This is a genomic window from Rhizobium sp. NLR8a (assembly GCF_019685235.1).
Classification (GTDB): Bacteria; Pseudomonadota; Alphaproteobacteria; order Rhizobiales; family Rhizobiaceae; genus Rhizobium.
In genome coordinates, this window is record NZ_JABDWI010000005.1 from 57,672 (window position 1) to 284,639 (window position 226,968).

Genomic DNA, 226,968 nt, shown 5'->3' on the forward strand with positions numbered 1-226,968 from the left:
CATGCCGCCGCCGTCGCCGGTGCAGGTGTGGGCCGAGGTTGCCGAGAAATAGGCGCGGCCGTAGCCGCCGGTCGCCAGCACCACCATCTTGGCGGCGAAGCGATGGATCGTACCGTCATCGAGGCACCAGGCGACGACACCGGTGCAGCGGCTGCCGTCCTCAGACATGATCAGGTCGAGCGCGAAATATTCGATAAAGAATTCGGCATTGTTGCGCAGCGACTGACCGTAGAGCGTATGCAGGATGGCGTGGCCGGTGCGGTCGGCAACGGCGCAGGTGCGCTGGACTGGCGGGCCTTCGCCGTAATTCTGCATGTGGCCGCCGAAGGGGCGCTGGTAGATCTTGCCTTCCTCGTTGCGCGAGAACGGCACGCCGTAATGCTCGAGCTCATAGACCGCCTTCGGCGCTTCCATGGTGAGATACTGCATGGCGTCGACGTCGCCGAGCCAGTCGGAACCCTTGACCGTATCATAGAGATGCCACTGCCAGCTATCCGGTGTGATGTTGCGCAGCGAGGCGGCGATGCCGCCCTGGGCCGCAACCGTGTGCGAGCGGGTCGGGAACACCTTGGTGATGCAGGCGGTGCGGAAACCCTGCTCGGCCATGCCGAGGGTGGCGCGCAGACCCGCGCCGCCGGCGCCGACGACGATCACGTCATAGGAGTGGTCGACATATTTGTAGGCTTTGCCATTCTGGGCGGGTGAGGTCGGTGCCATATCGAGCTTATCCTACGAATGCGATTTTCAGAATGGCGAAGAGACAGAGGCTGGCGATCACGATCGCAAAGAAGGTGTTCAGCATCAGCAGAGCGATCTTGCCGAATTCGCCATGCACGTAGTCTTCGATGATGACCTGCATGCCGAGCTTCATATGGATGACGCCCGATATCACCATCAATCCCATGACAACGGCGACAAAGGGGTTCGACAGGGCGCGAACCACGTCCGCATAGGGCGCGCCGGCATAGGTGATCATGAAGATTACGAAGAAGAGGATCAACGGAATATTGGAGACCGCGGTCAGCCGCTGACGCCAGAAATGGCTCGTGCCTTCCTTGGCGGAGCCGAGCCCGCGAACCTTGCCGAGGGGGGTGCGCATATCCATGAGAGGACCTTCAGAAGCGAATGAGGAAGCCGATCACCCAGACCAGCACGGTCAGACAGAGCGACCCGATGATGTTGGCGATGGCGAGTTTGGTCGAGACTTCCTTCTCGAAGCCGTAGCCAAGATCCCACATGAGATGGCGCAAACCGCCGAGCATGTGGTGCAGCAGCGCCCAGGTATAACCGAGCAGCACCAGCTTGCCGAGAAGGCTTCCGAGCACCCAATTGGCCCAGTCATACGACGCTTGGCCGCTTGCCGCCGCGATCAGCCACCAGGCGACCAGCAGCGTGCCGACATAGAGCGCACCGCCGGTGATGCGGTGGACGATGGACATGACCATGGTGGGAATAAGTTTGTAGACTTGCAAATGCGGCGACAGGGGCCGGTTATTTGTCACGTTCGCCATCAGAACCTCGCGGCGGCTTCTCTGCGCTCCCGGATTTCGGAGCATGCTCAGTCAACCACACGAATGACAAAATTCTCTGTGTGCGTTGCATCAATTGCGACGTTTACTCACCGGAAAGCCCGACGACAAGCACAATCGCTGTGCGCTATTAATTTAATCGATTCGGGTTGCCGCGAAGTTTGCGGGCGGGAGAAGCTCCAGAAAGGTGCGAAGCGGCCTTCCACCCGGAATTCCGTAAGAACAAAAGGTTAAGGGCGGTTCTGCGCCTCGGCGAAGAGGCTGAACCGCCCCAACGAAACTCGGCTTAATATTTATGCCGTTCCTTCCAGGCGCATGGACAAGCAGCGGCTTTTGGCGCAATCTGGCATTAACGATTTGTTAACGATCGGGAATTCCGGAGGCCGACATCCATGTTTCGCAGTCTGTCTGCAGTCGCCCTGCTTGGGCTCTCCGCGCTTGTCGCCTTGCCTGCCGCCGCCGGCGAGCGCCGTTTCGATCATCGCTTTGCCGATCATCGCTTCCTTGGCCACCGCCACGTCTTGCACAATGGCTTGCTTCTCGGCCAACGCCTCGGCTGGCGCGATCGCGGCATCCGTTTCGACAGCGCCTATATTCGCCGACCCGGCAGGGAGCGTATGCCGTTCCTGAAGCAGTTTTCGTCCCCGGCGACAAATCGCGTTGCCCGCAGCAGCCTGGTTATCTTCGCGCCCCAGCCGCCGGGTGGCGGCAGCGGCGACACCTATGCCGGCTCCTATGCCTATCAGATCGATGGCGGGACTTATGTCGGCGGCAATGGCTATGGGTATTATCCGGGCGCACGGCTCGCGCCCCAGGCGCCGAATGCGAAGGTCATCGACGTCGGCGTCCAGGACGATCCCTGCAGCTACGAGGCCAATGTCTGCGTGATCCGGCCTTAAGATCTTGAGCCGAAGCGCCAGACCGTCGTCTTCTTGATTTCGCTGTCCTCCAGCGCCCGCGTCACCGGCACCTGATAGGCCGCACAGAATTCCAGCTGTTCCCGTGGCAGATAGCTTCTCCCGGGATCGCCGACCAGAACCAATATGCCTTCCCCCGTCAGCCTCGTCAGCCAGGGAACGAGCGCATCGGCGAAGACACGGTCGTAGAAGACGTCGCCGGCAAGCACGACATCGGCGGCGATATCCTGTCCGATCAGATCGGCGCCGGTAAATCCGAGAAAAACGCCGTTGGCCCTGGCGTTCAGCCGGATCGCCGTCTCCGCCCAGGGATCGATATCGGCGGCCGTCACCTCACGCGCACCGGCCATCATCGCCGCAATCCCGACGAGGCCGGAGCCGCTGGCAAAATCCAGCACGCGCTTGCCGCGCACCATTTCCGGATAATCGAGAATGTAGCGCGCCAGTCCCTGCCCGCCCGCCCAGGCGAAAGCCCAGAAAGGCGGCGGCAGACCGATCGCTTCCAGCTCTTCCTCCGTCTTCAGCCAGAGCTCATGCGCCTCGCTGGCCAGATGGAGCGAAATTTCCGGCACATGCGGCGGCGCCATCAGACTGGTATTGGCGCGGATGAAGGCTTCCGGATCGGTTTTCAACGCGGGGGATTGTCGAGCCCGCCCATGCGGCAGACTTCGGCCCACTCATCGTCGGTGACCGGCTGCACGGAAAGGCGCATGGAGGTGACGAGCGACATCTTGGTGAGCTTCTCGTTCGCCTTGATATCCTTCAACGTCACCGGCTTCGGCATGTCCATGACGGCGCGGATATCGACGCAATCCCACTTCGGATCGCCTTTTGCGGTGGGGTCGGGATGCGACAGCGCTGCGACTTCGACGATGCCGACGATCTCCAGCCCGTCATTGGAATGGTAGAAGAACCCTTTGTCGCCGATCTGCATCGCCCGCATGTTGTTGCGCGCCAGATAGTTGCGCACGCCGGTCCATTCCGTGCCCTTTTCGCCGGCGGCCTTTTGCTGCTCCCAGGACCAGGAGGCAGGTTCGGATTTATAGAGCCAATGCGCCATGCTCACGCCTCCGGCTTGTTGAAGACCCAGTTGAAGGGCTTGATATCGACGCTTTCGAACAAACCGGCCATGGCGTAAGGGTCGGCGTCGGCCAGCGCCTTTGCCTCTTGCGCCGTCTCCGCCTTGACAAGCACCAGGCTGCCGCAGGCTTTGCCCTCGTCGTCAAGGAAAGGCCCGGCCATGGAAAGCTTGCCTTCGGCATTGAGCTTGTCGAGATAGGCAAGATGCGTCGGCCGCGTCTCCAAACGAACGTTCAGATGTCCCGGCTTGTCCGTGCAGAGCAGGGCGAAAAGCATGTCTATTCTCCTATTCGGTGGTGATTGGACGCGTCATCAACTGCTCGATGGCGTCCGATATATCGAGCCTGCCGTCGATGATGGCGGAAACGGCGTCGGTGATCGGCATGCTGATCGAAAGCTCCGCGGCAAGCCGCGAGGCGACCGAGGCGGCAAGCGCGCCTTCCACCAGCGCGCCCTGCAGCGGATCGGCCTTTTCCCCGCGCCCGAGCGCAATGCCGAAGCGCAGGTTGCGCGATTGATGGCTCGTTCCCGTCAGCACCAGATCGCCGAGACCGGATAGCCCGCGCACCGTATCCGCCTTCCCGCCTTTGGCGACGACGAAGCGTGACATTTCCGCGAGCCCGCGGGCAATCAGCGCCGCACGGGCGGATTCGCCGATGCCGCGGCCTTCGACGATGCCGCAGGCGATCGCCAGCACATTCTTGAGCGCACCGCCGAGCTGCACGCCGATGCGGTCGCTGGAGGCATAGAGCCGGAAGGTCCGACCTGATATCGCCTGGGCGAGCCGCTCGGCAGTCTCCATATCCGCCGCCGCGATTGCCATCGCCGTCGGCAGGCCCTTGGCGATATCGGCAGCAAAGCCCGGACCCGAGAGCACCGCGATCGGATGGTCCGGCAGTTCCCGCTCCAGCATGTCGGTCAACAGCTTGCCGGTCGCCCGCTCGATGCCCTTGGCACAGGTGACGACAATGGCGTCTTTCGACAGATATGGGCCATAATGCCGCGCCGCATCCGCCTGCGCCTGCGAGGGCATCGCAAAAAGCACGATGGAGGCGCCGGCGATCGCCTCCGCCTCGGCGGCAAATTCGAGCGATTCCGGCAGAACAATGCCGGGCAGCACGGCATCATGCAGACGTTCGCTCTTCAGATCGGCCATCAGCGGTGGATTGCGCCCGACGAGCGTCACTGTGCTGCGACCGGCAAGGGCGATGACGGCTGCAAGCGCCGTGCCGAAAGCGCCCGATCCGACGACGGCGATCCTTTCGCTCATGCCTTGGCTCCTCTCTTTCCAAAGCCGATCAGCCTTTCCGCATTGGCATCGAGCGGCCAGCGCGAGCGCGGCTGGACGTCGAGTGCATCCGGGACCGCACCCGTCGCCATCCGCTCCAGCCCTGCCCAGGCAATCATCACGGCATTGTCGGTGCAGAGGCTCAGCGGCGGCGCGATGAAGCGGAAGCCGTTCTTGTCGCAAAGACCCTGCAGCGTCGCCCGCAGTTCGAGATTGGCGGCGACACCGCCGGCAACGACGAGCGCCGGTTTTTCCTGGTTGACCGGAAACTCGGCCTTGAAACGCTGCAGGCCGCGGCCGATGCGGTCCTTCAGCGTGCGTGAAATCGCCCGCTGGAACGAAGCGCAGATATCCGCCACGTCCTGATCGCTGAGCGGCGCGATCTCCTGCGCCGCCTGCCGCACCGCCGTCTTCAGACCGGAGAAGGAGAAATCCAGCCGCGCGTCGCCGACCAGTGGCCGCGGAAAATCGAAGCGATCGGCGTTGCCGTCCCGCGCCATGCGTTCCACTGCCGGGCCGCCGGGATAGGGCAGGCCGAGCAGTTTTGCCGTCTTGTCGAAGGCTTCGCCGAGCGCGTCGTCGATCGTCGTGCCCCAGCGCTCATAATCTCCGACGCCGCGCACCAGGATGAGCTGGGTATGGCCGCCGGAGACGAGCAGCATCAGATAGGGAAAGGAAAGCCCGTCGGTCAGCCGCGCCGTCAGCGCATGGCCTTCGAGATGGTTGACCGCATAGAGCGGCTTGCCGGCCGCCCTTGCAATCGCCTTGCCGGTCATCAATCCCACAAGCAGCCCGCCGATCAGCCCCGGGCCTGACGTGGCGGCGATGGCGTCGACATCAGCCAGCGACACATTGGCGCGCTTCAGCGCCTCCTCGATCAACTCGTCCAGCGCCTCGACATGGGCGCGCGCGGCGATCTCCGGCACGACGCCGCCATAGGCGCTGTGCTCGTCGAGCTGGGAAAGCACGACGTCGGAGAGTATCCTGGAATGGCCCTCCGCATCGCGCTCGACGATCGCCGCGGCGGTCTCGTCGCAGCTCGTCTCGATGCCAAGGATGCGCAGAAAGGGAACCATAAGGCCTGTTCGTTCATTGCGATGGGGCCGAAACCCGTTTACGAGAACTCCGGTAACAACGGAACAGAGCGGATGCAAACAAAACCTTTCCGGATCGGCACGCGGGGCAGCCCGCTGGCGCTTGCCCAGGCGCATGAGGCCCGCGACAGGCTGATGGCGGCGCATCACCTGCCTGAAGAGATGTTCGAGATCGTCGTGCTGTCGACCAAGGGCGATCGCATCACCGACCGGTCGCTGGCTGAAATCGGCGGCAAAGGCCTCTTCACCGAGGAGCTCGAACAGAAGCTTGTCTCAGGCGAGCTGGATTTCGCCGTGCACTCCGCCAAGGACATGCCGACGCACCTGCCGGACGGCCTGCATCTGTCCGCCTTTCTGCCGCGCGAGGATATCCGCGACGCCGTCATCGGCCGCACCGCACCCAAACTGATCGACCTGCCGCATGGCGCCACCGTCGGCTCCTCGTCACTGCGCCGCCAGGCGCTGATCCGCCGCATGCGACCCGACATCAACGTCATAGTCTTCCGCGGTTCGGTCGAAACCCGGCTGCGCAAGCTCGAAGAAGGTCAGGTGGACGCGACGCTGCTGGCGCTTGCCGGCCTCAAGCGCCTCGGCAAGGTCGAAGCGCTGACCGATATCCTCGACCCCGACGCCTTCCCGCCGGCGCCCGCCCAAGGGGCAATCTGCATCGAGAGCCGGATCGGCGATACGAGGATCGACGAGCTGCTGGCATCGGTCAACGATGCCGCGACCTTCGACACCGTCTCCTGCGAGCGCGCCTTCCTCGCTGCTCTCGACGGCTCCTGCCGCACGCCGATCGCCGGCTATGCCGTCTGCGAGGGCGACCTGATCCGCTTCTCCGGCCTGATCCTCACGCCAGACGGCCGCAGCCAGCATGCGGTGACGACGGACGGCCACCGCCGCGATGCGGCCGCACTCGGCACCCGCGCCGGCCAGGATGTGCGCGCAAGAGCCGGCAGCACCTTCTTCGACGACTGGCACTGAAGCAGCCATGCGTGTGCTTGTCACCCGCCCCGCGCATTCAGCGACAAGAACAGCACAACGTCTGCGCGATATGGGCCACGAGCCTCTGCTGCTGCCCCTGCGCCGGCCACAGCACGACAGTGCCGCAGCCGCGGCCGCGCTCGAAGCCACCAGCGGCGCGATCGCGGTGACCAGCGCCGAAGCCGTCAGGGTCGCATCCGCGCTCGGCGAGAAACTTCGTCCGCATCTTGTCCGCCCGCTTTTTGCGGTCGGCGAGATGACGGCGCAAGAGGCGCGCGGACTCGGCTTCCGTTCGGTCGCCGCGTCCGCAGGCAACGGCCGCGATCTCGCCGATCTCATCGCCACGCAGGGAGCGGAGGAGTTGCTCTACCTCGCCGGACTGCCGCGCGCCGAAACCTTCGAAACAAGATTGCGCCAACTCGGCATCCGCTTTTCGGTCGCCGAATGCTATCGCATGACGCCGGTTGCTCCGAGCCCGGCCGAGATCGAAGCTGTCTTTTCCGGCGGCCGCCCTAACGCCGTTCTCTTCTATTCCCGGCAGACGGTGGAAGATTTTTTTCGCCTGGCGGAGCTGCGATCAGCCCTGTCGGGACACCGCGAAATCCGCCTTCTCTGCCTGAGCGAAACGGTGGCGCAGGCCATTCCGATGTCCCTGAAAAAAACTGTGGCGATTTCATCCATGCCGGATGAGCAAAGTCTTTTGTCGCTGCTTTGAAGGCTTTTGAGCCTTTCCTGGTCAGATTGAAGCATTCTGCCGGAGCAGGTTTTCGTCAGGGCAGAGGCGATTGGCGACGGGCATACCCCAAGGTACGTCCGAGCCGATCGCCTCTGATCCTGGCGGAAACATGCCCGGCCCACCGGCCGCACCGCTTCGCCGTGGCGAAGCGACAAGTGCGTCCGGCGATTCCAAAGTCTTGCAGATTTGCCAGGCAAATCTGCGGGAGGGTTGGCTGAAACGGGCCGGCTGATCGACCGGCCGGCTTGGCCGTGGAGCTTGGCTACGACGCGCGCCAGCCGGTCGACCCTCCGACTCCGTTTGAGCCAACAGAAAGCTTCAATCTGACCAGGAAAGGCTCAAACCGCCCAAATTTGATCTAACCTCTTCCCTTAATTGGCATCACTGTCTAGTTTCGTTGCAATGCAGGATAAAGAGGACCTCATGGTATCGGGAAACCCGCCACGCCATTCGAAGAGCGCCGATGAGCCGGTCACGATCGACCTCGATGCACAGGACTTCGCCTCCGAAGCCGATACCACAAAGCCGGTGAACAACGATGCCGGCGACGCCGACAGCCCCCCTGCGGATCTTGGCCCGGCGCCGGAAACCGAAGCGGCGTCGCAGCCTCAACCTGAAAGCAAGCCCGAATCGGAGCCGGAGGAGGAGACGCCGGCAGTCGCCGAACCTTCCTTCACGCCCCCTGCCGAACAGCCCGCGCCGCGGGGCGCCGGCACCTCCGGTCTTATCGCCGCCGGCATTTTCGGCGGCCTCGTGGCGCTGCTTGGCGCAGGCGTCATTCAATATGCCGGTTACCTCCCGGGTTCCTCCGCGCCTGAGACCACCTCGCCCGAGGTGGCCGATCTCTCCGGCGAGATCGACGGCTTGAAACAGACCGTCGCCAACCTTGCCGCCAATCCCGCAAACACGGGCGACGGCGCGCTTGAGACGCGGATCGCCGCGCTGGAAACGGCTGCGAAGAACTCCGCGGCGGGGCCATCGGCGGATCCGGCAAATGTCGAGGCTCTCAACCAGAAGGTTGCGGAGCTCAGCAGTCAGGTCGATCAGCTGCGCTCGATGCTTGCCCAGTCCTCCGACCAGCAGACGAGCAGCGATGCCGATATCGCCAAGCGCCTGGCCGAGGCCGAAAAGAAGCTCAACGAGCCGCGCGAGGATGTTGCCGTCGCGCGGGCGATCGCGGCAGCCGCCCTGAAGGCAGCGATCGATCGCGGCGGGCCGTTCCTGGCCGAGCTGGATACCTTCGCTGGCGTCGCACCCGACGATCCTGCCGTTACGGATCTGCGCGCTTTTGCCGAGACCGGCGTTCCCTCACGCGCCGAGCTGATGCGTCAGGTTCCCGACGTTGCCAACGCCATCATCGAATCGATCAATCAGCCGGATCCAAACCAGAGCTGGTCGGATCGGCTGATGGCGAGCGCAAAATCACTGGTGACGGTCCGACCCGTCGGCAATATCGAAGGCGAAAGCGTTGAGGCGATCGCCGCCCGCCTGGAGGACAAGGTGAAGAACGGCGATCTGCCCGGCGCTTCCGCCGAATGGAACAATCTGCCGGCTGCCGGCAAGCAGGCCTCCGCTGCCTTCAAGCAGTCTCTGGAGGCGCGCATCCGTGTCGAGGAGCTGGTTGGCGGGGCGCTGTCGAAGGCGGTCGCCGGCGCCGGCAAGGAAGGGTGAGACCATGACCAGGCTTGTCATCTTCGCCCTGCTCGTCCTGCTTCTCGCCTATGGCTTTTCCTGGTTCGCCGATCGTCCCGGCGACATCTCGCTGATCTGGGAAGGCCAGATCTACCAGACGAAACTGATCGTCGCCGTCAGCGCGATCATCGCCCTCATCGCCGCCGTGATGATCGCGTGGTGGTTCGTCCGGTTGATTTGGACTTCGCCGCATTCGGTGACCCGCTATTTCCGCGCCCGCAAGCGCGACCGCGGCTATCAGGCGCTGTCGACCGGCCTAATCGCTGCCGGCGCCGGCAATGCATTGCTCGCCCGCAAGATGGCGGCTCGTTCGCGTGGCCTCATCCGCGCCGATCAGGAGCCGCTGATCAATCTGCTCGAGGCCCAGGCCGCACTGATCGAAGGCCGCCATGATGAGGCGCGCGCCAAGTTCGAAGCCATGGCCAACGACCCGGAAACGCGGGAGCTTGGCCTGCGCGGCCTCTATCTCGAAGCCCGCCGCCTCGGAGCCAACGAGGCCGCCCGCCAATACGCCGAAAAGGCCGCCGACAATGCACCTTATCTGCCTTGGGCCGCCCAGGCGACCCTCGAATATCGCAGCCAGGCTGGCCGCTGGGACGATGCGATCCGACTGCTCGAACAGCAGAAGGCCGCCCGCGTCGTCGAAAAACCCGAGGCCAACCGCCTGCACGCCGTGCTCCTGACGGCACGCGCCGCCGAGAAGCTGGAAGGCAACCCGGCCGGCGCCCGCGACGACGCCCTGCAGGCGCTGAAGTTCGCCGCCGATTTCGTTCCGGCCGCTCTCATTGCCGCAAAGGCACTGTTCCGCGAAGGCGGTCTGCGCAAGGCCGCTTCGATCCTCGAACAGGTGTGGAAATCGGCGCCTCATCCCGAGATCGGCCAGACCTATGTCAGAGCCCGCAGCGGCGATTCCACGCTCGACCGGCTGAAGCGCGCCGAACGCCTGGAAGCGATGCGCCCGAACAATGTCGAATCTCTTCTCGTCGTCGCCCAGGCGGCGCTCGACGCGCAGGAATTCGCCAAGGCGCGCGCCAAGGCGGAAGCGGCGGCGCGTATTGAACCGCGAGAAGCCGCCTTTCTGCTGCTCGCCGACATAGAGGAAGCCGAGACCGGCGACCAGGGCCGCGTGCGCCACTGGCTGGCCCAGGCACTGAAAGCCCCGCGCGATCCCGCCTGGGTGGCGGATGGTTTCGTCTCCGACAAATGGCTGCCGGTGTCGCCGGTCACGGGTCGTCTCGACGCCTTCGAATGGAAGGCGCCCTTCGGTCAGATCGAGGGGCCGCTCGAAGAAGGGTCGGCGCCCGCCTCGATCGAAACGGCTCTGAAGACCCTGCCGCCGCTGCGTGACGTCAGGCCAGAGAGCCCGGTCAACGATCATCGCATCATCGAACTCGAACGCGCCGCGACGATCGCCGAGGCCGTGCGCCCGGCGCCGGCACAGTCACCGGCACCGGCAAAGCCGAAACCGGCCGAATCCACCGCCAGCGACAAAGCGCCAGCACCGAACGAAGCAAAGCCCTTTTTCGGCGGATTGCCGGATGATCCCGGCGTTCGCGATCCCAGGACGGAACCGGAACCCAAGACACGGCTTCGCCTTTTCTGACACGGAACGAAACCCGCATGTTCGAACGCTTTCAGGCATTCTTCCAGAAGCTCACCGCCGATCGTCCAAAGAAAGGTTTTGCCCCCGATGACCCGCGCATCGCAGTGGCAGCACTCTGCATGCAGGTGATGGAAGCCGACGGTCAGATCAAGGCTAGTGAAAAGAAGCGGCTGCGCAAGCTCTTGAAGGAGCAGTATTCGCTCGACAGCAAGCAGCTCGATGCTTTGATGGCCGCCGGCCTCGAAGCCGAAAGCTCCGCCGTCGACTATTATCGCTTCACCGCCGACCTGAAACGCCATCTCGATACCGAGCAACGGCTGGAGCTGATCGGCATTCTCTGGGACATCGTTTACGCCGATGGCGAGCGCAGCGAGATGGAAGACCATGTCATCTGGCGTATCGCCGATCTGCTCGGCGTCTCCTCACGCGAACGCATTCAGAAGCGGCAGGAGGCGGCCGCCAGGGTCACGGATATCCAGGTTGCGCAAGATGATGCCGACTGAGCAAAATCCGGGCCGCGACCGGCGCCCGATCCTTATCGTCCTGCATCAGGAGCGGTCCAGTGCCGGCCGTGTCGGGCAATTGCTGGTCGAAAAAGGCTACTGCCTCGATGTCCGTCGCCCGGTCCTCGGTGATCCGCTTCCGACGACGCTCGCAGACCATGCCGGCGCCGTCGTCTTCGGCGGACCGATGAGCGCAAACGATCCGGATGACTTCGTCAAGAAGGAGATCGACTGGATCGAGGTTCCGCTACGGGAAAAACGCCCTTTTCTCGGTATCTGCCTCGGGGCCCAGATGCTGGTGCGTCATCTCGGCGGCAAGGTACAGCCGAATGCCGACGGCTCGACGGAGATCGGCTGGTACCCGCTGCACCCGACCGAGAAAGGCCGCCTGCTGATGCACTGGCCGAAGATGGTCTATCATTTTCACCGCGAAGGTTTCGAGCTGCCACACGGCGCCGATCTGCTCGCCGAAGGCGATGCCTACCCGAACCAGGCCTTCCATTACGACGGCAACGCCTGGGGCCTGCAGTTCCATGCCGAACTCACCCGAGTGATGATGCATCGCTGGGTCGTGCACGGCGCGCATCGCTTCATTCTGCCGAACGCCCAGCAGGGCCGCGAACACCTCGAAGGCCGCATGCTGTTCGACGCGCCGCTGAGAGCCTGGCTGACAGAATTCCTCGATCTCGTCTTCGAGGGAAAGTCGGCGAAGGCGACACCGTCTATCGCTCTGCGAGCATAATCCCGTTTTAGTGGTCAGGCGGGCGCGTCGAGCGTGTCGATCCTGCGCAGCTTCGGGAAACTTGAAGCCCAGATCGCCGCGACCGCCAGTGTTCCGAGCCCGCCGATGACGACTGCCGGCACCGCGCCGAAGACCGATGCCATCGTGCCCGCCCTGAACTCTCCAAGTTCGTTGGAAGCGCCGACGAAGACCATGTTGACCGCATTGACCCGCCCGCGCAGCTGATCCGGCGTCCAGAGCGCGATCAAGCTCTCGCGCACATAGACCGACACCATGTCGGCCGCGCCCATCAGCGCCAGCGCTGCGATCGAAATTTCTGTATTGGACGAGGCGCCGAAGATGATGGTGCCGACACCGAACAGAGCGACGCCGATGAACATATAGAGGCCGGCGCGGTGTTTCAGCGGATAGGCGGCGAGGAAGATCGCCATGACGATGGCGCCGAGCCCCGGTGCTGCCCGTAGCAGTCCAAGGCCCCAAGGGCCAAGCGTCAGAATATCGCGGGCGAAAATCGGCATCAGCGCCGTGGCGCCGCCGAGCAGAACGGCGAAGAGATCGAGCGAGATCGCGCCGAGCACGACTTTTTCGGCGCGGATGAAACTGAAGCCGCCGAGGATCATCGCCCAGCTCTTCGCCTCACCCGTCGTCTTCTGTTCCGGCTTCGGGATCATGAAGAGGAGAGCCGCCCCGAGGACGGAAAAGATGACCGCCACCGTATAGGCGGTCGTCGCACTGACCCCATAGAGCAGGCCGCCGATTACAGGCCCGGTGATCGCCGCAAGCTGCCAGGACGATGAATTCCAGGCGATCGCATTGGAAAGGGCGCGCTCGGGCACGAGGTTGGGTGCGAGAGACTGCACCGCCGGCGACATGAAGGCGCGCTCGATCCCGAAAATCAGAAGCACCGCAAAGACCGGCCAGGGCGCGAAGGTTCCCGTCGCCGTCATGACGAGCAGCGCCAGCGTGCAGAGCGCGCTCACCAGAGAGCAAAGAGCGGCGATGGCCCGGCGATTGTGCCGATCGGCGATCGAACCGGTCACGAGAATGAGCAGCAGCGACGGCAGGAACTGTACGAGCCCGATCAGGCCGAGATAGATCGCCTTGCCGGTCTGGTCGTACATCTGCCAGCCGACGGCAACGCTGACGATCTGTTGCGAGAAGGAAAGCAGAAAGCGCGCGAAGAAGAAACGCGTGTAGGACGAATGCCGAAACGCGGCGAAACGGTCTCCGGTAGGCGAAAACGACATGGGGCCCTGTCCGAGGAAGCGGGCGCGCCGGAATGGCTGCGAGGCCGCCCGTTAAACATGATCTGCCATGCGTTTCGACACGGCACTTGCCCGTTTAGTCGCCAATGTCTACATGTCTGTCAACAACCAATTGGAGACGACGATGTTTGCCTTGTTTCAAACCATTGATTTGGTTTTGAATATTTACACCTGGATCCTGATTGCCAGTGCCGTTTTCTCCTGGCTCTATGCGTTTAACGTCATCAATTCCAGCAACCAGTTCGTCAATTCGGTCGGCATGTTCCTCTACAATGTCACCGAACCCGCGCTGAAGCCGATCCGCCGTCTGCTTCCGAATCTCGGCGGCATCGATATTTCTCCGATCATCCTGCTGGTGATCATCTTCTTCCTGCGTACCTTCCTTTGGACTACGCTATACCCGCTGGTCGCTTGAGCCCTCCCTGGAGATTTTCCGGCGATCAGCTGCGCCTGGCCGTTCGGTTGACGCCGAATGGCGGGCGTGACGCGATCGATGGCGTCGAAGCGGATGGCGACGGCGAGACCCTGTTGAAGGCGCGCGTCACATCAGTGCCCGAGAAGGGCAAGGCCAACAAGGCGCTGATCCTTCTGATCGCCCGGTCGCTGCGCATTCCGAAATCCAGCATCAGCCTCGTCTCCGGCGAGACGGCGCGTAAAAAAATCCTCCGGATTGAGGGCGACCCGGAGGATTTGGTAAAAAAGCTCGAAGCGTTATTGGGCTGAGGGTTCAGCCCTTCGCCTTCTTGGCCCGCTCGACGGCCTCGATGATGAGCTGGCCGGCTTCCTTGGAATCGCCCCAGCCGAAGATCTTCACCCACTTGCCGGGCTCCAGGTCCTTGTAGTGCTCGAAGAAATGCTCGATCTGCTTCAGCGTGATCTCCGGAAGATCGGTAAAGTCCTTCACCTTCTCGTAGCGCAGCGTCAGCTTCGGCGACGGCACGGCAATGATCTTCTCGTCCTTGCCGGAATTGTCTTCCATCTTCAGGACGCCGATCGGACGCACGTTGATGACGCAGCCCGGAACCAGCGGTCGGGTGCTGGCGATCAGCACGTCGATCGGGTCGCCATCTTCAGACAGCGTGTGTGGTACGAAACCGTAATTGCCCGGATAGGTCATCGGCGTGTAGAGGAAACGATCAACGACCAGCGTGCCGGCATCCTTGTCCATTTCATACTTGATCGGATGACCGCCAACAGGAACCTCGACGATAACGTTGACGTCTTCAGGTGGATTATTACCGATTGAAATGGCGTCGATGCGCATAGGATACTCCCGCGGGGTTGAATTGCTCGAAGCCAGATAATCAGTTTCATCTCGCAACGCAACACGGCAGATCACCGATGCGTGATGACACAGGCGTGATGCCGCAAAAACTTTAGAGGAGAGGTGTGCGACGCTCGAGCAGGCCGATCAGTTCCAGATGAAACCGATCTTCTTCAACTGCTTGTGATCGAAATTTTCCATGCCTTCGCAGAAATCGGTCCCGCCATGATGGCGGTAGAAGCGGCTGGCGGCCTCGTTTTCTTCAAGGCACCAGACGACCAGCCCGTTGCAGCCGAGCGACTTCAACAGCCGGCGCGCCTCGCCGAACAGCATGTGGCCGAGACCGATTCCCTGATATTCGGGGCGAAGATAAAGCTCATAGATTTCACCTTCCTGCGGCAGGGCGCGGGCACGGTTGAGACCGAGCGTCGCATAACCGGCGACTGTCCCTGCCACATCGAGAACCAGCAACGTCGCGGGTCCGCGTGTTGCCTTGCGCCACCAATTTTCGCCGCGTCGCTCGATCATCTGCGTCAGCGCGCGATGCGGAATGATGCCCGCATAGGTGTGTTGCCAGGCGAGCCTGTGCGTTTCCGAAATGGCTCGGGCATCGTGCGGTTCGGCCCGCCGGACATCGATCGACAACGTCTTCATAACGTTTACTCTGGTCCTGCCGCAGGCAATTAACCATATGCGGCGAGCGCATCGTGATCGATTGCCCACAGACTTGATATGTGGACGACGGATAAAATTTAACGCTTTTTTAACGATTGTCACAAGTCGGAATCAGCGCAGCGCACAATAAAAAACCCCGGCTCGAAGGCCGGGGTTTGAAAGGGGGAACGACTGGGCTCTTAGAGAGCCGCCTTGGTCTTTTCGAACCGTTTGCGGTCGTTGGCGTCGAGATACATCTTCCGCAGGCGAATGGACTTCGGCGTGACCTCGACGAGTTCGTCTTCCTGGATCCATGAGAGCGCGCGCTCCAGCGTCATGCGGATCGGCGGGGTCAGCTTGACGGCTTCGTCCTTGCCGGCGGCGCGGATGTTGGTCAGCTTCTTGCCCTTCAGCACGTTGACTTCGAGGTCGTTGTCACGCGTGTGAATGCCGATGATCATGCCCATATAGACCTTTTCGCCGGCGTCGATGATCATCGGGCCGCGGTCTTCCAGGTTGAACAGGGCGTAAGCAACGGCTTCACCGGCTTCGTTGGCGAGCAGCACGCCGTTGACGCGGCCGCCGATCTCACCCTTGTAGGGCTGGTAGCTGTGGAACAGGCGGTTCATGATCGCCGTACCACGCGTATCCGTCAGCAGTTCCGACTGATAGCCGATCAGGCCGCGGGTCGGCGCGTAAAACACCAGACGGACGCGGTTGCCGCCCGACGGGCGAAGCTCGACCATCTCTGCCTTGCGCTCGGACATCTTCTGCACGACGACGCCGGAATGTTCTTCATCGACGTCGATCAGAACTTCCTCGATCGGCTCCAGGAGCTGGCCGCTCTCGTCCTTGTGCATGACGACGCGCGGACGCGAAACGGCAAGCTCGAAGCCTTCGCGGCGCATGTTTTCGATCAGAACGGCGAGCTGGAGTTCGCCACGGCCGGAGACGAAGAACGAATCTTTATCGGCGCTTTCCTCGATCTTGAGGGCGACGTTGCCTTCGGCTTCCTTGAACAGGCGGTCGCGGATGACACGGCTCGTCACCTTGTCGCCTTCGGTGCCGGCAAGCGGCGAGTCATTGACGATGAAGGACATGGTGACGGTCGGCGGGTCGATCGGCTGCGCCTTCAGGGCTTCCGTCACCGACGGATCGCAGAAGGTGTCGGCGACCGTACCCTTGGAAAGGCCGGCAATGGCGACGATGTCGCCCGCATGCGCTTCCTCGATCGGCTGGCGCTCGATGCCGCGGAAGGCGAGGATCTTGGAAATACGGCCCTGTTCGATCAGCTTGCCGTCCTGGCCGAGAACCTTGACGGCCTGGTTCGGCTTGATCGAACCGGACGCGATGCGGCCGGTGATGATGCGGCCGAGGAAGTTGTTGGCTTCGAGGATCGTGCCGATCATCCGGAACGGACCTTCCTCAACCTTCGGCTCGGGCACGTGCTTGACGACGAGGTCGAGCAGCGGTGCGAGGCCTTCGTCGCTCGGGCCTGCCGGATCGTAGTTCATCCAGCCGGCGCGGCCGGAACCGTAAAGGATCGGGAAGTCGAGCTGCTCGTCGGTCGCATCGAGGGCGGCGAAAAGGTCGAAGACTTCGTTGACGACTTCGTCGGCGCGGGCGTCGGGACGGTCGATCTTGTTGATGGCAACGATCGGACGCAGGCCGACCTTCAGGGCCTTGCCGACAACGAACTTGGTCTGCGGCATCGGGCCCTCGGCAGCGTCCACGAGAACGATCGCGCCGTCCACCATCGAGAGAATGCGCTCGACTTCACCACCGAAGTCGGCGTGGCCGGGCGTGTCGACGATGTTGATGCGCGTGTCCTTCCATTCGATGGAGGTCGCCTTGGCGAGAATGGTGATGCCGCGCTCTTTTTCGATGTCGTTGGAATCCATCACGCGTTCCATGACGCGCTGGTTCTCGCGGAAGGAGCCGGACTGTTTCAGAAGCTCGTCAACGAGAGTGGTCTTGCCATGGTCAACGTGCGCGATGATCGCGATGTTGCGAAGTGCCATATGTCATAATCTCTGAGGCTGGGGCGCTACGCCAAGTGGACGCGCCATTTACGTTTGGCGCGCTCTTACCGGTTTTTTCGCGATTGCGAAAGGGGGTCGCGCGCGAAAGCTGCGGCATGGCTGCCGCCATGCCGCTCGCTTCTCTGTCATCAAACTGTCTTAAGCGTCGCTGCCTGTCAATTCCTCGAAGGTGGCGAGTCCCTTTTTGACCAGCATAGCATCCGGCCTCGGCAGCTTGCCGCGGAAGCCCTTATAGGCATCCTCGGGATCAACCGAACCGCCGGTGGAATAGATATTTTCCTTGAGCTTGCGCGCCATCTCGCCGTTGAAAGCGTCGCCCGTCTCCTCGAAGGCGGCGAAGGCATCGGCGTCGAGAACTTCCGACCACATGTAGGAATAATAGCCGGCCGAATAACCGCCGGAGAAGATGTGCTGAAAGTGCGGTGTGGCATGGCGCATGACGATCGACTTCGGCATGCCGATCTCGGCCAGCACCTCCGCCTGCACCGCCATCGGATCGTCGACGGCCTGTCGCGTGTGAAACGCCATATCGACGAGCGCCGACGAGGTGAATTCGACGGTGTTGAAACCGGCATTGAAGGTGCGGGCCGCCAGCACCTTGTCGAGGAGCGCCTGCGGCATCGGCTCGCCTGTCTCGAAATGCACGGCATATTCCTTGAGGATGGCGGGAACCGTCAGCCAATGCTCGTAGAGCTGCGAGGGCAACTCCACGAAATCCCGCGAGACGCCGGTGCCGGAAACCGAGGGATAGGTGACGTTTGAAAGCATGCCGTGCAGCGCATGGCCGAATTCATGAAACAGCGTGCGGGCGTCGTCGAGCGACAGCAGCGCCGGCTTGCCCTCGGCGGGTTTGGCGAAATTGCAGACATTGTAGATGATCGGCAACTCGCCGCGGCGGCCGTTCTTCAGTTGCAGCTTGTGCTGCGATTGCAGTGAGCTCATCCAGGCGCCTGAGCGTTTCGAACTACGAGCGAAATAGTCGCCGAGGAAGAGGGCGACCAGCCTGTCGTCCCGATCCCTGATTTCGAACACCCTGACGTCGGGGTGATAGGCCGCGACACCCTTCTTCTCGACCGCGCGAATGCCGAACAGCCGGCCGGCCACATCGAAGCAGGCGTCGATGATCTTTTCGAGCTGCAGATAGGGCTTGAGCTCGGCCTCGGAAAAATCGAACTTCCGGGCTCGGATCTTTTCGGCGTAGTGGCGCCAGTCCCAGGGCATCACCTCGTGGTTCCGGCCCTCCTCGGCGATCAGCGCCGCGATGTCGATCTCTTCCTCGCCGGCGCGTTTGACCGCCCGCGCCCAGACGGCTTTCAAAAGGCCGTTCACCGCATCTGCCGTCTTCGCCATCGTGTTGTCGAGTTTCAGCTCGGCGAAATTGCCGTAGCCGAGCAGCTTCGCCACCTGATGGCGCAGCGCCAGCGTTTCCTTGATGACGGCGCGGTTGTCGGTTTCCCCGCCGTTTGCGCCGCGCGCCACCCACGCATTAAAAGCCTGTTCGCGCAGATCTCGGCGCTCCGAAAAGGTCAGGAACGGCTCGATGATCGAGCGCGACAGCGTCACAGCATATTTGCCCTCCTCGCCGCGTTCGCGCGCCGCCGCCGCCATCGCGTCGCGCAGGAATTCCGGCAGCCCGGCAAGCTCGGCGCCGTCGGAAAGCATGAGCGCCCAGGCCTTTTCGTCGGCCAGCACGTTCTGGCCGAATCGGGTGCCGAGGCCGGCAAGCCTTTCGTTGATCGCGGCAAGTTTCTCCTGCTCGGCCTTTTCGAGCTTGGCGCCCGACTTGACGAAGCCCTTCCAATGGCGTTCGAGCACGCGTGTCTGTTCGAGCGTCAGGCCGAGGCTTTCGCGCTTCTCCCAGAGCGTGTCGATGCGGGCAAAAAGCGGGGCATTCATGCCGATCTTCGAATAGTGGCGCGACAGCTTCGGCGAGATCTCCCGCTCCAGCGCCTGGATTACATCGTTGGTATGGGCGCCGGCCTTGTTCCAGAACAACGCCGAGACGCGCGAGAGCGCATCGCCGGCAATCTCCAGCGCCACCACCGTATTGTCGAATGTCGGCGCATCACTGTTTCCGGCAATCTCGTCGATCTCCTGCTCGTGCGCGGCGAGTGCGGCGTCGAAAGCGGCGGAAAAATCGCCGTCATCGATGGCATCGAACCGTGGCAGGCCGTGGAGAGCGTCCCAGTTGATGAGCGCCGGATTGAAATCGTGGGGAGAAGCCATCGGAGAATTCCTTTTGGTATGCGGGATGGTCAATATAGGAGAGCCGTCACGGAATTGGTATGTCGTCGCGATGGGCTTTTGTCTCATTCGGCGATCTGACGCACGTCAGCCGGTGGGCAAGATTTCACAGTTGAAAATTAACCGTTTGTTAACGATTGACGCGAATCACCCACAAGCGCTAGTTTCCCGGTGATCTTCCTGCCAGGGGACATGCGCCATGGAAATTTTTTCCCTGCGGTCTTCTCAGAGTTTGCTATTTAAAAACAACCCTAATAACGCAAGAAATTCGAAGACAGGCGATATTCAAATCGAGACCAAGGCTCCGGCTCCGGTCTCGTTCCACATCGAAGATAATCTCGACCAAGGGCCGGATTTCACCGCGGTCAGCCCCGGCGAGCTGCGCAACTACGCCCGCCAAAGCTTCGATAGCGGCCTGATCGACCAGAACACTTACGCCGCGATTTCGGAACCGCTGCCGATGCATGCGATCGATCCGCTAGGCAATATCATCGATCTCTCCGGCGTCACCGACGGCACGAGTTTCAATTTCCTCGATTATTACAAGAACCAGCTGCAGGTCGCCATGTCGATCGGCGATCCTCATGAGGTTCAGACGCTGAAATCGATCGTCAGTTTCTTGAATGCATGATCGCAGTTAGGCCTTGCGCCAACCGATGAGACCGGGCGTGGCGTGCCATAGCGCCTGGGCGGCAAAGCCCATGAACAGGACGCCGGACGAGCGCACGATCAGCCGCTCATGGGCGCGATAGAAGCGCCGCACCGCACCCGCGCCAATGACGCCGATCAGGATGATGTCGGCGGTCACGAAACCCAGGAAGGACACAGCGAGAAGCACCGGCAGCGCCTCGAAATCGAGTGCACCGGCCGAGCCCGCGACCAGCGCCGTGAAGGTGGCAAGCGCCACCGGGTACCCCTTCGGGTTGGTGACCCCGAAAATCAGGCCACGCCGGAACGGCCGCTCGATCACGACAAGCGCCTGCCCATCCGCTTTTGGCTTGGCATTGACGGCGCCCCAGCCGATCCAGGCGAGGTAGAAACCGCAGGCGAGCCCGAGCAGATCGAAGACGAAGGTTCCGATCGTCTTGGCGCCGACGATCGCAATCAGCGCCAGCGACGACCAGATGAGATCCCCGACCAGATGCCCCATCATGAACAAGGCGCCGGCCTTGCGCCCCTGCCCGGCGCCGATGCCGAGCAGTTGCAGAAAGGCGGGGCCTGGTATGAGCACATAGAACAGCGCCGCCAGAAAGGCGCCGAAGAGCAGGGACTGCGTCATGGACATGCTCCGAAGAATGACCGGAGCAGACTAAGCGATGGCAGGCATCCGTCAAGGGCGATGACACGGCCATGAAAAGGTCAGAGCGGTTCTGCGCTCCGTGAGAATCTGAACCGCTCCAATCGCAATCTGCATGTCGTCATCACCGTCCGGTTGGCATCGGCCGGGCTCGAGCCCGGCGCCGCGTCCGGGGCGCTTCCGCAACGGGTCGCCGTCGGCCGGGCGACGGATGCGACGTCGCCCGGTCACCCATCAGGTGCCCAGGACCTCAATTCCGTGCCTCTGGCACGCCGCCAATACCGCGCCGATTTCCTCCGCCGAAGGGGGGCCATCCGGCGGAACTTCGCTCTGGCCGATGTCGCGGAAGAAGTGGCTCATCGAATCTTCCACGACTGCGATCATCTGGGCGGGAAGGCTTCCGGTGTTGGCATAATTGTGCGGCTGGAAGGACCGCAGGGTGAGAACGTCGCCGGTCCGCGCGACCATCTGCGAGGGAGGTACGCTGTCGAACACCGTGAAAGTGATCTCACCGCTCAGGACCCGGAATATCTCCACGGATTCGTGCTTGTGCGGCGGCGTACCGGAACCGGGAGGCACGGTCACCTCCAGGATCGACAAGCCCTTCTCCGGCACTTCGCCCATGAACTGCACCTTGTCGCGAATGACCCAAAGGACGTCCGCGGTCTCTCGTGTCTTGAATGCTTGATCCATTATCGGCTCCATCGTCGGGCCGGCTCTTGCCGGCATGTGTGTGATCAGTTCTCGTCAGTCTCGGCAGCCTTCAACAGCGCCTGCATCGCCCAGGACGCGACCTGTCCCGCGTCCTTCCCCGTCAATCCGCCGTAGTCTTTAAGCGTTTCCCAGGCGCTGGCGCTGTAGAGAAGGTGGAAGAGCGCCTCGACCTTGCGGGCGCTCTTGGAATTTATATCCAGATTGGCGTCTTCGAGGCACGTCCGGAACGCAACGCGCCGTGTCTTGACCGTCCGCATCCGCATGGCGTGACCCGTGGGCGTATGAAGGCTGGCGCGAATGATACCTTCGTTCTTGTCGAACTGCGGAAAGGCGTCGAGGGGCGAGCGAAGAAGCTCCTCCAGGGTCGTTGGCAGGGTCGCCGCATTCATGTTCTGGTTAATGTAGACCCAGAACGCGTCGAACAGCGCTTCCTTCGTTGCAAAATGCCGAAACACCGTTCGCCTCTCCACCCCGGCAGACCGCGCAACATCGTCCATGGAAATGTCCGCGAACGCATTGCCGTTGAGAAGGTCTGAGGTGGCGCGCAGGATGCGCTCCCGTGTTTCCTGGGCCTGCGATTCCCGTAAGGGGGAACTATACTTTCGTGTGGGCGACTGTTGGGACATTGTGTCTCTCATGATGTATTAATGTCGCTTCTAGTGACGCCATTTTACGATCATGTCAACTGGAGTTGTTGACTGTTGGCGGAGAGGGTATCGGCAAGACCTGGACGCAGGCGATGGCGCGCGAACAGCGACGATTGATGAGCGTCGTTGGGGCAATCCGGTCATCTTGGATGCCCCGAGAGGTATTGGCGCGCTTGCCACTCATTCAATAAAAAGCCCGCGCGGCGATGCCGGCGGGCCGATGTCCGTCCGAAGACGAATTCCGCGATTACTTCGCGAGGTTGCGCTTTCCGAGCGTGCGCAGGCGCAGTGCGTTGAGCTTGATGAAGCCGGCCGCGTCCTTCTGATCGTAGGCGCCCTGGTCGTCCTCGAAAGTGACGAGCTTGTCGGAGTAAAGGGACTTTTCGCTCTCGCGGCCGATGATCATGACGTTGCCCTTGTAGAGCTTCAGCGTCACTTCGCCTTCGACATGCTCCTGGCTCTTGTCGATCAGCGCTTGCAGCATCTCGCGCTCCGGCGAGAACCAGAAACCGTAATAGATCAGCTCGGCGTAACGCGGCATGATCTCATCCTTGAGATGGGCGGCACCCCGGTCGAGCGTAATCGATTCAATAGCGCGATGCGCCGAGAGCAGGATCGTGCCGCCGGGCGTTTCGTAAACGCCGCGCGACTTCATGCCGACGAAGCGGTTCTCGACGAGATCGAGACGGCCGATGCCGTTGTCGCGGCCGTAGGTGTTGAGCGTGGCGAGCAGCGTCGCCGGCGACATCTCGACACCGTTGATCGACACGGCATCGCCCTTGCGGAAGCCGACCTTGATTGTCGTCGCCTTGTCGGGCGCTGCTTCCGGGGAGATCGTGCGCATATGCACATATTCCGGTGCCTCCTGAGCAGGGTCCTCGAGAACCTTGCCCTCGGAAGATGAATGCAGAAGGTTGGCGTCGACAGAGAAGGGAGCTTCACCCTTCTTGTCCTTGGCGACCGGGATCTGGTGCTGTTCAGCAAAGGCCAGCAGCTCCGTGCGGCTCTTGAACGCCCAATCGCGCCAGGGCGCGATGATCTTGATGTCGGGGTTCAGGGCATAGGCGGAGAGCTCGAAGCGAACCTGATCGTTGCCCTTGCCGGTCGCGCCGTGGGCGATCGCATCGGCGCCGGTCTTATGGGCGATATCGATCAGATGCTTTGAGATCAGCGGACGGGCGATCGAGGTGCCGAGCAGATAGACGCCCTCGTAAACGGCGTTGGCACGGAACATCGGGAAGACGAAATCGCGGACGAATTCCTCGCGGACGTCCTCGATGTAGATCTCCTTGATGCCGAGCATCTCGGCCTTCTTGCGCGCCGGCTCCAGCTCCTCGCCCTGGCCGAGATCGGCGGTGAAGGTGACGACTTCGGCGCCGAGTTCCGTCTGCAGCCACTTCAGGATGATCGAGGTGTCGAGGCCGCCGGAATAGGCGAGCACGACTTTCTTCACGTCTTTGTATGATGCCATGATGATGAGGTCCGTTGCATAAGGCCGGCGAAAACCCGGTGTCGCGGCACTTTTAGCGAGATTGGCGCGTGACGCAAGGGCAAGTGCGATCGCTGAGGCGCCGATAGCGTTTGACACTGCGAAAGCGGCGCCCATATTCGGCTGCGTGCGAACAACGCTCGAGGAGGGGCTGTCCCCGTGACGAATATTCAAGACATTTTCACAAAGTCCAATGTTGCCGTCATCACCGGCGGCGCTTCCGGCATCGGGCTTGCGGCGGCGAAGTACTTTGCCGGGCGCGGCATGAGCGTCGTCATCGCCGATCTCGGCGGCGACCGGCTGGCTAACGCCGCCGACGAACTCAAGGCCATTGCCGGCGAAGAGGATGTGATGGCGGTCGAGACCGACGTCGCCAGCCGCGACTCCCTGGAGGCGCTGGAACGCGCCGTGCTCCAGCGTTTTGGCCGCGTCCACGTGTTGATGAACAATGCCGGTATCGGTCCGGAAACCTCGATCTTCAGCCCGCAGGCCAATTGGGACCATATCCTCGCCGTCAACCTGATGGGCGTCGTCAACGGCACACGCGTCTTCGGGCCGAAGATGCTGTCCCATGGCGAGCCCGGCCTGATCATCAATACCGGCTCCAAGCAGGGCATCACCACGCCACCGGGCAATCCCGCCTACAATATCTCCAAGGCTGGCGTTAAAGTCTTTACCGAAGCGCTCGAACACGAGCTTCGCAACACCGCGGGGTCAAAAATCTCGGCGCACCTGCTGATCCCCGGCTTCGTCTTCACTGGCCTCACCAAGGGTGACCGCGCGGAAAAGCCGGCTGGCGCCTGGACACCGGAACAGACCGTCGACTTCATGGTCGAGAGCCTGGAACGCGGCGATTTCTATATCCTCTGCCCGGACAACGACGTCACCCGCCCGGTCGATGAACGCCGCATGGCCTGGGCGGCCGGCGACATCATCGAGAACCGCCCGCCGCTGTCGCGCTGGCACAAGGACTATGCCGACAAATTCAAGGCCTTCCTGGAGCAGAAGTGATCGTCGCCATCAGGAGGTTTGATTGGTAATTTTCTGAAAGCCGGATTAGAGATCGTCAGGTTTTTTCCGGCTTGCAGAGAGTGCCATGGATTTCGTGCCCAGCCTGCCAACACTTCTGGCCTTTGCCGCCGCGACGCTCCTCCTTGCCGCGACGCCCGGCCCCGACATGACGCTGTCGATCAGCCGCGCGCTGGCCCAAGGAAAGAAGTCTGCCCTCTTCGTCGTCGTCGGCACCAGCCTCGGCATCGTCGTCCACACCATGCTGGTCGCCTTCGGCATCTCGGCGCTGATCACTGCCTCACCAACGGCTTTCCTGATCCTGAAGACCGGCGGCGCGGCCTATCTGTTCTGGCTCGCAGTACAGGCGATCCGCTTCGGATCGAAACTTACGGTCGCCAAGGTCGAGACGCAGAAGGGGACCGCGTTTGCCAACATCTCATCCGGCTTCTGGGTCAATCTTCTAAACCCCAAGGTCATCATTTTCTTCATGACCTTCCTGCCGCAATTCGTCAGCGCCGGCGATCCCGCCGTTACGCAGAAACTGCTGTTTCTCGGATTTTGCTTCATCCTGATCGGCATGCCGGTCAATGCCAGCGTGATCCTCGCCGCCGATTGGCTGGCGTCCTGGCTGCAGAACAACAAGAAGGTTCTGCGCGGCATGGACTATACCTTCGCCGGCGTCTTCTCGGTCTTCGCCGCCAAAATCCTGCTCACCCAAGCGCGATAGGCCGCTATCGGCTCAGCCGATCAGCAAAGCGTCATCATCGAGTGTCTGGCCGCGCATCTTGCGGAACATGGCGATCAGATCCTCGACCTGCAGGTCCTTCCTGCTGTCACCCGCCACGTCGAGAACGATCTCGCCGCCATGAAGCATGATCGTGCGATGGCCGTAATCCAGCGCTTGGCGCATGGAATGCGTTACCATCATCGTCGTCAGCTTGCGCTCGGCAACGATCTTCTGCGTGAGGTCCATCACGAACTCAGCCATGCCGGGATCGAGCGCCGCCGTATGTTCGTCGAGCAGGAGCACCTCGGAGCCTGCAAGTGTCGCCATGACGAGCGACACGGCCTGCCGCTGCCCGCCCGAGAGCAGATCCATGCGATCCTTCAGCCGATTTTCCAGCCCGAGATTAAGCTCGGCGATCCGTTCCTTGAAATAGTCCCGACGTTTGCCGCCAAGCGCCGGCACAAGCCCGCGCTTTTCGCCGCGCCGGGCCGCCAGAGCAAGATTCTCTTCGATCGACAACGAGCCGCAGCTGCCAGTCAGCGGATCCTGGAAGACGCGCGCCACCAGGCCGGCGCGCGCTGCCGTCGATTTGCGCGTCACCTCGCTCTTGCCGATCAGCACCTGTCCCTCACTCGGGATGACATCGCCGGCGAGCACGCCGAGCAGCGTCGATTTGCCGGCGCCGTTGGAGCCGATGACGGTGACGAAGGAGCCCTGTTCGATGGTCAGGCTGACGCCGTTCAGAGCCTGCTTCTGCAGCGGCGTGCCGCGTCCGAAGACGACCTTGATATCCTTGACGCTGATCACGATGCGGCACCTCGGCGAAGACGGGGGAGAATGAGCGCGAAGGTGACGAGCACCGCCGTCACGAAATTGAGATCGGAGGCCTGCAGGCCGATGACGTCGCTCGACAGCGCCAGCTGGATGGCGATGCGATAGAGGATCGAGCCGAGCACGCAGCCGACGAGGGCGATCAGCAGGCCCCGGCGTCCGAGCAGCGTCTCGCCGATGATGACGGCGGCAAGACCGACGACGATCGTGCCGACGCCCGAAGTGACGTCGGCAAATCCGTTGGTTTGGGCAAACAAGGCGCCACCGAACGCCACCAGCGCGTTCGAGATCGCCATGCCGAGATAGATCTGCCGGCTGGTGTCGACGCCCTGGGCGCGGGCCATGCGGGCATTGGCGCCGGTGGCGCGCATCGCAAGCCCGGCATCGCTGTCGAGGAAGCGCCAGACAATGATCAGCGCGACAATAACCAGAACGCCGACGAAGAGCGGCCGCACGTAGAAATCACGCAGGCCATGGCCGAAAAACGGGCTGATCATCGTATCGGCATTGATGAGGGCGACGTTCGGTTTTCCCATCACCCGCAGATTGACCGAAAACAGCGCGATCATCGTCAGGATCGAGGCGAGCAGGTTGAGGATCTTGAAGCGCACGTTGAGTAGCGCCGTCACCATGCCGGCCGCCGCACCCGCCGCCATCGCAATCAGCGCCGCGAGCCAGGCATTGACGCCGGCAATGATCAGCACCGCGGTAACCGCCGCACCGAGCGGAAAGGAACCGTCTACCGTGAGGTCAGGAAAATCGAGGACGCGGAAGGCGAGATAGACGCCGAGGGCGACGAAGGAATAGACCAGGCCGAGCTCGACGGCCCCCCAGAATGCGATTTGGCTCAAGGCTTTCAGCCCCTTTTGTTTTCGTTCCGCCCGTCGCGAAACCGCAGCCTTTTAATACTTCAGCCGCCCCCGTGCAAACGGGAGCGGCTGAATGTGAATGGTTGATGCGACGATGAGCGCTTATTCGATGACCTTGTTGGCGCGTGAAAGCACGCTCTCGGGCAGGGTGACGCCCATCTTGGCCGCAGCCGCCTTGTTGACGACGAGATCGCTGCCGGCGGCGGTCTTGACCGCGATGTCGCCCGGGTTTTCGCCCTTCAGGACGCGCACGACGATCTCGCCCGTCTGCTTGCCGACGTCGTAATAATTGAAGCCGAGCGCGGCGATCGAACCGCGCGAAACCGAATCCGTATCAGCGGTGAAGAGCGGCAACTTGCTCTCTTCGGCAACCGCAACGGCGCCCTCGAGCGCGGAGATGATCGTGTTGTCGGTCGGAATATAGATGGCATCGGCGCGGCCGACGAGGGCGCGGGCGGCACCCTGAACCTCGGCCGATTTGGTCGCGGCCGATTCGACCACCGTCAGGCCGGCCTTTTCGGCTTCGGCCTTCAGCACGGCGAGCAGCGAAACCGAATTCGCCTCGCCGGAGTTGTAGAGATAGCCGATCGTCTTCACCTTCGGCAGGATTTCCTTGATCAGCGCCAGGTGCTCGCCGACGGGCGACATGTCGGAAAGGCCGGTGACGTTGCCGCCCGGCTTGTCCATGTTCTTGACGAGCTGGGCGCCGAGCGGATCGGAGACGGCCGTGAAGACGACAGGAATGTCGCGCGTCGCCGAGACGACGGCCTGGGCCGACGGCGTGGAAATGGGGACGATCACGTTGGGCTCGTCGCCGGCGAACTGACGGGCAATCTGGGCTGCCGTCGCCGGATTGCCCTGCGCCGATTCGAACATGAATTTCAGGTTCTCGCCTTCCTTGTAGCCCGCCGACGTCAGCACGTCGAGAACGCCCTTGCGGGCGGCATCGAGCGCGGGATGCTCGACGATCGCAGTGACGGCAACGGTCACATTATCGGCCTTGGCGGGCAGGGAAAGGGCCAAAGTGGCGGCAAGAGCGAGCAAAATCGGGCGCATGGATGTCCTCCTGAATGATTTTGGCGGCACTATTAGGAAAAGCGCATGCTTAAATCAATGCAGGAGAATTGTAGCGAGGATCAAACTTGCTGATCAGTCGTCGGCGCCGTGATTGGCGATCATCATTGCCTCGAAGGCCAGGCGCTCGGTCTTGCGCATGCGTTCGGATTCCGATTTCAGCTGGCCGCAGGCGGCAAGGATGTCGCGGCCGCGCGGTGTGCGGATCGGCGAAGCGTAACCGGCCGAATTGATGAAATCGGCGAACTTTTCGATCTGCTCCCAATCCGAACACTGGTAATTGGTGCCGGGCCAGGGATTGAACGGAATGAGGTTGATCTTCGCCGGCACGCCTTTCAGGAGCTTGATCAAACCCTTCGCGTCTTCGAGGCTGTCGTTGACGTCCTTCAGCATCACATATTCGAAGGTGATGCGCCGGGCATTGGAAAGGCCCGGATAGGCCTTGCAGGCGTCGATCAGTTCCTTCAGCGGGTACTTCTTGTTGATCGGCACCAGAATATCGCGCAGGTCGTCGCGCACCGCATGCAGCGAGATCGCCAGCATGACGCCGATCTCCTCGCCGGTGCGGAAGATCTCCGGCACGACGCCGGAGGTGGAAAGCGTCACGCGGCGTTTGGACAGCGACAGGCCGTCGCCATCCGTGGCGATCAGCAGCGCTTGCTTGACGCTGTCGAAATTATAGAGCGGCTCGCCCATGCCCATCATGACGATATTGCTGACCTTGCGGCCCTCGGCAGGCATGATCGTGCCTTGCGGCGCTTCACGATCTGGGAAGTCGCCGAGCCGGTCGCGAGCGAGCAGCAACTGCGACAGAATTTCCTCCGCCGTCAGGTTGCGCACCAGGCGCTGTGTACCGGTATGACAGAAGGAACAGGTCAGCGTGCAGCCGACCTGGCTTGAGATGCAGAGCGTGCCGCGGCCCTCTTCCGGAATGTAGACGGCCTCGATCTCGACCGGGCGGCCCGCGCCCCGCGCGGGAAAACGCAGCAGCCATTTGCGCGTGCCGTCGTTCGAGACCTGCTCCTCGACGATTTCCGGACGCGCGATGGTGAAATGCGTCTTCAGCATTTCACGCAGATCCTTGGCGATATTGGTCATATAGTCGAAATCGGAGACGCCGCGCACATAGATCCAATTCCAGAGCTGCGAGATGCGCATCTTGATCTGCTTTTCGGGCACGCCTTTTTCCCGGAGCGCCGCCGCCATTTCCTCCCGGGAGAGCCCGATCAACGACGGCTTCTCGGCGCCGGAAGACGGGCGCGCGGCCTGAGGTTTGTTGATGACGATCGCATCCATGACGGACATAGGCTTCTGACCCCGAATTCGAACACGTAACCGTTCCGCAAGCCGCGGACTTCGGGATCTGATCCGGAAGACTTGCGGAGGCATGACGGCACATTGGCAGAAATTGATGGCGGACGGCGACTGATATCGCGATCTGTCCGCTGTTTGCGCGGCCTTTAGCATTATTTTGCCCGCGCGTCACTAATGCATGTCGCCCAAAAGTGTGAAGCGGTTTTGGAAAAACGACATGCATACAGCAGAGACCTAAACGGCAAGAGCCGGCACAAGGCCGGCTCTTGAAACTTTGTGACTGAAAGTCCCGCTTACTTGCAGCTTTCGATCTGCTTGAGCGCAGCCGAGATGCCCGACAGCGAATAGCTGTAGGACGTGCCGGTGCCTTTGCGCGAAACCGCATTGACGGTCATCGAATGGCCGGTCTTCATCGCCGCGACGAGGGCCGGCTCCTGGGCAGCATTCTCGACCCAGCCCGCCTTGTCCTTGGTAAACATGACGAAGGTCTTGTTGTCGATGACGACATTGATCTTCGAATTTTCCTTCACCGTGTAGCCCATCATCGCCTGCGGCTCGTAGGAGATGTTCTGGCCGGGCCGCTGCGAAACGATGAAGAAATTGTCGCCATGGTCGACGCTTGCTGGCTGCTTTGCCGTTGGAACGGACAGCACGTAGCACACGGTGCTATTGCCCGACTTATAGGAATAGGCGCCCCATGCCTGGAACTGCTGAATGCGGGTCGGCGCGGCCTGCTGCGCTGCCGCCACTCCGGCCATTGTCAGGGTGAGGGCGAGGGCGGATACGATACTTCTTACAAACATGGATTCCTGCCGGTTCTTGCGATTCAAGGCCCGAAGCGATCATAGCGGGCGCCGCATAATCACGATCTGCTTTATTTTGACTTAATTCAGGTTACCAAATGGTCAACAATAGCTGCGATTTGTATGTGCCTGTGTCATTTCAGCTCGACTACCACCTTTGCCCCTTGCCGAAATCGGCTGCGGTGCGCCGATGGCACCGACTGGCCGTTCGGCTGAACTTAAGACACAAAGATTCAGGCAACAGTTTGACCTTTCAAAAATCCGCTGTACCTCATTAAGACTTTGGAAATCCGGGACGAAATTTTCGCCGCAGGGGGCTGGTGAGACGACATGGATGCCGAGGAAAGACAGCGTTTCGCTGCCCTCGCAAAGGCCGTCGCGGATGATCGCGACCAGCAGGCCTTTTCTATCCTGTTCGACTATTTCGCGCCGCGCCTGAAGAGCTGGCTGATGCGCCAGAAGATGACATCAGGCGAGGCCGAAGAGCTGGTCCAGGAGATCATGATCGTGCTCTGGCACAAGGCCTATCTCTACGATGCGACGCGATCTTCTCTGTCGACCTGGCTTTTTCGCATCGCCCGCAACCGCCGCATCGATCTGCGGCGCCGCACCAGCACCCGCACTTTCGACGAAACGGACCCGACCCTGCTGCCACCGGCTGAGATCGGTGCCGATGAAATCGTCGCCAATGGCGATCGCGATGCCAAGCTGCGCGCCGCTGTCGAGCAACTGTCCGAAGAACAGCGCGATATGCTGCGTGCAGCCTTCTTTCTCGGCCAATCGCATTCTGAGATAGCCGAAGCGACCGGGCTGCCGCTCGGCACGGTGAAATCACGTATTCGGCTTGCGTTTGGAAAGCTTCGCAAGATGCTCGAGCAGGAACTCAGGTGAACCGCGCCGCGGCCTTCAAATCGTTTTCATCGTATCCGCAGGCCGGTCGGCAAGGACGCGGTCCGCTGCGTCGTAATGGTTCGGCCGGATATGACCGCGCACCATGGCGAAGGCGGCGGAAAGCACGGCGATGTCGTCAGAAAAGCCGATAACAGCGAAAATATCCGGGATCATGTCTATCGGCATGACGAAGTATGCCAGCGCGGCCAGCAGCACGCCGCGCACCTTGGTCGGCGTCTGCGGATCGAGCGCACAGTAGAAACCTGCGACGACGTCGCGCGAAAAGGGAATCTGGCGCACGGCCCGGCGGAAGGTCGGCCAGAACTTCTGCCGTACGGTTTCCTCCCGCCGGCTCTGGGTGTCCTCGTCGCCCGGCAGCAGGATTTCCCCGAATTTGACCTCGTCCATTCCTGACATCCTTTCGTCCATGCGAACATATGGTGATGGCGCTTCGGCTTTCAATCAGCGCTCGTTTCAAACGGCACCGCGTGCCGCCGCCTTGTCCATCGCCCTGGCGAGCTTGAAATCCAGTTCCGTCAGCCCGCCGGCATCATGCGTGTTCAGCGTCACATCCACCCGGGAATAGACGTTGAACCATTCGGGATGGTGGTTGAGTTTCTCGGCCGTAATCGCTGCCTGCGTCATGAAGCCGAAGGCCTCGATGAAATTTGAAAACTTGAACGTTTTCGAGATTGAAGAGGCCGCATCGTTGAGCGCCCAGCCTGAAAGCTCAGCCAGTCGTGCCTCGGCCGCCGCCCGTTCCAGTCTTTCCTGTTTCATGCCATGGTCCTCTCATCTGTCAGCAGGTCACCGATGAAAGACATCAGCATCCTTTTCGTTTGCATGGGCAATATATGCCGTTCTCCGCTTGCGGAGGGAATTTTTACCCACCTTGCCGCCGAGGCGAGGCTGACCGATCGTTTCACGATCGATTCCGCCGGCACCGGCGGCTGAGATGAAGGTGAACCGCCCGACTGCCGTTCGATCGCTGTTGCCCGCAACCATGGCATCGACATAGCAGGGCAACGCGCCCGGCGCATCCGTTCGATCGATTTCGTCAGTGTCGATCTGATCGTCGCCATGGACCGCGACAATGTTGCGGAACTCAACAGGATCGCCCCTCCCGAGGCGAACATCCAGCTGTTCGGCGATATCGCGCTGGGAACGGGGAGGACATTGCCGACCCCTATGATGGCGGTCCGGAAGGTTTCGAGCTGCTCTATACCAAGCTCTTGACCGGCTGCAGCAGCCTGCTCGAAACGCTGGTCCCCGAACGTACTTCGTGCAGCGGGAACACTTCCTCGGTGAGATAGGGCCCGCCGCCGACCGATTCGCGCGATGAAAGCAGCACGAAACGCGGCGCCGTGAAGGTCGCGGTGTGGAAGTTGCCACGCCCACTCAGATATTGCACGACATCGTCGAGCCGCGAGGATTTCAGCCGGGCCAGCGTCACGTGCGGCGTGAATTTGCGCGGATCCGGCGGCAGGCCGATGCGCTGGCAGATCCGTTCGATCTCAGCCTGCAGGGCGTACATCTCAGGCGACTGAGAAACGCCCGCCCAGACCGAATGCGGCTTCTTCGAGCCGAAGGACCCGATGCCTTCGAGCCGGAACTGAAATTCCGGCCGATCGATCCGGTCGAGGCGTTCAACGATTTCATCGGCCGTTCGGCCGTCGACATCACCGATGAAGCGCAGCGTGATGTGGTAATTTTCCACATCGATCCATCGTGCTCCGGGGAGGCCACCGCGCAGCAATGAAAGGCTCATTGCCGCATTGCGCGGAATTTCGAGGGCGGTAAACAGTCTCGGCATAACGAGCACTCCCCGAATCTTTTGCAGGTGCTTACACGGAATCACGCAATCAATGGCCGTGCAAGCCCCTAATTCTTCACAGAAGAAATCGTATCGATGAAATTTGTGACATCAGCTTCCATTTTCTCGACCATGACGTCGACACCTCTCGCGTTTGGATGCATGCCGTCATCGAGCTTCAGCCCCGCATCGAGCGCAACCCCGTCGAGGAAGAAGGCATAAAGTGGAACTCCATATTTGTCGGAAAGTTTCCGATAAATCGGATTGAAGCGCGCCGCATAATCCGCTCCCATGTTCGGCGGCGCCATCATGCCGACAAGCAGCACCGCTATGCCGCGCGCCTTGAGCCGGGCAATCATCTGATCGAGGTTTTTCTCGCTCTCTTCCGGCGGAATACCGCGCAGCGCATCATTGGCGCCGAGCTCGAGGATAACGCCATCGGTGCCGTCGGGGACCGACCAGTCGACCCGGGCAAGCCCACCTGTCGTGGTATCGCCCGAAACCCCGGCATTGGCAATGGAAACGTCGCGCCCCTTGGCCTTCAAAGCCGCCTGCAGCTTTTCCGGAAAGCCCTCGCCGGGCGGCAGCTGATAACCCGCCATCAGGCTGTCCCCGAATCCGACGAGATTGATCGTCCGCGCATTGACTCCAACGGCAAAGATCAGCGACACCGCGATGACGGTGAATTGAAGCGCGGCAACTTTAAATCTCATTCTGGCTTCCCTAGATTGGCGAGGTGCCGTGATGCGGCCATTGCGTTAGTGATTAATATAGGTCGATTTCTGTTGGCAAAAACCATCATCGAGTTGAAGGGCGCCGATCTCACCCTTGGCAGTGCGGCCGCCTCCGTCCATGTTCTGAAGGGCATCGATCTCGATATCGCTGCCGGCGAATCCGTTGGCATCGTCGGACCTTCCGGTTCCGGCAAATCCACCCTGCTGATGGTGCTTGCCGGACTGGAAAAGCTCGACAGCGGCGAAATCAATATCAACGACACGCCGCTCCATGCCCTGAGTGAGGATGAGGTCGCCGATTTCCGCGGCCGCAACATCGGCATCGTCTTCCAGTCCTTCCACCTGATCGCCAACATGACGGCGCTGGAAAACGTCGCGGTGCCGCTGGAGCTCGCCAATATCAGCAACGCCTTCGAAATCGCCCATCGCGAACTGAGTTCGGTCGGCCTCGGCGAACGGCTGAACCACTATCCCGGCCAGCTTTCCGGCGGCGAGCAGCAGCGCGTGGCGATTGCCAGAGCGCTCGCTCCCTCGCCCGCCTTGCTGATCGCCGACGAGCCCACAGGCAATCTCGATACCGAAACGGGCCGACAGATCGCCGACCTTCTCTTCGCCAAACAGGCCGAACGCGGCATGACCCTGCTTCTCGTCACCCACGACGTCTCGCTTGCAAACCGCTGCTCGCGCCAGATCCGCGTCCGTTCCGGCAGGATCGAGGGCGACAGCGCCGCCCGCCGCAGCGAGGCGGCAATCGCATGAGCACGGTCACGCCACGCGTCGCGCTCGCTTTTCGCCTGGCGCTCCGCGAGCTGCGCGGTGGCATTCGCGGCTTCTACATCTTCCTGGCGTGCATCGCGCTCGGCACCGGTGCGATCGCCGCCGTCAATTCCGTTTCGCAGTCGATCACTGACACGATCGCCTCGCAAGGGCAGGAGCTGCTGGCGGGCGACGTCCGCTTCGAGCTCAACAATCGCCAGGCGACATCTCAGGAAATGAGCTTCCTTCAGGGCCTGGGAACCATTTCGGTTTCAACCGGCCTTCGCTCGATGGCCCGCAAGCCCGACGGTTCCGACCAGGCGCTGGTCGAGGTCAAGGCCGTCGACGACGCCTATCCGCTCTACGGCAGGTTCGTCGCCGAACCGGACTATCCGCTTGCAGCCCTGCTCTCCAGCCAAGGGGGCACCTATGGCGCGGTCGCCGCCCCGCTGCTTCTCGATCGGCTAGGCCTTGCGGTCGGCGACGAATTGCTGCTCGGCAATGTCAAGCTCAGCATTACCGGCACGGTGAAGACCGAGCCCGACGCGCTGTCGGAAGGCTTCGGTTTTGCGCCGCGTCTGCTCGTCAGCCGCCAGGCGCTCGAAGCGTCGGGGCTGATCCAGACCGGAAGTCTGGTCGAACACGCCTATAAGATCCGGTTGGAAGATAAGGGCGCCATGTCGGGCATCCAGGCCCGCGCCTCCAAGGAGTTTCCCTCCGCCGGCTGGGCGATCCGTACCAGTGATCGCGCAGCACCCTCCCTCACCGAAAATATCACCCGTTTCTCGCAATTCCTGACGCTGGTCGGCCTCACCGCGCTGATCGTCGGCGGCGTCGGCGTCGCCAATGCCGTGCGTGCTTTCCTCGATTCCAAGCGCACCACCATCGCCACCTTCAAATGCCTCGGCGCTCCAGCCGCCGTCGTCGTTCTGATCTATCTCTTTCAGATCGCCATCATCGCCCTTGGCGGCATCTTGGCCGGCCTCGTCATCGGCGCCCTGTCGCCGATCTTTGCGGCACAGTTCCTGGCGCAATTCCTGCCGGTCTCAACCGCGCCGACCCTCTATCCCGGCGCCCTGCTGCTCGCGACGCTGTTCGGCATCCTGACGACGCTCGCCTTCGCCATTCTGCCGCTTGGTCATGCCCGCGAAGTGCCGGCAACGGCGCTCTTCCGAGAGCAGGGCTTCGAAGCCCGCCGGCTGCCGTCCTGGCCTTATATCCTGCTTGCCGCCGTCTTCATGGCGGCCCTTGCCAGCCTTGCCATCCTCACCGCCTATGATCGTTTTATCGCCGTCGTCTTCGTCGGCGCAATCATCTTCGCCTTCGTCGTCCTGCGCCTCGTCGCCGCCTTGATCGCCTGGCTCGCGCGCCGCAGCCCGCGCGTTCACTCGCCGGCGCTCAGGCTCGCGATTGGCAACATCCACCGCCCCGGAGCGCTGACGCCCTCGGTCGTCCTCTCGCTCGGCCTCGGCCTGGCATTGCTGGTGACCCTGACCTTGATCGACGGCAACCTGCGCCAGCAGCTGACCGGCCGCATGAACGAGGGGGCACCCAACTTCTTCTTCGTCGATATCCAGAGTGCCGAGGTCGATGCCTTCCGCAATCTCGTCCAGGCGCAAGCGCCAAGGGGCAAGCTGATGGAGGTGCCGATGCTGCGCGGCCGGATCGTCGCCTTCAATGGTGAGGATGTCACCAAGATGAATGTGCCGGCCGCCGGCCGCTGGGTGCTGAACGGCGATCGCGGCATCACCTACGCCGACACGCTGCCCGAAAATGCCGCGCTCGCCGAAGGCAGCTGGTGGGACAAGGATTACAGCGGCGAGCCGCTCGTCTCCTTCTCCTCGGAAGAAGCGCATGAACTCGGCCTCAAGATCGGCGATACCGTCACCGTCAACGTGCTCGGCCGCAACATCACTGCAAAGATCGCCAATCTGCGCCGTGTCGAGTGGGAATCGCTGTCGATCAATTTCGTCATGGTCTTCTCGCCGAACACGTTCCGCGGCGCCCCGCATGCCTGGCTGGCGACGCTAACCGATCCCTCCTCAACACCGGCCGAAGATGCTGCCATCCTGAAATCCGTCACCCACACCTATCCGACGATCACCAGCGTGCGCGTCAAGGATGCGATCGATATCGTCAACCAGCTCGTCGCCCAGCTTGCGACAGCGATCCGCGCCGCCGCATCGGTGGCGCTCGTCGCCTCTATTCTTGTCCTTGCCGGGGCGCTCGCCGCCGGCAACAGGGCGCGCACTCACGACGCGGTGGTGCTGAAGACGCTCGGCGCCACGCGCGCTATGCTGATTCGCGCCTTCAGCTACGAATATCTGATCCTCGGGCTGGCCACCGCGATCTTCGCACTCTTTGCCGGCGGTATCGCCGCCTGGTTCATCGTCGCCCGCATCATGCGACTGCCGTCTGCCTTCCTGCCCGATGTGGCGGGACTGACGCTCGTCACCGCGCTCGTGCTCACCGTCGGCATCGGCCTCATCGGCACCTGGCGCATCCTCGGGCAGAAGGCCGCACCGGTGCTGCGTGAGCTTTAGACGGATAGCACGGTCGACACGACTTCACGTTACGGCGATTTAACCGGCCGCGCCTTTGCAAGCCCCTTGTTTGCAAAGGGCGAAAGCCTCATATTGTCTGCAGGCATGCTGGAGCTCCGCAGCGGCGCCCGGGTCGAAAACCCCGACACCGTATCTCCTTCGGAGCTTGTAAGAGGAAACTATGGCTGATCTTCGTAACTATCAAAGCCGCGTCCAGACCGGCGAGATGATTGATCAAGGCCTGCGCGCATATATGCTCAAGGTCTACAATCTGATGGCGCTGGGCCTGGCGATCACCGGCGTGGCAGCATATCTCGGATTCAACTTCGCGGTCCAGGACGGCCAGCTCACCCAGTTTGGCGCGCTTCTGTTCCAGTCGCCGTTGCGCTGGGTCGTGATCCTTGCCCCCCTTGCGGTCGTCTTCTTCCTGAGCTTCCGCATTCATCAGATGAGCGTGTCCGCCGCCCAGACCACCTTCTGGATCTACGCCGCCTTGGTAGGGCTGTCGCTCTCGTCGGTCTTCCTGGTCTATACAGGCCAGAGCGTCGTTCAGACCTTCTTCGTCACCGCCGCCTCCTTCGGCGCGCTGTCTCTTTACGGCTATACGGCGAAGCGTGACCTGTCGGCGATGGGTTCGTTCCTGATCATGGGTCTCTTCGGCCTGATCATCGCCTCGCTCGTCAACATCTTCCTGGCTTCATCCGCGCTGCAGTTCGCGATCTCGGTGATCGGCGTGCTGATCTTCGCAGGTCTCACCGCCTACGACACGCAGCGGATCAAGGAACTCTACTATGAAGCGGATGACGTCGCTGTCGCCGGTCGCAAGGCGATCATGGGCGCACTGACGCTATACCTCGACTTCCTCAACCTGTTCATGTTCCTGCTGCAGTTCATGGGTAACCGCAGATAACAGGCGCATTGATAGATCGAAAAGGCGGCTTCGGCCGCCTTTTTTGTTGCACCGGTTTCTCAGGGGTGGTTTTAGAGGAGCCTGCTCCTTCCGACGGACCTGCCGCCCGATGTCCTTCCTCCTGCGCGACGCCTCCCAAACCGACATCACCGCCATTACGGAGATCTATCGCGACTCGGTCCTCAATGGCGTTGCAAGCTACGAGATTGCGCCGCCCTCCGAGGCCGAAATGGCCCAGCGGTTTTCCGTGATCGTCAGCCAGCAATATCCCTATATCGCCGCAACCGATGCTGACGGGAAACTCCTGGGCTACGCTTATGCGTCGGCCTTCCGCACCCGCCCTGCCTATCGCTGGATGGTGGAGGATTCGATCTACCTGGCACCCGAAGCCCGCGGCCGCGGCATCGGCAAGGCACTGATCGCCGAGCTGATCGACCGCTGCACCGGGCTTGGCTTTCGTCAGATGGTAGCCGTCATCGGCGGCGCGAGCCCGGCCTCGATCGCGCTTCATCTGAAGGCAGGTTTTGTGGAGGTCGGACTGATGAAGGGTACCGGCTACAAGCACGGCCGCTGGCTGGACACGATGCTCATGCAGCGCAGCCTCGGCGAGGGCATGAGGACCGATCCGGATCCCTCCATTTATCCCGGTACGCTGTTTGCGGGCTGATGAGAATTATTTATCGACAAGCTTCAAGGCCTTGTCGAACACCTTGAGGACCTGATTCAGCTCGTGCCCGCGCTTCAGGATCATGCCGTTGACGTTGATGACAGAATAGGCGCCCTGCTTGGCGGCAAGCTTCGGGTTCTTTTCGATCCGGAAGAGCGGCATCTCGCCGGAGCGCTTGAAGACGGAAAAGACTGCTCTGTCCTTCAGATGGTCGATGGCATAATCGCGCCATTCCCCCTCGCCGACCATGCGGCCGTAGATCCAGAGGATCGCGTCCAGCTCGCGCCGGTGGAAGGTCACCGGAAGCGGGTCCTTGCTTTGCTTGTACTCCCTGAGATCGACGACGACCGAGGAACTATTGTCGACGGAGCGGCTTTCGCCGTGTCGCAAATCCGGCTGATCTGTCATCAGGTCTCCAAGGCCTCCGCTTGTGACAGGAGAGTGACAGTTTGCCCGAGCCGCCGCAAATTGCAAGAGCGCGGCCCCTCACATTCGGCCTACGGCAGCGCCGCACGTCCAGACACCTTTCGCTGGGGACGAAGCAGTGCTTTCTCCCCAGCGCCGCATTTCAGTCAAAACAGCGCCTCATTTGCAGGGGATTTATGCATCCCGGTTTGGCGCCAGCGCGCCAAAGGGCCCGGCGGAGCGTATCGACCTTAACCCCAGCCCCGAATACGCTCGGCCGGGCCGCCCGGCATTTCACCCGTAATCGGTTGAAATATCAGATATTTTTTCCCGCCATTACCACGGTCGCCCCGAGAATCGCTGCCGGATCGCCGTCGGCCGTTGCCGACTGCAGCAGAATCGCGCAGCCCTCGAGCTGCGGCCGCTGCAGGACGCTCGCCGGCAGCGTCAGACTGGTCGCCTTGCCGTCCCACATGCCTACGGTTTCGACATTGGTGACGCTGTGCAGATAGGAGATCTTCTTGCCGCTGTTTTCGCCTTTTTCGACGTCGATCGTCTTTTCCTTGTCGAAATAGACCATCACGACATTGGCCTTTCCCTGCCCTGCGCCGATTTTGATCTCCAGCTCGTCGCCGCGCATTGCCGCGCTGACGGGGATGGTCAGCCCGTTGCCTTCGCTGCTGTAGGTGTCGATCTTGCTGTTGATGCCGGTGAGATCGGCGCCGGCCAAATGGCCACGGCCATTGACGATCGCCTGCGGCGTATAGACGTTGCTGCGACCCATCGTCCTGGCATAGCCGTACTGCCGCTCGGTATTTTCCTTCGAGCTCAGCGTATCGGCCCAGCCGAGATAATTCCAGTAGTCGATGTGATAGGCGAGCGCGATGACATCGCCCTGATTCACCAGCTTGCGAAAGGCGGCATCAGCGGGAGGACAGGAGGAGCAGCCCTGCGACGTGAAAAGCTCGACGACGCCTTTGGGCTTGCCGTCTTCGGCCTGCAGCGAGCCTGCAAGAGCAACGCCGACGATCAGCGGAATCAAGAAACGGGGGGACATTCACCTGCACCTCTTTTTCAGCGCCGGCGGCGTTTGGAACCGAAGGCTCTGAGATATGAACGTACGAATAATCCTTCCGGGTCCAAACGAAAAATCACGAACGGGTGAGACCGTAGCTCGGCCGGAACGCAGCTGAAACAAATCATCGTGAGCCTCCGGCAAAGACTCTTGCAGCAAAGAAAAGCCGCCGGAAACGCTCTCCGGCGGCCATTATCAATCCACTCTCCTAGACCCGGGTGATTTTAGGCCGACCGGCCTAAAATCTGAATCCGGATCTACATCAAAGAAGAAGAGCATGATGTCGTCCGAAAACCGCTCACACTTTTCGGCATCATGCCCTGAAAATCAGGCAGCGAGATCACGCAGGACCGTCTGCAGAATGCCGCCATTGTTGAGGTAGATCACCTCGTCGAGCGTATCGACACGCGACAACAGCGGAACTTCCTTCACAGTGCCGTCGCCATAGGTAATCTTGGCGATCTTCCTCTCGCGCGGCTTGATCTTGTCCAGCCCCTCGATGGTGACGAGCTCATCACCCTTGAGGCCGAGGCTCTGCCAGGTCGTGCCCTCTTCGAAGACGAAGGGGATGACGCCCATGCCGACCAGGTTCGAGCGATGGATGCGCTCGAAGCTCTGGGCGATGACAGCCTTGACGCCGAGCAGGTTGGTGCCCTTGGCAGCCCAGTCGCGCGAGGAGCCGTTGCCGTATTCGACACCGGCGAAGATGACGAGCGGAACGCCTTCTGCCTTGTACTGCATGGCGGCGTCGTAGATCGAAGTCTCTTCCTTCGACGGGTAGTGGATGGTGTAGCCGCCTTCCTTGCCGTTCGGGCCGAGCATATGGTTGCGGATGCGGATATTGGCAAAGGTGCCGCGCATCATCACCTCATGGTTGCCGCGCCGCGTGCCGTACTGGTTGAAGTCGGCAACCGCGACGTCATGGCCGATGAGGTAGGCGCCGGCCGGCGATGCCGCCTTGATCGAGCCGGCCGGAGAGATGTGGTCGGTGGTGATCTTGTCACCGAACAGGCCGAGGACGCGGGCGCCCTTGATGTCGGCAACGCCGGTGCCCTTCTTGCCCATGCCGACGAAGTAGGGTGGGTTCTGGACATAGGTCGAGTTGTCGTCCCAGGCATAGGTCTGGCCCGGCGGAACCTGAACCGCCTGCCAGTTGATGTCGCCCTTGAAGACATCGGCATATTTGCTTTCGTAGAGTTCGCGGGTGACGTATTTCTGGATGAACTCCTGCACCTCGTGCGAGGTCGGCCAGATATCCTTGAGGTAGACGGGCTTGCCGTTCTGGTCTTCGCCGATCGGCTCCTTGGTCAGGTCCTTCTGCACCGTGCCGGCAAGAGCGTAGGCGACGACAAGCGGTGGCGAAGCAAGATAGTTCGCCTGGACGTCGGGCGAGATGCGGCCTTCGAAGTTGCGGTTGCCGGAGAGCACGCCGGAAACGATCAGACCCTTGTCGTTGATCGTCTTCGAGATCGGCGCCGGCAGCGGGCCGGAATTGCCGATGCAGGTGGTGCAGCCGAAGCCGACGAGATTGAAGCCGAGCTTGTCGAGATCGGCCTGCAGACCTGACTTGGCGAGATATTCACCGACCACCTGCGATCCCGGAGCCAGCGAGGTCTTGACCCACGGCTTGGTCTTCAGTCCCTTGGCAACGGCGTTGCGGGCGAGAAGGCCGGCCGCGATCAGCACCGACGGGTTGGAGGTGTTGGTGCAGGAGGTGATGGCGGCAATCGCGACGTCGCCGTGGCCGAGATCGAAATCGGTGCCTTCGACCGCATAGCGGTTGGCAAGCTGGCCGGGCTTCTTGTAGTCGGCATCCATCGAGCCGGCAAAGCCGGAAGCGATGTTTTCAAGCGCGATGCGGCCTTCCGGACGCTTCGGGCCGGCCATCGACGGCACGACGTCGCCGAGGTCGAGTTCCAGCGTGTCGGTGAAGACGAGGTCGGAACCGTCGCCTTCGCGCCACATGCCCTGGGCCTTCGAATAGGCTTCGACGAGGGCGATGCGGTCATGCGTGCGGCCGGACATGGTGAGGTAGTTGATGGTTTCGCCGTCAACCGGGAAGAAGCCGCAGGTGGCGCCGTATTCCGGACCCATGTTGCCGATTGTCGCGCGGTCAGCGAGCGGCATGTTGTCCATGCCGGGGCCGAAGAATTCGACGAACTTGGAAACGACGCCCTTCTTGCGCAGCATCTGCACGACGGTCAGAACGAGGTCGGTCGCGGTGACGCCTTCCTTGAGCTTGCCGGTCAGCTTGAAGCCGATGACTTCAGGCAGGAGCATCGAAACCGGCTGGCCGAGCATGGCGGCTTCAGCCTCGATACCGCCCACACCCCAGCCGAGAACGCCGAGACCATTGATCATCGTCGTGTGGCTGTCGGTGCCGACGCAGGTATCGGGATAGGCGATCGTCTCGCCGTCCTCATCCTTGGTCCAGACGGTCTGGCCGAGATATTCGAGATTGACCTGGTGACAGATGCCGGTGCCCGGAGGAACGACGCGGAAATTCTTGAATGCCTGCTGGCCCCACTTCAGGAAGCGGTAGCGCTCGCCGTTGCGCTGATATTCCAGCTCGACATTCTTGGCGAAAGCCTGCGGCGTGCCGAACTCGTCGACGATGACGGAGTGGTCGATGACGAGGTCGACAGGAACAAGCGGATTGATCTTCTCGGGATCGCCGCCGAGCGACACCATCGCGTCGCGCATCGCGGCAAGATCGACGACGGCGGGAACGCCGGTGAAGTCCTGCATTAGCACGCGCGCCGGGCGATAGGCGATTTCGTTTTCGACAGCGCCCTTGTTGTTCAGCCACGCGGCGACGGCGAGGATGTGCTCCTTGGTCACCGACTGGCCGTCTTCGAAGCGCAGCAGATTTTCGAGCAGCACCTTCATCGAATAGGGAAGCTTCGATACGCCGGCCAGACCGTTTGCCTCAGCCTTGGGCAGGCTGTAATAGACATAGTCCTTTCCACCAACGGAAAGCGTGGAACGACAATTGAAACTGTCAAGAGATTTAGACACGAGAAACCCCGTTCTGATAGCCAACACAGTCGTGCGAACGCCTATGCACTTAATGCACATCAGGATGCGGGTACGGCCATTTCCGCTGTCCGCACGTGGAGCAGATGCTCCAAGTTCGGCGCAAGGATGAAATTCACGCCGACCGCTGGCGTGGTTGCCGGTCTTATAGATAATTTCCTAAAAACTTGCCATACCCGAGCACTGCCAAAACCAGACATTTTTTGAGCCTTCCGAAAGCCGCAACGAAGAAAGAGCAGACGCATGCAACTCACCGCCGAAAATCTGGCTGCAAGGCGCGGTGAGGATCTCATTTTCGTAAACATTTCCTTTCACTTGACGGCCGGAGAAGCCCTCGTTCTGACCGGCAAAAATGGATCGGGAAAATCCACTTTGCTGCGCGTTGCCGCCGGTCTTCTTAAGCCCGAAAAGGGAACTGTCATCTTCCGCGATAAAGAGAGCCCGCAAGGCCGCCATCCGGGCGAGGTCAGCCATTACCTCGGCCATCGAAATGCGATGAAGAATGAACTTACGGTTGCGGAGAATTTGGAATTCTGGCAGTCCTTCCTCAGCAGCCCGGGCGCCGCCGGCCTCCCTGTCGATGACGCCGCCGAAGCCGTCGGCCTCTTAGGGATTACCCACCTTCCCTTCGGCTATCTCTCCGCCGGCCAGCAACGCCGCTTCGCCTTCGCCAAGCTGCTCGTCGCCCACCGCCCCATCTGGATCCTCGACGAGCCCACCGCGGCCCTCGACGCCAGCGCCGACCGGCTGTTTGCCGGATTGATCGAAGCGCATCTGGCAAAAGGCGGCATCGTGCTGGCGGCAACTCATCAGCCACTGGGGCTCCAGAATGTGCAGGAATTGAAGATGACGGGCTTTGCCGGCGTGGATCAGGGAGTGTGGGGATGACCACCCTCTTTCTCCGCGACCTGAAACTTTCCATCCGCGCCGGCGGCGGCGCGCTGATCGGCGTGCTGTTCTTCCTGACCGTCGTCGCCGTCATCCCCTTCGGCGTCGGACCTGATCTCAAGCTGCTCTCGCGCATCGGCCCCGCCATTGTCTGGATCGGCGCGCTGCTTGCCGCCCTTCTCGGCCTCGACCGGCTGTTCCAGGCCGAGCGCGACGATGGGTCGCTCGACCTAATGCTGATGCAGGAAACGCCACTTGTGCTCACCGTGCTCCTCAAATGCTTCGCCCACTGGACCGCGACCAGCCTGCCGCTGGTCATCGCTTCGCCGCTGCTCGGCCTGTTCATGAACATGGACGAGACGGCGATCGGCGCCACCATGCTGACGCTCTTCGTCGGATCGCCGGCGATCACCTTCATTGGCGCCGTCGGGGCTGCCGTCGCCGTTGCCCTGCCCCGCGGCGGCCTGCTGGTCTCGATCCTCGTATTGCCTTTGACGATCCCCGTGCTGATCTTCGGTGTCAGCGCCACCTATGCCGCGGTCGAGGATCCGGCGCCATTCCTGCCGCCCTTCCTCATATTGATCGCACTGACGCTGTTCTTTGCGGTCATCGGCCCCGCCGCCGCCGCCTTGGCGCTGCGAAACACGTCGGATTGAATGCCTTTCGATTGCGGGAAAAGCCGGATCAAGGTAAGGAAGCGCTCATGAGCCAAACCAGCCTTGCCATCAGCAAAATCAGCGATCTCGCCAACCCGACGCGGTTTCTGGCGCTGGCCGCGCGCATCATTCCCTGGATGGCCAGCATTACCGTTCTCTGTTTTGCGGTCGGTCTTTATCTGAGCTTCGCGACCGAAGGCGATTACCAGCAGGGCGAGACGGTGCGCATCATGTATATCCATGTGCCCGCCGCGTGGCTGTCGATGATGTGCTATACGATCATGAGCTTCTCGGCGATCGGCACGCTGGTGTGGCGCCACCCGCTCGCTGATGTTTCCGCCAAGGCCGCAGCCCCGCTCGGCGCCGCCTTTACGCTGCTGGCGCTCATCACCGGCTCGCTCTGGGGCAAGCCGATGTGGGGCACCTGGTGGGTCTGGGATGCCAGACTGACCTCTGTCTTCATCCTCTTTCTGATGTATCTCGGCCTCATTGCGCTGAGCCGCGCCATCGACGATCCCTCGAGGGCCGCACGCGTCTCCGCCGTGCTGATCCTCGTGGGCTTCGTCAACATCCCGATCATCAAGTTTTCCGTCGACTGGTGGAACACGCTGCATCAGCCGGCAAGCGTGATACGCCTCGATGGCCCGGCGATCGATCCGGAATTCCTGCGCCCGCTCTTCGTCATGGCGACCGCCTTCACGCTGCTCTTCTTCACCCTGCACCTCATGGCCATGAGAAACGAGATCTGGCGCCGCCGCGTCGCCGCCCAGCGCCGTCTTGCCGCCCGCATGGCCAGCCGGGAGGAATAGGTCGTGACGCACGCCTTCTATGTCTATGCATCCTATGGCATCGCCGCATTGGTGACACTCGCCGTCATCCTGTGGACCTGGGCCGACGGCCGGGCGCGCCGCCGCGAGCTTGCGAGCCTCGAAGCCGCCGGTATCCGCCGCCGCTCGGCGCGGCCAAAGGATGGCGAATGACCGAGACGCCCGACACCAAAACTGCCAAGCCCCGACAATTTGGCCGCTATGCCCTGGCGCTTCTGCCGCTGATCGTGTTCGGCGGTATTGCCGCGACGGCCGCGAAGATGCTCTACGACCAGGATTTCCACGGCAAAAACATCGCCGAAATCCCGTCCGCCCTGATCGGCACCAAGGCGCCGTCGCTGAACCTTCCGCCACTCGACGGCGCCAACCTGCCGGCGCTGACCGACGCCGCGATCAACGGCAAGCTGACGCTTGTCAACGTCTTCGCCTCCTGGTGCATCCCCTGCCGCGACGAACACCCTATTCTCAAGGAACTCGCCAAAGACGGCCGACTGAACATCGTCGCCATCAATTACAAGGACAAGAACGAGAACGCCCTGCGCTTTCTTGGCGAACTCGGCAATCCCTATCAAGCGATCGGCGTCGATCCAAACGGCAAGGCGGCGATCGACTGGGGCGTCTACGGCATCCCGGAAAGCTACCTCGTCGGCCCAGACGGCACCATCCTCTACAAGCGCGTCGGCCCCTTCGACGACATCAGCCTGAAGGAAGGCCTGTATCCGGCGCTGGAAAAGGCGCTGGGCAAGCCGGCTTCGTAAGTTTCTCCCAACGAACATACGATTAGCTGTCGATTACGCCCGCCGAGGGCGATGCCTCCAGCCCCGCGCCTTCAGTGATCATTGATCCGGCTCCACGGACCGGCCGCACGCCGTTCACCGCGATCAATCTTTTCGCGATGGTTCATATCAAAACCTCTGCTTAGACATCAGAATGTTGATTTCAGACATCAATAGGCACATCATGGACCTCAACTGTCAGAGTGTGCGCAAGATAAGCGATGTTTAATCGTGATCACTGCAGCTCAGATGCGGGCCGCCAGGGCCATTCTCGGTATCGACCAGCGGCAGTTGGCCGAACTGACGGGAGTTTCGGTTCCGACGATCCAGAGAATGGAGGCGAGTGCCGATGTGGTGCGCGGGAATGTCGACACCCTGATGCGTCTGCTGGCGGCGCTGGACAGTGCAGGTGTCGAGGTGATCAACGAGGGAGCCGTTAGCACGGATGGCGGGCGCGGGGTCAGGCTTAAAGCGAAGACCAAGCCCTCAGAGAGCGCAACCACGGAACGGTTGGCGTCCTTGTCCACAGCGAGGACGAACTCGTGACATCGGTTTCAGTCCTATTGTTATGCGCGGCGGCATTGCTTGGGACGGCGGTTTTGGCGGTACTGCTCACTCATTCGAGCCGGTCGACGCCAGTTGTCTACGGTGTGAGCCTGGCTTTCTCCGCCATCGCCTTTGTCACTGCCCTCGCATATCTTGTCGGAGGGCCTCCTTCCGCCGAAGCATCGTTGCTTGACCTTCCTATCGGCCTTCCGTGGTTGGGAAGCCATTTCCGGCTCGATGCGCTCGCTGCCTTCTTCATAATCGTCGTCAATCTCGGCAGTGCCCTTTCGGCTCTCTACGCCCTTGGTTACGGCCGTCACGAACATGCGCCGCATCGCGTGCTGCCGTTCTTTCCCGCCTTCCTCTCCGGCATGAACCTGGTGATCCTGGCAGACGATGCCTTCACCTTCCTCATCTCCTGGGAGTTCATGTCGCTTGCTTCCTGGGCGCTGGTGATGGCCCACCATCGCGATGCCGATAACCGGAAGGCCGGCTACGTCTACATCGTCATGGCGAGCGCCGGCTCGCTTGCCCTGTTGCTCGCATTCGGCCTGCTTGCAGGATCTGCCGGCGATTATAGCTTCGCAGCCATGCGGTTATCGGCGCACAGTCCGTTTGTGGCCGGCCTCGCGCTTGTCCTGCTGCTGCTCGGCGCCGGTTCCAAGGCTGGTCTCGTGCCGCTGCATGTCTGGTTGCCGCTGGCGCATCCAGCAGCCCCAAGCCATGTTTCCGCCTTGATGAGCGGCGTCATGACCAAGGTCGCGGTCTATGGTTTCATCCGGGTGGTCTTCGATCTGCTCGGCATGCCGACCTGGTGGTCGGGTATCGTCGTGCTGATCATCGGCAGCGGGAGCGCCGTGCTCGGCATCCTGCAGGCGCTGATGGAGAGCGATCTCAAACGATTGCTCGCCTACAGCACCATCGAAAATATCGGGGTGATCTTCGTCAGCCTCGGGCTGGCGCTTGCCTTCAAGGCGAACGGTATGGGGCTGGCGGCAGCATTAGCGCTGACTGCCGCGCTATTTCATGTCCTCAACCATTCATTCTTCAAGAGCTTGCTCTTCTTCGGCGCCGGCGCGGTGCTGACGGCGACCGGTGAGCGGAGCATGGACAAGCTCGGCGGCCTTATCCATCGCATGCCGGTCACGAGCGTCGTTTTCCTAGTCGGCTGCGTCGCGATCTCGGCCCTGCCGCCATTCAATGGCTTTGTTTCCGAGTGGCTGTCGTTCCAGGCTATGCTGCAGAGCCCGGTTCTGCCGCAATGGGGCTTGAAGATTCTGGTGCCGGCGGTGGGCGGCATGCTGGCTTTATCGGCTGCCCTGGCGGCTGCCTGTTTCGTCAAGACATTCGGCGTGACCTTTCTCGGTCGTCCTCGCACCATTGTGGCCGAGAAGGCGGTGGAGGTCGATCGCTTCTCGCTCGCGGCGATGTGCGTGCTGGCCGCGCTGTGTCTTCTGGCGGGCATCCTGCCGGGGATCGTCATCGATGCGCTCGCGCCCGTAACGCTGTCGCTGATCGGGGAACAGGTGCCGATGCAGACGGATATTCCATGGCTGTCGATTGTGCCGATCGCCGAGAGCCGCAGTACCTATAATGGTCTTCTGGTATTCCTGTTCACCCTCTTCTCAGCGTCGTCGACGGCCTATCTCATCCACCGTTTCGCCTCGCGGGCGCTGCGCCGGGCGCCCGCCTGGGATTGCGGCTTTCCCGAAATCAACCCGGCGACGCAATACACGGCAGGCAGCTTTGCCCAGCCGGTTCGGCGCGTTTTCGGGACGGTGGTTTTCCGCGCCCGCGAAAGGGTGGACATGCCGCCGCCGGGGGATCTTCGGCCGGCGCGTTTTGCCGTCGAGGCGCATGACCTGATTTGGGAAGGGCTCTACCTGCCGATCGTCGGCGCCGTCGGGTTTGCCGCCGAAAAGCTCAACCATCTGCAATTCCTGACGATCCGGCGCTATCTGAGCCTGGTCTTCCTCGCGCTCGTCTTCCTGCTTCTGGTGCTGGCGCTATGGTCATGATCTCCGCTCTCCTCGTCCAGGCCGTTCAGATGGCGCTCGTCGTGCTGATCGCGCCGCTGCTGACCGGTTTTATCCGTCTGATCAAGGCGCGGTTGCTGCGCCGGCGGGGGCCCTCCATGATCCAGCCCTACCGCGACATTCTGCGGCTCGTGCGCAAGGAAGTGGTGCTGGCCGAGAATGCGTCATGGCTGTTCCGGATAACGCCCTACCTCATCTTCGCCGCGACCTGGGTCGCGGCTGCAGTCATCCCGACTTTCGCCACTGGCCTCATCTTTAGCTGGACGGCCGATCTGATCGCCATCATCGCACTGCTTGGCAGCGCGCGTTTCTTTCTGGCGCTCGCCGGCATGGACGTCGGCACCAGCTTCGGCGGCATCGGATCGAGCCGCGAAGTGATGATCGCAACGCTGGCAGAACCGTCGATGCTGCTCATCATCTTCACGCTCGCCCTGATCGCCGGCTCGACCCAGCTTTCGAGCATCGCCGCCTTCATGACGTCACCGCAGGTGGGGCTGCGGGTTTCGCTGGCGATCGCCTTGATCGCGCTCGTCATGATCGCAATCGCCGAAAACGCGCGTATTCCCGTTGATAATCCCGCTACCCATCTGGAACTGACCATGGTGCATGAGGCCATGGTGCTCGAATATTCCGGACGGCACCTCGCAATTATCGAATTGGCGGCCTTCCTGAAGCTCGAACTCTACATCTCGTTGATCGCCTGCATGTTCGTTCCGTGGAAACTCGCCGAATTGGGAGAAGGCCCTTCTGCCTATCTGGCTGGCATCCTTGCCTATCTTGCCAAGCTCGCAGTCGGCGGTGCTCTCCTCGCCCTGTTCGAAACGGCAACCGCCAAGATGCGGGTTTTCCGGGTGCCGGAATTTCTTGGCGCCGCGCTGATGCTCGGCCTGCTCGCGACTCTGTTGCGCTTCGTTTCAAGGAGCCTTTGATGAACGGTGCGGTCTTCGATATCGCCCATATGCTCGCCGGCGGCCTGGTCTTGGTCAGCATGATGATGCTCTATCAGGACCGTCTCTACGCATTGCTCAACGTCTTCGCGCTGCATTCGCTGATATTGACGATGTCGGTCGCTTGGCAGGCCTTCGTCCAGGATGCTCCGCATCTCTATGTCACGGCGGCGATCGCTCTCGTCTTCAAGGCAATCGTTATCCCCGTCGTACTCCATCGCATGATCCGCCAACTCGGCATCCACCGCGAGATCGAGGCCGTTGTCGGCATCGGCTCCACCATGCTCGCTGGCATCGCTCTCGTCGCTTTGGCGACGGTTATAATGCTGCGGGTGACGCCGGAGGCGGATCCTTTGGCGCGCGAGGACCTCGCCTTCGCATTATCCGTCCTGCTGCTGGGATTGCTGATCATGGTCACCCGCCGCAACGCGGTCAGTCAGGTCGTGGGCTTCATGTCGCTCGAAAATGGGCTGGTGCTCGCCGCGACCGGCGCCAAGGGCATGCCGCTCGTCGTCGAGATCAGCGTCGCCTTCTCGATCCTGATCGCCTTCATCGTCATCGGCGTTTTTCTGTTTCGCATCCGCGAACGCTTCGACACGGTCGATGTCCGCGCGCTGGATGACTTCAAAGGGAGACGGCGGAAATGAATGCGTTCTCCTCCGTCGTGGCCTTCGATGCCGTGACAGCCGTCCTTGTGATACCGCTCGTTGCGGCTGCCCTCCTGGCGCTTTTGCCCGGTTATCGGATGACCGCACGGCTGAACCTATTTGCAAGCCTGCTGACCTTGCTCGCCGCGCTTTCCTTGTTCCCGGCCGAACGGCCGGCTCCGGGGCAATATCTGCTCGTCGACGATCTCAATATCGTCTTCATCGTCCTCAACAGCTTCGTGGGCTTTACCACCAGCATCTTCAGTGCCAGCTACATTGCGCATGAACTGGATATCGGCCGGCTGACGCCTGCAAACCTTCGTTTCTACCATGCCATGTATCAGATCATGATGTTCGGCATGAATCTGGCATTCGTGTCCAACAATATCGGCCTGATGTGGGTCGCCGTCGAGCTTGCAACGCTCACCACCGTGCTGATGGTCGGCATCTACCGTACCCACGAAGCACTGGAAGCTGCCTGGAAATATTTCATTCTGGGAAGCGTCGGCATCGCGTTTGCGCTCTTCGGCACCATTCTCATCTACCTGGCGGCGCAGCCGGTCGTCGGCGAAGGCTATGACGCCATGGTCTGGACCATTCTGATCGAGCACGCCTCGGCCTTCGATCCGGCGCTTCTCAACGTCGCTTTCGTATTTCTGCTGCTTGGATATGGCACCAAGATCGGTCTCGCGCCATTGCATGCCTGGCTGCCGGATGCCCATGCCGAGGGCCCGACGCCGATCTCGGCGGTCCTGTCCGGCTTGCTCCTGAACGTCGCGCTCTATGCGGTCTTGCGCTTCAAGATGCTGTTGTCGGCCAATCCCGAAGCTCTTGCGCCTGGACCGCTGATGATGACGATGGGGCTCGCCTCGCTGATTTTCGCGGCCTTCATGCTCTACCGCCGCCGCGACATCAAACGCCTGTTCGCCTATTCTTCGATCGAGCACATGGGCCTGATCGTCTTTGCTTTCGGCCTCGGCGGACCATTCGCCAATTTCGCCGGACTATTGCATATGGTCATGCATTCGCTGACGAAATCGGCGATCTTCTTCGCCGTCGGCCATATCGCTCAGGTCAAGGGAACGCAAAGGCTCTCCGCCATCCGCGGCCTCAGCGAAACGCATCCGGGGCTGGGCTGGGGCTTGCTGACCGGCGTTGTCGCCATCGCCGGCGTGCCGCCGGCGGGGATATTCATGAGCGAGTTCCTGATCGTCAGTTCAGCTTTCGCAAAGCAACCGCTGCTCGCCATTCCGCTCGTCTTCGGATTGCTGGTCGCTTTCGGTGCGCTGCTGCTGCGGCTCACGGGAGCGGTGTTCGGACAGCCCCGCGGCAGCACGGCGCCCGCCGAGGCATCCTATGTGCCGATGTATGCTCATCTCATGCTGGTGCTTGTCGCCGGCGTCTATCTGCCGTCAGAGCTGGTTGCCTGGTTCCAGCATATCGCCAACCTTCTTCGATGATGCGAGGGGAGATGTCGACGCTCAGTGATATCCTCGAGAAAGGTCGTTCCGTTCCGCACCACGCTCCGTGGCAACGCGCCATCGTCGATGCGGCCGCATGGACATCGGCCATATCGGCGCTATCCGAAGGGCGCCTGATCCTGCTCGGTCTATGGGGCGAGGCGAGTGCCGTTCATATGGCCTTACTCGACGAACCGACCCGCGCAATCGGGGTTCTCAGTCTGGAAGAGCTGGAGGAGGGCGGCTATCCTTCCGTCGCGCAATTGCATCCGCCGGCCTTGCGGCTGGAGCGGGCGCTCCGCGATCTCACGGGGCTTGACCCACGGGATTTGCCGGATAGCCGGCCGTGGCTCGATCACGGCTGCTGGGATCTGCGCCATCCCCTCGGAGAACGCGGGATCGCGTTGCCGGAAGCCGGTCCTTATGCCTTTTTGCCCGCCGAAGGTGACAGTCTGCACCAGATCGCGGTTGGCCCGGTGCACGCCGGTATCATCGAGCCGGGACATTTCCGCTTTGCAGCCAATGGCGAGACGGTCGTCCGCCTTGAGGAGCGACTCGGTTACGTCCACAAGGGGATAGAGGCGCTGATGGAGGGCGCGGATCCGATTCGCGGATCCCAGCTCGCCGGGAGAGTGTCCGGCGACAGCACCGTCGCATACGCCTATGCCTTTTCGTGTGCCGTCGAGGCCGCATTGGGGATCGTTGTTCCGCCGCGGGCGATCTGGTTGCGCGCTCTGATGGCGGAATTGGAACGGCTCGCCAACCACTTTGGCGACATCGGCGCCATCTGCAACGACGCCGCGTTTCCTCTGATGCTGGCTCATTGCGGCGTGCTGCGCGAGCGTGTGTTGCGGGCAGCCGATGCCGCCTTCGGTCACCGCCTGATGCGCGACCGTATCGCCCCCGGCGGCGTCACCCGCGATCTGAACGGCGGCGGAGCGGCCGGCTTGCGAAGCCTCCTTCTCGAAATCCGCCATCGGTTTCCGGCCCTGGTCGAGCTCTACGACAACACCGCCTCGTTGCAGGACCGGACGGTCGGCACAGGTAGGCTGCGCGCCGAATTGGCGCGCGCGTACGGGGCCGGCGGCTACGTCGGGCGCGCATCCGGGCGCGGTTTCGATGCCCGGCACGTCCTGCTCTACCCGCCCTATGATCATTTGGTCTTCGGCGTTCCGGTGCTTAATGACGGCGACGTTAACGCCCGCGTCTGGATCCGTATTCGGGAGGTCGACGAGAGCCTGTTGCTCATCGAGCAGATTCTCGATCGTCTCCCGATCGGATCTATCCTCAACGCGATCCCTTCCGTCGGTGAACGTCGGGAAGGCATGGCGCTTGTCGAGGGTTTTCGTGGTGACGTCCTGGTCTGGCTTCGGCTTGCACCGGAGGGTGTCGTCGAACGCTGCCATCTGCGCGATCCATCTTGGTTTCAGTGGCCGCTGATCGAGGCAGCGATCGAAGGCAATATCGTTGCCGATTTCCCGCTCTGCAACAAGTCGTTCAATTGTTCCTATTCTGGTCATGATCTTTGAAGGCAGGGTCGCATGCGAAAACTCCTTTTCGAAAACCTGATCCGCCTGCCGCTGACAGAACCGGCGCCATCCCCCTCCGATGCGGCCATGGAAGAGCTCATCGCCGCTATCGACAAAACCGCGCGCCGGCGCCTTGGGCGCAGCCTATCAATCCGCGCAGTCGATGCCGGTTCCTGTAACGGCTGCGAGTTGGAGATGCATGCGCTGAGCAATGCCTTCTACGATATCGAGCGTTTCGGCATGCGTTTCGTTGCCTCGCCGCGCCATGCCGACGTGCTGCTCGTAACCGGCCCCGTAACCAAGAACATGCGCGAAGCACTAGAACGGACAAACAACGCCACACCGGCTCCAAAGTGGGTGGTTGCGCTCGGTGGTTGCGCCCGCGACGGTGGCTGTTTTGCGGGCAGTTATGCGGTTGTCGGCGGAGTTTCCAAGGTCATACCCGTCGACCTTCATATTCCAGGTTGCCCGCCGTCGCCGACGGACATCCTCCGAGGTCTTCTTTCTTTACTTGAATACGTCGATACAGGAGGCCGCGCTTCGTGACGGCGAGGTTCAATGGTTCGACTTCTCCAGGCTGGACTTGTTGCAATTGGGATGCTGATCACGGCGGCACTCGGCCTTCTCGCTGCCGTCCGGCGCCGGGCCTTTTCACCGGAGCCGCCACGGCGACGGTTACAATCTCGAAAGCCGGACATCCATCAAATGGATCCGTCCACACGCCTTGCCATTGACCTGGTCGAGAAGGTTTTCATCCGGGATTTCGGATGGTCTTTCCGCAGGCAGACGGATTCGAACATCGGTATCGACGCTCGCGCTGAAATCCTCGAAAACGGTTGGCCAACGGGCCGGCTTCTGCCGCTGCAGATCCGACCGATATCCTGCGCGGAGAGAACCGAAGGCCATTACATCTATCGCGGTGAAAAACACCATCTGGACTGTTGGGCGAGGCATTCGCTACCCGTTTGCGTCATCATCGTTGACACCGAAACCGGACTGATATTGTGGCAGCGAATGGAGAAGCAGCTATGGGAGGAAGTGAGGATGGAATGGTCTATTGCCGTCCCGGCAACCAACTTGCTCGACGCCACTGCCAGGCTCTGTTTCGAGGAGGCGATACCGACCGATCCGGAATTCCTGATGCGCTCGGCCTTTGCGCTCGATCTCGTTTTGATGGAGCAAATACAAGACCAGACAACGTTTTTCGTATGGGACGAGTGGGGCGATACAACTGCGTTCTTTGGCAATCTCCGCATCTACATCGGTGAAGGCCAGGAGGCAGAGCCGGATGTGCAGATCGATTATCGTCTCCGAGCTCACAACCTCCACGACGTCATGGTCAGGCTTTTCCCCTGGGCGATCTATTCGTATGCCGAACCTATTTCGGAATATTCCGGTGAGGTTGCCGTTCATATTCTGGAAGTCGAACTGCGGCCCGAAGCGCGTGCCTATCTGGAGGCCGAGAATTTCCTGGTTGCAGGCTATCCCGAGGATGAGGCGCCATCAGCCCCGGAACCTCAGGACTTCATCACGGAAGAAGAGGAAAGTGAGTTTTGGCGCAGCCGGGGAACACCTCACGATCCTCGCGATCGGCAGGATTAGGAGCAGCGGGAAAGATTGGGGAGGGGATTTTATTGCCCCTAAACCCCACCCTGCCAGATCTTGATCGCCTCAACCGGCCAGATCAGCATCAGCACATTCAGCGTCAGATTATCCCGGATCATATACCCGGTGGAAATCTCGAAGAAGATGGCGACGGCCACGGTCAACGCTATCGGCGCCCGCCAGGCGAAGAAGAAGCCGACGCACATGAAGACGGTGTCCATCGCCGAATTCAGGATGCTGTCGCCGTAATAATCGAGCGCGATCGTCGCGGTGCGGTAGCGGTCGATGATGAGAGGGGAGTTTTCCAGCAGTTCCCAGCCGGACTCGATGACGAGCGCCAGGAGCAGACGCGCCATCAGCGGCTTGCGGCGCAGGAGCAGATAGCTCAGTCCGTAAAACAGGAAGCCGTGGATAATGTGCGACGGCGTGTACCAATCCGACAGATGCTGCGAGTTGCCGCTGGTATTGACCCCGCCCTCCCACAGCTTGACATAGCCGCAGGCGCAGATCGGCACGCGCCCCATCAGATGCTCGGCGACGACTTGGGCGACCAGGACCGCAAGGCACGCGACGAACCAGAAGGTCTGATGCCTGATCCGGTATTCGACGTCTGCAGCGCTCACTTTTCACCGTCCGTTTCGGGATTGAGGCTATGTTTCAGCACCAGCGGCATCTGCGCCAGCGTGAAGATGATGGTGATCGGCATCGTGCCCCAGACCTTGAACGCGACCCAGGTATCGTCGGAAAAGTTGCGCCAGACGACTTCGTTCAGCACGGCGAGGAACAGAAAGAAGATGCCCCAACGGATCGTGAGTTTGCGCCAGCCTTCGGCATCGAGCTGGAAGGCGGCGTTGAAGACGTAGCCGAGCAGCGACCGGCCAAAGGCCAGCCCGCCGAGCAGCGCCACCCCGAAGAGCGTGTTGACGATGGTCGGCTTCATCTTGATGAAGGTCTCGTTCTGTAGCCAGATCGACAGCGAGCCGAAGATGACGACGACGATGCCGGAGACGAAGGGCATGATCGGTAGATGGCCGAGCACGATCTTCGAAACTACAAGCGAAATCACCGTCGCCGCCATGAAGAGCCCGGTCGCGACGAACAGCGGCCCGCCCAGTTCGGAAAGGGCGGGAAATTTTTCGACCAGCCATTGGCCACGCAGATTGGCGAAGAAGAAGATCATCAGCGGCCCGAGTTCCAACGCCAGTTTCAGTATCGGATGATGGCGGTCGGCCGCGGACGGGGTGATATCGCTTTCGGTGGTCATGCGTTCTTCGAACCTGCTATTGCTGAAAACCTGTTTCCCGACCGTCCCTTGCAGGCTTTCGGCGGCATATCTGTGGCATCATTGCCCGAGCCCGGCAATGGCATGGGCAAAATCCTCGGCCTCGAACGGCTCCAGGTCTTCCACGCCCTCGCCGACACCGATGAAATAGACCGGCAGCTTGTGCTTGGCGGAGATCGCAACGAGAATGCCGCCCCGTGCCGTGCCGTCGAGCTTGGTCATGATCAGCCCGTTGACGCCGGCGACATTGCGGAAGATCTCGACCTGGCTCAGTGCATTCTGCCCCGTCGTGGCGTCGAGCGTCTGCAGTACGGTGTGCGGCGCATCGGGATCGAGCTTGCCGAGCACGCGCACGATCTTTTCGAGCTCGGCCATCAGCTCGGCCTTGTTCTGCAGCCGGCCGGCGGTATCGACGATCAGCACGTCGCATTTTTTCGCCTTCGCCTGTTCGAAGGCATCATAGGCAAGACCGGCGGCATCGGAGCCGAGCTTGGTGCCGATGAATTCGGAATTGGTTCGCTCAGCCCAGATCTTCAGCTGCTCGATCGCCGCCGCGCGGAATGTATCGCCGGCGGCCAGCATCACCTTCAGCCCGGCGCCCGAAAGCTTCGCCGCAAGCTTGCCGATCGTCGTCGTCTTGCCGGTACCGTTGACGCCGACGACGAGGATGACATGCGGCTTGTGCGAGAGATCGAGCTGCAGCGGCTTGGCGACCGGCGTCAAAACCTTGGCGATTTCGGACGCCATAATCCGGCTGACATCCTCGCCGGTCACATCCTTGCCATAGCGCTCGGAAGCCAGCGTATCGGTAACGCGCAACGCCGTTTCGACGCCGAGATCGGCCTGGATCAGCAGATCTTCGAGATCCTGCAGCGTCTCGTCGTCGAGCTTGCGCTTGGTGAAGAGCGCTGTGATCTGGCCGGTGAGCTGCGAGGAGGTGCGCGCAAGCCCGTTCCGCAGACGCTGGAACCAGCTGAGCTTCGGCTGCGGGGCAATGGGCTCCGGTGCAATGATCGCAGGGCCGGTGGTGAAGCCTTTGGGGAGGACGGGAGATTCAGCCTTCGGCCATTCCGTAATCGTCTCGGAAGGCTCGGCGGATGTGATCCCCCCCTCTGCCCTGCCGGGCATCTCCCCCACAGGGGGGGAGATCGGCTGAACGGCGATCTCTTGCTCCACATCGAGTTCAGGCTCTTCTGGAAGCAGGTCTGCGCCATCCGCTGTCTCTTCCGCGGAAACCGACACCTCCGGCTCCGAACGATCTCGCCCATTGTGGGGGAGATGTCCCGCAAGGACAGAGGGGGGTGTTTCCACCACGTCCACAGCCATCGGCTGGGCTTCCGTCTCCGCTTCCGCCTCGGCTTCCAGCAGCGACAGCGGAACAACGCCGATATCGCTCAGCTGGTCCGGAGCCGGCAGGATCGCGGGCTCAGCATCGTCACGCTCTTCCTCGGCGCCCTCGCCGACATCCGCAGCCGGCCCGCCGGCCGTATCTATCTCCTCGGGAAGAACAGGATCTTCCGCAATCGGCAGGTCCTCGTCGCGCGAGCGTGGCTCGAGCTCCCTTTCCACGGTCTCAGGCAGGGGTTCCTCAGCCGGCTTGCCGAAGGTGAAGACCTTTTTGATGAAACTGAGCGCCATGGGAATTCCGTGAAAGTCAGGCCGCTGCGGCCGTCAATTGCATGTCGAGATGCTTGCCATTGTGGCCGGTGATCGTCGCCGGCACAAGTTCGCCGGGACGAAGGCCGGCGGCTGCGACCAGCGTGAAGTTTTCCGTATGGGCCAGGCCGTTGTTTTCAACAAGCAGCCACTGCCGGGTTCCGACCATGCCATCGAGATGGGATTGATGCAGCCTCTGTCCAGTGGCGCGCAGCCTTGCCGCGCGATCCTTGACCAGCGACCGGTCGAGCTGCGGCATGCGGGCGGCCGGCGTGCCGGGACGCGGGCTGTAGGGGAAAACGTGCAGGTGCGCGATGCCAGCCTCTTCGGCGAGCCGCACTGTATTGGCGAACATCTCTTCCGTTTCCGTGGGGAAACCGGCGATCATATCGGCGCCGAAGCTCATTTCAGGGCGAAGGCGGCGCGCTTCCTCGATGAAACGCAGCGCATCGGCGCGCGAGTGCCGGCGCTTCATCCGCTTCAGGATCATGTCGTCGCCATGCTGCAGCGATATATGCAGATGCGGCATGAAACGCGGCTCGTCGGCAATGAGGTCCATCAGATGGGCGTCGGCCTCGATGCTGTCGATCGAGGAAAGCCGCAGACGACGGATTTCAGGGAGCTGTTTCAGCAGCGTCTTCGCCAGAAGGCCGAGCGTCGGCGCGCCGGGCAGATCGGCGCCATAGCTGGTGGCGTCGACGCCGGTCAGCACGATCTCGCGATAACCGCTGTCGGCGAGTTTGCGCGCCTGATCGACGACCGCACCCATCGGCACGGAGCGGGAATTGCCGCGGCCATAGGGGATGATGCAGAAGGTGCAGCGATGGTCGCAGCCGTTCTGCACCTGAATGAAGGCGCGCACGTGGCCGTCGATGTGCCTTACCATCTGCGGCGCCGTCGCCTTGACGCTCATGATATCGTTGACGCGGAGCTTCTCTTCGGCCGAAACGCCGAAATCCGGCAGGCTGCGATAAGAGGCGCTCGTCAGCTTCTCCTCGTTGCCGAGCACCGCATCGACCTCCCCCATGGCAGCGAAGGTTTGTTTTTCCGTCTGCGCGGCGCAGCCGGTGACGATGATGCGGGCATGCGGATTGTCGCGCCGCGCCCGGCGGATCGCCTGGCGGGCCTGGCGCACGGCCTCGCCGGTTACGGCGCAGGTGTTGACCAGGATGGCGTTGTTGAGCCCGGCCTTCTCGGCCTGCGCCTTCATCACTTCGGATTCATATGTGTTGAGGCGGCAGCCGAAGGTAATGACCTCGATGCCGCTCACTGCGCCTCGACCTCTCGGGTGCCGTCGCGCGACCAGAGGCCGGTCGAAGGATCGACCCGGCCCGACCATTCCCATTCCGCCGGTCCCGTCATGATGACGTGATCGTCACGCTCGCGCCATTCGATGGAAAGTGTCGCCGGCGGCTTGGCGCTTGCCACGTTGATCGTGACCTTGCGGCCGGTGCGGCCGGTGCGCGTCGCGCTGACGGCGGCCGAACAGGCGGCCGAACCGCAAGCAAGCGTCAGTCCCGCACCGCGCTCCCATGTGCGCGTCGTCACCGATGTCGGCGAGGTCACCTGCGCCAGCGTGATGTTGGCGCGCTCGGGAAACATCGGATGGTTTTCGAGTAACGGCCCGAAGCGGGCGAGATCATAGGACATCACGTCCCTGTCCACCCAGAAGATCGCGTGCGGATTGCCCATCGACATTGCCGAGGGCGAATGCAGCACCGGATTGTCGATCGGGCCGATTTGCAGTTCGATGCGGCTGGTGTCGCGGAATTCTTCCGCCAGCGGAATCCTGTTCCAATCGAAGACCGGCCGGCCCATATCGACGGAGATCGTCCCGTCCTCGTGCTCGACGGCATTGAGAATGCCGGCGACCGTCTGGAAGGTGAAGGCCTTCTTTCCGGTCTCGGCGGCAAGCGCCTGCACGACGCAGCGTGTGCCGTTGCCGCAGGCCTGCGCCTTCGAGCCGTCGGAATTCAGGATATCGATGAAGGCATCGGTGCCGTCGGCCTTCGGATCATGGATCGCCATGATCTGGTCGAACTCGGTCTCAGGATCGGCATTGAGCGCGATTGCCGCCATGGGCGTCACCTTGTCCGGCCGCCCACGCATGTCGACGACCAGGATCTTGTTGCCAAGCCCGTTCATCCTCGCGAATTCGACCGTTGCGTTCATGGTATCATTCCGTCCGTCTTTCCGCTGTATATGGCGGAAACGCGAGGGAATTACCAGTGGGTGAGTGCCATGCAAGCCTTGCAGCCGACCGAGGTCTCGGGCCGTCCGGCTTCTACCGCTGTCCGCCGTCGGGCTCGAACGACGCCGCATGCGCCTCGACGATAGCGGCGGTGATGACCTTTCTCAGCTCATAGACCAGCGAGCGGGACCGTTTGCGGTCCAGATCCTGTGCCGCTTTTGCAAGACTAAGGCCTTCGTTGAGAACAATATGATGGGCCCGTGCCAGCGCCCAACTTTCAATATCAGCATTGATCATTCGATATCTCCGCCGGATCATCCGGCATCAAGGATATTCACGAATCATTTTACAGGACGCACTTAAGTGGAAAATAGAATCACAAGCAGAATATTTTGCAACTCGCCTAAATAGCGAATTTGAACTGTGAGCGGGAATTTAACCGCTTGCCCCATGTGGCGCCGCTTCCGAAAAGCCGCCATGCGGCCATCTGCCCGCATTCGCCTTGACTTTCCCGCCGCTTTCCTGTTTATCGCGCCCAATCCGCGACGAGCCACATGACTCCGAGCCGCCGACCGGGACTTCGAGATCCCGGAGGTCAACACCCGACAGCGCGATGCGCCCTCGGGTGCTTTTTGGCTTTGCGTCTTGTTTTCGTCAAGGAAAAGCACGACGTTTCCGGGCATATCGAACCCGCCCGAAACGTATCAAGGAAGAGCCGATGTTTGAAAACCTCCAGGACCGTCTTGGATCCATTCTGAATGGACTGACAGGCCGTGGCGCGCTTTCGGAAGCCGATGTTTCCGCTGCGCTGCGCGAGGTTCGCCGTGCGCTGCTGGAAGCCGACGTCGCGCTCGACGTCGTGCGCTCCTTCACCGAGCGCGTGCGTGAAAAGGCCGTCGGCGCCGAGATCCTGAAGTCGATCAAACCCGGCCAGATGGTCGTCAAGATCGTCCATGACGAACTGATCGAGATGCTGGGTGGCGAAGGTGTGGGCATCGATCTGCATGCGCCGGCCCCCGTCGTGGTCATGATGGTCGGCCTGCAGGGCTCGGGCAAAACGACGACGACCGCCAAGATCGCCAATCGTCTGTCGACGCGCGACAAGAAAAAGGTGCTGATGGCATCGCTCGACACGCGCCGTCCCGCCGCGCAAGAGCAGCTTCGCCAGCTCGGCGCCCAGGCCAATATCGACACGTTGCCGATCATCGCAGGCCAGTCGCCGACCGATATCGCCGCCCGCGCCGTGCAGGCGGCCAAGCTCGGTGGCCACGACGTCGTCATCCTCGATACCGCCGGCCGCACCCATATCGACGAGCCCTTGATGGTCGAAATGGCCGACATCAAGAAAAAGTCGAACCCGCATGAAATCCTGCTGGTCGCCGATAGCCTCACCGGTCAGGACGCCGTCAATCTCGCCCGCAACTTCGACGAACGCGTCGGCATCACCGGCCTCGTGCTGACCCGCATGGACGGCGACGGCCGTGGCGGTGCTGCCCTTTCGATGCGCGCCGTCACCGGCAAGCCGATCAAGCTGATCGGCGTCGGCGAGAAGATGAGCGAGCTCGAGGAGTTCCATCCCCGCCGCATCGCCGACCGCATCCTCGGCATGGGCGACATCGTTTCGCTCGTCGAGCGCGCGGCCGAAAACATCGACGCCGAGAAGGCGGCCGCCATGGCCGCCAAGATGGCCAAGGGCAAGTTCGACCTCGACGATCTCGCCGATCAGCTGCGCCAGATGCAGAAGATGGGCGGCATGGGTGGCATCATGGGCATGATGCCCGGCATGGCCGGCATGAAGGACAAGATGGCCGCCGCCGGCCTCGACGATAAGCTTTTCGGCCGCCAGATCGCCATCATCCAATCGATGACCAAGGCCGAGCGCGCCAATCCCGACCTGCTCAAGCATTCGCGCAAGAAGCGCATCGCCGCCGGTTCCGGCACCGATGCCGCCGCCATCAACAAGCTTCTGAAGATGCACCGCCAGATGGCTGATATGATGAAGATGATGGGCGGCAAGGGCAAAGGCGGCCTGATGAAGCAGATGATGGGCGGCCTTGCCGGCAAGATGGGGCTTGGCGGCGGCCTGGGTGGCATGGGGGGCGGCATGCCCGATCTCTCGAATATCGATCCTCGCCAGCTCGAAGCCCTGCAGAAGCAGGCGGAAGCGGCGGGGCTTGGAAAGCCGGGTGGGGGTATGCCCGGTCTCGGCGGCCTGCCGGGTGGTTTGCCGGGCCTCGGCGGCGCCAAGCTGCCGGGTCTTGGCGGTGGTTTCCCGGGATTGCCCGGCTTGCCGAAGAAGAAGTGAAAGGATCGTTTGCCCCATGATTGATCCAGACGTCAAAGCCCAGCTCGCGAGCTATCGTCAGTCGATCGACAATATCGATGCCGCTCTCGTGCACATGCTGGCCGAACGCTTCCGCTGCACCAAAGAGGTCGGCGTGCTGAAGGCCAAATACAATCTGCCGCCGGCCGATCCGGCGCGCGAGGAATACCAGATCGAACGCCTTCGCCAGCTGGCGAAGGCCGCCAATCTGGATCCGGATTTCGCCGAGAAGTTCCTGAACTTCGTCATCAAGGAAGTCATCCGGCATCATGAGCAGATCGCTGCGGATCACGCTGAACAGAGCGCCGCAGCCCGATAACCCTGCCGCCCTACGAAGCGGTCAAGAACAGCCTAAGGAGTAAAGAACATGGCCCTGAAAATTCGTCTCGCCCGCGGTGGCTCCAAGAAGCGTCCCTATTACCACGTCGTGCTCGCCGATGCGCGCAGCCCGCGTGACGGCCGCTTCCTCGAAAACCTCGGCTCCTGGAACCCGATGCTTGCCAAGGACGATGAGAAGCGCGTTCAGCTGAACGCCGAGCGCATCAAGCACTGGCTCGACAACGGTGCCCAGCCGACCGACCGCGTTCTGCGCTTCCTCGACGAAGCCGGCGTTGCCAAGCGTGAAGCCAAGAACAACCCCGTCAAGGCGAAGCCGGGCAAGCGCGCCCAGGAACGTGCCGCCGAAAAGGCTCAGAAGGCCGCCGACGCCGCCGCTGCTGCCGCCGACGCTGCGGAATAATCGCAACCTTCCTTTCTTAGACGGGCGGCATGGCGACATGCCGCCCGTTTTCGTTTCCAATCGCCCGCACTTCGTTTATGAGAAACCTGTCTTTCGGCTTCACATGAAGGAACCCATGACAAAGCTTGAAAACCCGGTTTTGATGGCGACGATCGGTGGCGCGCAGGGCCTCAGGGGCGAGGTGCGCGCCAAGGCCTATACGGCCGATCCGACCGCGCTCGGCGATTACGGCCTTCTGCACAGCATGGACGGACGCAGCTTCGAAATCCTCGAGATCCGCGAGATGAAGAACGTCGTCGTCGTCCGCTTCCGTGGCATCAACGACCGCAACGCCGCCGAAGCGCTGAACGGACTTGAACTCTATATCGAGCGAGACAACCTGCCGGACGAGGAGCTCGAGGACGACGAATTTTACTATGCCGATCTCGAAGGGCTCGAAGCGCTTGATGACAAGGGCGTCAGCTACGGAACGGTCTCCGGCGTCTTCGATTTCGGCGCCGGCGATCTCCTGGAGCTCAAGGGCCCGGGCAAGCGCCCGGTTCTCATTCCCTTCTCGGAAGCCTCCGTACTGGAAATCGATCTCGAAGCCGGTACGCTGCTGATCGACCCGCTGGCGGCGGGACTGGTCGACGAACCCGAGCTTTCGCAGTTCACCGCCGGCAAGCCGAAAAAGAAGAAATAATGGCTTTCCGGGCACGCGTACTGACACTTTATCCGGAAATGTTTCCGGGACATCTTGGCTTCTCGCTTGCCGGCAAGGCGATGGAGCGGGGGCAATGGTCGCTGGATCTGGTGCAGATCCGCGATTTCGCCACCGACAGACACCGCACCGTCGACGACACCCCGGCCGGCGGCGGCGCCGGCATGGTGCTGAAGGCTGACGTTCTCGCCCGCGCGATCGACAGTGCCGGTGAAAATGATCCCCGGCCGCGCCTGCTGATGAGCCCGCGCGGCCGGCCGCTGACGCAGCAGCGCGTGCGTGAGCTTGCGACGGGTGACGGCGTCATCATCGTCTGCGGTCGCTTCGAGGGCGTCGACCAACGGGTGATCGAGGCGCGCGGACTGGAAGAGGTCTCGATCGGCGATTACGTGCTGTCGGGCGGCGAGCCGGCGGCGCTGATCCTGCTTGATGCGATCATCCGCATCCTGCCCGGCGTCATGGGCAACGATCTTTCCGGCCTGCACGAAAGCTTCGAGGGCGGGCTGCTGGAACATCCCCATTATACCCGGCCACAAGAGTGGGAAGGCCGGGAAATTCCCTCCGTCTTGACCTCCGGCAACCACGGTGCCATCGAGAAGTGGCGCCACCAGGAAGCGGTGCGGCTGACGCGGGAACGGCGGCCGGACCTGCTCGATCGCGCTAAAACCGAGAAAAACGGCTGATTTCGCCGTCCTTTTCACAAAAATGTCGTGTGAGGGATGACAAGCCCCGGCCTTTCGTGTAATGGCGCACGCGGAAATGGGGTTAGCCCCGTCTGCCAGCAAACAAAGAATGGCGAATCCGCTCCCGTCCGCAAGGGCAAACTCCGGAGGCATCGACCGAAGGACAGTGTGAGCGCTCTGGCTGTTTCAGAAGAACCAAAGGTTGAGACGATGAACATCATCCAGCAGCTCGAGGCCGAACAGGCCGCCAAGATCGAAGCCAAGCGCACCCTCCCCGAATTCTCCCCGGGCGACACCGTCCGCGTCAACGTCAAGGTCACGGAAGGCAACCGTACCCGCGTCCAGGCCTATGAAGGCGTTTGCATCGCCCGCTCCGGCGGCGGCCTGCAGGAAAACTTCACGGTTCGCAAGATCTCCTACGGCGAAGGCGTCGAGCGCGTATTCCCGGTCTACTCGCCGATGATCGAAAGCGTCGACGTCGTTCGCCGCGGTAAGGTCCGTCGCGCCAAGCTCTATTACCTCCGCGACCGTCGCGGCAAGTCGGCTCGTATCGTTGAAGACACCGGCGTTCGCGCCCGCAAGCTCAACGACGCCGAGCGCGCTGCTGTCGCCGAGGAAAAAGCCCGTATCGAAGCCGAGAAGGTTGCAGCCGCCCAGGCACTCGCCGCCGAAAAGGCAGCAGCAGAAGCTGCGGAAGCCAAGGCCGCTGCCGAAGCAGCTGCTGCGGCCGAAGCCGAGAAGGCCGCAGAATAAGATCTGCGCAAAATTCTGTTTCTGGAAAGGCGGTCTTCGGATCGCCTTTTCTATTTTTTGCGCTTGAGCATGACCGGCGGCCTTGCCTTCGGCAGGTCATCCGTGACAATTTTGCCGTTCAATTTTGGAGCCGTTCTATGCTGTTTCGTCGCACCGTTCTCGCAAGCTTCGCCGCCCTTGTGCTTGCACCTATAGCCGCATCGGCCGCCGAGCTGCCGGATCTCGGCGGCAAGAGCGTCATCGTCGTCACCGAGAATGCCTATCCGCCGCTGCAGTTCGTCGATCCGAAATCCGGCAAGGCGATCGGCTGGGAATATGATGCGATGAACGAGATCGCCAAGCGGCTGAACTTCAAGGTCGAATATCAGAACACCAGCTGGGACGCGATGATCCAGGCGGTTTCCGACGGCCAGTACAACATCGGCATGACCGGCATCACCATCAAGGACGACCGTAAGCAGAAGGTCGACTTCTCCGATCCCTATATGCGCTCGCAGCAATTCATGCTGGTACGCGGTGATGAGAAGCGCTTCGCCGACGCCAAGTCCTTCGGTGAATTCAAGGACGGCCTGATCGGCGCTCAGCCCGGCACCTCGCCTTTCTACACCGCCGTCTATGAGATCCTCGACGGCAACGAACAGAACCCGCGCATCAAGCTATTCGAAACCTTCGGTGCAACCGTGCAGGCCCTGAAGACCGGCGACGTCGATCTCGTCCTCACCGACAGCGTCGCCGCCAAGGGTTATGTCGATTCCTCGAACGGCGCCCTGAAGGTGGTTGGCGAACCGCTCGGCACCGAGGATTTCGGCTTCATCTTCCCGAAGGGCTCTGATCTCGTCGCCCCTGTCAATGCCGCCATCGCAGCGCTGAAAGCTGACGGCACCTTCGAGGCGCTGAACAAGAAGTGGTTCCTCGACTACAAAATGGGCGAATAATCCCCCGAGCAATGGCGCCACAACCATACCCGCGACAGGAGAAGGAAGACCGCCCTTGGTGGCTGGCCCTCCTTATCCTGATCGGCATCGTCCTCGCAGTCGTCATCGTCACCAACGATATTTATGCGCAGGTCTTCCAGACCGTGGTCAATGGCGCAGGCATTACCGTGTTCGTGACACTGGTCGCCTTCATGCTGGCGACAGTGCTTGGTCTCGGTATCTCGCTGCTTGGCCTGTCCGACAGCATCGTGCTGCGTCAGGTCGCCCGTTTCTACATCGAGATCGTCCGCGGCATCCCGATCCTGGTGCTGCTCTTCTACATCGCCTTCGTCGGCGCACCCGGTTTCGTCGCGGCCTATAACTTCATGATCACACCCCTGGTGAAATCAGGCGTTACGGAACCGATTCTGGTGCGCGACCTGTCGCTGATGTGGCGCGCCATCATTGCGTTGATGATCGGCTATTCCTCCTTCATTGCCGAGATCTTCCGCGCCGGTTTCCAGTCCGTCGATATCGGTCAGATCGAGGCGGCCAAGTCGCTCGGCCTGTCGCGCTACCGCCGATTCCGGCTCGTTGTGTTCCCGCAGGCGATCCGGGTCATCCTCCCGCCGCTCTCCAACGATTTCGTCTCGATGGTGAAGGATTCGTCCCTCGTTTCGGTGCTCGGCGTGGCCGACATCACGCAGATGGGCAAGGTCTACGCCTCCGGCTCCTTCCGCTTCTTCGAGACCTACTCGATCGTCACCTATATCTACCTGATCCTGACGATCGGCCTGTCGCTTTTCCTGCGGCGGGTCGAGAAGAAGATGAAGCAGATGCCGCGGCGCTAGAGCACTTTGCCTCCATGCGGACGCGCCAAGGATGCGCTTCACGATTCGAATTGCCGTTTCGATCAAAAATCGCTATATCCAGCGCCATGGAATCCAAGTTCAGTTGCATTGGCGCGCATATTTTCGTGCTGCAGGATCATTATCGCCTGCCGGCGCGATTCTTCGCATGCGTCTCCGGTGCGCTCAACAGCCGACTTCGTTGATCGAATGACGGCCAGCGGAGCCTGATCCGCTTTTTCCGATTTTCCAAAGCTTCCAAAAACGGACTTACCGCCATGAGCGCACCGCGTACCCTCTACGACAAGATCTGGGACGACCACCTGGTCGACGAGCAGGCAGACGGCACCTGTCTTCTCTACATCGACCGCCATCTGGTCCATGAAGTCACCTCGCCGCAGGCTTTCGAAGGCCTGCGCATGTCCGGCCGCAAGGTTCGCGCCCCGGAAAAGACGCTCGCCGTTGTCGACCACAACGTTCCCACCTCGGCCGACCGCCATCTCGGCATCAAGAACGAGGAAAGCCGCATCCAGGTCGAGCAGCTCGCCAAGAACGCCGCCGAGTTCAACGTCGAATATTATTCCGAGAACGATAAGCGCCAGGGCATCGTCCACATCATCGGGCCGGAACAGGGCTTCACCCTGCCGGGCATGACGATCGTCTGCGGCGACAGCCACACCTCCACCCATGGCGCCTTCGGCTCGCTCGCCCACGGCATCGGCACGTCCGAGGTCGAGCACGTTCTCGCCACCCAGACGCTGATCCAGAAGAAGGCCAAGAACATGCTGGTGCAGGTCGACGGCCAGCTGCCGGCAGGCGTCACCGCCAAGGATATCGTTCTGGCCATCATCGGCGAGATCGGCACCGCTGGCGGCACCGGCTACGTCATCGAATATGCCGGCGAAGCGATCCGTTCGCTGTCGATGGAAGGCCGCATGACGATCTGCAACATGTCGATCGAAGGCGGCGCCCGCGCCGGCCTCATTGCCCCTGACGAAATCACCTTCGAATATATCAAGGGCAAGCCGCGCGCGCCGAAGGGCGAAGCGCTGGAACAGGCGATCGCCTATTGGAAGACGCTGAAATCAGACGAAGGCGCTCATTTCGACCGCATCGTCAAGCTGAACGCCGCCGAACTGCCGCCGATCGTCTCCTGGGGTTCTTCTCCTGAGGATGTCGTCTCCGTCCAGGGCATCGTGCCGAACCCGGATGAAATCCAGGACGAAACCAAGCGTGCCTCCAAGTGGCGTGCGCTTGACTATATGGGCCTGAAGCCGGGCACGAAGATGACCGACATCGCTGTCGATCGCGTCTTCATCGGCTCGTGCACCAACGGCCGCATCGAAGACCTGCGCGCCGCTGCCAAGGTCGTCGAGGGCAAGACCGTCGCCTCGACCGTCAACGCGATGATCGTTCCGGGCTCCGGCCTCGTCAAGGAACAGGCGGAAGCCGAAGGCCTCGACAAGATCTTCAAGGCCGCCGGCTTTGACTGGCGCGAGCCGGGCTGCTCCATGTGCCTTGCCATGAACGACGACCGGCTGAAGCCGGGCGAGCGTTGCGCCTCGACGTCGAACCGCAATTTCGAAGGCCGTCAGGGCTTCAAGGGCCGCACGCATCTCGTCTCGCCGGCCATGGCAGCCGCCGCCGCGATCGCCGGGCACTTCGTCGATATCCGCGAATGGAACTGACCCGCCGGGCGGAATGAAAGATAAAGCCGCCCGGTGCGTCTCAGCGCATCGGGCGGCTTCTTATATGGCGCTGTCGGCAGCCGATCGACGGTATTCAGCAACGGCGATCAGAAAGCCGCTGTCATCGGATCCGGCCCCATGCGGGCGCCGGCGCTGTCGAGTTTGGCGATCGCCGCCATGTCGTCGGCATCGAGCTTGAAATCGAACACCTGGAAGTTTTCTTCGATGCGCGACGGCGTCACCGATTTCGGGATGACGACGAGACCGGTATCGATATGCCAGCGGATGATGACCTGGGCCGGCGTCTTCCCATGCTTGTTGGCGATCTCGCCGATGACCTTGTTCGAGATGAATTTGCCTTGGCCGAGCGGGCTCCAGGATTCGGTGGCGATATTCAGTTTCTTGTGAGCCTCCTGCGCCGCCTTCTGCTGGAAGTCGGGGTGCAGCTCGATCTGATTGATGACCGGAACGACGCCGGTCTCGCCGATGATGCGCTCGAGATGTTCGGGATAGAAATTCGACACGCCGATCGAGCGGGCGCGGCCTTCTTCGCGGATGCGCACGAATGCCTTCCAGGTCTCGGTGTAGAGGCCGCGATGCGGCGACGGCCAGTGAATGAGATAGAGGTCGACATAGTCGGAGCCAAGTTTCTTGAGACTGCCGTCGAAGGCCCGCAACGCATTGTCGTAGCCCTGGTCGGTATTCCTGAGCTTGGTGGTGACGAAGATATCCTTGCGGTCGAGGCCCGACGAGCGGATACCTTCGCCCACACCCTCTTCATTATCGTAACCCGAAGCCGTATCGATATGCCGATAGCCTGCGGCAATGGCAGTGCGTACCGTCGGCGCGGCAATCTCCTGCGGCGTCTGCCACACGCCGAGACCGACCTGGGGAATGGAATGTCCGTCATGGAAAGTGATGATGGGTTGAGCGGTCACAATATATCTCCGGGAGTTTGAAGAATTGGACGAGGCATGGATTGCGCCCGCACCTGCGGACGTCCCGGAACGCATTTCAGCCGGAGCGTCCGGTCACCGGAACCATATAGGTGGCGGCAGCTTGAAGACAATCAGAGGACCCGGACAATCGTTCCCTTTCGAAGGTGGGGCAGAAGGCGGCGCATGTCACGCAGGCTTACGGCCACGCAGCCGGCCGTCGGCTCGTAGCCCGGCCTGATGAGATGGAAGAAGATCGCCGAACCGCGATGGCGCGCCCGCGAGGAAATGTTCCAGTCCATGACAAGGCAGATATCGTAGAGACCGTCGCTGCGCCGCATCTCCTCATGACTTGCCCCGAATGGCGCCCGCACGAGGCGGTTGTAGTTGGCGTTGCCGGGCTGGTCGCACCAGAGCATGTCTGCGCGGATGCGGCGAATGGGAAGCGAGGTGATGAGTTGACCGTTTTGTTCACCGCGCCGGAAACCGGAAATCAGCCGCATCGCCGCGATTGGCGTGGCGCCGTCGCCCTCGCGTTTCAGGATGGTACGGCCCGATCGGCCGATTGCGGCAGGGACGGTGATTGCGCCGAACCGAACGATGGCGCGGCTCTTCTTCCCTGGAGCGGGCCGCACCATGATCGTTGATGGCCGCATGCCCCGGCTCCGCCTTGCTTTTTCCATTTTTCTCGCATGTCTTGCATTGCCTGGTGCCTTGATTGAAATCATATGAAAAGCTGCGCGGCAACAGCCCCGCCGGCCGATCCTTGCCAAAGCTGCAATTTGGCGTAGGACTAGGGGACTTAACTTTGAGGATGCAACGGCATGACCGCACGCACCATTCTTCTGGTGGATGACGACGAGGACCTTCGTCAGACCTTGACGGAGCAATTGTCGCTTTATGAGGAATTCACGGTTCTGCAGGAAGCCAGCGCCGGCAAAGGTGTTGCGACCGCCCGTTCGACGCCGGTCGACCTCTTGATCATGGATGTCGGCCTGCCCGACATGGACGGCCGCGAAGCGGTGAAGCTCTTGCGCAAGGGCGGCTTCAAGGCGCCGATCATCATGCTGACCGGCCACGATACCGATTCGGACACGATCCTCGGCCTCGAAGCCGGCGCCAACGACTACGTCACCAAGCCCTTCCGCTTCGCTGTGCTGCTCGCGCGCATCCGTGTACAATTGCGCCAGCACGAGCAGAGCGAGGACGCGACCTTCACCGTCGGCCCCTATCTCTTCAAGCCGAGTCAGAAACTGCTTACCACCGACAACGGACAGAAGATCCGCCTGACGGAAAAGGAAGCGGCGATCATCCGCTATCTCTACCGTGCCGAGCAGAAGGTCGTCACCCGCGACGTGCTTCTTGAAGAGGTCTGGGGCTATAACTCAGGTGTAACGACGCACACGCTGGAAACCCACGTCTACCGGCTGCGCCAGAAGATCGAGCGCGATCCCTCCAACGCCGAAATTCTGGTGACGGAAAACGGCGGCTACAAGATCATACCCTAGAGCATTCCGTTTCCCCAAATCACGGAGATGCTCTATCTCTTTGTTTTCACGCAATTCCCGGCAAGAGCGTTTCACGCTTTGCTTGGCAAATCCGCCAGGCACTTTTGCCGGAGTTGCTCTAAGGCGAAAAGCCGGCATGGCGCTGACCGACGACATTCATCTGCTTTCCCAGCTTCCGCTGTTCAAGGACATGAGCGAGGACCAGCTGCGGCTGATCGCCTTCGGCGCCGACCGGCGCATGATCGCCGCCGGCCAGATGCTGTTCCGCCAGGGCTCGCCGGCCGAAAGCGCTTATGTCGTCTTGAGCGGCAGCCTCGAACTCAGCACGATGAGCAGCGACGGCATGCAGCGGGCGGAGGCGGTCGCCGGGCAGGGAACACTGATTTCCGAACTGGCGCTGGTCACCCTGGTGGAGCGCAAGTTCACTGCAATCGCACGCGAGGACACGAGCATCATCCGCATCACTCGCGCCCTCTTCCATCGACTGCTCGAGGAATATCCCGATGCGGCCCGTCTGATCGAAAACCGCATCCGCGACAACCTCGCCGAACTTGCAGCCAAGGCGGCAAGCCAGTTCCATCGATTCAGCTGAACCTTGTCAGAAGTCGAAATGCGCTGTCACCGGCACATGGTCCGACGGCCGATCCCAGCCGCGCGCCTCCTTCAGGATCTCGATCCGCTGGAGATGCGGCCCGAGATCCGATGACGACCAGATATGGTCGAGCCGGCGGCCGCGATCGGCCGCCTCCCAGTCCTTGGCGCGGTAGCTCCACCAGGTATAAAGCTTCTCGCTTGCCGGCACGTGCTGGCGCATGAGATCGAGCCAAGCGCCGCGCTTCATCACCTCGAGCAGCCCGTCGGTTTCGACGGGCGTATGGCTGACGATTTTCAGCAGTTGCTTGTGCGACCAGACATCGTGCTCCAGCGGAGCGATGTTGAGGTCACCGACCAGGATGGCGGAGGTGTTAGCCTCGCCATTCGCTTTCAAGAGCTTCATCTCCTCGATGAAATCGAGCTTGTGGCCGAATTTCGGATTGATCATGCGATCGGGCTCGTCGCCGCCGGCCGGGACGTAAAAATTGTGCAGCCGGACACGGCGGTTGCCGCGCTCGAACACCGCCGATATGTGGCGGGCATCGCCGACGCCGCAATAATCCTGCCGGTGATCCTCCGTCAGCGGAATGCGCGAGGCGATTGCGACCCCGTGATACCCCTTCTGGCCGTGCATGATGATGTGATCGTAGCCCATCGCCCGCAAAGGTGCTGCCGGGAAGAGCTCGTTCGGCACCTTGGTCTCCTGCAGGCAGAGAATGTCAGGCCTCTGTTTGAGCACGAGCTGCTCCACGATCGGCATGCGCAGACGTACCGAATTGATGTTCCAGGTGGTGATCGAAAAGCCCATGCCCCATGCCCTCTCGCGTCAACTTCGCATGCCAGTCGAACCACAGAACTGTGGCTCGACGCGACGCACTTTCATGAAAGGGCTTTAAAACAAAGGCGGGCAGGAAGAAACCGGCAGCGTGCAAAAGCCCCAGTCGATCAACCGAAAACCCTCAGTCTCGAGAAGCTGCCGTGCCCGGAATGCTCTCATAGGGCACCCGGAAGACCCGGTCGTCGAACTGCACACCCGTCTTGACGTTGAAGATCATCACCGACGTATCCTTGCCCTGGTTGTCGGTGATCGTCCACTGGCGCAGATCATAGGTCTTCGGATCGAACATCATAGTGATCGTCGAGTTTCCGAACACGGTATTGTTGCCGAGCGCGATCGTCGTCAGGTCCGACTCCTCCTTCACACCCTTCACCATGCCGGCCGAAAGGTCGATATGTTGCGCCAGGAGCAGGCTGAGCGGAGTCTTCGAGAGCGGATAGAGATCCCAGGTCTTGAGCTTAGTATTGCCGATGGCGACGTTCTTGCCGTCGGCGATCACCCGCATTGGCGACGGATCGTCATAGTTGAAGCGCAGCTTGCCGGGACGCTGGATGAAGAACTTGCCGCCGGTCTGCTCGCCGCGCGGACCGAACTGGACGAATTCGCCCTGCATCGTCGTGACGCCGGAGAAATGATCGGCGATTGCCTGCGCGGTGCCGGAAGCGGGCGCTGCCGCTTGTGCGATGGCGCTGAGAGGGACGGCGCTCGCCACAGCAGCGACGGCGAAAGCGCCGAGAAGATCGCGGCGCGTCATCACCAAGCCGGAGAGGAAGGAATCGGAGTTACGCATCTAAATCTCCTTAATGCGATCTGCATGCCGCCGAAAGGCGGCGTCTTCAAGGCGTTGCGATCGGCGCGCGAAAAGCAGCGACATCGATGCCACCGCGTTTCCGCCAAAAGGGCCTCATCAGAAATATATGGCGCTTGTCTCAGCGGTCGAGGATGTCGCCCTCGGTCGGAACGAGGATTTCTCGTTTGCCGGCGTGGTTGGCCGGCCCGATGATGCCTTCCTTCTCCATGCGCTCGATCAGCGACGCAGCGCGGTTGTAGCCGATACCAAGCCGGCGTTGAACGTAAGAAGTCGAAGCCTTGCCGTCGCGCAGCACGATGGCGACGGCCTGATCGTAGGGATCTTCCGAATCCGAAAGGTTCGACGTGCCGGCCGGACCGCCGCCGCCGTAATCGCCGTCCTCTTCGTCATCGGCGGTGATCGCATCGAGATATTGCGGCGAGCCCTGCGTCTTCAGGTAGGAGACGATCTCTTCCACCTCGACATCCGAAACGAACGGGCCGTGGACGCGCTGGATGCGCCCTCCGCCCGCCATATAGAGCATGTCGCCCATGCCGAGCAGCTGTTCGGCACCCTGTTCGCCAAGAATTGTGCGGCTGTCGATCTTCGAGGTGACCTGGAATGAGATGCGGGTCGGAAAGTTCGCCTTGATCGTGCCGGTAATGACGTCGACCGATGGACGCTGGGTCGCCATGATCACGTGGATGCCGGCCGCACGCGCCATCTGCGCCAGGCGCTGGACCGCCCCTTCGATGTCCTTGCCGGCGACCATCATCAGATCGGCCATCTCGTCGATGATGACCACGATATAGGGCATCGGCTTGAGGTCGAATTCCTCGGTCTCGTACATGGCCTCGCCGGTATGGCGGTCGAAGCCGGTCTGCACCGTGCGGGAGATAACCTCGCCCTTCGACAGCGCCTGTTCGACGCGCGTGTTGAAGCCGTCGATGTTGCGCACGCCAATCTTCGACATCTTCTTGTAGCGCTCTTCCATCTCGCGCACGGTCCATTTGAGCGCGACGACGGCCTTCTTCGGATCGGTGACAACAGGCGAAAGCAGATGCGGAATGCCGTCATAGACGGAGAGTTCGAGCATCTTCGGGTCGATCATGATCAGCCGGCACTGTTCCGGCGTCATGCGGTAGAGCAGCGACAGGATCATCGTGTTGATGGCGACCGATTTGCCCGAACCGGTGGTGCCGGCGACGAGCAGATGCGGCATCTTGGCGAGGTCGGCGATGACGGCTTCTCCGCCGATCGTCTTGCCGAGCGCCATGGCGAGCTTGGCCTTGCTGCCGTCGAAATCGCGGGAGGCGATCAATTCGCGGAGATAGACGGTCTCGCGCGTCTGGTTCGGCAATTCGATACCGATCGCATTGCGGCCCGGCACGACGGCGACGCGGGCGGCAATGGCGCTCATCGAGCGGGCGATGTCGTCGGCGAGGCCGATGACGCGCGACGATTTGATGCCGGGCGCCGGCTCCAGTTCGTACAGCGTGACGACCGGGCCTGGGCGGACGTGAATGATCTCGCCCTTGACGCCGAAATCCTCCAGCACACCCTCGAGCATGCGGGCATTCTGCTCCAGCGCATCGGCCGACAGTGTCGAATCGCGCACCACGTTCCTGGGCTCGGCGAGCAAATGCATCGAGGGAAGCTGGAAACCCTCGGGACGAATGAACGAACCCTGCGCTTCCCGTTCGACCCGGGCACCGGGCTTCGGACGCGTGATCGCCGGGACGACGCGTGGTTCCGGCTTGGCGGCGGCTTTTGCCGGCGCACGGATCGTCCAGTCGTCATCATCGTCGTCGGGCAGAATGTCGGCCGGACGCGGCGGCATGTCGGTATCGAAGGGCGGATCGCCGTCCTCATCCTCGTCGTCGATGGAAAGCGACGGCGCGGCGACGACGCGGCGGGGCGAAGCCGAGCGCGGCTCCATCGATGGCTCCAGGCGCTCGCCGCGGACGGCCGGCGCTTTGGGGCGGACCGGTTCGTTCAGTGTGCCGAATTCATCGTCGTTGAAATCATAAGGCGACTCGAAATCGCCCTGGCGCCGCTGGCGCGGTCCCATGCCGAAGAGCCGGCGCAGCCGGCCCTGGCTCATGAACCATGCATGCGTCATGGCGCCGCTGAACGCAACCCAGCGCGATTCGTCCTCTTCCTCGTCCTCGTCTCCGACCACCCGCGCCTTGCTTGTTGTCTCGACGTAATCGTCCTCGGTTTCGTCATCGGCGCTGCGGCCGACGAGGCCTGATGCGAAGAGCATCATCCAGGCTGTCGGTACAGCAAAAATGCAGCCGACGACCATGGCGAAGGTGCCGGTTGGATAAGCGCCGACGAAGAGTGCGGGAAAGCGCAGGATCATATCGCCGATGACGCCGCCGATGCCGTTCGGGATCGGCCAGGTGAGCGGCGGCGGAAAACAGCCGATGACGGCGGACGAAAGCACCGAGCCGGCAAGCCAGGCGCCGATGCGGACGGGAATGCGGTCGAAGCGACGACCGGAGATCATCGTCAGCGCCCAGGCAACGATCGGCAGCATCGCCACGACACTGGCAAGCCCCAGAAACTGCATGACGATATCGGCAAAGGCGGCACCGCTGTAGCCGAGAACATTCGTCGGCAGGTTGGCGGTGGCGTAGGAATAGCTCGGATCGGCGACATTCCATGTCGCCAGCGCCGCAACTGAGAAGGCCAGCAGCAGAAAGATCGCAAAGCCGATGAGTGCCTCGATCTGCCGCAGCATGAATGCCGAGAAGGAGAACCGATCCGGACGGCCATCCATTGCCGGCGACGTGCTTCTTGCCATGTGTCTAACCCGTCCAATGCCTGAGGGCAGGCGAATCGCCGAAGCCTCGCCATGCCAAATGCGTCCGCTCTACCTAACCAGAGCGGGGTTAAAGTGATGTTAACCATGCAAGTACCGGCACGCATTCCGGCCGATAAAAGAAAAAAGCCCGAACCTTTGAAGGTCCGGGCCAAATGCGGTCTACGAGCTTTTCCGGGTCTAACCCGGAAAAGCTCGAGGTAGGCCGCGACGGGCCGTGTGGGGCGCCCTCATGCGGGGCGCCCGAAGCCGATGTTACGAGTGATAGGCGGCTTCGCCGTGGGTCGAGAGGTCGAGACCTTCGCGCTCGGCTTCGACGGAGACCCGCAGGCCGATGACGACGTCGACGATCTTGTAGAGGATCGCCGAACCGATGCCCGACCACAGAAGCGTGGTGAGAACACCCTTCGCCTGGTTCAGGACCTGGGTTGCCGTGCCGGCATAGGTGGCGGCGAAGTCAGCCGTCGAATAGTCGACGATGCCTGCACCGCCCAGCGCCGGATTGACGAGGATGCCGGTGCCGAGAGCGCCGATGATGCCGCCGACGCAATGGACGCCGAAGACGTCGAGGCTGTCGTCATAGTTGAACTTGTTCTTCACGACGTCGACGAAGAAGTAGCAGATCGGCGAGACGACGAGACCGAGAACGATCGAGCCCATCGGGCCGGCAAAACCTGCCGCCGGCGTGATGGCGACGAGACCGGCGACGGCACCCGAAGCGCCGCCGAGCATCGAGGCCTTGCCGCGGGCGAGGCTTTCGACGATGCACCAGGACACGGCGGCGGCGGCCGTCGCGACGAAGGTGTTGATCATGGCAAGCGATGCGTAGCCATTGGCTTCGAGGTTGGAGCCGGCGTTGAAGCCGAACCAGCCGACCCAGAGCAGCGAGGCACCGACCATGGTCAGCGTCATCGAATGCGGGGCCATGATTTCCTTCTTATAGCCGGTGCGCTTGCCGAGCATGATGGCGCCGACAAGGCCGGCGATACCGGCATTGATGTGAACGACCGTACCGCCGGCGAAGTCGATTGCGCCGTAAGAGAAGATCAGGCCGGCCGGTGCGCTGTAGGAGCTCGGGCCGCCCCAGAACCAGACCATGTGCGCCATCGGGAAGTAGATGAAGGTGACCCAAAGCACGACGAAGAGCATGACCGCCGAGAACTTGACGCGTTCGGCGAAGGCGCCGACGATCAGACCGGGCGTGATGCAGGCGAAGGTCATCTGGAAGACGATGAAGGTGTATTCGGGAATGGCGACGCCCTTCGAGAAGGTTTCGGCGAGCGACGAGGTGTTGACGCCGGCGAGGAAGGCCTTGGAGAAGCCGCCGATGAAGCTGTTCAGCGAACCGCCGTCGGTAAAGGCGAGCGAATAGCCGTAGGTCACCCAGATCAGCGACACGACAGCCGTGATCATGAAGACCTGCATCAGCACGGAGAGCATGTTTTTGGCGCGCACGAGACCGCCGTAGAAAAGCGCAAGGCCGGGGATGGTCATCAGAAGGACGAGCGCCGAGGAGACGAGCATCCAGGTATTGTCACCCTTGTCCATGGTGAAGGCAGGAGCAGCGGCGGCAGCGGCTGGCGCGGCAGTCTCCTGCGCAAAAGCGACGGCCGGCGCAAGAAGCGCGGCCGATGCTGCGCCGACCCGCGCAAAGGTGGAAGAAAACTTCGAGATTGACATTGGAAAAGGCTCCTTGATCTGCCGTTTACAGCGCTTCTGAATCGGTTTCGCCCGTACGGATGCGCACGGCATGGTCGATCGAATAGACGAAAATCTTGCCGTCACCGATCTGGCCGGTCTTGGCCGATGCCGCGATGGCTTCGACCGCCCTGTCGACAAGTTCCGATGCAACCGCGATTTCGATCTTGAGCTTCGGCAGGAAGCTGACCGCATATTCGGTGCCGCGATAAATTTCGGTATGTCCCTTCTGACGTCCGTAACCCTTCACTTCGGTTACGGTCAGGCCCTGAATGCCGATCGCCGTAAGCGCTTCGCGGACCTCATCGAGCTTGAACGGCTTGATAATAGCCATCACAATTTTCATCTGGTTTCCCATCCTTCGTTATCCTCGGCGCGGAGCCGACTCTCCTTGCCGCTGACGTTCCTGAACAGCGACCGGCGATATACATTCAAAGGACGTGCCAGATTCGAAGCCGAAGTTAACTTATTGAAAAATAAATGTTATAATTGGCAATACCAATAAACAGGCAATTGATCGAGCAATAAGCGCACAAATAATGCGCAAATTTGCAAATATGCCCGTTATTTATTCATTTGCCTTTTTCCGAATCAATCCTTCTTGCGCGACGGATGCGATCAACACACCTGTTCGCGTGAACAGGCTGCCGCGAGTCAATCCCCTGGCGCCCGAAGCCGAGGGGCTGTCCTGCGTATAAAGCAGCCAGTCGTCGAGCTTGCACGGCCGGTGGAACCACATGGAGTGATCGAGACTTGCGACCTGCAGGCTCTGATCGAAGATAGACGTTCCGTGCGCATAAAGCGACGTATCGAGCAACGTCATGTCAGAGAGATAGGCCAGCACCGCAGCCTGATAGAGCCGGTCATCGGGAATCGGACCGGTCGCGCGCACCCAGACATCCTGCCGGGGGTCGAGTTTCCTGTCGGAAAAATAATGGGTCAGCGAGACGGGGCGGATCTCGATCGGCCGCTCGCGCTCCCAGTATTTCCGGATCGCTTCCGGCGCATGCGCAAGAAATTGCTCCTTGATCTGCTGTTCGCCGAGCACCTCTTCGGGCATTGCCACGTCGGGCATGGCGACCTGATGGTCGAAGCCCGCTTCCTCCAACTGGAAAGAAGCCGACAGCGCGAAGATCGCTTTGCCGTGCTGGATCGCGACGACCCGCCGGGTATTGAAGCTCGATCCGTCGCGGATGCGTTCCACCTGGTAGATGATCGGCACCGAGGGATCGCCGGGGCGCATGAAGTAAGCGTGCAGCGAATGGACGAAGCGCTCGGACCCGATGGTACGCTGTGCCGCCATCAGCGCCTGGCCGATCACTTGGCCGCCGAAGACCCGCTGCCAGCCGACCTGCGGACTGCGGCCGCGGAAGATATCGACCTCGATCGGCTCGAGATCGAGCGTCGCAAGCAGCCTCTCCATCGCCGAGGGCTCGGTCGTCTCGCGCGTCATTTTGTATGCCTCCCGGCGGTAGGAAGTGAAGTTGCGATGATCTATATAGATCACATCTGAGGCACAAGGTACGGGAGCGGCGCGATGCTGGATATGCTGGTTGTGGGCGCGGGGTATGTCGGCCTTTCCGCGGCGGTCGCGGTCAAGCAGGCAGCGCCCCATCTGAACGTCACGGTCGTGGAGGCCGCCCCAGAGCATGTCTGGAAAAACGATACGCGCGCCTCAGCCATCATCGCGGCGGCCTCAAAGATGCTCGACGTCTTCGGCATCTGGAACGAGATAGAGCCGGAAGCGCAGCCGATCACCAAGATGATCGTCACCGATTCCAGGACCTCCGATCCGGTCCGTCCCGTATTCCTGACGTTCGACGGCGAAGTGGAGGAAGGCCGGCCCTTCGCACACATGATCCCGAACGTTGCCATGGTGGCAGCACTGCGCGGCCTCTGCGAGCGGCTCGGCATCGACATCCGCCACGGGCTTGGGGCGACCGAATTCAAAACCCACGACAGCCATGCCGACGTCACGCTTTCGGACGGCAGCACGCTGGAATCCCGGCTGGTGGTTGCCTGCGACGGCGTGCGCTCGAGGCTGCGCGATCTCGCCGGCATCAGGACCGTCACCTGGGACTACGGCCAGTCCGGCATTGTCGCGACCGTCGAACATGAGCGGCCGCATGACGGCTGTGCCGAGGAGCATTTTTTGCCGGCCGGCCCCTTCGCCATCCTGCCCCTCAGGAACAACCGCTCCTCGCTCGTCTGGACGGAACGCACGCATGATGCCGACAGGCTGGTTGCCGCCGACGATCTGATCTTCGAGGAGGAACTGGAACGCCGCTTCGGCCACAAACTCGGGGCGCTGAAGGTCATCGGCGACAAACGCGCCTTTCCGCTCGGCCTGACGCTTGCCCGCTCCTTCGTTGCTCCGCGTCTGGCGCTGGCCGGTGACGCCGCGCATGGCATCCATCCGATCTCAGGGCAAGGGCTCAATCTCGGCTTCAAGGACGTGGCAGCGCTCGCCGAAACGATTGTCGAGGCCGACCGCCTCGGTCTCGATATCGGCTCGATCAACATCCTCGAGCGTTACCAGACCTGGCGGCGCTTCGACACCTTCCGTATGGGAGTGACGACCGACGTGCTGAACCGGCTCTTCTCCAACGACGCAATGCCGATCCGTATCGCCCGCGACGTTGGTCTCGGCATCGTCGACCGGCTGCCGCGTCTCAAATCCTTCTTCATCAGCCAGGCGGCCGGAACAGCGGCAAAGGATAATCCGCGGCTGCTGGCCGGTCAGACGATTTAGCCGAATTCGGAGAGGCTATTCGTCGAGGCGGCGGGCCTCGGACACCAGCATGATCGGAATGCCGTCACGGATCGGATAGGCAAGCTGCGCCTTTTCCGAGACAAGCTCATTATGTTCGCGATCATAGGAAAGCCGGCCCTTGGAGAGCGGACAGACCAGGAGTTCCAGCAGTTTCGGATCGACGCGGCTCAGTTTTTCGTCCATGGCCGCAGTCTACTGCAGAACCGTATCGGAGTCACCGAAGACCCGCGCCAGCACGATTTCGGTAATGGCGATCAGCGTCTCGGCCCGTGTCTTCAGGTCCGGCGCCTCCAGGAGCGCCTGCTTTTCAGCCGGCCCGAACGGCGACATCATGGCAAGTGAATTGACGAGCGTCAGGTTGCTGGCCCGCTCGACGCTCTCCCAGTCGGCCTCCAGCTTATTGGCATCGAGATATGCCTTGAAGGCGGTCAGCAGCGCCGTACGGTCGACCGCCTCCTCCTCGTTTTCAGCCGAGAGATCGGCAATGAAGGGCGCGATGCGGAAGGTGCGGAAGGGATCGCTGGTCACCTTCTCCTCCAGGAGCCGGAAGCGGCAGACGCCGGTCAGCGACACGATATAGCGCCCGTCGCCGGTCTCGGCAAATGAGGTGATGCGACCGAGGCAGCCGACGGCGGCAAGATTGTGCTCGCCGCCCTTGTCCTCATGTTCGCCGAGTGCCGGCTGGACCATGCCGATCAGCCGGTTTCCGGCAAGTGCTGCATCCAGCATCGCCAGATAACGCGGCTCGAAGATGTTGAGGGGAAGCTGCCCGGCGGGCAGGAGGAGGGCCCCGGTCAGGGGGAAGACGGCGATCGCATCAGGCAGATCGCCCGGCTTCAGGTATCTGGCATTACCGACTTGCATGAAACCGTCCCGCATTCTGGTAGACGGGCGTGCCCGTCCTGACGAGAATGTGGTGCCCCCGCCCGAAAACGCAAGGGCGGATATTCATCTTAAGAGAACAGCATTGCCGAAAGCTTGCGCCGGGCGGCAACCGTCGCCGGATCCTTGAAACCCCAGACCTCGAAGAACTGCAGCAGTTGACGGCGGGCGCCGTCATCGTCGAAGGCGCGATCCTTGCGCATGATGAGAAGCAGATGTTCGGCGGCTTCCTCGCGCCGGCCTTCGACATTGCGGATCTTGGCGAGCTTCAGCCGCGCCTCGTGATGATCGGGATTGATGGCCAGTTCATGCTCGAGTGCCACGGGATCGCCGAGCTTGCGCGCCTCCTCGATCTGATCGAGCTTCTTCAGCACCGCCTGGATGCCGGCGTCCTTCGCCAGCTCTTCCGGCAGATCAGTCAGCGTTTCGCGCGCCCGCTGATGCTGGTTTGCGGCGATCATGCATTCGGCCATCCCGGCAAGCGCCTTGGCATTCTCGGGATCGGCCTGGATGACCGCGCCGTAAAGCTGCGCCGCCTCGTTGATGTTGCCGGCAGTGAGCAGCTCCGCCGCCTCCGTCAGCACGGCTTCGATCTCGGCCGCCTCATCAGCACCGGCAGGCCCGGCGATACGGTCGATGAACTGAGTGATCTGACTTTCCGGCACCGCGCCCATGAAGCCATCGGCCGGACGGCCGTTGACGAAGGCGATGACGGCCGGAATCGACTGGATGCCGAGCTGGCCGGCAATCGAGGGATGGTCGTCGATATTCATCTTGACCAGACGAACGCGGCCCTTGGCCTCATTGACCACCTTCTCCAGGACTGGCGTCAGCTGCTTGCACGGACCGCACCAGGGCGCCCAGAAATCGACCAGCACCGGCTGTTTGCGTGACGCCTCGATGACATCCTTGCCGAAATTCGCAGTCGTCGTGTCGGTGATGTAGCTGCCGGCCGCAGCCGCCGCTTCCGGCTGAGCGCCGAAGCTTGCCGTTGCCGACATCTGATTTCCGAAGGAACCGTTATAGGGGTTGTTGCTGCCGCTCATAGGTATCTCCCGCCGCGCCGATCCTGCCGGCATCATTGTAGCGCTAAAATCGTATGTCAGGACGTCACTTTCAAGACAAGCGGCTTATGTCCGGTCGCTTCCATAAAACGAACGAGGTCACCGCTCGCAATCGATGTCGTCGCATCGTTGGAGAGCGGATGGCAGTTGACGATCTCCTCTTCCATCAGATCGGCATCGAGCACGAAGGTGACGTTTCCTGCGGTATCGTTGATCGCGCCGAAGGCGGTGACCGCGCCCGGAATGACTCCCAGATACTCCATGAGCTTCTCCGCCCTGCCGAAGGAGACCCTGCCGGACCCGCCGATGATGGTGTGAACCTGCTTGAGGTCGACCTCGGCATTCTCCTCCACCGTCAGCAGAAAATACCGGTCCTTCTTGTCCCTGATGAACAGATTCTTGGTGTGGCCGCCGGGGATTTCATCGCGCAGCGCAACCGATTCGGCCACGGTAAAGACCGGCGCATGATCGACCGTCTTGTAAGCGATCCCTAGTCCGTCGAGGAAGGCGAACAATTCTTCTCTTGTCTTGGGGGTATTTTCGGACATCGGGCGATCCGTCGAATGAGGATAAGGAAAGTCGAGGCGTCCTGATTAAGTCCGTCCACAATGTTTGGCAATCTTCGCAACCGACGCTCTGCCCCCAGTTTTGCGGCCTTTCCCCGCCGCCTGGCCGGGCGCCAAAATTTTTCTTCGACTCTGCGTCATTTCCCTGTTGCATTTGAAAATCCGTTAGGCCATATAGCGCCCGTCGCCACGAGGCGGCGCCCACGGTCCAACGACTACCCCGGACCGATGCGGGTTGAGCGGGTGTAGCTCAGGGGTAGAGCACAACCTTGCCAAGGTTGGGGTCGAGGGTTCGAATCCCTTCGCCCGCTCCAATTTTTCCTAGCCGATTCAAGAGGTTGCCTGACGCCCAGAAGGGCGGTTTAGGATTTGACTTTTAATAGGTACCAAATAGGTACCGCCGGGCTTTGGGCCGGCCCGGCGTGCCTCCGCCATGGTCGGCGCTTCTACAGCTGCTTCGCGTGACTTACCGGCGCCGGCGGAAATGGATTGAAGACAGCAGGATTGATGAAATTGGTGACGGGTAATGGCCGCCTATTTTCGAAGATCTCTATTAATAGACCATGCAACCGTCGTATTGTGTCTTGATCGTTTGCCCATCCGCTTGGAGAATACGCGAGCTCCTCAATTTCTTTTTTGTCTTGTGAAAAGCCCGTGGCGCGCGCAATGGCGTAGACCAAATCAATGAACGCATCGTCTCGCTCTTTCCAGAACGATTCATCGGCTACACCTGGAATCAGCTTCCTCGACAGGAGACGGATATAAGCCTTGTAGGCAGCCAGCACGGTTTCTTCTTCACTGAAGTAGACTTGGATCAGATTCAGCGATGACACGTGTTCCGGATCAAGCTGGAATCGCCGAGTCTTCATAAGAGACGCAAAGATTTCTGCTTTTTGTCTCAGTTTGAGTGCCTCAACCTCTTCCCGCCGGGCAACCTTCACCGCACGGATCGGCCCGATATAAACGGCGATGCCGGTGACCACTAAGATTAGGATATTAATCCAATCCTTCGCCTGAAATGTCCAAAAATTTGAATCCATCACGGCAGCTCCCGAACTTTTTGAAGCCGAACGTTGACGTTACCCAGCGGGGTCTGAAGCTCTAGAAACGGCTCTTTGTCAAAATTCGGCGGAAAGATGAAAGGCACTTCATAGGTGAGCCCTTGTGCGGGAGCTGTGACGCCCTGCACCACGGTCACACCAGGGGGCACACGAACCGCAACTGTCCCCGACAGTTTGCCTCCTTCGACCTCGCTAAAGGCACCGTCGAAAGCGACGCCCGCCATATCAGCGCCTGAAATCTTCCCATCCGCGATCACAAACATCGCAAGGCCATTACCCGCACCGCCTGCGAAATAGCCCGCATAAAAACCATTCATCGTCGCACCTCCTTTGTTACGAGGAGAAGATCAAGTTCACCGAGTCGGAGCAACTAGACGGAGAACTTAATCACAATTATTACTTTTATTCCTGGCTCGAAGTTGCATCTCCAAATTACGGTGCCAACCAATGACTGATGCTCAAACCTTCTTGGCTCGTCACTTTGTGGCGGTAAGCGTCACCTCTCGCAGTAAGGGCGAGGAAGGCCCCGACCGTTTCTTCGCCGCCTCGGGGTTGCTGATGCGTATCGGAGACGTCTTCGGAATTCTGACTGCCGGGCACGTGGTCGAATACCTTGATGAGGCCGTGAATCATCCAGACATCGTTAGCCTTCGTTGCCAGTTGCTAGACACCTTTGGCGAAACCAAGCTAAGCGACCATGGCGTTCCTTATGATCTCAAAAGTTCGCCACGCGTCCATTTTCATGATGACAAACTAGGGCTCGACTTTGGGGTCTTGTTTCTCGAGGAGCATCAAGTCAGGTTGATCGCGAAACACAATATTGTCCCGCTCACATACGAGGCTTCGCAAAACGAACCTGCCGACCTCGACGTATTTTTTCTGCTTGGTCTCCCTGCCGAGCTAACATCCGAGCGGCTATCCCCTTCGGGAAACGCAGCGGTCGGAATGACCATGCTCAGGCTGAAGAGAGCTGAACCGGCGGAACAGACAACAGTCTTTCCTCGATTTATTGCTACAATCGATAGCCGAACCGACTTGAAGAGCCTAGAAGGCATGAGCGGCGGCCCAATTTTCGGCTTCAATACCGAGCGGCCGAACAAATATTGGATCGTCGCTATTCAATCATCGTGGAAGAAATCGGAGCGCAAGATATTTGGGTGCCCCGTGAGACACATCTATGCCATCTTCAATCACGAACAGACCGGCGAGGAGCTTACGCAGGACGATTGAAGCAACCGTTTCGAACGGGCCAAGCCGGGTCACTTCGCCAAATAGCCGTGGCTCAATAGCCATTCTCGAAGAATGCGCCTAAACGCCTCGGACTGGTTTATCTGCGGCTGCTGGGCCGCCCTGAACGCTTCGACAGCATCCAAGATTTCTTCATTAATCGCGATCAATTTCTTGATGGGGTACTCAATTGGACGGCCTCGGGTCGCTGCCATAGGCTATTTTCCTATATAGATATTGCTACAAATGCGAATTACCTATATAGGAAATTCGGGCCGGCGGGAAGGTCGATTCTCCCGCCGGCCCTAACCAAAATCGAACGAGGTTAACGACAATGGTCGGTCCATCAGATACCATGCCCAGCGAGAGCAAGGCAAATCCTGCAGATCCAATGCTCATCGCCATCAACTCATACTGCGACCGTTTTTCGGCGCACAATGCGTTGCCGCAGGACGCCGACGACGAGACCGTTGAAGCCTCCGGCGAGCTGTTGAACATCGCGAATGACGTTCTGGCGCACTGGCGGAGTCCGGCGACCAGCCACGAAGCCGCGCTTGCTGCAATAACCCTAGCGGAGCGAGAGAAGGCTATCTTCGGCGAATCCCCCGTGGCGGCCGCTATGGAAGCCGCTGCCATAAGCTACTGGAAAAATGCCGGTAATTCGCAATCGGTGCCGAAAGCGGCCAGCGACGCGCAGGCGCATACAGCCCTAAATGACCTGTCCCCAAACATGTGCTTGACCGGGCCGGAGGCTGCAGCTTATCTCCGGGTCACCGAGGTTACTCTTGCCCGCTGGCGCAGCACGAAGCGCGGACCGGAGTACACCAAGAGCGGCGGAAGGGTGCTCTACCGTGTTTCGGTCTTGCTCGACTATCTAAAGAAAAACGAGCGCAAAGGCACACGCCCTGATAAGTAATCTGCGATCATGTTTCGCGAACTAAGGCGCCCGCCATGGCTGACCAAAAGAGCAAATTGCTTGATGCACTTGAGGATCGCGCCGACGCGCTGTCGGTTCGCGAATTCACTGCCCGCCTCGCCGCCGGCGAAGAAGAGCTTATCCCCGCCGAGTTCGTCAACAGGATCCTTGACGGCGAAAGCAAAATCAAAGTCTGGCGAGACTTCCGAGGAATGACGGCTCGCGACCTCGCCGAAAAGGCGGGGGTTAGCGCCGCGTTGCTTTCGCAGATCGAAAAGGGTGAGCGAGACGGAAGCTTTGAGACTATCAAGATGATTGCCGCAGCGCTAAACGTCTCGATCGAGGAGCTTGCCTAGAATAATCTTCGCTTCTGCCCTCCAGCGCAAAGCTACGTCGTTTGCGCAAGTACAGGCGCGGTCTCATTGGTGAGAGCGAACGCATTGGCGAGCAGCGCAGTTCGCGCAGCCGGATAGTTCGCGGGATCCTGGAAGGTGCGGCCGTTCTTGATGGCCTCGGCCGAGACCTGGCCAAGGCTTTGGCCAGCCTGGATAGCGGTGGGCTCCATTCGGGCCGCGCCGAAGGCGACGTGAGTGGTGGAAAAGCAGAATCCCACGAAGCCATTGGTGCATTCCGTTGGCTTCGGAGTCGCGATTTCGAGCGGGAGCGGAAACATGCCATCGGCACCGCCAAGATCCACTTCCATGCCGCCCTCAGAGGCGACAATCCAGACGCCTGGCGACCTTTCATAGGCGATATAACGGAAGGCGTGGCTGTCCATGAAATAGGAGATCATGGATATCGTGTTGGTGGAGATCGATGGAGCGCCACCGTCGCCACGGATCAGTTCATTTCCTGTCAGCTTCGCGACGCCGTTGAGGCGGATGCTTTCACGAACGTACATCTGCGGGTTCATGCCCACGGTGTCATTTTCGTGGGGGCTCGGATAATGATCCGAGCAGAAGCCCCATAGGAGGGCGTTGGTCTTCAGTGCCGCCGGGATGCGCGGGTCGGTGCCATGCTGAATCAGCCAGAGCAGGCCCAGCACCCAATTCCAATGCGCCTTCCAAAGCGCCTCCCGCACCGGCTTAGCGGCAAGAGGGTAATCCCAATTCTTGCCAATAAAGTCGCTGGACGGCACGCCGGGACGATTGTTGACGTCGTACTTTCCGGGCGTGCCACTCGTGAAGTTGTCCGCCTTGAAGTAATCGGTAAAACTGGTCTTGGTCGGGTTCGCCGCCATGAATCGCAACACGATTTCATAATCGGCGATATCGAAGCCAGGCGGTGGCGTCGTTGGGGCGGGACGGCGCCAGCGTGGCGAGTTCGTCATGGTCAGGCGGAAATTGTATGCCTGCGTCAACGCGTCAGCGGAGCCAGCAGGCGGCAGAGTATTCATCCCAGGTGTGTAAGCGGAGCGAGACGCTTGGATTTGGTTTATGAACCCGCTCGCGACATCGCCCGGAGTGTTGAACGGATCAACTCCATTGAATTCGATAAAGGATGAATCGACACCGTTGTTCGCTTCGGCGCCGGTTCCAGCAGCCTCGCGGCCGATGAAGTAAGAGCAGCCGGCGGCGCGCGCCAAATCCATTTCGTAAGAGTTGTCGATGAACCCCTTAATATTGAAGGTGCGGCCATCCGCCGTGGTGAATGACTTCACCTCGGTTCCAACCTTCTGGACCGAAACAACGCCATCGGTCTGATAAATTGGGATGTGATAGCCGCCGTTCTTTTCGAAGGTCAGAAGCTCGCGAAGGGCCCATTGCATGTGGCGCGGTTCGAAATAGGTAAGTTCGTTCGGGTTGTTCGCGATCGTCTTTATGCGCTTCAGGAGATAGCGGTAGAGACCGCCATAGGCGTCGATGTTGAGGACATCGGTGAATCCAAGACCGCCGGTAGACATGCCGCCGAAGTTGAAGCGGTCACGCCAGCCGCCCACGAACGCGACGCTCAAGCCGTTTCGGGCGTGCTGAAGTGCAGCAGCCACCGACTGAGCTTCGAAGCCATAGGCCACGAAATCAACATCGATGACCTGCGTACCGACCCCGACTTCCTCGATATAGGCGTCGCCATAGCCAACGGCTTCGAGGTATTCGACGACGATGGCGTGAAGCTCGGTTTCTTGAGGAGGCGTCAGCCCCTTGCCGACATAACAAAACGCCTGGCGCCGAGGCGAGAAGTTCGCGGGGGCGCCATTGGTGTTCGCGGCAAGCAGATAGATCGGCAAAGCCGGCAACGCCACGGAAGCAAGTGCGACCGTGTTCTTCGTGACGCCATTGTGAGATCCGGTGACATTGGCGCCGTCAAATCGGCTCGCCCCGGTCAACCCGGCGCCATCGGTGTCACCATCGGCGGCCATCGCCGTGGTAACGGCGGACGCCAAGCGGATAGACTGGTTATCGTTGGTCGCGCGGCGGGCGCAAATGGAGATACCTTGCGATGCGGCGTTGAGAACGCCCATGTCATTGTTGCTGTTGCCGGTGATTGCGGAGGTGCAATAGACGTAGGCGCCGAGGTCATTTTGATCCAACTCGTTACCGAGCAAACCAGTGTTCAACGCTTGACCGTTGGCGTTAGCGGTCCAACCAAAGCCAGCCAGGAAAGTCGGCGTGCCGATTTTTGTTGCGGAGCGCGACGGGTCCGTCCACCAGCGTAGAGAGGCGTTCTCATCCGCACCGATGAACATCAGGCATTTCGCCTTGGCCCAAATGCTGGAGCCATCAACCGGGCGCTTTAATCGCTTGATTGCTCGGTTAATCGTCCGCTTCCGGCGCTCGCTCGGCGCATTCGCGAACGAAGCGGCAAGCGCTTCGGTTTCGGCCTCATAGGAGTAGGCGCGGATCGTCGGCAACCCTCCGCTGCGCCTTGCTAGGGAGGCCATGAGCCCAAGAGAGAATGCCGAGCCAGGCCCAATATGGAGACCCATGATTTACGCCTCCATGTCGCCGTGGAGCATCCAGAGAGCGGCGGCGCCCCCGGCGTTGGAAAGCACAACAGCGCTCACCGCCGACCACTTCTTCCGCGAGTGGGTGAAGCCATCGGCCTGGCGCATCGCCCCGCCCGCCTCGACGGAGAACGTGATTTGACCGTCGCCACCTTGGATGTAGGTTGCGGCGAAGCCGGCGGGAAAATCGTTGGGAAGTTCCAGCCCGATCCCATCGGGATCCGTGAGAACGCGGAATTTCTGATTGTCTGCGAGAGCGGGGGTGTAGGTGCCGGCGACAATCTCCGCCACATTTAGCTTGGCGGCGTCACTTTGCTGCTTCACCTTCAGCGCGGTCATCGGCTTCGTGTCATCGGCCCCGGCTTCCGCCTCCGCTTGGGAGGCAAGAGTGAGCGAGCCTGTAACAGCGGCCTTCAGCGCTGGACCGCTGGCGCCAGGTGTTTGAAGAGTGCCTACCAAGGCGGTGGCGAAATCCGTATCAGCCATGGGACCTATCGCAAGAGTTTTGAAACTCCCGGAGTTTCTCATGTCCGCTTTTGGCCACCTATCTCGTAAAGGGGAATTCAGTGGCGAGCCCAGCGAAACGCGAATCAGCGATATCGCTCATCTTCCACAACAGGCAGAGGTCAATAGTCATATTTCCAGTTGTCGGGCGGCGATTGTTAAAGCATATCTCCCATCGATATTTTGCGGTCGGTGCACCTTTGAACAATTTCCATGCGGCGAAAGCCCGTTACAATCAAAATCGATTTGACGCCTGCCATAAGGCAGTCACTAATTTACGTGGAGTAATTGGTGTCGAATTTCACATATCGGATTTAAGCCGAGGCGCGCTTGAGGCGGTAAACAGTCAATGGGGCTCATCGGAATTCGACTGGCAGCGGATACACGACGTGTACCGCGAGCCGGATTGCATAAAGGTTGCTTTCTGGGTCGGTGAGAGATTGTGCGCGCTTGCTATCGGCACTACATCGGGTCAGTCTTTGAGGTTCAGGTTCCTTGAAGGGTCACCGGACCCCAACTGTCCTCTCAAAGGTGTACGAATTCTAATTGCATTAGAAGTGATGGCGCTCTATGGTCAGATGCGGGGCAAGCGAGAGCTTGTTCTGGAACCAATTAATGAAAAACTCATTGATGTGTATGAGAATACATACGGGTTTGAAGTGGTTCGACCGGCAAAAGGAACAGCCTTTTGCAAAAAGGGAATATGAGATGAACGCGGTAAAGAAAGTTTCAGCGGCATTTTCACGAGTTCTATTCACACCGAAGGCGCTTCCGGAACCGGAGCCTACGTATGGAAAACCGCGCCCTGCAACAGGTTTCTTTGCGAACCTCACTGAAGATCAGAAGAAGCGGGCGTTGGCGTATCGCGGTGATGAAAAGCACGGCGATCCAAATTTCGCTCGCTAACGCGACATCAAGCCCCGTTTAGCGGGGCTTTTTTATTCCTAACAATGCCGACACCGGACATCGACGAAGGTGCAGTTATTGCACGCTGAATCGTCTTGAAAGTGCGGATTTTGCCAGCTCCCCCAACCCTCGACGCCTATGCGTAATGCGTGGTTCATAACCATCCGGGAATTCTCTGTCGCTAGGGAAAGCCTGCGCGGCCACGTTCCCCGCATGGGGTGGTGGCTTGGGGAAGTACCTTTGAATTCGTGAAGGCGAGTTCAAAGAGTGCTCCGCCGACCCGTTGACTGGCCGGCGGAGCGAGGACGGGTGGGGACAAGACCCGTCGAATTCAACAAAAGGTTCTAACCCTCGTCATTCTCTTTCGCGCTCAACAACATCTCAGGGCGCGTGCAGATGAAGAGCGGATAAGAGTACACTTCCGGACGAACCCACATGTTGCGGTCGCGGTCGCGGATGAGCATCGAATACAGTGGGCGGCCAAGAGTGTTTGTGAACTCGAAAGACTCACCAGGTGCCCAAGCCTGCTGAAAGACGCCGGGAGCGTTCAGCGGGAAAAACTTGCACTTCGTGGACTCGATTTGAATGATGTCGGATCCGCGATAGTTGATGAAGAGAATGCCGCCATAATCAAAAACTGCGTAAGATCCGGCGTTGAAGGTACTCTGAGTCGCCGCACCAAATGCCGCGTTGAGTGTCTGTGCCTGGGCGGTATTCAAATACACGGCCCGCACCGTTGCGTGACCCGTGAGATTGTCAAAGAAGCTATCACCCGCGAGGCCTACAACCTTTGTGGTCGGCCGCCACGCACCTCGTGAAGCGTTCATCATTTTCCTAAGAACACTACGGCACTTTTGTTCGATATTCGTGGTTGGGCTCGTCAAGCCGAAGTCAATTTCCTCAGGAAGTGCAATACCCCATTCCGAGAACCAATCCACAATTGTGGACCCGTCAGCGTCCAACACCTTGCCGAATACGGCACCAAGACGCATGTTTTCCCACGTAACCTCAACGTCATCGAGCAGCTTCGCCGTGTATCGGGCGACGTGCGTAATCATCGTTTCAACTTCGTTCTCTTTGCCGAAGGCGCGGACATCTTGTATCGAGGAGGAGTGGAGGGTGTGGCCTTTGGCGATCCGGATGGACGTGATCTTGCGAATATTGCGGCCATCCAGCTTGCCTTCCGGCAACGGTTCCCCACGCATCGTGGTCGGAATGATGGACATGGTGTTAGCCCTGCGCTCCACCGATACCTTCGTGGTAGCAATCGGAACGTCTTCGAAGAGATTCATGCTGCCGATCAGGCTCGGCTTGAATTCAAAGTCTTCCAACGCTTCAGTCATTGTAACTGCTGAAAAGGCATCGTCGTTAAAGATGTCCATATGCATGTCTGGTTACCCGTTAGGTTTGCCGCCAAAGGCCGGCGTTGATCTGATTAGTATGCGTCCATTTCCGATAGTGGGGGCATGTCGGCCGCGGCCTTCATGGCCCTTGCCCACATCGCGCCCTTATCGATCGCTGTGGGCACCGGCACCGGTGAGTGCACGGCCTTTTCGCCCTCGGCTCGATTGGCCTTCGCGGCTTTGATGATTGCGGCTCGCGCAGCGGAGCCCGTGAGTTTTTCAGTCATGGTCAATGATCCTTGTTGCGCGCTGCTTGATCAGCACGGGTCACACTTGCTCTAGTAGGAAGATTTCGGGACGGGCATCGCGCCGCCGGAACACGGTGATGCCGGCGCCTTCAGCATCGCGGATCAAGCCTTCTTCTGCCCTTTCCGCCATATCGATCTCAGCATCGATTTTTCGCAACTGCGCGGCGCGCTCGGAGTCTGATATGCCTTCGCCCGGAATATCCGCCATCGCATGCGCCAATATCTTGGCCTCTATCTCGGCCCGATCACCCAGGACACATGCTGCGCCAACGCCTTCGAAGGCTGAGAACGTTGCGCTTGAGGTGATATTGAATAGATCGTCAAGGTTCGGAGCGACGTGGCCGCTGCGGAGCGGAAGCCGAAATCTCCCCGGCATCAGGCGTTTGAGCGCATCACGCTCCAGGCGGTCAAGCTCAGCGCGGATCCGCGCGACAGTTTCTTCGCGAGCGCTCGGCGCGTTTTCGACATCTCGGCGCGCTTCCCTCAGCCGAAAGATCTCGCCGCGAAGCTCCTCAACCGACAACTGCAGCTCATTGCGTGCAGCTACAGCTTTCCTAGACGCCGCCTTAGTTTTATCGAAGATGCTCACTTGAACGCCTCCAAAATTTCCGGAGGAAGCGCCATCCGTTCTCGCGCGAAATCGAAACCCCGCCGGGCAAGATTGGCGCTTAATTCGAATTCGTCATAGATGCGACTGTGATTTGCTTCTGCTCGTCCGAGCTGTTCTTTCGCTCGTGTGAGAGCTATCTCAAACGGCTCATCCCCCTTAGGATCGCGGCGAATACCGGAATATGTTTTTTGCGCATCCAGATCACGTTGAGCACGGGCGACATCATCCTTGGCCGAGGATACAGCCTGCCAAGCAGCGGACAACGCGGAGTGAGATGCGCTTTTATTTTCGGCTAAGCGCCGAAGTCTATCAATCGATATGTCCAATTTCGAACTCCTTTGCTGCAGGTGGTGCGGAAAGCTGGCGGGCGCGTTGCAGGTCACGCTGGGCTTCACGAAGACGTTCGCGGGCCTCTTCGACTCGGATGCGGGCGATTGCCTCGCGGCCCCTCAGGGTCGTGGAAAGAGTGGAATCAAGACCGGCGTCGAATTGGACGGCGCGGGTTGCCTGACGCAGCTTGTTCTCCGCCTCTTCCAGCGCGGCGCGAGCGGCGGTGTGCTCGCCATAAGCAGCGCTGCGGAGCCGGAGAGCGGCGTCGAGGTCATGAAAGGTTTCGGGCGTTTCCATACCCACAAGATGCGGGTCGGCGATGCACAAAGTTAGACTTGAAAATTCCGCTCGGAGTCTTTGTGCATCGCCTTCAAAATATTGCGGAGACCTTTTTCCGGCACCGCGAGCCCCTTAGCGCGGATCAAATAACAGACCATTTTCAGTTGATCCATAGGCGGCATGCCACGACGAATATCCGCGGGATAGCCGGTCGTTGATCTCAGGTAGCGCGTATTTTCCGCAGCTAGGTAATTGGCAAAGGAAACAGGCCCATAACTGGAATAGTGAGACCGCCAGAGGCGATAAATTAGCTCGTTCCGCCAAGCCTTGTTGGCTCGGGTTGCCGGCTTTGGCCCCGGCAGATTCGGCGCCGGTTTCGACTCATGATGATACCTCGGCTTGCCTAGCCGACGTGACATCGCTATGCCGACGTGGACAGGTTGCGCGGCGATAAATTGCAGCAGCCGCCCTTCGGCAATCCTCATCGCCTCATCATCAAATTCCGCGTTCGTCGCCATCAGGTCACCACCGATCGCTATGGAGGGCACAAGGATCGGAAATGACTTGTGCCCCTAAATCTTGCATGTTTTTCAGGGCGTTATTCGAAATTTCGGAAAGGGCACAAGCTGAGCGCCCTCCGGTGGCGTTGTCGCATCCGCCCACTATCTCGTTCTTCATTTCTAACTACCCTCCACCCCTTCTTACTTGTGCCCTTGTGCCCACTAAGAACAAATAGTTGAAATTGCGGGAGAAGTTCCGGGCACATGTTGGGGCAACACGGCAGGCACAAGAAGCTTGTGCCCTCACAGGAAATCGCGACTTTCGTCGGCCTCGCCGCCATCGTCGTCTCTCAAGGCGGATGCTGCTAAATGAAGCCTCAATTCCTGAGACAGCTCGACGCTACCGGCGGGACACTGGAATTTATCAGGGCGGTAGTAGATCCGCCGGTTCCGCTTGTTCCACTTGACGGTCAAGTCGTGCTTTCGCCATCCCGCCTCAGTCAGAATAGAAGAGAGTGTTGAGGTGTTGAATTGCCGCCCTCCGCCTTCGCGGAGCCGGTCATTGATGCAGTCAGTCGCAACGGCTTCCGCCGTTATGCCAGGTCCACCAAGCGCCAGGATCTCCCGAAGCTCTATCGTGGATGGCGAGCCCGAAGCCTCGATCATCGCGAGTTTTGCCGCTGATGTCGGGGGAGCTTTGGTTCGGTCGAACCCTGAGATATCAACGTTGAGAAGCCATCCCCGGATCACGCCGGGGTGTTGTTCAATCGCCCACCTCAAACGGTCCCAATAGCTTTGCTTTATCTCTCGGAGTAAGTGGTCCCGGTCGCGAAATCGGGTCCGCCATACTCCCCACCGGCGGTCGCCGGCACTGATAGCGAGCGCATCGATATGATTGGTCAGCGCGATATAGTTCGTGACATTGGGAACAGAATTTCCGTCTGCACCCTTTCGTACGACCTCGATGACGCTATTGGTGATGAGCGGTTTCAGTTTGTCCATTGCGGCGGTGCGCCGCTCGCCTTGGATGCGGATCTCCTCAAGAACACGGACACATGACCCCGACGCCCATCCGGTGAATTCTGAGAACATCGCCTCCGGGCTAACCGGCCGGACGTGCCCGGCGCCCATGGCGGCCGCCATTACGTCCATCCCGATCGTCGTCTTACCATCTCCCTCGACCCCCACCAAAACCGGAGCCCATAAGATTTTGAGGCCGGGGTGCTGGACGTTGTGCGCCATCCACTGAATCAATATATCGGCGCCATCAGGCAAAACGTTGTGGATATGATTGCGGACCACATGCCAGGCTTCGTGCTGTATCCACGCGGGATCCGCGAGCGGCACGGATGCCCGAAGATAGGAATTTATCCACTTCTTTTGATCGTAACTGAAGAGCGGCTCCCTAATATCGGGGCGGTACATCGAACCGGACACAACGGCACCGCCAAGGAACTCAACCAGCGTACGTGATGCCGGGAATTTCTTGTTTTCCGTTGATCCGCCGTCCTTCGTGATTTGGACGCTTGGCGTAATTTTTGCCATGGAGAGATCAAAAGCGGCGCGGGAGACCTGTTCGCCCGTCCGGGAGTGAAAGAACTCGTTGCTACCGGTGACGAAAACCCACTCCCGGAGGGCATCTGGGTCGCCCCCAAAAATGAAGACATGCGCGGGCAAGCCGTCATCATCGAGAAATGATTTGCCAAGGATGGACACGCGCTCTTCGTTTTCGCGGGACACATCGATACCAGCGATTTCGGAAAACGCCGCCGCTCTCGTTGCCTCCTCGGCGGTTCGTTGGTCTTCCGCATCTGGATTGAACGAGAAAATTTCGTCGGAGAGCACTATTTCGGCGGTCACTTCACGCCACCTTTCACAAATATGGGGGTGAGGGCGGCTACCGTCATGTCGAGATCTTCACCGCGCAGATGACCGAGAAGGGTGACTAGCCCTACGCCGCAAACGAGCATATCCGGCATACCGGTGCTGCACCGCCAAGCGTCGGAACGGTAGACGTGGAGGGCGAAACCGTCCTCGTCTGATGCGATGAAGTCGTCGCGGACCCATCCGAACCGCCAGCCGTACCTTTTTGCGTATCCCTCTAGGAGAGGCGCGCGCTTTTCGTGCAAGGCGGCGTCCAACTTCCAGACCGGTGGCTTGTCGGCGAGAGCGTCCACAATTTCGAGTTCTCTGCGACCCGCATCATCACCTCCATCTATCGCCGCTTCGATGCTGTGAGCGGCGGCGATCGGTTCGCCATTAGCAAGGTATTCGCGAGCTTCAAGCATGCGCTCACGGGCACCGGCGCAAGCGATCCGTTGATGTATGTGTCGGCCCAATACGGCTTGCACGACTTGACCGAAGTCGTCGTTTTCGCTAAACATCATGCATACTTCTTTCAAGTCAAACCCCTTCATTGCTTGCCGGCGGGAGGGGTTTTTCTTTGCTTATCGAGCAGCATGGGAGGCGGTGCTATCTAGCCCCGCGAACCGGCGAAGGTCGCCAAGCCGGTAAACGACTCGGCCACTTGTAGTTTTGCGAAATGCTGGTCCTTCGCTCGATTCGCTTCTGATTTTCGCGAGCGTTTGGCGGGCAATCCTTATCCCCATCACCTCCAACGCTTCCGATGCCCTGCCGGGGTCGAATTGGACATCGTCGGGAAGCGCCGCCAAGTCAGCGTAGAGCTTGCCAATTTCGGTGAGGGAAAGCTGAGATGTCTTCTTGCGCATATCGTTTACCTTCAATTGATTTCGATAGAATTTCGTAGATTCCGTTTCCGGGGTCATTCCACAATTCTGCGAAGGGATGCGACTTGAGGCGCGTTGATAGCCATCGATATGAATGCGAGCGAAATTATTGCGCAGGACGCAGAAGCGAAGGTTTTCGAGACACGAAAAAACCCGCCAGATGACACTGGCGGGTTCTCTATCTCCGGATGCCGGCTGATTTAGTCGGCGAGCCGGAGGGGAATCACGCGGCGGCCGTCTTTCCTGCGAGCGCCGCGGCGATAGTGTTTCCGACCTTATCCGCTGCGCGTTGAGACGGATCCCGGTCGATATGGGCGTAGATTTGAGTTGAGCGCGCGTTGACATGCCCAAGCAAGCTGCCAACGATCAAAAGAGCCTCGCCACTGGATGCAGCAACACTTCCGAGTGAGTGGCGCAGTGTGTGTGGTGTGACGCCAGGCAGTTTCGCCTTTTTTGTCACTAGCGGCCATATGCGCTTAGTACCACTGTAGAACCCTTCCCCATCTCGTTCCGCAGGGAATACCCATGGCTTGTCCTTGTCGCGGGCCGCAAATCTCACTGCGAGCAGGGCGCGAGCGGCGGTCCCAAGTGGGCGGAGGGACTTCCCTGTTTTAGTGTCCTCGAATCGTAGAAAACCCGACGATAGATCAACCTCGCTCCATTTAAGACCCGCGATTTCGTTACGTCTCGCGCCCGTCAGCGACCACAATCGGCAGATATCAAGCGCCTTCGAATTTGTACCGCTAGCTTCCAGTTCTTCAAACGCGGCACCGAGGCGCTGAATCTCTTCCAATGACAGGAAGCGCTCTCGCTTGTTATCAGTCTTGCGAACAGCCGCATCTTCCACGGGGTTCTTTTCAACGATGCTTCGGCGTTTGGCAAAACTGAATACTGCTGAGAGATCTCGAACAACCTTTCTCGCCGCGCCTTCGCCGCCGCGGACGATGACGCGCTTCTCTTTTCCGGTTTCGTCCTTGATCTTTTCGTCCCGTGCCGTTTTGCCATTCGTCACGTCTCTAACGAATCGTTCAATATCGCCAGGCTTGACGGCCTTGGCCTTCACATTACCGAGTAGGGGCACCGCGTGGTGCCGTAGCCTCGCAACGGTATAGGCGGCGGTAAGCGGCTTCATCGGCTCGCCCTGCCTGATGCCTCGCTGGACGACGAGACCTTCCACGGCATAAAGCTCTATGAGTTGTTCAACGGTTTCCGCCTTCCGATGGGCTTGTTTTTCAGCTGCCGGATCCTCGCCCTTGGCAACGGCGCCCAGCGCCTTAGCGGCCTCATCGCGTGCTTCATCAAGGGTGAGTGTTCCCACCCGGCCGATGGTGAGCTTACGAACGCGGCCGTCCCGATTCCGATACTTCAAAATGTACGTCTTCGCGCCGCCCGCCCAAACCCGGACGCCGAAGCCGGTGATGGCGGAATCCCATGTTGTTTCATCACCGCTATCCGGCGGCTCAAGCGCTGCAACAAGCGCCTTAGTAATCTTTGGCAACGTTTATCCCTCTGGTACCTAGAATGCTCAGGTTCCACATAGGTACCATAATCGGGGAATTGAAATCAATCAGACGGAAACACTAGGAAACTGATTTCACGAAAATAAATGAATAATACCAACAGCTTGAACTATCATCTAGTATCACGGGATATCATCGCTTATCAGCCCGTATCAAACCGCTCCAACCTTGCCAAGGTTGGGGTCGAGGGTTCGAATCCCTTCGCCCGCTCCAGTTTCTCCGAAATAGCAGTGCTTATGGTTTTCCGGGCGTCAGCATAGCCGGCGTCATCGGCTCAGTACCTTCTTCACCCAGGTATCGACCTCATCGCCACTGCTCACGTCCGCCTGCACCAGCCCGTTGATCATGAAGGTCGGCGAGACGTGGACGCCGTTTTGCCGGGCATATCTGCACTGCCATTTGATCTCCCGGTCGAGATCCGGGATTGCGAAGGCGTCCTTCAGCTCCACGCCGCTATAGCCCTCCAGACGCTCGATGATCTGATTTGGCGTGACGTCCATGTTCGGGCCGCCGGCGTGATGATCGAATTCGAATTCCTCCCGATGCGCGGCGACGGCGGCCATGACCTTCTTCGCCGTCTCCTTGCCGCCTTCCAGGGTCGAGGCTGCGATAATGCAGCGGACGATCACGCCGGAATACATATGCCAAGGCTGCGACTGTAGGCGAATTTTCACCGTGATCCTGTTTTCGCCCGCCTGATCGAGAAGGGTGTCCAGCTTGTTGAATGCCCTGGCGGAATAAGGGTCCGTCGGTTCGAGGAAGGCTTCGAATATGCGTGGGCCATTGCCCCAACTCAGGGGATCTGCGTGCCACGAAGTATCGGTCATGACGATGTCCTTTCCGTTCGTGAATCGGGTATGCAACTAACGGATCAAGCTCCAGAAACCATGCTTTTTTCCATGTTGACGCTTCAATTCGGCGACGTAGGTGTCATGAGGTCGGGCGTTGCCGAAATCGTCGATATGAGGCGCGAGCGACGCGCATACCGCCAGATGGCGCGCAGCATGCCTGTAGCGGCTGGATCGGCCTTCATCGAGGGCGAAGCCGATCATCGACCGTAGCACCACGGTTGCTGCGAGCGGGAATTTCTCCTGCAGCATCTCGGCCGCTGGTGTCATCAGCTCGTAGAGGTCGCCGTTCAATTCGGCCTGGCGCCCGGATATCAGTTTTGCTGCCTCGGCAGGTGCGGGCCAGGTGAGAAAAAAGGCAAGGGCTCGATGAACGTCCGGAAAGCGGTGTGCAAAGGCGAATGCCTTCTCCTCGGCCTCGATATCGTCGAAGTCGGCGAGCCTTCGCAGGAAAGCGCGAAGGTGCTCGCCATTCAGCGACTGCTCGAAGCATTGCCATTGATAGGACCGCGCTTCTTCCCCCCGCCCCAGGACGTCGAGGGCTTTGACGCGGGCGTGCTGCCATTCAAAAGGCAGTTCGAACCGCTCCCTGTGATCGGCGGCGTCCAAAATCTCCAATGCTTCCTCCGCGCGTCCAGCTAAAAGCAAACGGTCGGCAATCTCGGCTGCGACCATCGGCGCCCTTAACGTCTCTTCCGGCTGCTGGGCGATGAAGGCATCGACATCATTCTGTGCATCGGCAATTTCCTGCAGAGCGATGCGTGCCCTCCGTTGCCGATGATTGGTGTAGATCTCGTCCTTGTAAATCGGCCCCTTGCCGCCCCAGCCGAAAATCTCCCGGTCTGCGTCGGCAGGCTTCTCCTCCGGTTCGTTCGACCATCGCACCAGGAGGCTCTTCAAACGTTCAAGGCCGTCCTTGCCCAGCGCCGGAACCATCTCGGCGATCAGCGGATCATATTGGCCGTAGTCGTTATCCTGCAGCGCAGTAAAGATCCTGTCGGCAAGGACATCGATACCGATACAAGCGGAGCTGGCGATGACGCCGGCATCGGCGCATGCCTGATGGAACGTCTCGATGAACGCGCTGTCGCCGCTGTTGGACCGCGCTAATATCGTGTCGGCGACAGCAAGGAATTGCCAGATAAGATCGAACGCTTCCTTCGGATCGTCGGCAGCGACGACAGTGACGATCGCGGACCGCTGCGTTTCGAGGTCGGCGTTAACAGCCTTCACCTTATGCCATTCGATGACGGTGCGGGCTCGCGCAATGCTGGCGAGACGTTTCCGCACCTCACGGGCCACTTCCGCACCACCATGATTGCCGGCAAGCTCCATTCGAAGCCGCCGTTTGTGGGCGGCGCTGCCGGTGCTGATTTCGATCAGCAGTTCGGCGAGACGCTGCGCACCGAGGGCCTCCAGATTCTTTGCGTTGAGTGTCGTCTTTGCTGCCATGGATCAACTCTATCGTTTCAGCCCGACAGTATCTCAGCGTTCACATCAGTCCAAGGCGCCGAGCGGGGAGGCGTTGCGGTAATCCCGATGCGGTTTCCGTACATCTTCGAATTTCAGTTCAAAGCGCGCCAGATATTTGGCAAGGCGATCGGCGTCGTTGCTGCTCTTCTTTTCCAGGCGCGAATTTGCAAACAGCGCCCGGCCCGCGGCGCTGGCACTGGCATGCTCCCGGCAGGTGCTAAGGACGGCGGCGAGTTGAACGGCGTCGAAACGATCGAGGCGGGCAGTGGCGTCTTCGCCGAGCAGATCGATCAGGATGTCGTCGGAGGATTGGCGTCCCGATGAGCCGCGCCAGGCGGCCTTCAGGCGTCGGATCTCGTCGTCGGCGACCTCCACCGTGATTCGGCCTTGAGGCGCAAGCGTCGCCATGCGCGTGACGGAAGCGGACAAGTCGCGGAAATTCGCGCTCCAGAGGGCCTCCGCGCCGGTTGCAAACGTGAGATAGCGGCTTCGCGCTTCCTTGTTGAAGGTGACGTTCTGCCCTTCACGCTCAAGGAAACGCCGAAGTTCGAAATCAAGATTGGGCTCGATATCCTCCCTGCGCTCGCGCAAGGCCGGCAGCTGGAAAGTCCATAGATTGAGCCGGGCAAAGAGATCCTCGCGGAATCGGCCGCGACGGACGGCGTCGCCGAGATCGCGATTGGTGCCCGCCAGAAGCTGGAAGTCGGCGGAAACTTCGCGGTCCGCACCGACTGGCAGAAAGCGCTTTTCCTCAATCGCCCGCAAGCACATGGCCTGTTCATCGAGGCCCAGTTCACCGATCTCGTCGAGAAAGAGCACGCCCTTGTCCGCCGACTTCATGAGGCCAGGCCGTTCGCCTGCGGCGCCGGTGAAGGCGCCTTTGACATGGCCGAAAAGCGCCGACATGGCGTGATCCCCGCGCAGCGTTGCGCAGTTAACCTCGACGAAGGGACCGCTGACTTTTCGCTCGGCCTTCTTGAGTTCGTAGATCCGCTTGGCAAGCTGGGATTTTCCTGCGCCGGTCGGGCCGGTCAGCAGGACCGGGGCAGTAGAGCGAATGACAACGCGCTCGATCTCGTCGATCATGCGATTGAAGGCGGGATTTCGCGTCGAAATGCCGGATTTCAGAAACGAGGCGGCGTCGGCCTGTTCGGATGCGAAGCGCTTGGCGATTTCGTCATAGCGCGAGAGATCAAGATCGATGATGCGATGGGTTCCCGCGAAATCCTGTCCCGGCTCGCGCTCGCGCGGCGGAGAAAGCTGCAGCAACCTGCCGGGGATGATGCGCGCTTCGGTCAGGAGGAACCAGCAGATCTGGGCGACATGGGTGCCGGTGGTGATGTTGACGAGATAGTCTTCGGCCTCGGGATCGAAACTGTAGTCCCGGGCAAAATCCCTGAGGCTCGTATAGACTTCGGAAAAGTCCCAGGGGTCGCGCAGATTGATGATGCGCTGGCGAACCTCCGTCGCGGGCGAAATCGTCTCGATATCCCTGATTACGGTCTTGGCCAGCCAGTCTGAATGGTTGTCGTGGATCAGTTCCAGCCGATCGATGAAAAGACCGGCCTGTTGGCAAAGGCCGACGTTCGGCCGCCAGCGCGTCCATCGGTCTTCACGCCGGCCCACGTCGAGGGTCGTTCCAAGAATGCTGATGGCGACCCGGCGCTTCATCATTTATCCAAAATTATAAAGCCGTAGATAATTAGATAGATTATTCCGCTTTCTCGAACTTGGCAATTTGCAGGGCAGAAATTCTCTGCTAATTTTTTACTATTAAAAATCAAATCTTTATGAACGAATTCGCGGAGGCTTGTCGCGGATTTTAGAAACTGGCACGCCACTTGAATTGTATTCGGCAGAACCAAATCAAAGAGGTGCTGCCATGGTGAACAAGGCAATCTTCAAACCCTATTTCGGAAAGCTGCTCGCCGGCACGACGACGACCAACCACGAAGGCGCAGCAGCCTATGCCCTGTCGCCGCGCGAAGCCCTGGCGCAATATGCCGTTACCGGAACGTTCAGCGACATTTTCTATGCAGATGCAGGAGAGCAGCTCGATGCCGTGAGGCAGCTTGCGGCGGAGGTCGAGCCAGAATTCCTGGCAAAGCTTGCGATCCATGCGGCGGAGAAAGGCCATATGAAGGACATGCCGGTCATGCTGCTGGCTATGCTTTCGAGCCTCGAAAGCGATGCCTTTGCGCGGGCTTTTCCGCGTGTCGTGAAGAGCGGCAAGATGCTGCGCGGCTTCGTGCAGGTCATGCGGTCGGGTGTGACGGGCCGGAAATCGCTCGGGACGCGGCCGAAGAAGATGGTGCAGGCCTGGTTCGACCGGGTAACTACGGAACAGTTCCTGCATGCGATGGTCGGCAATGATCCGTCGCTGCCTGATGTGATCCGGATGGTACATCCAAAGCCGCGAGACGCGGAGCGTCAGGCGCTCTACGCCTGGGCAGTCGGCAAGCCGTATGATGTCGCAGCATTGCCGGCTGAGGTAAAAGCGTTCGAAGCGTTCAAGCGGGATAGCAGCTTGCCGCTGCCGCCCGTGCCGTTCCAGATGCTGACCTCGCTGGGTCTCAGCAAGGAGCAGTGGTCGGAAATCGCCTTGAAGGGCTCGTGGCAGATGGTGCGCCAGAACCTCAACACCTTTGCCCGAAACGGGGTGTTCGAGGTGGATGGCATGGCCGAACGGCTTGCTGCGCGGATCGCCGATCCGGAAGCGGTGCGGAAGGCGCGCGTCTTCCCCTACCAGTTGATGGTCGCGTGGCATATGGCGAACCAGTCCGTTCCGGCTGTCGTTGCGGATGCTCTGCAGGATGCGATGGAGGTGGCAATCTCCAGCGTACCGACGATCGGCGGCAATGTCGTGGTCTGCCCGGATGTCTCCGGCTCCATGTCGTCCCCCGTCACCGGTTACCGGAAGGGCGCGACATCAGCCGTCCGCTGCATCGATGTCGCAGCACTCGTGGCTGCGTCGTTCCTGCGCCGCAACCGGCGGACGCGTATCATCCCCTTCGAACAGGACGTCGTGAACGTCCAGCTGAACGGGCGCGACAGCGTGATGACCAACGCGGCGAAGCTCGCGGCGGTGGGCGGCGGCGGAACGAACTGTTCTGCACCGCTGCGGCTGCTCGCAAAGGAGAAGGCGGCGGTGGACCTCGTGCTCTTCGTCTCGGACAACCAGTCCTGGATGGATGCGCGGGGACACGGCCAGGCGACAGGGATGATGGTCGAATGGGCGCGGCTCAAGAGGCTGAACCCGGCTGCAAAGCTGGTCTGCCTCGACATCCAGCCTTACGTCCAGACTCCGGCCAAGGCAGAGGACGTGCTGAACATCGGCGGCTTCTCGGATGGCGTCTGCGGAGCCATCACCAGTTTCGCAGCCGGCAAGTCCGGTCCGGGCGATTGGGTTCGCAGGATCGAGGCGACTGATCTTTGAAAAAGCTTCGCGCCGCCAGTGAACGGCGCGAGGCACCGTGACGAATGCCGGATGGAACTACAGACTGTCACTCTCCAGGTCGCGGGTTCGAATCCCGTCGGGTCCCCCAAAAACAAGGACTCGTAGCTCAGCGGATAGAGCGGGTGTTCCACCATATCTCGTCGTCACGGACCAATGGAATGACGTACAAAACATATGGCGAATGCCGGGGAAACTACATCGGTAACCCGAAAGGGCGCGGGTTCAAGGCCCGCCTTGCCGCCCGAATCCGCGAGGGAGGAGGATGCGCAAGATGTTTCCTCAAGACTTGTCGCCATGACCGAAATCGCAGCGGCGAATGCCGGACGGAACTACAGCCTCCGTGTTGAGGTGGCCCGACCGGTTCGACTCCGGTCCTTGGCGGCGCTCTCTGGCACGAGCGGGGCCACGCAGGTTTCGTCCACCTTTGTCGCCGCTGCAAAAATGTCCGGTGAACGCCGGCACGACGACAGGAAAGAAGGTCTCCGGGAAATCGTCGCCCAGGCGAGACCCGAAACGCAACGAAGAAGAAGGACTGCAGACGCAGAAAAGAAGATGACCGAGATCATGAGCGGACAGGATCTGATCGACGCAGGCATGAGCCAGGGCAAGTGGTTTCGCCCGGCTCTCGACGCGGCCAACAGGATTTTGAGCCAAGGCGGTTCGGCCGCAGAGGCCCTCGAAGCGGCAAGGGCCTTTCAACCGGCGCCGACGCTCGCCTTGAGGGCGGATAACGATATCGAGATCTATTCCAATATCCGCGCCGATAACCCCTTCGAGCAGGACAATGTCGAGAAGGTCAACGCGACGATGCGGGCGCTTGCGCGCACGCCGGTCATCCGGGCTGCGGCAATCATGCCGGATGCTTGCCCGGCCGGGCCGATCGGCACCATTCCGGTTGGCGGCGTCGTGGCATCGGAGGCGATCCATCCGGGCATGCACTCGGCTGACATCTGCTGCTCCATGGCGATCTCGATCTTCCCGGACGTCGATCCGAAATCGCTTCTCGATGCGGTGCATGCAGTGACGCATTTCGGTCCCGGGGGCCGCCCGCGCGGTGCGCAGATCAAGCCTTCCGAAGCGACGCTATCTGCCTTCCAGCAGAACCCGTTTCTGCGCGACGGAGCGCTGAGCGCCGGCATCGAACATTTCGGCACGCAGGGCGACGGCAACCACTTCGCCTATGTCGGGACGATGAGATCGACCGGCGAGACCGCACTCGTCACCCATCATGGGTCGCGTGCGCCGGGTGCCCGGCTCTACGACAAGGGCATGAAGGCCGCGAACCGCTTCCGCGAGCAGATCTCGCCGGAAACCCTGCGGGACAATGCATGGATTCCCGCCGACACCGAAGAGGGCGACCTCTACTGGTCGGCTCTGCAGACCATCCGGCAGTGGACGAGGGAAAACCACTATATCGTCCATGACATGGCGGCAGAGGCACTCTCGGCGAAGGTGGCCGATCGTTTCTGGAACGAGCACAATTTCGTTTTCCGGAAATCGGACGGCCTCTTCTATCACGGCAAGGGAGCGACGCCGGCCTTCGACAAATGGGCCGAGGATGCGACCGATCTGACGATCATTCCGCTCAACATGGCGGAACCGATCCTGATCGTCCGCGGCTCCAACGCCGCCCATGGCCTCGGATTCTCGCCGCATGGCGCCGGCCGTAATTTTTCGCGCAGCGCCCATATGCGGCGCCTGGCGGAAGAATATGGCGCCGATGCCCGCGGCCTGAGCCCGAACAATCTGGCGGAGATCCTGGAAAAGGAGACCGCGGGCCTGGACGTTCGCTTCTTCTCGGGCTTTGCCGACGCCTCGGAACTGCCGAGTGCCTACAAGTCCGCCGCCAACGTGCGTGCCCAGATCGAGCATTACGGTCTGGCCGAGGTGGTCGACGAGGTCATTCCGTATGGAAGCATCATGGCCGGCGACTGGCAGAAGGATGCACCCTGGCGTCGCAAACGGGAACGTCGCTGATTGCCTCCGACAATGCTGCGGCCTTTGCCGTATCGGCAAGGGCCGCAGCAATATGTGGGGGCGATTCCGTCGTCGATTCATATTACTTTATCAGGACCTAAGTATTGGCATTTCCTCGTATTATCTAAAAAATAACGCTGCGTCGTAACGACTCCTAAAGCCGGGTTTGGCACCTTGTCGACTATCGTTATTTGCTTCCAATTTTTCGGCTGGGGTTTGTTATGAGTCACAATAGGGACGTCTGGGTCAGCCAGCGCGCTTATTCGCTGTGGGAATCGGAAGGCAGGCCGGATGGGCGTGGGGAAAGCCACTGGGCGCAAGCGCTCAAGGAATTCGAGCAACTGGAATTGACGAAGGCATCGCCCGATGGGAACGATCTCATCGAGAAGCTGAAGGCGGCCGGGCGGCTGATGCGGGTCTGTGATGGGGCGGTCGCCGCGGTCGAGAACGACCTGCAGCTGAAAGCGGCGCGTTAAAATCTTTTCCTGTCAAATTGAAGCACTCACCCCGCCCGAGTGCAGCGATGTGTCGTCCTGATACTATTGGCGGGCAGCCCAGCCGAGGCCGCGCCGCAGGATGAGCGGCATATAGGGATGGTCGAACTCGGCGGCGACATGGCCGAGAGCGGAATAGAAGATGCGGCCGGCGCCGAAATGGCGTTTGAAGACGACGGGCATCACCACATTGCGCGCCGCCGGATCGTAGGCGCCGGTGAAAGTGGTGGTCGCAAGGATTTCGACCGTCGGATCATAATGCAGATAATATTGCTCCGAACGGTAGTCGAAGTCAGGAATGCCCTCCATGACAGGATCGTCCTGGCGGGTGACGGCGACACGGAAATCGATGATGTTGCCGGGATGGGCGACCCAGGTGACGCCGGAGACGTAGCGGAAAGGCGCGCTTTCCTTGAAGGAGGTGGCGAGCGAGCCGTGATGGCCGGCGAGTCCGAGACCTCCACGTACGGCCTCGACCAGGGCGCTAGCATGGGGCTTTTCCAGCGTTCCGCCGGTGATGATGGGCACCAGCAGATCCGCCTTGGCCAGGGTCGGAGACCCGAATATCCCGAGATCGCCGGTCACCTCCACGGCAAAATCGTCCTCGCGCAGGAGATCGGCGACGATATGGGCGCATTGTTCCGGCTCGTGGCCCGGCCAGCCGCCCCAGACGATCAATGCCTTCCTCATTCCCGTTCTCCCTGGCTGATTGCTGCGGATCGGTGATCATCGCCCGATGATACAAGCCGCTTAAATCGGGCGGTCGTGCAAATCACGCGAATAATTGATCGACTTCGCCGTTTCGGCCAAATCGCAAACCGCCAGTTTCGGCATTTGACGTATTGTCAGCTCCTGCTAATCGCAGTTCCTTCTTTTTATTGACGTCTATCTCGTCTAGGTTTCTTCCATCTCTCACTGATCATTAAGGGTGGTGCATGGCAGGTGAAACGGTTCTTGTGGTCGGCGGCGCCGGTTATATCGGCTCGCATACGTGCCTCGACCTGGCGAACAAGGGCTATGGGCCTGTCGTCTTCGATAATTTTTCAAACGGCCATCGCGAGTTCGTCAAATGGGGGCCGGCGGAAGAGGGCGACATTCGCGATCGTGCCCGGCTGGACGAGGTGATGGCCAAGCACAAGCCGGCGGCCATCCTCCACTTCGCGGCGCTGATCGAGGTCGGGGAATCGGTCAAGGATCCTGTTTCCTTCTATGAAAACAACGTCATTGGCACTTTGACGCTGCTTTCGGCGGCGCAGGCGGCCGGCATCAATGCCTTCGTCTTCTCCTCCACCTGCGCCACCTATGGACTGCCGCAGAGCGTGCCGCTCGACGAGACGCACCGGCAGGTGCCGATCAATCCCTATGGTCGTACCAAATATATCGTCGAACAGGCGCTTGCCGATTACGACCAGTACAAGGGCCTGCGCTCAGTGGTGCTTCGTTATTTCAATGCGGCCGGTGCTGATTTCGAAGGTCGGATCGGCGAATGGCACCAGCCGGAAACCCATGCGATTCCCTTGGCGATCGACGCCGCACTCGGTCGTCGCCAGGGTTTCAAGGTGTTCGGCAGCGACTACGAGACGCGCGATGGCACCTGCGTGCGCGACTACATCCATGTGCTGGATCTTGCCGATGCGCATGTGCGCGCCGTCGAATATCTGCTGAAGGGCGGCGATTCCGTCTCACTCAACCTCGGCACCGGCACGGGCACGACGGTCAGGGAATTGCTGGGCGCGATCGAGGACGTGTCGAACCGGCCCTTCCCGGTCGAATATATCGGCCGGCGCGAAGGGGATTCGCATACGCTGGTCGCCAACAACGACAAGGCGCGCGACGTGCTCGGCTGGGTGCCGCAGTATGATCTGTCCGAGATCATCCGTTCCGCCTGGAATTGGCATGCAAAATCCAACCAGCATTGAGCCAAAAAGCCTTGAGAAGCTCCGCCGGCCCAATGTTCTGCTGATCACCGCGGACCAATGGCGTGGCGACTGCCTGTCGGCGGTCGGTCATGCTTGTGTGAAAACACCTCACATCGATGCACTGGCGCGCGAAGGCACGCTCTTCCGGCAGCATTATGCCGGGGCAGCCCCCTGCTCGCCGGCCCGGGCCACGGTCTATACCGGCCTTTATCAGATGAACCATCGGGTCTGCCGCAATGGTTCGCCGCTCGACGCTCGCTTCGACAATCTGGCGCTGGCGGCCCGGCGGGCGGGATACGACCCGACGCTGTTCGGTTATACCGACACGGCGCCCGATCCACGCGGCATGGATGCGGCTGACCCGCATCTGACCACCTATGAAGGCGTGTTGCCGGGTTTTACCGCTCGCCAACTCCTGCCCGAACATGAGCGGCAATGGCTCTCATGGCTCAGGTCCCGTGGCCATTTGAATGCCGTCAGCCGCGACATCCATATCCCCGTCGGTGCTGATGCCGGCGAAATTTCCGATGCGGCGCCAGCCTATTCCAGCGATGAGACCCAGACCGCCTTCCTGGCCGACGAGTTCATTCGCTGGATGGGCGAACAGGACCGGCCGTGGTTTGCGCATGTCTCTTTCCTGCGCCCGCACCCGCCATTTTCCGTGCCGGCGCCGTTCAACCGGATGTACAAGCCGGATGACGGACCGGCCTTTGCGCGAGCGGAAAATCGCGAAGCAGAACAGCGGGCTCATCCCTATCTCGCCTATGCCATGCAGCTCTCCGACAAGGGCAGCTTCATTCACGGGGCGCAGGGGCCGCTCAGCGCCTGGAGCGGCGAGGACTTGGCGGCGATCCGGGCGATTTATTACGGGATGATCTCAGAGGTCGATGCGCAGCTCGGCAGGGTCTGGCAAGCGCTGAAGGATGCAGGCGCCTGGGACGATACACTGATCATCTTCACCTCGGACCATGCGGAGATGGCGGGAGATCATTGGACGCTCGGCAAGGGCGGCTTCTTCGATGGCAGCTATCATATCCCGCTGATAATCCGCGATCCCGCAAACGTTGCGGCCGGCAGGATCGTTGACGATTTCACCGGCGCTGCGGATATTTTTCCCACGCTTTGCGAAAGGCTCGGCATCGAGGCAAAGAACGGGCTCGACGGCCGGTCGCTGATGCCGTTCATCATGGGCGGGCGCTCGGAAGGCTGGCGCGATGCGATATTCTGGGAATTCGATTTCCGCGACATTGCCAAAGGTGAGGCAGAACGGCATTTCGGGCTGAGGCCGAACCAATGCAATCTCGCCGTGATCCGCGACGATCGGTTCAAATATGTGCATTTTGCCGCACTGCCGCCGCTGCTCTTCAATCTCAGCGATGATCCGATGGAACTCGACGACGTCGCGGCGGATCCGGCCTATGCGGCGATCCGGCTTCAATATGCCGAGAAGTTGCTCTCGCTGAGAGCGCGGCATCTCGACCAGACGCTTGCCTATACCGAGCTGACGGAAAAGGGGCCGGTGACGCATCGACCCCGGTAGGGCATTTCCGTCTTCTTCGAATGACCGCAACGCCCGGTTATTTTTACGCAATCCCAGCAAGATCCGCTGTGCGCCTTTGCTGGAATTTGCCTTGAATCAACCGAGATAGTCGCGCTTGCCGATCGGTGCGCCCTGGTTGCGCAGGATGGCGTGGGCGGTGGCGACGTGAAAGTAGAAGTTCGGCAGGGCGAAGGTGGTGATATATTCGTCACCCGGCAGCACGATGCCGCTCTTGCCCGGCAGCGTGATCTGGCGGCTTTCCGCGCCCTCCAGCGCTTGCGCCGAAAAGGTGGCGAGATAGGTCTCGGTCTTTGCCAGGCGCTCGCGCAACTGCTCGATCGTCGTCTCGTTATCTTCGAACTTCGGCGCTTCGGTTGCGGTCAGGCGAGCGAGCGTGAACTTGGCGCTGTCGCTGGCCCGCTGATATTGGCCGGCGAGCGACAGCATGTCGGGCGCAAGCCGAGCGGAGACGAGTATGGCGGGATCGATATTCTTTTCCTTCGCATAGGCTTCAGCCTTGTCGAGATAGGTCTTCAGGCTGGCGAGGCCGCGCTGGAACATCGGAACGGTAAGGCGATAGATCGAAATGGACATCAGTCCTGTCTCCAAAATCTTCAATGGGCGGCCGCGGCGGATGTCGAAGGGCCTGCAGCTGTGAGCCTGTCTTCGACTTCCCATAGATGGAGGCTGCCCACTTCGTGCGCAATGCCGCCGAACGCGTGTGCCGCGCAATTCCCATGCATTGCCCCATCAATATCCCGAGTGCCGCTAAAGAGAGGCTTGACGTCGTTCCTAGAAAATGGAATGAATATTCCGCATAACAAATTTTACGGTTTGTTTGTTCCGTTTTCGGAACGCCGCGGGAGAGGCGGCGCAGCAAATTGCGGCTTCAGGGCAGATGCCCGGAGCTCCGGCGTGAGGAGGGTGTAGCCGGGCACCGCTTTGTGGAGGAAGTAAAAATGAAAAAGTTTATCCTGGGCACTGCGATGGCGCTCGTCATGGCGACGGCCGCCCACGCGGAGACGGTTGGCGTGTCGATGGCGAAGTTCGACGACAACTTCCTGACCGTTCTGCGCAACGGTATGACCGATTATGCCAAAACGCTTGATGGCGTCACGCTGCAGGTCGAAGACGCGCAGAACGACGTTTCCAAGCAGCAGAGCCAGATCCAGAATTTCATCGCCTCCAAGGTCGATGCAATCATCGTCAACCCTGTCGATACCGATGCGACGACGGCGATGTCGAAGCTTGCGGCTGATGCCGGCATTCCGCTGGTTTACGTCAACCGCCAGCCGGTCAACGTCGACACGCTTCCGGAAAAGCAGGCCTTCGTCGCTTCCAACGAGCAGGAATCCGGCACGCTGGAAACCAAGGAAATCTGCCGCATTCTCGGTGGTAAGGGCAAGGCCGTCGTCATCATGGGCGAGCTTTCCAACCAAGCTGCCCGCATGCGCACCCAGGATGTCCACGACGTCATCAAGACCGATGAATGCAAGGGCCTTGAGATCGTCGAAGAGCAGACGGCCAACTGGGACCGTACCCAGGGCGCCGACCTGATGACCAACTGGCTCTCGAGCGGCATCGAGTTCGACGCGGTGATCTCCAACAACGACGAAATGGCGATCGGCGCCATCCAGGCGCTGAAGGCAGCCGGCAAGGACATGAGCAAGGTCGTTATCGGCGGTGTCGACGCCACGCAGGACGCGCTTGCCGCCATGCAGGCAGGTGACCTCGATGTGACCGTGTTCCAGGACGCGGCCGGCCAGGGCAAGGGCGCGCTCGATACGGCGCTCAAGATTGCCAAGGGCGAAAAGACCGAGAAGAAGGTCTACATTCCCTTCCAGCTCGTCACGCCCGAAAACGTCAAGGACTTCGTCACCAAGAACTGAGGTAAGTGCCAAGCGGGATGCGGGCTCTGCCCGCATCCTTTCAGCCTGTCCGTATCCGGAGGAGATGATATGGCCGTCAGTCCGACAACCATGGCAGCCGTGCGTGCGAGCGGCGCCGTTCCGAATGCGGAGTTTCTCTTGAGCGCCGAGGGCGTTCGCAAGGAGTTTCCCGGCGTCGTCGCACTCGATGACGTGCAGTTCCGGCTAAAGCGCGCCTCCGTGCATGCGCTGATGGGCGAAAACGGCGCCGGCAAATCGACATTGATGAAGATTCTCGCCGGCATCTATACGCCCGATAAAGGCGATATTCGCCTCAAAGGGGTCGAGATCCAGCTGAAATCTCCGCTCGATGCGCTGGAGAACGGTATCGCCATGATCCATCAGGAGCTGAACCTGATGCCGTTCATGACCGTCGCTGAAAATATCTGGATCCGCCGCGAACCGAAGAACCGCTTCGGTTTCATTGACCATGGCGTGATGCACAGCATGACCGAGGAGCTGTTTGCCCGGCTCAATATTGATATCGATCCCGATATCGAAGTCCGCCATCTCTCGGTCGCCAACCGGCAGATGGTCGAGATCGCCAAGGCGGTCTCCTGTAATTCCGACGTCCTCATCATGGACGAGCCCACTTCGGCGCTGACCGAGCGTGAGGTCGAGCATCTTTTCCGCATCATCCGCGATCTCAGGTCCCAGGGCATCGGCATCGTCTACATCACCCACAAGATGAACGAGCTTTTCGAGATCGCCGACGAGTTTTCCGTCTTCCGCGATGGCCGATATATCGGCACGCATGCCTCGACCGACGTCACCCGCGACGACATCATCCGCATGATGGTCGGGCGCGAGATCACTCAGATGTTTCCGAAGGAAGAGGTGCCGATCGGCGAGGTCGTGCTCTCCGTCAAGGACCTCTGTCTCAAGGGCGTCTTCCGCAATGTTTCCTTCGAGGTCAGGGCCGGCGAGATTCTCGGTGTGGCCGGCCTCGTCGGCTCCGGACGGTCGAATGTCGCCGAAACGCTGTTCGGCGTGACGCCGGCAAGCTCCGGCACGATCGAACTGTTCGGCAAGCCGGTGACGATTTCCTCACCGACCGAGGCCATCCGTCACCAGATGGCATTCCTGACGGAGGATCGCAAAGACACCGGCTGCCTGTTGATCCTGGATATTCTGGAAAACATGCAGATCGCCGTCCTGCAGGACAAATTTGTCAAGGGTGGTTTCGTGCAGCAGGGAGCACTCGAGGCGACCTGCGAAGACATGGCGAAAAGGCTGCGCGTGAAAACCCCCAATCTTTATGAGCGGGTGGAAAACCTTTCGGGCGGCAATCAGCAGAAAGTGCTGATCGGGCGCTGGCTGCTCACCCATCCGAAGATCCTGATTCTCGATGAGCCGACGCGCGGCATCGATGTCGGCGCCAAGGCGGAAATTCATCGGCTGGTCACGGAAATGGCGCGAAACGGCGTGGCGGTTATCATGATCTCATCCGAAATGCCCGAGGTTCTCGGCATGAGCGACCGCATCATGGTCATGCATGAGGGCCTGGTGACCGGTTTCCTCAATCGCGATGAAGCAACGCAGATCAAGGTGATGGAGCTGGCTGCGCGGTAATGCGCAGCTTGAGATCGCCTAAGGGAGGTTTGATATGAGTACCAAGGCAGCAGAGGGTACGGCCCCGCTCGCAACCCGGCAGAGACGGCGGCGTATGCCGCCGGAACTCAGCATCTTCCTGGTGCTTGTCGGCATCGCGCTCATCTATGAAGCGCTCGGCTGGATGTTCATCGGCCAAAGCTTCCTGATGAATTCGCAGCGCCTGACAATCATGATCCTGCAGGTCTCCGTCATCGGCATTATCGCCGTCGGCGTCACGCAGGTCATCATAACAGGCGGTATCGATCTGTCATCGGGCTCCGTCGTCGGCATGACGGCGATGATCGCAACCAGTTTCGCCCAGTCCTCCACCTGGGGGCGGGCCGTCTTCCCTTCGCTGACCGATCTTCCGGCGCTCGTGCCCATCATGATCGGCCTGCTGATCGGAGCGGCGGCGGGTCTGGCGAACGGCGCGCTCATCGCCTATACGAAGATCCCGCCGTTCATTGCAACGCTTGGCATGTTCGTTTCCGCCAGAGGTGTTGCCAAGTGGTATACGAAGGGGCAGCCGGTTTCCGGTATCACCGAGCAGTTTCATTTTATTGGAACGAAGGCGTGGCCGGTTGTCGTCTTCCTCGTCGTTGCACTGATCTTCCATATCGCGCTGCGCTACACCCGCTATGGAAAGTTCACCTACGCCATCGGCGCGAACCCTCAGGCGGCCCGCGTTTCCGGTATCAACATCGAAGCGCACCTCGTCAAAGTCTATGTGATCGCTGGATTGCTCGCTGGTCTCGCCGGCATCGTCACGGCGGCACGCGCGGAAACAGCGCAGGCAAGCATGGGCGTCGGATATGAGTTGGACGCGATCGCTGCGACCGTCATCGGCGGCACATCGCTCACCGGCGGCGTCGGGCGCATCACCGGCACCGTCATCGGAACCATCATTCTCGGCGTCATGACCTCGGGCTTCACCTTCCTCAGGATCGACGCTTATTATCAGGAGATCGTTAAGGGCTTCATCATCGTCGCGGCCGTCGTCATCGACGTCTACAGGCAGAAGAAGCGCCGCAAGCATTGAGCTCCGCCAGTACGATCCGAGTTTTGACGGGGGCTTCGGCCCCCGTTTCCTCTGGTGATGCTCCACGATGCCGATGACCAAAAAAAAAGAGGTGGCGAATCCCGCCAGCTTTTCTATTCTGCCACGTCATACGCCCGCCTCGGGCAGCGCAGGAAGACAGATGCAATTCGTATTTGACGGCCACAACGACGTTCTCCTTCGACTCTGGACACATTCAAAAGACGGCAGTGACCCGATCGCGGAGTTCGCAGATGGCACGACGACCGGCCATATCGATGCGCGCCGGGCGAAAGAGGGCGGTCTTTCCGGCGGCCTCTGCGCCATCTACATTCCTTCGGGCGATCTTGTGTTCGCCGATCCGGATGCCGATGGCCGCTACATCACGCCGATGGCGGCCCCTCTCGATCCGCTGCCGTCCCTCGCCATCGCCACCGAAATGGCGGCGATTGCGCTGCGGCTCGATCAGGCAGGCGCCTGGCGGCTCTGCCGGACGGTGAAGGACATCCGCAGCGCCATGGAGGACGGTATCTTTGCCGCCGTCATGCATATGGAGGGCTGCGAGGCGATCGGCGCCGATCTTTCGGCGCTCGAAGTGTTCTATGCGGCGGGTCTGCGGTCGCTCGGGCCGGTCTGGAGCCGGCACAATGTCTTCGGCTACGGCGTGCCCTTCGCCTTCCCGATGTCGCCGGACACAGCCCCCGGCCTGACCGATGCCGGCTTCGCGCTGGTCCGGGAATGCAATCGCCTCGGCATCCTGATCGACCTTGCCCATATCACCGAGAAGGGTTTCTGGGACGTGGCCAAAACGACGGAACAGCCGCTGGTCGCCAGCCATTCCAACGCCCATGCACTGACGCCGGTCGCGCGCAACCTGACGGATAGGCAGCTCGATGCGATCCGCGAAAGCCGCGGGCTCGTCGGCATCAACTATGCCACCGCCATGCTGCGTCCCGACGGCCGCTCGGACAGCGACACACCGCTTGCCGATATGATCCGCCACATCGACTATCTGGTGAACCGCATCGGCATCGATTGCGTTGGCCTCGGATCGGACTTCGACGGCGCAACCATTCCGGAAGAAATCGGCGACGCGGCCGGCAATCAGAAGCTGATTGCCGCTCTCCGGGAGGTTGGATATGGTGAGGCCGATCTGACGAAACTTGCCCGTGAAAATTGGCTTCGTATTCTGGCGCAAGCTTGGCGCGAGGACGACGCCTAAAGCGCCGCGCGCCTCTGGACGCACTGAAAACGGACAATAGTTTTAATGAGATATGACCGACAAAACGCTTCGCAATCAATCAAGAACAGGGGAACAGACCATGATGATCACCAAGCTCAGCCGCAATTTTCGCCTGCTTTCCGCAGGAGCCGCCCTTTCGCTTTTGATGATGACGGCACCCGTCGCCTTTGCCGAAACGCCCAAGGACACGCTGGTCGAGGGTTTTGCCATCGACGACATCATCACCATGGATCCCGGCGAGGCTTTCGAGCTTTCGACGGCGGAGATCACCAGCAACAGCTACAGCCTGCTCGTCCGCCTCGATCTCGCCGACACCTCCAAGGTGAAGGGTGATCTTGCCGAGAGCTGGAGCGTCTCGGATGACGGCCTCACCTATACGTTCAAGCTGAAGCCAGGTCTCAAATTCGCCTCCGGAAATCCGATTACCGCCGAAGACGTCGCCTGGTCGTTCGAGCGCGCCGTCAAGCTCGACAAGAGCCCGGCCTTCATCCTCACCCAGTTCGGCCTGACCGGCGACAATGTCACCGAAAAGGCCAAGGCCGCTGACGCCAATACCTTCGTCTTCACGGTCGACAAGGCCTATGCGCCGAGCTTCGTGCTCAACTGCCTGACGGCGACGGTCGCCTCCGTCGTCGACAAGAAGCTGGTGCTGGAACATGTGAAGGCGGTGACGCCGGATGCCGAGCACAAATACGACAACGATTTCGGCAATGAATGGTTGAAGACCGGCTATGCCGGCTCCGGCGCCTTCAAGCTGCGCGAATGGCGCGCCAATGAAGTCGTCGTGCTGGAGCGCAACGACAACTATTACGGCGATAAGCCGAAGCTCAACCGCGTCATCTACCGCTATATGAAGGAAAGTTCGGCCCAGCGGCTGGCACTCGAAGCCGGTGATATCGATATCGCCCGCAATCTCGAGCCGGGCGACATCGACGCCGTTTCCAAGAATGCCGATCTCGCAACGACCAGTGCACCGAAAGGCACAATCTACTACGTCAGCCTGAACAACAAGAACGAGAATCTGAAGAAACCCGAGGTTCAGGAGGCTTTTAAGTATCTGGTCGACTACGATGCAATCGGCGCAACACTGATCAAGGGGATCGGCGAAATCCATCAGACCTTCCTGCCGAAAGGCCAACTCGGCGCGCTCGACGAGAACCCCTACAAGCTTGACGTCGCCAAGGCCAAGGAGCTGCTTGCCAAGGCTGGCGTTCCGGACGGCTTCTCGGTGACGATGGACGTGCGCAATACGCAGCCGGTGACAGGTATTGCCGAATCCATGCAGCAGACTCTGGCGCAGGCCGGCGTCAAGCTGGAAATCATCCCCGGCGACGGCAAGCAGACGCTGACCAAATATCGCGCCCGCACCCATGACATCTATATCGGCAACTGGGGCTCGGATTACTTCGATCCGAACTCCAATGCCGACACCTTCACCAGCAATCCGGACAACTCCGATGCCGGCACAGTCAAGACGCTCGCCTGGCGCAACACCTGGGAGGCGCCGGAACTCGACAAGCAGACAAAGGCAGCTCTCCTTGAACGCGACGGCGCCAAGCGCGCGGCAATGTATCAGGACGTCCAGAAGAAGTTCCTTGCCAACAGCCCCTTCGTCATCATTTTCCAGCAGACCGAGGTCGCCGGCTACCGGAAGAATCTGAAGGACTTCAAGTTGGGTCCGAGCTTCGACACCAACTTCGTCGGTCCGATCGCCAAGGAATAATCCGGCGGGATTAGCGGCGTGAGCACCATCGAAACCACACGAGAGGCGCGGCCCCGAAAGGGCCGTGCCGGGGCCTTCGCCAAGGCTTTGGGACGGTTCCTGTTCGCCGCCGTCACCACCTATCTCGGCCTACTGGCCGTCACCTTCTTCATCGGCCGCGTCGTGCCGATCGATCCCGTGCTCGCCATCCTCGGCGACCGCGCTCCCACCCATGTCGTCGAGCGGGTGCGCCAGGAGATGGGTTTCAACCTGCCGCTCTATCAGCAGTTCTACATCTACATCAAAGGCATCCTGTCCGGCGATTTCGGCAATTCGGTGCTGACGACCAATCCTGTCATGGTCGACATCCGCCGCGTCATGCCGGCGACGATCGAGCTCGCGACGTTGGGAACGCTGATCGGCGCCTGCGTCGGCGTGCCGCTCGGTGTTCTCGCTGCCGTGCGCCGCGGCAGCATCGCCGACCAGGTCGTGCGCGTCATCGGCCTCGTCGGCTACTCCGTGCCGATTTTCTGGCTGGCGCTGATCTCGCTCGTCATCTTCTATGCCCAGCTGCGTTGGGTGGCCTTCCCCGGCCGCATCGACATCGTCTTCGAATATACGTTCGCGCCGATCACCGGCTTCTATCTTCTGGACAGCGCCTGGCAGGGGCAATGGGACGTCTTCTATGACGTCTTCCGCCACATCATCCTGCCCGCTTCGCTGCTCGGCTATTTCTCGCTCGCCTATATCAGCCGCATGACCCGCAGCTTCATGCTGAACGAGCTTTCGCAGGAATATATCGTTGCTGCGCGCGCAAAGGGGCTTTCCGAACCACGGGTGATCTGGGGCCATGCGCTGCGCAACGCCGCCGTGCCGCTCGTCACCGTCATCGCGCTTTCCTATGCCGGCCTGCTCGAAGGATCGGTGCTGACCGAGACCGTCTTTTCCTGGCCGGGCATCGGGCTCTACATCACCAATTCGCTGCAGAACGCCGATATGAACGCCGTCCTTGGCGGCACGATCGTCATCGGGACGATCTTCATCGGCATCAATCTTCTGTCCGATCTTCTCTACCGGACACTCGATCCGAGGACGCGAAACCGATGACGGCTCCTGCCAGCCCCTCTCCTGCGATGAGCCGCCGCGAATGGTTGCTTTCCGACCGGCCGCAATCGCGCAGGCAGGCCCGTCTCGGCCGCGCTTACGTCACCTGGCGGCAGTTCACGGCCAACAGGCTCGCCGTCGTCGGCCTGCTGATCATCATCGCCCTGCTCCTCGTCGCCGCTTTCGCGGATTTGCTCGCCACACACAACCCCGTCGTCGGCGATCTCCGCAATGCCCGCCTGCTGCCGCCGGGAACGGCCGGCTATCTGCTCGGCACAGACGATCAGGGCCGCGACATCTATTCACGGCTGATCTATGGATCGCGATTGACTTTGTTCGTCGTCGCGCTCGTCGCGATCATCTCCGCGCCGATCGGGCTGATCGTCGGCACGGTCTCGGGCTATGCCGGCGGCTGGGTGGATGCGACGCTGATGCGCATCACCGATATCTTTCTTGCCTTTCCGAAACTGGTATTGGCGCTCGCCTTCGTCGCCGCTCTCGGCCCGGGCATCCAGAACGCGGTCATCGCCATCGCCATCACCTCCTGGCCCCCTTATGCTCGCATCGCTCGGGCCGAGACGCTGACGGTCCGGCGTTCCGACTATATCTCGGCAGTGAAGCTGATGGGCGCCTCGCCGTTCCGCATCATCGTGCGTCATGTCATGCCGCTCTGCATTTCCTCGCTGATCGTGCGCGTGACCCTCGATATGGCCGGCATCATTCTGACGGCGGCCGGTCTTGGTTTTCTGGGTCTCGGCGCACAGCCGCCGCTGCCGGAATGGGGCGCGATGATCGCCTCTGGCCGGCGCTTCATTCTGGATCAGTGGTGGGTCGCGGCCATGCCCGGCATCGCCATCCTCATTGTCAGCCTCGGCTTCAACCTCTTGGGCGACGGCCTGCGCGACGCGCTCGATCCGAAGGAGAGCGGCCAATGACAACGCTTCTGACGGTCGACAGGCTCAAGGTCAGTTATCCCACCCGCACCAGCCTGATCGAAGCGGTGCGCGGCGTCTCCTTCACGCTCGGCAGGGAAAGGCTCGGCATCGTCGGCGAATCCGGCTCCGGCAAGTCGCAGACCGGCCGGGCGATCATGGGGCTGACGCCGAAACACGGCATCGTCACAGCCGACAGGCTCGATTTCAGCGGCATCGATCTCCTCAAGGCATCCGCCAGCGAAAGGCGCAGGTTGCGCGGCAAGCGCATCGCCATGATCCTGCAGGATCCGAAATATTCGCTCGACCCTGTCATGACGATCGGACGGCAGATCTGCGAAACGCTCCGCACTCATGAGAAGATCGGCAAGGCGGAGGCGCGCGAACGGGCGCTCGCCATGCTTGAAGCGGTGCAGATCCGCGATCCTCAACGCGTCTTCGACCTGCACCCACACGAGGTTTCGGGCGGCATGGGACAGCGCGCCATGATCGCCATGATGCTGATCGCCGGACCCGAACTGCTGATTGCCGATGAGCCGACTTCGGCGCTCGACGTGACGGTGCAGCTCGATGTGCTCCGGATCATGGACAGACTGGTCTCCGAGCGCGGCATGGGGCTGATCTTCGTCTCCCATGATCTGAGACTGGTGTCTTCCTTCTGCGACCGGGTCATCGTCATGTATGCCGGCAAGATCGTCGAAGAGCTCGCGGCCGCCGATCTCAAACATGCGCAGCATCCCTATACCAGGGGGCTGCTGAACTGCATGCCGGAGATCGGCGCGAACCGCCATCCGCTGCCGGTGCTCGACCGCAAGCCGGAGTGGGCGGTATGAGCGCAGCCCTCCATGTCGACAATCTCAGTGTCGTCTACGACGATTTTCATGCGCTGAAGGATGTCAGCATCAGCGTCGAACGCGGTGAATCCTTCGGCCTCGTCGGTGAATCCGGGTCGGGAAAATCGACCTTGCTGCGCGCCGTTGCCGGACTCGCGCCGATCAGCGGCGGCGCGATCCACATCGACGGCGAAGAGCTGAAAGGTTCAAAGCGCAGCAAGGCCTTCTATCGGCGCGTGCAGATGGTCTTTCAGGATCCCTACGGCTCGCTGCATCCGCGCCAGACGATCGACCGGCTGCTGCTCGAACCGCTTGCGATCCACGCCGTTACCGACAGCGACAAGCGCATTGCCCGCGCGCTCGACGAAGTCGGCCTCGGTAATGGTTTCCGATTCCGCTATCCGCATCAGCTTTCCGGCGGTCAGCGACAGCGTGTGGCGATCGCCAGAGCGCTGATCGTGCAACCGTCGATCCTGCTGCTCGACGAGCCGACGTCGGCGCTCGACGCCTCGGTGCAGGCGGAGGTACTGAACCTGCTCGAACAGATCCGCCGCGACCGCAAGCTCACCTTCGTCATGGTGAGCCATGACCTCGGCGTCATCACCCATATGTGCGAAAGGCTCGCGGTGATGCGCAACGGCGCCGTCGTCGAACGATTGAGCTCGGAAGAGCTGGCGCGGGGCTCGGTCCAGGAGGATTACACGAAAAATTTGATGATCGCGAGCAGGGGCTTCGTCAAAGCCTGAAGGGCAATCATTTCAAGCCATTGAAAAGAAAAGGCTGGTGGCGGCGTTAAGGATAAGGTTCCCTTAAAAGACGACCATTCGACTAGACTATTGACAGCAGCCCGGCTTCTGTCATGATCCTGTTAACGATTGTTAGCTTTCGTGATCATGGAGGTCGAAGCATGTTCTTTCTCGGTGGGATGACCATGGGCTACCTCGATCCTCCGGTGAGAGCCGATCGCAAGGAACAGACCACGGTCTCCATGCCGGCGGAACAGGACCGGCGCCTGATCGGGACAGAGACCTCCGATCTGCAGCAGAACGAGAACGCCATCGAGCGCTCCTTGATCTGGGCATGGCGCACGCTCTGCTGAAGAGCGGTTGAATTTTCTCTTCCGCTCGCTCTGGACGGAAATTTATCTCTACCTACCTGATAGGGAATAAGAAATATAACAGCGAGCCGCACAACCGGCCGCACGAGAACAACGGAGGCGACACATGGCAGAGCTGGGTATTTCGCATACTCACGTAAACCACTATGGTTCGGTAGCCACCAAGAAGCCGCACGCGACGCGCCACAGGCTTCAGACGGTGCTCCATGGGACGATCTTCACCGCGGCATTCCTGTTCGTGGTGGCAATGGTCTGCGGCGTCCTCGGATAGTCGGCGGATGATAGGCCTCGGCACGATGCCGGGGCTGCGTGCGCCCATCCATGCGGCGCGTTCCGCGCTCGCGGCAAGCCCGAACAAAGCGCGGCCAGACGATGATCTGGCGAACCTTCCTCTTATCGAAAAGCTCCTGCCAGTCCTCAAGGTGGCGACATGCTCGGCGCTCAGCCTTGCGCCGCAAGCCCGCGGGCTCGTTCGGCTCACGATTCTTGACTTGAATTATCGCGAGAATGTCCAACTTTTCGCCATGGTTTTGCGGAGAGGGTATTGATCGACCTTCGCGCTGGACCAAGGCTACGCCCGGTTACATCGCTTGGCCCAGACGTCATTCACCCCGGCTTCATCGATCTTCGAAGAATCGGGCCCCGTTCATGTAGCAGTCATGATAAGCAGTGCAAAAGGCTGAGCAAAACAGCCATAACTTTGTTTGGATCCAGAACCGAACCCATGTCTATTGCCAATCTTTCTCCGAGCCTTCCACGCGACTCCGATACGAAGCAGATCGATCACAATGATTCGATCCGCTCGACCTATCTATCCATCGAGGACATCAAGGCGATGGGCGAAGCGGTCGCCGTCAACGGCGTCGACAAGCTGCCGGCTTTCGCCGCCTTTGATTTCTTCGCGCGCCACAAGGAAAACGAGAAGGAAATCCTGCGCGTCTACCGCACCACGGCAACCGACGTCGAGGCCGGAGAGACGATCACGCCGGCGGCGGAATGGCTGCTGGACAATCACTACATCGTCGAAGAGGCGATCCAGGAGGTACGGCGCGACTTTCCCCGCCGCTTCTACCGCGAACTGCCGACCATGCGTGTCGGCGGCGTCGACATTCCGCGCACGCTGGTGCTTGCCTGGCTCTACGTCGCCCATACCCACAGCACGATCTCGCAGGAAAGCCTGACGGCGCTGGTCGACGGCTTCCAGACCAGCGAGACGCTGAGGATCGGTGAACTCTGGGCCCTGCCCTCGCTGGTGCGCTATGTGCTGGTGGAAAACCTTCGACGCATTTCGAGCCGTGTCGAAGCGAGCCGCCGCCTGCGCCGCCGCGCCAACGAGGCGGCCGACGAATTGGTGCGCCTGACCGATCCGGTCAAGGCTGCCGCCTATCTGAAAACGCTGGAACCGCTTGCCGAAGACAATACCTTCTCGACGCAGTTCCTCTATCGCCTGCGTGACGGCTCGCAAACGTCGAGCCTGGCAATCACCTGGCTCGATGAACGCCTGGAAGAGCTCGGTCGCAATACCGAAGAGGCGACGACCGCCGAACACAGCCGTCTGTCTTCCGGCAACGTGACGATGGGCAACATCATCCGCAGCCTGCGCGAGATCGACGATACCGAATGGTCGGTCTGGGTCGAGCAGGTCAGCCATGTCGACAAGCTGCTCTGGGAGCATTCGGATTACGGCATCCTCGATTCCGGCTCGCGCAACAAATACCGCAAGCAGATCGAGAAACTGGCCAAGCGCTCGCCGCTGACCGAAATGCAAATCGCCCAGCTGGCGCTCGACATGACCGAGGCCGCCAAGGCCTCCGACGAGCCGCGGCCGCATGAGCCGAATGTCGGCGGCTTCCTGTCAGGGGCGCAACGGCCGAAGCTCGAGGCGCGGGCGAATTATCGCCCGACGATCACCCAGCACTTCGTGCGCGCCGTGCGCCGGTTCAACTGGCTGTCGATCGCGCTGCCCGTCATGCTGCTGACGATCATCGCCATGGCGATCGTCGGCAGGTTCATGGCAAGTGCCGGGATGGGCGCAATCGAGATCGCAATCCTGCTGATCATGTTCTCATTGCCGGCCTCGGAGGGCGCAACCGGTCTCTTTAATACCCTGCTGTCCTTCTTCGTGACGCCTGCCCGCCTCGTCGGCTACGAGTTCAAGGAAGGCATTCCGGAGGATGCGCGCACGCTGCTCGTCGTGCCCTGCCTGATCTCGAACCGCGACAGCGTCGACGATCAGGTGCGCAATCTCGAGGTTCATTATCTCGCCAATCCGCGTGGAGAGATCTATTTCGCGATGCTCAGCGATTGGCCCGACAGCGATGTCGAGGAGACGCCTGCCGATCTTGAGGTTCTCGATTACGCAAGACGCGAGATCGCCAATCTTTCCGCCCGCTATGCCTACGACGGCAAAACCCGTTTCTACCTGCTGCATCGCCGTCGCCTCTACAATCCCTCGGAAGGCGTATGGATGGGCTGGGAGCGCAAGCGCGGCAAGCTGCACGAGCTGAACATGCTGCTGCGCGGCGACCGGGACACGACCTATCTGCCCGGCGCCAACGCCGTGCCGGCCAATGTGCAATATGTCATGACGCTCGATGCCGACACGCGCCTGATGCGCGATGCCGTCACCAAGCTCGTCGGCAAGCTCTATCACCCGATCAACCGCCCGGTCATCAATCCGAAGACCGGCCGCGTCGAGAGCGGCTACGGCGTGCTGCAGCCGCGTGTCACGCCGTCGCTGACGACGGGCAAGGATGCCTCGGTCTTCCAGCGTGTCTTCTCGATCAATCGCGGTCTCGACCCCTATGTCTTCACCGTGTCGGACGTCTATCAGGATCTTGCCGGCGAAGGCACGTTCACCGGCAAGGGTCTCTATCATGTCGATGCTTTCGAAGCCTCGCTGAAGGGCCGGATCGAGGAGAACTCGGTGCTCAGCCACGACCTTCTCGAAGGCTCGATGGCGCGCTGTGCGCTCGTCACCGATCTTGAATTGGTCGAGGATTTCCCGATCCGCTACGAGGTGGAGACCTCGCGCCAGCATCGCTGGGCGCGCGGCGACTGGCAGCTCCTGCCCTATATGTTCAATCCGAAATACGGCGTTACGGCCCTCGGCCGCTGGAAGATGTTCGACAATCTGCGCCGTTCGCTGACGCCGATCGCCTGGTTCTTCGCCTCCGTTCTCGGCTGGTATTTCATGGGTCCGCTCGGCGCGCTCGTCTGGCAGATTCTCTTGATCTTCTGCCTGTTCGTGGCGCCGACGCTTTCGCTCATCAACGGCATCATCCCGCGCACCAGCGATATCGTCGCACGCGCCCATCTCTATACGGTCTGGTCGGATATCACCGCCGCCAATGCGCAGGTCGCATTGCGGATCGTCTTCATCGCCGATTCGGCGGCGATGATGGCGGATGCGATCGGCCGTTCGCTCTACCGGCTGCTCGTCAGCCGCAAGCTGATGCTGCAGTGGCGGACCGCCGCCAGCGTCCAGGCCGGCGGGCAGGGCACCCTCGCCTCTTATTACAAGCAGATGTGGCATGCGCCGGTACTGGCGCTGCTGGCGCTCGGATTTGCGGCGCTCCCCGGCGACAACGCCTTCCTCGTCGGGATCCCCTTCGCGCTCTTATGGATCCTTTCGCCTGTCGTCGCCTGGTATGTCAGCCAGTCGGCCGAGACCGAGGATCGGCTCGAGGTCGCCGATTCCGTGTCGAGCGAACTGCGCAAGATCGCCAGGCGCACCTGGCGTTATTTCGAGACCTTCACCACCCCCGAGCAGAATTATCTGCCGCCGGACAATATCCAGGAAACGCCGCACGTCATCGTCGCGGCGCGCACCTCGCCGACCAATATTGGCGTCTACCTGCTCTCCGTCGTTTCCGGCCGGCATTTCGGCTGGTTCTCTTTCGAGGAGACGCTCGAACGGCTGGAGCAGACGATCGCTACGATCGACAAAATGGAGAAATTCCGCGGCCATCTGTTCAACTGGTATCACACCGATACGCTGCAGACGCTCGGGCCGCGATACGTCTCTGCCGTCGACAGCGGCAATCTCGCCGGCCATCTGATCGCCATTTCTTCGGCCTGCCGCAACTGGGCCGAGGCGCCATCGGCCCACATGCAGGGCAATCTCGACGGCGTCGGCGACACGGCCGGCATCCTCGGCGAAGTGCTGGCGGACCTGCCGGACGACCGCAAGACCGTGCGCCCGCTGCGCCGACGCCTGGAAGAACGCATCGTCGGCTTCCAGAATGCGCTTGCCGCCGTCAAGCGCGAGCACGAATTCGCCTCGATCCGCATCATCAACCTTGCCGTTCTCGCACGCGACATAGAGAAGCTCGCCGCCAATCTCGATCATGAGGTCAAGTCGAAGCAGAGCGAGGAAGTCACCCAATGGGCGGCATCGCTGGTGAAGGTCTGCGAGGCGCATATATCGGACAGCACCTTCGACCTTTCCAAAGTCGATGCGCTCAGGCCGCGCCTGGTGGCGCTACGCGACAAGGCCCGCGATCTCGCCTTTTCAATGGATTTCGGCTTCCTGTTCCGGCCGGAGCGACGCCTGCTGTCGATCGGCTATCGCGTCGAAAGCGGCGAGCTCGACCAGGCCTGCTATGACCTTCTCGCCTCGGAATGCCGCCTGACCAGCCTCTTCGGCATCGCCAAGGGCGATCTGCCGACGGAACACTGGTACCGTCTCGGCCGCCAGGTCGTGCCTGTGGGATCACGCGGCGCGCTGGTCTCCTGGTCCGGATCGATGTTCGAATATCTGATGCCGCCGCTCGTCATGCAGGAGCGTGGCGGGGGTATTCTCAACCAGACGAACAATCTGGTTGTCGTCGAGCAGATGAATTATGCCCGCAAGCTCGGTATCCCGTGGGGCATTTCGGAAGCGGCCTTCAATGCCCGCGACCATAACCTCAATTACCAGTACACGAATTTCGGCGTGCCGACGCTCGGCCTCAAGCGAGGCCTCGGCCACAATGCCGTCATCGCCCCCTATGCTTCGCTGCTGGCCAGCCAGTACGACCCGCCCGGCGCACTCGAAAACCTGCAGAGACTGCGCAAGGTCGGCGCGCTCGGCAAGTTCGGCTTCCACGACGCGGTCGATTTCACGCCGACGCGCGTGCCGGAAGGCAAGAAATGCGCGGTGGTCTACAATTATTATGCCCACCATCACGGCATGTCGATCGCGGCCGTCGCCAACGTCGCCTTCAACGGCCATCTGCGCGAACTCTTCCACTCCGATCCGGTGATCGAGGCGGCGGAGCTTCTGCTGCAGGAAAAGGCGCCGCGCGACATTCCCGTCATGAGCGGCAAGCATGAATCCGATACGCCGGCCAGCATCCAGGACGATCTCATGCGGCCGGAAATCCGGAAGATCAGCGATCCCCTTTCGCGCGACCGCGAACTCGTGTTTCTGTCGAACGGCCATTATTCCTTGATGCTGACGGCGACGGGCGCCGGTTATTCCCGCTGGAATGGTCTTTCCGTTTCCCGCTGGAAGGCCGATCCCACCGAAGACCGCTGGGGCACCTTCATCTTCCTGCGCGACACCGCCACCAACGAATGGTGGTCGGCGACAGCGGAGCCGAAGGGTGTCGAGGGCGAAAAGATCAAGGTCGAATTCGCCGACGAGAAGGCACAGTTCACCAAGACGGTCGGCGATCTGACGAGCGAGGTGGAGTGCATCATCGCGACCGAGCACGATGCTGAAGCCCGTCGCGTCACCCTGCTCAACATGGGTGGGGAAGATCGTTTCATCGAAGTCACGTCCTATCTCGAACCGGTGATCACCTCTGATGATACCGACAACGCACATCCGGCATTCGCCCGCATGTTCGTCAAGACCGAGATCGGCAAGCGCGGCGACGTCATCCGCGCCGAACGCAACAAGCGTGATCCGAACGAGCCGAATATCAGCCTCGCACATCTGATCGTCGACAATGCCGGCGACACCCGTCACACCGAATTCGAAACCGACCGGCGCAAGTTCATCGGTCGCGGCCGCAGCCTCGCCGATGCGGCGGCCTTCGATCCGGGCGCCACACTTTCCGGCAGCGACGGTTTCACGCTCGATGCGGTGATGTCGCTGCGCCGCACCGTGCGGGTGCCGGCCGGCAAGAAGGTCAGCGTCTTCTTCTGGACGATCGCCGCGCCAAGCCGCGACGAGGTCGACAAGGCGGTCAATCGCTACCGTCATCCCGACGCCTTCAACCACGAGCTCGTCCAGGCCTGGACGCGCACGCAAGTGCAGATGCGCCATGTCGGCGTCACCTCGCAGCAGGCGGCCGCCTTCCAGCATCTCGGGCGCTACCTCGTCTATCCCGACATGCAGCTGCGCAAGGATGAGGCGACGGTCGAGGCCGGCCTGCAATCGCAATCGGCGCTCTGGCCGCTGGCGATCTCCGGCGACTTTCCGATCTTCACGCTGCGTGTCAACGACGACATGGATCTCGATATCGCCCGCGAGGCACTGCTGGCGCAGGAATATCTGCGCTCGCGCGGCGTCACCGCCGATCTCGTCATCATGAACGAACGCGCCTCTTCCTATGCGCAGGACATGCAACACGCGCTCGACGCCATGTGCGAGAACGTACGCCGCATGGGCCAGGCCGACGGCTTGCGCCAGCATATTTTCGCGGTTCGCAAGGACCTGATGGAGGAGAACACTTACAAGGCATTGATCGCGGCTTCCCGCGTCACCCTGCATGCGAAGAACGGCAAGGTGGTCGACCAGATCAACCGCGCCGTCGCCCTGTTTGCACCGTCGAAGGACGAACTGCAGGAGATGGAGCGCGCCGAGCGCAACAGGGCGCCGGTCAAGCGCATCGCACCGGTGCCGCCGCCCGTGATGCCGGCCGTTGCCATCGAGGAGGAAGGCGACCTCGACTTCTGGAACGGATTTGGCGGCTTTGCCCGCGATGGCCGCGAATATGTCGTTCGCTTGCCCGGAGGTCATGCGACGCCCCAGCCCTGGATCAACGTCATCTCCAACGACAGGTTCGGTTTCCACGTGTCGGCCGAAGGCGCAGGTTTCACCTGGAGCGTCAATTCGCGCGATTATCAGCTGACGTCCTGGTCGAACGATGCGGTGGTCAACCGATCGGGCGAGGCCTTCTATCTCGCCGATCTCGAAAGCGGCGCCGTCATGACTCCGTTCGCAGCGCTTTCGCGCCGGCCGGATATCCGCTTCGAAGCCCGCCACGGGCTCGGCTATTCGGTCTTCTCCACCGTTCAGCACGAGATCGCGCTCGAGCTGACACAGACGATCGACCGCGAGAAGCCGGTGAAACTGCAGCGCCTGCGCCTGCGCAACACCGGTTCGACCGGCCGTAAGCTGCGTCTCTATGGCTACGTCGAATGGGTTCTCGGCAGCAATCCCGGACGCACCGCACCCTTCATCCTGTCGAAGCATGACGAGGAGACGGGGGCGCTGTTTGCCACCAATCCCTACAGCATCGATTTTTCCAACCGAACCGCCTTCTTCGCGGCGAGCGAGACGCTTTCAAGCTTCTCGGCAAGCCGGCGCGAATTTATCGGCAAGGCTGGCACGATCCAGATGCCTCAGGCCGTCACCTCCGCAGCCCCGCTTTCGGGCGTCACCGAACTGGATGGCGATCCGGCTGCGGCTCTGGCGATCGATATCGAACTCGGGGCCGGCGAGGAGCGCGACGTCACCTTCTTCCTCGGCGATACGCCGACGGAAGAAGAAGCGCGCGCCCTGATCGCCGATATAAGCAAGTCTTCGTTCGACGATGCGGTCGAGGCAAACCGCGCCTTCTGGCGAGATTTCACCGGCAGGCTGCAGATCTCGACGCCGGATCGCGGGATGAACAATCTCGTCAACACCTGGCTGCCGTATCAGAGCCTCGGCTGCCGCATCATGGCCCGCACCGCCTTCTACCAGGCAAGCGGCGCCTTCGGTTTCCGCGACCAGTTGCAAGATACGCTGGCCTTCCTGATGCACGAACCCTCGATCGCCCGGCGTCAGATTCTGAATGCCGCCTCACGGCAGTTCCGCGAAGGTGATGTTCAGCATTGGTGGCTGCCGGGAACGGGTGCGGGCGTTCGCACCTTGATTTCGGACGACGTCGTCTGGCTGAGCTACGCGATCCACCATTATTGCACCGTCACCGGCGACAAGACCGTGCTCGACGAGGAGCTTGCCTTTCTGGAAGGACCCGCTCTTCTCGAAGGTCAGCACGACTCCTTCTACAAGCCGGAAATTTCCGAGGACAAGGCGAGCGTCTACGAACATGCGGCCCTGGCGCTCGATCTCGCCATCGCCCGCAAGGGCGCGAACGGTCTGCCGCTGTTCCTCGGCGGCGACTGGAACGACGGCATGAATCGCGTCGGCATCGGCGGGCGCGGCACCAGCGTCTGGCTCGGCTGGTTCCTGGCCGGTGCACTGCGCGCCTTCATTCCCTATGCCGAGGAGCGCGGCGATACGGCCCGGGTGGAGCGCTGGTCGGCCCATCTCGCCGAATTGAAGAAGGCGCTCGAAACTGCGGCCTGGGACGGCAGCTACTATCGCCGCGGCACATTCGACGACGGTGCGCTGCTCGGCTCCAAGGAGAGCCCGGAATGCCGGATCGACTCGATCGCCCAATCCTGGAGCGTTCTGTCCGGCGAAGGCGACCTGGCCCGTGCCGGAAAGGCGATGGATGCCGTGCTCGACCAACTGGTCGATGAGGAGGCGCGCATCATCCGGCTGTTCACGCCGCCTTTCGTCAATTCCGCCAGGGATCCCGGTTACATCAAGGCCTATCCGCCGGGCGTGCGCGAAAACGGCGGGCAATATACCCATGCCGCGACCTGGGTGGTGATGGCGCTCGCGGAGCTGAAGCGGGGCGACGACGCGCTGCGCTGCTTCCAGATCCTCAATCCGATCACGCATGCGCTCGACAAGGCTTCGGCCGAACAATACCGGGTCGAACCCTATGTCGTGGCAGCCGACGTCTATGGGCATGAGCCTTATACGTCGCGCGGCGGCTGGACCTGGTATACCGGATCGGCCGGCTGGCTCTACCGCGCCGCCGTTGAGGGCATTCTCGGTATCCGGTTGAAGGACGGCCGGCTCCATGTGCGTCCGTCGCTCCCGTCGGAATGGGACGGTTTTGCGGCGGAGGTGGAGCGGGGCGGCGTCAAATACCGCATTTCGGTCTCAAAAGTGTCCAATGCCAGCGGCTACACTCTGTCGATCAACGGCAGCGAAGTCACCGATCCCGAAGAGGGATATCCGCTCGGATAACAGCGTTCTCCACGCTGAGGAACACGGCGATTCGCGGCGGCCAAAAGGGAACCCTTTTGGCCGCCGTCGCGTTTGCAAAATCGGATAACAGGAGAAACCCATATGGCAAGCACGCCGACCGAAGCCATCGGCACCGAGCGCAGTTCCTCATCCGCAGCTGCGACGACGCGCGATACAAGGCTTGACGTGCTGCGTGGCCTGGCCCTGATCATGATTTTCATCAATCATGTTCCCGGACAGATCTTCGAATATGTGACGACGAAGAATTTCGGTTTCTCCGATGCCGCCGAGGCCTTCGTCCTGATCTCCGGCATCGCCGTCGGCCTCGCCTATGGTTCCCGCTTCAAGCCGGGCGACCGCATCAAGACGGCGATCAAGGCGGCGCGGCGCGCCTTCACGCTCTACCTCGCGCATATGATCACCACCTTCATGACGCTGGCGCTCTTCATCTGTGGTGCCTGGCTGTTCCACCGGCCGGGGCTGCTGGTCGAGATCAACATCCTGGCGGTTCTGATGAACCTGAAGGAAGGCATCCCGGCGCTTCTGCTGCTCGGTCACCAAATCGGCTACAACAATATCCTGCCGATGTATGGCGCATTGTTGCTGATGGTGCCGATCATCCTGCTCCTCAACGAGCGAAGCCCGCTTCTGGCGCTCGCCGTTTCCGGCACGGTCTGGCTGCTGGCCGGCATTTACGAGGTGGCGCCGCATAATTTGCTGATAGAGGGCTACTGGTTCCTCAATCCGCTCTCCTGGCAGTTCCTGTTTTCGATTGGAATTGTTTCGATCCTGCATATCAAGCGCGGCGGCACGATCCCGCGGCATCCGCTGCTGCTTGCGGCTGCCGCCGGCTATGTCCTGCTGTCCTTCATCTGGGTAACCGGCCATCTGTGGATTTTCGGCAATTCGCTGGCGGCGCTCGGCCTGCCCACCGTCGTCACCGGTTTCGACAAGACCTTCCTGTCGCTGCCGCGGCTGCTGCATGTGCTGGCGCTGACCTATCTCATCATCAGCATCCCGGCGTTCTCGCGCATCCTGCGGCGCCCAGCCGAACACCCGCTGACGATCCTCGGCCGGCATTCGCTGAACATCTTCGTCGCCGGCACGATCCTCGCCATGATCGGCCAGGTCGTGCTCTATATCACCAACAAGGATCCGCTGGTCGGCCCGCTCTTCGTGATCGTGGGCATCGCGACGCAATTCGCCTATGCCCACTACCTCGAGCACAAGCGCCAGCTGGGCAAGATCAAGGGCAAGCTCGTGACGGAGATTGCCGCGGTCCCTGTGCCTGTGCGAGTTGGCGGAGCGGCGAATACCTATCACCGGACCAATCGGAAATGGGAATCCCCATCTGATTGAAGAGCGGCGGGCTTAGCGGGGGCCCAAAATCGGCATCGAAAAGCACCACGGCATTGCAGCGCCTTTCGCGCGTTGAAAAGACGCGCGGCGCTGTAATGCCGCCGGCTCAACTTTTGTGAACTAGAATATTCACCAGCCGGTCGAAAGGATCGCGCACGTAGAAGCGCCTGACGCCCCAGGGCTCGTCGGCCGGACCGTATTCGATCGGAACGCCGGCGGCAGACATCGCCTCGAAAGCAGCATCGAGATCATCCACCTCGATGGAGAGATCGGGCACCGGAGTCCCGGAGCCGCCTTGGCTGGCGACACTGAGCTGAACTTTCATGGAAGTATTCGCGCCGAACGTGACGATCCAGCCGAGATCCATCATCAGATCAAGGCCGAGAATATCCTGATAGAAGCGTTTGGCGGCCATGATGTCGGGCGCCTGGATATTGGCGACGATGCGCAGGACTTTCATGCCGCTCTCCTGAGTATCGGCTAGCGACAACAGCTTAGAGGGGATCGGCGATGCGATCAATCAGCCCGGCCGCCAGACATGTCGTGCCTTGTGACGACCTCCTCTGCACGGCCGAGACCTCCGTCTCGATCTCGCTTGGCAGGGAGATGGCCGCCGGGACAAAGGGGGCCACGCGGGTGTCTGCTATCCCAGAAAGCTACCCAAGAAAAACAAAGGGCCGGAAGAGCGTCTGCCCTTCCGGCCTTATCCTTTAACTCGAAGCGCTCAGGCGGCTTCTGTGGTGTGCGCCTTGCGGACTTCTTCGTCCGTCAGGATGCCGCTGGCGCGCAACAGGGCGGCGAAGCGGCCGTTGCTGTGGCTGAGCTCGTCGAAGCTGCCCTGTTCGGCGACGCGGCCATCGTCAAGGAAGAGCACCATATCCGCTTCGCGGACCGTCGAGAGGCGGTGGGCGATGATGAAGGTGGTGCGGTTCTGCCGCAGATTGTCGATCGCGGCCTTGACGCGGGCTTCGGTCTCGACGTCGAGCGCCGAGGTCGCCTCATCGAGCACCAGGATCGGCGCATCCTTGAGGATGGCGCGGGCAATCGCGATGCGCTGACGTTCACCACCGGAAAGCTTGTTGCCACGCTCGCCGACATGGGTGTCGTAACGATCCTCACGGGTCTCGATGAAATCGGCGGCGGCGGCGGCTTCGGCCGCACGGCGCATGTCCTCCTCGCTCGCACCTTCGCGGCCGAGGCGGATATTGTCGCTGATCGAACGATTCAGCAGGCCCGCATCCTGGAAGACGGTAGCGATATGGCGACGCAGTGACTTCCGGGTCACCTTGGTGATATCGGTGCCGTCGACGAGAATCTGGCCGCCCTGCGGGTCGTAGACGCGCTGCAGCAGGTTGACCAGCGTCGTCTTGCCGGCGCCGGTCGGGCCGACGATGGCGACCGTCTGGCCTGCCTTTACCGAGAAGGAGACGTTGTGCAGGCCCTGCGAGCTGTTGCCGAAGCCGAAGGAGACGTCGCGGAATTCGACCGCACCCTTGACGTTCTTGATCTCGCTATTGCCGGCCGGCTCTTCACGGTCGCGCACCGAGTCTTCGAGCGTGTAGAAGTCCTCGAGCTTGGAGCGGGCCTCGAAGATCTGCGTCGCGAATTGGCGCATCAGGTCGAGACGGGCGATCAGCAGGTTGGCAAAGCCGATGAAGGCAATGACATCACCGATGCGCAACTCGCCGGACTGGACGAGCATCGTGCCGATGATCAGAACCACCATCATCGCGATGGTCGAAGCCATGCGGTTCAGCGCGCTGGCGAGCGCCCACCAGTCGAGCACCGGATACTGCGCTTCGAGCAGCCGGTCGGCGAAGGATTTCAACGCCTTGGTTTCCGCTTCGATACGGTTGTAGCTATGCAGAACGGAGACGTTGCTGATCGAATCGCTGACATGCGAGAAGACGGTATGGTAGTGGTTTTCGACCGAAGCCTGGCCATCCTTGGTGCGGCTCATGACCACGCGGCCGATCAGCCAATAGGCGATGCCAAGCACGATCAGCACGGCGGAAAGGCGCAAATCCATCGACATTGCCGTCGGCACCAGCAGGGACAGCGCAATGACCGTCGATAGGTGGTTGCGCATGAATTCCAGCCAGAGGCCAAACAGCGTCTCGCAGGCACGCAGCAGTGTATGCAGCGCGTTGGAGGTGCCGCGCTGATGGTGCCAGGCAAGCGGCATGGAAATAATGCGGCCGAAGGCTTCCGTCAGCAGCGTCGCCCGCCGGCCATGGGCAAGCCGGTCGGCCTCGCGGGAGACTAGAACGAAGGCGACGGTATTGAACACGGCGAAACCAGCCCACATGAAGAGGATGGGTTTGACTTCGCCCTTCCCCGATATCGCATCGATGATGCGACCGAACAGGATCGGTTCCGCAATGGTGATGGTCGCCAGAACAATGTTGGCAATAACGACCAGGGATACGCGGAGCTTGTAGGCGCCAAGATAGCGCAGAGCTCTTGCATAGACCTTGAATAGCGACACGTCTAACCTCTTGTGCATCTGCGAAAACGGGAATGATGGGATGCTACAAAAGGCTACCTGAACCGGCGATTAACGGAGTATTCGGGATTCAGCCCGCCGGGTGGTTAACTTGATCACACGATCGAAGCTGCGACGAATTTGAAGCTGCCTCAATAGGACAGAACAGAGGGGTATTCCGGGCTCCTCAGATTTTTCGGCAGCGGGGTCTGGCGCCGGAATTCCACCATGATTATATCTCCCGACAATTTGCGCTTGCATTTTAATCAATGTTTAGCGCAGCATTAAATTAGAGACTGCATTTTTTTGAAGAAGACCGTTACGCGACCAATCTGAACAGCCGCCAACGGCCTCGATGCGGTTCAGGTCCGGGCAAAGGGCGCTATTTGTGAATATTAATTCTTTAATTCAATTGCTTGTCATTCTGGAAGAGTGCCCAAATCAGGACGCCGTCGTCACCGAACTCGAGCAGGTCCTCCACGGTTGCGGTTTCGAGTATTACGGTCTGCTGCGACATTTGCAGCAAAACCCGGCGCAGCGGAATATCGAACTGCGCGCCGCGCCGCTTGCCGGCCGCTGGCCGGAACAATGGCTACAGATATATGCCGCAAAAAAATATGTCCGGATCGATCCGATGGTGCGTTATCTCGTGCATGCGCAACGGCCTTTCCGCTGGCGGGAGAGCGTGGCCGCCTTCGACGGTGATGCGCATCAGCGCCGCATGGAGCAGATGATGGTCGATGCCTTCGGTCACGGATTGGAGGACGGCTATCTCTTTCCGATTCATGGGCGCAACGGCATTCTCGGCAGCCTCAGCCTCGGCGGCAAGCCGATCGACTTGTCGCCGGTGGAAATCGCGCTGCTCGAGGCCGTGGCGCGCAAGAGCTTCTGGCGATTGCTCGACCTCTCAGGCGAGGCCGCGGCGCTGGAAACGGTGCTGCCGACCGAGACGCCGCTGACGCGCCGCGAGATGGAAATCCTCCACTATCTTGCCGAAGGCATGACCTCGATGGAGATCAGCAAAATGCTGAAGATCTCAAACCATACGGTCGACTGGTACATGAACGGTCTGCAGGATAAGCTGAAGGCAAAGAACAGGCAGCAGGCAGTGGCGCTCGCCTTCCGTCACGGTCTGATAAGCTAGGCTTTTTCCATCCATCTCGCTGAAATCGCCGCCTACTGCGGGCCGACAGCTCTGGCATGGCGAGAAAGTGCGTTTCGCAGTCGCAAGAGAAATTGAACTTCCCGTGACAAGAAGTTAAGAATTTTCTTCGCGGGTGCAGCATGCCCGTGTCTGAACGACGGAGGAGACCGTTTTGCCCATATCCAAGATACTCGTTGCCAACCGCTCCGAAATAGCCATTCGCGTGTTCCGCGCGGCCAACGAGCTTGGAATAAAAACGGTGGCGATCTGGGCGGAGGAGGACAAGCTGGCACTGCACCGCTTCAAGGCGGACGAGAGCTATCAGGTCGGCCGCGGTCCGCATCTGGCCCGCGATCTCGGACCGATCGAAAGTTATCTGTCGATCGACGAGGTGATCCGCGTCGCCAAGCTTTCGGGCGCCGATGCTATCCATCCGGGCTACGGCCTCTTGTCGGAAAGCCCGGAATTCGTCGATGCCTGCAACAAGGCCGGCATCATCTTCATCGGCCCGAAGGCCGATACGATGCGCCAGCTCGGCAACAAGGTCGCAGCGCGCAACCTGGCGATCTCCGTCGGCGTGCCGGTCGTGCCGGCGACCGCACCGCTGCCGGACGATATGAAGGAAGTCGCCAGGATGGCGGCCGAGATCGGTTATCCCGTCATGCTGAAGGCCTCCTGGGGCGGCGGCGGTCGCGGCATGCGCGTCATCCGCTCCGAGGCCGATCTTGCCAAGGAAGTGACGGAAGCCAAGCGCGAAGCGATGGCCGCCTTCGGCAAGGATGAGGTCTATCTGGAAAAGCTCGTCGAGCGCGCCCGCCACGTCGAAAGCCAGATCCTCGGCGACACCCACGGCAATGTCGTGCATCTCTTCGAGCGCGACTGTTCCGTTCAGCGCCGCAATCAGAAGGTCGTCGAGCGCGCGCCCGCACCCTATCTCACCGAAGCGCAGCGCCAGGAACTCGCCGCCTATTCGCTGAAGATCGCAGAGGCGACGAACTATATCGGCGCCGGCACCGTCGAATATCTGATGGACGCCGATACCGGCAAATTCTACTTCATCGAAGTCAATCCGCGCATCCAGGTCGAGCATACAGTGACCGAAGTCGTCACCGGCATCGATATCGTCAAGGCGCAGATCCACATCCTCGACGGCTTTGCGATCGGCACGCCGCAATCCGGCGTGCCGAAGCAGGAAGACATCCGTCTCAACGGTCACGCCCTGCAGTGCCGCGTGACGACGGAAGATCCGGAACATAACTTCATTCCGGATTACGGCCGCATCACCGCCTATCGCTCGGCCTCCGGCTTCGGCATTCGCCTCGACGGCGGCACCTCCTATTCCGGCGCCATCATCACCCGCTATTACGATCCGCTGCTCGTCAAGGTCACGGCCTGGGCGCCGAACCCGCTGGAAGCCATTTCCCGCATGGATCGGGCGCTGCGCGAATTCCGCATCCGAGGCGTGGCCACCAACCTGACCTTCCTCGAAGCGATCATCGGCCACCCGAAATTCCGCGACAACAGCTACACCACCCGCTTCATCGACACGACGCCGGAGCTCTTCCAGCAGGTCAAGCGCCAGGACCGCGCAACGAAACTCCTGACCTATCTCGCCGACGTGACCGTCAACGGCCATCCCGAGGCCAAGGACAGGCCGAAGCCGCTGGAAAATGCCGCCCGGCCGGTGGTGCCCTATGCCAATGGCAACGGCGTGAAGGACGGCACGAAGCAGCTTCTCGACACGCTTGGTCCGAAGAAATTCGGCGAGTGGATGCGCAACGAGAAGCGGGTGCTTCTGACCGACACGACGATGCGCGACGGCCACCAGTCGCTGCTTGCCACGCGCATGCGCACCTATGACATCGCCCGCATCGCCGGCACTTATGCACATGCGCTGCCGAACCTGCTCTCGCTCGAATGCTGGGGCGGGGCCACCTTCGACGTCTCGATGCGATTCCTCACGGAAGATCCGTGGGAGCGCCTGGCGCTGATCCGCGAAGGCGCCCCCAACCTGCTCCTGCAGATGCTGCTGCGCGGCGCCAATGGTGTCGGCTACACCAACTATCCCGACAATGTCGTCAAATACTTCGTCCGCCAGGCTGCCAAGGGCGGCATCGATCTCTTCCGCGTCTTCGACTGCCTGAATTGGGTCGAGAATATGCGGGTATCGATGGATGCGGTTGCCGAAGAGAACAAGCTCTGCGAGGCGGCGATCTGCTATACCGGCGACATCCTGAACTCGGCGCGGCCGAAGTACGACTTGAAGTACTATACCGATCTTGCCGTCGAGCTCGAAAAGGCCGGGGCTCACATCATCGCGCTCAAGGACATGGCGGGCCTGTTGAAGCCTGCGGCGGCGAAGGTTCTGTTCAAGGCGCTGCGCGAGGCGACCGGTCTGCCGATCCACTTCCACACGCATGACACTTCGGGCATTGCGGCGGCGACCGTCCTTGCCGCGGTCGAAGCCGGGGTCGATGCCGTCGATGCGGCAATGGATGCGCTCTCCGGCAATACCTCGCAGCCCTGTCTCGGCTCGATCGTCGAGGCGCTCTCCGGCTCCGAGCGCGATCCCGGCCTCGATCCGGAATGGATCCGCCGCATCTCCTTCTATTGGGAAGCGGTGCGCAACCAGTATGCCGCCTTCGAAAGCGATCTCAAGGGGCCGGCATCGGAGGTCTATCTCCATGAAATGCCGGGTGGCCAGTTCACCAACCTCAAGGAGCAGGCCCGCTCGCTGGGGCTGGAAACCCGCTGGCATCAGGTGGCGCAGGCCTATGCCGACGCCAACCAGATGTTCGGCGACATCGTCAAGGTGACGCCGTCCTCCAAGGTCGTTGGCGACATGGCGCTGATGATGGTCTCCCAGGACCTGACCGTCGCCGATGTCGTCAGCCCCGACCGCGAAGTCTCGTTCCCCGAATCGGTGGTGTCGATGCTGAAGGGTGATCTCGGCCAGCCGCCGTCGGGATGGCCGGAAGCGCTGCAGAAGAAGGCATTGAAGGGCGAAAAACCCTATACGGTGCGGCCGGGCTCACTGCTCAAGGAAGCCGATCTCGATGCGGAACGCAAGGTCATCGAAAAGAAGCTGGAGCGCGAGGTCAGCGACTTCGAATTCGCTTCCTATCTGATGTATCCGAAGGTCTTCACCGATTTTGCGCTTGCCTCGGATACCTACGGTCCGGTCTCCGTGCTGCCGACGCCAGCCTATTTCTACGGGTTGGCGGACGGCGAGGAGCTGTTCGCCGACATCGAGAAGGGCAAGACGCTCGTCATCGTCAACCAGGCGATGAGCGCAACCGACAGCCAGGGCATGGTCACCGTCTTCTTCGAGCTCAACGGCCAGCCGCGCCGCATCAAGGTGCCCGACCGGGCCCATGGGGCGACCGGGGCGGCCGTGCGCCGCAAGGCCGAGATCGGCAACGCCGCCCATGTCGGCGCACCGATGCCTGGCGTCATCAGCCGCGTCTTCGCCTCGCCGGGCCAGGCCGTCAGTGCCGGTGACGTGCTCGTCTCCATCGAGGCGATGAAGATGGAAACCGCGATCCACGCGGAAAAGGACGGCACCATTGCCGAAGTGCTGGTCAAGGCCGGCGACCAGATCGATGCGAAGGATCTGCTGGTGGTTTACGGCGGATGAGCGACCGACACGAAAGTTTCGTCCGCCCATCCCTGCCAGGCCGGGCTGATCACCCGATTGTGTAGAGCTAGTCTGTTAAAAGGTCGATCTTTTTGAAAGGCTAGCGGCCTCCTCGCCTTGCCCGGCGGGGAGGCTTTTTCGTAGACTTACGTGCCTGCCCCTCCCAAAATCAATCAGGAAACAATTTCATGAGCAAATTGAAGATCGCCGTCATCGTCGGCAGCACTCGTATTGGCCGTTTCGCCGAACATCCGGCAAAATGGATCGCCGAGCTCGTCGGCCAACGCTCCGATCTCGAAGTCGAGGTTCTCGATCTTCTCGACTATCCCATGCATTTCTTTGGCGAAGAGCGCGCCACCACGGTGGAAAGCGACACCGCCGAGCGCTGGAAGAAGAAGCTGCGCGAATTCGACGGCTACATATTCACCGTCGCCGAGTACAATCATGCACCGACGGCGGTTCTGAAGAACGCTATCGATCTCGGCGAGTTCCTCCAGAAGCCGGTCGCCTTCGTCGGCTACGGCGGCGTCGGCGGTGCGCGGGCCGTCGAGCATCTGAGGCTGATCTTCGTGGAAATGGGCGCTGCCTCGGTGAAAACGGGCGTGCACATCGCTTTCAGCGAATATCTGAGCGTGCTCAAGGAAGGCAAGAGCCTTGGCGATTACCCGCACCTCAACGAGGCGGCGAAGAACCAGCTCGATCAGCTCATCTGGTGGGGCAATGCGTTGAAGGCGGCGCGTTCGGTCGTCACCTCAGCCTGAGGCAGGTGGCTTAAAATCAAAGCGTCTCACGTGAATCACGATTCACGTGAGACAAGAGCAATTCCAGCAAAAGTGTGCAGCGGTTTTGCATTCGGAATTGCGTGAAAACATAGAGATAGAGCAATTCCTTGATTCGAAGAGAAACGGAATTGCACTAGATGTCATATGTGTGGGCAGCGTTGATCGTCGATATGAAGCGCTTGGTGCGTTCGCGCTTGGGCGCGCTGAAAATGGCTTTCGCGCTGCCCGTTTCCACCACGCTCCCGGCCTCCAGGAAGACGACGTCATTCGCGATTTTCGAGGCGAGCCGGAGATCGTGGGTGGCCATGACCATCGTCGTGCCTTCGCGGGCAAGCTGGCCCAGCACGTCGACCACTTCCGCCGAGAGTTCCGGATCGAGCGCCGAGGTCGGCTCGTCGCAGAGAAGCACCCGTGGCGACGGCGCAAGGGCCCGGGCGATTGCCACGCGTTGCTGCTGGCCACCCGATAAGGTCGAAGGCCAGGCATCGGTCTTGTGCGCCATGCCGACCTTGGTCAGCAGTTCCATGGCGTGTTCGCGCGCTTTCTCCTTCGGCCACTTCAGCACCGTGACCAGACCTTCCATAACGTTTTCAATCGCGGTCTGATGCGGAAAGAGCTGGAAATTCTGGAAGACCATGCCGGTCTGACGGCGGATTTTCTGGATCGCCTGCCGGCCCAAGCGTTTGCCGGGCGCGAAGGAAAGCTCTTCCTCGCCGAGGCGGATCGCGCCTGATGTCGGGATCTCGAGCAGGTTGATGCAGCGCAGTAGCGTGCTCTTGCCACCGCCGGACGGCCCGACGAGCGCGGTGACGCTGCCCTCGGGAATGCGGAGGCTGATATCCTTCAGAATGACGGCATCGCCGAAGCGCTTCTCGATGTTGGAAAGCTCGATCATGCGTTTGCCTCCAGCATGCCGCCATAACGTGCGAAACGACGTTCCAGCCGCACCTGCAGCTGCGAGAGGACGGAGCTCAGGGCGAGATAGATCAGCGCCGCCTCGATATAGAGGATCAGCGGCTCGTAGGTGGTGGCGACGATGCGTTGTGCCGCCTGGAAGAGCTCCGGCACGGTGATGGCGGCGGCAAGCGAGGTATCCTTGACCAGCGAGATGAAGGTGTTCGACAGAGGCGGCACGGCGACGCGGCCGGCCTGTGGCAGGATCGTCCGGCTCATCGCCTGGCGCCAGCTCATGCCGATCGAATAGGCCGCTTCCCACTGGCCCTTCGGCACGGAGGAGATGACCGCGCGGATGATCTCTGAGCTGTAGGCGCCGATATTCAGGGTGAAGCCGATCAGCGCGGCAGGAAAGGCGTCGAGCAGGATGCCGATGCTCGGCAGCCCATAAAAGATCACGAAGAGCTGGACGAGCAGCGGCGTGCCGCGAATGACCCAAACATAGAAACGGGCAAGCGCCGCGACGGGCGTCGGGCCGAAAAGGCGGGCGATCGCCGTGATCAGGCCGAGGATCAGACCAAAGACGAAGGAGAGCAGCGTCAGCGGAATGGTGAAGATCAATCCCGCCCAGAGGAGCGAGGGAAGCGATTCCGCCATCAGTTGGAGCCAGTGCGGCAAGGGATATTCCCTCTCGTCGGTTGACCAGTGATACTTCGAAATACCCCTCCCCAACCCCTTCCCACAAGGGGCAGGGACTTAATCTGCCTCCCGCGCCGCATGAAATGATCACCGAGCTGCAAGTCGGGACCTCTATTTTGAGGTGAGGCGGTTCCCGGCCAAAGCCCCTCCCCCTTGTGGGGAGGGAGGGGAGTTTTTTAGACGAAGCTTACTTCGAGACGTCCTGGCCGAAATATTTGTCGGCGATCTTCTTGTAAGTGCCGTCGGCCTTGATATCGGCGAGCGCCTTATTAATCGCTTCCAGCAGTTCCGGCTCGTTCTTGCGGATGATGACGCCGGAGTAATCGGCATTTTCCTGCTGGGCGGCGATCTTTACCGGCGCGTTCGGCTTGTGCTTCTTGAAGTCGAGGAAGGAGAGGCTGTCGTTGATCGTCGCATCGGCGCGTTTGGTCAGCACAAGCTGGATCGACTGGTCGAAACCGTCCGTGCCCACGAGCTCGGCCCCGGATTCGGTGGCGATCTTGCCGAAGTTGCTGGTCAGCGACTGGGCTGATTTCTTGCCCTTCAGGTCGGCGAAGGTCTTGATGCTGTCATCGCCGTCGCGGACGATCAGCACGGCCTTGGAAGCGATATAGGGCTCGGAGAAATCGTATTTCTGCTTGCGGGCTTCGGTGATGCCGACCTGATTGATGACAGTGTCGTAACGCTTTGCGTCGAGGCCGGCGATCAGGCCGTCCCACTTGCCTTCGACGAACTCGGCCTTGACACCGAGCTTGGCGGCGATGGCTTCGCCGATCTCGACGTCGAAGCCGACCAGCTTGCCGCTTTCGTCATGATAGGTGAAGGGCGCATAGGTGCCCTCGGTGCCGATCTTGAAGACGCCGGCCGATTTGATGGCGGCGAGGTTTTCGCCGGCATGGGCGGGCAGGAGGGCCGCGACGTGAATAAGGGTAGCGGCGGCGACGGTTTTCAACCAGTTCATTGTTCTGTCCATCCTTGGGAGGTTGCGATCGGATGAGCGATACTTTGCAGAAAACTAGGGCGCCGGAAGCGTAGAAAACTGCGAATAAAAGCAGCAACTGCAAATATTTTTCTCAAGAGTCGCCCTCCACGCACGAATTCCATGAAAGTGGCGTCGCCGCGGTCACGCTCCAACCTTTCTCTCAGCGACCAATCGAAGACGCGCTTTGATGATTCAATTTTGTTTCACTGCGTCAGGAAACGTGTAACCGCGCATATTGCCTGCACGATCATAAGCGTTTATGCACGTTTATGTCAGTTCAGCGATTGATCCGGTAGGAACATGCAGGATTTTTTATTGCGAGAGCGCCAAGGCGTCATTTCCGAGCGGCTGCGGCTGAATGGCCGCGTGCTGGCGGCGGAACTTGCGCTCGAATTCGGCGTCTCCGAGGATACGGTGCGGCGCGACCTGCGTGAGATGGCGGCGGCGGGCCTCTGCGAGCGGGTCTATGGCGGCGCCTTGCCCGTGTCGCCGGCGCATGGAAGCCTGACGCAGCGCACGGGATTTGCTGCCGACCGCAAGCAGGCCTTGGCGCGGGCTGCGGCAATGCAGATCGCTGCCGGTTCCTGCGTGTTTTTCGATGCCGGGAGCACCAATCTGGCGATTGCCAATGCTCTACCTGCCGAACTCGAACTGACGGCTGCGACGAATGCGCCGGTGATCGCCGCGGCGCTCATCGACAAGCCTGCGGTCAACGTCATCGTGATCGGCGGCATGGTGGACCGGCAGACGGGTGGAGCGCTCGGCGCCAAGGCCTTGCGGGATATGGAGCAGATTTCGCCCGATCTCTGCATTCTCGGCGCCTGCGGCATCGATCTCGAGGCCGGCATCACGACCTTCGGTTTCGAGGATGCGGAGTTCAAGCGGTTTGCGGCATCGAGAAGCAAAAAGGTGATGGCGGCAGTAACCTCGGAGAAATTCGGCACGGCTGCGCCCCACAGCATCCTTCCGGTTGCGCATTGCGAATGCCTGGTCGTCGAGCACGATGCCGATCCCGGCGTTCTTGCGGGTTATCGCGAGCGCGGCTGCCGGACCGTTATCGCCGAAAAAACGAACTGAGCCGTCGTCACGGAGTTTAGAAAAACGGGGGCTCCCAAGCCCGATAGCGAGGAAAGACCGAAAATGGACAGTCATGTGAATGCGCCGTCGGGGGTCCGCAGCGGCTTCATCACCAGAAGCAGGGCAGCGGTTTCCCTGCTCTTTCTCATGAACGGCTTTGTCGTCGGCTGCTGGGCGCCGAAGATCCCGGATTTTGCCGAGCGTCTCGGGCTGAGCAAGTTCGAGCTCGGGCTGATGATCATCGTCTTCGGCGTTGGCTCGCTGGTCATGATGCCGATCGCCGGCGCGCAGATCGCCAGGCATGGCTCGCGGATCGTTGTTCGGGCAACCGCCGTCTGCGTGCTGCCGCTGCTCCTGGCTCTGACGCTCGCGCCAAACGTGATTACCGCGGCAATCTCGCTCTTCCTGTTCGGCGGCTTCATCGGCGCCATGGATGTGGCGATGAACGCCAATGCGGTGTCCGTCGAAAAATCCATGCGCCGCGCCATCATGTCGTCCTGCCATGCTTTCTGGAGCCTTGGCGGCCTCATCGGTTCGGGACTCGGCGGCATCGTGATCACCAAGCTCGGCATTCTCGGCCATGCGCAGCTGGCGACGGTGTTGGCGGCGATCTTCCTTGCTCTGGCATGGCCGATGATCCTTGCGGATCCGCCGCATCCGGATGCCAAGAAAGAAAAGACGAAGCTGCCGATGGTGCCGCTGCCGTGGCTCCTTGGATTGATGGCGCTGTTCTCGATGGTGCCGGAAGGTGCCGTCCTGGATTGGGGCGCGCTCTATCTCCGGCAGGACATGGGGGCGTCGGTCGCGCTTTCAGGACTTGGTTTCGCAGCCTTTTCGGCGACCATGGCGACCATGCGCTTTGCCGGCGATCTCGTGCGCGACCGCCTCGGGAGCGTCAAGACCCTGCGCATCTGCACGCTCTTTGCCATCGCCGGCATGCTGCTTGCCGGCCTGGCGCCCAATGCCGAGCTTGCCATTTTGGGCTTTGCCTTTTGCGGCATCGGCATATCAAACATGGTGCCGATCGCCTTCTCGGCCGCAGGCAACATTCCCGGCCTCAAGCCCGGCATCGGCATCTCCGTGGTGACGACCATGGGTTATTCCGGCATGCTGGTAGCGCCGTCGTTGATCGGCTTCGTCGCCGAGCATATCGGTTTTGCCGTTGTCTTCATGGCGCTGCCGGTGCTGCTGTTGTTCGTTCTCCTATTCTCCAAACTGGCCCATTATGCCGATGGGGTCTCTGGAGGCGGCCACTGAGCCACCTCCAGACAAAAGTGATATAGTGGGCGGTTGACAATAAAGCGGTCATGATCCACCTGAAAGGCACTGTTTTTAGGGGTGCAAGAACTCTTCATGTCCTCAGCCGCCGATTTTGATCCAAAACCGCGCCGCGCTTCCGTCGCCGTCGATGTCGGCGGCGTCATCGTTGGTGGCGGCGCGCCGATCGTCGTGCAATCGATGACGAATACGGATACCGCCGATATCGATTCGACCGTTGCGCAGGTCGCCGCCCTGCACCGGGCGGGCTCGGAACTGGTGCGCATCACCGTCGATCGCGACGAAAGTGCGGCTGCCGTGCCGAAAATCCGCGAAAGGCTGCTGCGGCTCGGCATGGACGTGCCGCTGATCGGCGACTTCCACTATATTGGCCACAAGCTGCTTGCCGATCATCCAGCCTGCGCCGAGGCGCTGGCGAAATACCGCATCAATCCCGGTAATGTCGGCTTCAAGGACAAGAAGGACAAGCAGTTCGCCGAGATCATCGAGATGGCGATCCGCTACGACAAGCCGGTGCGCATCGGCGTCAACTGGGGCTCGCTCGATCAGGATCTCCTGACGGCGCTGATGGATCGAAATGCCGAGGCCGGGTCGCCGCTGTCGGCACGGCAGGTGACGCGCGAGGCGATCGTACAGTCGGCGTTGCTTTCGGCCGCCCTTGCCGAGGAAATCGGCCTGCCACGCAACCGCATCATCCTGTCGGCCAAGGTCAGCCAGGTGCAGGACCTGATCGCGGTCAATTCCATGCTCGCCGAACGTTCCGATCACGCGCTGCATCTCGGGCTGACCGAGGCCGGCATGGGCAGCAAGGGCATCGTCGCTTCGTCGGCTGCCATGGGCTTCGTGCTGCAGCACGGCATCGGCGATACGATCCGCGTCTCACTGACACCCGAGCCGAACGGCGACCGCACCCGCGAAGTCCAGGTGGCGCAGGAAATCCTGCAGGTCATGGGTTTCCGGCAGTTCGTGCCCGTCGTGGCCGCCTGTCCCGGCTGCGGACGCACGACCTCGACCGTCTTCCAGGAACTCGCCCAGAACATTCAGAACGACATCCGCAAGAACATGCCAGTCTGGCGCGAGAAATATCCAGGCGTCGAGGCGCTGAACGTCGCCGTGATGGGCTGCATCGTCAACGGACCGGGCGAAAGCAAACATGCCGATATCGGCATCTCGCTGCCCGGTACCGGCGAGACGCCGGCCGCTCCCGTTTTTATCGACGGCAAGAAGGCGCTGACACTGCGCGGTCCCAATATCGCCTCCGACTTCGAGGCGCTTGTCGTCGATTATATCGAAAAGCGTTTCGGCCAGCGGACGGCAGCGGAATGAAGGTCCGCGCGTTCGAATGAGCCGGTATTGGTCTGATATCGTCAGCAAGCTCCGGCCGTATGTCGCGGGCGAGCAGCCGCGTATTCCCGGCCTGGTCAAGCTCAATACCAATGAGAATCCCTACGGACCGTCCCCAAAGGCGATCGAAGCGATCAGGCAGGCGGCGGACGATCGTCTGCGGCTCTATCCCGATCCCTCCGCCACGGAATTGCGCGAAGCGATCGCCGCCCGTTTCAACCTGACAGCGGAAGAAGTATTCGTCGGCAACGGCTCCGATGAGGTTCTCGCCCATACGTTTCAGGCGCTGCTGAAACACGAGCTGCCGCTTCTCTATCCCGACATAACCTATAGCTTCTATCCAACCTATAGCCTGCTATATGGTGTGGAGGCGATCGAGATGCCGCTCGACGATCAGTTCCGGATTCGGCTTGCTGATTACGACAGACCGTGCGGCGCAATCATCATTCCCAATCCGAATGCGCCGACTGGTATCGGCCTGCCGCTGGCCGGGATCGAGGCGCTTCTTACTGCTCATCCGGATGCGGTCGTCGTGATAGACGAGGCCTATGTCGATTTCGGCGGCGAGAGCGCCGTGCCGCTCATTTCTTGTTATCCCAACCTTCTGATCATCCAGACCTTGTCGAAATCTCGTTCGTTCGCAGGTCTGCGCGTCGGCTTCGCGCTGGGGCACCGGGACCTGATCGAGGCGCTGGTGCGCGTCAAGGACAGCTTCAATTCCTATCCGCTCGACCGCCTGGCCCAGGTCGCGGCGACGGCGGCGATCAAGGACGAGGCGTGGTTCGAAACAAGCCGGCGGAAAATCATCGCCAGCCGGGAAACCCTTGTCCGGCAACTGGAAGCGTTGAGTTTCCAGGTGCTGCCATCCCAGGCGAATTTCCTCTTCGCGATGCACGAGAGCCGATCGGGCGGTGCACTTCTGGCCGAACTGCGGGAGCGTGGCGTGCTCGTCCGGCGTTTCGCCGAGCCGCGCATTTCGGAGTTCCTGCGCATCAGCATCGGCACCGACGAGGAATGCGCGCGGCTGGTTGCCGCTCTCAAGGAGATATTGGCCGCCTGACCTTCGGCTCAGCTCTTACGGTCGGCGATGAAATGCGCAGCGGCGGTGAGGATCGAGGCGCGTGCCCCATAGGGGGCGAGCAGGTCTTCGGCATCGCTGACGTGCTGGCGGAGCTCGGTCTCGGCCCACTCCATGCCATGAAGCCCCACGAGCGTTCCCTTGCCGCGGGCCGCATCCTTGCCGGTCGCCTTGCCCATGGTCTCAGCATCAGAGGTCAGGTCGAGAATGTCGTCGGCGAGCTGGAAGGCAAGGCCGATCTTTTCGCCGAAGGCGCGCAGGCGGCGGCGATCTTCGGGCGGGCTTCCTGCGATGATGGCGCCCGCCTCGCAGGCGAAGCGGATCAGCGCCCCTGTTTTCATCGCCTGCAGGCGTATGATGCCGGCCTCGTCGGGGGCCTGTTTCTCGGCCGCGAGGTCGAGCGCCTGGCCGCCGGCCATGCCGCCGAGACCGGCTGCGCGGGCAAGGGCCAGCACCAGCGCTGCTTTGCTCGTATCGGGAAGGGCGGTCTCCGGCGCTGCGACGATGTCGAAGGCGTAGGTCAGCAGGCTGTCGCCGGCAAGGATCGCGGTGGCTTCATCGAACTTGATATGGACTGTCGGCTTGCCGCGGCGCAGGTCGTCGTCGTCCATGGCCGGCAGATCGTCATGCACGAGGGAATAGCAGTGAATGCATTCGAGCGCCGCGCCGACACGAAGTGCGGCCTTCCCATTGCCGCCGAGCAGGGCGGCACTTTCGGCAACGAGGAATGGGCGCAGCCGCTTGCCGCCGTTCAGCACGGCATAATGCATGGCGCTGCGCAGGGTCTCGGGCCTGGCGATTTCATCGGAAAGAGGGACCGGTGACGACAGCAATGCGTCGAGCAGCGCCTCGATTTCGCGGGCGTTGTTCCTAAGCCTCGTCTCGAAAGTGTCCCGGTTCGCGTCCATGGGCGCTGTTTGGCATGGGGCACCGGGGCTTGCAACGGAATTGTCGATGACTGCAGCAAGATTTCCCATGTGCTCTGGCATAAGCGCCTCACAGGCGTTATGAGAACGAGAGGGAGCGAAATGGGCTTGGGACATTGGATATAGCGCCGGAGAGAGAGGATATTGCCGACATGCCGGCCCGTCGGCGATGGTTCGAAGATCGGCCCGTGCTGAGACGCGTCGGTCTTGCCGTTCTGGCCATAGTGATCCTTCCTTACGCCCTGATCTTCCTCTACCTGCTGCCCTTCATCCATCCCGTCTCGACGCTGATGCTGCGCGATCTGGTGCTGCTGCGCGGCTATGACCGCAGATGGGTATCGTTGGACGAGGTCGCTCCGGTCCTGGTGCAATCGGTGATGATGTCCGAAGACGGTCAATATTGTTTCCACGGCGGCGTCGACTGGGCGGAGATGCGCATGCTGGTCGAGGATACGCTGAAGGGCCAGGCAACGCGCGGCGGCAGCACCATCCCGATGCAGACCGCCAAGAACCTCTTTCTCTGGAACAGCCGCTCCTTCGTGCGCAAGGCGATGGAGCTTCCGCTCGCCGTCTCCACCGATTTCGTCCTGTCGAAGCGGCGGCTGATGGAAATCTATCTCAACATCGCCGAATGGGGTCCCGGCATCTACGGCGTCGAGGCGGCGGCCCAGCATCATTTCAAGGTTCCGGCCTCGAAGCTGACGCGGCGGCAGGCGTCGCTGCTGGCTGTCTCGCTCCCGAACCCGATCGACCGCAAAGCAGGCAAGCCCGGACGAGGCCTTCGCCGGCTTGCCGGCGTCATCGAGAGGCGTGCGCAGGGCTCAGGCGACTACATCAAGTGCATCTATGAATAAGATCAGAACTTGTCATTAGAAGCAGTGAACGTCATCTGACATTCTTGGTTCTGCCATATGGGCGAATGCAGTCCAATCAGAGCCCCCGAGTCGCCCATGACCGCCCCAACCTTTTCTCCCGAACTTCTCTTTTACTCGAAGACGCACAATCAAAACCCGCCCGCCCATCTCGGCAGCCGCTATGGCAAGATCGGCGGTTTCCTGCCGGAAGCCGGCAACACCATCGTCTGCCACATCGAGAAGGGGTCAAGGACCCGGGCGGTACTGATAGAGGCGCGCGAGAAATATCTAACGATGCCCGAGGCGCCGCAATTTCTCTTCACGCCGATCTCGAGCCTTCACATGACGCTTTTCGAAGGCGTCATCGAGACCAGGCGCCTGCAGGACTGCTGGCCTGCAGACCTCCCTCTCGAGACGCCGATCGACGATATGACCGATCTCATGGCGGCGCGGCTCGAATGTTTCTCGATGGCGGAGCCTTTCAAAGTCGCCGTCGTCGAAGCTCGGCCGTCGGGCCTGCTCGTCGACGGAGCGACGGAGAAGGACCGCAAGGTCATGCGCGCCTGGCGTAACGCGCTTGCCGATCTTCTCGGCTATCGCCAGCCCAACCATATGGATTACAAATTCCATGTGACCTTCGCCTATGTGATCGAGCGGCTGGAGGATGAAGCCTTGCCGCGCTGGCAGGCAATGCTCGACGAGGTGGCCGAGGATATCCGCCGCAAGGCCCCTGTTTTCGAGCTTGCGCCGCCGGCGTTCTGCGTGTTCGAGGACATGAACCATTTCCACGAACTGCTGATCTTCGATTTCGATGCCTGAATGGGAGAGGCCTATGGACAGACCGACGCTCTACATCGCCAACAAGAATTATTCTTCCTGGTCGTTCCGGCCGTGGATGGCGCTGACGAGCGCCGGCGTCGACTTCGAAGAAATCCTGATCCCTTTCGACGATGCGGGCGGCAATCCCAATATCAAGGCGATATCGCCGAGCGGCCGGGTGCCAGTCCTGCAGCACGGCGGTTTGAAGATCTGGGAATCGCTGGCGATCATCGAATATGCCGCCGAGCTTTATCCGGACGCCGGCCTTTGGCCGCGCGACCGTGCCGAACGGGCGCTCGCCCGCTCTGTTTCGATGGAAATGCTTTCAGGCTTCCGAGCCCTGCGCAATGCCTGCCCGATGAATATTCGCCGACCGAGGGGCGGGATCACATTGCCTGACGGCGTCGACGCCGACGTCAGCCGTATCGAGACGATCTGGCGAAACCTTCTGCAGAAATCCGGCGGCCCGTTTCTCTTTGGTGCGTTCAGCGGCGTGGATGCGATGTTTGCGCCCGTCGTCAACCGGTTCGACATCTATGACCTCGTCAGCCGGGAGGAGACGCTCGCCTATATGGAGACGATGAAGGCGCATCCGGCCTGGCGGAAATGGGAAGAGGCGGCCCGCGCCGAGCCCTGGATCGTGCCGGAAGACGAGGTCTGAGGCTCGAATCATCGGCTTCGCAAAAAATATGCATGGGGACTGGTCAAGGCCGCCCCTTGCATGTATAAGCGCGCAAAATTTCCGAAATCGCGACATGTCCGTTTCGGCCGCCAGTCTGGCCGTGGGAATGTTTTGCCCGCAAGTGGAGTAAGAAAAATGGCTGTACCGAAGAGAAAAACGAGCCCGTCCAAGCGCGGCATGCGCCGTTCGGCTGACGCGCTGAAGGCACCGACCTACGTCGAAGACAAGAATTCCGGCGAACTGCGCCGCCCGCATCATATCGACCTGAAGACCGGTATGTATCGCGGCCGCCAGGTTCTGACTCCGAAGGAAAGCGCATAATTTCCGATCCGGCTCGTCCGATCGCGAGTCTCAAGGCCGGCTTCACGCCGGCCTTTTGCATTTCGGCAAGATAATATTTGCAATCACTTGCGGTGAGACAACGGTTTGCGGCAGTATTCTTTCTCCGCTGGGAGATTGCCGATGGTAGCCGCAATGCCGCTGATGATTATTCCGTTTATTCTTTACAATCTGGCGATGCTCGGCCTGATGGGCGACGGCGGCATCGCAGCCTTGCAGCATAACATCATCGTGCTGTCGATGCTCTCGGGTGCGACCTGGAGCATGGCGCTCGGCGATCTCTTCATCGTCGTTGCGCTCATCGTGCTGTTCTTCGAAATCCTGAAAGCAACGCGAACCGGGCCCGGCAACCTCTTGAACCATATCTTGTCGATGCTGGTCTTCATCGCCTTCCTGGTCGAGTTTCTTCTCGTCCAGGGCGCCGCGACACAGGTGTTCTTCATTTTGATGACGATCGCTCTGATCGATGTGATCGGGGGTTTTGCCGTTTCGATCCGAAGCGCCGGGCGGGATGTCTCTATCGGACTATAGGTTGTCGAGCTTGTTCTGAAGGGCGCGGAGCTGTTCCTTCAGTTCGTCGATATCCTTGGCTTCGGCCTTGCGGCTTTCCTTGGCCGCCGGCGGTGTCATGAAAGGCGAGAACATCTGCATTGCCTGCTGAAACAGCTCGGTATTGCGGCGAACCTGGTCCTCGACCATCTGCATCGGCAATTGCAGGTTCTTGCCGAGCGGCGTCTCGCCGAAGGCACGGTTTACCTGTTCGCGCATCTGTGCCTGCTGTTCGCTGAAGGCGCGCATCGAATGTTCGAGGAAGCTCGGCACGACCATCTGCATCTGGTCACCATAATAGGTGATCAGCTGGCGCAGGAAGGAGATCGGGAGCAGCGTGTTGCCGGTTTTCGATTCCTGCTCGAAGATGATCTGCGTCAGCACCGAATGGGTGATATCGTCCCCGCTTTTTGCGTCCTGGACGGTAAAGTCTTCGCCCCTCTTTACCATCTCCGCCAGATCTTCCAGCGTCACATAGGTGCTGGTGCCTGTATTGTACAGGCGGCGATTGGCGTATTTCTTGATGACAATCTGACCCTCATGCTTCGCCATATCAGTCTCCTGAACCCCCGTCTGATTTATGGATCTTCCTCCACTTCAGACTGTAAACGCAAAAGAAGGCTGGTGACAATCTCTTTGTGCGTTGCGGCAAACCTTTAGCAGATCAAACGAATCGGCGTTGACTGCTGCCGCGAAAATGGCGGCGGCCGGTCTTCCCGTTTGACTTGTGCTCAAAGCTTTGCCAGTTTCCCCTTATGTAAGTGGGACGAAAAACGAGGAGCCTCCCCATGAGCAATTCATCCGTCGTCATCGCCAGCGCAGGTCGGACAGCCGTCGGCTCGTTCAACGGCGCTTTTGCAACGGTCCCCGCGCATGAACTCGGCGCGGCCGTCATCAAGGGGGCGCTCGCGCGCGCCGGCGTCGATGCCGGCGAGGTGGATGAGGTGATCCTCGGCCAGGTGCTGGCCGCGGGCGAAGGCCAGAACCCGGCCCGCCAGGCGGCGATCAAGGCCGGCCTTCCGAAGGAAACGACGGCCTGGGGCGTCAACCAGCTCTGCGGCTCGGGCCTGCGCGCAGTCGCGCTCGGCATGCAGCAGATTGCCACCGGCGACGCCAGGATCATCGTTGCCGGCGGCCAGGAATCCATGTCGATGGCGCCGCATGCCGCGCATTTGCGCAGCGGCACGAAGATGGGCGACATGAAGATGGTCGACACGATGATCAAGGACGGCCTCACCGACGCTTTTCACGGCTACCATATGGGCATCACCGCCGAGAACGTCGCACGGCAGTGGCAGCTGTCGCGCGACGACCAGGATCAGTTCGCCGTCGCCTCGCAGAATAAGGCAGAGGCGGCTCAGAAGGCCGGCCGCTTCACCGACGAGATCATTCCCTACATCATCCAGACACGGAAGGGCGACGTGACCGTCGATTCCGACGAATATATCCGCCACGGCGCGACGCTCGAGGCGATGGGCAAGCTTCGCCCCGCCTTCGACAAGGAAGGCACGGTTACCGCCGCCAATGCCTCCGGCCTCAACGACGGCGCTGCCGCCGCCGTGCTGATGAGTGAGGCGGAAGCGACCCGGCGCGGCATTCAGCCGCTTGCCCGCATCGTTTCCTGGGCAACGGCCGGCGTCGATCCGTCGATCATGGGCACCGGCCCGATCCCCGCGTCGCGCAAGGCGCTCGAAAAGGCCGGCTGGTCTGTGAACGATCTCGATCTTGTGGAGGCCAACGAGGCCTTCGCGGCACAGGCTTGCGCTGTCAGCAAGGATCTCGGCTGGGATCCGTCGATCGTCAACGTCAATGGCGGGGCGATTGCGATCGGCCATCCGATCGGCGCCTCCGGGGCGCGCATTCTCAACACGCTGCTGTTCGAGATGAAGCGCCGCGGCGCGAAGAAGGGCCTCGCCACGCTTTGCATCGGCGGCGGCATGGGCGTCGCCATGTGCTTTGAAGCACTTTAAATAGCATGCAATCCGTCATTGATTGAAATGCCGCCACGAGCGGGCGAAAACACAGAGGGGGAGCGGAACATGAGCAGAGTGGCTCTGGTCACCGGAGGTACACGCGGCATCGGCGCAGCGATATCCATGGCGCTGAAAAATGCCGGCTACAGGGTTGCGGCCACTTACGCCGGCAATGACGAGAAGGCTCATGCCTTCCACGACGTCACCGGCGTTGCGGTATTCAAATGGGATGTTTCAGACTACGCTGCCTGCGGTGAAGGGATCACCAAGGTCGAACGCGAGATCGGGCCGGTCGAGATCCTCGTCAACAATGCCGGCATCACCCGCGACGCAATGTTCCACAAGATGACGCCGCAGCAGTGGCACGAGGTGATCAACACCAACCTGACCGGTCTGTTCAACATGACGCATCAGGTCTGGAGCGGCATGCGCGACCGCGGCTTCGGCCGCATCGTCAATATCTCGTCGATCAACGGCCAGAAGGGCCAGATGGGCCAGGCGAACTATTCGGCGGCCAAGGCCGGCGATCTCGGCTTTACCAAGGCGCTTGCCCAGGAAGGGGCTGCGAAAAACATCACCGTCAATGCCATCTGCCCCGGTTATATCGGAACGGAAATGGTGCTTGCCGTGCCGGAGAAGGTACTGAATGAACGCATCATTCCGCAGATCCCGGTCGGCCGTCTCGGCGAGCCCGAAGAGATTGCCCGCTGCGTTACCTTCCTCGTCTCCGACGATGCTGGTTTCATCACCGGTTCGACGCTGACGGCCAATGGCGGGCAATTCTTCGTTTAAGATAGGACGAACGTGTGTCGATTTGCAAAGGCGCGTTGCAGAACGCGCCTTTGCTTTTGTTCGGGAGGGCAGAAGCGGTTGCCGGTGTTCCGGTCTCGATCAACCCGAATCATGGCCGGCATTCGCTGCCGCGAGCGATCTCCGCTACCAAGACAAGAGATGAGACCGCGGTTGTCAGGAAAGCCGCGGCGACGAGAATGACGACGGTGGAATTGTCGGGCGATGGCGCCTGCCCTGCGCGTACGAGGTAAATATGCGGCTAGCTAATGGGCGTTGGTGGATTTGACTTTCATGACCGATCGTTAACGTCACGTTGACGGACGTGTCGGCAAAGAAAAACGGGCGCAGAAGCGCCCGTTGGGAGTCCGATATGTGATGCGATCAGTAACGGCAACGCGCCTCGTAGCGGCGGCCGTAGCGATCGCGATAGATGCAGTAGCCGCGGCGTTCGACCGACTGGCCGATGAGAGCGCCGGTCAGGCCGCCGGCAACGGCGCCGACTGCGGCACCGCCCCAGCTGTTGGTGACGGCACCGCCGATGACTGCACCGGTGCCGGCGCCGATCGCCGTGCCCTGCTCGGTCGCGGTGCAGGATGCGAGAGCGCCCACGAGCGCGCCGATAAGAACAATCTTCTTCATCATGTCGTAACTCCCCAGGTTAGTCGGGCTTTAGATGCGGCCCATTAGTACAAGGATAATGATAATGACCAGAACTAGCCCCAAACCGCCGGAAGGTCCATAGCCCCAGCCACGGCTATAACCCCAGTTCGGCAGGGCTCCGATCAGGAGCAGAATGAGGATAACGAGAAGTATCGTGCCAAGCATGGTGTTTTTCCTTCATTTCATCTGCAATCTGAATGGACAAGAAACACACATTGGCGATTTTTGTTCCCGGTTGGGCGCGCGAATTAGGATGCGACGCGATTCATGGTTTGTGATCCGTCACCCCTGACAAATGGCCCGTATGGTTAAAAAGACATTGAATACAACATGTTGCGGCGAACAAAGCAGGAAGATCACGATGTCTCCGATTCGTCGGTGATTCGTTCCGTTTTTGATCGGTCCGACGGGCAAGCGGGTCAGGCTTAAGGCTGTGTGAATTTGCTCGCCGGAAGATTAACACCGACGTGACGAGATCTTGCCGCCTGCCCCGCATCTAGCGGGCGGAACATGACGACGCCACCAGATATGGCCGTGAACGAAAGGGGAAAGCAGAGCAGTCGGCGATTCGTCGCCGATTCGTTCCGGATTTGATCGAGACGTTAATTTCGGCGGATTTTTCCCTTGGCAAAAAGCGAATGACAGACCTCCGGCAGGGTCACAAAATGCGAACCGGAGAGAGTCCCGCGATTCAGCATTTAGTAGGAAAAAGTGATTCAAAATCAATACTTAGCCGTGAACAAAAGCTGAATCAGCAGGAGTCAGCGATTCGTCTCTGATTCGTTCTCACGCTGTTCCGAATCGGAAATGCGGACCGTCCGGACGACTCGCAAAAGTCGCAATCCCCGACGCATTTTGAAATCTGCCCTTGCGTTTGCGGCAGTAGCTGTCCATGTGTTCTGTGCCTCCATCGAGATGGCAAAACTTTTCCCGGGGCGCGCCTGCCTCACTTGCATGGACCATGACTCTGACTTCGCAGCCGATGATTCTCAGCGGGCGCGGTGTGACCGCGGTGCTTGGACCAACCAATACCGGCAAGACCCATTATGCCATCGAGCGCATGGTCGCACATGGGACCGGCGTGATTGGCCTGCCACTCAGGCTTTTGGCCCGCGAGGTCTATACGCGGGTGGTGGAGAAGGTCGGCTTGCAGAACGTGGCTCTGGTCACGGGCGAAGAAAAGATTTCGCCGCCCAATGCGCGTTTTTCCGTTTGCACGGTCGAGGCGATGCCGCGGGAGACCAAAGCCGCCTTTGTCGCGATCGACGAGGTCCAGCTCGCCGGCGATCTCGAGCGTGGCCATATCTTCACCGACCGTATCCTGCACCTTCGCGGCCGGGATGAGACGCTGCTTCTGGGCGCGGGGACAATGCGGCCGATCCTGCAGCAGATCCTGCCCGGCGTCACGATCGTCGAGCGGCCACGGCTTTCGCATCTCCTTTACGCCGGGCAGAAGAAGATCACCCGGCTGCCGCAGCGCTCGGCCATCGTCGCCTTTTCCGCCGATGAGGTCTATGCCATCGCCGAGCTCATCCGCCGGCAGCGCGGCGGCGCGGCGGTCGTGCTGGGGGCGCTGAGCCCGCGCACCCGCAATGCGCAGGTCGCGCTCTATCAGGCGGGCGACGTCGAATATCTGGTGGCGACCGATGCGATCGGCATGGGCCTCAACCTCGACGTCGATCACGTCGCCTTCGCCCAGGACCGGAAATTCGACGGCTACCAGTTCCGCAACCTCAATCCGGCCGAGCTCGGCCAGATCGCCGGCCGCGCCGGGCGGCACGTGCGGGACGGCACCTTCGGTGTCACCGGCCAAGTCTCGCCCTTCGACGAGGAAGTGGTGCAGCGCATCGAGGGACATGAATTCGACAACGTCAAGGTTCTGCAGTGGCGCACGACGGAGATGGATTTCTCCTCAATTCAGTCGCTGCGCGCCAGCCTGGAGGCCGGGCCGCGCGTGCCCGGGCTGACGCGGGCGCTGCCGGCGGTCGATCAGCAGGCGCTCGAGCAGCTTTCGCGCTATCCCGAAGTGATCGATCTCGCCGACAGGCCGGCCCGCGTCGAAAAACTCTGGGAGGCTTGCGCGCTGCCCGACTACCGGCGTATCACTCCGGCCCAACATGCCGATCTTATTTCGACCCTCTTTTCCGATCTCGTGCGCTATGGCACGGTGAACGAGCAGTTTCTTGCGGAGCAGGTTCATCGCTCGGATCGAACTGATGGGGAAATTGACACGCTTTCGGCGCGAATCGCGCAGATAAGGACCTGGACCTACGTTTCGAATCGGCCCGGCTGGCTTGCCGATCCGACACATTGGCAGGAAAAGACGCGGGAAATCGAAGATCGATTGTCCGATGCGTTACATGAAAGGTTGACGAAACGCTTTGTTGATCGCAGGACATCTGTGCTCATGAAGCGCCTGAGAGAGAATGCGATGCTGGAAGCTGAAATCAGTGTGAATGGCGATGTCTTCGTTGAAGGACATCATGTAGGGCAGTTGAGCGGATTCCGTTTCACCCCGGTGGGGGGAACGGATGGACCGGATGCCAAGGCGGTTCAGGCTGCGTCGCAGAAGGCGCTCGCGCTCGAGTTCGAGGCCCGTGCGGCCCGGCTGCATGCCGCGGGCAATAGCGATCTGGCGATCGGTTCGGATGGCTTGATCCGTTGGCTCGGCGATCCCGTGGCGCGGCTTTCCGGCAGCGATCACGTCATGCGGCCGCGCGTGATCCTGCTCGCCGACGAGCAGTTGACGGGCAATGCCCGCGATCACGTCGCCGCCCGTATCGAACGTTTCGTCAATCATCACATCAGCACGGTATTGAAACCGCTCGATGATCTGTCGCGCGCCGAGGATCTGCAGGGCCTCGCCAAGGGACTTGCCTTCCAGCTGGTCGAAAATCTCGGCGTGCTCTTCCGCCGCGACGTCACCGAAGAGGTGAAGTCGCTGGATCAGGAGGCTCGCGCCTCCATGCGCCGCTACGGCGTGCGTTTCGGTGCCTATCATATCTTTGTTCCGGCCCTTCTGAAGCCGGCACCTGCCGAACTGATCACGCTGCTCTGGGCGTTGAAGAACGACGGTCTCGACAAGCCGGGCTACGGCGATCTCATCCCCGTGCTTGCCGCCGGCCGCACCTCGGTCGTCACCGATCCGAGCTTCGAGCGGATGTTCTACAAGCTCGCCGGCTTCCGCTTCCTCGGCAAGCGCGCCGTGCGCATCGACATTCTGGAGCGGCTTGCCGATATCATCCGTCCGCTGCTGCAATGGAAGCCCGGTCAGAGCAATCGTCCGGAGGGCGCCTATGACGGTCGCCGTTTCACGACGACGACGGCGATGCTGTCGATTCTCGGGGCGACGCTCGAGGACATGGAAGAGATCCTCAAGGGCCTCGGCTATCGCGCCGATGCCGTGAAGGCGGAAGAGGCGTCGGCCCATCTTGCGGCGCAGGACGCGGCTTCAGCCCCTGCCGCCTCCGCGGAAACATCCGCGGAAGCGGCAGAAAAAGCCGATCACGATGATGCCGACGGAGCGACGGAAGAGGCTGTTTCCGAGCCGACCCAAGCCGAGCCGGCTTCGACGGCGGCCGACGTCCCCGCCACAGAAGCGAACGACAGCAACACTGCGGCCGAAGTGACCGAGGCAACCGCTTCGGCAGAGACTGCCGCCTCCGGGGAAGCTGGCGAGCCGGCGGAACCGAAGCCGGTTCTATTGTGGCGTCTCGGCGGCCGCAATGACAACCATCGCCAAGCACGTGGCGGCCATGGCGAACGCCGGGGCGGCCAGAACCAGGAGCGCGGCGAACGCAATCGCCGTCCGAACGGCGGTGAAGGCGGCGAAGGCAATCGCGGCGGCGACGGGCGCGACAACCGCCACGGCCGCGGCAAGGACGGTGGCGGCCGTGACGGTGGCAGACCGCAGCAAGCAAGGGGCGAGCGCAAGGACCAGCCGCGCGGTGATCGTCAGGACCGTGGCGATCGGAAGGACCGCGGCGAGCGGAACGATCGCAATGACCGTAACGACCGCAACAACAATCGCGGCGCCCAGCCGCTGCGCTTCGAGGCCAAGCCGCCGCGCAAGGAGAAGCCGATCGATCCGGATTCTCCCTTCGCCAAGCTCGCAGCTCTCAAGGAACAGATGAAGAAGTAATCATGGGCGGGGAGACACAGCCGGCAAGCGGTTCGCGCCAGCGCATCGACAAGTGGCTGTTTTTCACGCGCATGGTGAAGTCGCGCTCGCTGGCCCAGAGTCACGTCCAGTCGGGGCACGTGCGCATCAACGGCGAGCGCTGCAGTCACCCGAGCCAGATGGTCAAGCCGGGTGACCGCGTCGAACTGACGCTGGAGCGGCGCGATGTCATTCTCATCGTGCGTCTCGCCGGGGAGCGGCGGGGTCCCTACGAGGAGGCCCGCCTGCTCTACGACGACCAATCCCCGCCGCCGGATGAGACAAAACGTCTCACGCCGTACGAGCAAGCGACCCGGGGGACGGGTACCGGCCGTCCGACCAAAAAGGAAAGACGTGCAATCGACAGGCTGATGTCGGACGAGGATTAGAAAACTCTGTCTGTGGCGGCGGCTTTGCAGATCGTTTACCCTTGAAATCCGGCGCTAAAGCCGATAGGTCACTGACAACCTGCCGGAAGCGTGCTTGCCTGCCAAGCCTGTCCACGCTTCGCCCGGCACGGGGATAGGCGCGACGTTCCAGGTTGCCCGGCCCCATCCGCTTGAAATCCTGGAGTTCTTCATGACCTATGTCGTGACCGACAATTGCATCAAGTGCAAATATACCGATTGCGTGGAAGTCTGCCCTGTCGACTGCTTTTATGAAGGCGAGAATTTTCTCGTCATCCATCCGGACGAATGCATCGATTGCGGCGTCTGCGAACCGGAATGTCCCGCCGAGGCGATCAAGCCGGATACCGAGCCGGGCCTCGACAAGTGGCTGAAGATCAATACCGAATATGCCAGCATCTGGCCGAATATCACGGTCAAGAAGGATCCGTTGCCGGAGGCCAAGGAAATGGACGGCCAGACCGGAAAATTCGAGAAATATTTCTCCGAAAAACCGGGTTCCGGCGATTAAGACGGCTGTCCGATTTCGTCGCCGGATGCGGGCCGTTGAGCGGTGAAACGTTTTTAATCCTGCGTCTGGCATATGGGTGATCTGTGTTGCCCGCATGACTCAGATGAAGCAAATTATTGATTTCCTCATATTTTTGTGATAGGTTTCGCCTACTGTTCCATTTGTGGCATGACGCATGCCCAAAACCATCACGAAAGCAAAACCAATCCGTACGCGGTTTCCGTGACATATCAACGCTTTGAGCGCCGGGTCCCCAGATCGCGCGCAAGAAGCCCTTGCTTTTGCCTGATGGGACCAGAGTGAAGTCACCCGACGGATGCAACCGTCTCAACCGGGCCTGACTGACCCGGCTCCGGCCGCCGCCGGAAGCGTAACAGGGAGTTTTTGAATAGAATGACGACTCAGCAGAAAAAGCCTTCTACAGCACGTCACGGCTTCAAGACCGGTGAATCGATCGTCTACCCCGCTCATGGCGTCGGTACCATCACCGCTATCGAAGAGCAAGAAGTTGCCGGCATGAAGCTCGAACTTTTCGTTATCGATTTCGAAAAGGACAAGATGCGCCTTAAAGTTCCGGTCGCGAAGGCGATGAGCATCGGAATGCGCAAGCTTTCGGAAACGGATTTCGTCGATCGTGCGTTGAAGGTTGTGCAGGGCAAGGCGCGCGTCAAGCGCACCATGTGGTCCCGCCGCGCCCAGGAATATGATGCCAAGATCAATTCCGGTGATCTGATTTCCATCGCTGAAGTCGTGCGTGATCTCTATCGTGCAGAGAACCAGCCCGAGCAGTCCTATTCCGAGCGCCAGCTCTACGAAGCAGCGCTCGATCGCATGGCGCGCGAAATCGCCGCTGTCAACAAGATGTCGGAAACCGAAGCCGTCCGCCTCGTCGAGACCAATCTCAACAAGGGTCCGAAGCGCGGCAAGGCGATTGAAGAAGACGATTCGCAGGACGAAGCCGCTTAAGGCAAGCCTGTCTCTCCCAAAAAAACCCGGCCGTCGCGCCGGGTTTTTTATTGGAACTTTTTCCCGACTGACGCGTTTACCACACGTAATTGCGGACTGCTCGTCGGGCGCAAACTCGTCGGGCGAACTGCTATTCCGTCAATATTCGGTGAGGAGCGGATCATGCCTTTTCAATATTGCCCGTTCGGCAACGTGAAGAAACAAGTCCGACCCAGCCGTCTTAGCGGCACGTGATGAGAGATAGGGCCTCTCCCTGAAAAGTCCAGGGGTGAGGCCCTTTTGCATTCGGAACCCCATTCAGTCCGGACAGCGATGTTCCGGAACGTGAGTTTTATTGTCCATTTTGAGGGCGAAGGCCTTTCGGGAGATCGAAATGAAGAACATGTCTGCAGATCGGCGCATGATCAAAATCGCGATGGCCGCCCCCTATCTCGCCCGTCAGGAAGAGCATGATCTCGCCACCCGCTGGAAAGATCACGATGATCGCGGTGCACGCAACCAAATCGCCATGGCGCATATGCGGCTGGTTATCTCCATGGCTGGCAAGTTCCGCAATTTCGGTCTGCCGATGAGCGACCTCGTGCAAGAGGGCTATGTGGGCCTGCTGGAAGCCGCCGCGCGTTTCGAACCGGAACGTGACGTGCGCTTTTCGACCTATGCCAGCTGGTGGATCAGGGCGTCGATCCAGGACTATATCCTGCGCAACTGGTCGATCGTGCGCGGCGGCACCAGTTCGGCGCAGAAGGCGCTGTTCTTCAATCTGCGCCGTCTGCGCGCCAAGCTCGCGAGAGGCGATACGCAACTGACTCTGCAATCCATTCATCAGGAAATCGCCGCTGCCCTCGGCGTCAGCCTCGCCGATGTCCAGACCATGGATGCCAGGCTTTCCGGCAACGACGCTTCGCTGCAGGCGCCTTCCGTCTCCGGCGATGCCGAGAGCGCGGAAAAGATGGATTTCCTCGTCAGCGACGATCCGCTGCCGGACGAGCAGGTTTCCAATATGATCGACGGCGAGCGCCGCCGCGTCTGGCTCGCTTCGGCGCTGAAACATCTCAACGAACGTGAGATGAAGATCATCAGCGCCCGGCGCCTGGCGGAAGACGGCGCCACGCTCGAAGAACTGGGCGCCGATCTCGGCATTTCCAAGGAGCGCGTGCGCCAGATCGAAAGCCGGGCGATGGAAAAGCTTCGTAGCGCGCTGGTCAGCGCCGACCCGCATATGGCGGCCTACGCCTGAACTTCTTTACCCTCCAGCAGCACTGCCTGGCCCGGCGCAAGCCGGGCTTTTTTCATTCGGCGATGATTTTGACGCGATCGCCAGGGGAAACGGCCGCACCCGTCGGCAGGGCATTGATGAGCTTGAAGAGATCAAGCTTGCGATCGGTGCCCATCATGCGCGCGGCAAGCGTCGAGATGTTCTCGCCTGGCCGGACCGTGACGACACGAATGCGCAGCGGCTTCAGCGAGGCTGCCTCCGCCGGTGTCATGCGCCGGAAACTGGCGCGCAGAACATTGGCCGTCGGTTCGAGGGCGTCGCTGCCCTTCGGTACGGCGGTCAGGAAACGGAAGATCTGCGCATTGTTGCGGATGACGGTGACATCGAAATCCCAGCGGTCGGCACTTGCGCGAGCGGTGGCTGCTTCCATGCCATTGACGGTGATCTGTTGAATGGTCGATGGGTCGAGACCGGTCACCCAGCCGCTGGAGATATAGTTTGTGAGGCTCTGGTTCTGGTTGTCGGCAACGCCATCGAAGCGGACGGCGATGTCGTTGGGGCCGGTGGCCATCACGGCTTCGACCTTATTGTCGATCTTGAAGTCCTCCGGTACGTCGAAGCGGATGCCGAGGCCGCCATGCAGGAAAGTCTGGCCGCGTACGTAGCCTTCTTCCGGACTGTCGCCATAGAGCAGGCCGTCAATGCCATCGAGATAATAGTCGCGACCCTTGTCGCCGACCCTCCCTTCCTGGCCGAAGGCGCGCGCATGGGTGCGGGCAAGCTCGATGCGCTGGGCGGAGTTCGGATGGCTCGAGAGGAAGTCGAGGCTCTGGTCGGCTTCCGGGTCGACCGACATGAAGCGGCTGTAGGCCGCCATCGAATCGAGGAAACGGGCGGCGGCATAGGGGTCGTAACCGGCTTCGCCGAGCATGCGCACGCCGATGACATCGGCCTGCAGCTCCTGCTGGCGGGAGAAAGCGGCAAGCCTGAGCTTGCCCCGGGCAAGCGCCTGCTTGCCGGCGATGTCGCTCGATAGGACCTCGGCGACGACGCGGCTGGCAATGACTTCGGCTTCTTCGCGCTTCTGCCGCTCGATACCGTGATTCGCTGTCACGTGGCCCATTTCGTGCGACAGCACAGCGGCGACTTCCGAGGCGTCGTTGGCAAGGGCAAGCAGACCGCGGGTGACGTAGAGGTAACCGCCCGGCAGCGCGAAGGCGTTGATCGCAGGCGAGTTCAGGATGGTGATACGGTAGGACTGGCTCGGATTTTCCGACACCGCCGTCAGCGCGCCGGCAATGCGGGCGACGAGGCGCTCGGTCTTGGCATCCTTGTATTCGCCGCCGTAGCTTGCCACGATGCGCGGATGCTCGCGGGCACCCATCGCCGCGCGCGGATCGTTCTTCTGCACCTCGTCGACGATCTGCGGATTGGAGGAAGGCGAGATGCTCGGCTGGTAGGATTGTTCGATCAGCGACTGACACCCGTTCAGCGCCATTCCGACGGTTGAAAGCAGCATCAGGCGGCGGGCGAAGCGCCGCGTCGCAGAGATGACATCACTGGAAAGCGCGGGCGATTTCCACGTCGTCAAGCTGTCCAGTCTGGTTCTCTGCATCATGTCGCTGTTTTGCCGGTTTGCCGCAGATGGAGACCGGCCTTGGCAAGGGGAACTCAACAGGTGCGCACCCCTGATCTCGCGCCGCATGCTAGGCCGATACACGTCGTTGCTGTAACTGATTTACGCATCGGTTGCATAGCGAGACTCTGTTTAATTGTGGCGCCGTTGCATTTTAGCAAGCCTCAGGCATCGAGGTCTCCCTTCGCTCGGATGAAATTATGGCGAAAGTTCCGTCACCAGTCATAGATTTGTCAGAGGCGCGGAAAAAGAACGGCATGATTGAAGCAACAGGTGGGATAACGGCAGCCCTGCGAGAAAATCGCAACTTTTGATCTATCTATGCGATAGAGAACGTCTGCTGGTGCATATTCCCATTATGTAGTCTATTCCGCCGCTTCCGCCGCCGCCGATTGCGGTCGCTTCGTTTCGCCGGTGCGCGGCAGTTGCACGGGCTTCAGCGTCATTGCGGCAGCAAGGCCGATCAGGGCAATGGCGCAGGAAGTCATGAAAAGGGGCGAGAAGGCGGCGGCATAGACATCTGCGACGGCCTGGCGGCTCGCTGCGGGAAGGGCGGCCATCATCTTCGGCGTCAGCTGTTCGATATCGGCAACATCGGCAATGGGAGCGCCGACCTTGCCGAGCCCGGAGGCGATGATCGCGCCATAGATTGATATGGCGATCGAGGCCCCGCCCATGCGCGAGAGTGTCACCGAGCCGGTGGCGGCGCCGACGTCGCGGGCGGGGGCGGCATTCTGCACGCCGATGACGGGGACCTGCTGCGCAAGGCCGATGCCGATGCCATGCAGCATCATGATCGCGCCGATGAAGGCGATCGGCGTTCCCGCATGGACCTGCGACATCAGCGCGAAGGCAATGGCGCTGCAGGTGAGGCTTGCGATGGCGAAGGGTTTGTAGCGACCGGTCATCGAGATGATACGCCCGGCCGACAGCGACCCGCAGACGAGACCCCCGGTCAGCAGAATGAAGAGAAGGCCGGCGGCCGATGGCGAAAGGCCGGTCGTCGTCTGCAGGAAGAGAGCGAGATAGTTGACCATGCCGATGGCGATGGCGCCGCCCATCACCGATATTACCAGCAGCAGGCTGAAGGTTGAATTGCGGAAGAGCTGCAGCGGAACGATCGGCTCCGGCGCGCGGCGCTCGACGAACACCCAGGTGACGGCGCAGACGGCGCCGAAGGCGACGATCCCGATACTCTGTGGTGAGATCATCGAGCCGAACAATTCGCTGCTGTCTGTGGCAAGCACGATGCTCGTCGTCGTCAGCGCGATCAGCAGCGCGCCGGCATAATCGATCTTCGGGCGCCGATGCGGCTTGCGGTAGGGCAGCATGAAGGCAAGCCCGGTGAGCACGACGAAACCGATCGGCACGTTGACGAGGAAGATCGAGCGCCAGCCGAAGAGATCGCTCATCGTCCCCCCGAGCACCGGGCCGATCGCGCCTGAAGCCATCAGCACGAGGCTGGAATAGCTTTGATAGCGCGCCCGCTCGCGCGGCTCGAACAGATCGGCGTTGACGGCAAAGATCGACACCATGATGCCGCCACCGCCGAGGCCCTGCAGCACACGAGCGGCGATCAGCGTATTCATCGAGACAGCCAGGCCGCAGACTGCGGAGCCGACGGTGAAGATTCCGATCGCCGTCATCATCACATATTTGCGGCCGAAGAGATCGCCGAGCTTGCCGTAGAGCGGCATGACGGCGCTGAGCGCCAACAGGTAGGCCGAGCCGATCCAGCCGAAACGCTCGAGATGGCCGAACTCGCCGACAATTGTCGGCAATGCCGTGGAGACGATCTGGTTATCAAGCGTCGCCATGAACATGGCGGTCATCAGAAAGAAGAAGAGGATAAGCCGGCGACGAGGGTCCGTCACGAGCGGCGCAGGCGCGGGTTGCATGTCCATGAGGCATATTTCCGGGTTCGAACTATTTTATGTGCTATCAGCATGTAATTGTCAACGGCACATGAGTGACCCCGGCATATTCAATTTTGACCTCCGCTCTGCTATGGTTCGGTCATGAATGAGACGCTGACGAAGATCCTGTCCAACAGTCGGGCCGAGCCGGACGATGAGAACCTGCCTCGCATCGGCAGGAGCATGGCGCGCATGCGCCTGATGACCGGCCGACGGCTGATCGGCAGGCTGGCGATCCAGAGCGCCGCACCGGGCCTTGAGCTCTCCCACCTCGACGTGCTCGACGCCGTGCGCCGGGCTGGGTCGCCCGGCGAGGTCACCGTCGGCTTGATCGCGGAGATGCTGCGCATCGACCCGTCGCGCGCGAGCCGGGTGGTGGCCGAGATGGTCGGACGCAACGTCTTGCGGCGCGAAGCCTCCCAGGCCGACGCGCGGCGGATCGTCGTCGTCATCACCGACGCTGGCCAGGCGCTGCTTGCCGAGATCCATGCGCAGAAAATGGCCATTATCTCCGAGATCGTCTCCGATTGGCCACGCGAGGATATAGAGCGTTTCGCGACGCTGTTCGAACGTTTCATCGGTGGCTACGAGGCAATCTTTCTCTCGCGCGACAAGGACACGCCCGGTTGAGGCGAAAGCCGTCCGTCGGTGGTGCCCCTTCCCCTCGCCCCCCCGTTTGCGCTAAGGGCAGTGCCCATGAGCCAATCCACCTTCACCATTCTGCTCGGCGGCGAACTCAGCCTGACGGAACGCCTGCGCCACGCGATCGGCGGCAGCCGCTTCATCGCGGCCGATGGCGGCATGCGGCATGCGATGGCGCTTGGTGTCATGCCTGAGCTCTGGGTCGGCGATTTCGATTCGACGCCCCCCGAGCTCGAAGCGGGTTTTCTCGATGTGCCGAAACAGCCCTATCCCGCAGCGAAGGCGGCAACGGACGGCGAAATCGCCGTATCGGAAGCGATCGCACGTGGCGCGCGGCGGCTGATCCTCGCCGGCGCGCTCGCCGGCGAACGCTCCGACCATGCGCTTCAGCATCTGCTGTCGGCTGTCGGCTTGGCGGAAAAGGGTTTCGACGTACTGCTGACCTCGGGCAAGGAAGAGGCAGTGCCGCTGGTTCCCGGCACGATCGAGCTCGATCTTCCCAAAGGCAGCCTGTTTTCCGTGCCCGGATTTGGGCCGCTGACCGGACTTTCTATCGAGAATGCGCGTTATCCGCTCACCGATTTCCATCTGCCTTTCGGCTCGTCGCGCACCATTTCAAATGTCGCGGAAGGCAAGGTTCGCCTTTCGCTCGAGAGCGGCCGGGCGATCGTGCTTGCCCGCCCCTATGATCTTTCCGGAGTCTGATTTTTGGCCCCTCCCATTCTGAAACTCGACGATATCTTCCTGAGCTTCGGCGGCGCACCGCTGCTGGCGGGCGCTTCCCTGCAGGTCGAGCCCGGCGACAAGATCTGTCTCGTCGGCCGTAACGGCTCGGGAAAATCGACGCTGCTGAAGATCGCCGCCGGCCTGGTCGAGGCGCAGTCCGGCGAAGTTTTCCGTCATCCGTCCTCGACGGTGCGCTATCTCGAACAGGCGCCGGACTTTGCCAGTTTCAGCACCGTTCAGGCCTATGCCGAGGCTGGTCTGGGACCCGGCGACGATCCCTATCGCGTCACCTATCTTCTGTCCCACCTCGGCCTCACCGGTGAGGAGGATCCAAATACCCTTTCCGGCGGTGAATCGCGACGGGCCGCCCTTGCCCGCGTGCTGGCGCCGGAGCCCGACATTCTCCTGCTCGACGAGCCGACCAACCATCTCGACCTGCCGACCATCGAATGGCTGGAAGGCGAGTTGCAAAAGACGCGCAGCGCCCTGGTGCTGATCTCGCACGACCGGCGGTTCCTCGAAAAAGTTTCGACGGCAACCGTCTGGCTCGATCGCGGCGCCTCGCGCCGGCTCGACAGGGGCTTTGCGCATTTCGAAGCCTGGCGCGACCAGGTGCTGGAGGCCGAGGAGCTCGAGCAGCACAAGCTCGGCAAGGCAATCGAGCGCGAGGAGCACTGGCTGCGCTACGGCGTCACGGCCCGGCGCAAGCGCAATATGCGCCGTCTCGGCGAGCTGCAGACGATGCGTTCGCAATATCGTGGCCACAAGGGCCCGCAGGGCACGGTGCAGGCGACGATTTCGGATGCGCAGGAATCCGGCAAGCTGGTGATCGAGGCCGAGAAGATCACCAAGAGCTTCGGCGACCGGGCAATCGTCACACCGTTCTCGATCCGCGTCCATCGCGGCGATTGCATCGGTCTCGTCGGGCCGAACGGCGCCGGCAAGACGACGCTCTTGAAAATGCTGACCGGCCAGCTTTCGCCGGACGGCGGCACGGTGAAGCTGGGCACCAACCTGGAGATCGCCACCCTCGACCAGAAGCGCGAGGACCTCAAGCCCGAGGAGACGCTTGCAAACTACCTGACCGACGGGCGCGGCGAAAACCTGCTCGTCAATGGCGAGCAGCGCCACGTCACCGGCTACATGAAAGAATTCCTGTTCCAGCCGGAGCAGGCGCGAACACCGATCAAGAGCCTCTCCGGCGGCGAGCGCGCCCGGCTGATGCTGGCGCGCATCCTGGCGCGCCCGGCAAACCTCCTGATCCTTGACGAACCGACCAACGATCTCGACATCGAGACGCTCGACCTCCTGCAGGAAATCGTCGCCGGCTTTCCCGGCACCGTCATCCTCGTCAGCCACGATCGTGACTTTCTCGACCGCACCGTAACCTCGACGATCGCGCCCGCCGTGCCGGATGCGCCCGACGGCCGATGGATCGAATATGCCGGCGGCTATACGGACATGTTGGCGCAGCGCAAGGGCGTACTCGACGAGCGCAGGAAAGCCGAGAAAGCGGCGGAGAAACCGAAGACCCAGGAGACAACAGCTTCCGGCGCAGCCTCGAAGGGCAAGCTTTCCTTCAAGCAGAAATTCGCGCTGGACAATCTGCCGAAGGAAATGGCCAAGGCCGAGGCCGAGATCGCCAAGCGCGAACTTGTCATGGCCGATCCCAATCTCTTCACGCGCGACCCCGTTGCCTTCAACCGCCTTGCAGGCGAGATGGAGAAGCTGCGAGTCAGCCTGACCAAGATGGAAGAGGAATGGCTGGAGCTCGAAATGCTGCGGGAAGAACTGGAGGGCTGAGACTCTCGCACTCAGCCGCTTGCGTCACGTTGTAGGCAGGGGTCCTGCCGATAAGGGGGCGTCCTAAAGCGCCGGCGCGGGGACGGCGGCTGCGCCGGCACTGGCGCTGGCGCCGGTGGTCTGGGCGACCTGCTGCTGCGGCTCTTCGGATCTCGAGGGCAGAGCCTGCAGATGCAGCACCCGGGGCTGCAACGCCTCCAGATAAGTTTCAGAGCGGCCGATATAGATCATGCCGATTTCGGGCATCGAAGTCAGCACGCTGCACATCGTTTCCTGCCATTCCGGCTCCATGCCCTCGAGCACTTCGTCGAAGATGATCCAGCGCGGGCGCACCAGCAGCAGGCGCGCGAAGCCGATCGCCTTCTGTTCATCGCCGTCGAGCAGCTTGTCCCAGCGGGCGCGGGTATCGAGCCTTGCGATCAGAGAGTGCAGGCCGGCCTTTTCAAGGGCCGCCTCGACCGCAGCTTGCTCGTAGGCATCGGCGCTTTCGGGGAAGGCCAACGCCTCGCGCAACGTGCCGCCCGGAATATAGGCGATTTGCGGAACGAACAGCATGTCGTCGATCGGCGGCAGACCCATCGTGCCGCTGCCGCACGGCCAGAGCCCGGCCAAGGCCTGGAACAGCAGCTTGCGGTTGACGCTATGATCGCCGTTGATCATGATTTTTTCGCCGGCCTTGATCACGATATCGGTTTCTCGCAGGCGAAAACCGCCGCATTCCTCGATGTCTTCGCCGATCTTGGCATTGATCACCACATCCTTCAGCGTCAGCCTGTCGGCGGCGGTGTCTTCATAGGCGATGCTTCCCTTCACGCCAAAGCCCTCGTCCATGTCGAGCAACGCCTGGCGGAAGTCGGTGACGCGCATCAGCGTGGCACGCCATTCGGCGATCGGGCCGAAATTGGCGACATACCAGCGCAACGCCGTATTGACCTGGTTGAAGGCGCCGACCGACATCATCAGCTGGCCGAGGGTGAGGCCGCCGGAAAAATAGGCGGGTGCGGCAACGATGATCGGAATGACGATCACCAGCCAGCCGTAGCCGGCCGAAACCCAGGTGAGATTGGTATTGGCCATGGCGAGCCGCTTGACGACCCTCAGTACCGAACTGATGTCGGTATTGATACGCCGGCGTTCGTTCTCCTCGCCGCGGGCGACGGTGATCGCCGGCATGTTCTCGTTGGCATGCATCAGCGTGAAACGAAGCTCGGCCTCCTTCGAGAAGCGGTCGGCATTGAGCTTGACCAGCTTGCGGCCGACGACCTGGCTCAACACCGAGGCGGAAGCTGCATAGAAAATCGCCGCCCAGACCATATAGCCCGGTATGGAGAAGCTGTGGCCGCTGATGTGGAAGATGAAGCCGCTCGAAAGCTCCCAGAGCACGCCGATGAAGCTCACCAGAAGAATGGTCGATTGCAGCAGCCCGAGGACGAGCCCGGTCGTGCTTTCGGCAAGGTTGCGGGAATCCTCGTGCAGGCGCTGATCCGGATTGACGCCGATCAGGCCGCTGGAGGCGAGCCGCAGCGCCCGCTTACGCTTCAGCCACTGGTCGACGAGATCGCGTGACAGGCCTTCGCGCATATAAAGCGCGGTCATCTGGTTCAGCCAAGCCTGCAACACGTTGAGCAGCAGCAGCGTGCCGGCGATCATCGCGAAGATTTCGAGCTGGTGGAAGAATTCGCCGAGGTCGCGGCGCTCGAGCGAATCGTAGAAAGGGGCGTTCCACTCATTGAGAATGACCTGGCCATAGGCCGTCGCCAGGATGACGAGGATCAGCACGGTCGCCAGAAACAGCACCTTGCCGCGAACTTGCGAATTCCAGAATGCTGAGAACATCACACCGAGGCGATATGTCAGGCTGAAATCATACCCTACCCTATCCTGCTTCCGGATGCCCGGCCTCCCTTCGATCTTGTCTGCCATCACGCTTTTCCAACACCGCCCATACTGTCATTATTAACATGGTGGCGTTACCGGTCTATCAACAGATTCTATCAGTCATTAAAGTGTGATGATTCTTGACGGGCCACTCCCGCATGCATTCGGAGTTGATTCGCGGCTCAACTGGGACTAATTAAGGCACTCCGTGGTGATTTGGCCGGCCGGCTTGCAGCCACGTTAAAAAAGTCGCTAAAGGGCCGCGTGCGGACCGGTAGCGATTTTTTCGCCGCCGGTTTTTTATTTTTGATCGAGTTGACCGCAATGCCCATCAAGATCCCCGATACGCTGCCCGCCTTCGAAACCCTGGTTCAGGAAGGCGTGCGGGTGCTGACCGAGACGATGGCGATCCGTCAGGATATAAGACCGTTGCAGATCGGCCTGCTCAACCTGATGCCGAACAAGATCAAGACCGAACTGCAGATGGCCCGTCTCGTCGGCGCTTCGCCGCTGCAGGTGGAGCTGTCACTCATCCGCATCGGCGGCCACAAGGCAAAGAACACATCCGAAGATCACCTGCTCGCCTTCTACCAGACCTGGGAAGAGGTGAAGCAGCGCAAGTTCGACGGCTTCATCATCACCGGAGCCCCGATCGAGCTCCTCCCCTATGAGGACGTTACCTATTGGGCAGAAATGCAGGAGATCTTCAATTGGACGGAGACCAACGTCCATTCGACGATGAACGTCTGCTGGGGCGCGATGGCGGCGATCTATCACTTCCACGGCGTTCCGAAATACGAGCTGAAGGAAAAGGCCTTCGGCGTCTACCGGCACCGGAACCTGAAGCCTTCCTCCATCTATCTGAACGGCTTTTCCGACAACTTCGAGGTGCCGGTGTCGCGCTGGACCGAGGTGCGCCGCGCCGACATCGAGAAATGCGAAAGCCTGGAAATTCTGATGGAATCGAGCGAGATGGGCGTCTGCCTCGTGCATGAGAAAAGGGGCCGGCGGCTCTACATGTTCAATCATGTCGAATATGATTCCACCTCACTTTCGGACGAGTATTTCCGCGATGTGGATGCCGGCGTGCCGATCAAGATGCCGCACAATTACTTCCCGCATAATGATCCGGCACTTGCGCCTCAGAACCGCTGGCGCAGCCACGCGCACCTCTTGTTCGGCAACTGGATCAACGAGATTTACCAGACGACGCCCTATGACGTCGAAGAGATCGGCATGGATCTTTAATGGAATTTCTTTCTGACCTGCCTGGTTGCGGTTTGGAACAAATGCGGGCAGGTTCCGGTCCGGAACCCTATAGCGCTGCGCGTTTTTATCGGACGCGCAAAGGAACGGACAGTCGATCATGTCGGATAAGTTGGAGCGGGAAGTTTTTGGGCAGACGAAGGCGGGCGAGACCGTCTATCGCGTCGTCATCAGGGGCGGCGGCCTAACGGCCAAGATCATCACCTGGGGTGCGGTCATCCAGGATCTGCGCCTTGAGGGTCATGAGGCGCCGCTGCAACTCGGCTTCGAGGATTTCGACAGCTATCCTCTCTACTCGGCCTATTTCGGCGCGACGCCCGGCCGCTGCGCCAACCGTGTCGGCGGCGGCGCCTTTACGCTCGACGGCAAGGACTATCAGCTCGAGCCGAATGAAAACGGCGTCACACATCTGCACGGCGGCAGCGACAATATCGGCAAGCGCAACTGGACGATCGTCGAGCATGCGGTCGACCGCCTGGTGATGAAGATCGTCGATCCGGACGGCCGTGCCGGTTATCCCGGCAACTGCACCATTCAGGCGACGTTCCGGGTGCACGGCAATGGTGAACTGTCGATCACCTATGAATCGACCAGCGATCAGCCGACGCTCGCCAATGTCTGCCAGCACGCCTATTTCAATCTCGACGGCCGCGATGATGCACTGGGCCACGACATCATGATCGCCGCCGATCACTATCTGCCGACCGACGAGAAGCAGGTGCCGACCGGCGAAATCCGGCCCGTTGCCGGAACCGAATTCGATTTCCGCGAGATGGCCCCGATGAAGCGTTTCGTCGGCAGTGAACAGGTATTGTACGACCACAATTTCTGCCTGTCCCGCGAACGCACCGCCAAGCGGACCGTGGCACTCGCCCGCAGCCTCTATTCCGGCGTGTCGCTGGAAGTGCGCAGCACCGAGCCGGGCGTACAGTTCTATGCCGGCTTCAAGCTCAACACTGGGGCTCCCGGCCTCGGCGGGCGCAAATATGGTCCGTTCGCCGGCTTCTGCCTGGAGACACAGATCTGGCCGGATGCGATCAACCATGAGGGCTTCCCGAATGCGGTCCTGCGTCCAGGCGAAGTGCTACGCCAGGAAACGGACTACATCTTCACCAAGAGCTGAAGCGTTCTAAAGCGCGTCACGATCTTTCAGATTCGCTCCTCGCGCTTTAGGTTTTTGTTTACGCAAGTCGGTATCGCAAAACCGCCGCACACGTTTGCGCGGACATGCTCTGAGACGTACGGCTGTCAAATTTGACCGTTATTGAACCCTCTTCGGATTGCCGGAGAGGGTTTTTCTTCTGCCCCTCAGATTCAGGCTTGCCGATTGGTTCTATATAGGTTCTATTGTGTGTCCATGGATAGAACCAGTCTAGTAGCTGAACTCAATAGACGCAGCCTGCGCGACGACGCGCTGACCGGCCCACTCTACAAGCGGCTGGCGCAGGTGCTGACCAGCCTCATTCAGGAAGGCTTGCTGAAGCCCGGCACGGCGCTGCCGGGCGAGCGTGACCTTGCCGAGGCTCTCAAGCTCGGCCGCGTCACCGTGCGCACCGCCTATCGCGACCTCATGCCGGCGGGCGCATTGGAATCGCGCCACGGAAGCGGTACTTTCGTATCGAGCAAGGTCGAGCGCATGGAACAGTCGCTCTGGCGGCTTTCCTCCTTCTCCGCCGATATGCGTTCGCGCGGCCGGTTGCCGGCCGCGCGGATATTGTCGCGAGAGATCAACACGCCGTCGCCGGAAGAATCCTTCCTGCTCGGCCTCGGCGGCGACGAGCCGGTGCTGAGGCTCGACCGGCTGCGCCTCGCTGACGGCTTGCCGCTGGCGATCGAACGCGCCGTCGTGCCGGTCAAGTTTCTGGGGAAGAATGCCGGCGGCGAAGGATCGCTCTACGATGCGCTGGCGGCGAATGGCCATCGGCCGGTGCGCGCGCTGCAGCGGTTGACCGCCGTCACGCTCGATGCATCCTATGCTGCGATGCTGAACGTCAAGGCAGGCGCGCCGGCGCTTCTTATCGAACGTGTCTCGCGCCTGGAAGACCAGCGCGTCGTCGAATACACCCGCTCGCATTATCGCGGCGATGCCTATGACTTCGTTGCCGAATTGAGAATTGGAGATGACCATGAGTGAGAACCAGTCGCTGATGCTGCAGGAAGCAGGCGAATCACCCGAAGTGGTGGCCACGCTTCTCGAAAAGGAAAAGCCGGTCTTTGCCGAGATCGCCCGTCTGTTTTCGTCCGCCCGTCCGAGCGTGGTGACGACGGCCGCGCGCGGCTCCTCGGACCATGCCGCCACCTTCTTCAAATATCTCTTTGAGATCACCTGCGGCGTCCCAGTCGCCTCGGTCGGCCCGTCGATCGCTTCCGTCTATGGTGCTGCCCTCCACCTGCAGGGCGGCGTGCATTTCACCGTCTCGCAGTCGGGCGCCAGCCCCGACATCGTCGCCCTGCAGGAGGCCGCGAAGAAGGGGGGCGCAACGACGATCGCCGTCGTCAACGTCACCGACAGCCCGCTTGCCAGGCAGGCGGATATCGTTCTCGGCCTCAACGCCGGCGCGGAAAAGAGTGTGGCGGCGACGAAATCCTTCATCGCCTCCGTCGCCGCGCTCACCGGGGTGACGGCTGCGATCGGCGGCGCGTCCGACCTGCAGGCAGCGCTGGAAAAACTGCCGGAGGCGCTTTCGGCGACCGCCGGGATCGACACGGCGGCGGCCGAGGAGGTGCTGCTCCATGCGACCTCGCTCTATACGGCCGGCCGCGGCCCGGCCTTCGCGATCGCGCTCGAAGCGGCGTTGAAGGCCAAGGAAACCTCGGGCCTGCACGCCGAGGCCTTTTCGCTGGCTGAACTGATGCATGGCCCGATGCGCCTGGTGCAGCCGGGCTTTCCAATCGTCGCCTTCGCGCCCGACGATGCTGCTTTGGCCAATAACGGCAAGGCGCTGGAGCGCCTGCAGAAGCTTGGCGCCACCACCGTCGGCTTCTCCACGCAGCCGCTCTCCGGCATCAATCTGCGCGTGCCGACGACGGGCAACGGTCTCGTCGATCCGCTGGTGTCGCTGCTCGTCTATTACCGACTGATCGAATCGGTGACGCGCCGCAAGGGCTTCGACCCCGACCGGCCGGCCAACCTGCTCAAGGTGACGGAGACGGTCTGATGGGACGCAAGATCTTCGTCGGCGCCCGGATCTTCGACGGCGAGCGCTTCCATGACGACAAGGCACTCGTCCTTGCCGACGGCCGCGTCGAAGCGATCGTCGCGAGAAACGACCTGCCCGATGGCGAGATGGTCGCTCTTGAGGGCGGCGTCCTGTCGGCCGGCTTCATCGATGCGCAGGTCAATGGCGGCGGCGGCCGAATGCTGAACGACGAGCCGTCCCCGGCGTCGATGGAGATCATCGCCGGCGGGCATCGGCCTTATGGCACGACGTCGCTGCTGCCGACCTTGATCACCGATACATCGGAGGCGACCAATGCCGCCATCGAGGCGGCGAAGGAGGCTGTGAAAAAGAACCGCGGCGTCGCCGGTCTGCATCTCGAGGGCCCGCATCTGGCACCGGCCCGCAAGGGTGCGCATCTGGCCGAGTTGATGCGGCCGGTGGAGGACCGCGACGTCAAGGCCTTCATCCGGGCACGTGAGTCGATCGGCACGCTGCTCGTCACCATCGCAGCCGAGCAGGTGACGGTCGCCCAGGTGCGCGAGCTTGCGGAAGCCGGCGTCACCGTCAGCATCGGCCATTCCGATTGTTCGAGCGAGGCGGCGGAGGAACGTTTCGATGCCGGAGCGCGCGGGGTCACGCATCTCTTCAACGCCATGAGCCAAATGGGACACCGTGCTCCCGGCCTCGTCGGCGCGGCCATCGATCATCCCGCGACCTGGTGCGGCATTATTGCCGACGGCCATCACGTCGATCCGAAGGCGCTGCGCACGGCGTTGCGTGCCAAGCGCGGCGAAGGCAGGTTGTTCTTCGTCACCGACGCGATGTCGCTTGTCGGCTCGCAGCAGGACTCTTTCACGCTGAACGGACGCACTGTCCGGCGCGAAAGGGGCGGCTTCTGCTCGAAGTTGGTGCTTTCCGATGGTACGCTGGCAGGCTCCGACGTCGACATGATTTCGGCAATCCGCTACGGCATCACCTATCTCGACCTGGCGCTCGCCGAGGCGCTGCGCATGGCGACCCTCTATCCCGCCCGTTTCCTGAGACTTGCCGATCGCGGCCATCTTTCACCGGGCGCGCGTGCCGATCTCGTGCACCTCACCGATACGCTCACCGTCGCCGCCACCTGGCTTGCCGGCGAAGTTGCATGAATTCAAGGAGAAGTAGGATGACCGACATTACCGATGCCTATTTCTCCAACCTTATCGGCCGGCTGGAAGAGCTGAAGCAGACGCTTGCCGAGCCGATGGCACAGGCTGCGGCGGTCATTCTCGATGCCGCCCGCGGCGACAAACGTGTCTATGTCTTCGGCACCGGCCATTCGCATATGCTGGCGGAAGAGGTGCACTATCGTGCCGGCGGACTCGCCTTCACCGTGCCGGTGCTCGTCGGCTCGGCGATGCTGCACGAGGGGGCGGTCATCAGTTCGGTCTATGAGCGCACACAGGGTCTGGTGCGGCCGATGCTGGAGCGTTACGGCATGCAGCCGGGCGACGTCATTATCATCGCTTCCAATTCGGGGGTGAACGCCGCGCCGATCGAGGCCGCCGATTATGCGCGCGAAATCGGCGCAAAGGTGATCGCCATCACCTCGATCGCCTATTCCTCGGCCATCGCCAATGGCCGCCGCCGGCTCGCCGACGTCGCCGACGTGGCGCTCGACAACGGATTGCCGCCGGGTGACGCTGTCGTCGATCTCGAAGGAACGGGACTTAGGGTCGGACCGGTCTCGACGGCGGTCGGTGTGACCATCATCAACGCGATCTTTGCCGAAGTTGCCTCGGAGCTTGCGAAATCCGGCGATGCGCCGGTCTATCTCAGCGCCAACATGCCGGGCGCGGCCGAGATCAACCAGAAGCTCGTCAAGAAATACCGGCCGCGCAACCCGCATCTCTGAGAGGATAAAGGAGCCTGCTGCTGTCGCAGGCACGGTTCGTGAGGCGATCAAGTGGCGAGGATTGAGCTGACCATACGGGCCGTCCGCGGTGCCAGCGTCAAGCCGATATGCCCGTGTCCAAAAGCAAACACGACGTCCCTTCCTCCTCTTGAAGGCCGAATGACGGGAACGGAATCGGGCATGGAAGGGCGAAAGCCCATCCAGCTCCGGCTTGGTTCACCAAGTGTCGGGAAAATCCTGCGGGCGTTTGCCAATAACACTTCGAGGCGCCTTGGGTTCGAAGGCGCGGTGAGACCTCCGAGTTCCACGGTGCCGGCGACGCGCAGCCGGCCACGCATCGGGCAAAAGTAAAATCCATGATGCGTCGGGCACACCGGTCTTTCCACCGGCGGTGTTTCCATATCGAATTCCAGATGATAGCCGCGCTCGGTGTCCAGGGGGACCCGCTCTCCGAGCTGCAGAGCCAGGCCGCGGGAATGAGCGCCGGCAGCGATCACCGCGGCTCGGGCGTGAATGCTGTGGGCTGGAGCCATCATCCTCACTCCGTTCCGCTCGCGCGAAATAGCCGTCACGGAGTCCCGTACGAACTCGACGCCCGCTTGTCTGGCGGCGGCGTCCATCACGCTCATGAGTTCGCCGGGATCGGTGAAGTTTATCGCTTTCGGAAAGAAAAGCCCTCCGCCATGGGCCTGCGGCAGTCGAGGCTCCAGGCTTTGCACCTCGCCGGGAGTGAGGAGCTGCTGCGCGATCCCGTAATTTCGGCGAAGCCTGACATCCGAAGCGGCCGCCTTGAAGGCCTCGGGCGTCTGGTAGAGGTAGAGGCATCCCTTCGCCCTCAGGAGATCGGATGCGCCGATCTCTGCTGCAAAGTCGAGCCATTCCGATGAAGCTTCGGATAGAAGGTCGGCGATGCGGCGCGTATTGTCTCTGTATCTGTGAGGGAGGGATTCGTAGGCAAAACGCATCAGCCATGGAAACAGCGTGGGCAATGCCGCCTTGCGAATGGACAACGGGCTGTCTGAATTGAGAAGCAGCGAGGCCAGGTTTTTAAGGACAGCGGGCGTGCCGACGGGAATGATTGCATAGTCGGCGATCGTTCCTGCATTGCCGTAGGATGCACCCGAACCGGGTTTGTTCGGTTCGATCAGGACGACATCGCGACCGTCGGCACGCAGCCGCAGAGCGGTTGTCACGCCGATCACGCCGCCGCCGATGACGGCGATATCTGTTGTTAGCTTGTTCATCAGATGTGGATTTATCTTTAGAGAAACGAGGCTTGGATGCCTGATCAGACCAAGAGCTAACCTGGGGAAGCGTAACGCGCGACATAGGCAGCCGTGCGTGCTTCCCTTGGACGGTCAAACACATCTCCGGCGGTTCCCTGCTCGATGATAAGACCGCCATCGATGAAGACGACCCAATCCGATACCTCCTTCGCAAAGGGCAGCTCGTGGGTGACCAGGATCATCGTCATGCCGTCAGCGGCCAGTTCGCGCATGACGCGGAGCACTTCGCCGGTGGATTCAGGATCGAGTGCCGACGTCGGCTCGTCGAACAGCAACACCGTTGGCTCCAGCGCCAGAGCGCGGGCAATCGCCACACGCTGCTGCTCGCCGCCCGACATCTGCTCCGGATAGGCCATCGCCCGTTTGGCAAGGCCTACTCTCGTCAGAAGTTTCACGGCCCGTTCCACGGCTTCTCTTTCGCCGATCCCGGCTGCATGCATCTGAGCGAGAACGACGTTCTCCACGGCGCGCAGATGCGGGAACAGATTGAAGCGCTGAAACACCATGCCGACACATTGCCGAAGCTTGGCAAGGTTGCGGCAGGCCACCTCGCCATCGGCAAAGATCGTCTCATCCCCGACGGTGATCGTTCCCTGATCGGGACGCTCAAGCAAATTGACGCAGCGCATGAGGGTGGTCTTTCCTCCACCGCTCTGGCCAATGATGCTCACGATTTTGCCCGTGGGAACCTCGAGATCGACGCGGTCAAGCACCAGGCGCCCGTCGAAAGACTTGCGCAATCCGCTGATCTTGACGGCGGGTCGACCGGCCGGCTGATTTGACACAAAGGCAGATTTGGCAGCAGTGGTGGTCATGGGTCAGACCTTTCCCTCGGCCAGAAAGGTCCTGGCTAATTTGAGCCGACGCCTTCTCGCCAATGACAATGGCACACCGGCATGGATCTTGCGCTCCAGCAGAAGCAGGCATTGGGACAGCGGGTAGCAGATGACGAAATAGAGTCCCGAGATCACCAGATACACTTCAAGCGCTCGGAATGTTTCCGAGGCTATCAACTGTGCCTGCGTCATCAACTCGGCAGCGGAGATCGTTACGAGCAGCGAGGTCGACTTGATCAGGTCGACGAACATCGTATTGGTGCCCGGGAGCGCCAGCCGCACTGCTTGCGGCAGGACGACATGGCTGAAGGTTTTGCCGCGTCCCAGCCCGAGAGCTTGAGACGCCTCTTGCTGTCCTCGGTGTACGCCAGCGATAGCCGCCCGAAAGATCTCGGACAGGTAGGCGGCGTAGAAGAGCACCAGGCTCAACACTCCAGCCTCGAAAACCTCCAGCCTGATGCCTACGGAAGGCAGGCCGAAGTAAGTGAGGAAGATGATCGCCAGGAGCGGTACGTTTTTAAAAAGCTCGGTATAGAAGGCCGCGGGAACGCGGACGATTCGCAGCCGGTTGAGTCTCATCAACGCAAGGACAAGACCAAGGATCGTCGCGCCGATGAAGCTGGCCACGGTATAGCCGAGGGTCTTGAGCAGACCCCCGCCGATGTTTCCGACATAGTCATTCCAGGGAACCTGGAAGATATCGGTGAAGGATGACAACGCCGTCATGCTTCGATCTCACTTCGCGATGGAAGGCGGGGTCCAGTCGGCCGGACGGTCGACGCCGCGCCGCTGGGCCGCCATTTCGGGCGACGGAACTAGGAACTGCTGGGGATCGCCGCCCCATTTCGTGATCAAAGCGGCAAGCGACCCATCCTTGTACATATCGTCAATCTGATCGGAAACAGCCTTGGCCAGCTTCGGCGACTGCTTGGGAAGGTAGAATCCGGTCATGTAGGCTTGAAAATACTTGTAATCGGGGTGTGCGGCGACCTGTTCGTCGGTCGGCGGTTTCAGATATTCGATGCGGACCTTCATGTCGGGGCGCTGCTGCTGTTGGTAGGTGATCAGCAGTGGATCGAGAAAGCCGACGTCCAGGCGCCCGGCAGAAATATCCTGGAACACACTGTCGGCGCTCGGGAACGTATGGGGTGATGCGTTAGGCACCTGGGCGATGGATTTCGCCCAGACATAGCCGGTGACGGTGCCGAGATTTTTGCCTTCCAGGCTCGCAACATCGGGAAAGCTCGCCGTGCCGCTTACCGCCATGGCCGGCGGCGAATAATACGGCGGGTCCGTGAACAATCCGACTTTCTGTCGAACGTCGGACCATGCGATTCCGCCGATGGTTATATCGGCCCGCTGTGTCTGGACGGAAGCCAGCATGCCTGGAAAGTCGGTGACGTTGATTTCGATCTTGAGGCCGAGCTTATCGGCTATGGCTGTCAGGATGTCGCTGTCGAGTCCGACGAGCTTCCCATCCTTGACCGCCGTATAGGGCATGTAAGGCTGGACCGTAACAACGAGCGTGCCCGGCTTCATCAGCTCCAGATCGTCGGCGTTCGCAGTGAATGGCGCAGCCGTCGCAAACAGCCCCAAACTCAAGATCGCCACGGCAATGATCCCGTTCGCCTGCGATTTTTTTGTCAATTCAGCATGTTTCATTTGAAACCCCTCTTTGTAGTTATATATTGCTGATATATTATCAATATGCAGACATGATACGAAGTCAAGCAGATTCGTTGAGCGCCTTTTTTCGAGGCGGAACAGCCTCCAGCTATGCGGAAATGGACAGAGGAACACGCTGAATATGTCGGCATTCGAAGTGGATTACGAAGCGGCTGAAGCAACGCTGGCGGAGCGGACCTATATTCGGCTGCGCGACGACATCATCACGACACTGCTTCCTCCGGGCACGCTTCTGCGGGAAGCCGACCTCATGAAACGCATGGAAGTCGGGCGCACCCCGGTCCGGGAGGCGATTCAGCGCCTGCAATATGATGGTTTCGTTGTCGTCAGCGCCCGGCGCGGCACATTTGTCAGCAAGATCGATATCAATGATCTTACTGCCGTCTACGAGGCACGGGCACGGATCGAATCCTGGGCGACCCGGCTAGCTGCCGAAAGGCTGCGCGAGTTCGAGCGGCAGGAAGCGCGGCAGTTGATCGATGAGCTCAAGCAAACAATTGGTCCGATGGCGCTGGAAGACATCCTTGCCCTGGATCGACGGGTTCACCGCTTCATCTACAAAGTGGCGAAGAACTCTTTCCTGTTCGATACGCTGGATCACTACCACAATCTGTCGCTCAGAATTCTATATGTCGCGATGAAACGGTTTCCGGCCCTGGTACCGCGTCTGGAGGACGTCTTGCATGATCAGGTCCTCATGCTCGAGGCGGTATGCAGAGGGGATGCCGATGAGGCTGAAAAGATCGCGATGGCTCACGTCATGAGCTTCGAGAGCGAAGTGCGAAAGGTTATCTGAATTCGGTTCTTGGAATTGGGTGCAGCTTTAGCTGAACCAAGATATTTTCGGCAAAACGAGCCGTCCGAAACAATCGCGCGCTGCGAGTGGACGCGGCATCGATACTTGCTTGCATTCCACATTTCAGTGAGAGGCCGATTTGAGCCGGCCTCCTGAATGGATGAAAACCAGGATCAGTCCTTGGCGCGTTCGACGTAGGAATTGTCTTCCGTCGCGATGACGACGCGGGTGCCGGCGTCGATATGCGGCGGGACCGAGGTGCGGATGCCGTTGGAGAGCATGGCCGGCTTGTAAGACGAGGATGCCGTCTGGCCCTTGACGACCGGTTCGGTCTCGACGATCTCGAGCGTGACGTGACGCGGCAGTTCGAGCGCCAGCGGAATGCCTTCATGGATCGACAGGATGCAGGTCATGCCTTCCTGGAGATAGGCCTTCTGGTCGCCCATGGTTTCCTGGCTGACGACCACCTGGTCGTAGTTGGCAGGGTTCATGAAGTGGAAGCCTTCGCCGTCTTCATAGAGATACTGGAAGTTGACGTCTTCGACGAAGGCGCGCTCGACCTGTTCGGTAGTGCGCCAGCGCTCGGAAACCTTCACGCCGTCGACGATGCGGCGCATGTCGACCTGAGTGACCGGCGTGCCCTTGCCCGGATGAAAGTTCTGGGCGGTGAGAACGACGTAGAGCTTGCCGTCCACGTCGAGAACGTTGCCCTTGCGGACCGAAGAGGCGATGACCTTGACCATAAGACTTCCTTGTAACTCGGCTTTCGGCGTCGTAGAGGACTGTCGAGACGCCCCAAGACCCAAATGTTTTTCTTTGGGGGCGCAACTAACCTAAAATCCGGGAAATAGCCACCCCATACCGGCTTCTCCGGTGAAGAAAGCTTGGAATGAACTTTTCGGCCAAAGCGTCCCCCTGGTGGACCCCGTCGGTGCATGCCGACCGCCGCCCGTTCCTGATCGGGCGCAATGCGATTCAGGCGTCGTTGCGCGGGTTTTTCGCGCGTGAGGATTTCATCGAGGTCGACACGGCGGTGCTGCAGGTCTCGCCTGGCAACGAAGCGCATCTGCATGCCTTCGCGACGCAAGCGATAACGACGGACGGTCAGACGGCGCCGCTCTACCTGCACACCTCGCCGGAATTCGCCTGCAAGAAGCTGCTTGCGGCGGGCGAGCAGCGTATTTCCTGCTTCGCCCATGTCTATCGCAACCGCGAGCGCGGGCCGCTGCACCATCCCGAATTCACCATGCTCGAATGGTACCGGGTCGGTGAAAGCTATGAGAGCCTGATGATGGATTGCGTGCGGATCCTCGCGCTCGCGGCTGAAACGGTGAAGACGCCGATGCTCGCCTATCGCGGCGCCGAGAGCGATCCCTTCGCAGGGCCGGAGCGGATCAGTGTCGCCGAAGCCTTCGAGCGCCATGCCGGCATCGATCTTCTTGCCTCCGTTGCCGCCGACGGCTCGACCGATCGCGACCATCTGGCGGCCGAACTCAGGCGCGTCGGCATGCGTGTGGCCGATGACGATGGCTGGGCCGACCTGTTCAGCCGGGTGCTGGTCGAAAAGATCGAGCCGCATCTCGGCTCCGGCCGCATCACCATCCTCGACGAATATCCTGTCTCCGAGGCCGCACTTGCGCGTCCCTCGGCACGCGACCCCCGGGTTGCCGAACGTTTCGAGCTCTATGCCTGCGGCGTCGAGCTTGCCAACGGCTTCGGCGAGCTCACCAATGCTGCCGAACAGCGCCGGCGCTTCGAGATCGAAATGGCCGAGAAGGCGCGTATCTATGGCGAGACCTATCCGATCGACGAGGATTTCCTCTCGGCACTGTCGCTGATGCCCGAGGCAAGCGGCATCGCACTCGGCTTCGACCGGCTGGTGATGCTGGCGACGGGGGCTTCGCGCATCGACCAGGTGCTCTGGGCGCCGGTTGCGGAGTATGGAAGATGAATGTCGTCAAACCGGTGAAGAGCGTCGACGATCTGGTGAAGGCCGGGCTTGCCGGGCCTGCCGATCGCGCAACGCTCGAGGCGGTGGCCGCGCGTTACGCCATTGCCCTGACGCCGGCGATGACCAGGCTGATCGACCGCGCCGATCCTGATGATCCAATTGCCCGACAATTCGTGCCTGATGCGGCCGAACTCATCGTCGCGCCCGAAGAACGCGCCGATCCAATCGGCGATCACGCCTACAGCCCGGTCGATGGCATCGTGCACCGTTATCCTGATCGGGTGCTGCTGAAGGCCGTGCATGTCTGCCCGGTCTATTGCCGCTTTTGCTTCCGCCGCGAAATGGTCGGGCCGCAGGGTTTGGGCACGCTCGATGCCGCGGCGATGCAGGCAGCCTTCGATTACATCGGGAGCCATCAGGAGATCTGGGAGGTCATCCTGACCGGCGGCGACCCGCTGGTGCTTTCACCGCGCCGCCTCCGCGACATCATGGAGGCGCTCGCAGGCATTGCGCATGTGAAGATCGTGCGTTTCCATACGCGCGTTCCCGTCGTCGATCCGGAGAAAATCGACGCGGCGCTCATCGCCGCGCTGAAGGCGAGCGGCAAGACGGTCTATGTCGCACTGCACGCCAACCATGTCAGAGAGTTGACGATGGAAGCGCGGGCGGCCTGCGCGCGCCTCGTCGATGCCGGCATCGCAATGGTCAGCCAATCGGTGCTGCTCAAGGGTATCAACGACGATTCCGCAATTCTTGCCGAACTGATGAAGGCTTTCGTCGAGATGCGCGTCAAGCCTTATTACCTGCATCATCCCGATCTCGCGCCCGGCACCAGCCATTTCAGGCTGACGATCGAGGAGGGGCAGAGGATCGTGGCGGCGCTGCGCGGTCGGATTTCCGGTCTCTGCCAGCCGACTTACATTCTCGATATCCCAGGCGGTCACGGCAAGGCCGTCGTCAGCGGAAGCACCGTTCGGGCAACGGGCGAGGGATGTTATTCCATCGCGGATTATCGCGGCGGCGAACATTCCTATCCGCCGGCGGATTGACCTGAAACGCTACTTTCCGTGTCATTTCTGTACTCGTCACGCCGGAAACGACATTGGACATGGGCCATGAAATTTCATCAAGACGTTGAGATCAAATATGTATTTCTGCTTTCGCAGGAAGGATCGCTAAAATCCTAACTATGAGGAACAATCATCTTTAACCCAACAAATTAGCGGAATGTTCTGTTTTCCGCACTAAAAGAACGCTCATGACAAGGCGATGAACGCCGGTTCGGGATCATGAGAATCTTGGAGTGATGGGATGAATACGACAATCCGCGACCTCGTAGCCAAATTCGGCAAGCTTCCTGTAGCGATCGACCAGGTCGCCGACGACGCCGATCTTTATGCGGCGGGTCTGACGTCCTTTGCCTCGGTGCAGCTGATGCTCGGCATCGAAGAGGCATTCGATATCGAATTCCCCGACAATCTTCTGAACCGCAAGTCCTTCGCGAGCATCGCGGCCATCGCCAAGACGGTCGATATCATCCAGGACGGCCGGAAGGTCGCCTGATGAACTTCCCCGTCAAGATCATAGAGGACGGTGTTGTCGCACGGGTTGCCCGCGTCGCCGCAATCGCGGCCAAACACGCGGATGCCGTCGACGTCGAAGGCCGCTTTCCCCGGGAAGCCGTGGATGCGATGAAGGCCGAGAGGCTGCTCGGCATCCAGGTGCCGCGCCAGCTCGGCGGTGAATCGGCCTCGACCACCGAAATCGCCGAATTGTGCTCGATGCTCGGCCAGGCCTGTGCGGCAAGCGCCATGGTCTTCGCCATGCACCACATCAAGCTGTCGAGCCTCGTGGAACACGGCGCCGACAGCGATTGGCACTGCGACTTCATGCGCCGCATCGCGGCCGACCAGCTCTTGATCGCCTCGGCCACCACCGAGGGCGGCATCGGCGGCAACCTGCGCAACAGCATTTGCGCGATCGAGGTCGACGGCGATACCTGCAGCCTCGAAAAGGATGCGACCGTCATTTCCTACGGCTCGCACGCCGACGCTATCCTCATCACTTCGCGCAGCCATCCGCAGGCAGCCTCCTCCGATCAGGTGCTGACGGCCTTCCTCAAGGACCAGTACACGCTCGAGAAGACGCATGCCTGGAATACGCTCGGCATGCGCGGCACCTGTTCCGACGGCTTCCTCTTCAAGGGCCGGGCGCCGGCGCGACAGATCCTGCCGAAGCCTTTCGCCGAGATCGCGGCGCAATCCATGCTCGCTTCCTCGCATCTGCTCTGGAGCGGCGTCTGGTACGGCATCGCGGTCGATGCTGTTGCGCGCGCCCAGGCCTTCGTGCGCGCCGCTGCCCGCAAGGCGCCGGACGCCCAGCCGCCGGGCGCGCTGCGCCTCGCCGAGGTCTCGAACCTCCTGCAAATGGTGAAATCCAACGTCGTTGCCGGCCTCAAGGCCTATGAAGACGCCAAATCAGATCCGGACAGGCTGTCGTCGATGGGATTTGCGGTGGCGATGAACAACGTCAAGATCGCCTCTTCCGAGACGATCCTGGAGATCGTCAACCATGCGATGCTGATCTGCGGCATCATGGGCTACAAGAACGGCACGCCCTTCAGCCTCGGACGCCATCTGCGCGACGCCCATTCCGCTCAGCTCATGATCTCGAACGACCGCATCCTCGGCAATACGTCGAGCATGCTTCTCGTCCACAAGCAGGACACTAGCCTACTGGGGTAAAGTCATGGATATGCAGACCTCGTTCCTGGACCGGCTCTTCGAGTCCGGCCTGCTGATCGATACCGGCGTTGACGGTCTCTATGGCCGCAGCGGCCAGTTCGAAGATGTCATCGCCGCCTTCGAACGGCTGATCGATACGTTCGGCGGCGCCGACGGCGCCGAGGCGATGCGTTTCCCGCCGGGCATGAACCGCGCGCTCTTCGAAAAGAGCGGCTATATGAAGAGCTTTCCGCAGCTTGCCGGCACGGTGCACAGCTTCTGCGGCAGCGAGCTCGATCATATGAGCCTGCTTGAATGCATGGAGGTCGGCGACGACTGGACCAAGGATCAGAAGGCGACCGATATCGTGCTGACGCCGGCTGCCTGCTATCCGCTCTATCCGACGGTTGCCAAGCGCGGCAACCTGCCGAAAACGGGAGGCCTCTTCGATCTGCAGTCCTACTGCTTCCGCCATGAGCCGTCGAAGGACCCTGCCCGCCAGCAGCTATTTCGCATGCGCGAATATGTCTGCATGGGAACGGAGCAGCACGTCACCGATTTTCGCCAGAAATGGATGGACCGCGGCGTCGAGATGATGAAGCAGGTCGGCCTCGATGTGACCATCGATGTTGCCAACGACCCGTTCTTCGGCCGTGCGGGCAAGATGATGGTCAACAATCAGCGCGACCAGAACCTGAAGTTCGAACTGCTGATCCCGATCACGTCGACCGCCAATCCGACGGCCTGCATGAGCTTCAATTACCATCAGGATTCTTTCGGCCTGAAGTGGGCTCTCAATCTCGAAGACGGCAGCGTCGCGCACACCGCCTGCGTCGGCTTCGGCCTGGAGCGCATCGCGCTCGCCCTCTTCCACCATCACGGCCTCGACGTAAAGCAATGGCCGGCCAGCGTCCGGAAAACGCTATGGGGCTGATGAGCTCGATGGGATCGGTTTTCCCGGCGATCAGCCCGGAAACCTATCGGCAGCACGCGCTGCATGCCGGCGAGCGTGCATGGCCGGAAACCAATTGTTATATCGATCTCTGGATCGAGGTATTGAACACCTTGGGCGTCGCGCCCGAGGCGATGCTGGGTTTTACCCTGGCACAGGATTTTGAGGGTGATCAATTCACCTTCTTCAAGGTACCGCTCGAAGATCTCGAAGCGCTCTACGGCATCCGCGCGACCGAACTTGCGATCTACGACCGTGTCGAACGGCATGTCGAAGTGCAGATCGCGCGGGGGCGTCTCTGCCTGGTCGAGATGGATTCCTTCTACATGCCGGATACGCGCGGCACCGCCTATCGGCAGGAGCACGGCAAGACGACGGTTGCGATCAACCGGCTTGATGTTGCGGCAAAGCGCGTCGAATATTTTCACAATGCCGGCTATTTCCAGCTCGAGGGTGAGGATTTCGATGGGCTGTTCCAGCTGCAGCTGACGGAGAGCGATCCGCCGTTCCTGCCCTATACGGAATTTGCACGGTTTCCGGAAAGGCCTGCCGACGAAGCGCATCTTCGCGCGACCGCGCGGCGGCTTGCCGGCTTTCACTTCTCCAGGCGCCCCCGCCAAAACCCGATCCGCGCCTTCGCCCGCGTCTTCCCGCAGCAGGTGGAAGCGGTGGCGGAGCGGCCGTTCGGCTTCTTCCATAAATATGCCTTCAACACGCTCCGTCAGGTGGGCGCCAATTTCGAGTTGGCCGCTGATTATCTGACCTGGCTGTCCTCAGCCGAATACGCGGTGGCCGCCGAGGATGCCCGGCGCATTTCCGACGCGGCGAAATCCGTACAGTTCCAGCTTGCCCGCGCTGTCGCCCGCAGGAAGTTCGAGCCGCTGCAGGCGGCACTTGATCCGGCCGCCGATGCATGGGATTCCATGATGGCATCGCTTGCGGAGCGAATCTGAGGCCGGAGATCAGACAATGCGGGGGCGTTTGGCAAGCATCGGAGCTCGGGAAAGCGTGCTTTCCGAAGGCTGGAACCTGATCCTGACGGAGCCGGGGGCCTGCGCCGTACCGCACGATATTCATCTTTCCGCGCAGTTCATTCCTGCGCCCGTTCCTGGCACCGTTGCGGCAGCGCTTGAAAAAGCCGGGCTCTTCGACCGGGAAAATCCCGAACCGTTGAATATGAAGGACGCCTGGTATCTCTGCCGGCTTTTTGATGCCGAGCCTGGCGAAGCCATCCTGCGTTTCGGCGGGCTGGCCACAATTTGCAATGTCTTCCTCAATGGTCAGGAAATCCTCTTTTCCGAAAGCATGTTCACGGCGCATGAGCTCCCGGTGACGCTTTCGGGTGGCGACGAGCTGGCGCTCTGCTTTCGGGCGCTCGGCCCCAGACTGTCCGAACCCGGTCCGCGGGCGCGCTGGCGCCCGCAGATGATCACGCCGGCGGGCCTGAAGAATTTCCGCACGACGCTGCTCGGCCATATGCCGGGCTGGTGCCCCGATATTCATGCCGTCGGACCGTGGCGGCCGATTTCACTGGTGCAACGCGATACCGTATCGATCGACAATGTCTCCATCCGCGCGGTCCTGGAGGAGAGCGGCGTCGGCCGGCTGAGCGTCTCCCTGCATAACAATGCCGAAGATCCGGCAATGCTGCTGCGCTGCGGCGGCATGGAACAGCCTTTCGAGAAGATCGGCGAAAATCATTACTCGGCTATCCTCAAGCTGTCCGACATCGAGCCCTGGTGGCCGCATACGCACGGCACTCCGCGTCTCTATGATCTGACTCTGGTTTCCGACGGCGAGGAATATTCGCTCGGCAGCACCGGCTTCCGGCGCATCGACGTCGACCGCGGTGCGGATGGCGAAGAATTCGCGCTCCTCGTCAACGGCGAGCGTGTCTTCTGCCGCGGCGCGGTCTGGACGACCGCCGATATTGCGCGGCTGCCGGGCGGGCGGGAGGATTACGAGCCGTTTCTGCGGCTTGCCGCCCAAGCCGGCATGAACATGATCCGCATCGGCGGCACCATGGTTTACGAGACGCCGGATTTCTTTGCGCTCTGCAACGAACTCGGCCTGCTCGTGTGGCAGGATTTCATGTTCGCCAATTTTGATTATCCGCGCAACGACAAGGCCTTTCTCGGCCATGTGCATGCCGAGATCGAGGAATTCCTGTACGGCGTCCAGGCGTCGCCTTCCCTTGCCGTTCTCTGCGGCGGCAGCGAGATCCATCAGCAGGCGGCGATGCTCGGCCTGCCCATGGAATTCTGGAGTGGACCGGTGACCGACGAAATCATTCCGGCCATCGCCGCACGCATGCGTCCCGACGTGCCCTATGTGCCGAATTCGCCCCATGGCGGAGCGATGCCGTTTTCGCCCAATTCCGGCATTGCGCATTACTACGGGGTCGGCGCCTATATGCGGCCGATTGCCGATGCCCGCCGCGCCGATGTGCACTTTGCCTCCGAAAGCCTCGCCTTTGCGCATGTGCCGCAGCAAAGGACGCTGCAGCGCCATCTCGACGTGCCCGCCGTCCATAGCCCCCAGTGGAAGGCGCGGGTGCCCCGCGACCGCGGCGCATCGTGGGATTTCGAGGATGTTCGCGACTTTTACCTCGAGCTTCTCTACGATTTCGACCCGGCCCGTCTGCGCCGCGAAGATCAGGAACGCTATCTCGACTTTTCCCGTGCCGTGACCGGCGAGGTCATCGAAGAGACCTTCGCCGAATGGCGGCGCAAGGGCTCCGGCTGCAACGGAGCGCTCGTCTGGACGCTGCAGGATCTGCTGCCCGGCCCCGGCTGGGGCGTGATCGATTCCACCGGCGAGCCGAAACCCGTCTGGTATGCGATGCGCCGTGCTTTCCGGCCGGTTCTGGCGGCCTTCACCGATGAGGGGACCAACGGTCTCGACGTGCATGTCGTCAACGAGACCGACACCGACCTCGACCTGGAACTCGAGGTCGTCTGCCTGCGTGATGGAAAACAGCAGGTCGTCAGCGGCAACATGGCTTTCAAGCTGGCGGCAAGGAGTGTGGAACGCTTTGCCTCGACCGCGCTGTTCGGCGCCTTCTTCGATACGACCTATGCCTTCCGTTTCGGCCCGCCGGCGCATGATGCAAGTGTGGCGCGCCTGCGCTCCCTCGCCGATGGCGCCGTTCTCGCCGAGAGCTTCCACTTCCCCTGCGGACGCGGAAAAGCGCTGCACGACGCCAGCATCGAGGCGTCGCTCGGCAGAGACGGCGACAGCTGGGTCATCGATCTCAGGACCGACCGGCTGGCGCAATCGGTGCATATCGACGTCGAAGGCCACAGGCCCGACGACGACTGGTTCCATCTTGCTCCCGGCCCGGTGCGGCGCGTGAAGCTCTCCGCGCTCTCCGGCACTGAGAGTGATGGTCCGCCGACGGGCGAAATCAGAAGTCTTGGCAGTTCGCGTCGCATCGGGCTCACGGGCTGAGGCTCGCAGACAACGATGCAAACTCACCGGAAAGATCGTGATTTGAGAACGATATACCGCTATCTGCGCGCCCATGTCCTGCAGCGGCTGATCCCGCGGTCGCGTCTCGCCTTCAACCCGCGCAAGCCGGTCGAAATCGTCGGCTATCTCTCGATGCCCGTTGGGGTCGGTGAATCGGCAAGGCTCTGTGCCGGGGCGCTTTCCCAAGCGGGACGGGCGATTTCGCTCTCAGACGTCAGCACGCATCCGGATGAAAAATCCTTTGCCGGCTTGGTGTCGTCGCATCTTTCGGCCGAACCGCCGGGAAGCCGTATCTGGCATCTCAATCCGCCAATGCTGCCACGCGCCATCCTGAAGATGGGCGTCGCCAATTTCACCCGCGCCTTCAACATCGGCTATTTCGCCTGGGAGCTTGAAGTCGTGCCGGCTGAATGGCGCAACGGGTTGCGTTACATGAATGCCGTCTTCGTCCCCTCGGAATTCACCAGGCGGACGATTGCACCGCTGACGGCGGCGCCCGTCATCGTGGTTCCGCATCCCGTCACCGAGAAGCCGGCCGCAGAGGGCATACGGGAGAAGTTCGGCATCGAGAAAGATGCCTTTCTCGTCAGCTTCATCTTCAGCGCCGGCTCCTCGATCAACCGGAAGAACCCTCAAGCGGTGATCGAAGCCTTCAGACTGTTCAGCGCCGAATGCCCGAGCGCCTTTCTGCTGATGAAGGCGAGCGGCGATATCGGCAAGGATCAGGGCTTGCGCGAAGTGATTGCGTCGGTCGCCGGCGATAGTCGTATCCGGATCGTCACCGACAAGCTCTCGAACGCCGAGATCAGCGGCCTCATCCGCTCCTCCAATGCCTATCTCTCGCTGCATCGTTCGGAAGGCTTCGGGCTGACGGTGGCCGAGGCGATCATGTATCGCACCCCTGTGATATCAACCGCCTGGTCGGGCACGGAAGATTTCTGCGACCCCGTGAACAGCTGGCTGGTCGCCTCTCCCCTCATTCCCGTCGTCGATTCCCATCCTGAATTTGCAGGGCTGCCGGGCGCGGTTTGGGCGGATCCCTCTCCTGAAATCGCGGCCGCCCATCTCGGCGACATCTTCCGTGCGCCCGAGCGCGCACGAGAGAAGGCCGGGAAGGCGCGGGAGTTCCTGCTGCGCTACCTCTCGGAGAACAGCTATGAAAAGGCGCTCAAGAAGCTGGCGGCGATGCAGGTCAGCTAAGGTGAGGTCGCCACTCCGCTTTATTTTAACATTTTCGCATTAGTGATGACGGGCATGCGAGTGCAAAACATGTTGCGCAAAGGTGTGCAGCGGTTTTGCGATAACGACGTGCGTAAAGACAAGAACATGAAGCGCGAGGAGCGAATCTCTGAAAGATCGCGACGCGCCTTAAGCTGACCCCCGCGGATGGACAGATGTCGAAGGGTATTATCGCAAATTCGGTGATGAATGCGGCGGCAGGCATGCTGCTGCTGCTGACGGGTTTCGTCTCCTCGATCATCACCGCGCGCCTGCTTGGGCCGGAAGCCAACGGCATCGTCGCCTTCTCGCTGTGGCTGGTGATGACGGGCGCCTCGATCGCCGAGCTCGGCTCCAGCATCACGCTGCTGAAGACCCTGCCGCAGCTTTCGGCGGAGGGCTATGACGCGCGCCGCCGGCGAGGCTTTGCCGCCATCCTCGTCAGCTTCATGATGTTTTCGACGGTGCTGCTGCTGGCGCTCTACGCCCTGTTCTTCCTGACCTCCGAGGAGATGCACTGGGCGAAAACCGCGCCCTCCGTCGCGCTCGTCACCGGAGTGCTGTTTTTCGTCCAGGCGATCGGATCTTTCGTCAAATTCTACCTGATCGGCGAAAAGAGGCTAGGCAGCTTCTTCAAACTGACCGTCGCCGTCTCTACCTTGCAGCTCGCCGGTGTCGCCGCCGGCGCCGTCCTCTACGGAGTCGAAGGCGTTCTCGTCGGTTATGCGCTCGGCCAGCTCGTGCTGTTTTTCGCCACACTGCCGATCCTTCTTGCACGGCGCGACTGGTGCGGGGTTTCACTCAAGTATCTCGCCTCCTCCTCCATCATCCTGTCGATCCAATTCATCATCGATTCCATTTTCCTCAACCGGCTCGAACTGCTCTTCCTGCAGCAGTTCTGGTCGGTGGAAATGGTCGGCTATTATGCCGTCGGTCTGTCGATCGCCAACATCGCGCTGCAACTGCCGATCCAGATGACCGGCAGCCTGCTGCCCTATTATTCCGAACGGCGGCACAGCAGCGACGATTCGACCTTGCCGGTCGAGGTCTTCGCCGCCGTCACCCGCAGCATGGCCTATATCGTGCTGCCGATGAGCCTCGGGCTGGCCGCGATCTCCAGCGAACTGGTGCTCGTGGTGTTCGGGGAAGCCTTCCGCCGCAGCGGCACGGTGGTCGCGCTGCTCGCGCTCGTCGCTCCCGCCTACACATTCATGCAGATCCTCAGCCTCTATCTGCTGTCAATGGACAAGGCCCGCTCCCGCCTCAACATCAGTGTGATTGGTGGCCTGCTCATGGTAGCGGGTTGTTTACTGATCGTACCTAGGCTCGCCGCCGAGGGGGCCGCAATCGTACGCATTCTCGTGTTCGTTGCGATGTCGGTGATGATGATCAGACAGACAGGATTCGGGTCCCAGCTTTCGGGTCTCTACGCAAGCCTGACGAAGGTGACGCTCGCCTCCGTCTTGTGCGCCTGCGCGGCGATTTCAGTGCTGGAATTCGTCCATGGCCCGATCGGCCTTATCTCCGCGATCATCGCCGGCACGCTCGCACATTTCGCCGCACTCCGCGTGCTGCGTGCCGTGCCCCTCGAGGATGTCGAGGTGATGCGTTCCATTGTCGAAAAGATGCCGTCGGTGCTGCGGCGGCCGGTCGGTCGTGTGATCGACTTCATTGCGCCGGGGCGCCCCGGCGATCCCGATCGCGCCAAGGTCGCGCCTGGCGAACTTTCGCTCGAACCGGCCGAAGGTGCCGGCCGCAACGCCGCCCTGCCCGTTGTCTTCGATGGCACGATCGGGCTGTTCATGCCGGAAAATCCTGAAGCCGGGAAGCGCTCGGCTGCGGTGCTCTTCGTCAGCCCCTGGGGCTTCGAGGAAATGTGCAGCCGCAAGTTCTTCCGCGTCGCGGCCGAACATTTCTCCGATATCGGCGTACCCAGCCTGCGCTTCGATTACCGCGGCACCGGCGATGCGCTCGATTTTGGAGCGCTGCCGGCAAGGCTGGAAACCTGGGAAAACTCGATCCGCGCGGCGGCCGCCAAGTTGAAATCGCTGACCGGCTGCGACCGCATCATCCTGATCGGCCAAGGTCTCGGCGCGACCCTTGCCCAGCGCATCGGCTCCTCGATCGAGGGCGTCGACAGCCTCGTCATGCTGGCACCAGTGCTAAGCGGCCGCGCCTATATGCGTGAACTCAACATGTGGTCGAAGATCATCGACGCCGATCTCGGCCTCGGCCAGCAGCACGTGCAGGCTGCAAAGGTGCAGATCGCCGGGCTTGTCATGCCGGAAGAGATCGCCGCCGAGCTCGGCAAGCTCAACATCGCCGCGCCGCAGGGCCTGGCGGCGCCACGCTACCTGATCCTCGAGCGCCCCGTCAGGGCCGAGGATACCGGATTTGCCGATGCGCTGCAGGCGCTTGGCGCCAATGTCGAGCAGAAAGTGTTCGACGGCTATGACGAGCTCGTCACCAATCCGCTCTTCGCCAAGACACCCATGGCCGTCGTCGAGCTTCTGACGGCTTGGCTGAAGACAGCGACCGCGGAGACATCCGCCGCTCATTCGCCGGCAGCGATCGAAACCACGCCGCTTGCCGGCGAAGGTTTCCTGGAAACGCCGGTGCGTTTCGGAAGTCACGATCATCTGGTCGGTGTCGTCAGCCGGCCGCTCGGCGAGATCAAGGGCAATGCCGTGCTCTTCCTGTCGACCGCCTATGACCGGCATGCCGGCTGGGGGCGGACGACGGTAGACATGGCGCGCGAACTCGCCCGGCAGGGCGTCGTGTCGCTGCGCTTCGATTCCGCCAATGTCGGCGACAGCCCGCCGCGGCCGGATGCGCCGGAGCAGGTGCTTTATTCGATGACACAGACCGACGATGCGATCGCCGCGCTCGATCTGCTCGAAAGCATCGTTGCCGGCCCCGTCATGGTCGCCGGCCGGTGCAGCGGCGGCTATGTCGCCTTCCGCGCCGGCGTCGCCGACGAGCGGCTGAAGGCGGTCGTTTCGATCAATCCCTTCGTCTATTACTGGGATCCGAAGGTGCCGGTGCGCCGCGAGCATGTCGTCTCCGTCCCCCGCAGCCTCGACGATTACGGCCAGCGTCTGGCGCGGCTCGACACGCTGAAGCGGCTGCTGCGCGGGCAGGTGGACGTGGTGTCGGCGCTGCGCAATATCGTCATCGCCGGCGGCCGGCGGCTGTCGCCCTTTGTCGCGCCGTTGCTCGAACTGCTTCCCGACCGGCGCCATATCGCCCGCGAGGTCCGGCAGTCCTTTGCGCTGTTCGGCAAGCGCAAGGTGCCGCTGACGCTGATCTACAGCGAAGGCGACGTCGGCCTCGACCATGTCTATTTCCACTTCGGCCCGCGCGGCGCCAGGCTTTCCCGCTATCCGAACGTGCGGCTGCTGATGCTGCCGGATGCGGACCACAATCTGACGCCGCCGCAATCGCGCAAATTCGTACTCGACGAGATCGTTCGTCTCGCGAGAGCGTAAGCGGGGATCAGAGGCTTTCCGCGGCAGCGATATCGAGCGATCTGTAGAGATCGATGTAGCGCCCGGCGACGATATCCCAGGAATAGCCGCGAGCGGCGTCGAGGAGCTGCGAGCGAACGGCGTCCTGTCGGCCCGCAAGGTCGTCATAGGCTGATTCCATGGCGGCCGCGGCGGTCTGCGGACGGGTGAAATCGGCAAGCCTGATGACGGGATGCCGGCCGGCGAGCGTTTGAAAGGCATCGTTGGCGTTCAGCACCGGCAACAGGCCGGCGCTCATCGCCTCCAGCGCGACCAGCCCGAAACCTTCATATTCCGAGGCGGAGGCGAAGAGCGAGGCTGCGATGATGATGCGGCGGATGGCATCATTGTCTGGCGACACATGCAGGGTGACGCGGCCGGTCAGGTCCCGGCTTTCGATCTCACCTTCGATATCCACCTGATTACGGTCGGATTCGGCCCCAACGATGTCGAGATGCCATTCCGGATCGCGGCCCTTCAGGACAGCCATCACGTCAAGCAGATGGTCCAGCCGCTTGTTCACCGAAAACCGGCCGATGGTGACGATGCGACGCCTTGCCAGGCGTGAGGCGGTGTCGGCGAACTTGCCGATATCGGCGCCGTTCTCGATCAGCACGCTATCCGGCACAATCTCGGAAAACTGCCTAAGATCGGAGGCGCTGCAGCAGACGACGCGGCAATAGGCCCTCGCCGAGGCGCGGGTCAGAGTGCGGAACCATATCTTCTTGATCGCCGCGTATTTCCGAGTGTGGAAGAAACCGCCATGGGTGGTGACGATCATCGGCTTGCCGTGCAGCATCCGGCCCCAGGCGAGCGCATCGAAGAAGAAGTCGATGGCATGGACGTGCACGAGATCGGCGTCGCCGAGATGACGAAAAACCTGCGGCGCCAACGGATAACGGCTGCTGCCGGACCACGGGATGCGCACCACCTCGATGCCGTCGATATTCTCGCAAGCCGGCAGCTTATCTTCAGGCGCGGTGAACAGCGAGTTCAGCGTGACGACGCGGACACGATAGCCACGCCGGCGGGTCTGGCGGCTGAGATTGGCGACGACGTCTTCCAGGCCGCCGCGATTGGGCAGGAACTGGCGCACGACATGGACGATCAGCGGAGCCGATTGCGGCTGCGGATTCTCGCGCCCCCTATCTGCCTCGACGATCGCCATTTTCCACCTATCGCTGCGCGTGCCAAACGCGTGTTGGCGCGGATTTATAGCAACGACCAGATATCTCCGACGTTAAGGCGTGGTTTCAGCAACGTCCTGCGGAAGCGATTCTTCGCGAAAAGGGTTAATCGTGTCTGACGGGAGTTCAGAAGGCTTTGAAGGTGAGCGTTGTCAGCGACCGGACGATGCCTGGAATATTGGCGATATTGTCATTGATGAACTTGCCGATATCCTGACCTTCCTCGATATAGATCTTCAACAGCAGGTCGTAATCGCCGCTTGTGGAATAGAGCTCCGAGACCAGCTCGGTCTGGTAGATGGCGTCGGCGACCTCATAGGTCTTGCCGGGGGCGCATTGGAGCTGGACGAAGATCGGCTTCATGGAAATTTCCTGCAAAGTTGTTTGGCCCGCATAATGGTCGAAAGCGCCATGCCGATGCAAGCCGTTCCTCACACGTTCGGTCCGGCCATCGCCTCCGCGACGATCCAGCCGCGAAAGGCGGCAAGCGGCGCATAATCGGCGCGCTCGCTGGGACAGGCGAGATAATACCGCTCCCGGCTCTCCATCTCCCGGTCGACGGCGGCGACGAGATCGCCGCGCCTGAGTTCTTCCTGCATCAGGAATGTCGGCAACAGGGCGACACCGAGACCGGCGGTCGCCGCTTGCGCTGCGGTGGCGAACTGATCGAAGAGCATGCCGTGCACGCTTTCGAACGAAACACCATTACCGGCGAACCATTGTTCCCAGGCATCGGGGCGCGTCGTCAGATGCAGAAGCGGAACGGCAAGCAGATCCTCTGGCCGCGAAATCCTGTGCTGTTTCAGAAAATCGGGACTGCAGGCCGGCACCGTACGCTCCGACATCAGCAAGGTCAGTTCCGCGCCGGGCCAGTGCGGGTGGCCGAAATGGATCGCGGCGTCGATTGAATCGAGCCGGAAATCGAAAGGTGAAAGCCGGGTCGCCAGATTGATGGTCACGCCGGGATTGGCGCTGAGAAAGCGGCCCAGGCGCGGCGCCAGCCAGCGCGTGCCGAAGGTCGGCAGGATGGCGAGATTGAGCGTGCCGCCGTGCGGATTGGCGCGCAGGTTCAACGAGGCGCTCGAGATGCGCCGCAGCGCCTCGCGAATCTCGCGGGCATAACCGTCGCCGGCGAGCGTCAGCCGCATGGTCTGGCGCTCGCGCAGGAAGAGCTCGACGCCGAGCTGCTCCTCCAGCGCGCTGACCTGGCGGCTGACGGCGCTCTGTGTCAGGTCGAGTTCACGCGCCGCTGCCGTGACGCTGCCTGTGCGGGCAACCGCCTCGAAGGCGGCGAGATGTGAAATCGACGGCAGAAAACGTCTTGAAGCGAGCATGATCATTCCGTTTCAGAATGAGCTATTTCCAAAATGTCGATATTTCCGCCTTTGCGCTGCTTGTAAAGAGTTTCATCCTGCAAAATCGGAATGAGCCGGAGCCTCAGATGCCGCAAACCTTCGTTTCCACAGACCGTATCCGCTCGCTCTTCACCGAAGCGATGTCGCAGATGTACCGGACGGAGGTTCCGCAATACGGCGCGCTGATCGAGCTGGTGGCGGATGTGAATGCCGGCTACCTCGAAAGCAATCCGGATCTGCGCGAACGCTTGGCCCGCGCCGGCGAGCTTGATCGCATCGATGTCGAGCGCCACGGCGCCATCCGGCTCGGAACGGCGGAAGAGCTTTTCACCATCCGCCGGCTGTTTGCCGTCATGGGCATGCAGGCGGTCGGTTATTACGACCTTTCGGTGGCCGGCGTGCCGGTTCATTCCACTTGCTTCCGGCCGATCGACGAGGCGGCGCTCAACATCAATCCGTTCCGCGTCTTCACCTCGCTGCTGCGCCTGGAGCTGATCGAGGACGAAGGTCTGCGTCGTGAAGCCGAGGCAATTCTCGCCAAGCGGCGCATCTATACGCCGGGCGCCATCGCGCTGATCGAGCGTCATGAGCAGAAGGGTGGCCTGACCGAGGCGGAAGCGACCGAATTTGTCGCTGAGGCGCTTGAAACCTTCCGCTGGCACGGCGAAGCGACCGTCAGCGCTGAAACCTACAAGCGCCTGCACGACGCGCATCGGCTGATTGCCGACGTCGTCAGCTTCAAGGGGCCGCACATCAACCACCTGACGCCGCGCGCGCTCGATATCGATGCGGTGCAGGCCCGCATGCCGGAACGCGGCATCACTCCGAAGGCAGTCATCGAAGGGCCGCCGCGCCGGCAGTGCGATATCCTGCTGCGGCAGACGAGCTTCAAGGCGCTCGAGGAGACGATCGTCTTCTCAGGTGACGAGGGTGCGGTCCAGGGCACGCATACCGCCCGCTTCGGCGAGATCGAACAGCGCGGCGTGGCTTTGACGGCCAAAGGCCGGGCGCTCTACGACCAGCTGCTCGCTTCGGTTCGCGGTGAAGTGCAGGTCGGCGCCGGCGGCGCCAAGGCGGGCGCCTACGACCAGGAACTGGCCGAGCGCTTCAAGGCGTTGCCGGACAGCTGGGATGAGCTGCGCAGCCAGGATCTCGCCTTCTTCCATTATTCCGCCACGCCCGCGGGCATTGCCGCCGCGATCGCCGGGACCTTGCCGCGCGATCCCGAAGCGCTTCTCGCCAAGGGCTATCTCGCCTTCGCGCCGATCGTCTATGAAGACTTCCTGCCCGTCAGCGCGGCCGGCATCTTCCAGTCGAATCTCGGCACCGACCAGCAGCAGAATTATGCGACGCGCTCGAATCGCGACGCCTTCGAGACTGCACTCGGAGCGACGGTTCAGGATGAACTGGCGCTTTATGCGGAGCGGCAGGCCGCATCGCTGGAGACGGCGATGGGGGCGCTCGGGCTCGCGGCCCTGCAGCTGAGGACCGTTGCGTGAAATCGCCGCTTCAACACCTGTCCTTATGCGCTAGAGTACTCCGGTTTCATCCGATCGGGGTGTGCCATGCTGAATGATCCGCGCTCCCATGGCCTCTGGGAAAAGACCGCAGGCGTACCGCCGGCGACCTCGCATCTCCAAGGCGCGGTATCGGCCGACGTCGTCATCGTCGGTGGCGGCTATACCGGTCTTTCCGCCGCCTTGCATCTTGCCGAGGCCGGGTCGAAGGTGGTTCTGCTGGAGGCGAAGGAGATCGGCTTCGGCGGTGCGGGGCGCAATGTCGGTCTGATCAATGCCGGCATGTGGGTGATGCCCAACGACCTGCCGGGCGTGCTCGGCCCAGTTCACGGCGAACGCCTGCTCGAGTTGCTCGGGAATGCGCCGAAGCTCGTCATGGAACTGATCGACAAGCACGCGATCGCCTGCGAACTCGAGCGTAACGGCACGCTGCACTGCGCCGTCGGCCCGGACGGGTTGAAGGAGATCGAGGCGCGCGCGCTGCAATGGTCCGCGCGTGGCGCGCCCGTGAAAGTGCTCGATGCGGCAGAAACGGCCAAACGCATCGGCAGTGATGCCTATGCCGGGGCGCTGCTCGATCTTCGCGCCGGAACACTACAGCCGCTTGCCTATGCGCGCGGCCTCGCCCATGCCGCCGTCAAGGCGGGCGTCACCATCCATACGTCGAGCCCCGTCATCGCAACCGAGCGTCGCGGCAGTCTCTGGACCGTGAACACGGAAAGCGGCGAAGCCAGCGCGGACTGGATCATCGTCGCCACCGATGCCTACAGCACCGGCCCCTTCGAGCAGGTGCGCAACGAGCAGGTCTATCTGCCCTATTTCAATTTCGCCACCGTGCCGCTCGGCCACAATCTGCGTCAGTCGATCCTGCCGGGGCGGGAAGGCGCATGGGACACCAAGGACATTCTCTCCTCCTTCCGCATGGATCAGGCTGGACGCCTCGTTTTCGGCAGCGTCGGCGCGCTGCGCAATACCGGGCTTGCGGTGCATAAGGGCTGGGCCAAGCGCGCCCTGAAGCGGCTCTTTCCCATGATCGGCGATGTCGAATTCGAATGCGAATGGTATGGCCAGATCGGCATGACCGACAATGCGCTGCCGCGCTTCCACAAATTCGCCCCGAATGTTATCGGCTTTTCAGGCTATAATGGCCGCGGCATAGCCCCCGGCACGGTCTTCGGCCGCACATTGGCTGAACATATTCTCGGCCGGCTTGCCGAGGCCGATCTGCCGCTGCCGCTGACGTCACCCACAGAGCCGAGCTTCCGTGCGCTCAAGGAACTATGGTACGAAGCCGGCGCTCAGGTCGCCCATTTCGCCAATGCCCGCTTCTGAGAACCGACAAGCGCTTCTGAGAACAATAAGATTGGAAACACCACAATGACCATCGCCGTCCTCGATCTCGCCACCGAAACCGCCAAGCTGCTCGCCGAACTCGGCGTCGACGCCGGCCGCTATCAGGGCGGCACGCTGTCTGTCTCCTCGCCGGTCACCGGCAAGGAGATCGGCAAGCTCAGAGAACATTCCGTTTCCGAAACGAAAGCGGCGATCGAAGAGGCGCACAAGGCTTTCCTCGAATGGCGTTCCGTGCCGGCGCCGAAGCGCGGCGAGTTGATCCGCCTGCTCGGCGAGGAGCTGCGCAGCGCCAAGACGGCGCTCGGCCGTCTTGTCTCGATCGAAGTCGGCAAGATCACCTCCGAAGGCCTCGGCGAGGTTCAGGAGATGATCGACATCTGCGATTTCGCCGTCGGTCTGTCGCGTCAGCTCTATGGCCTGACGATCGCTACCGAGCGCTCCGAACACCGGATGATGGAAAGCTGGCACCCGCTCGGCGCGATCGGCATCATTTCCGCCTTCAACTTCCCGGTCGCCGTCTGGTCTTGGAATGCGGCGCTGGCGATGGTCTGCGGCAATTCCACGGTCTGGAAACCGTCGGAAAAGACACCGTTGACCGCGCTTGCCGTGCAGGCGCTGTTCGAAAAGGCGCTGAAGCGCTTCGTCGCCGAGGGCGGCAAGGCGCCCGCCAATCTGTCGACCCTGATCATCGGCGGCCGTGAGGTCGGCGAGGTGCTGGTCGACCATCCGAAGATCCCGCTCGTTTCCGCCACCGGCTCGACGGCGATGGGCCGCGCCGTCGGTCCGCGCCTGTCGCAGCGTTTTGCCCGCGCTATTCTCGAACTCGGAGGCAACAATGCCGCCATCGTCTGCCCGAGCGCCGATCTCGACCTGACGCTGCGCGGCGTCGCCTTCTCCGCCATGGGAACGGCCGGCCAGCGCTGCACGACGCTGCGCCGTCTCTTCGTCCATGAAAGCGTCTACGACCAGCTTGTGCCGCGCTTGCAGAAGGCCTACGGCTCCGTCACCATCGGCAATCCGCTCGAAACAGGCACACTTGTGGGACCGCTGATCGACGGCCAGGCCTTCGAGAAGATGCAGGCAGCCCTTGGCGAGGCGGCATCGGCCGGCGGCAAGGTGACCGGCGGCGAACGCGTCGACAATGGTTCGGCCGATGCCTTCTACGTTCGCCCGGCGCTCGTCGAAATGCCCGAACAGACCGGTCCGGTCGAGCACGAGACCTTCGCGCCCATTCTCTATGTGATGAAATACAGCGATTTCGACACGGTGCTGGCGCTCCACAATGCCGTGCCGCAGGGGTTGTCGTCGTCGATCTTCACCAACGACATGCGCGAGGCGGAAACCTTCGTCTCCGCGCGGGGCTCGGATTGCGGCATTGCCAACGTCAACCTCGGGCCTTCGGGCGCCGAAATCGGCGGTGCCTTCGGCGGTGAAAAGGAGACCGGCGGCGGACGCGAATCCGGCTCCGATGCCTGGAAGGCCTATATGCGCCGCGCCACTAACACGATCAATTACGGCAGCACGCTGCCGCTTGCGCAGGGCGTCAAATTCGACGTCGAATAGCCATTGTTGCGAGAAGGCGACGCCGAGCGTCGCCTTCTTTGGCTCGATCGATATTTATTCCGACGCGATCTGCAATATCAGGTCAAGATATTGTGATGCTTTTTTCTCGGCGAAGAAACTTGAAATAGACAGTCAAGAAAAATATACGCCTCTTACCCGCAGGGTGACATTGCCATGGAGGCCATCATGACTATTGCTTTTAACCGTTTTTCCCACGTGCTGGCGCTCGCCGCGTCGTTCCTCTCCGCCACCGCGCTCGCAGGCAGCGCCAATGCGCAGGATGAGGGTCTGGTCGTATACAATGCGCAGCACGAAAGCCTGGGCCGCGAATGGATCGATGCCTTCACCAAGGAGACCGGCATCAAGGTCAGCATGCGCCAGGGCGGCGACATGCAGTTCGCCAATCAGATCATTCAGGAAGGCGACGCATCCCCGGCGGACGTTTTCCTGACTGAGAATTCGCCGGCCATGACGCTGGTCGACGGCGCCGGGCTCTTCGCCCCGGTCGAAAAGGAGACGCTGGATCAGGTCCCGGAGCAGTATCGTCCGGCCGACGGCATGTGGACCGGCATTGCCGCCCGCACGACGGTTTTTGCCTATGATAAGACCAAGCTCAGCGAAGACAAGTTGCCGAAGTCGCTGCTCGACCTCGCCGATCCCGCCTGGAAGGGCCGCTGGGGTGCAGCGCCGGCCGGCGCCGACTTCCAGGCTATCGTCGCTGCCCTGCTGCAGTTGAAAGGCGAAGACACCACCAAGGCATGGCTGAAGGGTCTCAAAGACAATGCGACGCCCTATAAGGGCAACAGCGTTGCCATGAAGGCGGTCAATTCAGGTGAAGTCGAAGGCGCTGTCATCTATCACTACTACTGGTTCGGCGACCAGGCGAAGACGGGCGAGAACAGCAAGAATGTCGGCATGCATTACTTCAAGAACCAGGATCCGGGCGCTTTCATCAGCGTGTCGGGCGGTGGCGTCCTGAAGTCCACGCAGCACATGAAGGAAGCGCAGGCTTTCCTGAAATTCGTCACCAGCAAGGCGGGCCAGGCGATTCTCAAGAACGGCACCTCCTATGAATATGCCGTCGGCAAGGATTCCCTTTCCAACGACAAGCTCGTTCCGCTTGCCGATCTCAATGCTCCGAAGGTCGAAGCCTCGACGCTGGACAGCAAGAAGGTCGTGGAACTGATGACGGCGGCAGGTCTGATCTAGGCTTTCTGCGTGTCGCAGCACTCAAGCGGGGAATGCTTCGGGCTTTCTGCCGCAGGCCTGCAGTAGCCAAAACTATTGCTTTTGGCTCAAGAAAACCTTAGGGCATGACGGGATCGGGCAACTGTCTTTCCAAGGCGGTTGCCTTCCTTTTTCAGCGTATGAAGGCATCGGCCTTGCTGCAGGACAACAGATTTTTCGTAGCCGGCAACAGGGCGCCGGTCGCGCCGAAGGCCGCGCGAATGCTATTGCCGCGCCGGCGCATGCCGCACGCGCCGGTGATGCTTCTCGCGACCGTCATCGCGATCTTCAGTCTCGTGCCGCTCGGCTTCATCGGCTGGATCACTTACGATGTCGGCTGGGAAACGGTGAAAACGCTCGTCTTCCGGCCACGTGTCGGCGAACTCCTCATCAATACGGTTCTCCTGGAATCGGCGACCATTCCGCTGTCGATCGCGCTGGCCGTGACGCTTGCCTGGCTGACCGAACGAACGGATATTCCGTTCGCCAGACTGTGGGCCTGGCTGGCAGTCGCGCCGCTCGCAGTGCCAGCCTTCGTGCACAGCTACGCCTGGGTCAGCCTCATTCCCGGCATGCGCGGCCTTGAGAGCGGCGTCTTCGTTTCTGTTGTCGCCTACTATCCATTCCTTTATCTGCCGGTCGCCGCAGCGCTGCGCCGTCTCGATCCGGCCATCGAAGATACCGCCGCCTCCCTTGGCCTCGATCCCTGGCGCGTCTTCTTCCGCACCGTGCTGCCGCAGTTGAGGTTTGCCATTTGCGGCGGCTCGCTGCTGATTGCGCTGCATCTGCTGTCGGAATACGGCCTGTTCGTCATGATCCGGTTCGATACTTTCGCAACCGCGATCGTCGACCAGTTCCAATCCTCCTACAACAGCCCGGCCTCCAACATGCTCGGCGGCGTGCTCGTCGCCTGCTGCCTTTTCCTGCTCGGTCTCGAAGTGCTGCTGCGCGGCAACGAACGTTATGCCCGCGTCGGCCCCGGCTCGCCGCGTCCGGCCGATCGCCGGCGTCTTGGCTGGTTCGTGGTGCCGGCCATCCTGCTGCCTGTCGTCCTGGCGGTGCTGGCGCTCGGCGTGCCGTTGATGACGCTCGGCCGCTGGCTCTATCTCGGCGGCAGCGAGATCTGGCGCATCGACGTCGGCACTGCTTTCCTGCAGACGATGGCGCTCGCTCTTGCCGGCGGCGTGCTGGCGACGGTTGCCGCAGCCCCCATGGCCTGGCTTTCCGTGCGCGCGCCCGGCCGCTTCCAGCGCGTGCTCGAAGCCTGCCACTATTATGTCGGCTCGCTGCCTGGCGTCGTCGTGGCGCTGGCGCTGGTGACGATCACCGTGCGTCTCGTGCTGCCGCTCTATCAGACCTTCGCAACGCTGCTCGTCGCCTATGTGATGCTTTTCCTGCCCCGCGCCATGGTCGGCTTACGCGCCAGCATCGCTCAGGCGCCAGTGGAGCTGGAACGGGCCGCGATGGGCCTCGGCCGCACCCCCGCGCAGGCGGTGCGGCAGATCACCATGCGGCTTGCCGCACCGGGAGCCGCTGCCAGCGTTGCCTTGACCGCACTTGGCATCACCAATGAACTCACGGCGACGCTGATGCTCTCGCCCAACGGCGTCGATACGCTGGCGACGAAATTCTGGTCGCTGACGAGCGAGATCGATTATGTCTCGGCCGCCCCTTACGCCTTCATGATGGTCGTGCTGTCGCTGCCGCTCACCCTGACGCTTTATACGCAATCGAAACGGACCGCCGGCCAATGACGCTGCTTACGATCGAAAACATCAGCAAGCGCTACGGGCCCGTCCAGGCGCTGAAGGATATTTCGCTCGATGTCCAGGCCGGCAGCCGCACCGCCGTCATCGGGCCATCCGGCTCGGGCAAGACGACGCTGCTGCGCATCATCGCCGGCTTCGAGCTGGCCGACACCGGCAGGGTGACCCTGGACGGCGACGTGTTGGCCGATGGCCCCGCGGCGATGCCGGCTCACAAGCGGGGCATCGGCATCGTCTCGCAGGATGGCGCGCTGTTTCCACACTTGAGCGTGGCTGAAAATATCGGCTTCGGCTTCGAACGGGGTGCTGCCGATCGTGAGCGGCGCATCGCCGAACTGCTCGATATGGTCGAGCTCGACCGCGGCATGCTGGCGCGCCGCCCGCACCAGCTTTCCGGCGGTCAGCAGCAGCGCGTGGCGCTCGCCCGCGCGCTCGGCCGCAAGCCGCGGCTGATGCTGCTCGACGAACCATTCTCGGCGCTCGACACCGGCTTGCGTGAAAACATGCGCAAGGCTGTCGCGCGCGTGCTGCAGGCGGCCGGCATTACCGCCGTTCTCGTGACGCACGATCAGGAAGAGGCACTGAGTTTTGCCGATCAGGTCGCGGTCCTGAGGGAAGGGCGGCTGATCCAGGCGGGAACGCCGCAAACCCTGTATCTGCATCCCAGGGACCGCGAGACGGCACTGTTCCTCGGCGATGCCGTACTGCTTCCGGCCATCATCCGCAACGGCCTTGCCGACTGCGCCCTCGGCCATGTCGCCGTCGAAGGCAGCCGCCAGGGCAAGGCGGAAATCATGCTGCGGCCCGAGCAGATCCGCGTCATTGCCGATGAAAGCGATCGCGACTACGGCGGACGGGTTGTCGAGGTGGAATTCGGTGGCGCGGTCTGCACGGTCGCCGTCTCGCTCGATGGCGTTGCCCTGCCGCCGATCCGGATCAAGACCTCGAGTGTCGCCCTTCCCTCGCCAGGCGATCTCGTTCGCCTGGATATATCGGGCAAGGCGCACGTTTTCGAGCGCTGAGATAATCCTTTTCGGAAATCGACCCGGGTTGCGCGCTAACCGACTTTACGCATCAACTCTTGCGGCTCGACGCCCTCGAGCCAGCCGCCGGTAAAGCCGGCGCGCTCGAGCCCGAGGCGGATGACCGGCGATTGCCGCATCAGCTTCCAGATGAAATCGGAACGCGCGTTTTCGACGGTCATGACGACAAGACCCTGGTCGATGCCGACGGTGCGGTCGTCGACCCAGCCCTCCGGACGTTTTGTCTGTACGGTCGGATTGAAGCCGCCGGGGAAACCGCCTTCCAACAGCAGGTTCGGATAGGTGGTCAGCAGCGCCTTGGTGCCGTCGAGGGCTGCCTGCCGGTCGTAGGGCAGGCAGGCGAGTGCTGCCCATGGCGCGATCGTGCCGTCATCGGGCCCGAGCGGCGCGCCGCGCGCGGCATAACCCAGGACCTTCGGCTGCCGGCCGCCACGCATGCGCCGGGTCGGCGGTGGGCCGTCGCAGGCGGTAAAGCCCCAGACATTCCTGTTGTAGCCGACGAAACCGCCAGGATTGCGCTCGGCATAGTCGCGCTGCATGTTGATGACGATCTGGGTATTGCGGAAGTAGTCCCAGTTGCGCTCCATCATCGGTCTGTCCTGGATGCCGCGGAAATCGATCCAGGCATGCGAGAAGAGATGAATGAAAAGCGGTCCGGCATAGAGATACGGCTGGTCACCGAACGTCATCCAGGAATAGCTGGATGTGAAGGCGTCGTAGCTCGACTGCGGAACGGGATGCGTCGGCGAGGCGAGTGCCAGCGCATAAAGAATGATCGCCTCGTCGAAACCGTGATAGCGCCAGCGCAGGAAGCCCGACGAAGGCTTCCAGCCCATGGAAATCGTGTCGCCCTTGTTCAGCGCCCAGCGCCAGTCGACCCGTTCGTAGATGAAGGTTGCGAGTTCACGGATTTCCGTCTCTGTCTCGTCGTCTTCGCGATTGAAATATTGCGCTGCTGTCAGCACGCCGGCGATAAGCAGCGCGGTATCGATGGTCGAAAGCTCGCTGTTCCAGGCGCGATTTCCGCTATCCATCTGGAGAAAATGATAAAAGAAGCCGCGATGGCCGGTCGCATGGCGCTCTTCGCCCTGGCGCGCCTCGGCGAAGAAACGCAGCGTATTGACCGTGCGCTCGGCTGCTTCCTTGCGGCCGATCCAGCAACGCTCGACGGCAACCGGATAGGAGGAAAGGGCAAAACCGACGGCCGCGATGCTTGCCGGCACGCCGCCGATCGAGGTATCAGCCACCAGGCCATTTTCGGGATTGGAATATTTCAGGAAGTACTTGAATGCCGAATGCTGCAACCTGTCGATAAGGGCCGCATCAATGTCTTCAATCCGTTGCAGCATAGGCACCCACCCAACTGTTGCATCGCCCCATGCTTGAACATGGTCGTCATCTCCGGGCAAATCAAACCTTTTTGATTCGTAGGGATAAGAGAGCACAAACGGAGGTGATCGGTCGTTAACAATTATCGGTGAAATAATATCTAGCATAAGTCATATAAGCGGTGCAGCAAAAGCATCGCCGCGCACCGCACCGGCACAGTCTATCCCAGGCGACACTTGTTGCCAGCGGGCGCTGCGGGAAGCGGCCGCTATCGTCCGACCGCATAGGCCTGCATCAGGCGCGGGGTGGCTGCGGCGCGCATCAGCCCGTCGGCATCGCGTCGTGCGGCCGTCAGCCGGCCGATCGTCCAAGGATCGGTGATCGTCAGCTTGTGGCCCTTTCGGGCGAGCGCGGCGAGCACATCCGGACCGAAACTCTCTTCCGCTATCAGGCTGCCGGGTTCGCGGCTGCGCGGATAGAAGGAGCTCGGAAAATGAGCGGTATGAAAGAGCGGCTGATCGATCACCGCCTGCAGGTTCAGCTGGTGATGGATATGCCGCAGGAAGAAGGAAAGCTGCCATTGCTCCTGCTGGTCGCCGCCCGGCGTGCCGAAGGCAAGGGTCGGGCGGCCTTCATAGAGGCCGAGGGAAGGCGTCAGCGTCGTACGCGGCCGTTTTCCCGGAGCAAGCGATGTCGGCAAGCCTGGCTTCAGCCAGAACATCTGCGCGCGGGAATTGAGGCAGAAGCCGACGCCGGGCACGGTTGGCGAAGACTGCAGCCAGCCGCCGGACGGCGTGACGGAGACCATGTTGCCGTCACGGTCGATCACGTCGATATGCACGGTGTCGCCGCGCTTTTCGGACAGATGCGCCATGGTCGGCTCGTAGACGGCGCCGGTCTGCGAATCGGCGCCGAGCATCTTCATCGTCAGGTCATGCTGCGCTTCAAAACCCGGAAAGATGGCGGGGCGAAGATCCAAGGAGGCATCCGCACCGACGAGTTTGCGGCGTTCGGCAGCGTAGCTCTCCGACAGCAGATGCGCGACAGGGATCTCGGAAAAATTCGGGTCGCCGTAATAAACCTCGCGGTCGGCAAAGGCGAGTTTCATCGCCTCGACGACGGTATGAACGAAATCGGCGCCATCCGGTCTCAATGCGGCGAGGTCGAAGCCCTTCAGGATCGACAGGGTCTGCAGGAAGACAGGCCCCTGACCCCACGGACCTGTCTTGGCAATCGTCCAGCCGTGATAATCATAGGTCAGCGGCGCCTCGACCGTCGCCGACCAGTTCGCCATATCGTCTGCCGTCAGCACGCCCCTGTGGCGGCTTCCGCTCGCATCCATCACCTCGGCGGTCTTAATATACTCATCGATCTTCTCGGCGATGAAGCCGCGATAAAAGGCGTTGCGCGCCGCTTCCACCTGCGCCTCCCGCCCGCTTTTCGCCTCGGCCTCGGCAATGACGCGCTTCCAGGTCGCAGCAAGCACCGGATTGCGGAAGTTCGCATGCGCCTCGGGCACGCGGCCACCAGGCAGCCAGGTTTGGTAAGAGGTCGGCCATTCCTTCTCGAAGAAAGTCGCCAGCCCCTTAATGGTGGCCGAGACGCGCGGCAGCAGGGGATGGCCATGCTTCGCGTAGTAGATCGCCGGTTCCAGCACGTCGCGCACGCTCATCGTGCCGTAATCGCGCAGCATCAGCATCCAACCGTCGAAGGCGCCGGGAATGACCGTTGCGAGCAGGCCGTCGCCGGGGATCAGCGTCAGGCCTTCCGCAGTATAGTGCTCGATCGTGGCGCCGGCCGGTGCGGGGCCTTGCGCACAGATGACTTCGACCTTGTCCTTTTTCTTCGAATAGATCACCGCCGGCAGATCGCCGCCCGGCCCGCACAGATGCGGCTCGACGACCTGCAGCACGAAACCCGTCGCTATTGCGGCGTCGAATGCATTGCCGCCCTTTTCGAGAATGCTCATGCCGACAGCGGAGCCGATCCAGTGCGTCGAGGTGACGACGCCGAAGGTGCCGAGGATTTCGGGACGGGTCGTGAATGCGGTCATGTCAGCTGTCCTTCTGGGGACCATGCCTAGGATCGGGCTAGCGCGCGCGTGCGGAACGGAAGACTTTCGGCTCGAAGGCAAATTCCTTGTCGAAGGGGTAGGTCGGATGCTGCTTGCGCAGCCGCGGCAGGCGCTCGACGAACTGATCGACCACGCCCTCCGACAGCGCCATCAGGTTCGGGTTGGCAATCGGCGCAAGTTCCGGCGAGAGATAGCCCGATTTGACGACGATGATCCTGGCGCCATGCGGGTCGAGGCCGAGCCGGGTGAAATCGGCGATATTGTGGTAGGGCCGCCGTTTGGCCGAGAGCACGAGATCGATGCCGCCGATCGAAACGACTGCCTGCCGATCGGCGGGGTCGCGGGTCTCATGCAGGAATTTGACGGTGAATCGGGCATTGACTGGCCTGCTGCCCTTGGAATCGAGCGAGGCGCCGACGCTCAAGACAAGCTGCGCACCGACACCTGCGGCATAACAGGCCTCAGTCGCCGCCTTGTCGGCGATTCCGGCAAAGACGACGCCGTCAGCACCCTTGGCGATCAACTCGGCCAGGACATCGGCCCGGTCGCCGACGCCACCGCCGGTCGGGTTGTCGCCGGATTCGGCGAGCACGACAGGCGCGGTCGGGCTGGCGATCGCTTTCGCGACGCATTCCTCGACGGAACCGGTCTCGCAGCCGAAGACGAAGTCTTCGCGGGCATCCCAATAGGCCTTGGCGAGCCTCCTTGCCTCACGCTCGAGCACGGCACGGTCGGTGCCGGTCATGATAGCGGCGGCCGTGGCGCGCGGTTCGTCGGCCCAGACATAACCGACCATCAGCGATGCGTCCCAGACGCCGGCCATGACATCGATCTCGGGCAGCCTGGCATAGAGGCTCTTTGCCGGCTCATCGACCGTGCTGGTGCGCTCGCCGGGCAGGACAACCGGGATCGGCGCCCAGAGAACGAACGGCCTGACGCCGGTTTTCAAGCTCTTGACCAGCATGGAGACCGAGCGGCGCATCGTCTCCTCGACATCGATATGCGGCGCCGTGCGATAGGTGGAGTAAATGTCGAGCGCGTCGATGATGCGCTGGGTGACGTTGCCGTGCAGGTCGTAGCTTGCCGAGACGGTGCATTCCTCGCCGACCAGTGCGCGGGCAGCACTGATCCAGTCGCCTTCGGCATCCTCCATGCCTTCGACATACATGGCGCCGTGCATGGCAAGATAGAGACCGTCAAGCGGCAGCAGCGGCTTCAGCCGCTCGAGAAATTCGCGCTTGAAGCCTTCATAGGTGGCGCGCGAAACCGGCCCGCCGGAAATGGCGCGGGCATGGATCGTCGGCAGGAACTCGGCATCATAATCCTTCAGAAAAGCGAAATAGGGCGATTCCAGCAGCCCCTCCCCCCGCAACACCCGAAAGTCCTTTTCCTCATTCAGAACGGGATTGTATGTGCTGCATTCGATATGGATGCCACCGACGGCAATGCGCATGGGAAACCTCGGTTGAAAGTAGGGGCGATCAGGTCGGTATGGGTGGCGATGAGATCAAGGTGAAGACACAGGCGGTTTCTGCAGGTGTGCCGCCGTTATCCGGTGCTGATGATAGTTCGCAAAATAAACCGATCAACCGCACTACATGACAAAATCGACCCGGGTCGATCATGAGATAAGTGTTCGATGACTGCCCTTGGAAGGAACTGCGTCGGCGTGCGGGCAAGATCGCTCACCAGGCGCAAAGCGACCGCGACGTCGGCGTCAACAGTGCGACATCGATACTCCGCCAGCACCGGCTGTCCATCCATGGATAAATCTCCGCCGTCCAGATCGGATTCTGCCGCAGCCGCTGCTGGTAGGCGGCTGCACCGCTTTGATCCGCGTGCGCTTCAAACCAGACGAACACCGTTTCCCCCTCGCGAACCGGCAGGCGCGGGAAACCGTTCCTGCTTCGCTCGGTCATGAACACCGCCTCGATCCGCGCACCGGCCGCCAGCATGGCCGGCATCGCCCTGGCGCGGAAAAATTCCGAGAAATCTTCTCCCGTTCCGGGTGCGAGCGAGCAGATGTTCACGGCGATCAGCCCTTGTGCTTCCGCGCGCTCCGCCTCTTTCTGCCTCGGCAGGTTATGCGCAAATGGAAGCACACCGGCCGCCGGCTTCAGCAGCAGGACATTGTCCGAATTCAGCATCGTCGCGTTCGCGGCCGGTCCATGCTCCTTCCAGACGGGGCCCGAATAAAAGGATGCGAGCGCATCCGTTCTGGCCTCCATGTTCTTGAAGGAGCGCACCCACACAAAGCAATCGGGATCGCCGAGATCGCGAAACTCCCCGTCGACGCGGATGCCCAACGCCTCCTGGGGCTCAACGAACTCGCGATCAAACAGGCGAATCAACCTCTCTCTGCGCTCGGGAAGGAGCCGGTAGCGGCGAAGCTCGAATATGAGGTGAGGGTCCATAGTTTTCCTGACAGGTCGATCATCCTGTTTTTATCACAGGACAATTGACCTGTTTTGTCAAGCTGCTAGAATGCACGCCGACTGAATTGAGACGCCATGATCGAAACCAAAAGAAACAATGATCCCGAGGGCGTGCGCCGCAGGATCATCGATGCCGCCTATGACGCCTTTGTCACGCAGGGTTATCTCGCAACAGGCATGCTGGAACTGCGCGAGCGGGCCTCCGTGTCCGGCGGCGCACTGGCGCATCATTTTCCTGCAAAGCGTGACCTCGGGCTTGCAGTCATCCGCGATCGCGTCGCTGCCGCCGTTCGGCAGACATGGATCGAACCGCTGCGCACATGCGCCGATGCGCCAACGGCCATAGACCTGATTTTTGAAGCCATCATCGGTGAACTGACACAAAAGGACCGGGTCTCCGGTTGCCCGCTGAATAATATGGCAATGGAAGTTTCCCAACACGACGCAGAGATGCGCGCACTTGTCAGTGCCGTGTTCGGAGACTGGCACAAAGCGCTCTTCGCCAAGTTTGCGGCAGATCTGGAGGAAAAGCGCGCCATCGGGCTCCATCCGCGGACAATCGCAACGCTTGTCATTGCCGCCTATTCCGGCGCCATGACGATGGCAAAGGCAAGCCAGGATGTCGGCCCGCTCCGCGACTGCCGCGCCGAAATGGCGACACTGCTGGCGGCGAACTACCGCCGGCCTTGACCGACAAATGGGATCGGGGAGAGTCGCGCCGATTTCGCCTGAAAAATCAGACCTGCGAAGCCGACATGGACAGAAAATGAGTGGCGGAGAGGGTGGGATTTGAACCCACGATACCCTTGCAGGTATGCCGCATTTCGAGTGCGGTGCATTCGACCACTCTGCCACCTCTCCGCGGTCTGGTCGGCGCTTGTTCGGCGCGGGCGTTCTCATAACGGGCATATGACAGGTTGGCAAGCCGAAATCTCAAGCTTTTCCATCCTTTTGCCTTGACACCTTTCTGTCACTCGCGTATCCCGCATCCGCAATAGGAGTGGAGTAGTCCGCCCCTTGCCCGCCTCGCGCTCGCGCGGGGTTTCACCGGCAGACCAGAGTTCCGGGCCAGTTCCCTGAAATCCCTGCTTAACTTCGACTGATAAAAAGACGGCCACCTGCTATTTGCGGGGAGCGCCGGAACGAACATGAAAGGATAAAAAATGTTCGCAGTCATCAAGACCGGCGGTAAGCAGTACCGTGTGGCAGCCAACGACGTGCTGACCATCGAGAAGCTTGAAGCATCCGCTGGCGACTCCATTGAATTCACCGAAGTCCTCGTGATCGGCGAAGGCGCCGACGCGGCGATCGGTGCGCCCTTCGTAGCCGGCGCCTCCGTCAAGGCGGAAGTCGTCGACCAGACCCGCGGCAAGAAGGTCATCGCCTTCAAGAAGCGCCGTCGTCAGAATTCGAAGCGTTCGCGCGGCCATCGTCAGCATCACACGGTCGTCCGTATCACGGACATCGTGGCTGCCAAGTAAGATCAACGGGTTTCAGGTTTAAAGGAGAACTCCAATGGCACATAAAAAAGCTGGCGGTTCCTCGCGCAACGGTCGCGATTCCGAATCCAAGCGCCTTGGCGTGAAGAAGTTCGGCGGCGAAGCCGTCATCGCAGGCAACATCATCGTGCGTCAGCGCGGTACGCAGTGGCATCCCGGTTCCAACGTCGGCCTCGGCAAGGATCACACGATCTTTGCACTTACCGCCGGCAATGTGGACTACCGAACGAAGGCCAACGGTCGCGTCTACGTGTCTGTCATGCCGAAAGCGGAAGCAGCGGAATAAGCCGGTAGCGCTCAAAAACAGCCGGCGTCTCATCGACCCGGCTGGCCGTACCAGGTCCAGTCCAGAAAACAGGGGAGATGGGGCGCCATCTCCCCTTTTTCTTTGTCCAAACAGGAGGACTGAACATGCAAGGCGAATTGATAAGGGTAGACCAATCACGGTCTTCCCCGGAAGACCAGCGGTCTTCCAAGGAACGGCTGAGGCCGGAGCGGTTAAGGACCGATTGCCCTGTCTTGTTATCGGAAAGGCTCGTCATGCGCGCGCCCCACGAAGAAGACATCGACGCCCTTGCCCATCTCGCCAATAACGCCAAAGTCGCCACCATGGTATCGCGTATGCCGCACCCCTATACCGCCAATGATGCCGCCGACTTTGTTTGGCGTTCGCGAAATGGCGAGATCGGCAAGTGCGTCTATGCGATCACCAAAGCCGAAAACGGCGCATTCATGGGATGCTGCGGCGTCGAACCGCATACCGACGGCAAGACCGTCGAGATCGGTTACTGGCTGGGTGAGCCCTATTGGAACCAGGGCTACACCACCGAGGCCTGCCACGCCCTCGTCGACATGGTGTTCAGAACCCGTCAGGACGTCGACCAGATCGACGCCCGCTGCCGGGTGATGAACGTCGCCTCGCGGCGTGTCATCCAGAAGTGCGGTTTCCAGTTCCAGGGTTCGGGGCTTGCTGCCTCGCTGGCGCTCGGCAGCAACGTGCCTGTGGAATGGTACAGGCTCGACCGCAAGACCTGGATGTCACTCCGAAGCTGGGGGAACATCGCATGAGCACGTCGGCACTGCAAAGGCCGGACACCAGGTCGATGATGCCCGGCCCCGCGCCGGTCATCCCGACCACTCGGCTGACGCTCCGCCCCCACCGGCTGAGCGATGCGCCCGCCATCGCGGAATCGCTCTCCGATTTCGCGGTGACGCGCATGCTTTCCCGCGTGCCCGCGCCGTTCGACCGGCAGGATGCGCTGGACTGGCTGATGCCGGTCACGTCAGGCACCCTGCCGGACTGGTCGCTCGCGATAACAGGCAAGGACGATGTCCATATCGGCACCGTCTCGATCGAGCTGCGCCACGGCCGCTGGCATCTCGGCTACTGGCTGAACCGCTACTACTGGCGGCGCGGCTATATGAGCGAGGCGGTGGCGGCGATCATCGAGCGCTTCTCGCGCCGCATGCCGGAGACGCCTGTCCATTCCGGTGTCTTCGCCGACAACCCCGCTTCGCTGCGGCTGCAGGAGAAGCTCGGGTTCCGCATGACGGGTTGCGGCGAAATCTATTGTTTCGCCCGCAACACCATGGTGTCGCACATCGAAACCGTGCTGCAGCCGGGCGCGCTGCAGCCGCGCAAGGTTGCGTAACCCGGCATTATGCCGAAAAGTGTGAGCGGTTTTCGGACAACATCATGCTCTCAGAAGTCGAAAAAGGAGGCGCCGCCGGCTCGGCGGCGTCTTCGTCAATCGCCGATCTCGACCCACACAGGAAAATGATCGGAGCCGAGGGATTGCGTATCGATCCGCGCGGATTTCAACCGGCCGCCCAGGCCGCAACTGACGAAGCAATAATCGAGATGCATGCGTTTGCCGTGATCTTCGGGATCCATCCAGCTGTAGCTCTCAGGCCCGTAAGCCTTGAGCGCCGCAAAGGCATCGACCGGCGTGCCGATCCTGGCGACACGGCCGTAATATCCGCCGCCGGCGCCGGCAAGCGCACAATATTCCGGCGATTCCGGCTCCATGTTGAAATCGCCCATGATCATATAGTCCTCGGGCAGCGGCAGCTCCGGCAGATCAAGCTCGCCACCCCCCGTCAGCGATCCGCCCTCCTGGACGAATGCGTTGATGTGCACGTTCAAGAATTGCAGCTGGCGAATGCGCTCGTCGGCCGAGACATGGTCGAGATGGACGGAGTAGACGCGGATCGCGCCGCCCGGGATGGCGATTAGCGCCTCGGTTGCGCCGCGCTGCAGGTTGATCTTGGCGATGGTTCGGCTGCGCGGCAGAAGCAGAGTCCGCGTCGACAGGATCGGCCAGCGCAACAGCACCATATTGCCGAACTGAAAACGCGTGCCTCGTACCGGCTGCAGACCGCCTTCGCCCCCGTCGATATGGACGTCGCAGGCCGGCCCATACGCCCAGAAATGGTCGGGAAAGAAGGCTGCGATATCAGCCACCATGTCGGCAAAACCGTTGCGCCAGAAGCCGCGGGTCACCTCCTGCAGCGCGATGACATCGGCGCCTTCGAGGCTCCGGGCAATGCGCTTGAGATCGTATCGGCCGTCGAGACCGAAGCCGTACTGTATGTTATAGCTCACAAAATTCACGATAATCTTTGACCTCCGTCGGAACCGCCTATATCGAATGGGCCAAGACGGGCCGTCCAACTGCCACGGAATATTGGAAGTAAAATGAAATTTCTCGACGAAGCAAAGGTCTATATCCGATCCGGGGATGGTGGCGCGGGCAGCGTTTCCTTCCGGCGCGAGAAATTCATCGAGTTCGGCGGCCCCGATGGCGGTGACGGCGGACGCGGCGGCGACGTCTGGGTCGAGGCCGTCAACGGCCTCAACACGCTGATCGATTTCCGCTATCAGCAGCATTTCAAGGCGACCATCGGCACCCATGGCATGGGCCGCAACCGCACCGGCGCCAACGGCAGCGACGTGACGCTCAAGGTTCCCGTGGGAACCCAGATCTTCGAGGAAGACCGGGAAACGCTGATCTGCGACCTGACCGAGGAAGGCCAGCGCTACTGTCTCGCCCATGGCGGCAATGGCGGCTTCGGCAATGCCCATTTCAAAACCTCGGTCAATCAGGCGCCCGACTGGGCCAATCCCGGCCTGCCCGGCGAGGAAAAAACCCTCTGGCTGCGGCTGAAGCTGATCGCCGATGCCGGCCTTGTCGGCCTGCCCAATGCCGGCAAGTCGACCTTCCTGGCATCGGTTACCCGCGCCCGGCCGAAGATCGCCAACTATCCCTTCACTACCCTGCATCCGAATCTCGGCGTTGCCACGGTCGACGAGCGGGAGTTCATTCTTGCCGATATTCCGGGCCTGATCGAAGGCGCCCATGAAGGTGTCGGCATCGGCGACCGTTTTCTCGGCCACGTCGAGCGCACCCGCGTGCTGCTCCACCTCGTCTCCGCCCAGGAAGAAAAGGTCGGCAAGGCCTACAAGACGGTCAAACATGAACTCGAAGCCTATGGCAACGATCTGGCCGACAAGGCCGAGATCGTGGCGCTGTCGCAGATCGACGTTCTCGATGAGGCCGAACTGAAGAAGAAGACGAAGGAATTGGCCAAGGCCTGCGGCAAGACCCCCTTCCAGATCTCGGCTGTGACAGGCAGGGGCATGACCGAGGTTCTGCGTGCACTGCGCGACATCATCGTCGAGAATAATACCGAGGAGAAACCGGCCAAGGCGCCGAAACTCCGGCATCGCGACATGGTCGTCGGAGAAGAGGGCAAGGACGAGGATGGGGTCGATGACCAGCCGTAAGCCGCTCGGCCGCTACCGCCGCATCGTCATCAAAATCGGTTCTGCCCTGCTGGTCGATCGCAAGGCCGGGCTGAAGAAGGCGTGGCTGGATGCCATGTGCGCCGATATATCTGGCCTGAAGGCCAAGGGTATCGACGTGCTCGTCGTGTCATCAGGGGCCATCGCGCTCGGCCGCTCGGTGCTCGACCTGCCCTCGGGCGCGCTGAAGCTGGAAGAAAGCCAGGCCGCCGCCGCCGTCGGCCAGATCGCACTGGCGCGCGCCTGGTCGGAGAGCCTGTCGCGCGACGAGATCGTTGCCGGCCAGATCCTGCTGACGCTCGGCGATACCGAGGAACGCCGCCGCTATCTCAATGCGCGCGCCACCATCAATCAGTTGCTGAAGATCGGCGCCGTGCCGATCATCAACGAAAACGACACGGTCGCGACCAGCGAAATCCGCTATGGAGACAACGACCGGCTGGCCGCCCGCGTGGCGACGATGACCGGCGCCGACCTGCTCATCCTACTCTCCGATATTGACGGCCTCTACACCGCCCCGCCGCATCTCGATCCGAATGCGAGTTTCCTGGAGACGATTGCCGAAATCACCCCGGAGATCGAGGCGATGGCCGGCGGCGCCGCCTCCGAGCTATCGCGCGGCGGCATGCGCACCAAGATCGATGCCGGCAAGATCGCCACCACCTCGGGCTGCGCCATGATCATCGCCTCGGGCAAGACCGACAGCCCGCTGTCGGCGATCGAAAACGGCGCGCGCTCCTCCTGGTTCGCCCCCTCCGGAACGCCCGTCACCGCCCGCAAGACCTGGATCGCCGGACAATTGCAGCCGGCAGGCGAACTGCATGTCGATGAGGGCGCCGTCACGGCGCTCGGCGCCGGCAAGAGCCTGCTTCCCGCCGGCGTGCGCAGCGTTTCCGGCCTCTTCAGCCGCGGCGACACCGTGGCGATCATCGGCCCTTCAGGCCGCGAGATCGCCCGCGGCCTGGCAAGCTACGATGCCGAGGACGCCCGCCGCATTGCCGGCCGCAAATCGGCGGAGATCGAAGCCATCCTCGGTTATGCCGGACGGGCTGCCATGGTCCATCGCGACGATATGGTGATGACCGCGCAGATCCGGTCGAGATCGGAAAGGCAGAAGAAGGACGCGAGCTATGCTTGATACCGTTGCGCCGGGCCCTGACATTGACGTGCTGATGAATGACATCGGCCGCAAGGCGAAGGCTGCCGCGCGACCGTTGGGCTTTGCCTCCGCCGAGGCGAAGAACAAGGCCCTGAACGCCATGGCCGACGCGATCCTGGCGAACAAGGCGCATATCCTGGCCGGAAACGCCAAGGACCTGAAGGACATCGAAGGCAGCGAAACGCTTGCCTCCTTCGTCGACCGGCTGACGCTGAACGACAAGCGCATTGCCGAGATGGCCGAGGGAATCCGTGCGATCGCCGCCCTTGCCGATCCGGTCGGAGAAGTCATCGCGGCCTGGGACAGACCGAACGGCCTGAAGATCGAACGTGTCCGCACGCCGCTCGGCGTCATTGGCGTGATCTTCGAAAGCCGGCCGAACGTTACCGCCGATGCCGGGGCGCTCTGCCTGAAGGCGGGCAATGCGGTCATCCTGCGCTGCGGCTCGGATTCGCGCCGTTCATCGCAGGCTATACACGCCTGCATGGTCGAGGGCCTGAAGGCGGCGGGACTTCCGGAGCATGCGATCCAGCTCGTTCCGGTCACCGACCGCGCCGCCGTCGGCGCCATGCTGCGCGGCCTGGATGGGGCAATCGACGTCATCGTGCCGCGTGGCGGCAAGAGCCTGGTGGCCCGTGTCCAGAACGAGGCCCGGGTGCCGGTGTTCGCGCATCTCGAAGGCCTGTGCCACATCTATGTCGATGGCTCGGCCGATCTCGAGATGGCGAAGAAGATCGTCGTCAACGCCAAGATGCGCCGTACCGGCATCTGCGGGGCGGCCGAGACGCTGCTCGTTGATGCTGCAGCGGTCGGCACGCATCTGACGCCACTGCTTGAGGTGCTGACTGACGTCGGCTGCGAGATCCGCGCTTCGGCGGCGGTGCTGAAGGTTGCGCCCGGCCTCAAGCCCGCGACGGAGGAGGACTGGTCGACCGAATATCTCGACGCGATCATCTCAGTCGCTGTGGTCGACGGCATATCGGGGGCGATCGCCCATATCCAGAAATATTCCTCGAACCATACCGAGGCCGTCATCGCCGAAGACCCCGGCGTGGTCGAGCGTTTCTTCACCGAAGTCGATTCGGCGATCCTGCTGCACAATGCCTCGACCCAGTTCGCCGACGGCGGCGAGTTCGGCATGGGCGCGGAAATCGGCATCGCCACCGGCAAGATGCATGCCCGTGGCCCCGTCGGCGTCGAACAACTGACCTCCTTCAAATACCGGGTGCGCGGTGCCGGCCAGACCCGACCCTGACGTGACGACGGATAAGCTGGACCGACGTTATCTCCGCATGCCGCACAGCGAGCGCGGCATGGTCGTCGGCCTGTTCGGCGGGTCGTTCAATCCGCCGCATGAGGGCCATGCACTTGTCGCCGAAATCGCCATCAAGCGGCTCGGTCTCGACCAGCTCTGGTGGATGGTGACCCCCGGCAACCCGCTGAAAAGCCGCAATCTTCTTGCGCCGCTTGCCGAGCGCATTGCCGAAAGCGAGCGTGTCGCCGCCGATCCGCGCATCAAGGTCACGGCTTTCGAGCAGGCGCTCGGCGTCAGCTACACCGCCAATACGCTGGCCCGCGTCAAGGCTCGCAATCCCCATGTGCATTTCATCTGGATCATGGGCGCCGATAGCCTGCAGACATTTCACAAATGGCAGAAATGGCAGGAGATCGCCCGCACCTTCCCGATCGCGGTGATCGACCGGCCGGGAGCGACGCTCTCCTACCTCTCTTCGAAAATGACGCGGACCTTCGATTTCGCCCGCATCGACGAAGACGACGCACGTGTTCTCTGGAAGAAGCGGGCGCCAGCCTGGACCTTCATCCACGGGCCACGCTCCGGCCTGAGCTCGACGGCAATCCGCAACGGCGCTTTGCCGGTCCCGGTCGGTAGCTGAATTTCAGAAAAATCCCGGAAACGAGAAAGCCCGACGGGGGAGGAGATCCGTCGGGCTTATAAACTCGACCGACAACTTGGGAGGAGGAGTGTTGCCGATCCTGTCGAACGGCTATGGGAGGAGGAGAAAGCCGTTTCGATGGGTGTGTTGTACCATATTCAGCCGGTAGGTGAATATCATTTTGTGCAATGCAGCAATGCGACCGATGCAACACTGCGGGTAACGAAAGCTGCCGCTTTAATCGGCAAGCCCTGCAGTACAGCCGCTTTGCCCTGCGGTTACTCTGTCTGACCGATCGCCATTCGCCGTTGATTGCAGCCTGCGGACGTCTTGTTCTCAGAAAGCCATGCACCTCCTGAATAGGTAAGGCCGATTGGCAGTCGATACGGTTATGTTTTTCTGAATATATCCCTAGCCAGACAGTGAGCATCGTTATATTCGTCGAAATATTTCGAATCCTGGGGAGTGAAAGCATGCGGAACCGCCGCCAATGGACGAAACTGGCAACCGCCGCGATCGCGGCTCTTTGGTTCGGCGCGGCAGCACTGCCGGCGCCGGCCGCAGCCGCTGAAAAACTGACCGTCTTTGCCGCGGCGAGTCTGAAGAACGCGCTCGACGCCGCCAATGCCGCCTGGACCAGTGAGAGCGGCAAAGAAGCCGTCGCCTCCTATGCGGCGAGCGGGGCACTTGCCAAGCAGATCGAAAACGCCGCCCCGGCCGATATCTTCATTTCGGCGGATCGCGATTGGATGGATTATCTCGCGGAGAGGAAGCTGATCAAAGCCGACAGCCGTTCGGACCTGCTCGGAAACCGGCTCGTGCTCGTGGCCGAAAAGGACAAGGCAAAGCCGGTCGAGATCAAACAGGGTTTCGATCTCGCCGCTTTGCTCGGTGACGGCAGGCTTGCCATGGGTGAGCCGAAATCGGTCCCAGCAGGCAAATACGGCATGGCCGCGCTGGAAAAACTCGGTGTCTGGGCATCGGTCGAATCCAAGGTCGCCGGCGCCGAAAGCGTGCGCGCCGCCCTCGCCCTCGTCTCCCGCGGCGAAGCGCCTTACGGCATCGTCTACCAGACCGACGCGGCCGCCGATAAGGGTGTCGCGATCGTCGGCACCTTCCCGGCCGACGCCCACCCGCCGATCATCTATCCGGTCGCAATTCTTGCCGAGAGCAAGAACCCGGATGCAGCGGCCTATCTCGACTTCCTGAAGTCGGACAAGGCAGCCGCTTTCCTCACGGCGCAGGGTTTCACTATTCTGAAATAGTCGGCCAACTAATGTTTCGTCATGCTCGGGCTTGTCCCGAGCATCTGCAATCGGTTGATGTACAGCAGGTTAGGCACCAAGCCGCGGCTGCCCCTCACCCTAACCCTCTCCCCGTAAACGGGGCGAGGGGACGTGCCATGCGAGAGGCTGGCGAGGAACGGAGAGGTTGCGGCCATTCCCCTTCGCCCAGCGAGCGGGAGAAGGTGCCGGCAGGCAGATGAAGGGCAGGCGTCGAATGATGTCTGATTTTCCAGGGAGACGACCGCAGTTGAACATATTCGGCTTGAGCGACGAGGAATGGACGGCAATCCTGCTCAGCCTGCGCGTCTCGATCGTCGCAATGCTGGCGAGCCTGCCCTTCGGCATTCTCGTTGCCTTGCTCTTGGCCCGCGGCCGCTTCTGGGGCAAGTCGTTGCTGAACGGCATCGTTCACCTGCCGCTGATCCTGCCGCCCGTCGTCACCGGTTTTCTTCTTCTCATCCTCTTCGGTCGCCGCGGCCCGATCGGCAGCCTGCTCGACCATTATTTCGGCATCATCTTCTCCTTCCGCTGGACGGGCGCCGCACTTGCCTGTGCCGTCATGGCCTTTCCGCTGATGGTTCGCAGCATTCGCCTGTCGATCGAAGCGGTCGACCGCAAGCTGGAAGAGGCGGCCGGAACGCTCGGCGCCGGCCCTGCCTGGGTTTTCCTGACGATCACCCTGCCGTTGACGCTCCCGGGCATCATCGTCGGCATGATCCTCTCCTTCGCCAAGGCGATGGGCGAGTTCGGCGCGACGATCACCTTCGTCTCCAACATCCCGGGCGAGACCCAGACGCTGCCGGCAGCAATCTACACCTTCACCCAATTGCCGGGCGGTGATGCCGGCGCGCTGCGACTGACGCTGGTCGCTGTCGCCATTTCCATGGCCGCTCTGCTTGCCTCGGAGTTCCTTGCTCGTCTCGCCGGCCGAAGGATTGATCCGGAATGACGCTGATTGTCGAGGCAAAACAAAGGCTCGGCGCGTTCGCGCTCGACGCCGCCTTTACCTCCGAAGGCGGTGTAACCGTATTGTTCGGCCGCTCCGGCTCCGGCAAGACCTCACTGATCCGCATCATCGCCGGTCTCGCCCGGCCGGATGAAGGTCGCGTCGTGCTTGACGGCGAGCGCCTCACCGAAACGACAGCTGGCATCTTCGTCCCGAAACACCGCCGCCGTTTCGGTTATGTCTTCCAGGAGGCACGGCTGTTTCCGCATTTGAGCGTCCGAGCCAATCTTTCCTACGGCCGCTGGTTTGCCCCAAAGGCGGCACGCCGTGAGAGCTTCGATCATATTATCGACCTGCTCGGCATCGAGCCGCTGTTGGAACGCAGCCCGGCAAAACTTTCCGGCGGCGAAAAACAGCGCGTCGCGATCGGGCGTGCCCTTCTCTCCTCACCCCGCCTGCTCTTGATGGACGAGCCGCTCGCCGCCCTCGACGAGGCACGCAAGGCCGAGATCCTGCCATATCTCGAGCGGTTGCGTGATGAAACCGAAATTCCGATCGTCTATGTCAGCCATGCGATCGCCGAGGTGGCACGACTCGCAAATCAGGTCGTCGTCCTCAGCGACGGCAAGGTGGAAACGACCGGCCCGGCCGTCGACATATTGAGCCGTCCCTCAGCGGCCGCCGACCGGAAAGAGGCCGGCGCGCTGCTCGAAGGCACCGTCGAAAGCTTCGATGCGCGTCACCGCCTGTCGACCGTCGCTCTGAAATCCTCCCAACTGCATATTCCGAGCGGAGTGCTTCCGCCCGGCAGACCGGTGCGCATCCGCATTCCGTCGCGCGACGTCATGCTGGCGACCGCCAGGCCCGAGGGCCTCAGCGCGCTGAACATTCTCGAAGGCAGGATCGAGGCGATATCGTCTGGCGAGGACGGAACGGTCGAAATCCGGATCGATTGCGGCGGCAACGCCATTCTTTCGCGTATCACCGCACTATCCTGCGAGCGCCTCGATCTCCGGCCTGGCAAGACCGTCTTCGCCATCATCAAGACGGTTGCCCTGGAAGGCTGATCAACCGTGCTCGCCAGGCAGCAGGTTGCGCTTGGCTTCGAGCCAGGCGAGATCCTTGGCAAGGCTCTCCCGCACCGTCTTTTCCATCCGGCGAAAACGCGCGAGCAATTCTTCGCCGAACGGTGTCAATGCCGCGCCGCCGCCCTTCTGCCCGCCGCGTTGCGGCTCCACCACCTGTTCTGAGAACATCCGGTTCATCTCGCTGACAAGCAGCCATGCTCGGCGATAGGACATGTCCATCGCCCGCCCGGCCGCCGAGATCGATCCGGTCGCGCGGATATGCTCCAGCAGCTCCATCTTGCCGTGACCGAGACGATGCTCATTCGGGAAGCTGATTCGCAGGACGGGAACAGGTGTTTTTGCGGCGGGGTCGGTCATTGAATCGAAAAATCGAGGAATTTGCGGCACTTTACGCCGCGGCACGGAAACTGTACACCGACCGCACAAGCAGCCCGAGCGGCAATATTCTTCAATTCGGACGCCAGATCGGATTTTCGGCGGCTCTGTACCTTAGCACGTCTTGAAACATTAATGGATTGATGCCTATCTTAACCATGATCCGGTCGTGATCGGATCTCGTGTTGTGCATGGTTTGTCATTCCAGGAAAGGGAAAAAACTGACAACAGTACACGCCAAGGGAAAAACGCTCGCCGTTGTCCCGAAGAGTGCGGAACGTGGCGCCGATGCCGCTGCCCGCGCCTTAGAAGCCGTCCTCACCAGCCTTGAGGACTCCAAAGCTGAAGATATCGTCACCATCGACATTGCCGGAAAATCGGCGCTTGGAGACTACATGATCGTCGTCTCCGGTCGCTCGAACAGGCATGTCCTGGCGATTTCGGATCACCTGCTCACCGATCTCAAGGACGAAGGCTTCGGTACGGCCCGCGTCGAAGGTCAGGAAGGCGGCGACTGGATCCTGATCGACACCGGTGACATCATCGTGCATGTGTTCCGTCCCGAAATCCGCGAGTTCTACAACATCGAAAAGATGTGGGCGGCTCCGGATATGGATGAGGAAACACGGCACTGACAGGCAGGCCGGCATCGCCCGGCGCCTGAGATGCGGCATTTGACTGGCCGGGAAACATGCGAAGCCGGCGGCGGTGTATCGTGTGCCTGAAATGCCGTCACGAGCAGGAGCGGGGAAATGCGAATTGGTCTTTTTGCGGTGGGACGGCTGAAGTCCGGCCCCGAAAAGGATCTCGTGGCCCGTTACCTCGATCGTTTTGCCAAGGCCGGCTCTGCGGTCGGCCTCGAATTCACCCGTATTACCGAAGTTGGCGAAAGCCGCGCCTCCAATGCGGAGACCCGCAAGCGCGAAGAGGCGGCGATGCTGCTGAAATCGCTGGCCGAGGGCAGTGTTCTCATTCTTCTCGATGAACGCGGCAAGGCGCTCGACAGCCAAGCCTTCGCAAACCTGCTCGGCACCTATCGTGACCAGGGAAAACGCGAGCTGACGATTGCGATCGGCGGAGCCGACGGCCTCGATCCCGCCCTTTACGATCGGGCCGACGCCACACTGTGCCTCGGCAAAATGACCTGGCCGCACCAACTCGTGCGCACGCTGATCGCCGAGCAGCTCTACCGCGCCGTCACCATCTTGTCCGGCCACCCCTATCACCGCGTCTGACGGTTCAGGCTCGGTCCATGGCTTTGGCTGCGCGCCGCATTGTCACGCAGCCGTGTTTTGCGCAGGCAGGCTTTCTCCTGCAAACTTTCTGGCAAAGCGTGCCAAATCAGCTTAGTCTCCGCGCGATTTGAGAGAGTGCCCGGACACGCATGACGACGACTCCAACCAGGCGACACCGCATGATTCTGCCGGCACTTGCGGCCGGTTTCGGTGTTGCGGTCATCCTCGTCTCGACAAGCCCGTTTTCGGTCCGGGCCCAGGATGCCGCCCCGGAAGCGCCACAAGCTTCAAGCCCGCCGCCCGCCGAGGCGCCGTCGCCCGATCCGGCCGCCGAACTTGCCGCCAAACGCGATCAGACCCGCGCCGAACTCGAAACCCTGTCGAAATCAATCAGCCTGTCCTCCGACAAGGTGAACGAACTCCAGCAGAGTATCGCCAATCTGGAAAAGAGTACGCAGAGCATTCGCCAGGCGCTGATCGATTCCGCCGCCCGCCGCAAGGGGCTGGAAAAACAGATCCTCGAGAGCGAAAAGAAGCTTGCCGACCTCGGCGTCAAGGAGGATGGCATCCGCCGTTCCCTGCATGAACGCCGCGGACTGCTGGCCGAGGTGCTGGCAGCACTCCAGCGCATGGGCCGTAATCCGCCGCCGGCGTTGCTCGTCACCCCCGACGACGCGCTTGCTTCCGTGCGCAGCGCCATCCTGCTCGGCGCCGTCGTGCCCGGCATTCGCAAGGAAACCGACAAGCTCGCCGCCGATCTCGGAAGCCTGGCCGCGCTGCAGACGGCAAGCGCCGCCGAGAAGACGCAGCTGACAGCGACGATGA

The 226,968-nt window shown here is 61.2% G+C and carries 218 protein-coding genes, 2 tRNA genes, 2 pseudogenes and 1 riboswitch (2 of these 223 running past the window's edge); of the genes and pseudogenes, 128 read left to right on the plus strand and 94 right to left on the minus strand.

Annotation, left to right across the window (positions count from 1 at the left end):
- The 3 genes in view from sdhA to sdhC are tightly spaced (at most 10 nt apart) and all read right to left on the minus strand, a layout consistent with a single transcriptional unit that may run on beyond the window.
- A protein-coding gene (gene sdhA, locus HJC04_RS10735; RefSeq protein WP_221146070.1) for a succinate dehydrogenase flavoprotein subunit crosses the window boundary here: on the minus strand, positions 1-717 show its beginning. The gene continues 1,125 nt to the left of window position 1, outside the view; only the first 717 of its 1,842 coding nucleotides appear in the window; its start codon is at positions 715-717; the stop codon falls past the left edge of the window.
- A gap of 7 nt (positions 718-724) precedes the next feature.
- The gene (gene sdhD, locus HJC04_RS10740) at positions 725-1,105 is read right to left on the minus strand and encodes a succinate dehydrogenase, hydrophobic membrane anchor protein (RefSeq protein ID WP_221102543.1); all 381 of its coding nucleotides are present in this window, start codon (positions 1,103-1,105) and stop codon (positions 725-727) included.
- A gap of 10 nt (positions 1,106-1,115) precedes the next feature.
- Positions 1,116-1,511, minus strand: a complete 396-nt coding sequence (sdhC, locus tag HJC04_RS10745; protein WP_168296584.1) for a succinate dehydrogenase, cytochrome b556 subunit — start codon at positions 1,509-1,511, stop codon at positions 1,116-1,118.
- 410 nt (positions 1,512-1,921) lie between these two features.
- On the opposite strand from sdhC, the gene HJC04_RS10750 reads away from it, so the two are divergent.
- Positions 1,922-2,428: a hypothetical protein gene (locus tag HJC04_RS10750; protein WP_221146072.1), complete on the plus strand. Its 507-nt coding sequence runs from the start codon at positions 1,922-1,924 to the stop codon at positions 2,426-2,428.
- Here the strand turns inward: HJC04_RS10750 and HJC04_RS10755 are convergent.
- Genes HJC04_RS10755 through tsaD form a run of 5 tightly spaced genes read right to left on the minus strand, consistent with a single transcriptional unit; the run spans position 2,425 to position 5,890 of the window.
- A complete protein-coding gene (locus HJC04_RS10755; protein ID WP_210632963.1) occupies positions 2,425-3,078 on the minus strand; it encodes a methyltransferase in 654 nt (217 codons plus the stop codon). The two genes, HJC04_RS10750 and HJC04_RS10755, sit on opposite strands and share 4 nt — an antisense overlap.
- The gene (locus HJC04_RS10760) at positions 3,075-3,506 is read right to left on the minus strand and encodes an EVE domain-containing protein (protein ID WP_210632964.1); all 432 of its coding nucleotides are present in this window, start codon (positions 3,504-3,506) and stop codon (positions 3,075-3,077) included. Before HJC04_RS10760 ends, HJC04_RS10755 begins: the two co-directional genes overlap by 4 nt.
- 2 nt (positions 3,507-3,508) lie before the next feature.
- Positions 3,509-3,802: a YciI-like protein gene (locus HJC04_RS10765; protein WP_221146074.1), complete on the minus strand. Its 294-nt coding sequence runs from the start codon at positions 3,800-3,802 to the stop codon at positions 3,509-3,511.
- 10 nt (positions 3,803-3,812) lie between these two features.
- Positions 3,813-4,796: an NAD(P)H-dependent glycerol-3-phosphate dehydrogenase gene (locus tag HJC04_RS10770; RefSeq protein WP_221146076.1), complete on the minus strand. Its 984-nt coding sequence runs from the start codon at positions 4,794-4,796 to the stop codon at positions 3,813-3,815.
- Positions 4,793-5,890, minus strand: coding sequence for a tRNA (adenosine(37)-N6)-threonylcarbamoyltransferase complex transferase subunit TsaD (tsaD, locus tag HJC04_RS10775; protein WP_210632967.1), 1,098 nt, complete (start codon positions 5,888-5,890; stop codon positions 4,793-4,795). The genes HJC04_RS10770 and tsaD overlap by 4 nt, the downstream gene beginning before the upstream one ends.
- Positions 5,891-5,962: 72 nt before the next feature.
- Here tsaD and hemC point away from each other — a divergent pair, with 72 nt between their 5' ends.
- The 6 genes from hemC (at position 5,963) to HJC04_RS10805 (ending at position 12,168) form a co-directional block, all read left to right on the plus strand.
- Complete coding sequence (hemC, locus tag HJC04_RS10780; protein WP_221122937.1) at positions 5,963-6,892, plus strand: hydroxymethylbilane synthase; 930 nt, start codon at positions 5,963-5,965, stop codon at positions 6,890-6,892.
- Positions 6,893-6,899: 7 nt separating this feature from the next.
- The gene (locus HJC04_RS10785; protein ID WP_210632969.1) at positions 6,900-7,607 is read left to right on the plus strand and encodes a uroporphyrinogen-III synthase; all 708 of its coding nucleotides are present in this window, start codon (positions 6,900-6,902) and stop codon (positions 7,605-7,607) included.
- A 423-nt stretch (positions 7,608-8,030) separates the two neighbouring features.
- Positions 8,031-9,299: a COG4223 family protein gene (locus HJC04_RS10790; protein WP_210632970.1), complete on the plus strand. Its 1,269-nt coding sequence runs from the start codon at positions 8,031-8,033 to the stop codon at positions 9,297-9,299.
- A gap of 4 nt (positions 9,300-9,303) precedes the next feature.
- Entirely contained in the window at positions 9,304-10,923 is a 1,620-nt protein-coding gene (locus HJC04_RS10795; protein WP_221122934.1) for a heme biosynthesis protein HemY, read from the plus strand.
- 17 nt (positions 10,924-10,940) lie between these two features.
- Positions 10,941-11,426, plus strand: a complete 486-nt coding sequence (locus HJC04_RS10800; protein WP_085860640.1) for a TerB family tellurite resistance protein — start codon at positions 10,941-10,943, stop codon at positions 11,424-11,426.
- Entirely contained in the window at positions 11,416-12,168 is a 753-nt protein-coding gene (locus tag HJC04_RS10805; RefSeq protein ID WP_210633045.1) for a glutamine amidotransferase, read from the plus strand. The genes HJC04_RS10800 and HJC04_RS10805 overlap by 11 nt, the downstream gene beginning before the upstream one ends.
- A 14-nt stretch (positions 12,169-12,182) precedes the next feature.
- Here HJC04_RS10805 and HJC04_RS10810 read toward each other — a convergent pair whose 3' ends face one another.
- The gene (locus HJC04_RS10810) at positions 12,183-13,415 is read right to left on the minus strand and encodes an MFS transporter (protein WP_210632972.1); all 1,233 of its coding nucleotides are present in this window, start codon (positions 13,413-13,415) and stop codon (positions 12,183-12,185) included.
- 142 nt (positions 13,416-13,557) lie between these two features.
- Here HJC04_RS10810 and HJC04_RS10815 point away from each other — a divergent pair, with 142 nt between their 5' ends.
- The gene (locus HJC04_RS10815; RefSeq protein WP_011427104.1) at positions 13,558-13,848 is read left to right on the plus strand and encodes a YggT family protein; all 291 of its coding nucleotides are present in this window, start codon (positions 13,558-13,560) and stop codon (positions 13,846-13,848) included.
- The gene (locus HJC04_RS10820; protein WP_210632973.1) at positions 13,845-14,156 is read left to right on the plus strand and encodes a DUF167 domain-containing protein; all 312 of its coding nucleotides are present in this window, start codon (positions 13,845-13,847) and stop codon (positions 14,154-14,156) included. Before HJC04_RS10815 ends, HJC04_RS10820 begins: the two co-directional genes overlap by 4 nt.
- Before the next feature lie 4 nt (positions 14,157-14,160).
- On the opposite strand, the gene ppa is transcribed toward HJC04_RS10820, so the two are convergent.
- The 4 genes from ppa to HJC04_RS10840 form a co-directional block, all read right to left on the minus strand.
- Positions 14,161-14,697, minus strand: coding sequence for an inorganic diphosphatase (gene ppa / locus HJC04_RS10825; RefSeq protein ID WP_210632974.1), 537 nt, complete (start codon positions 14,695-14,697; stop codon positions 14,161-14,163).
- A 147-nt stretch (positions 14,698-14,844) separates the two neighbouring features.
- A complete protein-coding gene (locus HJC04_RS10830) occupies positions 14,845-15,351 on the minus strand; it encodes a GNAT family N-acetyltransferase (protein ID WP_011427107.1) in 507 nt (168 codons plus the stop codon).
- Positions 15,352-15,551: 200 nt separating this feature from the next.
- Positions 15,552-17,372 (minus strand): translational GTPase TypA, encoded by a 1,821-nt coding sequence (gene typA, locus HJC04_RS10835; RefSeq protein WP_085779724.1) that lies wholly within the window; start codon positions 17,370-17,372, stop codon positions 15,552-15,554.
- 159 nt (positions 17,373-17,531) lie between these two features.
- Positions 17,532-19,619, minus strand: coding sequence for a M3 family metallopeptidase (locus HJC04_RS10840; RefSeq protein WP_221122933.1), 2,088 nt, complete (start codon positions 19,617-19,619; stop codon positions 17,532-17,534).
- A 217-nt stretch (positions 19,620-19,836) separates the two neighbouring features.
- Here HJC04_RS10840 and HJC04_RS10845 point away from each other — a divergent pair, with 217 nt between their 5' ends.
- Positions 19,837-20,268, plus strand: coding sequence for a hypothetical protein (locus HJC04_RS10845; RefSeq protein ID WP_221122932.1), 432 nt, complete (start codon positions 19,837-19,839; stop codon positions 20,266-20,268).
- Between the two features lie 6 nt (positions 20,269-20,274).
- Here the strand turns inward: HJC04_RS10845 and HJC04_RS10850 are convergent, their stop codons facing one another.
- The 4 genes from HJC04_RS10850 to HJC04_RS10865 all read right to left on the minus strand — a co-directional run bounded on the left by HJC04_RS10850 (position 20,275) and on the right by HJC04_RS10865 (position 23,766).
- The gene (locus HJC04_RS10850) at positions 20,275-20,916 is read right to left on the minus strand and encodes a LysE family translocator (protein WP_210632977.1); all 642 of its coding nucleotides are present in this window, start codon (positions 20,914-20,916) and stop codon (positions 20,275-20,277) included.
- A 252-nt stretch (positions 20,917-21,168) separates the two neighbouring features.
- Positions 21,169-21,627 (minus strand): cupin domain-containing protein, encoded by a 459-nt coding sequence (locus HJC04_RS10855; protein WP_210632978.1) that lies wholly within the window; start codon positions 21,625-21,627, stop codon positions 21,169-21,171.
- A gap of 44 nt (positions 21,628-21,671) precedes the next feature.
- Positions 21,672-22,286, minus strand: coding sequence for a TetR/AcrR family transcriptional regulator (locus tag HJC04_RS10860; protein WP_311044463.1), 615 nt, complete (start codon positions 22,284-22,286; stop codon positions 21,672-21,674).
- Between the two features lie 256 nt (positions 22,287-22,542).
- On the minus strand, positions 22,543-23,766 hold the full coding sequence (locus HJC04_RS10865; protein WP_221146080.1) for an argininosuccinate synthase: 1,224 nt from the start codon (positions 23,764-23,766) through the stop codon (positions 22,543-22,545).
- Between the two features lie 177 nt (positions 23,767-23,943).
- Here HJC04_RS10865 and HJC04_RS10870 point away from each other — a divergent pair, with 177 nt between their 5' ends.
- Together HJC04_RS10870 and HJC04_RS10875 are read left to right on the plus strand one after the other, a co-directional pair.
- Positions 23,944-24,795 (plus strand): SDR family NAD(P)-dependent oxidoreductase, encoded by an 852-nt coding sequence (locus tag HJC04_RS10870; RefSeq protein ID WP_221146082.1) that lies wholly within the window; start codon positions 23,944-23,946, stop codon positions 24,793-24,795.
- An 85-nt stretch (positions 24,796-24,880) separates the two neighbouring features.
- Positions 24,881-25,522, plus strand: coding sequence for a LysE family translocator (locus HJC04_RS10875; protein WP_221122929.1), 642 nt, complete (start codon positions 24,881-24,883; stop codon positions 25,520-25,522).
- Positions 25,523-25,534: 12 nt separating this feature from the next.
- On the opposite strand, the gene HJC04_RS10880 is transcribed toward HJC04_RS10875, so the two are convergent.
- The 5 genes from HJC04_RS10880 to HJC04_RS10900 form a co-directional block, all read right to left on the minus strand.
- Positions 25,535-26,329, minus strand: a complete 795-nt coding sequence (locus tag HJC04_RS10880) for an ABC transporter ATP-binding protein (protein ID WP_221122928.1) — start codon at positions 26,327-26,329, stop codon at positions 25,535-25,537.
- Complete coding sequence (locus tag HJC04_RS10885; RefSeq protein ID WP_221146084.1) at positions 26,326-27,204, minus strand: ABC transporter permease; 879 nt, start codon at positions 27,202-27,204, stop codon at positions 26,326-26,328. The genes HJC04_RS10880 and HJC04_RS10885 overlap by 4 nt, the downstream gene beginning before the upstream one ends.
- A gap of 120 nt (positions 27,205-27,324) precedes the next feature.
- Positions 27,325-28,278 (minus strand): ABC transporter substrate-binding protein, encoded by a 954-nt coding sequence (locus tag HJC04_RS10890; protein ID WP_221146086.1) that lies wholly within the window; start codon positions 28,276-28,278, stop codon positions 27,325-27,327.
- A 93-nt stretch (positions 28,279-28,371) separates the two neighbouring features.
- A complete protein-coding gene (gene rlmN / locus HJC04_RS10895) occupies positions 28,372-29,601 on the minus strand; it encodes a 23S rRNA (adenine(2503)-C(2))-methyltransferase RlmN (RefSeq protein WP_221146088.1) in 1,230 nt (409 codons plus the stop codon).
- A gap of 302 nt (positions 29,602-29,903) precedes the next feature.
- Positions 29,904-30,413: an invasion associated locus B family protein gene (locus tag HJC04_RS10900; RefSeq protein WP_064805485.1), complete on the minus strand. Its 510-nt coding sequence runs from the start codon at positions 30,411-30,413 to the stop codon at positions 29,904-29,906.
- Between the two features lie 330 nt (positions 30,414-30,743).
- Between HJC04_RS10900 and HJC04_RS10905 the strand changes: the two genes are divergently transcribed.
- Positions 30,744-31,304: a sigma-70 family RNA polymerase sigma factor gene (locus HJC04_RS10905; protein ID WP_221146090.1), complete on the plus strand. Its 561-nt coding sequence runs from the start codon at positions 30,744-30,746 to the stop codon at positions 31,302-31,304.
- A 15-nt stretch (positions 31,305-31,319) separates the two neighbouring features.
- On the opposite strand, the gene HJC04_RS10910 is transcribed toward HJC04_RS10905, so the two are convergent.
- Together HJC04_RS10910 and HJC04_RS10915 are read right to left on the minus strand one after the other, a co-directional pair.
- Positions 31,320-31,712, minus strand: coding sequence for a YkvA family protein (locus HJC04_RS10910; protein ID WP_210632988.1), 393 nt, complete (start codon positions 31,710-31,712; stop codon positions 31,320-31,322).
- Positions 31,713-31,778: 66 nt separating this feature from the next.
- A complete protein-coding gene (locus HJC04_RS10915; RefSeq protein WP_210632989.1) occupies positions 31,779-32,084 on the minus strand; it encodes a 4a-hydroxytetrahydrobiopterin dehydratase in 306 nt (101 codons plus the stop codon).
- 33 nt (positions 32,085-32,117) lie between these two features.
- On the opposite strand from HJC04_RS10915, the pseudogene HJC04_RS31675 reads away from it, so the two are divergent.
- Positions 32,118-32,617, plus strand: a pseudogene (locus HJC04_RS31675) (low molecular weight protein-tyrosine-phosphatase).
- On the opposite strand, the gene thpR reads toward HJC04_RS31675, so the two are convergent.
- Positions 32,524-33,117: an RNA 2',3'-cyclic phosphodiesterase gene (thpR, locus tag HJC04_RS10930; RefSeq protein ID WP_210632991.1), complete on the minus strand. Its 594-nt coding sequence runs from the start codon at positions 33,115-33,117 to the stop codon at positions 32,524-32,526. The pseudogene HJC04_RS31675 and the gene thpR sit on opposite strands and share 94 nt — an antisense overlap.
- A 68-nt stretch (positions 33,118-33,185) precedes the next feature.
- The gene (locus HJC04_RS10935) at positions 33,186-33,830 is read right to left on the minus strand and encodes an arylesterase (protein WP_221146092.1); all 645 of its coding nucleotides are present in this window, start codon (positions 33,828-33,830) and stop codon (positions 33,186-33,188) included.
- Between the two features lie 72 nt (positions 33,831-33,902).
- Here HJC04_RS10935 and HJC04_RS10940 point away from each other — a divergent pair, with 72 nt between their 5' ends.
- From HJC04_RS10940 to HJC04_RS10955, 4 genes are all read left to right on the plus strand, one after another.
- A complete protein-coding gene (locus HJC04_RS10940; protein ID WP_064805499.1) occupies positions 33,903-34,610 on the plus strand; it encodes an ABC transporter ATP-binding protein in 708 nt (235 codons plus the stop codon).
- Positions 34,607-37,150 (plus strand): ABC transporter permease, encoded by a 2,544-nt coding sequence (locus tag HJC04_RS10945; protein WP_221146094.1) that lies wholly within the window; start codon positions 34,607-34,609, stop codon positions 37,148-37,150. Before HJC04_RS10940 ends, HJC04_RS10945 begins: the two co-directional genes overlap by 4 nt.
- 181 nt (positions 37,151-37,331) lie before the next feature.
- The gene (locus tag HJC04_RS10950) at positions 37,332-38,060 is read left to right on the plus strand and encodes a Bax inhibitor-1/YccA family protein (RefSeq protein ID WP_210632994.1); all 729 of its coding nucleotides are present in this window, start codon (positions 37,332-37,334) and stop codon (positions 38,058-38,060) included.
- Between the two features lie 109 nt (positions 38,061-38,169).
- Positions 38,170-38,727 carry a GNAT family N-acetyltransferase gene (locus HJC04_RS10955; protein ID WP_221146096.1) on the plus strand — a complete coding sequence of 186 codons (558 nt, stop codon included), beginning with the start codon at positions 38,170-38,172 and terminating at the stop codon, positions 38,725-38,727.
- Between the two features lie 6 nt (positions 38,728-38,733).
- Here HJC04_RS10955 and HJC04_RS10960 read toward each other — a convergent pair whose 3' ends face one another.
- From HJC04_RS10960 to acnA, 3 genes are all read right to left on the minus strand, one after another.
- Positions 38,734-39,135 (minus strand): DUF2794 domain-containing protein, encoded by a 402-nt coding sequence (locus tag HJC04_RS10960; RefSeq protein ID WP_064805507.1) that lies wholly within the window; start codon positions 39,133-39,135, stop codon positions 38,734-38,736.
- A 313-nt stretch (positions 39,136-39,448) separates the two neighbouring features.
- The gene (locus tag HJC04_RS10965) at positions 39,449-40,189 is read right to left on the minus strand and encodes a thioredoxin family protein (protein ID WP_210632996.1); all 741 of its coding nucleotides are present in this window, start codon (positions 40,187-40,189) and stop codon (positions 39,449-39,451) included.
- A gap of 345 nt (positions 40,190-40,534) precedes the next feature.
- Positions 40,535-43,225, minus strand: coding sequence for an aconitate hydratase AcnA (gene acnA, locus HJC04_RS10970; protein ID WP_221146098.1), 2,691 nt, complete (start codon positions 43,223-43,225; stop codon positions 40,535-40,537).
- A 261-nt stretch (positions 43,226-43,486) separates the two neighbouring features.
- Here acnA and ccmA point away from each other — a divergent pair, with 261 nt between their 5' ends.
- The 14 genes and pseudogenes from ccmA (at position 43,487) to HJC04_RS31685 (ending at position 55,157) form a co-directional block, all read left to right on the plus strand.
- The gene (ccmA, locus tag HJC04_RS10975; RefSeq protein WP_210632998.1) at positions 43,487-44,131 is read left to right on the plus strand and encodes a heme ABC exporter ATP-binding protein CcmA; all 645 of its coding nucleotides are present in this window, start codon (positions 43,487-43,489) and stop codon (positions 44,129-44,131) included.
- On the plus strand, positions 44,128-44,787 hold the full coding sequence (gene ccmB, locus HJC04_RS10980) for a heme exporter protein CcmB (RefSeq protein ID WP_221146100.1): 660 nt from the start codon (positions 44,128-44,130) through the stop codon (positions 44,785-44,787). Before ccmA ends, ccmB begins: the two co-directional genes overlap by 4 nt.
- A gap of 47 nt (positions 44,788-44,834) precedes the next feature.
- Positions 44,835-45,596 carry a heme ABC transporter permease gene (locus tag HJC04_RS10985; protein ID WP_210633000.1) on the plus strand — a complete coding sequence of 254 codons (762 nt, stop codon included), beginning with the start codon at positions 44,835-44,837 and terminating at the stop codon, positions 45,594-45,596.
- A gap of 3 nt (positions 45,597-45,599) precedes the next feature.
- A complete protein-coding gene (gene ccmD / locus HJC04_RS10990) occupies positions 45,600-45,767 on the plus strand; it encodes a heme exporter protein CcmD (RefSeq protein ID WP_221146102.1) in 168 nt (55 codons plus the stop codon).
- Positions 45,764-46,372, plus strand: a complete 609-nt coding sequence (locus tag HJC04_RS10995) for a DsbE family thiol:disulfide interchange protein (protein ID WP_221146104.1) — start codon at positions 45,764-45,766, stop codon at positions 46,370-46,372. Before ccmD ends, HJC04_RS10995 begins: the two co-directional genes overlap by 4 nt.
- A 249-nt stretch (positions 46,373-46,621) precedes the next feature.
- Positions 46,622-46,936: a helix-turn-helix domain-containing protein gene (locus tag HJC04_RS11000; protein WP_405047659.1), complete on the plus strand. Its 315-nt coding sequence runs from the start codon at positions 46,622-46,624 to the stop codon at positions 46,934-46,936.
- Positions 46,933-48,954, plus strand: a complete 2,022-nt coding sequence (hyfB, locus tag HJC04_RS11005) for a hydrogenase 4 subunit B (RefSeq protein ID WP_221146106.1) — start codon at positions 46,933-46,935, stop codon at positions 48,952-48,954. Before HJC04_RS11000 ends, hyfB begins: the two co-directional genes overlap by 4 nt.
- Positions 48,945-49,901, plus strand: a complete 957-nt coding sequence (locus HJC04_RS11010) for a respiratory chain complex I subunit 1 family protein (protein ID WP_210633004.1) — start codon at positions 48,945-48,947, stop codon at positions 49,899-49,901. Before hyfB ends, HJC04_RS11010 begins: the two co-directional genes overlap by 10 nt.
- Positions 49,901-50,566: a hydrogenase-4 component E gene (locus HJC04_RS11015; RefSeq protein ID WP_221146108.1), complete on the plus strand. Its 666-nt coding sequence runs from the start codon at positions 49,901-49,903 to the stop codon at positions 50,564-50,566. The genes HJC04_RS11010 and HJC04_RS11015 overlap by 1 nt, the downstream gene beginning before the upstream one ends.
- Complete coding sequence (locus tag HJC04_RS11020; RefSeq protein WP_221146110.1) at positions 50,563-52,026, plus strand: hydrogenase 4 subunit F; 1,464 nt, start codon at positions 50,563-50,565, stop codon at positions 52,024-52,026. The genes HJC04_RS11015 and HJC04_RS11020 overlap by 4 nt, the downstream gene beginning before the upstream one ends.
- An 11-nt stretch (positions 52,027-52,037) precedes the next feature.
- Positions 52,038-53,555 (plus strand): nickel-dependent hydrogenase large subunit, encoded by a 1,518-nt coding sequence (locus HJC04_RS11025; RefSeq protein WP_221146119.1) that lies wholly within the window; start codon positions 52,038-52,040, stop codon positions 53,553-53,555.
- Between the two features lie 12 nt (positions 53,556-53,567).
- Positions 53,568-54,101: an NADH-quinone oxidoreductase subunit B family protein gene (locus tag HJC04_RS11030; protein ID WP_168302249.1), complete on the plus strand. Its 534-nt coding sequence runs from the start codon at positions 53,568-53,570 to the stop codon at positions 54,099-54,101.
- A 159-nt stretch (positions 54,102-54,260) separates the two neighbouring features.
- Positions 54,261-54,590: pseudogene (locus HJC04_RS31680) on the plus strand (DUF4365 domain-containing protein); the annotation flags it as partial.
- A 105-nt stretch (positions 54,591-54,695) separates the two neighbouring features.
- The gene (locus HJC04_RS31685) at positions 54,696-55,157 is read left to right on the plus strand and encodes a hypothetical protein (protein ID WP_259668859.1); all 462 of its coding nucleotides are present in this window, start codon (positions 54,696-54,698) and stop codon (positions 55,155-55,157) included.
- A 38-nt stretch (positions 55,158-55,195) separates the two neighbouring features.
- Here the strand turns inward: HJC04_RS31685 and HJC04_RS11040 are convergent, their stop codons facing one another.
- The 6 genes from HJC04_RS11040 to HJC04_RS11065 all read right to left on the minus strand — a co-directional run bounded on the left by HJC04_RS11040 (position 55,196) and on the right by HJC04_RS11065 (position 60,607).
- Complete coding sequence (locus tag HJC04_RS11040) at positions 55,196-55,783, minus strand: DUF2585 domain-containing protein (protein ID WP_221146124.1); 588 nt, start codon at positions 55,781-55,783, stop codon at positions 55,196-55,198.
- On the minus strand, positions 55,780-56,424 hold the full coding sequence (locus HJC04_RS11045) for a septation protein A (protein WP_221146126.1): 645 nt from the start codon (positions 56,422-56,424) through the stop codon (positions 55,780-55,782). Before HJC04_RS11045 ends, HJC04_RS11040 begins: the two co-directional genes overlap by 4 nt.
- A 78-nt stretch (positions 56,425-56,502) precedes the next feature.
- A complete protein-coding gene (gene ftsY, locus HJC04_RS11050; protein WP_221146128.1) occupies positions 56,503-58,080 on the minus strand; it encodes a signal recognition particle-docking protein FtsY in 1,578 nt (525 codons plus the stop codon).
- A 16-nt stretch (positions 58,081-58,096) separates the two neighbouring features.
- Positions 58,097-59,368 (minus strand): tRNA (N(6)-L-threonylcarbamoyladenosine(37)-C(2))-methylthiotransferase MtaB, encoded by a 1,272-nt coding sequence (mtaB, locus tag HJC04_RS11055; RefSeq protein ID WP_221146130.1) that lies wholly within the window; start codon positions 59,366-59,368, stop codon positions 58,097-58,099.
- A complete protein-coding gene (dapF, locus tag HJC04_RS11060; RefSeq protein WP_221146132.1) occupies positions 59,365-60,270 on the minus strand; it encodes a diaminopimelate epimerase in 906 nt (301 codons plus the stop codon). Before dapF ends, mtaB begins: the two co-directional genes overlap by 4 nt.
- Positions 60,271-60,382: 112 nt before the next feature.
- Positions 60,383-60,607: a hypothetical protein gene (locus HJC04_RS11065; RefSeq protein ID WP_042119085.1), complete on the minus strand. Its 225-nt coding sequence runs from the start codon at positions 60,605-60,607 to the stop codon at positions 60,383-60,385.
- Between the two features lie 400 nt (positions 60,608-61,007).
- Here HJC04_RS11065 and ffh point away from each other — a divergent pair, with 400 nt between their 5' ends.
- From ffh to leuC, 9 genes are all read left to right on the plus strand, one after another.
- Positions 61,008-62,594, plus strand: coding sequence for a signal recognition particle protein (gene ffh, locus HJC04_RS11070; protein ID WP_221146134.1), 1,587 nt, complete (start codon positions 61,008-61,010; stop codon positions 62,592-62,594).
- A gap of 16 nt (positions 62,595-62,610) precedes the next feature.
- Positions 62,611-62,931 carry a chorismate mutase gene (locus HJC04_RS11075; RefSeq protein ID WP_011427149.1) on the plus strand — a complete coding sequence of 107 codons (321 nt, stop codon included), beginning with the start codon at positions 62,611-62,613 and terminating at the stop codon, positions 62,929-62,931.
- A gap of 48 nt (positions 62,932-62,979) precedes the next feature.
- Positions 62,980-63,351 (plus strand): 30S ribosomal protein S16, encoded by a 372-nt coding sequence (rpsP, locus tag HJC04_RS11080; protein WP_037116834.1) that lies wholly within the window; start codon positions 62,980-62,982, stop codon positions 63,349-63,351.
- 115 nt (positions 63,352-63,466) lie between these two features.
- Positions 63,467-64,033 carry a ribosome maturation factor RimM gene (rimM, locus tag HJC04_RS11085; RefSeq protein ID WP_210633016.1) on the plus strand — a complete coding sequence of 189 codons (567 nt, stop codon included), beginning with the start codon at positions 63,467-63,469 and terminating at the stop codon, positions 64,031-64,033.
- Positions 64,033-64,734, plus strand: a complete 702-nt coding sequence (gene trmD, locus HJC04_RS11090) for a tRNA (guanosine(37)-N1)-methyltransferase TrmD (protein ID WP_210633017.1) — start codon at positions 64,033-64,035, stop codon at positions 64,732-64,734. Before rimM ends, trmD begins: the two co-directional genes overlap by 1 nt.
- 210 nt (positions 64,735-64,944) lie before the next feature.
- The gene (gene rplS, locus HJC04_RS11095; protein ID WP_064805537.1) at positions 64,945-65,487 is read left to right on the plus strand and encodes a 50S ribosomal protein L19; all 543 of its coding nucleotides are present in this window, start codon (positions 64,945-64,947) and stop codon (positions 65,485-65,487) included.
- Positions 65,488-65,624: 137 nt separating this feature from the next.
- Positions 65,625-66,422 (plus strand): basic amino acid ABC transporter substrate-binding protein, encoded by a 798-nt coding sequence (locus HJC04_RS11100; protein ID WP_210633018.1) that lies wholly within the window; start codon positions 65,625-65,627, stop codon positions 66,420-66,422.
- Between the two features lie 11 nt (positions 66,423-66,433).
- A complete protein-coding gene (locus HJC04_RS11105) occupies positions 66,434-67,252 on the plus strand; it encodes an amino acid ABC transporter permease (protein ID WP_221146136.1) in 819 nt (272 codons plus the stop codon).
- Between the two features lie 275 nt (positions 67,253-67,527).
- On the plus strand, positions 67,528-68,937 hold the full coding sequence (gene leuC / locus HJC04_RS11110; RefSeq protein ID WP_221146137.1) for a 3-isopropylmalate dehydratase large subunit: 1,410 nt from the start codon (positions 67,528-67,530) through the stop codon (positions 68,935-68,937).
- A gap of 107 nt (positions 68,938-69,044) precedes the next feature.
- Here the strand turns inward: leuC and HJC04_RS11115 are convergent, their stop codons facing one another.
- Complete coding sequence (locus tag HJC04_RS11115; RefSeq protein ID WP_210633021.1) at positions 69,045-69,875, minus strand: aldo/keto reductase; 831 nt, start codon at positions 69,873-69,875, stop codon at positions 69,045-69,047.
- Positions 69,876-70,006: 131 nt separating this feature from the next.
- Positions 70,007-70,528 (minus strand): L,D-transpeptidase, encoded by a 522-nt coding sequence (locus HJC04_RS11120; protein ID WP_221146139.1) that lies wholly within the window; start codon positions 70,526-70,528, stop codon positions 70,007-70,009.
- 168 nt (positions 70,529-70,696) lie between these two features.
- Between HJC04_RS11120 and HJC04_RS11125 the strand changes: the two genes are divergently transcribed.
- Positions 70,697-71,380 (plus strand): response regulator transcription factor, encoded by a 684-nt coding sequence (locus HJC04_RS11125; protein WP_210633023.1) that lies wholly within the window; start codon positions 70,697-70,699, stop codon positions 71,378-71,380.
- Positions 71,381-71,516: 136 nt separating this feature from the next.
- On the plus strand, positions 71,517-71,972 hold the full coding sequence (locus HJC04_RS11130; protein ID WP_210633024.1) for a cyclic nucleotide-binding domain-containing protein: 456 nt from the start codon (positions 71,517-71,519) through the stop codon (positions 71,970-71,972).
- Between the two features lie 6 nt (positions 71,973-71,978).
- Here HJC04_RS11130 and HJC04_RS11135 read toward each other — a convergent pair whose 3' ends face one another.
- The 6 genes from HJC04_RS11135 to tesB form a co-directional block, all read right to left on the minus strand.
- On the minus strand, positions 71,979-72,782 hold the full coding sequence (locus HJC04_RS11135) for an exodeoxyribonuclease III (RefSeq protein ID WP_221146140.1): 804 nt from the start codon (positions 72,780-72,782) through the stop codon (positions 71,979-71,981).
- 151 nt (positions 72,783-72,933) lie between these two features.
- Positions 72,934-73,602, minus strand: a complete 669-nt coding sequence (locus HJC04_RS11140) for an outer membrane lipoprotein carrier protein LolA (RefSeq protein WP_221146141.1) — start codon at positions 73,600-73,602, stop codon at positions 72,934-72,936.
- Between the two features lie 139 nt (positions 73,603-73,741).
- Complete coding sequence (locus HJC04_RS11145; RefSeq protein WP_221146142.1) at positions 73,742-76,411, minus strand: DNA translocase FtsK; 2,670 nt, start codon at positions 76,409-76,411, stop codon at positions 73,742-73,744.
- A 273-nt stretch (positions 76,412-76,684) separates the two neighbouring features.
- Complete coding sequence (locus HJC04_RS11150; protein WP_210633028.1) at positions 76,685-78,109, minus strand: ammonium transporter; 1,425 nt, start codon at positions 78,107-78,109, stop codon at positions 76,685-76,687.
- Positions 78,110-78,134: 25 nt separating this feature from the next.
- On the minus strand, positions 78,135-78,485 hold the full coding sequence (locus HJC04_RS11155) for a P-II family nitrogen regulator (RefSeq protein ID WP_003543684.1): 351 nt from the start codon (positions 78,483-78,485) through the stop codon (positions 78,135-78,137).
- A 210-nt stretch (positions 78,486-78,695) separates the two neighbouring features.
- Positions 78,696-79,580 (minus strand): acyl-CoA thioesterase II, encoded by an 885-nt coding sequence (tesB, locus tag HJC04_RS11160; protein WP_210633029.1) that lies wholly within the window; start codon positions 79,578-79,580, stop codon positions 78,696-78,698.
- Positions 79,581-79,664: 84 nt separating this feature from the next.
- Here tesB and HJC04_RS11165 point away from each other — a divergent pair, with 84 nt between their 5' ends.
- On the plus strand, positions 79,665-80,879 hold the full coding sequence (locus HJC04_RS11165; protein WP_210633030.1) for a ubiquinone biosynthesis hydroxylase: 1,215 nt from the start codon (positions 79,665-79,667) through the stop codon (positions 80,877-80,879).
- Between the two features lie 15 nt (positions 80,880-80,894).
- Here the strand turns inward: HJC04_RS11165 and HJC04_RS11170 are convergent, their stop codons facing one another.
- From HJC04_RS11170 to HJC04_RS11185, 4 genes are all read right to left on the minus strand, one after another.
- On the minus strand, positions 80,895-81,083 hold the full coding sequence (locus HJC04_RS11170) for a Trm112 family protein (RefSeq protein ID WP_003567459.1): 189 nt from the start codon (positions 81,081-81,083) through the stop codon (positions 80,895-80,897).
- Positions 81,084-81,092: 9 nt separating this feature from the next.
- Entirely contained in the window at positions 81,093-81,779 is a 687-nt protein-coding gene (locus HJC04_RS11175; RefSeq protein WP_176536246.1) for an LON peptidase substrate-binding domain-containing protein, read from the minus strand.
- A 74-nt stretch (positions 81,780-81,853) separates the two neighbouring features.
- Positions 81,854-82,828, minus strand: a complete 975-nt coding sequence (gene trxA / locus HJC04_RS11180; RefSeq protein WP_210633031.1) for a thioredoxin — start codon at positions 82,826-82,828, stop codon at positions 81,854-81,856.
- A 56-nt stretch (positions 82,829-82,884) separates the two neighbouring features.
- On the minus strand, positions 82,885-83,394 hold the full coding sequence (locus HJC04_RS11185; protein ID WP_210633032.1) for a prolyl-tRNA synthetase associated domain-containing protein: 510 nt from the start codon (positions 83,392-83,394) through the stop codon (positions 82,885-82,887).
- 257 nt (positions 83,395-83,651) lie between these two features.
- Between HJC04_RS11185 and HJC04_RS11190 the strand changes: the two genes are divergently transcribed.
- A tRNA-Gly gene (locus tag HJC04_RS11190) sits at positions 83,652-83,726 on the plus strand.
- A 132-nt stretch (positions 83,727-83,858) separates the two neighbouring features.
- Here the strand turns inward: HJC04_RS11190 and HJC04_RS11195 are convergent.
- Together HJC04_RS11195 and HJC04_RS11200 are read right to left on the minus strand one after the other, a co-directional pair.
- Positions 83,859-84,452, minus strand: coding sequence for a DUF6680 family protein (locus HJC04_RS11195; protein WP_221113759.1), 594 nt, complete (start codon positions 84,450-84,452; stop codon positions 83,859-83,861).
- Positions 84,452-84,790 carry a hypothetical protein gene (locus HJC04_RS11200; RefSeq protein ID WP_221113760.1) on the minus strand — a complete coding sequence of 113 codons (339 nt, stop codon included), beginning with the start codon at positions 84,788-84,790 and terminating at the stop codon, positions 84,452-84,454. Before HJC04_RS11200 ends, HJC04_RS11195 begins: the two co-directional genes overlap by 1 nt.
- A gap of 130 nt (positions 84,791-84,920) precedes the next feature.
- Between HJC04_RS11200 and HJC04_RS11205 the strand changes: the two genes are divergently transcribed.
- Positions 84,921-85,703: a hypothetical protein gene (locus HJC04_RS11205; protein ID WP_221146143.1), complete on the plus strand. Its 783-nt coding sequence runs from the start codon at positions 84,921-84,923 to the stop codon at positions 85,701-85,703.
- A gap of 29 nt (positions 85,704-85,732) precedes the next feature.
- Here HJC04_RS11205 and HJC04_RS11210 read toward each other — a convergent pair whose 3' ends face one another.
- The gene (locus HJC04_RS11210) at positions 85,733-85,915 is read right to left on the minus strand and encodes a hypothetical protein (RefSeq protein ID WP_221113762.1); all 183 of its coding nucleotides are present in this window, start codon (positions 85,913-85,915) and stop codon (positions 85,733-85,735) included.
- Positions 85,916-86,091: 176 nt separating this feature from the next.
- On the opposite strand from HJC04_RS11210, the gene HJC04_RS11215 reads away from it, so the two are divergent.
- Together HJC04_RS11215 and HJC04_RS11220 are read left to right on the plus strand one after the other, a co-directional pair.
- Entirely contained in the window at positions 86,092-86,616 is a 525-nt protein-coding gene (locus HJC04_RS11215; RefSeq protein ID WP_221113763.1) for a helix-turn-helix domain-containing protein, read from the plus strand.
- A gap of 35 nt (positions 86,617-86,651) precedes the next feature.
- Positions 86,652-86,972 (plus strand): helix-turn-helix domain-containing protein, encoded by a 321-nt coding sequence (locus HJC04_RS11220; protein WP_221113764.1) that lies wholly within the window; start codon positions 86,652-86,654, stop codon positions 86,970-86,972.
- Between the two features lie 32 nt (positions 86,973-87,004).
- On the opposite strand, the gene HJC04_RS11225 is transcribed toward HJC04_RS11220, so the two are convergent.
- Both HJC04_RS11225 and HJC04_RS11230 read right to left on the minus strand, forming a co-directional pair.
- Positions 87,005-89,542 carry an FAD-dependent oxidoreductase gene (locus HJC04_RS11225; protein WP_221113765.1) on the minus strand — a complete coding sequence of 846 codons (2,538 nt, stop codon included), beginning with the start codon at positions 89,540-89,542 and terminating at the stop codon, positions 87,005-87,007.
- 3 nt (positions 89,543-89,545) lie between these two features.
- Positions 89,546-90,046 carry a hypothetical protein gene (locus HJC04_RS11230; RefSeq protein WP_221113766.1) on the minus strand — a complete coding sequence of 167 codons (501 nt, stop codon included), beginning with the start codon at positions 90,044-90,046 and terminating at the stop codon, positions 89,546-89,548.
- Between the two features lie 173 nt (positions 90,047-90,219).
- Here HJC04_RS11230 and HJC04_RS11235 point away from each other — a divergent pair, with 173 nt between their 5' ends.
- Together HJC04_RS11235 and HJC04_RS11240 are read left to right on the plus strand one after the other, a co-directional pair.
- The gene (locus HJC04_RS11235; RefSeq protein ID WP_221113767.1) at positions 90,220-90,771 is read left to right on the plus strand and encodes a hypothetical protein; all 552 of its coding nucleotides are present in this window, start codon (positions 90,220-90,222) and stop codon (positions 90,769-90,771) included.
- A 1-nt stretch (position 90,772) separates the two neighbouring features.
- Positions 90,773-90,970: a hypothetical protein gene (locus tag HJC04_RS11240; protein ID WP_221113768.1), complete on the plus strand. Its 198-nt coding sequence runs from the start codon at positions 90,773-90,775 to the stop codon at positions 90,968-90,970.
- Between the two features lie 344 nt (positions 90,971-91,314).
- On the opposite strand, the gene HJC04_RS11245 is transcribed toward HJC04_RS11240, so the two are convergent.
- The 13 genes from HJC04_RS11245 to rtcR all read right to left on the minus strand — a co-directional run bounded on the left by HJC04_RS11245 (position 91,315) and on the right by rtcR (position 102,599).
- Positions 91,315-92,358, minus strand: coding sequence for a major capsid protein (locus tag HJC04_RS11245; protein WP_221113769.1), 1,044 nt, complete (start codon positions 92,356-92,358; stop codon positions 91,315-91,317).
- 47 nt (positions 92,359-92,405) lie between these two features.
- Complete coding sequence (locus HJC04_RS11250) at positions 92,406-92,600, minus strand: hypothetical protein (protein ID WP_221113770.1); 195 nt, start codon at positions 92,598-92,600, stop codon at positions 92,406-92,408.
- Between the two features lie 40 nt (positions 92,601-92,640).
- On the minus strand, positions 92,641-93,210 hold the full coding sequence (locus HJC04_RS11255; protein ID WP_221113771.1) for a hypothetical protein: 570 nt from the start codon (positions 93,208-93,210) through the stop codon (positions 92,641-92,643).
- Positions 93,207-93,557, minus strand: coding sequence for a hypothetical protein (locus HJC04_RS11260; RefSeq protein WP_221113772.1), 351 nt, complete (start codon positions 93,555-93,557; stop codon positions 93,207-93,209). Before HJC04_RS11260 ends, HJC04_RS11255 begins: the two co-directional genes overlap by 4 nt.
- Positions 93,541-93,858 (minus strand): hypothetical protein, encoded by a 318-nt coding sequence (locus HJC04_RS11265; RefSeq protein WP_221113773.1) that lies wholly within the window; start codon positions 93,856-93,858, stop codon positions 93,541-93,543. The genes HJC04_RS11260 and HJC04_RS11265 overlap by 17 nt, the downstream gene beginning before the upstream one ends.
- Positions 93,859-93,890: 32 nt before the next feature.
- The gene (locus tag HJC04_RS11270) at positions 93,891-94,358 is read right to left on the minus strand and encodes a hypothetical protein (RefSeq protein ID WP_221113774.1); all 468 of its coding nucleotides are present in this window, start codon (positions 94,356-94,358) and stop codon (positions 93,891-93,893) included.
- A gap of 285 nt (positions 94,359-94,643) precedes the next feature.
- Complete coding sequence (locus HJC04_RS32090; RefSeq protein WP_221114895.1) at positions 94,644-96,200, minus strand: primase-helicase family protein; 1,557 nt, start codon at positions 96,198-96,200, stop codon at positions 94,644-94,646.
- On the minus strand, positions 96,197-96,742 hold the full coding sequence (locus tag HJC04_RS11280) for a hypothetical protein (protein WP_221114894.1): 546 nt from the start codon (positions 96,740-96,742) through the stop codon (positions 96,197-96,199). The genes HJC04_RS32090 and HJC04_RS11280 overlap by 4 nt, the downstream gene beginning before the upstream one ends.
- Before the next feature lie 45 nt (positions 96,743-96,787).
- On the minus strand, positions 96,788-97,126 hold the full coding sequence (locus tag HJC04_RS11285) for a hypothetical protein (RefSeq protein WP_221114893.1): 339 nt from the start codon (positions 97,124-97,126) through the stop codon (positions 96,788-96,790).
- A 184-nt stretch (positions 97,127-97,310) separates the two neighbouring features.
- Positions 97,311-98,585, minus strand: a complete 1,275-nt coding sequence (locus HJC04_RS11290; protein WP_221114892.1) for a site-specific integrase — start codon at positions 98,583-98,585, stop codon at positions 97,311-97,313.
- Positions 98,586-98,873: 288 nt separating this feature from the next.
- On the minus strand, positions 98,874-99,434 hold the full coding sequence (locus HJC04_RS11295; protein ID WP_221146145.1) for a thioredoxin domain-containing protein: 561 nt from the start codon (positions 99,432-99,434) through the stop codon (positions 98,874-98,876).
- Positions 99,435-99,470: 36 nt separating this feature from the next.
- Complete coding sequence (locus HJC04_RS11300) at positions 99,471-100,907, minus strand: DUF6880 family protein (protein WP_221146147.1); 1,437 nt, start codon at positions 100,905-100,907, stop codon at positions 99,471-99,473.
- Between the two features lie 45 nt (positions 100,908-100,952).
- A complete protein-coding gene (gene rtcR / locus HJC04_RS11305) occupies positions 100,953-102,599 on the minus strand; it encodes an RNA repair transcriptional activator RtcR (RefSeq protein WP_221122951.1) in 1,647 nt (548 codons plus the stop codon).
- A gap of 211 nt (positions 102,600-102,810) precedes the next feature.
- On the opposite strand from rtcR, the gene HJC04_RS11310 reads away from it, so the two are divergent.
- The 3 genes from HJC04_RS11310 to HJC04_RS11320 all read left to right on the plus strand — a co-directional run bounded on the left by HJC04_RS11310 (position 102,811) and on the right by HJC04_RS11320 (position 106,838).
- On the plus strand, positions 102,811-104,364 hold the full coding sequence (locus HJC04_RS11310) for a TROVE domain-containing protein (RefSeq protein WP_221146149.1): 1,554 nt from the start codon (positions 102,811-102,813) through the stop codon (positions 104,362-104,364).
- Positions 104,365-104,949: 585 nt separating this feature from the next.
- Positions 104,950-106,362 carry an RtcB family protein gene (locus HJC04_RS11315; RefSeq protein WP_221146322.1) on the plus strand — a complete coding sequence of 471 codons (1,413 nt, stop codon included), beginning with the start codon at positions 104,950-104,952 and terminating at the stop codon, positions 106,360-106,362.
- Positions 106,363-106,583: 221 nt separating this feature from the next.
- Positions 106,584-106,838, plus strand: a complete 255-nt coding sequence (locus HJC04_RS11320) for a DUF2934 domain-containing protein (protein WP_210632664.1) — start codon at positions 106,584-106,586, stop codon at positions 106,836-106,838.
- Positions 106,839-106,901: 63 nt separating this feature from the next.
- On the opposite strand, the gene HJC04_RS11325 is transcribed toward HJC04_RS11320, so the two are convergent.
- On the minus strand, positions 106,902-107,546 hold the full coding sequence (locus HJC04_RS11325) for a ThuA domain-containing protein (RefSeq protein ID WP_221146151.1): 645 nt from the start codon (positions 107,544-107,546) through the stop codon (positions 106,902-106,904).
- A 245-nt stretch (positions 107,547-107,791) separates the two neighbouring features.
- Between HJC04_RS11325 and galE the strand changes: the two genes are divergently transcribed.
- Both galE and HJC04_RS11335 read left to right on the plus strand, forming a co-directional pair.
- Entirely contained in the window at positions 107,792-108,775 is a 984-nt protein-coding gene (gene galE / locus HJC04_RS11330) for a UDP-glucose 4-epimerase GalE (protein WP_221146153.1), read from the plus strand.
- Positions 108,753-110,315: an alkaline phosphatase family protein gene (locus HJC04_RS11335; RefSeq protein ID WP_221146166.1), complete on the plus strand. Its 1,563-nt coding sequence runs from the start codon at positions 108,753-108,755 to the stop codon at positions 110,313-110,315. The genes galE and HJC04_RS11335 overlap by 23 nt, the downstream gene beginning before the upstream one ends.
- Positions 110,316-110,411: 96 nt before the next feature.
- Here HJC04_RS11335 and HJC04_RS11340 read toward each other — a convergent pair whose 3' ends face one another.
- Positions 110,412-110,909 carry a DUF1993 family protein gene (locus HJC04_RS11340; RefSeq protein WP_221122924.1) on the minus strand — a complete coding sequence of 166 codons (498 nt, stop codon included), beginning with the start codon at positions 110,907-110,909 and terminating at the stop codon, positions 110,412-110,414.
- 365 nt (positions 110,910-111,274) lie between these two features.
- Between HJC04_RS11340 and HJC04_RS11345 the strand changes: the two genes are divergently transcribed.
- The 14 genes from HJC04_RS11345 (at position 111,275) to HJC04_RS11410 (ending at position 132,406) form a co-directional block, all read left to right on the plus strand.
- Positions 111,275-112,204 carry a sugar ABC transporter substrate-binding protein gene (locus HJC04_RS11345; RefSeq protein ID WP_221146168.1) on the plus strand — a complete coding sequence of 310 codons (930 nt, stop codon included), beginning with the start codon at positions 111,275-111,277 and terminating at the stop codon, positions 112,202-112,204.
- Positions 112,205-112,273: 69 nt separating this feature from the next.
- Entirely contained in the window at positions 112,274-113,815 is a 1,542-nt protein-coding gene (locus HJC04_RS11350; protein ID WP_221146170.1) for a sugar ABC transporter ATP-binding protein, read from the plus strand.
- A 34-nt stretch (positions 113,816-113,849) separates the two neighbouring features.
- On the plus strand, positions 113,850-114,875 hold the full coding sequence (locus tag HJC04_RS11355; RefSeq protein ID WP_064805578.1) for an ABC transporter permease: 1,026 nt from the start codon (positions 113,850-113,852) through the stop codon (positions 114,873-114,875).
- 160 nt (positions 114,876-115,035) lie between these two features.
- Positions 115,036-116,094 (plus strand): dipeptidase, encoded by a 1,059-nt coding sequence (locus HJC04_RS11360; RefSeq protein ID WP_210632671.1) that lies wholly within the window; start codon positions 115,036-115,038, stop codon positions 116,092-116,094.
- 100 nt (positions 116,095-116,194) lie between these two features.
- Positions 116,195-117,838 (plus strand): ABC transporter substrate-binding protein, encoded by a 1,644-nt coding sequence (locus HJC04_RS11365; RefSeq protein WP_221146172.1) that lies wholly within the window; start codon positions 116,195-116,197, stop codon positions 117,836-117,838.
- Between the two features lie 18 nt (positions 117,839-117,856).
- Complete coding sequence (locus HJC04_RS11370) at positions 117,857-118,924, plus strand: ABC transporter permease (RefSeq protein WP_210632673.1); 1,068 nt, start codon at positions 117,857-117,859, stop codon at positions 118,922-118,924.
- A complete protein-coding gene (locus HJC04_RS11375) occupies positions 118,921-119,856 on the plus strand; it encodes an ABC transporter permease (protein ID WP_184454662.1) in 936 nt (311 codons plus the stop codon). The genes HJC04_RS11370 and HJC04_RS11375 overlap by 4 nt, the downstream gene beginning before the upstream one ends.
- Entirely contained in the window at positions 119,853-120,686 is an 834-nt protein-coding gene (locus HJC04_RS11380; RefSeq protein ID WP_210632674.1) for an ABC transporter ATP-binding protein, read from the plus strand. The genes HJC04_RS11375 and HJC04_RS11380 overlap by 4 nt, the downstream gene beginning before the upstream one ends.
- Complete coding sequence (locus HJC04_RS11385; RefSeq protein WP_210632675.1) at positions 120,683-121,432, plus strand: ABC transporter ATP-binding protein; 750 nt, start codon at positions 120,683-120,685, stop codon at positions 121,430-121,432. Before HJC04_RS11380 ends, HJC04_RS11385 begins: the two co-directional genes overlap by 4 nt.
- A 161-nt stretch (positions 121,433-121,593) precedes the next feature.
- Positions 121,594-121,785 carry a hypothetical protein gene (locus HJC04_RS11390; RefSeq protein ID WP_210632676.1) on the plus strand — a complete coding sequence of 64 codons (192 nt, stop codon included), beginning with the start codon at positions 121,594-121,596 and terminating at the stop codon, positions 121,783-121,785.
- 124 nt (positions 121,786-121,909) lie between these two features.
- Positions 121,910-122,074: a hypothetical protein gene (locus tag HJC04_RS11395; RefSeq protein WP_020922541.1), complete on the plus strand. Its 165-nt coding sequence runs from the start codon at positions 121,910-121,912 to the stop codon at positions 122,072-122,074.
- Positions 122,075-122,081: 7 nt separating this feature from the next.
- Positions 122,082-122,351, plus strand: coding sequence for a hypothetical protein (locus HJC04_RS11400; RefSeq protein ID WP_210632677.1), 270 nt, complete (start codon positions 122,082-122,084; stop codon positions 122,349-122,351).
- Positions 122,352-122,527: 176 nt separating this feature from the next.
- Positions 122,528-131,047: a GH36-type glycosyl hydrolase domain-containing protein gene (locus HJC04_RS11405; RefSeq protein WP_221146174.1), complete on the plus strand. Its 8,520-nt coding sequence runs from the start codon at positions 122,528-122,530 to the stop codon at positions 131,045-131,047.
- A gap of 102 nt (positions 131,048-131,149) precedes the next feature.
- Complete coding sequence (locus tag HJC04_RS11410; protein WP_221146175.1) at positions 131,150-132,406, plus strand: OpgC family protein; 1,257 nt, start codon at positions 131,150-131,152, stop codon at positions 132,404-132,406.
- 106 nt (positions 132,407-132,512) lie between these two features.
- On the opposite strand, the gene HJC04_RS11415 is transcribed toward HJC04_RS11410, so the two are convergent.
- Positions 132,513-132,866, minus strand: a complete 354-nt coding sequence (locus HJC04_RS11415) for a VOC family protein (protein WP_210632680.1) — start codon at positions 132,864-132,866, stop codon at positions 132,513-132,515.
- A gap of 264 nt (positions 132,867-133,130) precedes the next feature.
- Complete coding sequence (locus HJC04_RS11420) at positions 133,131-134,894, minus strand: glucan ABC transporter ATP-binding protein/ permease (protein WP_210632681.1); 1,764 nt, start codon at positions 134,892-134,894, stop codon at positions 133,131-133,133.
- 385 nt (positions 134,895-135,279) lie between these two features.
- Here HJC04_RS11420 and HJC04_RS11425 point away from each other — a divergent pair, with 385 nt between their 5' ends.
- From HJC04_RS11425 to HJC04_RS11435, 3 genes are all read left to right on the plus strand, one after another.
- Positions 135,280-136,035, plus strand: a complete 756-nt coding sequence (locus tag HJC04_RS11425) for a LuxR family transcriptional regulator (protein WP_210632682.1) — start codon at positions 135,280-135,282, stop codon at positions 136,033-136,035.
- 172 nt (positions 136,036-136,207) lie between these two features.
- Entirely contained in the window at positions 136,208-139,672 is a 3,465-nt protein-coding gene (gene pyc, locus HJC04_RS11430) for a pyruvate carboxylase (protein ID WP_221146177.1), read from the plus strand.
- A gap of 188 nt (positions 139,673-139,860) precedes the next feature.
- Positions 139,861-140,433 carry an NADPH-dependent FMN reductase gene (locus tag HJC04_RS11435; RefSeq protein WP_210632684.1) on the plus strand — a complete coding sequence of 191 codons (573 nt, stop codon included), beginning with the start codon at positions 139,861-139,863 and terminating at the stop codon, positions 140,431-140,433.
- A gap of 154 nt (positions 140,434-140,587) precedes the next feature.
- On the opposite strand, the gene HJC04_RS11440 is transcribed toward HJC04_RS11435, so the two are convergent.
- The 3 genes from HJC04_RS11440 to HJC04_RS11450 form a co-directional block, all read right to left on the minus strand.
- Positions 140,588-141,349 (minus strand): amino acid ABC transporter ATP-binding protein, encoded by a 762-nt coding sequence (locus HJC04_RS11440; protein WP_221146179.1) that lies wholly within the window; start codon positions 141,347-141,349, stop codon positions 140,588-140,590.
- Positions 141,346-142,026, minus strand: coding sequence for an amino acid ABC transporter permease (locus tag HJC04_RS11445; RefSeq protein WP_221146182.1), 681 nt, complete (start codon positions 142,024-142,026; stop codon positions 141,346-141,348). The genes HJC04_RS11440 and HJC04_RS11445 overlap by 4 nt, the downstream gene beginning before the upstream one ends.
- Positions 142,027-142,234: 208 nt before the next feature.
- A complete protein-coding gene (locus HJC04_RS11450) occupies positions 142,235-143,008 on the minus strand; it encodes an amino acid ABC transporter substrate-binding protein (RefSeq protein ID WP_221146184.1) in 774 nt (257 codons plus the stop codon).
- 321 nt (positions 143,009-143,329) lie between these two features.
- On the opposite strand from HJC04_RS11450, the gene HJC04_RS11455 reads away from it, so the two are divergent.
- The 4 genes from HJC04_RS11455 (at position 143,330) to hisC (ending at position 147,788) form a co-directional block, all read left to right on the plus strand.
- Positions 143,330-144,106 carry a DeoR/GlpR family DNA-binding transcription regulator gene (locus HJC04_RS11455; protein WP_210632688.1) on the plus strand — a complete coding sequence of 259 codons (777 nt, stop codon included), beginning with the start codon at positions 143,330-143,332 and terminating at the stop codon, positions 144,104-144,106.
- Between the two features lie 63 nt (positions 144,107-144,169).
- Positions 144,170-145,363 (plus strand): MFS transporter, encoded by a 1,194-nt coding sequence (locus tag HJC04_RS11460; RefSeq protein WP_210632689.1) that lies wholly within the window; start codon positions 144,170-144,172, stop codon positions 145,361-145,363.
- 96 nt (positions 145,364-145,459) lie between these two features.
- Positions 145,460-146,710 (plus strand): flavodoxin-dependent (E)-4-hydroxy-3-methylbut-2-enyl-diphosphate synthase, encoded by a 1,251-nt coding sequence (gene ispG / locus HJC04_RS11465; protein WP_210632690.1) that lies wholly within the window; start codon positions 145,460-145,462, stop codon positions 146,708-146,710.
- A gap of 16 nt (positions 146,711-146,726) precedes the next feature.
- Positions 146,727-147,788 (plus strand): histidinol-phosphate transaminase, encoded by a 1,062-nt coding sequence (hisC, locus tag HJC04_RS11470; RefSeq protein WP_210632691.1) that lies wholly within the window; start codon positions 146,727-146,729, stop codon positions 147,786-147,788.
- A gap of 8 nt (positions 147,789-147,796) precedes the next feature.
- Here the strand turns inward: hisC and HJC04_RS11475 are convergent, their stop codons facing one another.
- Complete coding sequence (locus tag HJC04_RS11475) at positions 147,797-148,714, minus strand: polyprenyl synthetase family protein (RefSeq protein ID WP_210632692.1); 918 nt, start codon at positions 148,712-148,714, stop codon at positions 147,797-147,799.
- 134 nt (positions 148,715-148,848) lie between these two features.
- Between HJC04_RS11475 and mtgA the strand changes: the two genes are divergently transcribed.
- From mtgA to HJC04_RS11500, 5 genes are all read left to right on the plus strand, one after another.
- Positions 148,849-149,586: a monofunctional biosynthetic peptidoglycan transglycosylase gene (mtgA, locus tag HJC04_RS11480; protein WP_210632693.1), complete on the plus strand. Its 738-nt coding sequence runs from the start codon at positions 148,849-148,851 to the stop codon at positions 149,584-149,586.
- A gap of 96 nt (positions 149,587-149,682) precedes the next feature.
- Positions 149,683-150,405, plus strand: a complete 723-nt coding sequence (locus tag HJC04_RS11485) for a DUF1868 domain-containing protein (RefSeq protein ID WP_221146186.1) — start codon at positions 149,683-149,685, stop codon at positions 150,403-150,405.
- A gap of 13 nt (positions 150,406-150,418) precedes the next feature.
- On the plus strand, positions 150,419-151,066 hold the full coding sequence (locus HJC04_RS11490; RefSeq protein WP_210632695.1) for a glutathione S-transferase family protein: 648 nt from the start codon (positions 150,419-150,421) through the stop codon (positions 151,064-151,066).
- A 156-nt stretch (positions 151,067-151,222) separates the two neighbouring features.
- Positions 151,223-151,408 carry a 50S ribosomal protein L32 gene (gene rpmF / locus HJC04_RS11495; RefSeq protein WP_003543812.1) on the plus strand — a complete coding sequence of 62 codons (186 nt, stop codon included), beginning with the start codon at positions 151,223-151,225 and terminating at the stop codon, positions 151,406-151,408.
- A gap of 141 nt (positions 151,409-151,549) precedes the next feature.
- The gene (locus HJC04_RS11500; protein ID WP_210632696.1) at positions 151,550-151,957 is read left to right on the plus strand and encodes a hypothetical protein; all 408 of its coding nucleotides are present in this window, start codon (positions 151,550-151,552) and stop codon (positions 151,955-151,957) included.
- Here HJC04_RS11500 and phaR read toward each other — a convergent pair.
- The gene (phaR, locus tag HJC04_RS11505; RefSeq protein ID WP_210632697.1) at positions 151,952-152,527 is read right to left on the minus strand and encodes a polyhydroxyalkanoate synthesis repressor PhaR; all 576 of its coding nucleotides are present in this window, start codon (positions 152,525-152,527) and stop codon (positions 151,952-151,954) included. The genes HJC04_RS11500 and phaR overlap by 6 nt on opposite strands.
- A gap of 236 nt (positions 152,528-152,763) precedes the next feature.
- On the opposite strand from phaR, the gene HJC04_RS11510 reads away from it, so the two are divergent.
- Positions 152,764-153,945, plus strand: a complete 1,182-nt coding sequence (locus HJC04_RS11510) for an acetyl-CoA C-acetyltransferase (protein ID WP_210632698.1) — start codon at positions 152,764-152,766, stop codon at positions 153,943-153,945.
- A 69-nt stretch (positions 153,946-154,014) separates the two neighbouring features.
- Complete coding sequence (locus HJC04_RS11515; protein WP_210632699.1) at positions 154,015-154,740, plus strand: beta-ketoacyl-ACP reductase; 726 nt, start codon at positions 154,015-154,017, stop codon at positions 154,738-154,740.
- Positions 154,741-155,121: 381 nt separating this feature from the next.
- On the opposite strand, the gene HJC04_RS11520 is transcribed toward HJC04_RS11515, so the two are convergent.
- Positions 155,122-155,382 (minus strand): YMGG-like glycine zipper-containing protein, encoded by a 261-nt coding sequence (locus HJC04_RS11520; RefSeq protein WP_009991900.1) that lies wholly within the window; start codon positions 155,380-155,382, stop codon positions 155,122-155,124.
- Positions 155,383-155,409: 27 nt separating this feature from the next.
- The gene (locus HJC04_RS11525; protein WP_003543790.1) at positions 155,410-155,565 is read right to left on the minus strand and encodes a DUF3309 family protein; all 156 of its coding nucleotides are present in this window, start codon (positions 155,563-155,565) and stop codon (positions 155,410-155,412) included.
- A gap of 796 nt (positions 155,566-156,361) precedes the next feature.
- On the opposite strand from HJC04_RS11525, the gene HJC04_RS11530 reads away from it, so the two are divergent.
- The 5 genes from HJC04_RS11530 to HJC04_RS11550 all read left to right on the plus strand — a co-directional run bounded on the left by HJC04_RS11530 (position 156,362) and on the right by HJC04_RS11550 (position 162,680).
- A complete protein-coding gene (locus HJC04_RS11530) occupies positions 156,362-159,541 on the plus strand; it encodes a helicase-related protein (RefSeq protein WP_221146188.1) in 3,180 nt (1,059 codons plus the stop codon).
- A 2-nt stretch (positions 159,542-159,543) separates the two neighbouring features.
- Positions 159,544-159,948: an RNA-binding S4 domain-containing protein gene (locus tag HJC04_RS11535; protein WP_221146190.1), complete on the plus strand. Its 405-nt coding sequence runs from the start codon at positions 159,544-159,546 to the stop codon at positions 159,946-159,948.
- Positions 159,949-160,138: 190 nt separating this feature from the next.
- On the plus strand, positions 160,139-160,477 hold the full coding sequence (gene fdxA / locus HJC04_RS11540) for a ferredoxin FdxA (RefSeq protein WP_011427210.1): 339 nt from the start codon (positions 160,139-160,141) through the stop codon (positions 160,475-160,477).
- A gap of 393 nt (positions 160,478-160,870) precedes the next feature.
- On the plus strand, positions 160,871-161,443 hold the full coding sequence (locus HJC04_RS11545; RefSeq protein WP_011427211.1) for a CarD family transcriptional regulator: 573 nt from the start codon (positions 160,871-160,873) through the stop codon (positions 161,441-161,443).
- 373 nt (positions 161,444-161,816) lie between these two features.
- Positions 161,817-162,680 carry an RNA polymerase factor sigma-32 gene (locus HJC04_RS11550; RefSeq protein ID WP_011427212.1) on the plus strand — a complete coding sequence of 288 codons (864 nt, stop codon included), beginning with the start codon at positions 161,817-161,819 and terminating at the stop codon, positions 162,678-162,680.
- Positions 162,681-162,732: 52 nt separating this feature from the next.
- Here the strand turns inward: HJC04_RS11550 and HJC04_RS11555 are convergent, their stop codons facing one another.
- On the minus strand, positions 162,733-164,277 hold the full coding sequence (locus HJC04_RS11555; RefSeq protein ID WP_210632702.1) for a M48 family metalloprotease: 1,545 nt from the start codon (positions 164,275-164,277) through the stop codon (positions 162,733-162,735).
- Positions 164,278-164,660: 383 nt separating this feature from the next.
- Positions 164,661-166,199 carry an MDR family MFS transporter gene (locus tag HJC04_RS11560; protein ID WP_221146192.1) on the minus strand — a complete coding sequence of 513 codons (1,539 nt, stop codon included), beginning with the start codon at positions 166,197-166,199 and terminating at the stop codon, positions 164,661-164,663.
- 114 nt (positions 166,200-166,313) lie between these two features.
- On the opposite strand from HJC04_RS11560, the gene HJC04_RS11565 reads away from it, so the two are divergent.
- From HJC04_RS11565 to HJC04_RS11575, 3 genes are all read left to right on the plus strand, one after another.
- Positions 166,314-166,841, plus strand: a complete 528-nt coding sequence (locus HJC04_RS11565; RefSeq protein WP_210632704.1) for a MarR family winged helix-turn-helix transcriptional regulator — start codon at positions 166,314-166,316, stop codon at positions 166,839-166,841.
- A gap of 66 nt (positions 166,842-166,907) precedes the next feature.
- Positions 166,908-167,558: a thiamine diphosphokinase gene (locus HJC04_RS11570; RefSeq protein WP_210632705.1), complete on the plus strand. Its 651-nt coding sequence runs from the start codon at positions 166,908-166,910 to the stop codon at positions 167,556-167,558.
- A gap of 3 nt (positions 167,559-167,561) precedes the next feature.
- Positions 167,562-169,382, plus strand: coding sequence for an ABC-F family ATP-binding cassette domain-containing protein (locus HJC04_RS11575; protein WP_210632706.1), 1,821 nt, complete (start codon positions 167,562-167,564; stop codon positions 169,380-169,382).
- A 63-nt stretch (positions 169,383-169,445) separates the two neighbouring features.
- On the opposite strand, the gene HJC04_RS11580 is transcribed toward HJC04_RS11575, so the two are convergent.
- Positions 169,446-171,305 (minus strand): ABC transporter ATP-binding protein/permease, encoded by a 1,860-nt coding sequence (locus HJC04_RS11580; protein WP_210632707.1) that lies wholly within the window; start codon positions 171,303-171,305, stop codon positions 169,446-169,448.
- 153 nt (positions 171,306-171,458) lie between these two features.
- Positions 171,459-171,536: riboswitch (SAM riboswitch) on the plus strand.
- A 48-nt stretch (positions 171,537-171,584) separates the two neighbouring features.
- On the opposite strand from HJC04_RS11580, the gene metA reads away from it, so the two are divergent.
- The 6 genes from metA to HJC04_RS11610 all read left to right on the plus strand — a co-directional run bounded on the left by metA (position 171,585) and on the right by HJC04_RS11610 (position 177,581).
- The gene (gene metA / locus HJC04_RS11585) at positions 171,585-172,508 is read left to right on the plus strand and encodes a homoserine O-succinyltransferase (RefSeq protein WP_210632708.1); all 924 of its coding nucleotides are present in this window, start codon (positions 171,585-171,587) and stop codon (positions 172,506-172,508) included.
- Positions 172,509-172,626: 118 nt separating this feature from the next.
- Positions 172,627-173,649, plus strand: a complete 1,023-nt coding sequence (locus HJC04_RS11590) for an aldose epimerase family protein (RefSeq protein ID WP_210632709.1) — start codon at positions 172,627-172,629, stop codon at positions 173,647-173,649.
- A gap of 234 nt (positions 173,650-173,883) precedes the next feature.
- Positions 173,884-174,660: a GntR family transcriptional regulator gene (locus HJC04_RS11595; RefSeq protein ID WP_221146194.1), complete on the plus strand. Its 777-nt coding sequence runs from the start codon at positions 173,884-173,886 to the stop codon at positions 174,658-174,660.
- Positions 174,653-175,684, plus strand: coding sequence for an SIS domain-containing protein (locus HJC04_RS11600; protein ID WP_210632710.1), 1,032 nt, complete (start codon positions 174,653-174,655; stop codon positions 175,682-175,684). The genes HJC04_RS11595 and HJC04_RS11600 overlap by 8 nt, the downstream gene beginning before the upstream one ends.
- Positions 175,684-176,835, plus strand: a complete 1,152-nt coding sequence (nagA, locus tag HJC04_RS11605; RefSeq protein ID WP_221146196.1) for an N-acetylglucosamine-6-phosphate deacetylase — start codon at positions 175,684-175,686, stop codon at positions 176,833-176,835. Before HJC04_RS11600 ends, nagA begins: the two co-directional genes overlap by 1 nt.
- A gap of 17 nt (positions 176,836-176,852) precedes the next feature.
- Complete coding sequence (locus HJC04_RS11610) at positions 176,853-177,581, plus strand: SIS domain-containing protein (RefSeq protein WP_221146198.1); 729 nt, start codon at positions 176,853-176,855, stop codon at positions 177,579-177,581.
- A 47-nt stretch (positions 177,582-177,628) separates the two neighbouring features.
- On the opposite strand, the gene HJC04_RS11615 is transcribed toward HJC04_RS11610, so the two are convergent.
- From HJC04_RS11615 to HJC04_RS11630, 4 genes are read right to left on the minus strand one after another with little or no spacing between them, the layout of a single operon-like run.
- Positions 177,629-178,825 (minus strand): FAD-binding oxidoreductase, encoded by a 1,197-nt coding sequence (locus tag HJC04_RS11615; protein WP_221146199.1) that lies wholly within the window; start codon positions 178,823-178,825, stop codon positions 177,629-177,631.
- 56 nt (positions 178,826-178,881) lie between these two features.
- A complete protein-coding gene (locus HJC04_RS11620) occupies positions 178,882-179,682 on the minus strand; it encodes an amino acid ABC transporter ATP-binding protein (RefSeq protein ID WP_221146201.1) in 801 nt (266 codons plus the stop codon).
- Between the two features lie 3 nt (positions 179,683-179,685).
- Positions 179,686-180,429 carry an amino acid ABC transporter permease gene (locus tag HJC04_RS11625; RefSeq protein WP_221146203.1) on the minus strand — a complete coding sequence of 248 codons (744 nt, stop codon included), beginning with the start codon at positions 180,427-180,429 and terminating at the stop codon, positions 179,686-179,688.
- 9 nt (positions 180,430-180,438) lie between these two features.
- The gene (locus HJC04_RS11630) at positions 180,439-181,365 is read right to left on the minus strand and encodes an ABC transporter substrate-binding protein (RefSeq protein WP_221146324.1); all 927 of its coding nucleotides are present in this window, start codon (positions 181,363-181,365) and stop codon (positions 180,439-180,441) included.
- Between the two features lie 145 nt (positions 181,366-181,510).
- Here HJC04_RS11630 and HJC04_RS11635 point away from each other — a divergent pair, with 145 nt between their 5' ends.
- The gene (locus tag HJC04_RS11635) at positions 181,511-182,185 is read left to right on the plus strand and encodes a GntR family transcriptional regulator (protein ID WP_221122911.1); all 675 of its coding nucleotides are present in this window, start codon (positions 181,511-181,513) and stop codon (positions 182,183-182,185) included.
- Between the two features lie 173 nt (positions 182,186-182,358).
- Here the strand turns inward: HJC04_RS11635 and efp are convergent, their stop codons facing one another.
- Positions 182,359-182,928, minus strand: a complete 570-nt coding sequence (gene efp, locus HJC04_RS11640) for an elongation factor P (protein ID WP_008528334.1) — start codon at positions 182,926-182,928, stop codon at positions 182,359-182,361.
- 146 nt (positions 182,929-183,074) lie between these two features.
- Here efp and epmA point away from each other — a divergent pair, with 146 nt between their 5' ends.
- From epmA to HJC04_RS11685, 9 genes are all read left to right on the plus strand, one after another.
- Entirely contained in the window at positions 183,075-184,136 is a 1,062-nt protein-coding gene (epmA, locus tag HJC04_RS11645; RefSeq protein WP_210632717.1) for an EF-P lysine aminoacylase EpmA, read from the plus strand.
- Complete coding sequence (locus tag HJC04_RS11650) at positions 184,133-185,185, plus strand: lysine-2,3-aminomutase-like protein (RefSeq protein ID WP_210632718.1); 1,053 nt, start codon at positions 184,133-184,135, stop codon at positions 185,183-185,185. Before epmA ends, HJC04_RS11650 begins: the two co-directional genes overlap by 4 nt.
- A 262-nt stretch (positions 185,186-185,447) precedes the next feature.
- Positions 185,448-185,699 carry an acyl carrier protein gene (locus HJC04_RS11655; RefSeq protein ID WP_210632719.1) on the plus strand — a complete coding sequence of 84 codons (252 nt, stop codon included), beginning with the start codon at positions 185,448-185,450 and terminating at the stop codon, positions 185,697-185,699.
- Positions 185,699-186,880 (plus strand): acyl-CoA dehydrogenase family protein, encoded by a 1,182-nt coding sequence (locus HJC04_RS11660; RefSeq protein WP_221146205.1) that lies wholly within the window; start codon positions 185,699-185,701, stop codon positions 186,878-186,880. Before HJC04_RS11655 ends, HJC04_RS11660 begins: the two co-directional genes overlap by 1 nt.
- 4 nt (positions 186,881-186,884) lie before the next feature.
- The gene (locus HJC04_RS11665; RefSeq protein WP_221146207.1) at positions 186,885-187,793 is read left to right on the plus strand and encodes an amino acid--[acyl-carrier-protein] ligase; all 909 of its coding nucleotides are present in this window, start codon (positions 186,885-186,887) and stop codon (positions 187,791-187,793) included.
- Positions 187,784-188,764 (plus strand): DUF1839 family protein, encoded by a 981-nt coding sequence (locus tag HJC04_RS11670; protein WP_210632722.1) that lies wholly within the window; start codon positions 187,784-187,786, stop codon positions 188,762-188,764. The genes HJC04_RS11665 and HJC04_RS11670 overlap by 10 nt, the downstream gene beginning before the upstream one ends.
- Positions 188,765-188,780: 16 nt before the next feature.
- Positions 188,781-191,261, plus strand: coding sequence for a glycosyl hydrolase 2 galactose-binding domain-containing protein (locus tag HJC04_RS11675; protein ID WP_221146218.1), 2,481 nt, complete (start codon positions 188,781-188,783; stop codon positions 191,259-191,261).
- 42 nt (positions 191,262-191,303) lie between these two features.
- Positions 191,304-192,482 carry a glycosyltransferase family 4 protein gene (locus HJC04_RS11680; protein WP_221146220.1) on the plus strand — a complete coding sequence of 393 codons (1,179 nt, stop codon included), beginning with the start codon at positions 191,304-191,306 and terminating at the stop codon, positions 192,480-192,482.
- Positions 192,483-192,676: 194 nt separating this feature from the next.
- Complete coding sequence (locus HJC04_RS11685) at positions 192,677-195,988, plus strand: oligosaccharide flippase family protein (RefSeq protein ID WP_221146222.1); 3,312 nt, start codon at positions 192,677-192,679, stop codon at positions 195,986-195,988.
- A gap of 7 nt (positions 195,989-195,995) precedes the next feature.
- Here the strand turns inward: HJC04_RS11685 and HJC04_RS11690 are convergent, their stop codons facing one another.
- From HJC04_RS11690 to HJC04_RS11700, 3 genes are all read right to left on the minus strand, one after another.
- Positions 195,996-197,174 (minus strand): glycosyltransferase family 4 protein, encoded by a 1,179-nt coding sequence (locus HJC04_RS11690; RefSeq protein WP_221146224.1) that lies wholly within the window; start codon positions 197,172-197,174, stop codon positions 195,996-195,998.
- Between the two features lie 145 nt (positions 197,175-197,319).
- Positions 197,320-197,556: an Lrp/AsnC ligand binding domain-containing protein gene (locus HJC04_RS11695; RefSeq protein WP_075225001.1), complete on the minus strand. Its 237-nt coding sequence runs from the start codon at positions 197,554-197,556 to the stop codon at positions 197,320-197,322.
- Between the two features lie 68 nt (positions 197,557-197,624).
- The gene (locus HJC04_RS11700; RefSeq protein ID WP_221146225.1) at positions 197,625-198,533 is read right to left on the minus strand and encodes a LysR family transcriptional regulator; all 909 of its coding nucleotides are present in this window, start codon (positions 198,531-198,533) and stop codon (positions 197,625-197,627) included.
- A gap of 101 nt (positions 198,534-198,634) precedes the next feature.
- Between HJC04_RS11700 and HJC04_RS11705 the strand changes: the two genes are divergently transcribed.
- From HJC04_RS11705 to HJC04_RS11730, 6 genes are all read left to right on the plus strand, one after another.
- Positions 198,635-200,047, plus strand: a complete 1,413-nt coding sequence (locus tag HJC04_RS11705; protein WP_221146233.1) for a VOC family protein — start codon at positions 198,635-198,637, stop codon at positions 200,045-200,047.
- Positions 200,048-200,113: 66 nt separating this feature from the next.
- Positions 200,114-201,397, plus strand: a complete 1,284-nt coding sequence (locus tag HJC04_RS11710; protein ID WP_221146234.1) for an FAD-binding oxidoreductase — start codon at positions 200,114-200,116, stop codon at positions 201,395-201,397.
- A 45-nt stretch (positions 201,398-201,442) separates the two neighbouring features.
- A complete protein-coding gene (locus HJC04_RS11715; RefSeq protein ID WP_221146236.1) occupies positions 201,443-202,981 on the plus strand; it encodes an aldehyde dehydrogenase family protein in 1,539 nt (512 codons plus the stop codon).
- A gap of 186 nt (positions 202,982-203,167) precedes the next feature.
- Positions 203,168-204,190, plus strand: coding sequence for an iron ABC transporter substrate-binding protein (locus HJC04_RS11720; protein WP_221146238.1), 1,023 nt, complete (start codon positions 203,168-203,170; stop codon positions 204,188-204,190).
- Positions 204,191-204,294: 104 nt separating this feature from the next.
- A complete protein-coding gene (locus HJC04_RS11725) occupies positions 204,295-205,962 on the plus strand; it encodes an iron ABC transporter permease (RefSeq protein ID WP_221146241.1) in 1,668 nt (555 codons plus the stop codon).
- Positions 205,959-206,996 (plus strand): ABC transporter ATP-binding protein, encoded by a 1,038-nt coding sequence (locus tag HJC04_RS11730; RefSeq protein ID WP_221146250.1) that lies wholly within the window; start codon positions 205,959-205,961, stop codon positions 206,994-206,996. The genes HJC04_RS11725 and HJC04_RS11730 overlap by 4 nt, the downstream gene beginning before the upstream one ends.
- Before the next feature lie 35 nt (positions 206,997-207,031).
- On the opposite strand, the gene HJC04_RS11735 is transcribed toward HJC04_RS11730, so the two are convergent.
- The 4 genes from HJC04_RS11735 to HJC04_RS11750 all read right to left on the minus strand — a co-directional run bounded on the left by HJC04_RS11735 (position 207,032) and on the right by HJC04_RS11750 (position 212,834).
- On the minus strand, positions 207,032-208,366 hold the full coding sequence (locus HJC04_RS11735) for a glucoamylase family protein (RefSeq protein ID WP_210632734.1): 1,335 nt from the start codon (positions 208,364-208,366) through the stop codon (positions 207,032-207,034).
- Between the two features lie 248 nt (positions 208,367-208,614).
- A complete protein-coding gene (locus HJC04_RS11740; RefSeq protein ID WP_221146252.1) occupies positions 208,615-210,399 on the minus strand; it encodes a gamma-glutamyltransferase family protein in 1,785 nt (594 codons plus the stop codon).
- 37 nt (positions 210,400-210,436) lie between these two features.
- Complete coding sequence (locus HJC04_RS11745) at positions 210,437-211,873, minus strand: M81 family metallopeptidase (RefSeq protein ID WP_221146253.1); 1,437 nt, start codon at positions 211,871-211,873, stop codon at positions 210,437-210,439.
- Positions 211,874-212,105: 232 nt separating this feature from the next.
- Positions 212,106-212,834, minus strand: a complete 729-nt coding sequence (locus tag HJC04_RS11750; RefSeq protein WP_210632737.1) for an NIPSNAP family protein — start codon at positions 212,832-212,834, stop codon at positions 212,106-212,108.
- A 96-nt stretch (positions 212,835-212,930) separates the two neighbouring features.
- On the opposite strand from HJC04_RS11750, the gene HJC04_RS11755 reads away from it, so the two are divergent.
- A complete protein-coding gene (locus tag HJC04_RS11755; RefSeq protein ID WP_221146255.1) occupies positions 212,931-213,545 on the plus strand; it encodes a TetR/AcrR family transcriptional regulator in 615 nt (204 codons plus the stop codon).
- Between the two features lie 81 nt (positions 213,546-213,626).
- Here the strand turns inward: HJC04_RS11755 and HJC04_RS11760 are convergent.
- Positions 213,627-213,716 (minus strand) — tRNA-Ser (locus tag HJC04_RS11760).
- A 302-nt stretch (positions 213,717-214,018) separates the two neighbouring features.
- On the opposite strand from HJC04_RS11760, the gene rplU reads away from it, so the two are divergent.
- The 4 genes from rplU to HJC04_RS11780 all read left to right on the plus strand — a co-directional run bounded on the left by rplU (position 214,019) and on the right by HJC04_RS11780 (position 216,006).
- A complete protein-coding gene (gene rplU / locus HJC04_RS11765; RefSeq protein ID WP_007824851.1) occupies positions 214,019-214,336 on the plus strand; it encodes a 50S ribosomal protein L21 in 318 nt (105 codons plus the stop codon).
- A 34-nt stretch (positions 214,337-214,370) separates the two neighbouring features.
- Positions 214,371-214,640, plus strand: coding sequence for a 50S ribosomal protein L27 (rpmA, locus tag HJC04_RS11770; RefSeq protein WP_004676172.1), 270 nt, complete (start codon positions 214,371-214,373; stop codon positions 214,638-214,640).
- A gap of 125 nt (positions 214,641-214,765) precedes the next feature.
- Complete coding sequence (locus HJC04_RS11775; protein ID WP_210632739.1) at positions 214,766-215,422, plus strand: GNAT family N-acetyltransferase; 657 nt, start codon at positions 214,766-214,768, stop codon at positions 215,420-215,422.
- A complete protein-coding gene (locus HJC04_RS11780; protein WP_210632740.1) occupies positions 215,419-216,006 on the plus strand; it encodes a GNAT family N-acetyltransferase in 588 nt (195 codons plus the stop codon). The genes HJC04_RS11775 and HJC04_RS11780 overlap by 4 nt, the downstream gene beginning before the upstream one ends.
- 95 nt (positions 216,007-216,101) lie before the next feature.
- Here the strand turns inward: HJC04_RS11780 and HJC04_RS11785 are convergent, their stop codons facing one another.
- The gene (locus tag HJC04_RS11785; RefSeq protein WP_221146257.1) at positions 216,102-216,968 is read right to left on the minus strand and encodes an endonuclease/exonuclease/phosphatase family protein; all 867 of its coding nucleotides are present in this window, start codon (positions 216,966-216,968) and stop codon (positions 216,102-216,104) included.
- A gap of 84 nt (positions 216,969-217,052) precedes the next feature.
- Here HJC04_RS11785 and obgE point away from each other — a divergent pair, with 84 nt between their 5' ends.
- The 7 genes from obgE to modC all read left to right on the plus strand — a co-directional run bounded on the left by obgE (position 217,053) and on the right by modC (position 224,512).
- On the plus strand, positions 217,053-218,141 hold the full coding sequence (gene obgE, locus HJC04_RS11790) for a GTPase ObgE (protein WP_221122901.1): 1,089 nt from the start codon (positions 217,053-217,055) through the stop codon (positions 218,139-218,141).
- Positions 218,128-219,297 carry a glutamate 5-kinase gene (proB, locus tag HJC04_RS11795; RefSeq protein WP_210632743.1) on the plus strand — a complete coding sequence of 390 codons (1,170 nt, stop codon included), beginning with the start codon at positions 218,128-218,130 and terminating at the stop codon, positions 219,295-219,297. Before obgE ends, proB begins: the two co-directional genes overlap by 14 nt.
- Entirely contained in the window at positions 219,290-220,573 is a 1,284-nt protein-coding gene (locus tag HJC04_RS11800) for a glutamate-5-semialdehyde dehydrogenase (RefSeq protein ID WP_210632744.1), read from the plus strand. The genes proB and HJC04_RS11800 overlap by 8 nt, the downstream gene beginning before the upstream one ends.
- A gap of 37 nt (positions 220,574-220,610) precedes the next feature.
- On the plus strand, positions 220,611-221,213 hold the full coding sequence (locus HJC04_RS11805) for a nicotinate-nucleotide adenylyltransferase (RefSeq protein ID WP_247241796.1): 603 nt from the start codon (positions 220,611-220,613) through the stop codon (positions 221,211-221,213).
- Positions 221,214-221,686: 473 nt separating this feature from the next.
- Complete coding sequence (gene modA, locus HJC04_RS11810) at positions 221,687-222,478, plus strand: molybdate ABC transporter substrate-binding protein (RefSeq protein ID WP_221146258.1); 792 nt, start codon at positions 221,687-221,689, stop codon at positions 222,476-222,478.
- A 268-nt stretch (positions 222,479-222,746) separates the two neighbouring features.
- A complete protein-coding gene (gene modB, locus HJC04_RS11815) occupies positions 222,747-223,448 on the plus strand; it encodes a molybdate ABC transporter permease subunit (protein WP_221122897.1) in 702 nt (233 codons plus the stop codon).
- Positions 223,445-224,512 (plus strand): molybdenum ABC transporter ATP-binding protein, encoded by a 1,068-nt coding sequence (gene modC / locus HJC04_RS11820; protein WP_221122896.1) that lies wholly within the window; start codon positions 223,445-223,447, stop codon positions 224,510-224,512. The genes modB and modC overlap by 4 nt, the downstream gene beginning before the upstream one ends.
- On the opposite strand, the gene HJC04_RS11825 is transcribed toward modC, so the two are convergent.
- A complete protein-coding gene (locus tag HJC04_RS11825) occupies positions 224,513-224,890 on the minus strand; it encodes a winged helix-turn-helix domain-containing protein (RefSeq protein WP_221146259.1) in 378 nt (125 codons plus the stop codon).
- Between the two features lie 209 nt (positions 224,891-225,099).
- Here HJC04_RS11825 and rsfS point away from each other — a divergent pair, with 209 nt between their 5' ends.
- From rsfS to HJC04_RS11840, 3 genes are all read left to right on the plus strand, one after another.
- The gene (gene rsfS, locus HJC04_RS11830; protein WP_064696433.1) at positions 225,100-225,543 is read left to right on the plus strand and encodes a ribosome silencing factor; all 444 of its coding nucleotides are present in this window, start codon (positions 225,100-225,102) and stop codon (positions 225,541-225,543) included.
- A gap of 117 nt (positions 225,544-225,660) precedes the next feature.
- The gene (rlmH, locus tag HJC04_RS11835) at positions 225,661-226,143 is read left to right on the plus strand and encodes a 23S rRNA (pseudouridine(1915)-N(3))-methyltransferase RlmH (RefSeq protein ID WP_221146260.1); all 483 of its coding nucleotides are present in this window, start codon (positions 225,661-225,663) and stop codon (positions 226,141-226,143) included.
- A gap of 179 nt (positions 226,144-226,322) precedes the next feature.
- A protein-coding gene (locus HJC04_RS11840) for a murein hydrolase activator EnvC (protein ID WP_221146261.1) crosses the window boundary here: on the plus strand, positions 226,323-226,968 show its beginning. 755 nt of this gene lie beyond the right edge of the window; the window shows 646 of its 1,401 coding nt (coding positions 1-646); it begins with the start codon at positions 226,323-226,325; its stop codon lies beyond the right edge, outside the window.

Bases quoted from the DNA above. Each gene is read 5' to 3' on its own strand.
- sdhD (WP_221102543.1), bottom strand. From the start codon at position 1,105: ATGGATATGCGCACCCCCCTCGGCAAGGTTCGCGGGCTCGGCTCCGCC.
- sdhC (WP_168296584.1), bottom strand. From the start codon at position 1,511: ATGGCGAACGTGACAAATAACCGGCCCCTGTCGCCGCATTTGCAAGTC.
- HJC04_RS10750 (WP_221146072.1), top strand. From the start codon at position 1,922: ATGTTTCGCAGTCTGTCTGCAGTCGCCCTGCTTGGGCTCTCCGCGCTT.
- HJC04_RS10760 (WP_210632964.1), bottom strand. From the start codon at position 3,506: ATGGCGCATTGGCTCTATAAATCCGAACCTGCCTCCTGGTCCTGGGAG.
- HJC04_RS10765 (WP_221146074.1), bottom strand. From the start codon at position 3,802: ATGCTTTTCGCCCTGCTCTGCACGGACAAGCCGGGACATCTGAACGTT.
- HJC04_RS10770 (WP_221146076.1), bottom strand. From the start codon at position 4,796: ATGAGCGAAAGGATCGCCGTCGTCGGATCGGGCGCTTTCGGCACGGCG.
- tsaD (WP_210632967.1), bottom strand. From the start codon at position 5,890: ATGGTTCCCTTTCTGCGCATCCTTGGCATCGAGACGAGCTGCGACGAG.
- hemC (WP_221122937.1), top strand. From the start codon at position 5,963: ATGCAAACAAAACCTTTCCGGATCGGCACGCGGGGCAGCCCGCTGGCG.
- HJC04_RS10785 (WP_210632969.1), top strand. From the start codon at position 6,900: ATGCGTGTGCTTGTCACCCGCCCCGCGCATTCAGCGACAAGAACAGCA.
- HJC04_RS10790 (WP_210632970.1), top strand. From the start codon at position 8,031: ATGCAGGATAAAGAGGACCTCATGGTATCGGGAAACCCGCCACGCCAT.
- HJC04_RS10795 (WP_221122934.1), top strand. From the start codon at position 9,304: ATGACCAGGCTTGTCATCTTCGCCCTGCTCGTCCTGCTTCTCGCCTAT.
- HJC04_RS10800 (WP_085860640.1), top strand. From the start codon at position 10,941: ATGTTCGAACGCTTTCAGGCATTCTTCCAGAAGCTCACCGCCGATCGT.
- HJC04_RS10805 (WP_210633045.1), top strand. From the start codon at position 11,416: ATGCCGACTGAGCAAAATCCGGGCCGCGACCGGCGCCCGATCCTTATC.
- HJC04_RS10810 (WP_210632972.1), bottom strand. From the start codon at position 13,415: ATGTCGTTTTCGCCTACCGGAGACCGTTTCGCCGCGTTTCGGCATTCG.
- HJC04_RS10815 (WP_011427104.1), top strand. From the start codon at position 13,558: ATGTTTGCCTTGTTTCAAACCATTGATTTGGTTTTGAATATTTACACC.
- ppa (WP_210632974.1), bottom strand. From the start codon at position 14,697: ATGCGCATCGACGCCATTTCAATCGGTAATAATCCACCTGAAGACGTC.
- HJC04_RS10830 (WP_011427107.1), bottom strand. From the start codon at position 15,351: ATGAAGACGTTGTCGATCGATGTCCGGCGGGCCGAACCGCACGATGCC.
- typA (WP_085779724.1), bottom strand. From the start codon at position 17,372: ATGGCACTTCGCAACATCGCGATCATCGCGCACGTTGACCATGGCAAG.
- HJC04_RS10840 (WP_221122933.1), bottom strand. From the start codon at position 19,619: ATGGCTTCTCCCCACGATTTCAATCCGGCGCTCATCAACTGGGACGCT.
- HJC04_RS10845 (WP_221122932.1), top strand. From the start codon at position 19,837: ATGGAAATTTTTTCCCTGCGGTCTTCTCAGAGTTTGCTATTTAAAAAC.
- HJC04_RS10850 (WP_210632977.1), bottom strand. From the start codon at position 20,916: ATGACGCAGTCCCTGCTCTTCGGCGCCTTTCTGGCGGCGCTGTTCTAT.
- HJC04_RS10855 (WP_210632978.1), bottom strand. From the start codon at position 21,627: ATGGATCAAGCATTCAAGACACGAGAGACCGCGGACGTCCTTTGGGTC.
- HJC04_RS10860 (WP_311044463.1), bottom strand. From the start codon at position 22,286: ATGAGAGACACAATGTCCCAACAGTCGCCCACACGAAAGTATAGTTCC.
- HJC04_RS10865 (WP_221146080.1), bottom strand. From the start codon at position 23,766: ATGGCATCATACAAAGACGTGAAGAAAGTCGTGCTCGCCTATTCCGGC.
- HJC04_RS10875 (WP_221122929.1), top strand. From the start codon at position 24,881: ATGGATTTCGTGCCCAGCCTGCCAACACTTCTGGCCTTTGCCGCCGCG.
- HJC04_RS10890 (WP_221146086.1), bottom strand. From the start codon at position 28,278: ATGCGCCCGATTTTGCTCGCTCTTGCCGCCACTTTGGCCCTTTCCCTG.
- rlmN (WP_221146088.1), bottom strand. From the start codon at position 29,601: ATGTCCGTCATGGATGCGATCGTCATCAACAAACCTCAGGCCGCGCGC.
- HJC04_RS10900 (WP_064805485.1), bottom strand. From the start codon at position 30,413: ATGTTTGTAAGAAGTATCGTATCCGCCCTCGCCCTCACCCTGACAATG.
- HJC04_RS10905 (WP_221146090.1), top strand. From the start codon at position 30,744: ATGGATGCCGAGGAAAGACAGCGTTTCGCTGCCCTCGCAAAGGCCGTC.
- HJC04_RS10910 (WP_210632988.1), bottom strand. From the start codon at position 31,712: ATGGACGAGGTCAAATTCGGGGAAATCCTGCTGCCGGGCGACGAGGAC.
- HJC04_RS10915 (WP_210632989.1), bottom strand. From the start codon at position 32,084: ATGAAACAGGAAAGACTGGAACGGGCGGCGGCCGAGGCACGACTGGCT.
- thpR (WP_210632991.1), bottom strand. From the start codon at position 33,117: ATGCCGAGACTGTTTACCGCCCTCGAAATTCCGCGCAATGCGGCAATG.
- HJC04_RS10935 (WP_221146092.1), bottom strand. From the start codon at position 33,830: ATGAGATTTAAAGTTGCCGCGCTTCAATTCACCGTCATCGCGGTGTCG.
- HJC04_RS10945 (WP_221146094.1), top strand. From the start codon at position 34,607: ATGAGCACGGTCACGCCACGCGTCGCGCTCGCTTTTCGCCTGGCGCTC.
- HJC04_RS10950 (WP_210632994.1), top strand. From the start codon at position 37,332: ATGGCTGATCTTCGTAACTATCAAAGCCGCGTCCAGACCGGCGAGATG.
- HJC04_RS10955 (WP_221146096.1), top strand. From the start codon at position 38,170: ATGTCCTTCCTCCTGCGCGACGCCTCCCAAACCGACATCACCGCCATT.
- HJC04_RS10960 (WP_064805507.1), bottom strand. From the start codon at position 39,135: ATGACAGATCAGCCGGATTTGCGACACGGCGAAAGCCGCTCCGTCGAC.
- HJC04_RS10965 (WP_210632996.1), bottom strand. From the start codon at position 40,189: ATGTCCCCCCGTTTCTTGATTCCGCTGATCGTCGGCGTTGCTCTTGCA.
- ccmA (WP_210632998.1), top strand. From the start codon at position 43,487: ATGCAACTCACCGCCGAAAATCTGGCTGCAAGGCGCGGTGAGGATCTC.
- ccmB (WP_221146100.1), top strand. From the start codon at position 44,128: ATGACCACCCTCTTTCTCCGCGACCTGAAACTTTCCATCCGCGCCGGC.
- HJC04_RS10985 (WP_210633000.1), top strand. From the start codon at position 44,835: ATGAGCCAAACCAGCCTTGCCATCAGCAAAATCAGCGATCTCGCCAAC.
- HJC04_RS10995 (WP_221146104.1), top strand. From the start codon at position 45,764: ATGACCGAGACGCCCGACACCAAAACTGCCAAGCCCCGACAATTTGGC.
- HJC04_RS11010 (WP_210633004.1), top strand. From the start codon at position 48,945: ATGGTCATGATCTCCGCTCTCCTCGTCCAGGCCGTTCAGATGGCGCTC.
- HJC04_RS11015 (WP_221146108.1), top strand. From the start codon at position 49,901: ATGAACGGTGCGGTCTTCGATATCGCCCATATGCTCGCCGGCGGCCTG.
- HJC04_RS11020 (WP_221146110.1), top strand. From the start codon at position 50,563: ATGAATGCGTTCTCCTCCGTCGTGGCCTTCGATGCCGTGACAGCCGTC.
- HJC04_RS11025 (WP_221146119.1), top strand. From the start codon at position 52,038: ATGTCGACGCTCAGTGATATCCTCGAGAAAGGTCGTTCCGTTCCGCAC.
- HJC04_RS11030 (WP_168302249.1), top strand. From the start codon at position 53,568: ATGCGAAAACTCCTTTTCGAAAACCTGATCCGCCTGCCGCTGACAGAA.
- HJC04_RS31685 (WP_259668859.1), top strand. From the start codon at position 54,696: ATGCGCTCGGCCTTTGCGCTCGATCTCGTTTTGATGGAGCAAATACAA.
- HJC04_RS11045 (WP_221146126.1), bottom strand. From the start codon at position 56,424: ATGACCACCGAAAGCGATATCACCCCGTCCGCGGCCGACCGCCATCAT.
- ftsY (WP_221146128.1), bottom strand. From the start codon at position 58,080: ATGGCGCTCAGTTTCATCAAAAAGGTCTTCACCTTCGGCAAGCCGGCT.
- dapF (WP_221146132.1), bottom strand. From the start codon at position 60,270: ATGAACGCAACGGTCGAATTCGCGAGGATGAACGGGCTTGGCAACAAG.
- HJC04_RS11065 (WP_042119085.1), bottom strand. From the start codon at position 60,607: ATGATCCGGCGGAGATATCGAATGATCAATGCTGATATTGAAAGTTGG.
- ffh (WP_221146134.1), top strand. From the start codon at position 61,008: ATGTTTGAAAACCTCCAGGACCGTCTTGGATCCATTCTGAATGGACTG.
- HJC04_RS11075 (WP_011427149.1), top strand. From the start codon at position 62,611: ATGATTGATCCAGACGTCAAAGCCCAGCTCGCGAGCTATCGTCAGTCG.
- rpsP (WP_037116834.1), top strand. From the start codon at position 62,980: ATGGCCCTGAAAATTCGTCTCGCCCGCGGTGGCTCCAAGAAGCGTCCC.
- rimM (WP_210633016.1), top strand. From the start codon at position 63,467: ATGACAAAGCTTGAAAACCCGGTTTTGATGGCGACGATCGGTGGCGCG.
- trmD (WP_210633017.1), top strand. From the start codon at position 64,033: ATGGCTTTCCGGGCACGCGTACTGACACTTTATCCGGAAATGTTTCCG.
- rplS (WP_064805537.1), top strand. From the start codon at position 64,945: ATGAACATCATCCAGCAGCTCGAGGCCGAACAGGCCGCCAAGATCGAA.
- HJC04_RS11100 (WP_210633018.1), top strand. From the start codon at position 65,625: ATGCTGTTTCGTCGCACCGTTCTCGCAAGCTTCGCCGCCCTTGTGCTT.
- HJC04_RS11105 (WP_221146136.1), top strand. From the start codon at position 66,434: ATGGCGCCACAACCATACCCGCGACAGGAGAAGGAAGACCGCCCTTGG.
- leuC (WP_221146137.1), top strand. From the start codon at position 67,528: ATGAGCGCACCGCGTACCCTCTACGACAAGATCTGGGACGACCACCTG.
- HJC04_RS11120 (WP_221146139.1), bottom strand. From the start codon at position 70,528: ATGCGGCCATCAACGATCATGGTGCGGCCCGCTCCAGGGAAGAAGAGC.
- HJC04_RS11125 (WP_210633023.1), top strand. From the start codon at position 70,697: ATGACCGCACGCACCATTCTTCTGGTGGATGACGACGAGGACCTTCGT.
- HJC04_RS11130 (WP_210633024.1), top strand. From the start codon at position 71,517: ATGGCGCTGACCGACGACATTCATCTGCTTTCCCAGCTTCCGCTGTTC.
- HJC04_RS11135 (WP_221146140.1), bottom strand. From the start codon at position 72,782: ATGGGCTTTTCGATCACCACCTGGAACATCAATTCGGTACGTCTGCGC.
- HJC04_RS11140 (WP_221146141.1), bottom strand. From the start codon at position 73,602: ATGCGTAACTCCGATTCCTTCCTCTCCGGCTTGGTGATGACGCGCCGC.
- HJC04_RS11145 (WP_221146142.1), bottom strand. From the start codon at position 76,411: ATGGCAAGAAGCACGTCGCCGGCAATGGATGGCCGTCCGGATCGGTTC.
- HJC04_RS11150 (WP_210633028.1), bottom strand. From the start codon at position 78,109: ATGTCAATCTCGAAGTTTTCTTCCACCTTTGCGCGGGTCGGCGCAGCA.
- HJC04_RS11155 (WP_003543684.1), bottom strand. From the start codon at position 78,485: ATGGGAAACCAGATGAAAATTGTGATGGCTATTATCAAGCCGTTCAAG.
- tesB (WP_210633029.1), bottom strand. From the start codon at position 79,580: ATGACGCGCGAGACGACCGAGCCCTCGGCGATGGAGAGGCTGCTTGCG.
- HJC04_RS11165 (WP_210633030.1), top strand. From the start codon at position 79,665: ATGCTGGATATGCTGGTTGTGGGCGCGGGGTATGTCGGCCTTTCCGCG.
- HJC04_RS11170 (WP_003567459.1), bottom strand. From the start codon at position 81,083: ATGGACGAAAAACTGAGCCGCGTCGATCCGAAACTGCTGGAACTCCTG.
- HJC04_RS11175 (WP_176536246.1), bottom strand. From the start codon at position 81,779: ATGCGGGACGGTTTCATGCAAGTCGGTAATGCCAGATACCTGAAGCCG.
- trxA (WP_210633031.1), bottom strand. From the start codon at position 82,828: ATGAGCGGCAGCAACAACCCCTATAACGGTTCCTTCGGAAATCAGATG.
- HJC04_RS11185 (WP_210633032.1), bottom strand. From the start codon at position 83,394: ATGTCCGAAAATACCCCCAAGACAAGAGAAGAATTGTTCGCCTTCCTC.
- HJC04_RS11195 (WP_221113759.1), bottom strand. From the start codon at position 84,452: ATGGATTCAAATTTTTGGACATTTCAGGCGAAGGATTGGATTAATATC.
- HJC04_RS11200 (WP_221113760.1), bottom strand. From the start codon at position 84,790: ATGAATGGTTTTTATGCGGGCTATTTCGCAGGCGGTGCGGGTAATGGC.
- HJC04_RS11205 (WP_221146143.1), top strand. From the start codon at position 84,921: ATGACTGATGCTCAAACCTTCTTGGCTCGTCACTTTGTGGCGGTAAGC.
- HJC04_RS11210 (WP_221113762.1), bottom strand. From the start codon at position 85,915: ATGGCAGCGACCCGAGGCCGTCCAATTGAGTACCCCATCAAGAAATTG.
- HJC04_RS11215 (WP_221113763.1), top strand. From the start codon at position 86,092: ATGCTCATCGCCATCAACTCATACTGCGACCGTTTTTCGGCGCACAAT.
- HJC04_RS11220 (WP_221113764.1), top strand. From the start codon at position 86,652: ATGGCTGACCAAAAGAGCAAATTGCTTGATGCACTTGAGGATCGCGCC.
- HJC04_RS11225 (WP_221113765.1), bottom strand. From the start codon at position 89,542: ATGGGTCTCCATATTGGGCCTGGCTCGGCATTCTCTCTTGGGCTCATG.
- HJC04_RS11230 (WP_221113766.1), bottom strand. From the start codon at position 90,046: ATGGCTGATACGGATTTCGCCACCGCCTTGGTAGGCACTCTTCAAACA.
- HJC04_RS11240 (WP_221113768.1), top strand. From the start codon at position 90,773: ATGAACGCGGTAAAGAAAGTTTCAGCGGCATTTTCACGAGTTCTATTC.
- HJC04_RS11245 (WP_221113769.1), bottom strand. From the start codon at position 92,358: ATGCATATGGACATCTTTAACGACGATGCCTTTTCAGCAGTTACAATG.
- HJC04_RS11250 (WP_221113770.1), bottom strand. From the start codon at position 92,600: ATGACTGAAAAACTCACGGGCTCCGCTGCGCGAGCCGCAATCATCAAA.
- HJC04_RS11265 (WP_221113773.1), bottom strand. From the start codon at position 93,858: ATGGAAACGCCCGAAACCTTTCATGACCTCGACGCCGCTCTCCGGCTC.
- HJC04_RS11270 (WP_221113774.1), bottom strand. From the start codon at position 94,358: ATGGCGACGAACGCGGAATTTGATGATGAGGCGATGAGGATTGCCGAA.
- HJC04_RS11285 (WP_221114893.1), bottom strand. From the start codon at position 97,126: ATGACCCCGGAAACGGAATCTACGAAATTCTATCGAAATCAATTGAAG.
- HJC04_RS11295 (WP_221146145.1), bottom strand. From the start codon at position 99,434: ATGACCGATACTTCGTGGCACGCAGATCCCCTGAGTTGGGGCAATGGC.
- HJC04_RS11300 (WP_221146147.1), bottom strand. From the start codon at position 100,907: ATGGCAGCAAAGACGACACTCAACGCAAAGAATCTGGAGGCCCTCGGT.
- rtcR (WP_221122951.1), bottom strand. From the start codon at position 102,599: ATGAAGCGCCGGGTCGCCATCAGCATTCTTGGAACGACCCTCGACGTG.
- HJC04_RS11310 (WP_221146149.1), top strand. From the start codon at position 102,811: ATGGTGAACAAGGCAATCTTCAAACCCTATTTCGGAAAGCTGCTCGCC.
- HJC04_RS11315 (WP_221146322.1), top strand. From the start codon at position 104,950: ATGAGCGGACAGGATCTGATCGACGCAGGCATGAGCCAGGGCAAGTGG.
- HJC04_RS11320 (WP_210632664.1), top strand. From the start codon at position 106,584: ATGAGTCACAATAGGGACGTCTGGGTCAGCCAGCGCGCTTATTCGCTG.
- HJC04_RS11325 (WP_221146151.1), bottom strand. From the start codon at position 107,546: ATGAGGAAGGCATTGATCGTCTGGGGCGGCTGGCCGGGCCACGAGCCG.
- galE (WP_221146153.1), top strand. From the start codon at position 107,792: ATGGCAGGTGAAACGGTTCTTGTGGTCGGCGGCGCCGGTTATATCGGC.
- HJC04_RS11335 (WP_221146166.1), top strand. From the start codon at position 108,753: ATGCAAAATCCAACCAGCATTGAGCCAAAAAGCCTTGAGAAGCTCCGC.
- HJC04_RS11340 (WP_221122924.1), bottom strand. From the start codon at position 110,909: ATGTCCATTTCGATCTATCGCCTTACCGTTCCGATGTTCCAGCGCGGC.
- HJC04_RS11345 (WP_221146168.1), top strand. From the start codon at position 111,275: ATGAAAAAGTTTATCCTGGGCACTGCGATGGCGCTCGTCATGGCGACG.
- HJC04_RS11350 (WP_221146170.1), top strand. From the start codon at position 112,274: ATGGCCGTCAGTCCGACAACCATGGCAGCCGTGCGTGCGAGCGGCGCC.
- HJC04_RS11355 (WP_064805578.1), top strand. From the start codon at position 113,850: ATGAGTACCAAGGCAGCAGAGGGTACGGCCCCGCTCGCAACCCGGCAG.
- HJC04_RS11360 (WP_210632671.1), top strand. From the start codon at position 115,036: ATGCAATTCGTATTTGACGGCCACAACGACGTTCTCCTTCGACTCTGG.
- HJC04_RS11365 (WP_221146172.1), top strand. From the start codon at position 116,195: ATGATGATCACCAAGCTCAGCCGCAATTTTCGCCTGCTTTCCGCAGGA.
- HJC04_RS11375 (WP_184454662.1), top strand. From the start codon at position 118,921: ATGACGGCTCCTGCCAGCCCCTCTCCTGCGATGAGCCGCCGCGAATGG.
- HJC04_RS11380 (WP_210632674.1), top strand. From the start codon at position 119,853: ATGACAACGCTTCTGACGGTCGACAGGCTCAAGGTCAGTTATCCCACC.
- HJC04_RS11385 (WP_210632675.1), top strand. From the start codon at position 120,683: ATGAGCGCAGCCCTCCATGTCGACAATCTCAGTGTCGTCTACGACGAT.
- HJC04_RS11390 (WP_210632676.1), top strand. From the start codon at position 121,594: ATGTTCTTTCTCGGTGGGATGACCATGGGCTACCTCGATCCTCCGGTG.
- HJC04_RS11395 (WP_020922541.1), top strand. From the start codon at position 121,910: ATGGCAGAGCTGGGTATTTCGCATACTCACGTAAACCACTATGGTTCG.
- HJC04_RS11400 (WP_210632677.1), top strand. From the start codon at position 122,082: ATGATAGGCCTCGGCACGATGCCGGGGCTGCGTGCGCCCATCCATGCG.
- HJC04_RS11405 (WP_221146174.1), top strand. From the start codon at position 122,528: ATGTCTATTGCCAATCTTTCTCCGAGCCTTCCACGCGACTCCGATACG.
- HJC04_RS11410 (WP_221146175.1), top strand. From the start codon at position 131,150: ATGGCAAGCACGCCGACCGAAGCCATCGGCACCGAGCGCAGTTCCTCA.
- HJC04_RS11415 (WP_210632680.1), bottom strand. From the start codon at position 132,866: ATGAAAGTCCTGCGCATCGTCGCCAATATCCAGGCGCCCGACATCATG.
- HJC04_RS11435 (WP_210632684.1), top strand. From the start codon at position 139,861: ATGAGCAAATTGAAGATCGCCGTCATCGTCGGCAGCACTCGTATTGGC.
- HJC04_RS11440 (WP_221146179.1), bottom strand. From the start codon at position 141,349: ATGATCGAGCTTTCCAACATCGAGAAGCGCTTCGGCGATGCCGTCATT.
- HJC04_RS11450 (WP_221146184.1), bottom strand. From the start codon at position 143,008: ATGAACTGGTTGAAAACCGTCGCCGCCGCTACCCTTATTCACGTCGCG.
- HJC04_RS11455 (WP_210632688.1), top strand. From the start codon at position 143,330: ATGCAGGATTTTTTATTGCGAGAGCGCCAAGGCGTCATTTCCGAGCGG.
- HJC04_RS11460 (WP_210632689.1), top strand. From the start codon at position 144,170: ATGGACAGTCATGTGAATGCGCCGTCGGGGGTCCGCAGCGGCTTCATC.
- ispG (WP_210632690.1), top strand. From the start codon at position 145,460: ATGTCCTCAGCCGCCGATTTTGATCCAAAACCGCGCCGCGCTTCCGTC.
- hisC (WP_210632691.1), top strand. From the start codon at position 146,727: ATGAGCCGGTATTGGTCTGATATCGTCAGCAAGCTCCGGCCGTATGTC.
- HJC04_RS11475 (WP_210632692.1), bottom strand. From the start codon at position 148,714: ATGGACGCGAACCGGGACACTTTCGAGACGAGGCTTAGGAACAACGCC.
- HJC04_RS11485 (WP_221146186.1), top strand. From the start codon at position 149,683: ATGACCGCCCCAACCTTTTCTCCCGAACTTCTCTTTTACTCGAAGACG.
- HJC04_RS11490 (WP_210632695.1), top strand. From the start codon at position 150,419: ATGGACAGACCGACGCTCTACATCGCCAACAAGAATTATTCTTCCTGG.
- rpmF (WP_003543812.1), top strand. From the start codon at position 151,223: ATGGCTGTACCGAAGAGAAAAACGAGCCCGTCCAAGCGCGGCATGCGC.
- HJC04_RS11500 (WP_210632696.1), top strand. From the start codon at position 151,550: ATGGTAGCCGCAATGCCGCTGATGATTATTCCGTTTATTCTTTACAAT.
- phaR (WP_210632697.1), bottom strand. From the start codon at position 152,527: ATGGCGAAGCATGAGGGTCAGATTGTCATCAAGAAATACGCCAATCGC.
- HJC04_RS11510 (WP_210632698.1), top strand. From the start codon at position 152,764: ATGAGCAATTCATCCGTCGTCATCGCCAGCGCAGGTCGGACAGCCGTC.
- HJC04_RS11515 (WP_210632699.1), top strand. From the start codon at position 154,015: ATGAGCAGAGTGGCTCTGGTCACCGGAGGTACACGCGGCATCGGCGCA.
- HJC04_RS11520 (WP_009991900.1), bottom strand. From the start codon at position 155,382: ATGATGAAGAAGATTGTTCTTATCGGCGCGCTCGTGGGCGCTCTCGCA.
- HJC04_RS11525 (WP_003543790.1), bottom strand. From the start codon at position 155,565: ATGCTTGGCACGATACTTCTCGTTATCCTCATTCTGCTCCTGATCGGA.
- HJC04_RS11530 (WP_221146188.1), top strand. From the start codon at position 156,362: ATGACTCTGACTTCGCAGCCGATGATTCTCAGCGGGCGCGGTGTGACC.
- HJC04_RS11535 (WP_221146190.1), top strand. From the start codon at position 159,544: ATGGGCGGGGAGACACAGCCGGCAAGCGGTTCGCGCCAGCGCATCGAC.
- fdxA (WP_011427210.1), top strand. From the start codon at position 160,139: ATGACCTATGTCGTGACCGACAATTGCATCAAGTGCAAATATACCGAT.
- HJC04_RS11545 (WP_011427211.1), top strand. From the start codon at position 160,871: ATGACGACTCAGCAGAAAAAGCCTTCTACAGCACGTCACGGCTTCAAG.
- HJC04_RS11550 (WP_011427212.1), top strand. From the start codon at position 161,817: ATGAAGAACATGTCTGCAGATCGGCGCATGATCAAAATCGCGATGGCC.
- HJC04_RS11555 (WP_210632702.1), bottom strand. From the start codon at position 164,277: ATGATGCAGAGAACCAGACTGGACAGCTTGACGACGTGGAAATCGCCC.
- HJC04_RS11560 (WP_221146192.1), bottom strand. From the start codon at position 166,199: ATGGACATGCAACCCGCGCCTGCGCCGCTCGTGACGGACCCTCGTCGC.
- HJC04_RS11565 (WP_210632704.1), top strand. From the start codon at position 166,314: ATGAATGAGACGCTGACGAAGATCCTGTCCAACAGTCGGGCCGAGCCG.
- HJC04_RS11570 (WP_210632705.1), top strand. From the start codon at position 166,908: ATGAGCCAATCCACCTTCACCATTCTGCTCGGCGGCGAACTCAGCCTG.
- HJC04_RS11580 (WP_210632707.1), bottom strand. From the start codon at position 171,305: ATGGCAGACAAGATCGAAGGGAGGCCGGGCATCCGGAAGCAGGATAGG.
- metA (WP_210632708.1), top strand. From the start codon at position 171,585: ATGCCCATCAAGATCCCCGATACGCTGCCCGCCTTCGAAACCCTGGTT.
- HJC04_RS11590 (WP_210632709.1), top strand. From the start codon at position 172,627: ATGTCGGATAAGTTGGAGCGGGAAGTTTTTGGGCAGACGAAGGCGGGC.
- HJC04_RS11595 (WP_221146194.1), top strand. From the start codon at position 173,884: ATGGATAGAACCAGTCTAGTAGCTGAACTCAATAGACGCAGCCTGCGC.
- HJC04_RS11600 (WP_210632710.1), top strand. From the start codon at position 174,653: ATGAGTGAGAACCAGTCGCTGATGCTGCAGGAAGCAGGCGAATCACCC.
- nagA (WP_221146196.1), top strand. From the start codon at position 175,684: ATGGGACGCAAGATCTTCGTCGGCGCCCGGATCTTCGACGGCGAGCGC.
- HJC04_RS11610 (WP_221146198.1), top strand. From the start codon at position 176,853: ATGACCGACATTACCGATGCCTATTTCTCCAACCTTATCGGCCGGCTG.
- HJC04_RS11615 (WP_221146199.1), bottom strand. From the start codon at position 178,825: ATGAACAAGCTAACAACAGATATCGCCGTCATCGGCGGCGGCGTGATC.
- HJC04_RS11620 (WP_221146201.1), bottom strand. From the start codon at position 179,682: ATGACCACCACTGCTGCCAAATCTGCCTTTGTGTCAAATCAGCCGGCC.
- HJC04_RS11625 (WP_221146203.1), bottom strand. From the start codon at position 180,429: ATGACGGCGTTGTCATCCTTCACCGATATCTTCCAGGTTCCCTGGAAT.
- HJC04_RS11630 (WP_221146324.1), bottom strand. From the start codon at position 181,365: ATGAAACATGCTGAATTGACAAAAAAATCGCAGGCGAACGGGATCATT.
- HJC04_RS11635 (WP_221122911.1), top strand. From the start codon at position 181,511: ATGTCGGCATTCGAAGTGGATTACGAAGCGGCTGAAGCAACGCTGGCG.
- efp (WP_008528334.1), bottom strand. From the start codon at position 182,928: ATGGTCAAGGTCATCGCCTCTTCGGTCCGCAAGGGCAACGTTCTCGAC.
- epmA (WP_210632717.1), top strand. From the start codon at position 183,075: ATGAACTTTTCGGCCAAAGCGTCCCCCTGGTGGACCCCGTCGGTGCAT.
- HJC04_RS11650 (WP_210632718.1), top strand. From the start codon at position 184,133: ATGAATGTCGTCAAACCGGTGAAGAGCGTCGACGATCTGGTGAAGGCC.
- HJC04_RS11655 (WP_210632719.1), top strand. From the start codon at position 185,448: ATGAATACGACAATCCGCGACCTCGTAGCCAAATTCGGCAAGCTTCCT.
- HJC04_RS11660 (WP_221146205.1), top strand. From the start codon at position 185,699: ATGAACTTCCCCGTCAAGATCATAGAGGACGGTGTTGTCGCACGGGTT.
- HJC04_RS11665 (WP_221146207.1), top strand. From the start codon at position 186,885: ATGGATATGCAGACCTCGTTCCTGGACCGGCTCTTCGAGTCCGGCCTG.
- HJC04_RS11670 (WP_210632722.1), top strand. From the start codon at position 187,784: ATGGGGCTGATGAGCTCGATGGGATCGGTTTTCCCGGCGATCAGCCCG.
- HJC04_RS11675 (WP_221146218.1), top strand. From the start codon at position 188,781: ATGCGGGGGCGTTTGGCAAGCATCGGAGCTCGGGAAAGCGTGCTTTCC.
- HJC04_RS11685 (WP_221146222.1), top strand. From the start codon at position 192,677: ATGTCGAAGGGTATTATCGCAAATTCGGTGATGAATGCGGCGGCAGGC.
- HJC04_RS11690 (WP_221146224.1), bottom strand. From the start codon at position 197,174: ATGGCGATCGTCGAGGCAGATAGGGGGCGCGAGAATCCGCAGCCGCAA.
- HJC04_RS11695 (WP_075225001.1), bottom strand. From the start codon at position 197,556: ATGAAGCCGATCTTCGTCCAGCTCCAATGCGCCCCCGGCAAGACCTAT.
- HJC04_RS11700 (WP_221146225.1), bottom strand. From the start codon at position 198,533: ATGATCATGCTCGCTTCAAGACGTTTTCTGCCGTCGATTTCACATCTC.
- HJC04_RS11705 (WP_221146233.1), top strand. From the start codon at position 198,635: ATGCCGCAAACCTTCGTTTCCACAGACCGTATCCGCTCGCTCTTCACC.
- HJC04_RS11710 (WP_221146234.1), top strand. From the start codon at position 200,114: ATGCTGAATGATCCGCGCTCCCATGGCCTCTGGGAAAAGACCGCAGGC.
- HJC04_RS11715 (WP_221146236.1), top strand. From the start codon at position 201,443: ATGACCATCGCCGTCCTCGATCTCGCCACCGAAACCGCCAAGCTGCTC.
- HJC04_RS11720 (WP_221146238.1), top strand. From the start codon at position 203,168: ATGACTATTGCTTTTAACCGTTTTTCCCACGTGCTGGCGCTCGCCGCG.
- HJC04_RS11725 (WP_221146241.1), top strand. From the start codon at position 204,295: ATGACGGGATCGGGCAACTGTCTTTCCAAGGCGGTTGCCTTCCTTTTT.
- HJC04_RS11730 (WP_221146250.1), top strand. From the start codon at position 205,959: ATGACGCTGCTTACGATCGAAAACATCAGCAAGCGCTACGGGCCCGTC.
- HJC04_RS11735 (WP_210632734.1), bottom strand. From the start codon at position 208,366: ATGCTGCAACGGATTGAAGACATTGATGCGGCCCTTATCGACAGGTTG.
- HJC04_RS11740 (WP_221146252.1), bottom strand. From the start codon at position 210,399: ATGACCGCATTCACGACCCGTCCCGAAATCCTCGGCACCTTCGGCGTC.
- HJC04_RS11745 (WP_221146253.1), bottom strand. From the start codon at position 211,873: ATGCGCATTGCCGTCGGTGGCATCCATATCGAATGCAGCACATACAAT.
- HJC04_RS11750 (WP_210632737.1), bottom strand. From the start codon at position 212,834: ATGGACCCTCACCTCATATTCGAGCTTCGCCGCTACCGGCTCCTTCCC.
- HJC04_RS11755 (WP_221146255.1), top strand. From the start codon at position 212,931: ATGATCGAAACCAAAAGAAACAATGATCCCGAGGGCGTGCGCCGCAGG.
- rplU (WP_007824851.1), top strand. From the start codon at position 214,019: ATGTTCGCAGTCATCAAGACCGGCGGTAAGCAGTACCGTGTGGCAGCC.
- rpmA (WP_004676172.1), top strand. From the start codon at position 214,371: ATGGCACATAAAAAAGCTGGCGGTTCCTCGCGCAACGGTCGCGATTCC.
- HJC04_RS11775 (WP_210632739.1), top strand. From the start codon at position 214,766: ATGCAAGGCGAATTGATAAGGGTAGACCAATCACGGTCTTCCCCGGAA.
- HJC04_RS11780 (WP_210632740.1), top strand. From the start codon at position 215,419: ATGAGCACGTCGGCACTGCAAAGGCCGGACACCAGGTCGATGATGCCC.
- obgE (WP_221122901.1), top strand. From the start codon at position 217,053: ATGAAATTTCTCGACGAAGCAAAGGTCTATATCCGATCCGGGGATGGT.
- proB (WP_210632743.1), top strand. From the start codon at position 218,128: ATGACCAGCCGTAAGCCGCTCGGCCGCTACCGCCGCATCGTCATCAAA.
- HJC04_RS11800 (WP_210632744.1), top strand. From the start codon at position 219,290: ATGCTTGATACCGTTGCGCCGGGCCCTGACATTGACGTGCTGATGAAT.
- HJC04_RS11805 (WP_247241796.1), top strand. From the start codon at position 220,611: ATGCCGCACAGCGAGCGCGGCATGGTCGTCGGCCTGTTCGGCGGGTCG.
- modA (WP_221146258.1), top strand. From the start codon at position 221,687: ATGCGGAACCGCCGCCAATGGACGAAACTGGCAACCGCCGCGATCGCG.
- modC (WP_221122896.1), top strand. From the start codon at position 223,445: ATGACGCTGATTGTCGAGGCAAAACAAAGGCTCGGCGCGTTCGCGCTC.
- HJC04_RS11825 (WP_221146259.1), bottom strand. From the start codon at position 224,890: ATGACCGACCCCGCCGCAAAAACACCTGTTCCCGTCCTGCGAATCAGC.
- rsfS (WP_064696433.1), top strand. From the start codon at position 225,100: ATGGTTTGTCATTCCAGGAAAGGGAAAAAACTGACAACAGTACACGCC.
- rlmH (WP_221146260.1), top strand. From the start codon at position 225,661: ATGCGAATTGGTCTTTTTGCGGTGGGACGGCTGAAGTCCGGCCCCGAA.